Genomic DNA, 180,139 nt, shown 5'->3' on the forward strand with positions numbered 1-180,139 from the left:
TGCACAGCGCCATCGGCTATACTACGCCACAAGAAGCAGAGGACGCTTTCTATGAAAACTTAAACGGCCATGATAAAGCAGCCTAAGATTTGAACAAAACACTCTCCGGTAAACCCGGGGCGGTTCAGACCTTGTCCACCTCGTTGGCCCGGGGAACGGGGCTGCGAAGCCATAGCCTCGGATAGGCCTTGGAGCCGATGTTCGGTCCCGGCCATTTCTTTCGAGTGCCATCTCGCATAAGCCGAAACGCAGGCCTGACATTCGCCGCAGCCCAAGCCTGCAGTGCATCTCAATAATCAAGCTCCGGGTAGGCTTTTCGCCAGGCGTCGAAGCTCTCGTGAAACTCGTCCTTGCGCTGATCAATCCAGTCGCTCGAAGCCTCCTTGTTAAAAGAGACGATCGCCCACTCGAACCTGTCGTCCAAGATATCTTCCCGAAAAATGTGCGGCACGACACGCCCCATTGTGCCTTCCTGCTCGCCACCCAAGGTCATCTTTCCCGGCGGAATCATATCCCTCACGCAGGCAAGCGATGCCGCCTTCGTATAGGTATCGCGGGTCATAATGCCTTGGAAGCTTCCTCTTCCGTCGCGCTCTTGCTTGACGAAATTGAACCATTTGTCGCGCAGAAATTCGATCTCATGAGCTCGCCTTTCGGCGTCACTCCGGGCCTCTTTCGCATCGGAGGAAAGCGGCAGATCGGCAGCATCGAAGGCCTTGTCCGTTCGATAGATGAAACGGTGGAGTTTGCCGATTGCCGACGCGAAGAGCGCGGGTTCATCGAACCGGGCCGTCGGACGTTGGAAGTGTATCAGTGGCGCGGTGAATGGACCGTCGCTGTTGCGATATTTCTTCCGGAGATTGACGGATTGCGTGGAGCCGAAATAGTGCTCTTCTACGACCTCAAGGGGGTCGATCGTCGGGTCAAAATCGACATCACAACGGAAGACATAGCCTGACCTGATATCCGCGCTGATTGAACAGTTCAGTTGTGTCAGCCGCCGATCGGTCCTCGTCTCCCAGTTCACGTTGATCGAGATATCGTCGTGCGCGATCCGGGTATGGGTATAGGGCTTTCCGTCCTTGATGCGCTTGCGTTCGACCTTGGCCCGCCACTCTGTCAGTTGGGCGCGCTCATAGGCCAGCAGGGTTCTTTCCAGCCAGAAAATCCGATCATACAATCGCGACATCCCAAGCTCTGTCTCACCGCGCGGAGTGCGAAGCATGCGGCGCATATCGTGCAGACTGTTGCCATTCACGATCATCGCCAGAATGCGGAGGTTGTCATCGCGCTTCTGCTGGCGGCGGTGCTCGCTGGAAACCGTGAAGCGTGCGCCCGGCGCACCCTTGCAGGGCTTGTGGATCACCCTCACCGACCTTGCGCGCGTCTTCGAGCCTTTCTTTCGGCCGACCGACCTGGATGGCGTGCCGTTCGCACCATTGAAGACGAACTCGTGAGGGGCTTCCAGATAGCCGGTCCCACAGTTGCCGCATCTGGGTCCCTCCAAGGCGCCATTCTGCGTCCAAAGGCGGTTCTGCTCCTCCTTGTAAGCACTGTTCGACAGGAGCCGCCCACTTACCCCGCATTCTGCGTTGCCACGCAGATGCTGGCAGGTGAGCATCCGACCGTCCTCCCACGCCCTGGGATCGCCGGAGAACTCGAAGGCACTGGTCTCACGGTGAAGGTCGTCGTCGCCTTCTGCCGTGATCTTGTAGCGACCGACGCCCCTTGCAATGGAAACGTCTGACATCGCAGCGCGCAGGCGCTTCTCCTGCGCACCTCTGCCCTTGAAGGAATGCTTCGTCGGCGCTGGCTCAATGCCGAAATTGCCGCAGTCGGGATCGCCGCAGCAGTTGAGATTTGTGTCGCCCGACACGAGCGGGTATACTTGCGCGAGCGTAAGGTTTTTGAGGCTCTTCATCTTGTTCGGTCCCTTCGTCCGTTTGGCCAAGAGCTCGCGCGCCTCCTATATTGGCCTTGTCGGCTAATCCCGAAATAATTCACGCCGATAGACGTGCTCCGCGCGGGAAGTTCGAACTTCCCGTCAGCTTCTCTTGAGAACACAGATTTGCGCCGAAAATAGGGCGTGAAATCAAAAGCCTGCCAACCTCTCGGTCGGCAGGCTATATGAGTTATGTCCTATAACTCGGAATGGCCCGGGGCAATACCCCGGGCCTTTCTGGTTATATCGTTGGTTCAGCCCTTCACGGGTGCATTCGATCCGATGAACCAGGCGTCTTTGTCGATTGCGCGACTGACTTCGGTGAACAGGTCTTCGGTGTCGGCGTCGCCCGCATCTGACGCTTCTTCGATGGCTTCGCGCAGGGCCTTGCCCACCTTCAAAAAGCGATCTTTCAACGCTTCAATGTGGTCGGCAATCGCCTCCATCTCAACGGGATATGGTTCAACCGTGCTTTCCGATGCGGTCACCTCAAGCGTGCCTTTGGCATGGCCACCGATGATCACGGCGCGTTCTGCCATCAGATCGGCGCCATCGCGCAGACGATCGGCGACCTCGTCAAGCAGTTCATGCACACCGATATATCCGGGGCCTTTCAGGTTCCAATGGGCCTGTTTCACGGCTAGGGTAAGGGCAACGGTGTCGGCCAAACGGGCGTTCAGCAGATCAATCATCTTGTGGCGTGTCTGGTCGTCAAGGCCGGCAACAAATGCTTCTGGCATGGCGGGTTCCTTTTGCTATTCGGTTTTGGGCGATGCTTCGCCCTTGATTGATTGGTAAACGCCACCCGGTGCACAAGGTTCCATCGCGCATGTTATTGCCTATCAGTGGCGCAATCTGCACCCTGTACCTATATATCTTCGAACAACCGAATAATGAGGACTGTCATGTTGAACAGACGCCACTTTCTGGCCAGCGGCACCGCCGCCGCAACCCTGGCCCTGACCGCGCCTGCGCAGGCCGCGAAAATATCGCTGGGGTCACTTTCCAGCTATCTGAACCAGTTGCAGACCGCAGTGGCCGATTTTACCCAGATCAACGATGATGGCACCATTGCAACCGGCAAGATTTACATCAAACGTCCGGGCCGTTGCCGGTTTGATTACAATCCGCCCGAACAGACATTGGTGATGGTGGGCGGCGGACAGGTTGCGATTTTCGATGGCAAATCGAATCGCGCCGCACCCGAGCAATATCCGCTGTCGCGCACGCCCCTGTCGATCATTCTGGAGCGTAACGTTGATCTGGCGCGGCGCAATATGGTGGTTGGGCACCGTCAGGACGGGCCGAAAACCATCGTTGTGGCGCAAGACCCGGAAAACCCGAACTATGGATCGATTGAATTGGTGTTTACCGATGGCCCGATAGAATTGCGCCAGTGGATCATCACCGATGGATCGGGGTCAAAGACCACCGTGGTATTGGGCGATCTGGCCAAAGGCGCGAATCTGCCTTCGACCCTTTTCAATATCCCTTACGAGGTGGGCCAGCGCGGCGGCTGACCCGTTTGGGTCAGCGTTTGCGACAGGCCCTGAGTTGCGCATCATAGGTGACGGCGCGGTTGCCCACCTCGCCTGCGATGCGCACCAGCCATGGTTTTGCATTATACGATTGGCGTGCAAAACCGGTGCGCCCTTCGTGATAGGCCAGATATTGGTTGCGCGCATCGGATTTTGAAACGCCAAGGCGGCGTTCGGTCTGATGCATGTACCAGCCCATGAAATCGGTTGCATCGTTGATATCGTCGCGCTTTGATCTGCGCCCGCCTTCCTGATCCTTATATTCCTGCCAGGTGGCATCCAATGCCTGGGAATAGCCAAATGCGCTGGATTGGCGGCCCATGGGGATCACCCCAAGGGCATATTGAATCGGCGTGCGGGCATTGCCGATAAATTTGCTTTCCTGATAAATCGTGGCCATCTGAACCGGCACCGGAACGCCCCATTTGCGTTCGGCCTTCTTCATGGCGCGTAAATATTTTGGCCGCTGCTCAACGATGGAACAAGCGTTATCCAAATTGCGGGGCGCCGAAAATTCGCGGCTGCCGCAGCTGGCGACAAGCACGAAAAGAATCAGGGCGCGAAGGGGTCTGCTCATCTGCCTCTCGCTTTTATCGTTTTTTGTTGTGGATAACCTAGCCCAAATCGCCGCCGGGGGAAAACGAAAATCCCCGCCCGTCACATCACAAACGCAAGTGTGACCGGAAGGGCAACCACCGACATCAGGGTCGAAACCACAACCAACCCCGCCACCGCGTTGGAATCGGCGCCGTACTTTTCAGCCAACATATAACTGGTGACCGCGATGGGTGTGCCCAGTTGCAAAACCAGAACCGCAAAGGCCACAGGCGGCAGTTCAAACCACCGCCCGATCGCCCAAGCCAGGCCAATACACACCACAATCTTGAGCGCTGATAAAACAACCGCCTGGCCCAATCGCCCCGGCGACAACCTTGCCACAGCCACCCCCAGGGTGATCAGCATGATTGGAATCGCGATTTGCCCGATCAGCGACAGGGTGTTGGTGATGACCCGGGGCGTTTCCCAATCCATCCAAAGGAATATCACCCCCAGAATCGAGGCGGCAACCAATGGTTCCTTCACCGCCTTCAAGGGCGATCCACCGCCTGACACGATCCAGATACCGGCGGTGAACGAATAAATCGCCATGATCGCAAACACCACCACCGCCAGGCCAAGCCCCTGATCGCCAAAGGCAAACAGTGCCAGCGGCAGGCCGACATTACCGGTATTTCCAAACACCAGCGGGGCCAGATACGTGCGGATTTCCAGCCGCCCGATCAGTGCAATCGCCGCCATCACAACCGTGACTGACGCGTAAGCGGCGACCGTCGCCAAGGATAACGTGGTCAGGGCAGATGGTTCGATCTCGGCCTGCATCAGGGCGACGAATATCAGGCACGGCACCGACAATGTCATGGCCAGGCGGGTGACGAATTGAATCCGGTATTCAAACCCCAGTTTGACCCAGACGAATCCGATTGTGGCCAAGGCAAAAACCGGTGCCACAACCTCGGCCACTGTTAGAATAAGGTTCACAGACTGTTTCCCCGTTTTCCCGCCCATTCCATGGACAACCCCCCACCGAATTGATTACTAAAGGGTTCCAGGGGGACATCTCTATGCTTAAAACGCGTGCGAAATATCATTTGGGCCAAGTCGTGCGCCACCGCAAGCATCCGTTTCGCGGTGTCGTGTTTGACGTGGATGCCATGTTTGCCAACACCGAAGAATGGTATGATTCCATTCCCGAAGACAGCCGCCCAAAGAAGGACCAACCGTTCTATCATCTTTTGGCCGAGAACGATCAAAGCTACTATGTGGCTTATGTGTCTGAACAAAATCTGGTCGCCGATTATTCCGGTGAGCCGGTCAGCCACCCCGATCTGGCCGATCTGTTCGGTGATTTTCAGGACGGCGCTTATCCGCTTGATTTTCAGATGAACTGATTGCGCGCGGGGTCAATACCCCAGCGCACAGCCATCTTTGCGCGGATCTGATCCGCCTTCCAATACACCCGAATCATGATCTATCCGAATCGCCTGTGCACCGCCGATGGCGGTGGTCGGGGTTGTCACGTCATGGCCCAGCGTGGCCAATTCGGCGCGCACGGCGTCACCGTATCCGCGTTCAACCCCTAACTTGCCGCCATCGGCAAAGGCGCGGGGGCCATCAACCGCCTCTTGCGGCGAAAGGCCGAAATCCACCGTATCGGTCACAAACCGCGCGTGGCCCACGGGTTGATACCCCCCGCCCATCACCCCGAACGGCATCACAACGCGGCCTTTTTCACGCAACATGCCCGGAATGATCGTGTGCATCGGCCGCTTTCCCGGCCCGGCCTCGTTCGGATGACCCGGTTCCAGGGTGAAGCCCGCGCCGCGGTTCTGGAACAAGAGGCCGAATTTTTCCGATGCAATGCCCGCGCCAAAGCTGTGAAAGATGGAATAGATCAGCGATACCGCCATGCGATTGCGATCCACCACAGTGATGTAAACCGTATCCTTGTGCACGCTTTCCGACAGGTTGGCGGGGGATGCCATGGCGCGTTTGGGATCAATCAGCGCGGCCAGTTTTGCCGCCGTATCGCGCGACAGCATATGATCAAGCCGGGTCATGTGATCGGGATCGGCCAAGAACCGATTGCGCGCATCATAGGCCAGCTTTGTCGCCTCGGCCTCGATATGGACACGCGCGGCACCGAACGGATCCATCGACGGCAGATCGAAATGTGACAGGATATTGGTCAGCAAAATTGCCGTTGCGCCCGGACCGTTGGGCGGATGTTCCACCAGATCGGTGCCTTTGTAATCGCCCGAAATCGGGCTGCAATAGGTGCTGTCGGTCTTGGCAAAATCTTCTGATGTGTGGGTGCCACCCAAGGCGCGCAATGTGGCGACCATATCGTCGGCCACCTCGCCTTCGTAAAAACCGGCGCGCCCGTCCATGGCAATCCGGCGCAGGATGTCGGCCTGTTTGGGCGCACGAAACACTTGGCCTGCCTTGGGCGCGCGCCCGTTCAGAAGATATGCGTCGCGGGCGGTGCCGTGCAGCCGATCCGCCGCTGTGGCCCAGTCGAATGCAACCCGTGGCGCCACGGGAATCCCCGCCTCGGCATAATGAATCGCGGGGGCGAGTAATGTTTTCAGCCCGGCTTTTCCCCAATCGCGGGACAATTTGCAAAAGGCATCCACCGCCCCCGGCAGCGTCACGCAATCAACCGTGTCCAGTGGTATCACCGACAGACCCTTGGCGCGCAGCGCTGCGCCCCTCAATCCGGCGGGCGCGCGGCCCGATCCATTGAGCGCGATGATATCTTCTGTGCCCGGCGGTGAGAGCAGAACAAAACAATCCCCGCCAAGGCCGCACATGTGAGGTTCGGCAATGCCCAGAATTGCAGCCCCCGCAATGGCGGCATCTACGGCATTTCCGCCTGATTCCAGTATTTGAATGGCAATCTTCGCGGCAAGAGGGTGCGATGTGGCGCACATTCCGTTGGTGGCCATAACAGGTGAACGGCCGGGCAATTGGAAATCGCGCATGATCAAACCTTTCGTGAATGAGTTATATTAACCTAACCACGGGGAACCGGTTTGAAAATGCGGGAAATAAACCCCGACATCGCGCACTGGGTGGGGGCTGTGACACGCGACGCCGGGGGAAGCTTTAAGCAGCTACAGGTTATGTATGGCGGTGCATTCTGGCCCGGATGCGGAGTGATTGGGGCGTTTTGGGGGCAATGTTGTTCTGCCGGGGCTGCGACGCGTTTGTTTGTCAAACTCTCACAGCGCCAAAAATGCGCGCCACCAAATCTGGCGCATGCGTCAGTTGCGGGAAATCGACTGCCCGACCTCGATGCGAAAACTCAGGATGTTTCTGTCCTTCTGGCGCATATAGGCCAGATCACGGGTCAAATGGCGGATCAGAAACCAACCAAATCCGCCTTCCGGCTGGTGTTCCAACGGGCAATCGGGATTGGGCGGATTGCCCGCTGGCGGGACGTTGCGCGGCATCGCATCACCCGTGTCGATCACCCGGCACGAAAGGCCACTTTGGGTTTGTTTCAGCTGCAATTCGATCATCCCGACGCCTTCGTCATGATAGGCATGTTCGGTGACATTGTTTAACACCTCGGCCAGAACAATTTCGATGGAGCTGTTATCGTCCTCGCTCAGGTTCATGGCGCCGAGGCCGGCCATGACGCTGGCCAGGGCCAGGCGCACATTTGATTGGGTGCAGGGAAAGACCAGGCGCAATTCCACGCTGTTTTGATGTGAGGTATCTTCGATAGGGTTTTCCGGCACGAGATGATGTTCAATACGCATGGGCCCGGCCCTTGGGGTCTGCGGCCCCGTCAACGGGAAGCGGTCCCAATGCCTCAGCCAGATTTGGATGAATCGTAAAAATGCTGTCCATGCGGGTCAGGCGAAACACCTTGTCGACTGCGGGTTTCAGCCCGGCCAATTCCAGTTTTCGGGTGCTGCCCAGTTGTTTCATCGCACCGATAACCGCGCCTAAACCGCTGCTGTCCAAAAACCGCACGCTTTGCATATCCAGCACCACACGTGGTGGGGCATCAATGGTCAGATCGCGCATTGTGTCCTTGAAATCCAGCGCGATGGCGGCATCCAACCGGTCTTCCAACAGGGTGATGACCATCAGCCCGTCATGCTGTGCCGTTTCAAGTTGCATTTCAAAATCCCTTTCGCCCGACTAAACCCCACCGTAAAGCGAAAGAGGTTACCATTCCGTATCCAATCTCTGGTTGTATACAATTGATCGGATTTTCCCAAAGGAGCCATCGGATGCCCGTGAATTACGACGAACTGGAAAACACACTGGCCAGCCTCACGGCGGGCGAATGCGATGGCGTTGCCCTGATGGCAACGATTGCCTGTGAACTGCATCATTGCGACGACCGGTTCGATTGGACCGGATTTTACCGGGTCACCGCGCCCGATGTGTTGAAGATCGGGCCGTATCAGGGCGGCCATGGGTGTTTGGTTATTCCGTTTGATCGCGGCGTGTGCGGCGCGGCGGCGCGCAATCGCACGGTGCAATTGGTGGGGGATGTTTCGGCCTTTCCCGGCCATATCGCCTGTGCCGCCAGCACCCGATCGGAACTGGTTCTGCCGGTGATGAACGGCGACGGGGCGTTGATTGGCGTTCTGGATATCGACAGCAATCAACCCGATGCCTTTACCCAAACCGACGCTGATCGTCTGTCGCTGATTCTGGCGCGGTGTTTCAAAGATGTGGCCGCACCAGATTTTCGGGGTCATGCGTGAAAATGTCTTGCCACACCCCGAACCCCGGTGACAGGTTTCAAACAAAAGGAGAGCCATTTCGATGGGCCAACCCGAACAACCAATCCGCCGTGGTGATCTGGGTCATCGCGCCGCCCGTGTGCTGACATGACGTTTGAAAGCTGGAGCATTTTCGCCCTGTTCTGGGTGGTGTTTGTTACCTCACCCGGGCCAAATGCGGTGAATTGTATTGATAACGGCATGACGTACGGGTTTCGCCGGGCCCTGTGGGGGGTGGCGGCAATTTTGACCCAGGCGGTGCTGTTCCTGACCCTGTCGGCGGCGGGGGTGGCGGCGTTGTTGGTCACATCGCCCACGGCGTTTTTCTGGGCAAAACTGATAGGGGCGGCGTTTCTGGTTTACCTTGGGGTGCGCGGATGGCTGAACGCGGGGCGCCGGGTGGTGGCGCGCCCGGTGACGGGGCGCACGATTTATGGGCGCGCCTTTCTGATCGCGACAATCAATGCCAAATCGGTGGCTGGCTATCTGGCGGCCTTTACCCAATTCGTGCAGCCCGATGTGGCGATCTGGGGCCAGATGGGGGTGATCGCGCCCACTGCCCTGACAATCACGGCGCTGTCCTATTGCGGATACACGGCCATTGGCGCGGGATTGGGGCGCGCGGCAATGGGGGCGGTTCTGAACGTGTGGTTTCGGCGGGGCATGGCAGTGTGTTTCGTGATTTATGGCACGCTTTTGGGGGGCTCGGCCGTGTTGACGCGGCCATGATCGGTGCACTCGGCCTGAGATAAACAGCAAAGCCGGGCATGTCCGCCCGCTGACAGCAGGAGAATGACAAATGGCTGAGGGTGCGACAACGGCGCGTGTGGTGATCATTGGTGGCGGCGTGGTCGGGGTTTCATCGCTGTATCATCTGGCCAAGGCCGGTTGGAGCGATTGCGTCTTGCTGGAAAAGAACGAATTGACCGCCGGATCAACCTGGCACGCGGCGGGCAATTGCCCCAATTTCAGCGCGTCCTGGGCGGTGATGAACATGCAGCGTTATTCATTGGAAATGTATCGCACCCTGGCCGATGATGTGGGGTATCCGATGAATTACCACGTCACAGGCGCGCTGCGGCTGGCCCACACCCGCGAACGGATGCGCGAATTTGAAAAGGTGGCAGGCATGGCCCGGTCTCAGGGGTTGCAGATGGATATCTGCACGCCCGAAGAGTTGCAGGCCCACAATCCGTTTCTGCAAACCCATGATCTGGCGGGCGGTCTGTGGGATCCGCTGGATGGCGATATCGATCCGGCGCAACTGACTCAGGCCCTGGCCAAGGGCGCGCGCGATCTGGGCGCGCGGATAAAGCGGTTTTGCCCGGCCACGGGCGTGTCGCGCAATGGGCAAGGGTGGATCGTTCACACCGATCAGGGCGATATTCGCTGTGAATATGTGGTCAACGCCGCGGGCTATTATGCCCAGCGGGTGGGCGAGTGGTTTCGCCCCCATGGCGGGCGGCGGGTGCCGATGGTGGTGATGAGCCATCAGTATTTTCTGACTGAACCGATTGGCGAACTTGAAGCCTGGACCAAAGAGAAAGGTCGCAAGATGCCGATGATCCGCGATGTGGATTCATCCTATTATTTGCGTCAGGACAAGCACGGCCTGAATCTTGGCCCGTATGAAAGAAACTGCAAGGCGCACTGGATCACCCCCGATGATCCGATGCCCGATGATTTCAGCTTTCAACTCTATCCCGATGATCTGGACCGGCTTGAATGGTATATCGAAGACGCCATGGCCCGGGTGCCGATACTGGGCACCGCGGGGGTGGGGCGCAACATCAACGGCCCGATCCCCTATGCCCCCGATGGATTGCCGATGATCGGCCCGATGCCGGGGGTGAAAAACGCGTTTGAGGCGCATTCCTTTACCTTTGGTATCGTTCAGGCGGGTGGCGCGGGCAAGGTATTGGCCGAATGGATCATCGAAGGCGAAACCGAATGGGATATGTGGGCCTGTGATCCGCGCCGCTATACCGATCATGCCGATGATGCGTTTTGTCTGGCCAAGGCGCGTGAAACCTATGGCCATGAATACGCCATGCATTTCCCGCACCATGAATGGCCCGCGGGGCGCAATAAAAAGCTGTCGCCGGTGCATGACCGGATTATTGCCGCAGGCGGGCAGATGGGCGCCTATAACGGGTGGGAGAGGGCAAATTGGTTCGCAAGACCCGGCGATGATACAAGTCAGGCGGCCACCCAGACCTGGGCGCGATCCGGCCCGTGGGAACCGCGCATCAAAGAGGAGGTGGCAGCGGTGCAAAACGGGGTTGGCGTGCTGGACCTGCCCGGATTTTCGCGGTTCAATTTAGGCGGTGAAGGCGCCGCAGATTATTTGCGCGGCCTGATCGCCGGGGCGCTGCCCCGGGTCGGGCGGATGAACCTGGCGTATTTTCCCGACAGTCGCGGGCGGATCGTGAGCGAAATGTCGGTCATGCGCCACGGCGACGATTTCTTTACCCTGATCACCGCCGCCCCCGCCCAATGGCACGATTTCGATCTGTTGAACAAACATCTGCCCGCCACCCTGACCCTAAGCGATCACACCGCTGATTATTCGACGTTGATCGTGACCGGCCCAAAGGCGCGGGAGGTGTTTCAATCCCTTGATACCCGTGCCGATCTGACCGCACCGTGGTTGTCGATACAACCCGCACAGGTGGGCGGTGTGGCCTGTGCATTGGCAAGGGTCAGTTTCGCGGGCGAACTGGGCTGGGAAGTGCACGCCGCCAACGTCGAAATTTCCGCGCTTTACGATGCGATCATCGGCGCGGGCGCGGTGCCGTTTGGCATGTATGCGCTGAACTCCTTGCGTCTGGAAAAGGGGTATCGCACATGGAAGGGCGATCTTTCCACTGATTACACGCTGCTTGAGGGCGGGTTGGAGCGGTTTGTCAGGTTTGACAAACCCGAAGATTTTCCCGGCAAGGCCGCGCTGTTGGCCGAAAAACAGGCGGGGCGCAAACGTGGGTTTGTGACCCTGCTGGTTGATGCCGATGATTGCGATGCGCCGCATATGTCACCCCTTTGGCACGGTGATACGGTGGTCGGCGAAACCACGTCGGGCGGATGGGGGTATCGGGTGAAGGCCTCTGTCGCGCTGGGCATGGTGCGGGCCGATCTGGCTGTGCCCGGCACGGTGCTGGAGGTTGAGATCTTTGGCCAAAGGCGGCGCGCCGTGGTGCAGCCCGACGCGCCCTTGTGGGATCCTGTAAACGAACGTATCCGCGCATGACACGGTTTGAGTGGGAAATCGCCCAATGCTGACGCGGCAGATATCGGTTGTGTGCCTGCTTTTATTGCTGATCGCCGCTCTGGCGTGGCTGCTGCGCCGGGATGGCGCGTTTTTGGCGTTCACATGTTTGGGGCTTATCGCGGTGTTAATCGGCACGGCGGTTCAGGTGTCGCTGGATAAAACCGGTCAGGCGGATGCCCTGACCCTGTGGAACATCTCGATCCTGGCGGTGCTGATCTTTGCGGTGGGCATGGTTTTCTGGGGGCGCAGCGGCTGGATTGTGGCGGATGTGCTAAGCGTGCTATCCGCGCCCTTCCTCGCGCTGGGGGTGATGGTGGCGCGAAACCTGTTTTACCCCTGGATCACCAAAGGAGCCCGGACATGACACAAATCACCCTGTTGGATGGGGGCATGGGGCAGGAACTGCTGAACCGTTCGGGCGATATGCCTACCAATCTGTGGGCGACGCAGGTGATGCTGGATCACCCCGGGCTGGTGCAGGCGATACATGGCGATTATTTTGCTGCCGGGGCCACGGTGGCCACCTCCAACACCTATGCGGTGCACCATGACCGGTTTGCCGGCACCGATTTCGCCCCCCGGTTTGATGAGATTCTGGCTATTGCTCTGGCGGCGGTGCGCACGGCGCGCGATGATCACGGCAGTGGCCGGATTGCCGGCGCGATAGGCCCGCTGATTGCCAGCTATCGCCCGGATATCCACCCCGATTCCGAACGTGCCGTGCCACTTTACGCCGAACTGGCCCGCGCGATGGCGCCCCATGTCGATCTGATCTTGGGGGAAACCGTCGCATCACTGGCCCATGCCGATGCCATTCTGACGGCCTGTGCGCCCTTGGGCGTGCCGGTCTGGCTGGCGGTCACGGTGCGTGACAGTGACGGGGCGAAACTGCGCTCGGGCGAGCATGTGGGCGATGTGATCGCAGTGGCGCACGGGCGCGCCGCCGCCCTGTTGGCCAATTGTTCCGCCCCCGAGGCGATGCCAGCCGCGATTGACGCGCTGTTGCCCGGTGATGTGCCTGTGGGGTGCTATGCCAATGCGTTCACCCAGATCACCGAGGATTTTCTGAAAGAAAAACCCACGGTTGATGCCTTGTCGGCGCGCCGGGATATGGGGCCGCAGACCTACGCCGATCATGCCATGGACTGGATCACCCAAGGGGCCACCATCGTTGGCGGTTGTTGTGAAACCGGGCCTGCCCATATCGCCGAACTGGCCCGCCGCATCCGCGCCGCAGGTCACAGCATTATTTAGGAACGCCCCCGTCCCGCGCGATCCGCTCTCAATTGCTGCACCGCACGCCGGCCGCCCTGATCGAGGCGCGGCGGTTCACCGCCCCTGGCGCCGGGATGATCGTGCACAGCTTTAGCGCGACGCGCCGCTGGCAAGAAGATTTTACCGCCTTTGCGGGTCTGTTCCCGAAAGACCCTGCGTCAAACGGGATCGCGCTGACCCTGAAATGGGTCACCAGCCCGCTGCCGTATTTTTCATGAAATATCCGATTGCGGCCTCACCCCCGGCGCAGGGCGTGCTATAGCGCGGCCATGAGTGATTATTGCCCCCCCGATACCCCGCTTGAGGTGGTCCATGTGGATCATGAATTGTTGATTCTGGCAAAACCGGCGGGCCTGCTTTCGGTGCCGGGCAAGGGCGAACATCTGGCCGATTGCCTGATCACCCGGGCGCAAGCGGCGTTTCCACAGGCATTGCTGGTGCATCGGTTGGACCGCGACACATCAGGCGTGATGGTGTTTGCGATGACCCCCCATGCCCAACGCCACCTGGGCCTGCAATTTGAAAAACGGTATGTAAAAAAAGCCTATGTGGCGCGGGTTTGGGGGCGGATGGAGGCGAAAACCGGCACAGTCGATCTGCCGCTGATCGTGGATTGGCCAAACCGCCCGTTGCAAATGGTCGACCACGAAAACGGCCGTGTGGCGGTGACGGATTATCGGGTGATCAAGGCCGACGCAGATGAAAGCCGGGTGCGGTTGATGCCGCAAACCGGGCGTTCGCACCAGTTGCGCGTGCATATGTTGGCGCTGGGCCATCCGATATTGGGCGATCCGTTTTATGCCACCGGCCCGGCCCGTGATTTTCCGCGCCTGATGTTGCATGCCGAGAGCCTGAAACTGCGCCATCCCGATGGCGGTGTCGGCATGACATTTCGGGTGAAATGCCCGTTTTGATCCGGGCGCGGGCGGGCGACTGCGTGCAGGCACGACACCCGCCCACCCGGCCACGCAGCGCGCCGAATATGCTGTTGTGGCGGGGGCGGGCGTGATAGGCGCGCCTTTTGCAGGTTGACGGAGGATGTCATGGCGGCGCTGAGCGAAGAGGGCAAACGGATCGTTTCGGATATGGCAGCGCGCCATGGGTTTGGCGAAGATGCCGTGGTGCATATGTTGGTGGCGCTGCAAAATGGCGGCGGCACCCAGGCGCAGTTCAACCATTTTGAATTTGGCGGCATGGGCCAATGGTCACTGGGTGGAATGACCATGGTTGGCGACATGTTCAACAATCAGATGAAGGCGCGGGTTGATGCCCTGTGTTCGGATTTGTCGGGTGTGGTACAGGCGGCATCGGTGTTTGCGCCGGAAGCGCGGTCATCGCAAAGCCAGTCACAGAGCGGATCCTGGTCGGGGATGAACACCGGCGGGTCCAGCCTGTTTGTGCCGCAAGCGTCGGATTGGCCCGCGGATTTGGGGCAACCCGGATCGCAAGGCGCGCAGAATGACATGCGCTATGCGTATTTTCCCGATCGGCAACGTCTGGCGATTTCCGTTGGCGGCGTGGTCACGGTGTATGACACCGGCATCCACCAGATTGGTGGGTTTGGACAGGCCCAGAGCGGTGATCAATCGCTGACATTCACCAGCCAGCATGGGGTGGTGCGGGTGGCCGATCTGCCGATTGTGGGCAACCGCGCGCCGGATACGCCTGCGTCAGACCCGATACCCGGCGCGTTACCGGCAAACCCACCGCCGCGTGTTTCGATGCCGCAACAGCCCGCACCCCCCTCTGAGGCGAGTGACGAGCAGATTTTCGCCCGGATCGAGCGTTTGGCAGACTTTCACGCGCGCGGGATTCTGAGCGATGAGGAATTTGGCGCGAAAAAGGCCGAGCTTTTGGCGCGCCTTTGATGGGGCGCCTTTACCGGCGTGTTTGGTGAAACCAAAGCGTACCTGTTGGCCTTGGCACCATAGCCAAACGGCCAATGCAAAAGGCCCCGGCGTTTCCACCGGGGCCTTTTGATTTTTCGTTACCAGCGCTTATTCGGCGTCTTCTTCGGCCTTGGCGGGTTCGCCGGTGGCTTGATCGACGATTTTCATCGACAGGCGTACCTTGCCGCGATCATCAAAGCCCAACAGTTTCACCCAAACCTCTTGGCCCTCTTTCAACACATCCGACGGATGGTTCAGGCGGCGGTTTTCGATTTGGGACACATGGACCAGACCATCGCGTTTGCCAAAGAAATTCACGAACGCACCGAAATCGACCAGTTTGACGACCGTGCCTTTGTAAATCTTGCCTTCTTCCGGCTCGGCCACGATCGAATAGATCATGTCATATGCCTTTTTGATGGCTTCGGCGTTTGAGCTGGCAATCTTGATGATGCCGTCGTCGTTGATATCGACCTTGGCGCCCGACACTTCGACGATTTCGCGGATCACCTTGCCGCCCGATCCGATGACTTCGCGGATTTTATCGGTTGGCACCTGCATGGTTTCGATCTTGGGCGCATGTTCGCTGAACGATCCGGCCGAGGACAACGCCTTGTTCATTTCGTTCAGGATATGGATCCGGCCATCCTTGGCCTGGGCCAATGCCTTTTCCATGATTTCGGGCGTGATGCCGGCAACCTTGATATCCATCTGCAGCGATGTGATGCCTTCGGCGGTGCCTGCGACCTTGAAATCCATATCGCCCAGGTGATCTTCGTCACCCAGGATATCGGTGAGGATGGCGTATGAGCCGTCTTCCTCAAGGATCAGACCCATGGCCACACCGGCGACGGGCGCCTTCAGGGGTACGCCGGCATCCATCATCGACAATGACCCACCGCAAACCGACGCCATCGAGGACGAGCCGTTGGATTCGGTGATCTCAGACACGACGCGGATGGTGTATGGGAAATCGGTTGCCGCAGGCAGAACCGCCTGAAGCGCGCGCCAGGCCAATTTGCCATGGCCGATTTCGCGACGACCCGGAGGGCCGAAACGCCCCACCTCGCCCACCGAATAGGGGGGGAAGTTATAGTGCAGCAGGAAGTTGGATTTATACATGCCCTGCAATGAATCGATCATCTGTTCATCGTCGCCGGTGCCCAGGGTAGTTACGACCAGACCTTGGGTTTCGCCACGGGTAAACAGGGCCGAACCATGGGTGCGGGGCAGGATGCCGGTTTCCGAAACGATCGGGCGCACGGTTGTCGTGTCGCGGCCATCGATGCGTTTGCCGGTTTTCACCACGTCACCGCGCAGGATGCTTGATTCCAGCTTTTTGATCGCCGAACCGAGGTTTTCATCGGCCAACTGCTCTTCGCTGAGTTTGTCCTTGATCGCGGCGACAGCATTGGAAATCGCGGTGGTGCGTTCCTGTTTGTCGGTGATCGCAAAGGCGGCGCGCATGTCGGATTCACCGGCGGATTTGACGGCGTCAAACAATGCGCTGTAATCGGCAGGCTGGAAATCGAACGGTTCCTTGGCACAGGCTTCGGCCAATTCGATGATCAGGTCGATCACCGGCTGAATCTGATCGTGGGCAAATTTCACCGCGCCCAGCATTTCTGCTTCGGTCAGCTCATAGGCTTCGGATTCAACCATCATCACGGCGTCTTTGGTGCCGGCCACAACCAGATCCAACCGCTGTTCGGGGTTGAGTTTAAGGTTGTGCATATCTTCGATGTCGGGGTTCAGCGTGTATTCGCCATTGCTGAATCCAACCCGGCAGCCCGCGATGGGGCCCATGAACGGCGCGCCCGAAATGGTCAGCGCGGCCGAGGCGGCAATCATCGCCACCATGTCGGGATCATTGACCAGATCATGGGACAGCACGGTGCAGATCACCAATACTTCGTTCTTGAAACCGGGCGCGAACAAGGGGCGGATCGGACGGTCGATCAGACGGCTTGTCAGGGTTTCTTTTTCCGTGGGGCGGGCCTCACGTTTGAAAAAGCCACCGGGCACTTTGCCGGCTGCGTAATATTTTTCGTTGTAATGCACGGTCAGCGGAAAGAAATCCTGCCCCGGCTTTTGTTGTTTGGCGAATGTAACGTTTGCCATAACGCTGGTTTCACCCAGGGTGGCGATGACCGAACCATCGGCCTGGCGGGCAACCTTGCCCGTTTCCAAAGTCAGGGTTTCTTGGCCCCACTGAATGGATTTTGTCGTGACGTTGAACATGTAAGTTCCTCATGTCGGCCCTTGGGCCATTGCGTAGGGGGCGAATTCCCCCTGACCCCGGTATCTTGTAGGGCGCTGGGTCCGGGCGCCTGCCATGGGCAAGATAGATCGCCCATACCCTAGTTTTAATGCATATGAAAGGGCTGCGGTGGCACCGCATGGCTATGACGCGATGCAGCGGGGCACATTGGTGACGGTCAACGAACCCATGCCGAGCATCGCTGCAAATTGGGTGATCCCGTTTCTGCCGCGCCGCGCTGTGTTGAAAATGATCGCAAAGATGCAAAAGAAATAAGCCGCAGGCGCCAGATATCAGGGCCGGCCCCGAAACGCGAAACGCCCGCGCAGGGGCGGGCGTTTGCAAATCATCGGATCAAACAGCGTCTTAGCGACGGATGCCCAGACGCTTGATCAGGTCTTGATAGCGTGCTTCGTCTTTGGATTTGGTGTAATCCAACAGTTTACGGCGCAGCGCGACCAGTTTCAAAAGACCACGGCGCGAATGGTTGTCTTTCTTGTGGGTCTTGAAATGCTCGGTCAGGGTGGTGATCCGGCTGGTCAGGATTGCAACCTGTACTTCGGGCGAACCGGTGTCGCCTTCTTTAGTTGCGAATTCTTTCATCAGGCGGTTTTTTTCTTCGACGGTAATCGACATCGGGGTCTCCTTGCATAAGGTTAAGGGAATGGCGCAAGCCGGGATGTCGTCCAGCAGGGCCCATGGAGGTGCCACACGCGGTGGCTTTCGCGCCTATAGGCAAGATTGCAGCAAATGAAAAGCGATATTGGCGATTCTGCTGAAATACGAATCGTTCGCGCTGTGATTGTATCGATTACCTACGCCATCCGGATCAATACGCGCCCCGTTCGGGAATTGTTTCCCTGAGCCGGTAAACCGACCGGTCGGGTCCGGAAAAATATTTACAAATTTCGTCTAAACAGCGAGGCTTAATCCAAGAATACAGGGGTTTCGCGGGGGCGCGATTGGAAAGGAATGACCATGTTTGCATTGGTGGGGATATTGGGCGTTCTTGCGCTCGGTTTGGTTTTTGACGTTTTTTCTGGGTCTGACTCGTCTGACGAGGTGGATCAGAACGAAGGAACCAACGGCGACGATGTTTTGAACGGCACAGATGGCAATGACATCATCAGCGGTTTGCAAGGCAATGATCTGATCCGCGGGCTTGGCGGCAACGACGCCCTTGATGGTGGGGCCGGGCGCGATCAGGTGTTTGCCGGTGCCGGCGATGATGTGGTCGGTGGCGGGAATGGCGACGACAGCCTGTTTGGCGGTGAGGGCGAAGACGAAATCCGCGGTGGACTCGGGTCTGACTTGATCAATGGCGGCGCGGGGATTGACACGCTCAGCGGGGGCGGCGGCAGCGATGTTATCGATGGCGGCGATGCTGCCGATTCGATCTCGGGTGGGTCGGGTGCCGATACGCTGTATGGCGGCGCCGCTAACGATGTGATCTCGGGCGGCGTTGGTAATGATTTTGTCGACGGCGGTGCTGATGATGACTTTATAAATGGCGATGCTGGTGCTGATACCTTGCTGGGCGGCGATGGCGGCGACCGGTTGATGGGCGACGCGGGCGCGGATCTGATCGACGGGGGGGCCGGTGCAGATTCCCTTGAAGGCGGCCTTGGTGATGATTCGATGCGCGGTGGTATCGCCTTTGACACGTTGCGCGGTGATGATGGCAACGACACGATGTCAGGCGGCATGGGTCAGGATTCATTGGTGGGTGGCCTTGGCGATGACTCGATGTTTGGTGGCATGGGGGCCGATGTGTTGCTTGGCAACGGCGGCGACGACATCTTGTACGGGGTCGAACGCAGCGTCGTGGACGGTGCTCTGGCAGACACCGATGCCGGCGACACCCTGTCCGGGGGCAATGGTGACGACACGCTGATCGGGGGCATTGGTGACGCCATGACCGGCGGTGCGGGCGCAGATGTGTTTACCTCGGGCAGCTGGGTCACCGCAAACGGTCCGATCCCGATCGTAACCGATTATGACAGCAGTGAAGATACCCTGGTGGTGATGTATGATAATCAGGGTGGCACGTCGCCCGGTGTCATCGACGTCACCCCCCACGGAACCGACGGAGCGGATGCGTTGATCCGATTGGATGGCAATAACGTGATGGTCGTGCAGGGGGCCGGTGCCACGCTGACCGCCGGTGATGTCACCCTTATGGAAGGGCCAATTGAAACGCCCGAGGCCGTGGTGGATGGCGCAGAGATTGTGGTGCCGCCTGTGACACCAGCTCCGACACCGACACCCACGCCGACCCCGACCCCGACACCCACGCCCCCGGGTGACGGCGATGGCGATGTGATTGCACCGGGTTAAACCATCGCAGCAGTGGGAATGATGCAAAGGCGTTGAATGTCGCCACGATAACGGGAAAGTGGCCGCCGGATTTGGTGGCCACTCTCATTTTGGGCACAGGCATATGATTACAATGCCCCCGTGAAAGCCGATATTTTGCTGCGTCGAAATCAGCGTTACAGGCCGATCATTTTTCACATCTCCATGTAATCAAAGTGATATCCGGTCGATTTACGTTTGAAATCCAAACAACCTTTCAATTTTAACAGAATGGTTAACTGTCTTTCATTCGAATTAACCTAAAACTGTGATTTGTTTCGACACTTCCCCTCAATCACAACAGTATAGGCAGAGTGGCGCAGATCACTGTATGAGGTCATTCAATGTTAGCCGGGCTATTATTTCTGGGTGTGCTGGCCGCCGTTTCATTTCCTGACATGATGGAACTGACGCGCGGTGGCGGCGATGAGAACACCAATGGCGATGCGCCGGATGGTGATCTGCCGCAAGATGAGGAAATTGATGATCAATCCCCCCTCAGCTTGCCAGATCCCGAGCCGACAGTTGAACCGTCGTCCCAGGAAACTGCGGAAGGCGCGGATCTGTTGCTGGATCCGGGGCCGGGCCAGACCATGATCGACAGTTTTGATCCCGGGTCTGACTCTTTGACGATTGCCATACCGGATGAGGCACAGGAATTCGCGGTGCGCGACACGGTCGATGGGCAACCCGCCATGCTTAGCTTTGAAACCGATGAGGGCGCGGTCGAAATTCTGTTTCCCGAATTGGACAGTGTGCCGGTCAACGACATATTTTTACGGATATCGGATGAGGATTCGCCGACGTTGGACGTGGATATCGGGCTGGCACAATTGATGGATTTGGATTCACCGGTCATCTTGCCCGATGATCCAACCCTTCCCGATGCGCCTGCCCCCCCTGTCGAAGATGGCGGCCCGGTGATTTTGCCCGACGATCCCACTTTGCCCGATCTCCCTGCCCCCCCCACAGAGGATGGCGGCGCGGTGCTGCTGCCGGTGGAGGATGACGCCATCCTGTCGGACCTGACCGCCCTGATTGACCGCGATGGCGGATCGTCCATCGGTGCACAACCGGAGGCCACCGTGATCGACGGGCCAACACCCGACAATGATGCAATCGATTTGCCCCTGACCGGCGCAGCGGGTGATCTGGCCCTGTCACAAGCCGCGCCAACGCTGGATGTGCCGGGGGGCATCCCGTCAACGATCGACATGGGCGCCGGCGATGATTCGCTGACCACGGGTGCGGGTGCGGTTTATGGATTTGGCGGCGAAGGCAACGATACCCTGACCGCCGGGTCCGGTGCCGCCGCGTTATATGGCGGCGCAGGCGAGGATGCCCTGTTCGGCTCTGACGGTGAAACATTTTTGCATGGGGGCGCCGGTGCCGATACGATCATCGGCGGCGAAGCCGGCGAATACCTGGAAGGCGGCGAACATGGCACAGATGGGGCCGATATGGGCAATGACGTGATCGCGGGGAATGGCGGCGCCGATACAATCCGTGGCGGTTGGGGGGCTGATTCCCTGTCTGGCGGCGCGGGTGACGACGTCATCGATCACCGCGGGGCCGATGCCGAACGGATCATTGCCGAACATCACGAATTTGCCTGGCATACCGACGGCGCGCCCGACACGCTGAATGGGGGCATTGGCAACGACACGCTGATCTTTGATCGGGGGGATGTCGTCACCGGTGGCGCGGGCGAAGATGTGTTCTGGCTGTATGCTGACGCCGGGGTGGACGATGGTATCGTGGCCGAACTGGTTGATTTTGTTCCCGGCGAAGATTTCCTGCGGATTTCGCTGAACCCCCAAAGCGGTGGCGCGGGCGATGTGGTGGTGTCGGCGTCAGAAAACGGCTTGGATGGGGTGGTGCAGGTGGATGGCAAAACCGTCGCCGTGTTGCGCGGTGCGCCCGATGCAACGCTGACCGATATCTATGTGGAAACCAGCCCCGATGTATTTCCCGCCGGGTGAACAAAGGTCTGCCAAAGGGTGAAACCCATGAAAGCTGCGGCGAAACTGGCAGCAAGGCAGCTTTGAATGAAATGCGCCCAACGGGCGCTCATTCTGGTCAAACCCGGGCAGATCGCGCTGCCCGGGCCAGGGAAAGCCGGATCAACCGTTCGAGAATTCCGGATACGCCTCCATTCCCAATTCCGACGCATCCAGGCCGCTGATCTCCGCCTCTTCGCTGACGCGCAGGCCCATGGTGGCCTTCAGGATCATCCAGACAATCGTCGACGTGATAACAACAAATGCGCCGACCACGATAATCGCAAAGATCTGCGTGCCAAAGGATGCATCGCCGTTGGTCAGCGGCACAGCCAATGTGCCCCAAATTCCCGCCAAAAGGTGAACCGGAATCGCCCCCACAACATCATCGATTTTCAACTTGTCCAGAAACGGCACCGCAAACACGACAATCACGCCGCCGACCGCCCCGATCAACGTGGCCGCGCCCAAGGTTGGCGTCAAAGGCTCGGCCGTGATTGAAACAAGACCCGCCAGCGCACCGTTCAAAACCATGGTCAGATCAGGCTTTTTATAAACAATCTGAGTCAGCGCCAAGGCGGCGATGGCACCCCCTGCCGCGGCAGCATTGGTGTTTGAAAAGATCCGCGAAATATCGGCCACATCGCCAATGGTGCCCATGGCCAACTGCGATCCGCCATTAAACCCGAACCAACCCATCCACAGGATGAATGTGCCCAATGTGGCCAGCGCCAGGTTGGAGCCGGGCATCGGAATGACCTTGCCATCCTTGTATTTGCCGATCCGTGGCCCAAGGATCAGTGCGCCGCTCAATGCGGCCCAGCCCCCGACCGAATGCACAATGGTCGAGCCTGCAAAATCCTGAAACCCCATCGCATCCAGAAAGCCGCCGCCCCATTTCCACGACGCCTGCACCGGATAGATGACGGCGGTCAAAACGATGACAAACCCCAGAAACGGCCACAGCTTGATCCGTTCGGCCAGACAACCCGACACGATCGAGGCGGTGGCGGCGCAAAACATCAACTGGAAGAAAAAGTCGGATCCGGTCGCGGCATAACCGATATCGTCGGCTGCTGCGGCGGCTATGCCCGCGGCTTCCAGCACGCCGACCGATGGGAACAGGCCGGAAAAATACCCCTCGATCGCCCAATCTCCCAACGGGTACATCAGGTTATACCCGATCAGGTAATAAAACAGCGCGGCCAGCGAAAACAATGAGATGTTTTTCAACAACTGCATGGTCACGTTTTTGCCCCGCACCAATCCGGCCTCCAGCATGGCAAAACCCGCCGCCATCCAGAATACCAGAATGCCGCCGATCAAAAACAGCACGCTGGTATAGATGAAATCGCCGTTCACGAATGGCGCATAGGTGGCCAGCACCGCATCTGACGCGGCGCTGGTGGCATCCTGGGGCGTCGATCCGCCGCCAATCGCGTCGTCATAGGCCCCGGCTGCGGCATCCAGTGCCTTTTGGCGGATGATGTCTTCGGGGGTGACAAAGGCGGCCTGCGCGGCGGCGATGGCTTCGGGCGATGGGCCGCCCTGGGCCGATACGGCCAAGGGCAGGCTGGCCATTGCCAGTAGCCCCAGCATCAGCGCGGCGAATGAGTATTTTAGAAATTTCATGATCTGTCTCCTGGTGCTGTATTACAGCGCGTCGTCATTGGTTTCGCCGGTGCGCACGCGCACGGCGCTTTCCACATCCAGCACGAATATTTTGCCATCGCCGATCTTGGCGGTTTTGGCTGCGGTGGCGATGGTTTCGACCACCTGATCGGCCATGCCATCGCCCACCACGATTTCAAGTTTGACCTTGGGCACGAAATTCACTGCGTATTCTGCGCCGCGATATATTTCCGTGTGGCCCGATTGGGTGCCGAACCCCTTGATTTCGGTCACCATCATGCCGCGCACGCCGATGGCGGTCAGCGCCACGCGCACCTCATCCAATTTGTACGGTTTGATTGTCGCTAGTATCAGTTTCACACTGTTCCCCTTCCGCAGTCCAAGGCCGGGGTGAATTACGGCCCTGTTCACAGTTGCCCGCTAAAAAGGCGCCTCGGTCGCGCGGTTCACAAGGTTTGGCGCGGCGGGTGATGACGGGATTCCCGGGGAGTTACAGATTTCTTGCATAAATTTGCGGCAGTGCTTTAAAAATAAGCGAATGAAAAACCCAAAGTTGATCGGATGCGCTCTCTACTTTAGATGCGCTGCCGTGTACCTTGGGCAAAAGAGCAAGAATTCTGAGGGTTGAGCATGGCCGGGACCGGCAAGAAAAAACCACCATTGGTGGCTGACCGTCGGCGTGGGGCAAAACCCGCGCCAAAACCCGTGGCCAAACGCAAACCAACCCGGCGCAAGGCCGCGCCAAAACGGCGCGGTGGGATTGTCGGGTTCATAACCGGGCTGTTTCGTTGGATATTCACGCTGATCTGGCGGTTGATCTGGCGCAGCGCGGCGGTTGTCGTGTTGTTGATCGGTGTGGGTGTGTTTTACTTTTACACCACCCTGCCGCCGGTTGAGGCGCTGCTTGACGGGCGCGCGCGCGGGTCTGTGACGCTGCTGGATCGCGACGGCGCGGTGTTTGCCTGGCGCGGTGAACAGTTTGGCGGGCAGATTACCGCCCAAAGCGTGTCACCCAACCTGAAAAACGCTATCATCGCCACCGAAGACAAAAGGTTTTACCGCCATTTCGGCGTATCGCCCCGGGGTGTGGCGAGTGCGGTCAAAATCAACCTGTCCGAAGGGCGCGGCCCGCTTTCGGGGCATGGCGGATCGACGATCACGCAACAAACCGCGAAATTGCTGTGCCTGGGCGTGCCCTTTGATCCGTCCGAATGGGAAAGCGAAGCCGCCTATGAAGCCGATTGTCGGCGCGGCAGCATGTGGCGCAAGATCAAAGAGGCCGTGTATGCCATGGGCCTTGAGGCGCGCTATACCAAAGATGAAATCCTGACGATCTATATGAACCGGGCGTTTCTGGGTGCCGGATCGCGCGGGTTTGAGGCGGCGGCACAGCGGTATTTCGGAAAATCCGCCGCGCAGGTCGATCCGGCCGAGGCGGCGATGCTGGCCGGGCTGTTGGTGGCGCCCACGCGCTATGCTCCGACAAATGATCTGGGCCGCTCACAGCGCCGGGCGGAAACGGTGCTGCGCCTGATGCAGGATCAGGGCTATCTCACCACAGCCGAGGCCGCAGTGGCGCGGGATAATCCGGCGGAATTGTCCGATGCGGCCGAGGCGCGTGCGGGGGGCTATTATGCCGATTGGGTTATGGAATCCGGTCCCGATTTTTTGACCCGTGACACCACCGAAGATGTGGTACTGCGCACCACCTTTGACGCGCGCCTGCAACAGGCGGCGGAACAGGCGCTGACCTATGTGTTTGAAAACAAGGTGCGCGCCGGATCAAAGGCGCAGGCGGCGATTGTCGTAATGTCAAGCGATGGTGCGGTGCGTGCCATGGTGGGGGGGCGCAAATTCAAGGGCGTGACCGGGCATTTCAACCGCGCGGTGATGGCCAAACGCCAGACCGGCAGCGCGTTCAAGCCATTTGTTTTCGCCACCGCGCTGGAATTGGGATACAATGCCAACGACACGGTGATGGACAGCCCTTTAACGATAAACGTGCCCGGGTCCGGGCCGTGGACGCCGCGCAATTACACCAACCGGTTTGAGGGCAACGTGACCCTGACCCGCGCATTGGAGCAATCGTTGAACATCCCTGCGGTGCGGGTGTCCGAGGCGGTGGGCCGCGAAAACGTGCGCAAGGTCGCCGAGGATTTCGGCATCGTATCGGATCTGGCGATGGGGCCGGCTTTGGCCCTTGGCGCGTCGGAATCGACATTGCTGGAAATGACCGGCGCCTATGCCGGAATATTGAACGGCGGCACGTCGGTGCGCCCCTATGGGTTGTTAGAGTTGCGCCTGAAGGGCGATGATACGGCCCTGATTGGCCAGGATGGCGGCATGGGCGAACGGGTGATTTCGCGCGATGCGGCGGAACAGCTGATTTACATGATGAACAAGGTTGTTGAAAACGGCACCGGTCAGCGGGCCAAATTGCCCAACCGTCAGGCGGCTGGCAAAACCGGCACAACCCAGGCGGCGCGCGATGCCTGGTTTCTGGGCTTTACCGCCGATTATGTTGCCGGCGTCTGGATGGGGTATGACGACAACACGCCGCTGACGGGGGTAACGGGCGGCGGTCTGCCTGCCGAAATCTGGCACGAGGTGATGGTGCGGGTGCATCAGGGCCTGCCTGCCAGCCCATTGCCAATGAAAGGCCCACCGGCAACGGCCCCCGCGCCTCAGAGCCCGGGGCAAAATTCGGCTGCGAATTCCGATAACGTCAGTCAGGCCCCGGCACAGCGCGCCCCGGCGCAACCGGTGCGCCAGCCCGATCTGATCGAGCGGATCATCGACGATGTGCTGGGTGGTTTGCTGGGGCGGAATTAATCGGTGATGCCGATGTCTTCGGCGGTGGTGACAGTGCCCGCCGGTGCATCGGGATTGCACCGGTCGTATTTGAAGGCAAAACCGTTCCAGGCCAGGATCAGCCCACCATCCGCCGCGCGCATGAACAACGCCCGCGACACCCAGGATTCGCCTTCGCCGTCGCACACCATGTCGTATAATATGGCATCCATATCGCGCACATTGACCGGGGTGGTCATCTTGCATTGGCTTTCCGCGCCAAAGAAGGTGTCGCCCTCAACCTTCAGCGCGCCGCCATCCCCACCGACAATCGTGCAATCGGTTGTGGGGGCCGGTTTATACAACCCGTCAAACGGGTCGGCGGCAACGGGGGCGGCGGCAAACAGGGCCAAGGCCATCGCGCGGATCATCCGGCGCGGGCCAGATCGGCGGTCATCTGATCGATATTGCCACGCCGACGATCCAGCATCGCGCCGATTTCGGTGCGTTCCGATTTCAACAGGCTGACCCCTTCGATCAGCATGTCAAAGAATTTGTCCTTGCCGCTGCGATCAGAAATCAGAAACACCAGATCCACGGGTGACTGACCCCGCAACAGCGCCTTTGATTTCACCTCGTAAAAGGATTTGACGGGCCGGGCCGATTGCACCTCGATCTGGCCACCGATGAATTCCTGAAACCGCGACCCGTATTTGCGGCCCACATAGCCCGCGAACGCCTTGGTAAAGGCCTGCATCTGTGCCCCGCTGGCGGTGCGGGCCACAGGGCCAAGGGTGGTGCGCGCAATGGTCGGCACATCGGCAAATTTCAGGAATATCCGCTCAAACTCGCGAAACATTGGTGTGCCGGTCTTGCCCGACGCAATCACCGCGTTGATATCGCCGACCAGGGCATCCACCAGACGGCGCGCGGTTTCGGTGTTCAGCGCAAAAGCAGGAATGGCCGTGGCCGCCAGGGGCAGGGCGATCAGACCGCCGATAAAGTGGCGGCGGGACATGAAATGCAACATATCAATCCTCATAGGGGTCAAAATATTCGTCATCCGCGGTGCCCCCGGCCACATCGAACCGACGGTTTTGCAAATATAATATGCGCGCCTGCGCATAAGAATCGGCGCTGTCGTACAACAGATCGTCAACCGTATCGCCGAAATCGTCGCGTTTTCCGACCTTGGCGGCAACTTTCACGCCCAAGGCATAATATCTTTCCCGCTCGCCAAAGGCAAAACCCAGCGGATCAAGAAACCGGTCAACGACCTTGCCAATCGCATCCCGCTCGGTTGAGGGGCCAAGAACCGGCAATACAAGATACGCGCCTTCGGGCGCGCCCCAAACCGCCAGTGTCTGGCCGAAATCGGCGTCGCGCTCTTCCAGTCCAAAGGAACTGGCGACATCGAACAATCCCCCCACCCCAAGCGTGGTGTTGAGCACAAAGCGAAATCCGTTGTGAATGGCATCTTCGCCATTGCCTTGCAGCACATTGTTGACCACGGCACCGGGCCCATCCAGATTATCTGCCAGATTGCCAACCATGCGCCGGACCGGCGCGGGCACGCTGCCGCCATAGGCCGATGCGCCGCCGCCAATGATCAGCCGGTCCAATTCGGTATTGGCGTTGAACACTTCGCGGTTGCGCTGTTCAAACGGGTCAAACACAGCGTCGCGCGTCACTGCGCCTTCGGGTGTGGTACAGGCGGCCAGTACGGCCAGGACTGGAAAAATCAGGATGCGCAATTCAGGGACTCAAATCATTTGCAACGTATGTGGAAAGCAGTTTCCCATACACTGTTGTTTAATATAATCTGTGTCAAAGATAAGCGTGTTACGCCCCGGTCACAAGCGGGCGAACGGCAAATGATATTGGCGGCCCGGCAGAAGCAGGATCGAAACACATAAATGAGACAGATTAAAACTGCCGCTGGTGCCAGCGAATTGGCCAAAGCCCGGGCAGAAAGCCGCAGCCTGTTTTGGATCGTGGGCATCTTCAGCTTTTTCGTGAATTTGCTGATGCTGACCGGTCCGATGTTCATGCTTCAGGTTTATGACCGGGTCCTGGGCAGCCGAAGCGAGGCGACGCTGCTGGCGTTGTTCATCCTCATGGGCTTTTTGTTTTTGATCATGGGGGTGCTTGATTATGCCCGGGGGCGCATCCTGTCGCGCATCGGGGCACGATTTCAGGCAAAGCTGGATCGCCGGGTTTTTTCCGCGATGGTGCGCAAATCCGCGGTGGCCCCCGAAAACGAGGCGCAGGCATCAAACAATCTGCGCGATCTTGAGGCGGTACAACGCTTCATGGCGTCACCGGTGTTGACTGCGTTTTTCGATCTGCCGTGGACACCGCTGTTTTTTCTGGCAATCGTGCTGTTTCATCCATGGCTGGGCATATTGGCCATAAGTGGCGGTGCGCTTCTGGTTGTTGTGACGATCCTGAACCAGACCCTGACGATCGGCCCGGTGTCGCGGGCCAATCAGGCATCGCTGCGCGCCGAACGTATGGCCGAACAGATCCGCGTTGAGGCAGAGTTGGTGCGTTCATTGGGGATGCAGGATTCAACCTTCAGCCGCTGGCAGGTTTTGCGCACGGCCGGTCTGAAGGAAGCGATCACATCGGCAGATGTGGGCGGCGGTTTCACGTCTTTGTCAAAAACGTTCCGGCTGTTTTTGCAATCGACCATGCTGGCGCTGGGCGCATATCTTGTGTTGCTGGGGCAGATGACACCGGGGGGCATGATTGCCGCCTCGATCCTGCTGGGGCGGGCCCTGGCGCCGGTTGATCTGGCGCTGGGGCAATGGCAGGTGGTGCAACGCGCCCGTCAGGGTTGGAAAAACCTCAGTGAACTTCTCAGCCTGATCAGCGAAGAACCACCGCGCACCGCCCTGCCCAAACCCAAGGCGCATTTGACGGTGCATCAGGTGACAATCATCCCCCCCGGCGAAAAACAGGCCTCGGTGCGGATGGTCAGTTTTGATGTCGCACCCGGCGAAGCAGTGGGCATCATCGGCCATTCGGCCAGCGGCAAATCCACCCTGGCCCGGGCGTTGGTGGGGGTTTGGCGCCCTTCGGGCGGGAAAATCCGTCTGGATGGGGCATCGCTGGAACAATACGAACCTGACGTGCTGGGCCAGCATATCGGCTATTTGCCCCAGCGGGTACAGTTGTTTGATGGCACGATTGCGCAAAACATTGCCCGGTTGAAACCCGATGCCCGCGACGAAGATATCGTTCTGGCCGCCAAGAAGGCCGCGGCCCATGATTTGATTTTGAAAATGCCCGATGGATATGACACCTTGGTCACCCCGTCGGGCGGGCGGCTGTCGGGGGGGCAAATGCAACGGATCGGACTGGCGCGCGCCATGTTTGGCGATCCGGTTCTGTTGGTATTGGACGAGCCGAATTCCAACCTTGATAACGAAGGCTCCGAGGCGTTGAACCTGGCCATTCGCGCCATGAAGGCCGAAGGAAAATCAGTGCTGATCATGGCGCACCGCCCCGCCGCCATCAAGGAATGTGACAAACTGGTGGTGATGGAGGGCGGCATTCGCCGCGCCTTTGGCCCGCGCGATGAGGTGTTGCGCGAAATGGTCGTCAACCACGAACAGATCAAGGGCGGTTCGGCCCGTACAGGTGTTCAATGAGCGGCAAAAAAGAATGGTCAGCCACGCGGCCCGTTCTGGTGGGGTTGATCGCGCTGATCGTGCTGGTCGGCGGATTTGGCACCTGGGCCACAATGACCGAGATTTCCGGCGCCATCATCGCCCCTGGCCAGCTTGAGGTGGATCGCAACCGCCAGGTGGTACAGCACCCCGATGGCGGTGTCGTTTCGGCCATTCTGGTGGGTGAAAACGATACGGTTGAGGCGGGCGATACCCTTGTGCGGCTTGATCCGACGTTGTTGCAATCGGATTTGAATACTGTCGAAAGTCAGTTGTTCGAACTGATGGCGCGCCGCGGTCGGTTGGAGGCCGAGCGGGATAGCGCCACAGATGTGACATTTGCCCCCGCTCTGCTGGAAGCCGCACGAAAAAACCCCGAGGTGATGGATCTGGTCGAAGGACAGCGGCGCTTGTTTGAAGCGCGGGTATCATCGCAAGAGCAGCTGATCGAACAACTGGGTCTGCGCCGGGGCCAGATCGCCAGCCAGATCGTTGGCGTAACGGCCCAGCAACAGGCATTGGCCACACAGCAAGAACTGATTGAACAGGAATTGACCGCACAGCAATCTTTGCTGGCGCGCGGTCTTACGCCGGCCACACGGGTGCTTGCCCTGCAACGCGAAGAGGCGCGGTTGCGCGGCACGGTCGGAGAACTGACCGCCGGAGCAGCCGAAGCGCAGGAGCGGATCACCGAAATCGAGCTTGAGATTTTGCGCACCTCCACAACCCGCCGCGAAGAGGCGATCAGCCAAATCCGTGATTTGCAGTTTCGCGAACTGGAACTGGCCGAACGGCGCCGGTCCCTGATTGAACGGTTGTCGCGGCTGGATATTCGCGCCCCTGTTGGCGGGGTTGTTTATGGCATGACCGTGTTTGCCGAACGTTCGGTCATTCGCCCGGCGGATCCGGTGCTGTTTATCGTGCCACAGGATCGCGCCCTGGTCATCGCCAGTCGGGTCGAGGCGATGAACATCGATCAGGTGCATCTGGGCCAAAAGGTGACATTGCGCCTGTCGGCATTCGATGCCCGCACGACACCGGAACTGATTGGTGAGGTTGCACAGATTTCCGCCGATACCTTTGTCGATGAAACGTCACGGGTGGCGTTTTACCGGGTCGAATTGCGGATCATGCCGGATGAGGTGGATAAACTGCCCGGCAACCTCACATTGATCCCCGGAATGCCGGTCGAAGCGTTCTTGCGCACCGATGATCGCACGCCGCTGGCCTATCTGGTGCGCCCGTTTGCCGATTATTTCGCAAAGGCGTTTCGTGAAAGTTAAGGCGGGCCTTTTCGCGCCGCGCGGCGCAGAGTACAGTTTGCAGATCATTGAACCAAAAAGGATATCCCATGGGACAGATCGAATCGCGCCTGGCAGAACTGGGCGTTACCCTGGCAACCGCACCGGCCCCTGCCGCCAATTATGTGCCCTATGTCGTCGTGGGTGACATTGTTTATGTGTCGGGGCAGGTTTCGCAAAATGCCGACGGCATGATCACCGGCAAGGTGGGCGATGATCTGACCGTTGAACAGGGCGCGGCCGCGGCCAAAGCCTGTGCCATCAGTTTGCTCAGCCAGGTCAAGGCGGCCTGTGACGGCGATCTTGAGCGTCTGGTGCGGGTGGTGAAATTGACCGGTTTTGTCAATTCGCATGGTGATTTTGCTCAGCAGCCGGGCGTGGTGAATGGATGTTCCGATTTCCTGGTCGAAGCGTTGGGTGACAAAGGCCGGCACGCACGTTCGGCTGTCAGTGCGGGATCGTTGCCGTTCAACGTTGCGGTGGAAATCGAAGGGATCTTTCAGATCAAATGACCCTGCCTGCATCTTTTCTGACCACGCCCCTGGCGCATCGGGGATTGCATGATCAGACCCGGGGCCGCCCCGAAAACAGCCGCGCGGCCTTTCGCGCGGCCATCGCGGCGGGCTATGGCATCGAACTTGATGTACAGCGCGCCGCCGATGGCGCGGCGATGGTGTTTCACGATTACGATCTGCCCCGCCTGACCGGTACTGAAGGCACGGTTCGCACCACATCGGCCGCCGCATTGGGCCAAATCCGCCTCAGCGGTGGTGACGAAGCCATCCCGACCCTGGACGAGGTGCTGAACCTTGTGGCGGGTCAGGTGCCGCTTTTGATTGAGATAAAAGATCAGGATGGCGCGCTGGGCGGCGATGTCGGCCCATTGGAACAGGCGGTTGCCGATCTGTTGCAGGGGTACAGCGGCGATGTGGCGGTGATGTCGTTCAACCCGCACGCTGTTGCGGCCTTGGCCAAGGCCGCGCCACAGGTGCCCCGGGGCCTGACCACCTGTGCGTTTTCGCCCGACGATTGGGGTGTTTCGCCCGAACGGGCCGAACATCTGACCCGGATCGTCGATTATGACCGGCTGAATGCGTGTTTTGTCAGCCATGACCGCAATGATCTGGCCAATCCCCGACTGGCCGAATTGCGGGCGTCGGGTGCGGGCATTCTGTGTTGGACCATTCGTACCCCCGACCAAGAGGCCGAGGCGCGCAAGGTTGCCGACAATATCACGTTTGAAGGCTATGCGCCGGTGCGGGCTTGACCGGCGGGCAAACAACACCACCTGTCGGGGCATGAGTGAGCATCAGATAGAAATCAGCGTTCTTCCCTCACTGGCCGAAATTGACGCCAGCGATTGGGATGCCTGTGCCTGCCCCGAAGTGGCGGATGGCGGCCGCCCGTTTGATCCGTTTACGACACACCGCTTTCTCAAGGCATTGGAAGACAGCGGTAGCGTTGGGCCGGGCACCGGATGGCAGCCGCAATATCTGGTGGCGCGCGCCGACGGTAAGGTGATCGCCTGTGCGCCGCTTTATGCCAAGGGCCACAGCCAGGGCGAATATATATTCGATCACAATTGGGCCCATGCCTTTGAACGCGCCGGGGGCCGGTATTACCCGAAATTGCAAATCGCGGTGCCGTTTACCCCCGCGACAGGGCGTCGGTTTCTCACCCGTCCGGGCCATTGGGAAACCGGCCTTGCCGCCCTGACCCAAGGCGCGGTGCAACTGGCTGCGAACAATCAATTGTCATCGCTGCATATCACATTTTGCACCAAGGCTGAGGCCGAGGCAGGCGCGCAGATGGGCCTGATGGCGCGCACCGGGCAACAGTTTCATTGGTTCAATCAAGGCTACGGCAGCTTTGATGATTTCCTCGCCCAACTGTCCAGCCGCAAGCGCAAGAATATCCGCAAGGAACGCGCCACCGCCCAAGCGTTTGGCGGCGACATCGTGCATCTGACCGGTGATCAGATCGAACCGCACCATTGGGATGCATTCTGGCAGTTTTATCAGGATACCGGCGCGCGCAAATGGGGCACGCCCTATTTAACCCGTGCGTTTTTCGACATTGCACAGGATGTGTTGCGCGATGATATCCTGTTGATCCTTGCGATGGATGGCGACCGCGCGATCGCCGGGGCGCTGAACGTGATCGGGCGCGATGTGTTATATGGGCGGTACTGGGGCTGTGTGCAGGATCATCCCTGTCTGCATTTCGAACTGTGTTACTATCAGGCGATTGATCATGCCATCGCCCACGGTCTGAAACAGGTCGAGGCGGGGGCACAGGGCGAACACAAACTGGCGCGCGGCTATTTGCCCACGCCCACCCATTCGCTGCATTGGATCGCCGATGATGGCTTTGCCGATGCGGTGGGTGAGTACCTGAAGGCCGAGCGGGCAGCAGTGGATGATGAAATCGAAGTGCTGACCAGTTTTGGGCCGTTCAAGAAAACCACAGGAGAGCCGGAATGACCGATTCACTGCCCGCCGATGAACGTGACGCCGCATTGGCGCCTTTGCTGGCCAATGGATGGACCATGGCAGAGGGTCGCGATGCGATTGAAAAATCGTTCAAGTTTCGAAACTTCATCGAGGCATTCGGGTTCATGACCCGTTGTGCGATGATCGCCGAAAAGCTGAATCACCACCCCGAATGGTTCAATGTCTACAACCGCGTTGATGTGGTGCTGACCACCCATGATTGCGGCGGGTTAAGCGAACTGGATATCAAATTGGCCCGGCGGATGGATAAACTGTCGGGCTAAACAGAATGGCCCCCGCACCGGTTGGGTGCGGGGGCCGGAACATTACAGCGCGGCCACCATGGCTTCGCCGCCCGAAACGTCGCAGGTGCCGGGGCTTTCCTCTTCGTGGATGATTTTGACTTCGCCGCCCTCAACCATCATCGCATAGCGTTTTGAACGTGCGATCAATCCGGCGGGCGGGGCGTTGAATTCGCGGCCCATCGCCTTGGTGAATTCGCCTTCGGGATCGCCCAGCATGGTGATGCCCGCGTCGCCCGCGCCGGTGCTGTCTGACCAGGCTTGCATCACGAACGGATCATTGACCGAAATGCAAATCACATCGGTCACGCCTTTTTTGGTCAGATCTTCTCTTGCGCGCATGAAGCTGGGCACATGGGCGTTGGTGCAGGTGCCGGTAAACGCGCCGGGCAGGGCGAAAATCACCACTTTTCGGTCGCCGATGAGGCCGTGCAAATCAACCGTTTCAGGGCCGTCCGCGCCCAGTTTAAGCAGGGTTGCATTGGGAAGTTTGTCGCCAACTGAAATTGCCATGGGAAATATTCCTCCGTTGGATTGCATGGATCTTCCCCCTCCATATAGGTTGTGCGCGATACAGTCACCAGAAGGGCCACGAAAACATGGCAGATATTGTTGTAATTGGCGGCGGTCAGGCCGGCTCCTCGCTTGTGGCGCGGCTGCGCGAACAGGGGTTTGAGGGCGGCGTGACCCTGGTGTGCGGCGAATCCGTGCCGCCCTATCAGCGCCCGCCACTGTCAAAGGCATATCTGCTGGGCGATATGGACGAGGCGCGCCTGTATCTGCGGCCCGAAAGTTATTACGCCGAAAAGGGTATCGAACTGGTGCTGGGGGCCGAAACCGTGGCGATTGACCGGGTGGCGAAAACTGTGACGCTGGCGGATCGGGTGCTGCCCTATGATCAACTGGCGCTGACCACCGGATCGCACCCACGCCGGTTGCCCGCCGCCATGGGCGGCGATTTGGCAGGGGTGCATGTGGTGCGCACCCTGGCCGATGTGGATGGGATGCAGCCCGGTTTTGGCCCCGGCAAACGCGCCCTGATCGTGGGCGGGGGTTATATCGGGCTTGAGGCGGCGGCGGTGGCGCGCAAGCTGGGGGTTGAGGTGACGCTGGTTGAAATGGCGCCACGCATCCTGCAACGGGTCGCAGCCCCCGAAACATCCGATTATTTCCGCGCCTTGCACACAGCCAAAGGGGTTGCGATACGCGAAGGGTTGGGGCTGGAGCGGCTGTTGGGCGATACCCATGTCACCGGCGCGCGGTTTTCCGATGGGTCGGAAATTGCCGTGGATTTCGTGATTGTCGGCGTTGGCATTGCGCCCGCCACCGAACTGGCTGAGGCGGCGGGCGTGGCGGTGGACAATGGTATTGTCGTCGATGCCCAAGGGCGCACGTCTGATCCCCATATCTGGGCCGCCGGGGATTGTGCGATTTTTCCGCGTCACGGCCAGATGATCAGGTTGGAATCGGTGCAAAACGCCATTGATCAGGCCGAACAGGTGGCCGACAACATGCTGGGCGCCGGCGTTGATTATGACCCGAAACCCTGGTTCTGGTCCGATCAGTATGATGTGAAACTGCAAATCGCCGGGCTGAACACCGGATATGACCGGGTGGTGGTGCGCAAAACCGGGGACAGCGTCAGCCATTGGTATTACGGCGGCGAAACCCTGTTGGCAGTGGATGCGATGAACGATCCGCGCAATTACATGATCGGCAAACGGTTGATTGAGGCCGGAAAATCCCCCGCCCCCGATGTGATCGCCAACCCCGAAACCGATATGAAGGCCTTGCTGAAAGCGTGAGGATCATTGGCGGTAAAATGCGCGGCACGGCGTTGGTCGGGGTGGGCGCGGGCGATCCGGGCGCGCAATTGCGCCCGACGACCGACCGGGTGCGCGAAAGCATTTTCAACCTGTTGCTGAACGGCGGCTATGGAAATCCGGTGGCAGGCGCGCGGGTGTTGGATTTGTTCGCCGGCACCGGTGCTTTGGGGCTTGAGGCACTGTCGCGCGGGGCCGGTTCGGTGACATTCGTGGAACAGGGCCGCAAGGCACAGGCGCTTTTGACCGCCAATATCGCCAAGTGCCGCGCCGGGGAGGAAACCACCGTGATCCGGCGCGATGCAACGCGGTTGGGGGACTGTGCCGTTCCCTATGATCTGATCTTGCTTGATCCGCCCTATGGCACCGATCTGGGGGCGCGGGCCTTGGCGGCTGCGTTGCGGGGCGGGTGGTTGGCCAATGGCGCCCTTGTGATGTGGGAGGATGACACCGCACCCCTGCCGCCCGCCGGGCTGGTACAAAGGGATCAGCGCAGGTATGGCAGCACGGTGATCACCATTTTGCAAAGGGAACCCGATGTCTGATTTGCCCGGCCTTGTGATATTTGATTGTGACGGTGTGCTGGTCGACAGCGAACCGCCCGCAACCCAGGTGATTGTTGCCAATCTGGCCCGCTATGGCCTGACCTTGTCAGAGGCCGAGGCCGATATCCTGTTTACCGGCGGCACGATGAAAGGTGTCGAAGCCCAGGTGCGGGCGCGCGACATCCCCCTGCCCAAGGATTGGTTGGACGAGATTTACGGCGAAATCTACGACCGGTTGCGCCAGGGCGTGCCATTGATCAAAGGTGTCGTGGCGGTGTTGGATGGGCTGGACAGGGCCGGTGTGCCCTATTGCGTTGGCAGCAACGGCAGCGAAACAAAGATGGGCATCACCCTGACCCCGTCGGGGTTGTTGCAGCGGTTAGAGGGGCGGATTTATTCGGCCCACACCCTTGGCACTGCCAAACCCGAGCCCGACATGTTTCTGAAGGCGGCGGCAGATTTTGGCGTGGATCCGGCGCGCTGTGTTGTGATTGACGACAGCCCCACAGGTTGCACCGCCGGGGTGCGGGCGGGCATGCGCACCCTTGGTTATGCCGAAACAACCGATCCTGCGCGTCTGGCCGCCGTGGGGGCCACCCCGGTGCGATCAATGGCCGAGGTGGCAGAAATGTTGGGTTTGCCCGCCTTGGTCTGACCGGCCCCACCCCGCGTTTTATGATGTGGGGTGAAACATCCCACCGGGCGACAAAGTGAAAATTTCACACCCATCCGCCGTCACGCCGACCGAATGTTCAAACTGCGCCGAAAGCGATTTGTCGCGCGTCACCGCTGTCCAGTCATCGCGCAGAACCACGGTTTCAGGGCGTTTCAGATTGACCATGGGTTCTATGGTGAAAAACATGCCCTCTTCCAACTTTGGGCCGGTGCCGGGTTTGCCGTAATGCACCACATTGGGCGGCGCATGAAACACCCGCCCCAATCCATGGCCACAGAAATCGCGCACGATGGATTTGCCCTGGCCTTCGGCGTAACTTTGGATCGCATGGCCGATATCGCCAAAGGTATTGCCGGGTTTCACCGCCTCAATGCCTTTCATCAGCGCGTCATGGGTGACCTGAATCAGGTTGGCGGCATAAGGCGCAACCTTGCCCACCGTATACATGCGCGACGTATCACCATACCATCCATCGACAATCACCGTTACGTCGATGTTCAGGATATCACCATCGACAAGCGCGTCATCGGCGCGGCGCACCTCGACCGAGCGGTTGGCGGTTTCGTTTTTCCATTTCGGAATTGGCGCACCGGGAATGCCGTGGCACACCACATGGTTCACCGAAATGCAGCTGGCGTGTTTGTACCCTTTGTATCCGATGGTGGCCGATGTGGCCCCCGCATCATTCACCCAATCGGTGATCAACCGGTCAAGTTCGCCAGTGGTCTGGCCGACGCGGACATGGGGCGCGATATCATCGAGGATTTTCGCGGCCAGCGCCCCGGCGGCGTGCATTCCGGCGAAATCGCGGGTTTCGTAAATGCGGATGCCATCCCGGGTCAGGCGGCCTCGGTTCGTTTCGTCCACACTGGGCCTCTTTGGTTATTGTGATGCGCCAGGCGCGAATGGCGCAGATATAGGGCGCAGATGCCGAATATGCCACCCCTGCGGCGCAGACACAGGGGCGGATACGGCCTAGGTAATGGGCAGCGCGTGGCACAGGGTCACACCCGCCACATCTATCGCCGTGTCATAGCACAGCATTTCAACCCCGGCATCCCGCGCCCGCAAAAATGCGCTGGCATATCCCGGGTCAAGATCGCCTGCCATCGTCAGATGGGTGCAATCGGTGCGTTGCACCAGATACAGCATCACGGCGCGATGCCCCTGTGCCACCATATCCGACAGATCGCCCAGATGTTTCGCCCCCCGCGTGGTCACACAATCGGGAAATTCGGCCAATGTGCCTTGGCGCAACAGGTGCACATTCTTCACCTCGACATAGGCATCGGGCAGGCCCGGTTCGGTGAGCAGGAAATCGACGCGGCTGTTGGTGCTGTATTTCACCTCGGCGCGCACAGTGGCGTACATGGCCAGTTCGGGGATGGCACCGGCGCGCAATGCCTCGCCCACCACCCGGTTTGGCACGCCGGTGTCGATGCCTGCCCAATGACCATTGTCAAATTCAACCAACCGCCAGCCATAGCGCAGCTTGCGCTTTGGATCGTTGTTATACTCCAGCCACACCCGCAACCCGGGGTCTTTCAACCCCAGCATCGCGCCGGGATTGGGGCAATGGGCGCGCACGGTTTCACCGGTGTCCAGCGTGGCTTCGGATAAAAACCGGTTCCAGCGCCGGATCAGGCGCCCGGGGATCAGGGGCGAGGGAAATTCCATAACTCTTTGTAACAGCGCGGGCATCCCCGGAACAAGACGCGCCCGTGTACCGTGCAATTTTTGCCCGCACCGCTCGTGCCCCGCTGGCGAAACCGCGCAAGGGGATGTAACCCTGTTGTCAGAACCCAAAAGGAGGCCTGCCCGTGTCAAACCCCACTGCCGCCATGCTGGTGATTGGCGATGAAATCCTGTCGGGGCGCACCCGCGATGCCAACATGTATTATCTGGCCGGTGAGCTGACCAAGCATGGGATCGATCTGAAGGAACTGCGCGTCGTGTCCGATGACGCACCCGCCATTGTCGCGGCGGTCAGTGCCCTGCGCGACGGGTTTGACCATGTGTTCACCTCGGGGGGGATCGGGCCAACCCATGATGACATCACCGCCGATTGCATCGCCCAGGCGTTTGGTGTGCCGATCGACGTGCGCGCGGATGCCGCCGCCCTTCTTCAGGCCCATTACGACCGGCAGGGCCAGGACTTTAACGAAGCGCGCAAACGCATGGCGCGCATTCCCGACACCGCCACCCTGATCGAAAATCCGGTGTCGATTGCACCGGGGTTTTCCATTGGCAATGTGCATGTCATGGCCGGTGTGCCTGCTGTGTTTCAGGCCATGGTCGCCACCGTTTTGCCCACGCTGACCGGCGGCGCGCCGCTGTTGTCACAAACCCTGCGGGTGGATCGCGGCGAAGGCGATATCGCCGGGCCTCTGGGCGGTTTGGCGCAGGCGTTTCCGGATTTGTCCATCGGATCATATCCGTTTCAACGCCACGGGGCCCATGGCAGCAATGTGGTGATTCGCGGCAGTGATGGCGCCCGGGTGAATGACGCGATGGCGCAATTGCGCGAGCTGTTTCCAGAAACCTGACCGACACGCCCCACCATGGACAGCCGCCCCCGCGCGGGCCATAACACACGGTGTGACTGACGATTTACCCAACCCCGATCAACTGTTCGCTGCACTTGCCGCCACATGGCCCGCGGCCGCGCAAACCCATGCGCCGCCGTTCCTGTTGCGCGATGGGGCGGGGGGCGGCAAACGGGTTTCTGCCGCCAGTGTGATCGGGCCGGTGGGGCCAGATGACATTGCAAACGCCGAAATCGCCATGGCAAGGCTGGGCCACCCACCGCTGTTCAGCCTGCGGGGAAATCTCGGCCCGGTTGATGCGCTGCTGGCCGATCGGGGCTATCGCATGGTTGATCCGACGGTGATTCGGGCCTGTCCTGTCGGTGCTTTGTCCCGGTTCGATCTGCCCCGTCTGGCGGCGTTCACCCTGTGGGAGCCATTGGAGATCATGCGCGAAATCTGGGCCGAGGGCGGCATCGGCCCGGAAAGGATGGCGGTGATGGCGCGGGTGACAGGCCCGAAAACCGCGCTGTTGGGGCGCAGTCAGGCGCGCGCGGCGGGGGCGGGGTTTGTTGCGTTGCACGGCGATATCGCCATGGTGCATGCACTGGAAATTCGCGCCAATGCACGCCGCCAGGGGGCCGCGCGCCACATGATGATTGCCGCCGCAAAATGGGCGCAAAGCCACGGCGCGCGTCACATGGCCATTGCCGTGACCCAGGCGAATGGGGCGGCGAATGGGCTGTACACTTCCCTTAACATGCCTGTTTGCGCTACATACCATTATCGCATCAAAGACGGGGCCGATGAATGATGATGGCCCAAGGGCGCTGAAATCGCCTGTTGCGCATTTGCAACCCTGCCTGTGGGTCGTGTCGGGGTGTGCCACAAAGATGCCAGAATCGATTGGGAAAATTGACAGGCCCGGCGCGTTGCAGGCTTAAACAGGACCAACCAAGAACACGGTTACGGAAATGAAACCAAATATCGTATATTGTGCTTTATATAGATGATTCTGCGCTCCGCCTCTGTCGCCCTGGCCTTTGGCCTGATGGCATCGCCTGTCTTGGCGCTGACTCTGTCGTTTCCCGCGCCGGTGACCCAAACCGCGGATGAACAGGCCAAAGGCGGCGTGCGTTTGCCCCGGGCGGCGTTTCGTGACGGGGATGTTGCCGTGCGCCGCGTGTCGGGCACCGTCAGCCGACAGGCATGGCGATTGGCGGCTGGCACCCTGACCACCGACCAAATCCTTGCACCACTCAAGATGCAGTTGCAGCAGGATGGGTTTACGGTGCTGTTTGAATGCCGTGATCGGGCGTGCGGCGGATACGATTTCCGCTTTGCCGCCGATGTGCTGGGTGAACCGGCCATGCATGTGGATCTGGGCGATTATCGCTATGTTCTGGCCGAAGATGAAACCGGCGTCACCGTCGCCCTGATGGTCAGCCGTTCGCCGCAAAACGGTTTTGTGCAACTCACCCTTGGCGGGCAGATTGCGGATTTGCCGGAACTGGCCGTCACGACATCTACGAAATCGTCAGATTTTTCCGGCGCCATCCTGACCGATCCGGACTTGGGCGATCTTGCCGCAACCGGGCGCGTGGCGTTGGATGACCTGTTGTTTCAGACCGGATCATCGGAGCTTGAGCATGGTGATTTCCCGTCATTGCAGGCCGTCGCCGGGTTCCTGACGGACAATCCGGATCGCACGATTACCTTGGTGGGCCACACCGATACCCAAGGCGCGTTGCAGGGCAACATTGCCCTGTCAAAGCGCCGCGCCCAGGCGGTGCGCGATGTTTTGATCCGTGATTTTGGTATCGCACGGGGGCGTCTGGACGCCGAAGGTGTCGGATATCTTGCCCCCCGCGCCACAAACGCGACCGACGATGGCCGCCGCGCCAATCGCCGGGTCGAGGTGGTTCTTAACAACTAAGCCATGCGCCAGCGGGCCCCGTGCCAGGCATATGCCTGGGATGGGGGGCATGATGTGGCGCATTTGCGCCTCTGCCAGGTCAGGCTACCATTGATCGGGGCCTTTTTCGGCGAATGCGTGCACCAGAAAATCAATGAACGCCCGCACTTTCGGCTGTGTAAACCGGCCGGGCGGATAGACCGCGTAAATCCCTTGGGTTTCTTGTGGCAAATCCACGATTGCCTCTGTCACCAGACCACGTTTCATCGCGTCCGCATATAAAAAGCTGGGCAGGTACGCGATGCCAAGGCCGGAAATCGCCGCATTCAGCAGGGATTGACCATCATTCACCGAAAGCCACCCGGCAGTGCGCACCTGGCGTTTTTCACCCGAGGGGGCGGTCAATTTCCACACAGCGCCGTTGGATTGGCTGGAATAATGCAACAGCTTGTGATCGTTCAGATCATCAATTTTTTGCGGCTGACCGTATTTTTCGAAATATCCGGGGCTGGCGATCATTCGTTTTGTGGTTTCGGTCAGTTTGCGGGCGCGCAGGCTGGAATCCTCCAATTCGCCAATCCGCACGGCCATGTCAAACCCTTCGGAAATCAATTCGACATAGCGGTTGTTCAGCACCATGTTCACGGTGATGTCGGGAAATTCGCTGAGAAATTCGCCCAGGATCGGTGACAGATGGTTCACGCCAAAATCTGTTGCCACGGAAATGCGCAACAATCCCGAAGGGGCCGATTGCATCGATGTCACCAGCGAATCCGCCTCGCCCGCATCGTTCAGCACCCGCCGCGCCCTATCATAATAGGCCAGGCCGATTTCCGTCGGGCTGACCCGGCGGGTGGTGCGGTTGAGCAATCGCGCGCCCAACCGCGCCTCAAGCGATGAAACATGTTTGGAAACGGCCGATTTGGAGATTCCCATTTTTTTCGCCGCGTCGGTGAACCCACCTTGATCCACGACAGTGGCAAAGGCCTCCATTTCGGTCAGTCTGTCCATGTTTTGTCCTTCAACCTTCCAGGTCACGTTTGACTTAGAAATCGCAGGCAATTCAGGCAATATTGCGGTGCGGCAGGGACAATACCGTGGATTCGCCGGTCAGTGTTGGCCAGTTGGAAACGCCAAAGCGGCCCGAGTATCGGGCCGCTTTGGTAATTTTCAGACCGATCAGGTGTTACAGATGCGCGGTTTCCGGCACCGACGTCAGCACGGAACCATCTTTCAGGAACGCACTGAGGTTGTCACACACCAGATCGCCCATTGCCTGTCGGGTTTCCACCGTGGCGCTGGCCACGTGGGGCAGCAACGTCACGTTGTCCAATGAAAACAGCGCCTCGGGCACCTTTGGTTCATCCTCAAACACATCCAGACCCGCCCAGCCCAATCGCCCGTCTTGCAGCGCGGCGACCATTTCGGTCTCATCCACCACGGTGCCGCGCGCCACGTTGATCAGGGTGCCGGATGGGCCCAGCGCCTCGATCACCTCGCGATTGACCAGTTTGTTGGTGGCCGCCCCGCCGGGAGTGATGACGATCAGGTAATCGCAATCGCGCGCCATCTTGGTCAGGTCGTCATAGTATTCATACGCAACATTGTTCTTTTTGTTGCGCGAATGATACACAACCTTGCCGTTGAACTGTGCCAGCTTTTCGGCAATCCGTTCGCCAATCCGGCCCAGACCAAGAATGCCAAACACCTTGCCTTCGGGGCTGCGGGTCAGCGGTGTGTTGCCGTCTTTCACCCATCGGCCCTGCCGCACATATTGATCGTTGAACACCAGATTCCGCGCCGCCGCCAGAATAAGCAACAGCGCGGTGTTGGCCACATCATCGTTCAACACCCCGGGCGTATGGGATACGATAATGCCACGTTCCGCACAGGTGGCGGTATCGACAGCGTCATAACCAACGCCATAGCATGAAATCACCTTGAGGTTTGGCAACCCCTCCATGATCTGTGGTTTCACCCCGTCATGGCCGTTTGTCGCCACGGCGGTGATTTCCGGCCCGTGTTCGGCCAGAAACCCGGCCAGATCATCGATATCCTTTAGCGGGTGAACGGTGAATTCGGCGTTGAACCGCGCCATCATCCGGTCGGTCGCCCCCCCGATCAGCAAAAGCCCGGGCTTCATGCATCTTCCTTTACGTTCTGTGCCTGCTGGCCCAGCTTTTCGATGCCCAGCTCGATTCTATCACCCACCTTGAGATACACGGGTTGCGGTTTCATCCCCATGCCCACGCCCGGTGGTGTGCCGGTTGAAATCACATCGCCGGGGTGCAGGGTCATCAGCCCCGACAGGTGTTCGATGATCTGGGCGACGGTGAAAATCATCGTGCTGGTGTTGCCGGTCTGGCGGCGCTGGCCGTTCACATCCAGCCACATCGACAGGTTTTGCACATCGCCCACCTCATCGCGCGTCACCAGCCATGGGCCGGTGGGGCCGAACGTGTCACAGGATTTGCCCTTGGTCCAATTGCCCGACAGGTTGTTTTGAAAATGCCGTTCCGACAGATCGTTGATCACACAATATCCGGCAACATGATTCAGCGCGTCAGCCTCTGAAACATATTTCGCCTTTTTGCCGATCACGACGCCCAGCTCAACCTCCCAATCGGAATTGGTGCTGCCTCGGGGCATGTAAACATCGTCATTCGGGCCAACCACGGCCGAGGTTGCCTTCATGAACACCACGGGGTGTTTTGGCACCGGCAGGCCGGATTCGGCTGCGTGATCGGAATAGTTCAGCCCGATACAGATGAATTTGCCGATATTGGCCACACAGGGGCCGATGCGCGGCGTGCCCTCAACCACCGGCAGGGTGTTCACATCGACACCACGCAGTTTATCCAACGCGCCATCCGACAGGTTTTCACCGCCAAAATCGGTCACATGGCCCGATACATCGCGCAACTGGCCCGCGTCATCGATCAGGCCGGGTTTTTCGGCACCCGGTACGCCATAACGAACAAGTTTCATAACCGTCTCCTTAATGGTTGTCGCGGGGCAGGCCCTTGTGGGCGATATCCTGGTATTTGTCGGCCCCACGCAGGGTCATGCCCTCGGACAGCGGCTCAACCTTCTCGCGGAAGATTTCCTGCCACGGTGTCTGGCTTTCCGGGGCAAACGGGCGGTCGGGCAGGGCGGCGCGGCGCGCGTCCAGCTCGGCCTGATCCACCAGCATGTCAGCGGTACATTTGCGCAGATCAATGCGCAGCCGGTCACCGGTTTTCACCAGGGCCAGTCCGCCACCCGCCGCCGCCTCGGGCGACGCGTTCAGGATGCTGGGTGATCCAGAGGTGCCCGATTGCCGCCCATCGCCAATGCAGGGCAGGGCGTGGATATCACGCTTCAACAGATACGCCGGGGGGCGCATGTTCACCACTTCGGCAGCGCCGGGATACCCGATTGGCCCCGCCCCACGCATGATCAGGATGCAGTGTTCATCAATCCCCAGACTTTCATCATCGATCCGGTGATGAAAATCCTCAGGCCCGTCAAACACAATGGCGCGGCCCTCGAACGCCTCGGGATCATCGGGGTTTGACAGATACCGCTCGCGAAACTCGGGCGAAATCACCGATGTTTTCATGATCGCGCTGTCAAACAGATTGCCCTTCAGGTTCACGAATCCGGCGGCGGGTTTCATCGGTTTGTCGACCGACATGATCACATCGGGATTGCCGGTCAAATGCCCATCACAGTTTTCGCCCATGGTCTTGCCATTCACGGTCAATGCCCCGGGGTGGGGCAACAGCCCGGCTTTCAGCAATTCGCCCACGACGGCGGGCACACCCCCGGCGCGGTGATAATCCTCGCCCAGATAGGCGCCGGCCGGTTGCAGGTTGACCAGCAAAGGCACGTCATGGCCCATCGCTTGCCAATCATCGTTGTTCAACGCGACCCCCATGTGGCGCGCGATGCCGTTCAGATGGATCGGCGCATTGGTTGAGCCGCCAATCGCGCTGTTGATCACGATCGCATTTTCAAATGCTTCGCGGGTCATGATGTCTGACGGTTTCAAATCGGCATGAACCATTTCGACAATCCGCTTGCCGGTCTCATAACTGATCTGTCCCCGTTCGCGGTACGGGGCCGGAATCGCCGCCGATCCGGGCAGTTGCATGCCCAACGCTTCGGCCAACGAATTCATCGTGGTGGCGGTGCCCATGGTGTTGCAATAGCCCACGGAGGGCGCCGATGACGCGACCAGTTCCATGAACCCGTCGTCGTCGATCTTGCCCTCGGCCAGCAATTCGCGCGCTTTCCACACGATTGTCCCGCTGCCCGTACGCTCGCCGTTGAACCAGCCGTTCAACATTGGCCCAACCGACAGTGCAATCGCCGGAATATTCACCGTCGCCGCCGCCATCAACAGGGCGGGCGTTGTCTTGTCACAGCCAATGTTCAGAACGACGCCATCAATCGGATAGCCATGCAGTGTCTCAACCAATGACAAATAGGCCAGATTGCGATCCAGTGATGCGGTGGGCCGTTTGCCGGTTTCCTGAATCGGATGCACCGGAATTTCAATCACCGTGCCGCCTGCAGCAATCACCCCGTCGCGCACCCGCTTGCTCAGCTCGATATGGTGGCGGTTACAGGGCGACAGATCACTGCCTGTCTGGGCAATGCCGATGATCGGCTTGCCCCCCTGCAATTCTTCCCGCGTCAGCCCGTAATTCAGATAGCGCTCTAAATATAGCGCGGTCATTTCCGGGTTTTCGGGGTTGTTGAACCACTTTTGCGAACGCAATTCTGTTTTCTTGCTCATCACCTATCCTGACGTCGACTGCGGGCGTCTCCTGCCCATTTCTGTTTTGAAAATATCCCCCCCGGAGGGCCGATCAGCCAGACCACCCGCCGTCGATGATGTGGTGCTGTCCGGTGGTGAATCCGCTTTCGTCACTGGCCAGATACACCACCAGCGCGGCGATTTCTTCGGCCTTGGCGATCCGGCCCATGGGCTGGCGCGCCACGAATGCTTTCATCGCGGCCTCGTAATCGCCGGTGGCCTGCAACCGTTCGTGCAACGAGGGTGATTCGACGGTGCCCGGGCAGATCGCGTTACAGCGGATGCCACGGGTGATATATTCAATTGCCACCGATTTGGTCAGGCCCAGAACCGCCGCTTTTGTGGTGCCGTAAACAAACCGGTTGGGCGCGCCGATGATGGATGAACAGGCCGACGCCATGTTGATGATGCTGCCGTTTCCACGCTCCAGCATGCCGGGAATGGCGGCCTGAATCATCCGAAACTGCGACCGAACGTTCAGATTGAATGCGAAATCCCATTCGTCCTCGGTACAGGTTTCCACGGTGTTGGAATGCACGAATCCGGCACAGTTGAACAACACATCCGGTTTCGCCCGCGCCACACCTTCCTTGATCGATTCGGCGTCCATCGCGTTCAGAACAAAGGTTTCGATGTTGTCGTGGCCTTCGCCCGCCAGCGCGGTCAGGGCCTCTTCGTTGACATCTGTGGCGATGACATGGGCGCCTTCCGCGGCCATCGCCAGGGCCGAAGCCCGGCCGATTCCCTGGCCAGCGGCGGTGATAAGGGCGCGTTTTCCTGCAAGGCGGTTGGTCATGGCAAAATCCTCTGGTTTGGTGCGGGGCGGCCGAAAGTCGGTGTTTGGCCGCACAAAAAGCCGATGTTATCGTTAAATTGGGGCCTGTTGCCAGGCGCATGAACATACTAGTGTCCCGAGAAATCCGCCGGATCAAGGGCAATGTTTGGCTTTGCCCCTCTTGCGGTCCACGATCAGCCGCGCCGCGATGGCCGCCCAGGAATAAGGAATGACACAGATGAGCACCTTGAAAATCGCCCTGTTGGGAACTGGCCTGATGGGCGCGCCAATGTCGCGCAACCTGCTAAAGGCGGGGTATGCGCTATCGGTCTGGAACCGCAGCCGCGCCAAGGCCGACCCATTGGCCGAGGCAGGCGCAACCGTCTGTGACACGGCGGTTCAGGCGGTGACAGGGGCCGATGTGGTGATCACAATGCTCAGCAATGGTGGCGTGGTGGGGGATTTGGTGAACGATGCCGCCCTGACGTCGGCCATGGCCAAGGGCGCGATCTGGCTCGACATGTCGTCGATCAAACCGGAAGAGGCCCGCACCCATGCCGCCCACCTGTCCGACCTCGGCATCGGCCATCTGGACGCGCCGGTGTCCGGCGGCACCAAAGGTGCGCAAGAGGCGAGCCTGGCGATCATGGTGGGCGGTGACAGCGCCACATTTGAAAAGGCGGCGCCCGTCTTTGGCGCCATGGGCCGCGCCGTTCATGTGGGGCCCAGCGGGTCAGGACAGCTCAGCAAACTGGCCAATCAGGCGATTGTTGCGGTCACCATTGCCGCTGTGGCCGAAGCAATGCTGTTGGTGCGCCAGGGCGGCGCCGACCCCGCGGCGGTGCGCGCCGCGCTCAAGGGCGGATTTGCAGACAGCGTGATCTTGCAACAGCATGGCGAGCGGATGACAACCGGCAATTTTGCCCCCGGCGGTCTAAGCAAAATGCAACTGAAAGACCTGAACAACCTGTTGGAAGAGGCCGATCATCTGAATCTGACCCTGCCTGCCTCGCAACAGGCGCGCGACCGGTTTGATACCTATTGCGCCGAAATGGGCGGCGCAGATCTTGATCATTCCGGGCTGTTTCAGGAATTGCTCGCCCGGAACAAACTATCAGACTAGGCGGCAAAGCGTTTCATGCCGATCAGACTACGGCGGATGCATGATTGGTTTTGTCATGCGCCGCCACTCACCTTCTGGAATTTCCGATACTGTTGATTTATCCGCTGTTCCCATCAATCCTGCTGTCATGCTCCACAAAAAAAAGGGTCGCGCTATGTCCGATTTCATACGACTTGATGCCGATGATAATGTCGTCACGGCCACCCGCAGCCTGGCCGTGGGCCATGATATCGAGGGGGTGAAAACCACCGCGTTGATCCCGACAGGGCACAAGATTGCCACCAAGGCCATCGCCAAGGGCGCACAAATTCGCAAATATGCACAGTTCATCGGCCTGGCCAGCGAGGATATCGCGCCCGGCGCCCATGTGCACACCCACAACACCGAATTTCGCGCCACATCGGTCGATTATGAATTTGCCACCGATATGCGCCCCGTAACCCCGGCCACGGGCGATACATTCATGGGATACCGCCGTGAAAACGGCAGCGTCGGCACCCGCAACTATATCGCTATTGTCACCTCGGTGAATTGTTCGGCCACGGCGGCGCGGCGCATTGCCGATGCGTTTGGCCCCGAAGAATTGGCCGCCTATCCCAATGTTGATGGGGTGGTGGCGTTTGTTCATGGCACGGGCTGTGGCATGGCGGGCGATGGCGATGGGTTTGAGGCGCTGCAACGGGTGATGTGGGGCTATGCCCGCCACCCCAACCATGCGGGCGTTTTGATGGTGGGTCTGGGGTGCGAGATGAACCAGATCGATTGGTTGTTGGATGCCTGGGGGTTAAAACAAGGCCCGACATTTCAGGCAATGAACATTCAGGGCGTCGCCGGTTTGCGCAAAACCATTGAAATGGGCGTGGAAAAGGTGCGCGCCATGCTGCCCATCGCCAACGAGGCCCGGCGTGTGGAATGCCCGGTGTCCGAGCTGAAGGTCGCGCTGCAATGTGGCGGATCGGACGCCTGGAGCGGAATCACCGCCAACCCCGCGCTTGGCTATGCCTGCGATCTGCTTGCGGCCCAAGGGGGCACCGGGGTTCTGGCCGAAACGCCGGAAATTTACGGGGCCGAACATCTTTTGACCCGGCGCGCCGTTGACCAGGCCACGGGCGAAAAGCTGATCGGGCTGATCGAGTGGTGGAAGGATTACACCGCCCGCAACAAAGGCAGCATGGACAACAACCCAAGTCCGGGAAACAAAAAGGGCGGGCTGACCACGATTTTGGAAAAATCCCTGGGCGCGGCGGCCAAGGGCGGCACATCGCCTCTGACCGGCGTGTATAAATACGCCGAACAGGTCACGGCAAAGGGATTCACCTTCATGGATTCGCCCGGCTACGATCCGGCCAGCGTGACCGGCCAGATCGCCGGGGGCTGTAACGTGGTGGTGTTCACCACCGGACGTGGCAGTGCCTTTGGCAGCAAACCCGCCCCGACAATCAAGGTGGCAACAAATTCGGAAATGTACCGCCGGATGAGCGAAGACATGGATATAAACGCCGGTGAAATGCTGACCGATGGTGTCAGCATCGAACAAAAGGGCCGCGAGATTTACGATATGATCCTGCGCGTGGCCAGCGGCGAGGCCAGCAAATCCGAAGCACAAGGTTTGGGCGATTACGAATTTGTTCCATGGCAAATCGGGGCGGTGATGTGAAAAGGATCGGTGTTGTCGGCCTGGGCCTGATCGGATCGCGCCATGCCAGGGTGGTATTGGATCATCCCGGCGCGGAATTGGCGGCGGTGATTGATCCCGATGCCGGGTTGCGCGCGGGATATGATGCACCGGGGTTTGGCGATCTGGCCGATGTCGATGTACCGCTGGATGGGGTGATTTTGGCCACGCCTTCGGCGCTGCATGCCGATCATGCCTGTGTGGCTTTGGCGCGGGGTTGGCCCTGTATCGTGGAAAAGCCATTGGCGTCGGATCTGGCGGGGGCTGACCGTATTGTCGCGGCCCAGGCTGAAACCGGCCTGCCGGTGCTGACCGGGCATCACCGCCGTTATCACAACAGCGTGCAGGAATTGCGCGATATGGTGCAGGGCGGCGCGATTGGTACGGCGGTGATGGCCACGGATATCTGGGGGATGAAAAAGCCCGATCCGTATTTTGATACCTGGCGCAAGGGCGCCGATGGATCGCCGGTGATGATCAATATGGTGCATGACATTGACACGCTGCGCTTTGTGCTGGGCGATGTGGCCGAGGTGCAGGCGATGGGTGGCGCGTGCCTGCGCGGGGCTGACCGGGTGGAAAGCGGCATTCTGGCGCTGCGGTTTGCAAATGGGGCGGTGGCCAGCATCGCCTTTTCCGACAACACGCCCAGCCCTTGGGGGTTTGAGGCGGGCACAGGCGAGAATTTCAATATCGCCACCACCGGGCAGGATATGCTGTTTATCACCGGCACCAAAGGCGCGGTTTCATTTCCGTCGCTCACCCTGTGGCGCGGCGCAACGGATTGGTCACAGGCCCCGACGCCACAGGTGCAACAGGCCGCGCCCACCGTCCCCCTTGTGGCGCAGCTGACCCATTTTCTGGCGGTGATTGACGGCACCGAACCGCCATTGATCGACGCACGCGATGCCCGTGAAACCCTGGCCGTGACATTGGCCGCCCAAGCGGCGTTGGAACGTCAGATGGGGGTGGCATGACCACATTGCGCGCCGGATTGATTGGCGCCCATATCAGCCGCACGCGCCTGCCAGCGGCGCTAAAAATCATGTGCGATCATGCGGGGTTGGCTTTGGATTTTACCCTGTTCGATACTGCCACTCTCAAAGATTTCGATTTTGAAGATACCCTGACCTTGGCCCGCGCCGATGGCTGGGGCGGGATGAGCATTACCCACCCGTTCAAAACCCGCGCGCGTGCGTTTGCCAGTACCGGCATGGCGGATAATGTGGCGCATCTGGCGGCGTGCAATACATTGGTGTTTGATAGCCCCCTGCGCGGATACAACACCGATTACACCGGATTTCTGGCGGCATTCACCGAGCGCGGCCAAAAACCGGGCCGGGTGGTGATGATGGGGGCGGGCGGCGTGGCACAGGCCTTGGCACCGGCGCTGATTGAACTGGGCGCCAGCGAACTGGTGATCTGCGATCGCGACACGGCGCGCGCCGCCGCCCTGGCCGCCACATCGGGCGGGCGGGCGATCACGCCACAGGATGCGCCGGATCTGATTGTTGCCGCTGATGGGCTGGTCAATGCCACGCCTTTGGGCATGGCCGAATATCCGGGCAGCGCGTTTGAACCGGCCCTGATCGGGGGGCAAGCTTGGGCCTTTGATGCTGTCTATACCCCGACGCACACTGCGTTTCTGACAGCAGCAGACAGGGCCGGCCTGCATTGCATCACCGGTTTTGATCTGTTTCGCGCCATGGCCGTGCGCAGTTTTGAAGCCTACACAGGCCTCACCGTGCCCTTGGCTGATATTTTACCACAGCTTGACGCGCTCAAACCCCGCCAAACCGGGCATAAAACAACATAAAACAGGAGAGTCCCCATGACAAAAATCGGATTTATCGGCCTTGGCCTTATGGGCGCGGCAATGGTGCAGCGGTTACAGGATCGCGGCCACGCCTTGACCGTATTAGGTAACAAAACCCGCACGCGCATCGACGAAGCGGTGAAAAACGGCGCGACCGAGGCGAAAACCGCCCGCGAATTGGCCGCCGCCAGCGATATCGTGATGCTGTGCATGGGCACATCCGAACAGGTGGAATCGCGCATGTTGGGCGATGACGGCGTGATCGCGGGCATGAAACCCGGCACGGTGGTGATTGATTTTGGCACATCCCTGCCGTCTTCAACCGTGATGCTGGGCGAAAAGGTGGCCGCAGCGGGCGGCACATATCTGGATACGCCCCTGGGCCGCACCCCCGACCACGCCTATGAGGGCAAGCTGAATATCATGGGTGCGGGCGACAAGGCGGCCTTTGACAAGGTGAAACCGGTGTTGGATGATCTGGGCGAAAACGTGTTTCACCTGGGCAAACTGGGGTCGGGCCACACTGTCAAACTGATGAACAACTTTTTCGGCATGACCGTGGCCAATGCCATGGCCGAGGCGTTCGCCATGGCCGACAAGATGGGTGTCGAGCGTAAGATGTTTTACGATGTGGTGTCCGCCGGGCCGCTGCATTCGGGGATGATGGATTTCGTTGCCGCCTATGCCTTGGAAGGTGACACCAGCAAACTGGCCTTTGCCGTGGGCAATGCCAAAAAAGATGTCGGATATTATGCACAGATGGCCAGCGATGCCGGTGTTGAAAGCATGATGAGCGCGTCCGCCAACAGCGCCATGGCCAAGGCGGTTGATGCCGGATACAGCGATAAAATGGTCTGTGAAATGGTCGATTTCTACGCCGATAAATTCAAATAAACAGCCCGCTCTAAAGTGTGGCGGCCAGGCGCATACCTTGATCGATCGCGCGCTTGGCATCCAGTTCCGTCGCCACATCAGCCCCGCCAATCACATGATGCGCAATCCCCGCCGCCGCCAGATCATCGGCCAAACTACGCTCTGACACCTGACCGGCGCATAAAACCACCGTGTCACAGGCAATCACCTGTGGGTTTTCGCGCGCCTTGCCGTGGGTGATATGCAAACCGTCCCGGTCAATCCGTTCATAATTCACCCCGCCGATCATCTGCACGCCCTTCATCTGCAACGTCGCGCGATGAATCCAACCAGTGGTTTTGCCCAAGCGTTTGCCCAGCTTTTCGGCCCTGCGCTGTAACAGGGTGATCTGGCGCGCGGGGGCTTCGGGCTGTGGCCCTTCGGGGCGTAAACCACCGCGGGTTTCAGCCGGATCGCCAATGCCCCATTCGCTCAGCCAGTCGTTCAGGTTCAAGGTCGGGCTATCCCCCGCTTGGGCCAAATATTCGGCCACATCAAACCCAATGCCCCCCGCCCCCACAATCGCCACGCGGGCGCCCACATCGGCCCCGCCGCGCAGTACGTCGATATAATTAACCACGTTCGGCCCCTCCTGTCCGGGAATGGCCGGATCACGGGGCAGAACGCCGGTGGCGATGATAACCTCATCGAACCCGCGCAACATGTCGCGCGTCGCGGTCTGGCCCAGACGGACCGCGATGCCAGAACCCGCCAGCATGGTTTCATACCATTCGACCAGCCCGTGAAATTCCTCCTTGCCCGGCACCTTGCGCGCCATGTTCAATTGCCCGCCCACACGGCTGTCTTTGTCAAACAGGGTCACGCGGTGGCCCGCCTCTGCGGCCGTCAGCGCCGCCGCCAACCCCGCAGGCCCGGCGCCGACCACGGCAATCTTGCGCGGGGCCTGCGCCGGGGAAACCACCAGTTCGGTTTCAAAACAGGCGCGCGGATTGACCAGACAGGATGAGATCTTGCCGCTGAACGTATGATCCAGACACGCCTGATTGCAGGCGATACAGGGCGCAATTTCGCGCGCCCGTCCCGCGCGCGCTTTGGCCACGAAATCAGGATCGGCCAGAAACGGGCGCGCCATGCTCACCATATCGGCGCAACCCTCGGCCAGTATCTGTTCGCCCACCTCAGGCGTGTTGATCCGGTTCGATGTGATCACCGGAATTGCCACTTCGCCCATCAATTTGCCCGTAACCCAGGAAAACGCCGCCCGGGGCACCGATGTGGCAATGGTGGGCACCCGCGCCTCATGCCATCCGATACCGGTGTTCAACATGCTGGCCCCCGCTGCCTCGATCGCCCGCGCCAGGGTCAAAACTTCGTCCCACGTCTGGCCTTCCGGGATAAGGTCGATCATCGACAAGCGGTAAATCACGATGAAATCCGCGCCCACCGCCGCGCGTACCCGCCGCACCACCTCAACCGGCAGGCGCATCCGGTTTTCAAACGGGCCGCCCCATTGATCCGTGCGCCTGTTGGTATGCGTGACCAGAAATTGGTTCAGAAAATACCCCTCACTGCCCATCACCTCCACCCCGTCATACCCGGCCTCGCGCGCCCGCACCGCCGCAGTCACGATGTCGGAAATCTGCTTTTCAATCCCTGCGCTGTCCAACGCGCGCGGTCGAAACGGCGAAATCGGGGATTTCACCGCAGACGGGGCCACACACTCGCGCGTATAGGCATAGCGCCCGGCATGCAAAATCTGCATCGCAATCCGCCCGCCCGCGTCATGAACCCGGTCGGTCACGTGCCGGTGATTGGCAATATCATCGCCTGAAAACAGCCCCGCCGCACCGGGAAACACACCGCCTTCGGCGTTGGGCGCCATGCCACCCGTCACCATCAGCCCAACGCCGCCGCGCGCCCGAAGCGCGTAAAACTCCGCCACCCTGTTCCAATCCCGCGTTTCTTCCAGACCGGTGTGCATCGACCCCATCAAGACACGGTTGGGCAGTACAACATGGCCCAGATCCAGAGGTGTCAAAAGATGCGGATACTCAGTCATGCGAAACTCTCCCGTTGCGCCACAAGCATCGACAATCCATCAGCCCAAGTCACCCCATGTCATTTCTGTTTTTCAAATATCCTGGGGGTGAATTGCCGCAGGCAAGAGGGGGCAACGCCCCCTTTTCCCGCCCGCCGCAGGCGCCGCGCTCAGGCCGTTTCCACACAATGGCGGCGAAACGCCCGTTTCAACATGTCCAACTCGGCGCGCAGTAAATCCATTTCGGCGCGGATATCCGCCTCCAGTGCGTCGCCCATGGCAATGCAGAACGATCCCAGTTGCACATCACTCCCGGCATCCCGAATCAAAAACGTCTGCACACCGTCCGACAAGGCACCGGCGGGGATCGGAACGAACAGCCGCCATTGCCCGGCCTCGCCGCTCATCTGCACCCCGTCCAGCGGTGTGTCGTGGTGGGTGACGGCGACATCCGGCGTGCCTGTGCCGCTGATACGGGTTAACGTGCCTTCCCAAACGCCTTGAAAAATGCGGGTGGTGGTCAGGCGGTATTCAGACATGGCTGGCCTTTCAGTGATCACAATTCGGCCCGGGGGCGGCGCGTCAGGGTGACATCACGCAGGGTGATCTGGTTCATTTGCGGACCCTCGAAAATCAAATCGATCCACATCTTGTCGGCCCGTTTTTCATTCAACCGGGTATAGGCCAGATCAAATTCCACCGATAACTCGTCGCCCGCAAGGGGCAGTTCGCGCACGATCTGTTCGGTGTTCGGGCCATGGCGCACGTTCAGCCGGGCGAAGATTTCCAACGGCTTTTCGATCTCGACGATTGTATCCAATCGCACAATATGACGTTTTTCCAACCCTTCAACAGAGCTTTGCGGCAAATCGATCACCAGCGAAAGAAACGATCCGTCAAACCGGAACACATCGAGGCGCAGCCCGAAAGGGGCCAGATCCGCCTCGCGCAGGTTGCGCACCTGGCGATAGGTCAGCTCGGACACCTGGCAATCGTGAAAGATCGTGGCCTCGCGCCCGATCTGGGTGCGGCTTTCAACCGCCACAGCGCCGGGTTTGGGCAGGGGGCCGCGCCAGGGTTCGGGGCGATAGGCCCAATCACAACCCAGCGGTTTTTGAATCGCGGTACTGCCGATATGGGGCAGGGCAAGGCGGCCATCGGCGGCGTGCAGGATACGATCCAGGCGGCGGCGCAAGGCGGCGGCCTTGTCGCGCAACAGGCGCAGATCGCCCAGGCTCAGCGCTGCGGCCTGATTGCCCAGACGTGACCAGCGCCGCAAGATACGCCGGTCCAACATGTGCCCAAGCTTTTGTGCCAGCCGGTTTGCCATCACGCCCCAATTGATCGCCTTGGCGCAGGTGTTAGCACCAAAAGGTTGCCAGGGGGCAAACATTGGCCTGCCCCCCTGGCAATGTTACAGATCCATGTATACATGGCCTTCTTCATCGGCGCCGGGATGGGTGACCGCGCCTTTATAGGTGGGGCCGACCAGTTTGGCGAACTTCCAGATCGCGCCGCTGGTATAGATGGTTTTGCGCGGGCCTGCCCACTCGGCGCGGCGCTGTGCCATGTCTTCGTCAGATACATCCACCGACAATTCACCACTCAGCGCGTTCAGGGTGATGATATCGCCATCCCTGACCAATGCAATCGGCCCGCCCAAAGCGGCCTCTGGCCCCACATGGCCCACGCAGAATCCGCGTGTCGCACCGGAAAACCGCCCATCGGTGATCAGCGCCACCTTTTTGCCCATGCCCTGACCCGACAGGGCGGCGGTGGTGGACAGCATTTCGCGCATGCCCGGCCCGCCTGCGGGGCCTTCATTGCGAATGACGATCACTTCGCCTTCTTCATAGCTGCGCGCCTGCACGGCGGCAAAGGCATCTTCTTCGCATTCAAATACCCGCGCGGGGCCTTGGAACATCTGTTCCTGGCCGGTCATGCCGGCAACCTTCACAATCGCGCCCTCGGGGGCCAGATTACCCTTTAATCCCACAACGCCCCCGGATTTCGAAATCGGGTTGTCGATGGTGTGAATGATTTTTCCATCGGCTTCGCGGTCGATCATGTCCAGCTCTTCGCCAACGCTGCGCCCGGATGCGGTGATGCAATCCTCATGAATCAGGCCTGCCTTGCGCAGCTCTTTCATCACCACGGGCAAACCACCGGCATCATACAGATCCTTGGCCACATATTGCCCGCCGGGTTTCAGATCGACGAAATAGGGCGTGTCCTTGAAAATTTCACACACATCTTCGAGGAAGAAATCAATTCCCGCCTCATGGGCCATGGCGGGCAGGTGCAGCCCGGCATTGGTTGACCCACCGGTGCAGGCCACCACACGGGCGGCGTTTTCCAATGATTGGCGGGTCACGATATCGCGGGCGCGAATATTCTTTTCGATCAGGTTCATCACCGCCTGGCCCGACGCCTGGGCATATTGATCGCGCGATTCGTAAGGGGCGGGCGCACCGGATGAGTTGAACAGCGCCAGGCCAATCGCCTCGGACACACAAGCCATGGTGTTGGCGGTAAACTGGCCACCGCACGCCCCCGCCGATGGGCAGGCAACCCGTTCCAGAATTGCCAGCGCGGCGTCTGAGAGGGTGCCGTTCTGGTGGCGGCCCACGGCCTCGAACATGTCCTGCACGGTCAGATCGCGGCTGGCGAAATCGGCCGGAACATCGGCACCGGCGGGCACTTTGCCCGGCAGGATCGACCCGCCGTATAAAAATACCGACGGCGTGTTCAACCGGATCATCGCCATCATCATGCCCGGCAATGATTTGTCGCACCCGGCCAGGCCGACGATGGCATCATAACAATGGCCACGCATGGTCAGTTCAACCGTGTCGGCAATCGCTTCGCGCGACGCCAGGGACGACCGCATGCCCTCATGGCCCATGGCGATGCCATCGGTCACGGTGATGGTGGTGAATTCACGCGGTGTACCGCCCCCCGCCATCACGCCCAGCTTGACCGCCTGCGCCTGACGGCTCAGCGCGATGTTGCACGGTGCCGCCTCGTTCCAGCAGGTGGCGACGCCCACAAAAGGCTGGTCAATCTGTTCCTGATCCAACCCCATGGCGTAATAATACGACCGGTGTGGCGCGCGCGCCGGACCGTCGGTGACATGGCGGCTGGGCAGTCTGGATTTGTCGAATTTGCCTTTTAGCATGGTGGGCTCCCTAAGCATCTGTTGGGAAATGGAATAAGCGAGAGGGCGATTTTGCACAAGGCTGATTGCTCTGATTGGATGCAGCAGTTAGCGTTGCCCAAAACAGGCAAGCCGATGCACAGAACCCCGTTTCAACGATATATTCACGCCGCGCGCCGTGCGCCACAGATTTGGCGATTGGTGCTTGGGGTGATCGTGATCACGCTTTGCGCGTTTATCTGGACATTGGGGCCTTTGGGGCTGGCCTGGCTTTTCGCCTCGCCGGAAACGGCGCTGGGCCTGGCGCACACGCTGCAATCACCGGTAACACCGCGCGGCACGCTGATTTTGCTGGGTACATTCGCGGGCATGGCCCTGGGCGCGGTGTTTGCGGTGCGCCTGTTGCACAAACGCCGTGCGGCATCGCTGTTTGGGCCACGCCGACAGGTGGCGCGCGATTTCACCGTGGCGGCGGGGGTGGTGTTTGCGATTTATCTGACCGGTCTGGCGCTGTGGATGGTGTTTTTCACCCCCGAGGCCAATCTGGCCCCCACCCGGTGGCTGGTGTTGTTGCCATTGGCGCTTTTGGGGGTGGCCCTGCAAACCGGGGCCGAAGAAATGGTGTTTCGCGGATACCTGATGCAACAACTGGCTGCGCGGTTTATCAGCCCGGTGATCTGGCTGATCCTGCCCGCACTGGCCTTTGGCGCGGTGCATTATGACCCCGGCACAGCGGGCGCAAATGTCTGGATCATCGTCGGATCCGCGGCGTTGTTCGGCTTGGTTGCGGGGGATCTGACCGCGCGTACCGGCAGTCTGGGCGCGGCCTGGGGGTTTCACTTTGCCAATAATGTGGTGGCGATTCTGGTGATTTCGACCAAAGGCACGATCACTGGCCTGTCGTTGATGCAAACCCCCTATGGGGTGGATGATGCTGAGGTGATGGGCGGGCTGATGTTTGGTGATATGGCAATGCTGATTCTGGCCTGGCTGATCCTGCGCAGGGTTCTGACGCCGCGGTCCATATGATGGCGTTCTGCCCGCCACGGACGGCAAACAAAAAATCGTGTGGCGCGTCAGCGCCTCCTTCTGATCACACCGGTATGATTGCATTTCGCCCGGGCGGCGACTATGTCGGCCCTAGTCGCAAGAGGTGCCATCGATGAACTGGATTTCGAACTACGTCCGCCCCACAATCAACTCGCTGTTTTCCCGCCGCGAGGTGCCGGAAAACCTTTGGACCAAATGTCCCGAATGCGGCACGATGCTGTTTCACCGCGAACTTAGCGATAATTTGAACGTCTGTACCAATTGCGATCATCACATGGCGATTTCGCCGCGCGCCCGGTTCACGGCGCTGTTTGATGGCGGCATCTTCAGCGAAATCGCCGTGCCGGCCCCGGTCGAAGATCCGCTGAAATTCCGCGATCAAAAGAAATATCCCGACCGGATGCGCGCCGCCCAAAAAGAAACCGGCGAAAAAGAGGCGATGCTGATCGCCGAGGGTGAAATCGGCCGCACCCCGATTGTCGCGGCCTGTCAGGATTTCAGCTTCATGGCCGGGTCCATGGGCATGTATGTGGGCAATGCGATCATTGCCGCCGCCGAACGTGCCGTCGAATTGAACCGCCCTCTGATCCTGTTTTCGGCCGCCGGGGGCGCGCGGATGCAGGAAGGCATTCTGTCGCTGATGCAAATGCCCCGCACCACTGTGGCGGTCGAAATGCTGAAAGAGGCGGGCCTGCCCTATATTGTGGTGCTGACCCATCCCACCACCGGCGGCGTCACCGCGTCCTATGCCATGCTGGGCGATGTGCATATTGCCGAACCAAACGCCCTGATCTGTTTTGCCGGACCACGGGTGATCGAACAAACCATTCGCGAAAAACTGCCTGAAGGGTTCCAGCGTGCGGAATATCTGTTGGATCATGGGATGTTGGACCGGGTCACGGCGCGCGGCGATTTGCGCGATGAACTGATCACGATCACCCGCCTGCTGATGGGTCTGCCCCCGGCGGTGATGGGCGATCTGCCCGCGCCAACCAAACCCGAACCCCCCGAGGTGGCCGAACCGGTTGAACCCGAAACACCCTCCGAGGCAAACCCAGACCCATGACCACCGGCTCCGATGCCATTCTGGCCCAGATGATGGCGCTGCACCCGAAAATCATCGATCTGACGCTGGATCGGATGTGGCGATTGCTGGCGCGTCTTGGCCACCCCGAACGTGATCTGCCCCCGGTGATCCATATCGCCGGCACCAATGGCAAAGGCTCGACCCTGTCAATGATCCGCGCCGGGCTCGAGGCGGCGGGGCATACCGCCCACGCCTATACCTCGCCCCATCTGGCGCGGTTTCACGAACGCATTCGCCTTGCAGGCAGTCTGATCGACGAACCTTACCTCAGTGCCATTCTCGATGAATGTTACCGCGCCAATGGCGATGCCCCGATCACCTATTTCGAAATCACCACCTGCGCCGCCTTGCTGGCCTTTGCCCGCACCCCGGCGGATTATACCCTGCTTGAGGTGGGGTTGGGCGGGCGTCTGGATGCCACGAATGTGGTCGATCAACCGGCGCTGACGGTGATCACTCCGGTGTCGATCGATCACCAACAGTTTCTGGGCGATACCTTGGCCGAAATCGCGGGCGAAAAGGCAGGTATCCTGAAACGCGGCGTGCCTTGTATCGTTGCCCGCCAGGACGATACCGCCCTTGATGTCATCGAAAGCCGCGCCGCCCGCCTCGGCGCGCCGTTAAAGGTGTACGGTCAGGATTGGCACGTCGTTGATGAACATGGACGGCTGGTTTTTACCGACACCACCGGTCTGCTTGATCTTGCGCCGCCGGCCCTGCCGGGCCTGCACCAGTTTGAAAACGCCGGCACCGCCCTTGCCGCCCTGCGCCACCTGGGCGTGCGCGAACCCGCGCTTCAGGCGGCGCTGAGCCAGGCGCAATGGCCCGCGCGCATGCAGCGTCTGCGCAGTGGGCCGCTTGTCGATCTGGCCGATGGGGCGCAAATCTGGCTCGACGGCGGCCACAATCCCGCTGCCGGTCAGGCGATCGCGCAAACGCTTGGCGCGATGCCAATGGCCGAAACCCACCTGATCTGCGGCATGCTGAACACCAAGGATATCACCGGTTTCCTGCGCCCGCTCGCGGCCCATGCGGCCCACCTTCACGCGGTCGATATTCCGGGCGAGACAAACACCTTGCCCGCTGAAACCACCGCCGCGGCCGCCCGCGATGCCGGCATTTCCGCGACCACGGCGGCATCCGTGGCCAGTGCAATCACCGAGATCAGCGAAAAAACACCGCGCGCGCGCATTCTGATTTGTGGCTCGCTCTATCTGGCGGGGCGCATCTTGCAAGAAAACGCCTGACCCGGCTTTTTCTTGCGCGAAATATCCTCGCCGAAGGCCCCCATCTGCCAAAAATGACCGGCCAGACGCGGCATCAAAACAGCCCGGCGAAATGCCATACAAAATATAGCGGGGCGCGTTAGCGCCTCTGCTGGATCACGTCGCCCAATCCGCGCTTTGCATTTCGCGCAGGCGCGACGCGGTGCGCTCAAATTCGAACGCGCCGGCCCCTTCCAGATACAACCGCTCGGGAATATCCGCAGCCGAGGCGATCAGGCGCACCTTTGCCTCGTACAGGGCGTCAATCAGGGTGACGAACCGCTTTGCCTCGTTGTAATTGTCGCTGCTCAGGCGCGGAATTGAATCCAGCATCAGAATACGAACCGCCTCTGCCACCGCCAGATAATCGGCAGCCCCCAAAGGGCGGCCACACAAATCCCAGAACGTGGCCCGCGCCACACCGCCGGAATACTGCGGTAACGTCACCGCGCGCCCCTGCACCTGCAGGGTCAGCGGGGCCACATCATCGGTAATCAGACCGGACCACAGCGCGTTCATTTGCGCCCGGGCTTCGGCAGTGTCGGGGCTGAAATACACCTCTGATCCGGCCAGCCGATCCTGGCGATAATCCCGCTGCGCCGCCAGTTCCCAGATCACCATGTGGGATTTGAGAAATCCGATAAACGGCAAAAACAACTGTCGGTTCAACCCGTTCTTGTACAAATCATCAGGCACCCGGTTGCTGGTGGTAACAATCACCACCCCTGCCTTGATCAGCATTTCAAACAGGCGCCCGACGATCATTGCATCGGTGATATCGGTGATCTGCATCTCATCCAGACACAACAGGCGCAAATCCTTGACCGCCTGTTTTCCCACAGGCTCCAATGCGTCATCCACGCCGGTTTTGCGCGCGGCGATCATCCCGGCATGTACTTCCTGCATGAAGGCATGAAAATGCACCCGCCGCTTTTCCTCAATCTCGACCGATTTGAAAAACAGATCCATCAACATGGATTTGCCACGCCCGACACCGCCCCACAGATACAGCCCCGGGATAGGCTCGGGCGTGCGTCGTGAGAAAAAGCCGGTTTTCCTTACCGGTTTGGCCAAGGCGGCGCGCAACCGTTCAAATTCGGGAAACACCGCACGCTGAACCGGGTCATCGTGCAGATCACCCTTGGCAATCAGATCTTTGTAAATCGTGGTTAACGGTGTCATGGCGGCGCATCATCCATTTCGGTATACCATCGTAGCCCAAGGCGCGGGCCAGATGCCACAGGCGGCAAACAAAAAATGATGTGGCGCGTCAGCGCCTCCTTTTGATCAGACCCGCCCGGATCGGGCAAAGGCGGCGGCGTGGTGCCCGGCCCAAAGCCCCGATGCCAGGCAGCCGGTAATCAGGTAACCGCCCGTCGGGGCATCCCAATCCACCATTTCTCCGGCCACAAACACTCCGGGCCAATCGCGCAGCATCAATCCCGCGTCCAGTGCCCCTGTGGCCACGCCCCCCACCGTTGAAATCGCTTCGTCCAGGGGGCGCAGCCCCCCGTGGCGCAGCGGCAGGTTTTTGACCAATCGCGCGAGATCGGCGGGAAACGGGCGCCCGAACTCTTGCAACAGCGCCAGGCGCGCCGGATCAAGGCGCATCGCCTTGCGCACATGGTTTGTCAGGCTGGTCTTGCCTTGGGGCCGGGCCAACCGCTGCACTACTTTTTCCAGCGGCCAATCGGGCAAAAGATCAAGGCGCAGTTCCACGCCCCTGCGCACCAGCGGGGACAGCGCATAAATCCCGCCCCCCTCCAACCCGTGCCGCGAGATTACGAATTCTCCGCGAAATATCTGACCATCCCCATGGATCGCCACGTTTTTCACCGGCTGGCCGAACACCCGTTCCATCGCGTGCGACCATGGCACGCTCAGCCCCGCATTTGACGGCGCGAATGGTTGCATGGCAATCCCGCGCCCGGTCAGAATATCGGCCCATTTGCCGTCTGATCCAAGGCGCGCCCAACTGGCCCCGCCCAATGCCAACACGCACACGTCAGGGAACAATGAAACCGCGCCATCGGGGGTGGCAAAGGTGAAACCGTCGCCTTCGCCCCATCCCGTCCATCGCCACCGCGTGCGGATATCGACCCCCAGCGCCGTCAGATCGCCCAACCAGGCGCGCAACAGGGGGGATGCCTTCATCGTCACCGGAAACACCCGGCCTGTTGATCCGGTAAACACGTCCTGGCCCAATCCCTGGGCCCATTCTTTGACGGCGGCACTGTCAAAGCCCCGCACCGCTGCATCCAGTGGCCCAAGTCCGCCATATTGCGCCAACAATTGATCTTGCGGTGCGTCCATGGTCAGGTTCAGGCCCGATTTGCCCGCCATCAGGAATTTGCGCCCAGCTGTGGGCATCTGTTCGGCCACAACCACCGACAGCCCGGCGCGCGCCAATTCGCCCGCCGCCATCAACCCTGCCGGACCGCCACCAATGACCAAAGCCTGTTTCATATCGGCATTCCTTCTGTGGGGGTTGCCCGGCCATTCGTCGCGGGGCCCATTTGCGCAGATGTGCCACAGTGGGCGCGGCGGGCAAAGGGCGAAACCGGCTGGCACAGGCCCCGTGTGGGTGGTGGCCTTTGAATGGGATAATAATTATCGCAGTATGATCCAGATCAACGCGCCCTTTGCGCGATTCGGCCAATGGATAGGCAAATGTTGATAAAGGAGATCGAAATGTTCCGTCTTGCTGCAAATCTTTATGCAATCGTGGGCACAAGTCTGGCGGGTATCGCCGTTATTGCGGTGCTGTCCATGGGAATGGATGGATGGGTGCCGATTGTTGCCGGTGCCGCTGGTGGGTTTATCGTGGCGATTCCGGCATCATGGTACATTGCCAAGAAAATCAAGGACAACATGGTTTAACGGCGCACGACGACCCGTTCGCGCCACAGGGTGAACAACCCCGCGCTGACCACGATCAACACACCGATCACCACCTCGGGGCGGATCGTTTCGCCCAGAATGAAGACGCCGGCGGCCGAGGCGAAAACCAGTTGCAGATAGGCAAAGGGTTGCACGGCACTGGCCTCGGCGGCCTCATACACCTTGATCAGCATGTAATGCCCGGTGGCGCCGCTGACACACAACAGCGCCATCAGGCCCCAGTCGGGCATGGTCATCTGTTCCCAGAAAAACAGCCCGATCGGAGTAATTGCCAAGGCCCCCACGGTGCCGGTGTAAAAGAAACTGGTCGCGCTGGTGTCATCGCGGGCCACATGGCGGGTCAGCAATGTGTAAAGCGCAAACATGATTGCCGCACATAGCGCGATCAGCGCCTCAAATTCAAAAACCCCCGACCCCGGTTGCAGGATCACCAGAATACCGATGAACCCCACACCAATCGCGGCCCATCGCCGCCAGCCGACGCTTTCACCCAATACAGGGCCGGAAAGGGCCGCCACCAATAGCGGGTAACAGGCGAAAATTGCGTGCGCCTCGACCAGACCCAGATAGATGAATGCCACGATCATCACACAGATTTCCGCAACCAGCAACGCGCCGCGAAATGCCTGAACCCAAGGTTGCGCGCTGTGGGCGGCATTGCGCAAGCCCCCCGCCCGGCGCGCGGCAATGGTCAGGGCGAAACCGCCAAAGAACCAGTACCGCACCATCACCACCATCCAGACGTTGTATTCATCGGCCAGATGGCGCGACACCACATCCTGAATTGCGAAAATGGCCATGGTCACGGTCATCAATGTGACGCCCAGGCGGGTGTTGCTGTCTCTCATCGGGGGGAATCCAGGGTTGCTGTGGTCATGTGCCGTTTGCGGCCATAGCCGGGCCGACGGGTGACTGTAAACCCGGCATCGCCCAGCGCGCGGCGCACGTGGCCCGCGGCGGTATAGGTGGCGATGCTGCCCCCCGGGGCGGTGTGGCGCGCCACCTGCGACATCAGGTCGGGCGCCCAAAGCTCGGGGTTCTTGGCCGGGGAAAACCCATCAAGGAACCAGGCGTTCGCCGCGCCGGGCCAGTACGGCAAGGTGGCGCGGGCATCGCCCGGGATCAGCTCAAAGTGCAGGCCGGGCAGGGTGATGCGCCCCGGCCCCATCTGCCAGACCGGATCAAGATCGCGCGACAGGCCGGCCAGTTCGGGAAATGCCCGGTGTGCCTGTTTTATCTGTGCCGCAGACAGGGGAAATGCCTCGAACGTGGTGAAATGCAGGGTGCCGGTTTGCCCGGTGCCGCGCCACATCTGCACCGTGGCCAACAGGTTAAGCCCGGTGCCAAAGCCCAGCTCGGCGATGTGAAACCCGTCGCAAAACCGCTGTGGCAGGGTGTTGCCCGCCAGAAACACATGCCCGGTTTCCGCCAACCCGTCATCCAGCGAAAAATACGGGTCGTCAAATCGGCACGACACCGGCACATGGCCATCGCGCCATTCAACGGGATGAAGGGTGTCGGGGGTATGGTCGTCGTGCATGGGGAACGCTATGCCAATTTCAAAGACTCGTGTTGGCGCGACAATGGGCAGGAGAGCAGGCAATGGCAACGGTCGATGTAACGGTGCGGGGCGCGGGCATATTCGGTTTGTCCGTCGCCTGGGCCTGTGTGCAACGCGGCGCACGGGTACAGGTGATTGACCCGGGCGGCGTGGGGGCGGGGGCATCGGGCGGCATTGTCGGCGCGCTGGCCCCCCACACGCCCGAGCGTTGGAACGAAAAGAAGGCGTTTCAATTCGACAGTCTGATGATGGCCCAAGGGTTTTGGGACAGTGTCGCGGCGGCCTCGGGGATGTCGTCGGGGTATGGGCGCACGGGGCGGATACAGCCGGTGATGGACGCGCGCGGTCTGGAGTTGGCCCGTGCCCGCGGTGATGAGGCGGCCCGCCTGTGGCAGGGGCGCGCCACCTGGGAGGTGGTGCAGAATGTGGGCGACTGGGCGCCGGTATCGCCCACCGGATACTGGATTCGCGATACGTTAAGTGCACGGGTGCATCCCCGGCAGGGCTGTCTCGCGTTGGCGGCGGCGCTGACCGGGCAAGGCTGTGCCATCCGGCGCGAAGGTATCGACCAGGGCGCAGTGGTCTGGGCCACGGGTGTGGCCGGGCTGCGCGATCTGGGGGCGGGTGCGGGCAATGGGGTAAAGGGGCAGGCGGCGCTGTTGTCATTTGACGCGCGCACTGCGCCGCAACTGTTTGCCGATACGGTGCATATCGTGCCTCACAGCGATGGCACGGTGGCCATCGGATCAACCAGCGAGCGGGAGTTTGAAGACGGCCAGGCCACCGACGGGTTGTTGGAGGGGGTGTTGGAGCGTGCGATTGCCGCCTGTCCGGTGTTGCGCGGTGCGCCGGTTGTTCAGCGGTGGGCCGGGGTGCGGCCCCGGTCGCGCAGCCGCGCGCCGGTTTTGGGGGCATGGCCCGGGCGGGCGGGGCATTTTGTGGCCAATGGCGGATTCAAGATCGGATTTGGCATGGCACCGAAAGTGGCCCAGGTGATGGCCGATCTGGTGCTGGACGGGCGCGACGCGATCCCCGATCCGTTTCGTGTGGCGGTGAACCTGGTTTGACCGAACGGAGGCGCTGACGCGCCACACGATTGTTTGTTTGGCGCCTTTGGGCGCGGCGGTGAGTTGCCGGCAGGTTAGAACTGGCTGCGCGCTTCGTGGCGCAGGGTGTCCATGGCCTCGGTCAGGGTTTTGAGCGCCAGATCGTTGGTCAACATGCCTGTGTCGTCAAATTGCTGGGCGCTGGCGGCAAGCAGCAGTTCCGGCCCGGCGCTGATTCGCGGGCGAAACGGCACCATGGCCAGACGCAGGGCATAGGTGGCGCGTGCGCCCCCGGCCCGGCCTGCCGCGGCCGCCATGATTGCAACCGGTTTGTTGCGCCACGGTGCCCCGTCTGTGCGGCTGACCCAGTCGAGCGCGTTTTTCAGCACACCTGACAGGGATTGGTTGTATTCCGGGGTGGCGATGATCACTGCTTCGGCCTGGGCGATCTGGGTGGCCAGGGTTGCCACGGCAGCGGGCACCCCGTGTTCGGTTTCCAGATCCCCATCATAGAGCGGCAGATTGAGGTCTGCCTCGGTATAGTCTGTGCCATAAAGGGCGGCGGCGGCGCGGATCAGTTTGCGGTTGGTCGCCTCTTTACGCAGCGACCCCGAAATGCCAAGCAGCATGAAAGCCTCGTGTGGTTGGATTGAGTTGGCACGCGACCTAACGCAGGGGGCCGGGCGCGACAAGGGAAGGGTATGAAATGCGACACGGTGGACAGATTTTGGCGGATGCGTTGGCGGCGCAAGGGGTGAAACGGGTGTTTTCCGTGCCGGGCGAAAGTTTTCTGGCGGCCCTGGATGGGCTGTATGAAAACGGCATCCCCAATGTGGTGTGCCGCCAGGAGGGCGGCGCGGCGATGATGGCCGAAGCCTGGGGCAAGATGACAGGCCGGCCCGGTGTGGTCTTTGTCACCCGGGGGCCAGGCGCAACCAATGCCAGTGCGGGTTTGCATGTGGCGATGCAGGACAGCACGCCGATGGTGGCGTTTGTGGGCCAGATCGGGCGCGCCCACCGCGACCGCGAAGCATTTCAGGAGGTGGATTACCGCGCGTTTTTCGGCCCCTTGGTGAAATGGGTGGCCGAGGTGGACCAGACCGAGCGCCTTCCCGAATATATCAACCGCGCGTTTCATGTGGCGATGTCGGGGCGGCCCGGGCCGGTGGTTTTGGCACTGCCCGAAGATATGCTTTCGGCGTTGTGTGATGTGGCCGATTTGGCCCCCACGGCCCCGGCCATTCCGGCGGTATCGGGCGCGCAGGTGGCCGCATTGGGCGATCGGATCGCAGCAGCAGAGCGGCCTTTGATCGTGATCGGCGGGCCTGGATGGTCGGCGCAGGCGGCGGCAGATGTGCAGCAATTCGCCGAAAACTGGGATGTGCCGGTTGTGTGTACCTTTCGCCGTCAGGGGCATATGGACAACCGATCCCCCGCCTATGCCGGGGATTTGGCGGTGGGGATGAACCCCAAGCTGGGTGCGCGATTGCGGTCGGCGGATTTACTGGTGATCCTGGGCGCGCGGTTTGGCGATATCGCCACCAACGGGTATGAGATTATCGATCCAATCGCGCCCGGCGGTTCGATTGCACAGGTAAACCCGGATGCCGGCGAAATCGGCAAGGTGTTTCGCGCCGATCTGGGAATTGTGGCGCGGGCGGGCGATGTTTTGTCGGCGATGGTTGATCTGCCGGTGGTGAAACGCGATGGTGCCTGGCGGGCCGATGCGCGGGCGGAATACGAGGCCTGGCAACAGCCCAAGGAAACACCGGGAGCGGTGAAAAGCGAAGCTGTGATTGCATGGCTGTCAGACAACCTGCCCGAGGATGCGATCCTGACCAATGGTGCGGGGAATTATGCCGCGTTCCTGCACCGGTATTTTCGGTTCAAACAGTTTGGCACGCAACTGGCCCCGACCAGTGGATCGATGGGTTACGGGTTTCCGGCGGCGGTGGCGGCGTCGATCGCCGATCCGGGGCGGTGTGTGGTGTGTTTGGCCGGAGATGGCTGTTTTCAGATGACACTGAATGAAATGTCAACGGCGGTGCAACATGGGGCCACGCCGATCACCATCGTGTTCAACAACGGGCGCTATGGCACGATCCGGATGCATCAGGAAAACCATTATCCCGGCCGGGTGAGTGGCACGGATTTGGCCAACCCCGATTTTGCCGCCCTGGCGCGGGCCTATGGCGGGCACGGCGAAACGGTAGAGTGCACCGAAGATTTTGCCGCCGCGTTCGAGCGGGCGCGCGCCGCCGGGGTGCCCGCGGTGATCGAGCTGCGGATGGATGGCGACATCATGTCGACCAACGCGAGTCTGAGCGAAACGCGCGCCGCCGCCTTGTCGCGGCAGGGGCGGTAAGCATACGCCGCTGGCGCGGCGTGCCTGCGGCGCGGATATTTGTAGCAAGAAAAAACGCTGGCGTCAGTCTTTCAGGCGCCAGCCTTTTTGGGGGGGCAGAAATGCCTCGACGGCGGCGGTGGCGATTACGGTGACGTCACCGGTGGTGGGGTTGGTGGTGTTCAGCCCGCCGTGCACCGCCTTAACCGTTGCCTTGCCCCTTGGCAGGCCAGAGGTTAGCGCGGCGCAATCGACCGCGTCGGGGGATTGCACGGCAACGGTGACGCGCACGTCCATTTCATCGTGCGACAGGCCGATGGCCCCGAACAGCGGCAGCGACGAGTGGCGCAAGGCATCTTCGATCGCGCGACGGGCGGCTTTGGTGTAGTCTTGGCCGTGCAGATCGTTGCCCATGCCCATTTCGATGATCACGCGCTGGGTCATTGCATCCGCTCCATATCAAAACTGACGGAAATTGCCGCATTGGCGATGACCGTGGGGTTGCCGCCATCGGCGCGCGGCACATCCAGCCCGCCCTTGACGATGGTAAATGTGGTTTGCCCATAGGGAAAGATATCGGACAACGCAGCCACATCGACGCGATCAGGCTGTTGCACGCCGATTTCAACGTCGATTTGCATCGCCTCTTTGGGGAAGCCGAACAATTCGGCGAGGTTGATGGAATTGTGCCACAGGGCGTCGCGCAAGGCGCGCTGGGCCGCTTCGGTGTAATCTTGACGGCGCAGGGAGGTTCCCATGCCGAATTCGGTAAGCAGGCGGGCGTTGGACATGGGCAATTCCTCAGGTGCGGCGCGGATCGGCGGGATAGGTGCCGAGCATGGTAATCATATCGGTGAAATGATCCAGCTCTTCAAAGGCGCGGATCATGTTTTCATCGTCTGGGTGGCCTTCGACCTCGGCATAGAACTGGGTCGCGGTGAAGGCATCGCCGACCATGTAACTTTCAAGTTTGATCATGTTGATGCTGTTGGTGGCAAAGCCGCCCATCGCCTTGTAAAGAGCGGCGGGCAGGTTGCGCACGCGAAAAACGAAGGATGTGATCATCTTGCCATCGCCCCGGCGGGTCAGATCCTCGTCGCGGGCCATGATCAGAAACCGGGTGGTGTTGGTATCGTTATCCTCGATCCGGGGCGCGATGATCGACAGGCCATAGATTTCGGCGGCCAGCGCCGAGGCCAGTGCGCCCTGGGTCGGATCGCCGCCATCGGCCACGTCACGCGCGGCGCGGGCATTGTCGGGGCTGACCCGTGGCGCGATGTCATGGGCGCGCAGGAACCGCCCGCATTGTGGCAAAATCACCACATGGCCATGGGCATCGGTGATCTGATCCAGTTGCGCGCCGGGCAGACCCAACAGGTTGATATGCACGCGGATGAAATGTTCATCGACGATGTGCAACTGACTGTCGGGCAACAGCGAATGCACATCGGCCACCCGTCCATAGGTCGAATTTTCGACCGCGATCATCCCCAGATCGCAGATGCCATTGCGCACAGAATCAACCGCATCCTGAAAACTGTCACAGGGGAACGGGGTGTGGTCGGGCCGGGCTTCGGCGCAGGCCTGATGGCTGTAGGCGCCAAGTTCGCCCTGAAATGCGATGGATTTGGCCATTAAGCCCCCAATTTAAATGCAACGGTTTCGAGTTTTTGCCGAAAGGGCGTTTGGCCGCGGTTCATATCGCTTGAAACGCGGGGGCGTAAGAGGCTAGAGAGCGTGCAACCGAAGTCAAGAACGGAACGCGACATGTTCGACACAATGACCCTGACTAAAATCGTCAGCGCTTTTTGCGCTTCACTGCTGGTGCTTCTGCTGGGCGGCTGGGTGGCAGAATCCCTGTATCACACCGGTGGTGGCCACGGGGACGGACATCAGCAGGCCTATGTGATCGACACCGGAGAAGATGAGACCGAGGTGGTCGAGGATGTGCCCGAAGTGCCCTTTGCCGAAGTCTATGCCATTGCCTCGGCCAGCGATGGTGAAAAACTGTGGCGCCCCTGTGCCGCCTGTCACAAGCTGGAAGAGGGGGCCAATGGCGTCGGCCCATACCTTTACGGTGTTGTGGGGCGCGACAAAGGGTCGGTGGATGGGTTCAGCTATTCCAGCACCCTGGCCGAAATGGAAGGCGATTGGACACCAGAAAACCTGAGCGGGTTCCTGGAAGATCCCAAAGGGTACGCGCCGGGCACCAAAATGGTGTACCGCGGTCTGAAAGACGTGGAAGACCGGGCCAACCTGATTGCCTATCTCGACAGCATCGGCGATTGATCGCGCCTGATCTGGCGTGAAACTGGCCGATCCCGCCTTGGGGTCGGCTTTTTTGTGGGCGATCGGATGTTGCGCATTTTTGCCAATCTGCGCAGGGTGCGTTCACCACAAGTTCACCCAGTTTGATCTTGATCATTCCGGCGCGGTCTTTACCCTTGTTCTTGGATTGCCCACCCTATTCCGTCTGCCGCAACAGGAGCCTGTAATGCCCCACCGCACCGCACCCCAAGCGATTGCCGTTTTTGCCACTGCGCAATGGCGCGATTTGCGGATGAAATGGGCGGGTGCGCTTTTGCTTGGGGCGGGATTGGCATTGGGTGGCGCAAGCGCCAAGGCGCAGAGCGACGATGTGAAAATCATCAAGGCCCATGGGTATTCCGATTTGGGCGGCATGAAATACGGCCCGGATTTCGAACGTTTGGAGTATGTGAACCCCGACGCCCCCAAAGGCGGCGAAATCGCAACTTGGGCGCGTGGCACATTCGACAGCATGAACGCCTACAGCCGCAAAGGCCGCGCTCATGGGTTTTCGGTCGTGCCCTATGAATCGATCATGACTTCGACCGCCGATGATCCTTATGGGGCGTACTGCCTGTTGTGCGAAACGCTGGAATATCCCGAAACTCAGGAATGGGTGATATTCAATCTGCGCCCCGAGGCGCGGTTTTCCGATGGCACACCGCTGACCGCCGAGGATGTGGCGTTTTCGCACCGTCTTTCGATTGAACAGGGGCTGCCGTCGTTTGCCGCAGCGGTCAAGGCGTTGATCCCCGAGGTTGAGGTGTTGGGCCCGCACCGGGTGAAATTCATCTTCAACCCCGATGTGCCGCGCAAGGGGCTGATCGGGCAGGCGGGGGCGGCCACGGTATTTCAGAAAAAATGGTACGAAGAGACCGGCGCGCGGCTGGATGAAAGTCGGCTGGAAACCTCGCCGGGGTCCGGCCCCTATGTGGTGGACGAGGTTGAGGTAAACCGCCGCATCACCCTGAAACGCAATCCCGAATATTGGGGCGCCGATCTGCCGATCAATATCGGGCGCCATAACTTTGATACCATGCGGGTTGAGTTTTTTGCCGACAGCAACGCCGCGTTGGAGGGGTTCAAGGCCGGGGCTTACACATTCCGTCAGGAAACCAGTTCACTCACCTGGGCAACGCAATATGATTTTCCGGCGGTTGCGCGCGGCACAATCGTGAAAACCGAGCTGGCCAATGGTGTCTTGCCACCGGCCACGGGGTTTGTGTTCAACCTCAGGCTCGATAAATTCAAGGATGTGCGGGTGCGCCGGGCCCTTGGCATGATGTTCAATTTCACTTGGACCAATGACACCTTGCAATATGGCCTGTTTGCCCATCGCACATCGTTTTGGGAGAATTCGCCTTTGGCGGCGACGGGCCTGCCCGAAGGGCGCGAATTGGACTATCTGCAATCGCTGGGCGATGCGATTGACCCTACGATCCTGACGACCGATGTGCCGGTGCCCGATCCCGGCGGCAGCCGTCAGTTGGACCGGGGCAATCTGCGCGCCGCGCTGGCCCTGTTGCAAGAGGCCGGATACAGCCCCGGCGATGATGGAGTGTTGCGCCGGGATGGTGTGGCGCTGTCGGTGGAATTATTGGAAAGTAATCCCAGCTTTGATCGGATTTTCATTCCCTATGTCGATAATTTGAAACGGCTTGGGGTGGATGCGAAATACAACCGGATCGACGATGCGCAATATACCGCGCGCAACCGCGATGGTGATTTCGATATGATCTATGATTTCTATCGCAACGGTCTGGAAGAGGGCCTGGGCATATCGCAACGGTTCGGATGCGAGGATGCGCTGAATTCGGTATTCAACCCCGCCGCCTATTGCGATCCGGCGGTAGACAAGTTGATCGAAGCGGTGATCAAGGCCGAAAGCCTGGAAGACATGCAAGCCGCGGTGCGCGCCATTGACCGGATTTTGCGCCATGCCTATTTCATGGTGCCAACCTGGTATAATGACAGCTATTGGGTGGCCTATTACGACATGTTCGAACATCCCGAAACCCTGCCGCCCTATGATCTGGGGCATCTGGATTTCTGGTGGTACAACGCCGACAAGGCCGCCGCCTTGCGGGCCTCTGGGGCGCTCTAACCGATTATGGGCGCTTACATTCTTCGCAGATTGTTGTTGATCATTCCCACCTTGCTCGGGATCATGATTGTCAACTTTACCCTGACGCAATTCGTGCCCGGCGGCCCGATCGAACAGATCATCGCCGGAATCGAGGGCGATGGCGATGTGTTTGCCGGTATTTCCGGCGGTTCGGGCGATGCGGCGGCACCCGGCGGGTCGGATGATTATGTCGGCTCACGCGGGTTGCCGCCCGAGTTTATCGAACAGTTAGAGCGTGAGTTCGGGTTCGATAAACCCCCGCTTGAGCGGTTTCTGAGCATGATGTGGAATTACATCCGCTTTGATTTTGGCGAAAGTTACTTTCGCTCAATCTCGGTCATGGATCTGGTGTTGGAAAAAATGCCGGTGTCGATCACCCTTGGGTTATGGTCCACCGTCATTGCCTATCTCGTGTCGATTCCGCTGGGCATTCGCAAGGCGGTGAAAGACGGCAGCCGGTTTGATACCTGGACAAGTGCGCTGATCATTGTGGCCTATGCGATTCCGGGGTTTTTGTTTGCGATCCTGCTGTTGGTATTATTCGCGGGCGGGTCGTATTTTCAGATCTTCCCGTTGCGTGGCCTGACCAGCGATAATTTTGACGACCTGAGCGTTTTGGGAAAAATCGCCGATTATGCCTGGCACATCGCCTTGCCTGTGACCGCCAGTACGATTTCGGCCTTTGCCACCCTGACCCTGCTGACCAAAAACAGCTTTCTCGATGAGATCAAAAAACAATATGTGATCACGGCCAAGGCCAAGGGATTGTCGGAATCCCAGGTGCTCTATGGGCATATCTTTCGCAACGCGATGCTGATCGTGATTGCCGGGTTTCCGGCGGTGTTTATCGGGGTGTTTTTCGGTGGCAGTCTGATCATCGAAACCATCTTTTCTCTGGATGGCTTGGGCCGCTTGGGGTTTGAGGCCGCCGTGGCGCGGGATTATCCGGTGATCTTTGGTACGCTGTTTTTCTTTGGCCTGATCGGTCTGGTGGTCGGGATTTTATCTGATCTGATGTATGTTATCGTCGATCCAAGGATCGATTTTGATCGGCGCGAGGGATAGGATATGTCGTTGAATCCCCAAACCCCCGCCCCGATGCCCAGCCCCGGCCAAGACGCGCCGATGCCGGTTGTTCCCGCGCGCAAACGGGCGTTTTTGTCGCCGCTGAACCAACGCCGCTGGCGCAATTTCAAACGCAATCGACGCGCCTTGGTCAGCCTGTGGATTTTCAGCGTCATCTTTGTGCTGTCGCTGTTTGCCGAATTCATCGCCAATGACAAACCGATGTTGGTGCAATATCGGGGCGAATATTTCACGCCCGTGTTCAACTTTTACCCCGAAACCGCATTCGGTGGCGATTTTCAAACCGAGGCGGTCTACGGCGACCCCGAAGTGCGCTGTTTGATCCGCACCGGCGGGTTGGAAGACTGTTTCGACGACCCCGATGGGTTGATCGCAAAAGTCGATGCTGGTGAAACGCTGGATGGCGATTTCGCCAAAGGCTGGATGCTGTGGCCGCCGATCCCTTATTCCTATGATACGATCAACGATATTGGCGGCGCAGCCCCGTCCGCGCCCGACGGCGACCATCTGTTGGGCACCGATGATACCGCGCGCGATGTGGCGGCGCGGGTGATTTACGGGTTCCGCCTGTCGATTCTGTTCACCCTGATCGTCACGGTTCTGACCAGCCTGCTGGGTGTTCTGGCCGGCGCGGTTCAGGGGTATTTTGGCGGCTGGACCGATCTGATTTTTCAGCGGTTTCTGGAAATCTGGACCAGCACGCCCAGCCTTTACATCATCATCATCCTGTTTGCGATTCTGGGGCGCAGTTTCTGGTTACTGGTATTTGTAACGGTTCTGTTTGGCTGGCCCGCCCTTGTCGGCGTGGTGCGCGCCGAATTTCTGCGCGCGCGCAATTTTGAATATGTGCGCGCGGCCAAGGCATTGGGGGTCAGCAATTGGACCATCATGTTCCGCCATATGTTGCCCAACGCCATGGTCGCCACCGTCACCATGCTGCCGTTTATCATCACCGGCACCATCGCCACCCTCGCCAGTCTTGATTTTCTGGGCTTTGGCCTGCCATCCTCGGCCCCGTCGCTGGGCGAACTGACGTTGCAGGCAAAACAGAATCTTCAGGCGCCCTGGCTGGGATTTACCGCATTTTTCACCTTTGCGATCATGCTGTCGCTGCTGGTGTTCATATTCGAAGGCATCCGCGATGCGTTTGATCCAAGGAAAACGTTTCAGTGACCACGGTTCTTGAAGTCAGCAATCTGAACGTATCGTTCCGTCAGGACGGGGCCGAAACCCATGCGGTGCGCGGCGTGTCGTTTTACGTGAACAAGGGCGAAACCGTTGCCATCGTTGGCGAATCCGGATCGGGCAAATCGGTCACGGCGCTGTCCACCGTTTCCCTTTTGGGCGATTCGGCGCGTGTTACCGGATCAATCACTTATCTCGGGGCTGAAATGATCGGGGCCTCGGAAAAAGAGCTGCGCCGGGTACGGGGCAACGATATCAGCTTTATATTTCAAGAGCCGATGACATCGCTGAACCCGCTGCATACGCTGGAAAAACAGCTTTCCGAATCGATCATGCTGCATCAGGGGCTTGAGGGTGCGGCGGTGCGCGACAAGATCATCGAGTTGATGCATCAGGTCGGCATCAACGATCCTGAAACGCGGCTGGGGGCCTATCCGCACCAATTGTCGGGCGGGCAACGCCAGCGGGTGATGATCGCCATGGCGCTGGCCAACGGCCCGGAATTGCTGATCGCGGATGAACCGACCACCGCTTTAGACGTAACGATTCAGGCGCAGATTTTGGAACTGTTGGCCGAGTTGAAGCGCGACAAGGGGTTGTCGATGCTGTTTATCACCCATGACCTGGGCATCGTGCGCAAAATCGCCGACCGGGTCTGTGTGATGAAAGACGGGCAAATTGTCGAACACGGGCCGACCGCCGAAATCTTTGGCAATCCTCAACACGCCTATACCAAGATGTTGCTTGGCGCCGAAAGCACGGGGGTGCCCGCACCAGTGCCCGAAGACGCCAAAGAAATCGTGCGCACCGACAAGTTGCGCATCTGGTTTCCGATTCAACGGGGGCTGTTGAAACGCACCGTTGGCCACGTCAAGGCGGTGAATGCGGCATCCCTTGCGGTGCGGCAAGGTGAAACCGTGGGTATTGTCGGCGAATCGGGGTCGGGCAAAACCACGCTTGCCTTGGCGATCATGCGGTTGATCGCATCACAAGGGCCGATCGTGTTCATGGGCCGCGATGTTCAGGGGTTGCAGGGCCGCGATATGCGCCCGTTGCGCAGCGCGATGCAGATCGTGTTTCAAGATCCCTATGGCTCACTGTCCCCACGGATGACGGTTGAGGAAATCATCGCCGAAGGATTAACCATTCACGGCACCCGCGATGGCCAGGATAAACGCACCATGGTGGCCGGTATCATGGCCGAAGTCGGGTTGGACCCGGCCACGATGCACCGCTATCCCCACGAATTTTCTGGCGGGCAACGGCAGCGTATCGCGATTGCCCGGGCGATGATTCTGCGGCCGATTCTGGTGGTGCTCGACGAACCGACAAGCGCGCTGGACATGACCGTTCAGGTGCAGATCGTGCAATTGCTGCGCGATTTACAGCAGCGGTATCAACTGGCCTATCTGTTCATTTCACATGATCTGAAAGTGGTGCGCGCCCTCAGTCACAAAGTGATGGTGATGAAACAGGGGGATGTGGTGGAACAGGGCGAGGCGGCCCAAGTGTTCGAACGTCCGCGCACGGATTACACCCGCGCCCTGTTGGCCGCGGCGTTAGATCATACCACCGACGCTTGATCGGGCCTTATGGCCGGGGCCCGCCGAAATCTATCAGCTAGGCCCAAGTGTTGTGCAGGAAATGCGCCGCGCCTCAAGTCGGCGACAGGCCAGCGCGGCCATGTCTTCGGTCATGCCGACAAAGTTCGCCTCGTATTTGCCCTGACGCACGGCGACCTTGCGCAATGCCTCTTCCAATGTGCCGGATTCGACCAGGGCAGTTTTCAGCAAGACACGCTCGGCCTCGTATTTCGAGGTGTATTTGCCGACGTTGATCCCATAATGGCGCCCCCCCGATGTGGAAACGCGCGTCACCACCTCAAGTTTGAGAGCGTTTGGCGTGCTGTCCATTTCCACCAACCCATCGGGGCGCGGCGGTGGAACGGGGGCCGCGGCAAGGGTGAATGTGTCAGGCGACGGGTCGGCGCGGGTGACCTCGTCTGTGGGTTTTGCCAGGCCCGCAACCAAAACCGGCGCGTTGGCCAAGGGGCGGTGGCGCGGCATCAGGGATTTGTTAGGTGCCAGAACCAGACGAATCGTTTTGCCTTTCAGGCTTGGATCATCATTGGGCGTGTCGGTCACATATTGTGCCTCGGCGGGCTTTTTGATCGGGGCATTGCTGGGCGCGCGTTTGAATCCAAGATCCAGAAGTTCGGCAACCTTGGCGTTGCGCGCCGCACTGGAGCGGCCGCCAAACACGGTGGCGATCACCCGTTCATTGCCGCGCACCGCCGAGGCCACAAGGTTGAAACCTGCCGCGCTGGTATATCCGGTCTTGATGCCGTCGGCGCCCTTATAGGCGCTGAGCAGACGGCGGTTGGTGTTGCTGACCGTGCGGATGCCCGCGTCTTCGGATTGGCGCGAGAACAGGTTATAGTATTGCGGATAATCAAACAGCAGCCGTCGCCCCAGGGTCGTCATATCGCGCGCCGTTGACAGGTGGCCCGATTCGGTCAGCCCGTGGGCGTTTTTGAACGTGGTGCGCGACATGCCCAATGCGGCGGCGGTGCGGGTCATGCGCCGGGCAAACGCCGCCTCGGAACCGGAAATCGCAATGCCGATGGCGGTGGCCGCGTCGTTTGCCGATTTGATTGCAGCCGCCCGAATAAGATAACGCATGGCGATCCGCTGACCCGATTTCAGGCCCAGTTTCGAAGGCGGTTCGGCGGCGGCGTGTTTGGTGATTCTCACCTGCGTATCCAGCGAAATCTCGCCCTTTTTGATCGCTTCGAAGGCGATGTAGAGCGTCATCATCTTGGTTAACGACGCCGGATGCAATCGGGTGTCGGCATTGCGCGAATGCAATACCTCGCCCGTGCGCGCATCAATCACCATCGCAGCATAGGGTGCGGCCCGCACCATTGCTGGCATGAACATGATGAAAAGGGTCGTGACGAAAATTCCTGCTTGGGCAAGAGCCCTCATTCGTGTTCCCACGGTTCACTGCCTTCTACTGCCTCATGCGGCCAGATCTAACGCCCGGTCCGTCAATATTAAAAAGCTAGCATAGAACGCATGCTCATAAAACACCTTTATTTCAGTAACTTTTGAGTCACAGTTCATGTGCTGCATCAATATGTTGCGGTGATTCCGGGGCGACTCGGCAATATATCAGGGTTGGTGCAACACCGTGTGGGTTGTCAGTCAATCAACCTATGGGCGAGTTTGACAACCTGACCGATTCCCTGAACCGCGTGAAACCGTGCATGGTTTTCTGGTGGGTCGGCCTGTTCCAGTTCCCAGATCACACCATGGGGCACATGTACACCCCAGGCCCCCAGTTCCAGCACCGGCAGGACATCGGATTTCATCGAATTGCCGACCATCATCGTGCGCATGGCGCCTTCGGTGTGGCGCGCAAAAATCGCATCATAAGCGGCGGGGGTTTTGTGCGATACGATCTCAACCCCGTCAAACAGATCGCCCAGGCCCGATTGGGCAAGCTTGCGTTCCTGATCCAACAAATCGCCCTTGGTGATCACCAGCAGCCTGAAATCCGGGGCAAGGGTGCGCACCGTCTGTTCCACCTCGGGCAACAGATCGATGGGGTGGCGCAGCATTTCTTGTCCGGCTTCGATCAATTCGCGAATCACCGGCGCGGGCACCTTTTCCTCGGTCACTTCGATCGCGGTTTCGATCATCGACAGCACAAAACCTTTGATCCCGAAACCGTACTGCCCCAGATTGCGCCGCTCGGCCGCGAGCATCCGTTGTTCAAGGTGATCGCGCGGCGCATAATCGGCCAAGAGCGCGGCAAACCGATCCTGGGTGAGACGAAAGAATGTTTCGTTGTGCCAAAGTGTGTCGTCGGCATCAAAGGCAATTGTGGTCAGCGGTCGTGTCATATGGTGCCTTTATCACAGATTCGGCGCTCAGACGCGCCGCCCCCCTTTTCACACGGTTCACAGACCTTATATAGTCATGCTGACCCATCCCCTATTGCCGACTGGCCTGGAGTTGCGACGTGAGAGCATATCCCATCATGATGTCGGACAAGGATGCGCCCGATGACGGAGATACGGGTGTCATCCTTGAAACCCGCAAGAAAACCCAACGCCCACCTTTATATAAGGTGATGTTGCTGAATGACGATTTCACACCGATGGAATTTGTCGTGCATGTGCTTGAACGATTCTTTGGCATGAACCACGCCCAATCGTTCGAACTGATGCTGACGGTTCACAAGAAAGGCCTGGCCGTGGTCGGGGTGTTTTCGTTTGAAGTGGCCGAAACCAAAGTGGCGCAGGTGATGGATTTCGCCCGCAGGCATCAGCACCCGTTGCAATGCACAATGGAAAAGGAATAGGGCCGCAGCGCCCAAACCATGCTTACATCTCGTATATCTTTTGCCCGTGATCAGGGTGTATTTGTGTTGCCCGAAGGGCGGCTGTGTGTGTTTGGCGCGCGGGGCAGTGATGATCTGACCGCGCTGGACAATGTGCAGGTGGTGCAAGGGCTGCGTCCCGATTACGAGGCGCTGCAGGCGCGCGGCATCGACGTGGTCACAGCGCCCGAGGGTGAATTTGCCGCCGCGCTGGTGGTTTTGCCCCGCGCCAAGGACGCCGCGCGCGATCTGATTGCACAGGCGACGGCGCTGGTGGGCGATGGCCCGGTCTGGATCGACGGTCAGAAAACCGATGGCGCCGACAGCATGATCCGCACCCTGCGCAAACGCGGCACGACGGTCGAACCGGTCATCGCCAAGGCCCACGGCAAATTGTTCTGCATCACCGGCGCCGATGTCACCGATTGGCGGGCGGGGCCGAAAACGCTGTCAAATGGCATGATCACTGCGCCGGGTGTGTTTTCCGCCGATGGAATCGACAAAGGCTCGGCGCTTTTGGTTGAATACCTGCCCGAAGATATGAAAGGCACGGTCGTTGATCTGGGGGCCGGTTGGGGGTTTCTGGCCGCCCATCTGGCCGAGCGGGGCGATATCACCGCGCTGCATCTGGTTGAGGCGGATCATGCGGCGCTGACTTGTGCGCGCGAAAATGTCACCGATCCGCGCGCCCAATTTCATTGGGCCGATGCGACCACATTCACCCTGACAGGCGGGGCCGATCATGTGGTGATGAACCCGCCGTTTCACGTCAGCCGTTCTGCCGATCCTGATTTGGGGCGGGCGTTCATTGACGCCGCCGCGCGGCTGTTGAAACCCAATGGCCAGTTGTGGCTGGTGGCCAACCGCCATTTGCCCTATGAGGCCACGTTGACCGAGCGGTTCATCAAAAACACCGTTCTGTCGGACGACCCCGCGTTCAAGGTTATCCATGCCGAACGCCCCCGTCGCAAACCCGTTCAAAGGTAGTCGGAGCGCAACATGTCATTTTCTATCGCAGGCAAAACCGCCGTGGTCACGGGCGCGGCCAACGGCATTGGCTTGGCCATTGCCCGGCATTTCGTGGACAACGGGGCCAATGTCATGTTTGCCGACATGGACGAAGACCGCCTGTCTGATGAATGCGGTGGCGCCCAGGAAGACACCGACAACATCCGGTATTTTTGCGGCGATCTGCGCGAAAAATTGACCATCGCCAATCTGTTGTCGGCCACGATCGATGCGTTTGACCGGGTCGATATCCTGGTCAATGCCTCGCGGCAGATGATGGCCACCGATCCGTTGAATCCCGATGACGACTCAATGGAAATGTTGCTGGAACAGAACCTGATGACCAGTTTGCGCCTGTCGCAACTGTTTGCAACCCGGATGATCAAACAGGCCAAGGACGAAGACAACGAAGACCGCACCGCCGGGTCGATCATCAACCTCAGCTCGATCGCGGCGCGCCGGACCACGCCCAATCTGTTGGCCTATTCGGTCAGTTCGGCGGCATTGGATCAGGCCACACGCTCGCTTGCCGTGGCGCTGGCATCCGAACGGATCAGGGTGAACGCCGTGGCCTTTGGCAGCGTTATGAGCGCGTCACTCAAAAGCTCGATCAAGCAAGACACCGATATGCGCGCCGAAATCATCGACAACACCCCCCTGTCGCGCATCGCCAGCCCATCAGAAGTGGCCGAAGCGGTGCAATTTCTGGCCTCGGACGGATCACGGTTCATGACCGGTCAGATCTTGACCATTGATGGCGGGCGCACTTTGATTGATGTGGTGGATAAGGCGGCGCACTGACCCCGCGCCAAGCCCTAGCCCCGATAATTGACAGGAGACACGCCATGAACAGCGCAATGGAGTCCGAAAAAGCCCGCGCCGCCAAATGGTTTCACGACCTGCGCGATGAAATCGTGGCCGCATTCGAGGCATTGGAAGACCGCCAAACCACAGGCCCCACAGCCGATTTGCCCGCCGGCCGGTTCGACGTAACCAAAACCAGCCGCCAATCAGACGACGGCAGCGATGCGGGCGGCGGATTGATGAGCGTGATGCGCGGCGGTCGGGTGTTTGAAAAGGTCGGCGTGAACATATCCACGGTTTACGGCACCTTGGGCGAACGGGCGCAGGTGGCCATGGCCGCGCGCAAGGGGATCCCGGGCATGGCCGACGATCCGCGATTTTGGGCCAGCGGCATTTCATTGGTCGCGCATATGCAAAACCCCCATGTGCCAGCGGTTCACATGAATACGCGGATGTTCTGGACGCCCCATGCCTGGTGGTTTGGCGGCGGGTCCGATCTAAACCCTTGTATCGAATATGCCGAAGACACAGGGCATTTTCATGTGACACAAAAACAATATCTCGATCCGCACGGGGCCGATCATTTTCCCAAATTGAAAGCTTGGGCCGATGAATATTTCTATATCCCGCACCGCAAACGCGCCCGCGGCGTGGGCGGAATTTTCATGGATGATTATTGCACCGGCGATTGGGAGGCCGATCTGGCCCTGACTCAGGATATCGGGCGCGCGTTTCTGCCCGCCTTTGTTCCGCTTGTGGATCGCCGCCGCGATACCGAATGGAGTGAGGCCGACAAAGACACCCAATTGGTGCATCGCGGACTCTATGCCGAATATAACCTGGTCTATGACCGGGGTACGAAATTCGGGCTGGAAACCGGCCATGACGCCAACGCAGTGTTGATGAGCCTGCCACCGATGGCCAAATGGGTCTAACCCTGGGGCGCTGTTAGAAACTTTGCGCCGCCCGCCTGACGGGGCGGCGGTGCGGGCGGTGCTGTGTCTGTGGCCCGCTCTGTGCGCTGCCCAGATGCGATATCGCGCAAACCCTGTTCCACCTGATCGCGGCTGACTGTGCCTTTGCCCTGCCAATGTATCCAACTGACCGCCCATTCGGGCGCAACCGCCATGGCGGCGCGCGCCAGGCGCAATTCAACCACCGCCTCGCGCAGGCGCATCGGGTCGGTGGTGGCGTTGACAGACAGCAGTCGCCGTTCGCCGGGCGTGGGGGACACGGCCAGAAACCATCCGGTGACGACAATGGATGTCGCCACCAGGGCCGAGCGCAAAATGTAAAAACATAACCGAAGCATAAACATGGGCGCAGCATACCGCGCCCATGGGGCCAAACTGTGGCGTCAGGCGCGCAGGGTTTCCAACATCAGCGCCACATTGTCGGGGTTTGCATCGGGCGTAATGCCATGGCCAAGGTTAAAGATATGCGGCCCGCCGGAAAACGCCGCCTTGATCCGCCGTACCTCATCCACCAGATCCTGACCACCTGTCACCATATGACCGGGGGCCAGATTGCCCTGAACACAGCCGTCTTTTTGCACATGTTTGGCGGCCCAATCGGCATCGGTAAACTGATCCAGCGCCACACAGTCGGCCCCGGTGGCTGGGCCAAAGCCGATGTATTTCTCTCCCGCACCGCGCGGAAAGGCGATGATCGGGGTGTCGGGGTGGCGCGCCTTCAGGGCTGCGATGATCTGTTTGGTTGGCTCCAAGGCGTATTTCTGAAAATCATCGCCGTTCAGCGACCCGGCCCAGGAATCAAACAGTTTCACCACCTCGGCACCGGCATTGATCTGTGCCGACAGATATTCGATCGTGGCCTCGGTGATCCGGTTCAGCAGTGCCTCAAACACCGGGCGATTGCCGTCTTTCAGCGCGTGCGCCGGGCCCTGATCGGGGGTGCCGCGCCCGGCAATCATATAGGTGGCCACGGTCCAGGGCGCACCGGCAAACCCGATCAGCGCCACATCACCGGGCAATTCCCGCGACAGGATCTTGATCGTTTCATACACCGGCGACAGGTGGTCATGCACCGTATCGGCGGGTTTCAACGCGTCAAACCCCGCCTGATCGGTGATGGTCGACAGGCGCGGGCCTTCGCCGGTGACAAACCACAGATCGGCGCCCAATGCCTGTGGGATCAACAGGATATCGGCAAACAGGATCGCCGCATCAAACCCGAACCGGCGGATCGGTTGCAATGTCACCTCGGCGGCCAATTCGGGGTTATAGCACAGCGACAGGAAATCACCGGCCTGGGCGCGGGTGGCTTTGTATTCGGGCAAATACCGCCCGGCCTGGCGCATCATCCAGGCTGGCGGCGTTTTCAATGTTTCACCCGCCAATGCGCGCATCAATAATTTTTCGGCCATGAGAACCCCCGTCAAAATTTCATCTCGTGGTCCCGCCCGGGCGCCTGTTTGTCAAGGTGGTTCTGCCCAAACACCTGTTTGCGGCGTCTTTCAGTTGTAAGGCGCAATTGACACGGATATGGCTGGGCCATGACATTTACGCTTCCCACCCCCGCCCGCACGCTGAAAATCGGCACCCGTGGTTCGCCCTTGGCCCTGGCTCAGGCCCATGAAACCCGTGACCGGTTGTCGGCCGCCTTTGATCTGCCGCCCGAGGTGTTTGAAATCGTTGTGATTTCGGTGCTTGGTGATCGGGTACAAGACCGCGCATTGAAAGAAATCGGCGGTAAGGGTCTGTTCACCCGCGAGATTGAACAGGCGCTGTTGGATGGCACCATCGATGTGGCCGTCCATTCGATGAAAGACATGCCCACCGAACAGCCAGCGGGCCTGACGCTGAATTGTTATTTGCCCCGCGAAGACATGCGCGATGCGTTCGTGGCGCTGGATGGCGGCGATATGGCGCACCTGCCCGAAGGCGCGGTTGTCGGCACATCATCATTGCGGCGGCGCGCGCAATTGTTGAACCGGCGTCCCGATCTTCAGGTTGTCGAATTTCGCGGCAATGTGCAAACCCGGCTGAAAAAGCTGGCCGATGGGGTGGCCTCGGCCACGTTTCTGGCCATGGCGGGGCTGGTTCGGTTGAACCGCACCGGCGATGTGCCGCACCGGCCAATCCCAACTGAAACGATGCTGCCCGCCATTGCCCAAGGCGCCATCGGGATTGAGCGGCGCGAAGATGATTCCAGCGTCGCCCAGATGCTTGAGGCGATTCACCACACGCCCACCGGCCAACGTCTGGCCGCCGAACGGGCGTTTCTGGCCGCCCTTGACGGGTCGTGCGAAACGCCGATTGCGGGCCTTGCCTTGCTTGACGGCGGCACCCTGTCACTGCGCGGCGAAGTGTTGCGCACCGATGGGTCAGAGTGTCTGGCCGATGCCACCGACGGCGCGATTGAGGATGGGCCCGAAATGGGCCGCGCCATGGCTGCGAAATTGCTGGCGCGGGCGGGGCCGGATTTTTTCGACTGGCGTCAGAATTAAGCAGACACGCCGCGCCGGACAGATGTGAACCGCGCGGCGTTGGTTTCGTTTTTGATCAGGGCAACACCTTGCCGGGGTTCATGATGCCCGCCGGGTCCAGCGCCGCCTTGATCCGTTGCATCACATCCAGCGCAACGGGGTCCTTGCGCCGGGCCATGGTATTTCGTTTGCTCAGCCCAATGCCATGTTCGGCCGAAAAACTGCCGCCCAGATCCGCGACAACATCTTCGATACGTTCGATGATCTGATCCGTCTGGTTGGCGGCAGCAGGGCTGGGCCACAAGGTCAGATGCACATTGCCATCGCCCAGATGCGCCACAACCACCTGATCCCCGTTCGGATCAATCGCATGAAACGCAGCGTGCGCACGGGTCAGAAATGTCTCGACCCGGTCCAGCGGCAGAGCCACATCGGTGATCACCGTCGGCAGATGCATGACCGACATCGCGCCGGCATCCTCACGGCGTGCCCAAATTTCGGCGCGTTGCGCCTCGGTGCGGGCAACCACGGCATCCAGAACCGCGCCGTCTTCGATCATGTCGCCCAGGGTTTGCTCAAGCAGGGTCACGATCGGAATGGCGCCATCTTCCCCGGGTATGGCATCACGTGCGGCGGTTGCGCCGACTTCGATCATCACGTTCACATCATAGCGTTCATCAAACGGCGCGCGCGCCTCGGGGCGCAGGATCAGGTGCCGGTCGATATAGCTGGCAGGCATGTATTCAAACGCCTCGACCGCGCCGCCTGTCGCGGCCTGCAGCCGGTTCAGCAACGTCAGGGCATCGCCAAGCGAGGACAGCGCCACCATCGCCGTGGCATAGGCGGCAGGCATCGGTTGCAGTTTCAGCACGGCGGCGGTGATGATGCCCAACGTGCCCTCGGCCCCGATAAACAGATCGCGCAGATCAAAGCCTGAATTGTCCTTGCGCAATTCGCTCATCAGATTCAGGATCTCGCCGGTGGGCAGCACCACCTCGATCCCCAGAACCTGTTCGCGGGTATTGCCAAAACGTAAAACATTGGACCCGCCCGCGTTGGTCGCCAATACGCCCCCGATCAGGGCCGAGCCGCGCGCGCCAAACGTCACCGGAAATACCAACCCATGTTCGGCAACCGCCCCGTGAACCGCCGACAGAATCACCCCCGCTTCGACAATCGCGGTGCGTGCGGCGGGGCGGATTTCGCGGATCTTGCGCAGACGGTCGATCGACAGCACCAATTGCCCCGGCGCGTGGGCGCCCCCGGCCAGGCCGGTATTGCCCGACACGGGCACCACCGGCGTGCCGGTGTCATGGGCCAGCGCCATGATCCGGCTCACCTCATCCGTGTTTGCGGGGCGCACCACCGCCAGCGGCGCGCCTTTGTAATTGCCGGTCCAATCCTGGGCCCAGGGGCCGCAATCGGCCCCGGTTAATACATGGGCCGGGCCCGTAATGGCGCGCAGCGCGTCGAGAATTTCCATGATTGCCCTCGTTTTGTTGGGCCATAGTGTTTCGCAACCCGGCGCAATGTTCCAGCCCTATTCGCGCGCCACACGCCGCATCAGTTCCAAAACCTTTGGCCCCAGATCCTCAACGATCAATTGCACCCCTTGGGCGTTCGGGTGAATCCCATCGGGTTGCAGATATGTCCTCACCGTCGCCTGACGATCTTCAAATGCCTCAAGAGCGGCAAGAAAGCTGGGCGCATAAAGCGTGCCATATGTCTGGGCCAGATCAGGATAGATCGCATCGAACCCGGCCTTGAATTCGGGGCCATAATTGCCCGGTGCGATCATGCCCACCAGTAAAACCGGCAGATCGCGCTCTTGGGCCTTTTGCAATATGCCATCCAGGTTGGCACGGCTGGCGGCCGGATCAATGCCGCGCAACAGATCATTGCCCCCCAGGGCCACGATCATTGCATCCACCTCGGGCGTCAGGGTCCAATCCACCCGGGCCAGCCCGCCAGCGGTGGTGTCACCCGACACACCGGCATTGACGATGGTCACATCGCCGCCCTCGGCCTCGATCCATGCCTCAAGCTGTGGCACAAACCCATCACCCTGAGGCAGGCCATACCCCTGGGTCAAACTGTCGCCCAGTGCCGCAATTGTCACGGTTTGGGCCGTGCCAGGGGCCGCAGACACCAGCAATGCCACCGAAGTGAGCGCAATGAACTTGCGTATCCGCGCCCCAGCCCCATATCCCAACCCAGGCAGCTGACAAAAGGAGCGCCCGATGGCCGATCCGATTCTTTCCCTCACCGACATCACCCTGTCGCTGGATGGCAACGCCGGACGGGTGGATATCCTGAAAGGCATCAGCCTGACTGTGGCGCGGGGGGAAACCGTGGGTCTGGTGGGTCCGTCTGGATCGGGCAAATCGTCTCTCCTGATGTTGATGGGCGGGCTGGACCGCGCCACCGGGGGCCGTGTCACGGTGCTGGGACAGGATATCACCGATATGGATGAAGACGCGCTGGCCCGGTTCCGTCGTGAACATATGGGGGTGGTGTTTCAATCCTTCCACCTTATTCCGACAATGACCGCATTGGAAAACGTCGCAACCCCGCTTGAACTGGCGGGCGCGCCCGATGCATTTGAGCGGGCCGAGGCCGAACTGGCCGCCGTCGGACTGGGCGCGCGCACCGGCCACTATCCCGCGCAAATGTCGGGCGGCGAACAGCAGCGCGTCGCCCTGGCCCGCGCCGCCGCCCCGCGCCCGGCAATTTTGCTGGCGGATGAGCCGACAGGCAACCTTGACGGTGCCACGGGCGAGGCGATCATGGATCTGCTGTTCGGCCTGCGCGACCGGCACGGCGCCACCTTGATCCTTGTCACCCACGCCCCCGAATTGGCCGCGCGCTGTGATCGTACCATCCGACTTGAAGATGGCCGCATCGCCCCCGAACACCGCGCCGCCGCTGAATAACCGGCAGGTTGCACCAAAAGAGTTTTTCGCCTCCGGCGGGGATATTTAAGAAAACGAAAATGAACCCGTAACCATTTCTGTTTTCTTAAATATCCCCGCCGGAGGCTCCGACGCCATCCACCCATGGGACGTTTATATATGAGCCTCGCCCTTGCCACCCGTATTGCCCGCCGCGAATTGCGCGGGGGGATCAAAGGATTTCGCGTTTTTCTGGCCTGTCTGGCGCTGGGCATTGCTGCGATTGCCGCTGTGGGCACTGTGCGCGAAAGCATCAATGCCGGTTTGGAGCGTGAGGGTGCGTCGATCCTGGGGGGGGATGTTTCGATTGAGCTGACCTATCGATTCATTGCGGCGCCTGAGCGCGCTTGGCTTGACGGATTGGGGGCGGTGTCGGAGATCGTTGATTTCCGCTCAATGGCAGTTGTGACGCGAGGGGAAGACAGCGAGCGCGCCCTGACTCAGGTAAAAGGGGTTGATGGGGCGTATCCGCTGTATGGCGTGGTCGGCCTTGCGCCTGACGTGCCGTTGGAACAGGCATTGGCGGGGCAGGGTGGAGTGCCCGGTGCGGTGATGGACCGGGTGTTGAAGGATCGCCTGGGGCTTGGGGTGGGCGATGTGTTTCGCCTTGGCACGCAGGATTTTGTGGTCATGGCCACGTTGACGGGCGAACCTGACAGCGGCACCGGCGGTTTTGGTTTGGGGCCGCGCACATTGGTGGCAACATCGGCCTTGGAAAATTCAGGGCTTTTGCAGCCCGGTACGTTGTTTGAAACCGAATATCGACTTCGGCTTGCGCCTGATGCGGATCTGGATGCGCTGAAAGCAGAGGTGGCTGAGCGGCTGGAAGATACCGGCTATCGCTGGCGCGACCGGCGCAATGGTGCGCCCGGTGTCACACGCTTTGTTGAGCGGTTGTCGGCGTTTCTGGTGTTGGTGGGGTTGGCAGGGCTGGCTGTCGGCGGCGTGGGTGTGGCCAGCGCGGTGCGCGCCCATCTTGAGGGCAAAACCGGCGTGATCGCGACATTGAAAACATTGGGTGCCGAGGGGCGGCTGATTTTTCAGATATACTTGATTCAGATTGCGATTTTGTCAGCGCTTGGCATGGTGATCGGCGTGATCCTTGGCGCGGCCGCGCCGTTGTTATTCGCGCCGATGATCGAGGCACGCCTGCCGGTGCCAACGGCCTTTGCCATTTATCCGAAGCCCCTGTTTGAGGCGGCGCTTTACGGCGCGCTGACCGCTTTGTTGTTCACCCTCTGGCCTTTGGCGCGCACCGAACAGATCCGCGCCGCTGCTCTGTACCGCGATTTGGGGGCGGCGACCGGCACGATGCCGCGCCCGTTCTATATCGCAGTGCTGATTGCGGTGATGCTGGCGCTGGTGGCGGTGGCGGCGGGGTTGTCGGGCCTGGCTTGGCTGACGCTGTATGCGGCGCTGGGCCTTGGCGCGGCGTTTGTGGCGCTGATGGGGGCGGCGGCCTTGGTGCGTGCCTTGGCCAAGCGTGGCGCGCGCAGCCGAGCGGTGCGCGGGCACAGTGCGCTGCGCCTGGCGCTTGGGTCGGTTGGCGGGCCGGGGGGCGAGGCGACGTCGGTGGTCCTGTCTTTGGGTCTGGGTCTGACGGTGTTGGCGGCGGTGGGACAGATTGATGCGAACCTGCGTGGTGCCATCGCGCGGGATTTGCCCGATGTCGCGCCGAGCTATTTCATGGTCGATATTCAGACCGACCAGCTTGAGGGGTTTCGTGCCCGTCTTGACGACGATCCCGGGGTCAGTGCCGTTGAAACCGCGCCGATGCTGCGCGGTGTGGTCAGCAAAATCAATGGCCGCGATGCGACCGAGGTTGCGCCAGATCACTGGGTCGTGCGCGGCGATCGCGGCATCACCTATGCCGCGCAGCCGGGCGAAGATACCACCGTGACGGCAGGGGAATGGTGGCCCGTGGATTACACCGGCCCGCCCCAGGTCAGCTTTGCCGCCGATGAGGCCGCGGAAATCGGCCTGTCTTTGGGCGATACGATCACGGTTAATATCCTGGGCCGGGAGATCACCGCCGAAATTACCAGCTTTCGCGCCGTGGATTTTTCCACCGCCGGGATCGGGTTTATCCTGACGTTGAATCCTGCTGCGTTGGCCGGGGCGCCCCACACCCATATCGCCACGATCTATGCCGATGAAGAATCCGAGGCGGCGATTTTGCGTGATCTGGCCAATGCCTATCCCAATATCACAGCGATCCGGGTGCGCGATGCGATTGACCGGGTGACGGTGATCTTGGGCGGGATCGCGGCGGCCATCACCTATGGCGCGCTGGCCACTTTGATTACGGGGGGGGTCGTGTTGATTGGCGCGGCGGCAGCGGGCGAGCGGGCGCGTACCTATGAGGCGGCAATCCTGAAAACCCTTGGCGCGTCGCGGGCCACGATTTTGGGTAGTTTCGCGTTGCGCTCGGCCATATTGGGCGCGGCGGCGGGATTGGTGGCGATAGGCGCGGGGGGCATTGCCGGTTGGGCCGTGTCGCGATTCGTGATGGACACCGATTTCGTGTTTGAGCCGGTGTCGGCCCTGATCATCGTGATTGGCGGCGTGGTGGTGACGATGCTGGCGGGGCTTGCCTTTGCCTGGCGGCCCTTGGCGGCGCGTCCGGCGCGGGTGCTGCGCGGGGCCGAATAGGGGTTAATCGGCGGCGCAGGCCCGGTGATAGGCGGCAAGAACCGTATTAACCCGTTCAATGGTCGGCTGTGCGCCGCTGGCTATCTCGGCAAAAGGCACCCAACGGGCCGCCAAGGCGTCATCGGCGGGCACGGGGGTGCCCGATACATAGTCACAGGCCACCGCCGCCAACAGAAAATGAAACCGGATTGCGCCGGTATCATCGCGTTCGATCACATCGATATTGGTAAGATATCGCGTGGCCGTTGCGCGCACGCCGGTTTCCTCAAATAACTCACGCTCGGCGGCGGCAAGCGCGGTTTCGCCCAATTCCACATGGCCCCCCGGAAACCCCCAACGCCCCGCATTGGGCGGATTGCGCCGCTGAATAAGCAAGGCACAGTCATCTTTCACAACAACCGCCAGTGCGGCCAGACGGGGAACAGTGGGGGGTATCATAACGGCGCCTTTCACGGCGGAAAATGTGGTAGCGTGAGGTGGACTTGAACCACCGACCCCAGCATTATGAGTGCTGTGCTCTAACCAACTGAGCTATCACGCCATTCACATCTTGGGCGGATTAGACAACTGCGGCCCCCGTGTCAAACACAAAACCAACATGACGGCACAGATGATTGCGCGGCAATGGGCCGAATGTGCCCCAAGGTTTCACGACTTTGCCTTAGTGATGCCAATGTGGCGGGCGATGAAGGCGCTGAACGGATTGGAGTTTCCCTTCATGCGCCTGTCTTGGCCTTTGCCTTTGCTGCGCCCAACGGTATTTTTTGCCGCTGGGGCGTCGGCGTTCGCGATGCTGGCGATCAGCGTCTATGCTGATTCGCAAAGGGCCGCAGACCGTTTGCTGGCCCTGCGCAGGGGCAGCCCGGCGGCCATCGCGCTACGCTCGTTTGACCCCACGGCCCATATCGGGCCCGCTGGCGAACTCGTGGTGCGCGCCCAGGTCGATGCATCACTGCCGCTGCAGGTGATGTACCGCGATGGCGTGGGCCATGACCGGGCCCTGGTTTATCCGTTGGTTGCGATTGATGCGGTGCGGGGTGCGACCGATGCGCCAATTCTGGGGTATTTCTTTGTTGAATTGCCCCCCTCCCAAGCTGAAATTCTGGATTTTGCCAATATCATGCCGCCCTATGAAAAGGTGGGCGCCTATGGCCCGATTGTCACCTTGAACGGCGAACTGGGGGTTTCCGAGCAACTGAGCGAACATGTTGCAACCCTGTTGGCGGGCGTGTCCCGGCCAACCGTGGCCGATCTGGTGGGAATACGGCCCTATCCCGAAGGGCGGGCCGTGGCCCTGTCTGCCCCGCGCCCGTCGCCCTGGCGGTTTGTATGGGTGACGCTGGGGTTGGTGTTTTTTGGCGCGGGGAGCGCATTGGGGCGGTTTCTGCCGATATTGGCGGAGCGACGCCGCACGGCAGAAATCGCAAACGCAGGGCGCAAGCGCAGCGGCGTGGCCCCGACCCCGGAAACCGACAAGGGGCGGCTTTGCCTGGCACCGCTGGCGCCACAGCCCGACCCCCGCCGGGTAAAACGCAGCCATGGGCCGCTGACCAGCCTGATGATTGAAGGCTGGCACCAGATGCGCGATCAGAGCGCTAGAAATCGGCGGTGACGCCGGGCAGGCGCAGTTCCTTGATCAGGTCGCGCAATTCCTGCCGGGCGGCGATATTGGACAGGTTGAGATTGCCCACACCGATGTCTTTCAGATCCAGCAGGGTCAGACCCCGGGGAAACAGTTCGCGGAAAATCACCCGCTCGGAAAATCCGGGGGCGACGCGAAACCCGATTCGTTTGGCCAGGTGATCCAGTGCCTCGCCCATCTTGCGTTTGTTGATCATTTGTTGCGCGCCCAAACGGTTGCGCACCACGATCCAGTCAATCGGTTTCAGCCCAGCTTGCGCGCGCAATTGCCGCGCGTTCCACACCATTTCGGAATAGACCGACGGGCCAAGAATGCGGTTGGTTTCGGCATCGACCCGCGCCAACAGATCGAAATCGACAAAACTGTCGTTCAGCGGAGAAATCAGCGTATCGGCCAAGGAATGCGCCACCTGTGACAATCGGGTGTGGCTGCCGGGGCAATCGATCAGGATGAAATCGGCGGTTTCTTCCATGCCCGCCACAGCCGCCGACAACCGGCGATCATAAACGTTTTCGCCCGGCTCAAGCGCCTCGGGCGAAATTTCGGGCAGATCGCGGTAATCGGGCACCGGCAGATCCAACCCGTTGTTTGCCAGATACAGGCGGCGGTTTTCCACATAGCGGCCAAAGCTTTTTTGCCGCAGATCCAGATCCAGCGCGCCCACTTTGTGACCCATCCGCACCAATGCGGTGGCCACATGCATCGAGGTGGTCGATTTGCCCGACCCGCCCTTTTCGTTCCCGACAACGATAATATGTGCCAAACCTGTCATCCTTTTGCCCATGCCCCGGGTCAGCGCCCCATGGGCGGACCTTTGCCAAGGTCGGGGTTATGCATTTGACATGTTCTTTGCAAAACTGGCGCGACTTTGGAAGGGCTGAGCGCAAGGTTTCGCATATTGTTCAGAGGATGGGTGGGGCAATGGCCCCCGCGCAACAGGGTATGAAACCTGTCCGATCCATTGGTGCGGGCGCAGATGCCCCGCGCATGAAAAAAGGCCGCCCGCAGATTGCGAACGGCCTTTGATCTTTGGCGAAACTCTGGCTTAGAAACCCAGACCTTCGTACTTTTTCTTGAACTTGGACACACGGCCGCCGGTATCCATCAGGCGGGTGTTGCCGCCGGTCCAGGCCGGGTGAACCGATGGATCGATATCGAGCGCCATCTGGTCGCCCTCTTTGCCCCAGGTCGATTTCATCTGAACAACGTCGCCATTGGTCATCTTGACGTTGATCATGTGATAGTCGGGATGCGTATCTTTTTTCATCGCTCTGCTCCTCAGGCTTTCTTGTCAGCCAATGGCCGGTAATTGGTGACTTCGGCAATACGGGCCGATTTGCCGCGACGGGCACGCAGATAATACAGTTTCGCGCGACGTACCTTACCGCGACGGATCACGGTAATGTTGTCGATATTGGTGGAATGCAGGGGGAACACACGTTCCACGCCCTCACCAAAGGAAATCTTGCGAACGGTGAAAGTGCCGGCAATGCCTTTGCCGTGCTTGCGCGAAATGCACACACCTTCATAGTTCTGCACCCGGGTGCGGGTGCCTTCGGTCACTTTGTAACCGACGCGGATGGTATCACCCGCCTTGAAATCGGGGATATCGGCCCCCAGGGCGGCGACCTGTTCGGCCTCCAATTGTGCGATCAGATTCATCTGACGCTCCTTATATATACACGGGTTGTTCCCGTTGGTGAGTGCGCCCTCAGAGCTCTTGGTCGTCCTCCGGGTCCATACCGTGTTTTGCACAATATGCCCGCCAGAGATCAGGGCGGCGTTCTTTGGTCAGCCGTTGGGCCATATCCCGGCGCCATTGTTCGATCTTGCCATGGTGCCCCGACAGGAGAATGTCGGGGATTGCGCGGCCTTCCCAATGGGCGGGTTTCGTATACTGGGGATGCTCCAGCAGGCCATCCGAAAAGGATTCGTCCTGTGTTGAGGCATGATTCCCAAGCACGCGGGGTATAAGCCGCACTGTCGCGTCAATCAAGGCCTGAGCGGCAATCTCGCCGCCTGTCATGACAAAATCGCCCAGTGACACCTCTTCGATATCGTAATGTTCGATTACCCGCTCATCCACGCCCTCAAAACGGCCACAAAGCAGGGTGATTCCATCGGCCTGTGAAAACCGTTGTGCCATATCCTGATCAAAGGGTTTGCCACGGGGAGAGAGGTAGATCAGCGGCCATTTGCCCCGATCCGCGGGCGCGCCGCGCTGCGCCTGTCGGATAGCGCGCGATAGGATATCGGGGCGCAACACCATGCCAGCGCCGCCCCCCGCTGGCGTGTCATCGACATTGCGATGTTTACCCTCGCCAAAGACGCGCAAATCAATCGGTTCGCACCGCCACAACCCCTCTTGCAAAGCTTTCCCGGTCAGCGATGCGCCCAGAACGCCGGGAAACACCTCAGGGAACAGGGTGATGATCCGGGCGCACCAGGCGTTGTTCAATTTTGGCGGCTCACCGCCCAAAACGCGCGGCGTTGTGGTGGGCGCGATGGTCAGGCGGCCGTGGGATTTGGACGGGGGTTCAGACATGGCAGGCCAATATAAACAAACATTCGCCTTGCCCTAGCACAGTTGCGGCTGAACCGAACCCCCTTTGCTCAGGCGATGGCGATGATACCCAGCAGCATCAGCAAGAACAGGATCAGCGCCAAACCGATCAGTAGTTTCGCACCGGTCAACGCGGCGCCGGAAACGCGGCCAAAACCAAGCAGGGCCGCCACAGCGGCCACAACGACGAGAATGAGAATGATCTGTAACATGGGGTGTCCTTTGCTGAACCAAACGGTGATTGCAAAGACAACGCCAGATAACGCCCTTGTGTTCCGTGTTTACGGGAAAAGCCCTTCGGGCGGGTCGGCAACCATGCGTTTGGCGGCCAGATCAACCGTGGGAACCACCGCCAGGGTAAATGGCAACAGTACGGTTTCGGCCTGCCCTTTGATTCGCAGTTCCAACAGATCAGCCGCGCCATGGTTTTGCACGGTCTGCACTGTACCAAGCAGCGCGCCACCGGTGTCAAATACCGACAGGCCAATCAGATCGGCGTGATAATATTCATCATCGGGCAGATTTGGCAGCCGGTCACGCGGCGCAAACAGGCGGGTGCCGCGCAGGGCGTCGGCCTGTTCCTTGTCGTTCACACCGCTCAGCCGGGCGATAAAGCCATTTTTGCTGGGTCCGATCAGCCCAAGGTCGAAACTGCGGCTGCCGTCTTCGGTGGTGAGGGGATTGTAATCTTCGATGGCCGCCGGATCGGCGCAGAAACTTTTCAGGCGGATGTCACCCTTGACGCCAAACGAACCGGCGATCGCGCCAACGCAAATCATATCGTCATGGGGCATGGGGCATGGTCCTTTGAAAAACGGCACCCCGCGCCAATCCGGCGCGGGGCGTTGAGCTTATTCGGCCTCTGCAGGCGCGGCCAGCTTGGCGGCTTTTTCTTCGGCGCGGGCCACGGCGGCCTTGCCGGGGGTGCCTTTTTTGGCGTTGTTGCGGGTTTTCTTTTCAACCACGCCAGCGGCCTCAAGGAAACGCGATACGCGGTCGGTGGGCAGTGCGCCGTGCGACATCCAGTACTGCACACGCTCCACATCCATTTTCACGCGGTTTTCATCGTCTTTGGCCAACAGGGGGTTATAGGTGCCCAGTTTTTCAATAAAACGGCCATCGCGGGGCATGCGGCTGTCGGTGGCAACGATCGAATAATGGGGGCGCTTTTTGCTGCCGCCACGGGCGAGGCGAATCTTCATGGACATTTGGTTTTCTCCTTTGAATGTCGGGGTTTGGGTGGGTGCACCCGGTCTAGGTTTGGTGGATTTCGTGGTGTTTGATGACTTCCTGGATGATGAAGGCCAGAAATTTCTTGGCGAATTCCGGGTCAAGATCGCTGTCTTTCGCCAAAGCTTCGAGGCGCGCGATCTGCATCGCTTCGCGGGCCGGATCGGACGGGGGCAGGGCGTGCTCTGCCTTTAATTTTCCCACGGCCTGGGTGTGTTTGAACCGCTCGCCCAGGGTGTAAACCAAAATGGCATCCAGGCGATCAATGCTTTCACGGTGACCTTTCAGCAGGTCGGCCGCACGGGTGATATCATCGGTCATATTTGGCCTTTGGGGTGGGAAATCTGTGTCTGTACCGCCGTGCCCAAGGGCAAAGGGTGCGCGTTAGGCAAAGTTGAGGAGCCTCCGGCGGGGATATTTTGAGCAAGAAAAATCACAGTGCAAACCTGTGGCGATAAACGAGCGTGTCTTGCACGGTTTCCCCCGCGGGCAGCGGTGCCTTGGGATCGACAGTTGCCCCCAAGCGTTCTGCCAGGCTGCGCGATGGGCTGTTTTCGGGGGCGATATAGCTGACCAGCGTGGAAAGTTTGAGGGCGTCACGGGCAAAGGCCAAGGCGGCTTTGGCGGCTTCGGTTGCAAAGCCTTTGCCGATGGCGTGGGGCAAAAGCACCCAACCCAGTTCCGGTTCGGGAAAGTGATCGGGATGGGTGATGCCGATTTGCCCCACCAAGGTTTTGTCGTGGGTTTCAATCGCCCAACAGCCAAAGCCGTCAAACACCCAACCGGCGCAATCGCTGGCAAAGGCCGACCAGGCACCGCGTCGATCACGCGGCCCACCCATGAAACGAGACTGCGGCCCGGCCCACATTTCGGCCATCGGTTCAAAATCGGCACGCACATGGGCGCGCAGAATCAGCCTGTCGGTTGTAAGCACCGGAATATGGCAGGGTGTGTCGGGCATGTATTAAGACAGATCGCTTTTTTACGGAGTGTGATTATTTCTTCTTGCCAAAGCCGGAAAGACCGGGGGGCAGGCCCCCGCCGCCGCCAAGGCCCGGAAAGCCACCGCCGGGATTCATGCCGGGGGGCAAGGCACCGCCCTTGCCCATTTGCGCCTGGGCGGCTTGAATTTCGGCCTCGGAGGGCATGCCTTTGCCGCCGAACATGCCGCGCATGGCCTGTTTCAACATGCCGCCTTTGCCCATTTTGCCCATCTTCTTCATCATGTCGCCCATCTGGCGCTGCATTTTCAGAAGTTTGTTCAGCTCGCTCACCTCAAGGCCGGCGCCTTTGGCGATGCGTTTTTTGCGGCTGGCCTGCAACAACGCGGGGTTGGCGCGCTCTTTTTTCGTCATCGATTGGATCAGGGCGATTTGGCGCTTCAGCACGCTGTCGTCAAAACCAGCGTCGGATACCTGTTTTTGCATCTTGGCCATGCCGGGCATCATGCCCATCACGCCTTCCATGCCGCCCATTTTCATCATCTGTTCAAGCTGCATCTTCAGATCGTTCATGTTGAATTGGCCCTTTTGGAACCGTTTCATCATGCGCTCGGCCTGTTCGGCCTCGATCGTGGCTTGCGCTTTTTCCACAAGGGAGACGATATCGCCCATGCCCAGAATCCGACCCGCCACACGTTCGGGGTGGAATTCTTCGATCGCGTCCAGCTTTTCACCGATGCCGACGAATTTGATCGGCTTGCCGGTGACCGCGCGCATCGACAGGGCGGCACCGCCGCGCCCGTCGCCATCCATCCGGGTCAGAACGACGCCTGATATGCCGATGCGTTGGTCAAAGTTTTCAGCGGTATTCACCGCATCCTGGCCGGTCAGGCCATCGACCACCAACAGGGTCTCGCGCGGATTGGCGATATCGCGCACCGCTTCAACCTCGGCCATCAGGGCCTCGTCAATCGACAGGCGGCCCGCGGTGTCGAGCAGGTAGACATCATAGCCACCCATCGCGGCCTGGGTTTTGGCGCGTTTGGCGATCTGAACCGGAGTCTGGCCTGCCACGATGGGCAAGGTATCAACGCCGATCTGTACGCCCAGCACGGCAAGTTGTTCCATCGCCGCCGGACGGTTCACATCGAGCGAGGCCATCAGCACGCGCTTGCCTTCACGCGCGGTCAGACGTTTGGCCAATTTCGCTGTGGTGGTGGTTTTGCCCGACCCTTGCAAGCCAACCATCAGGATTGGCGCAGGCGGATTGTCAATTTTCAGCTTGCCGGGGTTTTCCTCATCCCCCGCCAGGACATGCACCAGTTCATCGTGAACGATCTTGATAACCTGCTGACCCGGAGTGACAGATTTTGTCACTGCCTGACCGGTTGCCTTTTCCTGTACCGCCTTCACGAAATCGCGGGCGACAGACAGGGACACGTCCGCCTCAAGCAGGGCGATGCGCACTTCGCGCAGGGCGGTTTTTACATCGTCTTCCGACAGGGCGCCCTGTTTGTTGAGCCGGTCAAAGACGCTGGACAGGCGTTCGGACAGATTTTCAAACATGGCGCGCGGTCCTTTGCGTGCGGTAAACGGATGGTTTGCATATGGGGCAAACCCTTGGGGTCTTGAAGGGCGAAGGCCCAAACGAAATATGCCCCCACGGGCGCAACGCGCTGGTGGGGGGCGATCCTTGCGCTGTGGCAAGGACCGGAAGACACGACAGACTCCCGGAGTTGGGATGGTGGTTATGCGCCCGAGCCGTCAAAGTCAAGGGCGCAGGCAGGTTGCGGTTTTGCAAAAGAAAGGGGCGCCGCAGTGGGCGCCCCAATCCGGAAGAGACCTTGATTATTTCGAGCTGTCTGCAAAGTCACGCTTGGTTTGCATTACGACCAGTTCGGCAGTTGTATAGTCAACCGGGTTAACACCCAGTAAGGCGGCCAACTGTGCCTTGCCGGGGGAAACCGAGCCGCGGTCGCTGGCAGTGTTGTTCACCACGTCCTTGCTCAGCTGTGCGATCAGGAAATCGTCACCTTCGTGAATGGCGCGTTCCAACAGAATGGCACGTCCGGTTGCATCGGGGGAAGTGCTTGAGGTTGAAAACCGCTCTTGTCCGGCTGATTTCAGGATCTGTTCGGCCTTGAAGTTACCAGCCACACCGCCTTCGCGCCGGGCTTGGTCCAGCTGAACCAACTGTGCCAGGCTCAGGGTGCCCGGTTCAACGCCAAGGGTGCGTGACAGTTGCGCCGTACCGGCGTTGACGTTTTGTGCAACAGCAGGAAGCGCCACGGCAGAGGCGGCGGCAACGGCGATGGCGGCGATGAATGTGTTCAGTTTCATGGTCTTATCTTTCTATCATGACTGGGCATATGGCCCGGTGGGTTATCATTATGGCGGTGGGGGCGTTTGGCTGTTGACCCGGTCGCCGTCTGTGATGAACATTTAGGTGGGTGCTGTGGCGAACGTAATGGCCGAAAATTAACGGTGCTATGTGCGCAAATGCACATCACAAAGTTTCGACCGCCCGTAACAGGCATGTGGACCAGCAAAACAAGGGTTTCGGCCCTGTTCAGGTGACCGGATCACGGCAGGCGTGACAGGAATTTCCGCGAATGTTTCATTGCAGAGAAATACCGACCCCTTGAAAAAATTATTTTGAAACAAAGGCTAACGCCGCTGTGATGTCGCGCGATCCAGTGTGAGGGATGCGCCGCGTTATCCCCCAGTGCGGCAACTGCGCCTTGCACCGATGGGCAAAATACCGTCTCGTGTGCGGCGAAGGTTCAGGGGTGCGCGGTAAAGTATGTCAATCAACACTTGGGATGAAATCCGCACCGCGTATCACGTGGCACGGTTGGGCACGGTCAGCGGTGCGGCGGATGCGTTGGGGGTGCACCACGCCACGGTGATCCGCCACATCGACGCGCTTGAGGCGCAGTTGGGCGTGAAACTGTTTCAACGCCACGCGCGCGGATACACCGCGACCGAGGCGGGCGTTGATCTGTTGCAGGTCGCGCAGGCGACGGATGATCAGTTCACGCAACTGGCCGGGCGCATTCGCGGTCAGGGCTCATCGGTGACCGGCGAATTGGTGGTGACATCGGTTGCAACCCTGTCGCGTGCGCTGACCCCGGTATTGGCCGGGTTTCAGGCCGAACATCCGGGCCTGGTGGTGCGGTTTCTGACTGATGAACGTGTGTTTCGTCTGGAATACGGTGAGGCCCATGTGGCGATTCGCGCCGGTTCGGCCCCCGACGAGGCCGATAATGTGGTGCAGCCATTTCTGGCCAATCCATTCGGTCTGTATGCAAGCAATGGCTACGCCCGCAAATATGGCGTGCCCCGCGATGATTCAGAGCTGGCGCAGCATCGTTTTGTCGTCACCGACAATATGGATTCAAAAGCGCCGTTTTACCGATGGTTGTTTGACCGCGTGCCGCCCGCCTGTTTGACCTATCGCGCGTCAGACGGGCGGGTGATCAGGGATGCAATGCAGGCGGGGGCGGGAATCGGGTTTTTATCGAGTTATGAGGCGGCGCTGACCCCGGAACTGGTGCAGATCATGGCGCCGCGCCCCGAATGGACGGCGCAACTGTGGCTTGTCACCCATGTCGATCTGCACCGCACGATGAAGGTGCAGAGTTTTCTGACCTATCTCAAGGATGCGGCCAAGGGGTGGTCGGCCTGATGTGGGCGCGGTTGGGCCCGGCAGAGCGGGGGCATCTGGCGATGTTGCTGTTTTCCGCACTGGTGGCAGGATCGTTTTCATTGGGCGCGCTTGCCGCCAATGAAATTTCGCCATTGGCGCTTACCGCAGTGCGATTCGTTCTGGCCTCGGCGGTGGTTGGGGGTATTGCCGCCGCCACCACGGGAATTTCCCGGTCTGCCTTTCGGGCGCCATGGCGATTCGTGGTTCTGGGCAGCATGTTCGCCATTTATTTCGTTCTGATGTTCGAAGGGCTGAAAACCGCGCCGCCAGTGTCGGCATCGGCGGTTTTTACCCTGACGCCGGTTCTGGCGGCCGGATTTGGTTGGTTACTGTTGCGCCAAATCACCGATGGCTGGACCGCCGCGGCCCTGTTGATCGGGGCGGTCGGGGCGCTGTGGGTTATCTTTCGCGGCGATGTTTCGGCGATACTGCATCTTGAGATTGGCCGTGGCGAGGCGATATATTTCATCGGCTGTGTGGCCCATGCCGCCTATATTCCGATGGTGCGCAAACTGAACCGGGGTGAACCGGCATTCGTGTTTGTGTTTGGCATGCTGGTGGCGGCAACCCTTGTTTTGCTGGTGATTGCTGCGCCGCAGCTTTGGCAAACAGATTGGCGCAATCTGGCGCCGATTGTCTGGATCACCATCGTTTATACCGCAGTGTTTGCCAGCGCGGCGACCTTTGTTTTGTTACAGTATGCGGCGCTGCGCCTGCCGGCATCCAACGTCATGGCATACACTTATCTGACCCCCGGCTGGGTGATTCTATGGGAGGTGTTTTTGCACGGAACCATGCCGCAGCTGCAAATTATCGGCGGGTTTGCGCTGACTGCACTTGCAATTATCATGCTTCTGAAGAAAAAGGGGACAAGAGCGCGCTGAAATTGATTTAATATACTGGTGTCCGCTTTTGGATGCCGTTATGCTATTATCGAATTCAGCGTAACATGATTTACAAGTCTCAACTTGAGAATTTGGTGAGGGCCCAATGAAAATTTCGAACATTATTTCTACTGCAACCGCTGGCGTATTCGCGCTGGGCATGTCGGTATCTGCCGCAGCCGCCGAAAGCTGTGTCATCGTGTTGCCATTCGAATTCAACAGCGCAGCAGTATCGACGATCAACAAGGGTTTGTTGGACGTGATCCGTGCGAAATACAATGGCACAACCGTTGATCTGGCCGGGCACACCGATGCCGTAGGCAGCGCCGCCGTCAACCTGAACCTGTCAAAGCGCCGGGCACAGACCGTTGATGATTACCTCACAAACGGTACTTCGATCACCGTCAACAACGTAACCGGTTTCGGCAAGAGCCAGCTCAAGGTTGCGGATTCCGGACCCAACCAATTGAACCGTCGCGTTGAAGTGACAGTTTACGATTGTAACGCCGCCGACTTTAACGGTCGTGGTGACTCGCTTGGTTCGCTTGGCAATGCGGGTACTTTGGCCGCGCTGGTTGGTGGTATCCTGATCATCGGCGCAATTGGCGATGGCAGCAGCAGCACCACAACAACGACAACCACTTCTGCCGCTGCTGGCAGCGGTGTCGGCAACAAGTAAGACTTGGATCTTTGTAAGAAGGGCGGCGCTTGGGATCAGGCGCCGCCCTTTTTCGTTTCCGGCGCGGCGATAATCGTGGGCGGTGCAAGCTCTTGTTCAAGAAATTTCTCGAACGCTTCCAGATTGACCGCTTCAAACTGCCCAAAACTCTGCATCCAGATTGAGGCATCGCGCAGGGCGTCGGGCTCTAGCTTGCACCATTTTACACGGCCGCGCTTTTCCTGGGTGATCAACCCGGCGGCGGCCAGAACGCCCAGATGCTTTGATATCGCGGCAAGCGATGTTTCAAACGGGTGCGCCACATCGGTGACGGCCATGTCATCTTCCAGCAGCATGTGCAGGATCGCCCGACGAGTCGGATCTGCAAGGGCGGCGAATATGATGTCGAGTGTGGGGGCCATCGTGCTGTGGTGCCAGCAGGCCAGACAATCGTCAACCGTTTGGTTGAATATGCTCCGGTGACTGAATCCGGGGGATTGACGGGTGCGGCCGGTAGAGCCGTTTTTCCCACCCCAAGGAATCTATAGTGTTATCAATATCTTATCGGTATTTGCCGCACTGCCGCATTCGCTTGACTCGGGGCGCGCGCGTTTCTAGTGTCCGCGCAACCACCGAACGGGAGTTCACCTTGGAGGATGATCCGCACACCGCCCGCTTGAAGACGCTGGAAGACCGGATCGCCGCCGCGAAAAAGGCAAACGCCCCGCCGGAACGTGCGGATGAAAATTATTCCATGGCCAATACGGCCTGGCGAATGGTGATCGAACTTGTGGCCGGTCTTGGGATCGGTTTTGGCATCGGATACGGGTTGGACGTGCTGTTTGGCACCATCCCGATATTCATGCTGGTATTTATGGGTCTGGGGCTTGCCGCCGGCGTCAAAACGATGATGCGAACGGCGAAAGAGCTTCAGGATAAAGCGATAAGCGCGGCGGGAACGGACCCGGACGCCGAAGATAAAGGGAACTAGGCATGGCAGCCGAAGGCGGAAACGGCATCAGCATCAAGCCGATGGAACAGTTCAAGGTCACGCCATTGTTTGGCGATGGCGATGTGGGCATGTTCACCATTACCAACGTGACATTCTGGTTGTTCCTGGCCGTTGTCGCCGTGACGCTTTTGATGGTTCTGACCACGCGCGGCCGCACGGTTGTGCCGGACCGGGGCCAATCGGTTGCCGAGCTGGCCTATGGCTTTGTCTATAAAATGGTCGAAGACGTCGCCGGCAAAGAAGGCGTGCGGTATTTCCCGTATATCATGACTTTGTTCATGTTCATCGTTTGCGCCAACTTTCTGGGCCTGATCCCGATGTCCTTTACCACCACCAGCCATATTGCGGTGACCGCGGTTCTGGCTTTGGCGGTGTTCATTTCGGTGACGGTTATCGGTTTTGTCAAGAATGGCACGGCGTTCCTGGGCCTGTTCTGGGTCAGCTCGGCGCCTTTGGTGCTGCGCCCGATTCTGGCAATCATCGAACTCATTTCTTATTTCGTGCGTCCGGTCAGCCACTCGGTACGTTTGGCCGGTGCGATCCTGGCAGGCCACGCCGTTATCAAGGTTTTCGCAGGCTTCGCCGTGTTCGGTGCGATTGCGCCGCTGGCGATCTTGGGCATGGTCGGGATTTACGCACTTGAGGTCGTGGTGGCCGCCGTACAGGCCTATGTGTTCACCATCCTGACCTGTGTGTATCTCAAGGATGCATTGCACCCGTCACACTAATTAACAAACAACGAACCTGTTTCGTTGCACGCAACGCCGGGCCAAACGGCCCGACATACGATCAACACGAAAATTCCATCGTAAGGAGAGAAGACATGGAAGGCGATATCGCACAAATGGGTCAGTTCATCGGCGCAGGCCTGGCCGCCATCGGTTCCGGCCTGGCTGCACTGGGTGTGGGCAACGTTGCTGCCAATTTCCTGGCAGGCGCATTGCGCAACCCGTCGGCTGCTGCCGCTCAGACCGCGACCTTGTTCATCGGCATCGCATTTGCAGAAGCTCTGGGGATCTTCTCGTTCCTCGTTGCCCTTCTGTTGATGTTCGCTGTCTAAGCCAGCTTAATCCTTACGGCCGGGTGGGGGCACGCCCCCGCCCGGTGTGAATTTTAAGGTTTTGAGGGGGACGTGATGGCGACCGAAACAGTTGGAGAAGAAATAGAAGCGGGCATGCCGCAGCTGGATTTCTCCACATTCCCAAACCAGATTTTCTGGTTGGTCGTAGCATTGTTTGCGATCTATTATATTCTGTCGCGCATCGCTTTGCCGCGCATCGGGTCGGTTCTGGCCGAACGTCAGGGCACGATCACCAACGACATCGCCGCGGCGGAAGAGTTGAAGCTGAGGGCGGTCGGGGCTGAAAAAGCCTATGACAAGGCGCTGGCCGATGCCCGTGCCGAAGCAAACAAGATTGTCGCCGCGGCCAAGGCCGATATTCAGGCGGATCTTGATGTGGCGATTGAAAAGGCCGACGCCGAAATTGCCGCCAAATCCGCCGAGTCGGAAAAGGCGATAAACGAAATTCGGGCAGGCGCGATGGAAAGCATCGAAGCCGTGGCCAAGGATACGGCCGAGGCGATTGTAAGCGCCTTGGGTGGTTCCTCTGAAAAAGCGGCCATCGACAGCGCCGTTCAAAACCGGCTGAAAGGGTGAGCGCGATGAAAAAACTCACACTCACCTTGGGCGCGGCCACCTTGGCCAGCCCGGCATTGGCCGCGTCGGGGCCGTTCTTCAGCCTTGGCAACAGCGATTTCGTTGTGTCGATTGCGTTCATTCTGTTCATCGGCATTTTGGTATATTTCAAAGTGCCGCGCACGATCATGTCGATGCTGGACAAACGCGCCGAGGGCATTCAGGCCAACCTGAGCGAAGCCCGCACCCTGCGCGAAGAGGCGCAGACCCTGCTTGCCTCGTATGAGCGCAAGCAGAACGAGGTCAAGGAACAGGCCGACAGGATCGTCGCCGCCGCCAAGGACGAGGCGGAATCCGCCGCGACCAAAGCCCGCGCCGATCTGGAACATGCGATTCAGCGCCGGTTGAAAGCCGCTGAAGAGCAGATTGAGTCAGCCCAGGCTGACGCGGTGAAAGAAGTGCGAGACCGTGCCATTCAGGTGGCCGTTGCCGCAGCGGCCGATGTGTTGGCCAAGGATATGGACAGCGCCCGCGCTGCCGCTTTGATCGACAGTTCGATTGAAACGGTTCAGGCGAAACTGCACTGATCCAAAAGCGATGGAATGAAAATTGGCCCGGGCTGCAAAGCGCCGGGCCTTTTTATGTCTGCCGATCTGGCGGTGCTCTGAAGTGTTTCAGGGCGTTTGTTCGTGTTTCAGGCGCTGCCGGGCCACGGATTCGTTTTGTTCGGCCTTGATCTGATTGGACAGGGCCGTGGCGATGAAATCAATATGGGTTTCCATTGCATCGCGCGCGGCAGACGGGGCGCGCGCCATCAGGGCCGCGTGAATGGCACGGTGTTGATCAAGCAGCATTTCGCGGGTCGTGCGCTGTTTGAACATGACCTGCCGGTTGTAAAACACGCCCTGGCGCAGAAGGTCAGACATGGAGCGCATCATATGCAGCATCACGGTGTTATGGCTCGCCTCGATGATGGCAAGGTGAAAGGCGGCGTCAAGCTGTGCCTCGGTTTCGGAGTGGGCCTGGGCGTGGGCGGCTTCCATTTTGGTCAGGGTGGAATCGATCAGCCGCAGGTCGGTATCGGTGCCCAGCCGTGCCGCGCGTTCGGCGGCCAGCCCTTCAATATCGCGACGAAAGGCGAGATAATCAAACACCGCTTCGGGGTGGGAATGAAACAGGCGGGCCAAAGCGGGGGGAAAGGTGGCGCTAAGATCTTGCGACACGAAAATCCCGGCACTGGCCCGGCTGGCAATCAGCCCCTGTTGTTGCAGTTGCGCCAGTGCCTCGCGCAGGGACGGGCGCGAAACCCCCAGTTTTTCGGCCAGATCCCGTTCAGACGGAAGCCGTTCGCCGGGGTGCAGGATGCCGCGCAGAATTAATAATTCGATCTGACGTACAACCGCATGGGATAGTTTTTCAGGCTGTATTTTTTCAAACGGCATGGCGTGGCCCTATGGGATTGGTCAAATCATATGACCACCTTGGGGCGCAGACAAGCAAAAGGCCGGGACATGCCCCGGCCTTTGTCACACGTTGGATCGCAAGATCAGTTGGTCGGACGAATGATGATATCGACCCGACGGTTCTGTGCCCGTCCCTCAGCGGTGAGGTTTGACGACACCGGGCTGTCTTCGCCCATGCCAATGGCGCGCAGGCGCGATGATGAAACACCCTGGCTTGACAGGATCGATGTGACCGACTGTGCCCGGCGTTGTGACAAGTTCAGGTTATAGGACGACGCACCGGTGTTATCGGTGTGACCCTGCACTTCGACAACCGAGTTGGGATAGCGGTTGAGGTTTGCAGCCAGAACGCCCAGATCGCCGCGCAGGCCCGACGATACGGTGGCGCTATCGGTAGCGAACAGGATGTCCTGTGGCATCCGCACCAACAGATCGTTGCCGCGGTTTACGACTTCGATCTGGCCGTTGCCAAAATCGTTGCGCAATTCTGCGGCCTGTTTGTCAAGGATGTTACCGACAATGGCACCGGCACCGGCACCCAGGGCTGCACCGATGGCAGCGTTTTTCAGACGGTCACTGCCGCTTTCGCGGGTGCCGCCCAAAACCGCGCCGATCGCGGCACCTGTCAACGCCCCACTGCGGGTGCGGTTCGGGTCACCCGTCATCGGATCGGTACAGGCGGTCAGGGCCAGCACGCCGATGCTGGCAGTCATTATGGCGAATCTTGATGTGGGCATTGAATCCTCGCTCGAAATTATACACATCTCCAACGCGTTATATAGGGGATCGGGTTCCTCTTCGCACGGGGAATTCTGCCATAGGCGGATCATCGCCGCGAATATTTCGCTGTTACAGCCCGGTTTGGGCCGATTCCCGCGCCAGGATCGCGCGTTTTACCGGCAACCCCCAGTGATAGCCCCCCAAACCCCCGGATTTGCGCAGGGCGCGGTGGCAGGGGATCAGCAGGCTGATCGGATTGCGCCCCACGGCAGTCCCCACAGCGCGCACCGCTTTTGGGCTGCCGATGGCGCTGGCGATTTCGCCATAGGTGGTGACATGCCCGGTCGGGATTGCAACCAACGCCTCCCACACCTTTAATTGAAATGGTGCGCCAATGACAAAAAGCGGCGTCGCGTCGCGGTTTGGCGCGGCGCCAAAGGCCGACAAGGCCCAAGGGCGCAGCATGGCGGAATTTTCGGTAAACGTGGCCTTGGGCCAGCGGCGGGTCAGGTCAAGCATCGCGGCATCACGCCCGGTTTCGGCGGCAAAGCCGATGCCACAAATGCCCTTGGTCGTGCCCATCACCAAGGCCGGGCCAAAGGGCGAATCAAACCAGCCCCAGGAAATCGTCAGGCCCGCACCGTGACGGGCGAAATCTCCGGGGCTCATCGCCTCCCATTTTATGAACATATCATGCAGGCGGGAATTGCCCGACAGACCGACGGATTGTGCGGTTTCCAGCGTCGTAAACCGGTCGCGCAGCAGGGTTTTGGCATGGCCAAGGCGCAGGAATTGTTGAAACCGTTTCGGCGAAATGCCGGCCCAGCGGGAAAATACCCGCTGAAAATGCGCCGGCGACAGGTTCATTTCGCGCGCGATATCCTCAAGCGTGAGGGTTCCACCGTCTTCGCCGTCAAGCCGGTCAATCGCGCGGCGCATCAGCGGCCAGTAATAGCTGTGTTCGGGGTCTGTCATATCGGGCCTTTCGTTGTGAAAACAGCTTAGGCCGATGATGCCCAAGGGGCGATCCGAATCATGCGGCAATGCATGGGGACCGGGCGGAATTGGATATTTTTAGCAAGAAAAAGCCGGGGCTTGCCCCAGATAGGCCCAAAGGGCATTAGGGGGCATGGCAAAACAGCTTTCATATCCGGTGATTCACGAGATTTTTTCACGGTTTCACGCCGCCGAGCCCGAGCCAAAGGGCGAATTGGACCATGTGAACCTGTTCACCCTGGTGGTCGCGGTTGCGCTGAGCGCGCAGGCCACCGATGCCGGGGTCAACAAGGCGACGCGCGGGTTGTTCGCGGTGGCCGATACGCCCCAGGCGATGTTGGATCTGGGCGAAGAGGGCGTGATCGCACATATCAAAACCATTGGCCTGTTTCGCAACAAGGCCAAGAATGTGATCAAGATGAGCCGCCTTTTGGTGGATGAGTTTGGCGGTGAGGTGCCCAGTTCGCGCGCCGCGCTGCAATCTTTGCCCGGAGTGGGGCGCAAGACCGCCAATGTGGTGTTGAACATGTGGTTCGGGATGCCGGCACAGGCGGTGGATACTCATATCTATCGGTTGGGCAATCGCAGCGGCATCGCGCCGGGGCGCAACGTGGATGTGGTTGAGCGCGCAATTGAGGATAATATTCCTGCGCCGTTTCAACTTCATGCCCACCACTGGATGATCCTGCATGGGCGCTATGTTTGTTTGGCGCGCAAACCGAAATGCGCGGCCTGTCTGATCAATGATTTATGCGCATATGAGGAAAAGACCGAATGAAAACGTTTCAGGTTGTCGGCATTGGCAATGCGATGGTGGATGTTCTGGCATCTTGCGATGATGGGTTTCTGGCCGAAAACGGCGTGGAAAAGGGCATCATGCAGTTGACCGATATGGCGCGCGGTGTTGAGCTCTATTCCAAAATCGGCCCGGCACAGGAAATCAGCGGCGGATCGGCGGCCAATACGATTGCCGGAATGGCGCATCTGGGCGGGCGCACCGCCTATGTGGGCAAGGTAAGGGATGATCAGTTGGGCGCGATCTTTGCCCATGATCTGCGCGCCCAGGGCGTGATTTATGAAACCGCTTTGGCGGGGGCCGATGCAACCGATGAAACCGGGCGCTGTATCGTGTTGGTCACGCCCGATGGCGAACGGTCGATGAACACCTATCTGGGCGTGACCGAGTTTTTGACCCCCGATGATATCGACGAATCGCAGATGGCCGATGCCGAGTGGATTTATCTCGAAGGTTATCGGTTTGATGGGCCGGAAAGTCACGCCGCCTTTGCCAAGGCGATTGCCGCGTGCAAGGGCGCGGGTGGCAAGGTGTCGCTGACCCTGAGTGATCCGTTTTGCGTGGAACGCCACCGTGCCGCGTTCCGGGAAATGATCGATTCCCATGTGGATCTGTTGTTTTGCAACCGCGCCGAGATTCTTTCGATGTATGAAACCGATGATTTTGAGGCGGCCCTGGCCACGGCGGCGGGCGAGGTTGCGATGGTCGCCTGCACCGACAGCGAAAATGGCGCCCATATCATGGCCGAGGGGCAGCATTGGCATGTGCCCGCCACCAAGGTGCAGATTGTCGATGCCACAGGGGCCGGTGATCTGTTTGCCGCTGCATTCCTCTGGGCGCTGACCTCGGGGCATTCTCCGCGCGATTGCGGCCGCGCGGGATGCATTGCCGCGGGCGAAGTGATCAGCCATATCGGTGCGCGCCCCGAGGCGGACTTGACCGCGTTGATGGCACAGGCGGGCCTGACCTAACCTCATTTGTCATGTAAATTTCATTGCGAAATGCCCAGTTCGCGGTACTCTGAATCCATATTTAATGGGATTGGAGTGAGGAATGACTGTTCTGAGCAAAGTTCGCCATTTGATCACCGCACTGATGGTGACAGGTATTTTCGCAGGGCCGCTGAGCGCGCAGATTTCGCGCCCGGCGGACGGAGTAGGCATCGGCGGCGGCGGCGAAGGTGCGTCTGTACCTGAACCAAATCCGGGGGCGGCCACACCGCCACGGATTCCCGGTTCGACGACGCCGCCCCCTGTACCGCCGCCGGTGACGCCCGCCAAACCCATTGCATATTTCGTGGTGATCAACGGTCAGCAGGCCGGGCCATTCAACGCTGAACAGTTGAAGGCAAAGGTCGCCAGCGGCGAATTGGTGCGTACATCTCTGGTTTGGACCGAAGGCATGCAAGATTGGGAAGAAGCCATAAAGGTGGCCGATCTGGCGCCGATCCTGGCCTCGACGCCCCCCAAACCAAAATTTGATGCCGTGGCCTATCTGGCCGGCACCTGGCAAAACGATCCGCAGCAAATTCAGATTCCAAATGTCGGGCCTGGCACCGCCAATTCGCGCACTACTTATCGGCGCGATGGCACGTATTCGTATCTCAGCACGATTGATGTGATGATGCAGGGCTATCCCGTGCGTCAGACCATCACCAGCGAAGGCACCTTCACCGCCAAGGAACAAGGGCCAGGCCAGGTATTGGTCACGCCCAACGGGATGACGACATTCAGCATACCGGGCGAGCCGTCGCAGACGGTGGCCAACAATACGCCGTTTGTTCTGACGGTCATGGATGAAAACACCCTTGTCGACAATGCGGGCGTGCGCGCCCAACGTGTGGGCGGCTAAGCTGATCTTTTGATGCAGCCAACCCGCTGCATCAATCGCCCAGTTTGGCGTGCACTTCTTCCAGATCAATCGCGCCGGTTGGCATCTTGTTGGCCGGATTTTCGAAATCGTACCGGAACAGTTGGAAATCTGCCTTATAGATTTCATACATCAGGTGCATCGACAGATCGTCGAAATAATCTTCGACCGGGTGGGCGCGTTTTGGCCCGTGGCCTTCGGATTCGTTGAACCGGGGGATATCGGTCAGGGATACGGGGTGCGGTGTTTGAACGGTATCCAGCACCGATTGCATGCCGTCATTAAACCGCTCGGTCCAGAAAATTTGATCATAGCGGCCACCGTTTACGATAATCGTGGAAATATGGCCCGACATGGCCGACCAATGGATGTCGGGATCCATTGGTTTGCGCCAGCGCACCGTGTCACGCACAAACAACAAAAACCGGCGAAAGGATTTGATCTGATCAAATTCGTCCTGGCCCTCATCTCCGCCGACCTCGATTCCGTATTTCGCAACGAGCAGCGGCACCAGATTGCCGCGATAGCGTTTGCCATTGCGTTGAATGCCGCAAATCTTGTCAAAGAATGACGACAGAATGCGGGTATAGGGGTTGCGCACACAGGTGAAGGTGGGCGCGCTGTGGGTTTTCACCGCTTTGGTGATGATCGGTTTGCTGTCTTCAAACGCCCATTTGTGCAGCCCGGTCTGGGCATCGTGGATGTCACCGTCGAAAAATGCGCCATGATCGCTGTAATACATGATCTGCCCGATGGTCGAACAGGCGCATTTGGGCACCACGCGATACACCATCGTTTCACTTTCGGTCATCCAGGTTCCAGGAAACCCCATGGCTGATCTGCCTCCTTGCTTTTGGGGATTTATGTGGCAAACGCGCGCAAAAGCACAGAAAAATCCGCCGCTTGCGCACCGCCCCCCTGACTTTTGGCGCGAAGCGGTTAAAACAATCACAACCAAACCGAGTGTATCGTTTTCCCAATGGCAAGAATCGCCTTCCTTCTTCTGTGTCACAAAGACCCGGATGCCGTTATCCAGCAGGCGCGCCGCCTGACCGCTGCGGGTGATTTCATGGCGATTCATTTCGATGCCCGCGCCGCCGCGCCGGATTATCAGCGGATTTATGACGCGTTGAAGGATAACCCGAAGGTGGTGTTCGCCAAAAAGCGCATCAAATGTGGCTGGGGCGCGTGGAGCCTGGTGCAGGCAACATTATATGCGGTGCAGGCGGCGGTGGATGCGTTTCCGCGTGCGACGCATTTTTACATGCTGTCGGGCGATTGCATGGCAATCAAATCGGCCGAATACGCGCACCGGTATCTGGATGATGACGATGCCGATTTTATCGAAAGCGTGGATTATTTTGAAAGTGATTGGATCAAGACCGGGTTCAAGGAAGAGCGCCTGATCTATCGCCATTTCTTTAATGAACGCACCCACAGATGGTGGTTCTACACATCTTACGAAATGCAAAAGCGGCTGGGCCTGAAACGCGACGTTCCAAGTGATTTGCAGATGATGATCGGGTCGCAATGGTGGTGTTTGCGCCGCCGCACCGTTGAGGCGGTGTTAGAGTTTTGCAGGCAACGCCCCGATGTGATGCGGTTTTTCCGCACGACATGGATTCCCGATGAGACGTTTTTTCAAACGATCGTGCGCCATCTGGTGCCGGAAACACAGATCAGATCGCGCACCCTGACATTTCTGGTGTTTTCCGATTACGGGATGCCGACGGTGTTTTACAACGATCATTATCATCTGCTGTTGGCGCAGGATTATCTGTTTGCCCGCAAGATCAGCCCAGAGGCGACGCAGCTGAAACAGCAATTGGCCGATCTTTACACGGCAAAAGATGTGACATTCGAAATCAGCAATGAAGGCCGCAGCCTGTTCAGATTTCTCACCGGGCGGGGCCGACAGGGGCGCAGGTTTGCGCCGCGGTTCTGGGAAACCGAATCGACCCTGGGGCGGGAACGCGAATTATTGATCGTGGTGTGCAAAAAGTGGCACGTCGGCAAACGGCTGTTGAAGCGGATCAGTGATGTGGCGCGGATTCCTGCCATTGATTATCTGTTCGATGAACAGGATGCGCAGCTACCCGATTTGGGCGGGATCCAGCAAACGCTGGAAAAACGCACCCGTCACCGCCGGGCCCTGATGCGGATGCTGTTTGATTATTACGGATCGGACCGGCTGATCATTTGCCTTGATCCCGATAATCTGGATTTGTTGCGTGATTTTCAGAACGACCGCTCGACGACCCGCCTGATCGAGATCGAATGTGCGTTTTCCGATGCCTATCTGCTTGGCCACGCGAAACGGGTCGGTCTGGCGGGGGAACGCACGCCGCAGGGCACCATCAACACGTTGCTGCGCACGATCCGTGCCGACGTGAATCACGAAAGCGATCTGTTGCGCGATGCGGGGTTCGAGAATTTTCAGATCATGCCGGAAACTGCGACAGCCGCCGAAAATGCCGCAGCTTTGGCGGCTTTTTTATCCATTCCCATGGACAAGGCGATGCAGATTGCCCAAACCAAGGGTCTGTTTGAAGACTGAAATTCAAGGGGGTGACGCATGGCCTATGTGTATGACGATCAGAATATCTTTGCTAAAATTCTGCGTGGGGAAATTCCGAACAATACGGTGATGGAAACCGACCACACTCTGGCGTTTCGTGATCTTCACCCCCAGGCGCCCGAACATGTGTTGGTGATTCCCAAGGGGGCCTATGTGTGTCACGATCATTTTGCGCTTGAAGCGAGCGAGGCCGAATTGGTTGATTTCATGCGCACCGCCGGGCGAATCTGTGCCGATCTGGGCGTACAGCCCGGCGAGGGCGGCGCAGGATACCGCACGATCAGCAATGCCGGGGTGAATGGATTGCAAGAGGTGCCCCATTACCACCTGCACATTCTGGCCGGTCGCCCGCTTGGCCCGTTGTTGGCAAAGGCCTGACCAAACGGAGGCGCGCGCGGCGCGCCACACCATATCTTGTTTGGCGCGTGTGGGGGATGGTGCGCGCCACCGCCCTGTTCTGCCCTTGTCGGGGATGGGCGGATCGTTAGAATGCCACCAGCGAATTCAGCCGCAAAGGGATATGCGATGAGCCACGAAGCGCCAGAAGTAGAAACCGTTTACAGCCGCCGGGTGGCCTGTGATGGGGGCGAGGGGGCGTTGGGCCATCCCCGGGTCTGGCTGCAGATCCCGCTCGATCCCGGTTGGGTTGAATGTGGATACTGCGACAAGCGGTATATTTTCGCCGGTGATGACGATCACTGATCCTGCGGGAATCAATTTCGGACTGACCCTTTGGGGCTGATTTTAGACTGACCTTTTGGGTTAAGGGGGCGGAATGGCTGACACGTTTGGCAAGGGGCATCATCTGAGCCTGGTGGATGGATCGGCCTTTATTTTCCGGGCCTATCACGCGCTGCCGCCGCTGACGCGTAAATCCGATGGTTTGCCGGTTGGCGCGGTGTCGGGCTTTGTCAACATGATATGGAAGATGATCGAAGACAATCGCGGCCCCGATGCGCCCACCCATGCCGCGGTGGTGTTTGACAAAGGTAGCCACACGTTTCGCAATGATATGTACGATCTGTACAAAGCCAACCGCGAAGCGATGCCCGAAGATCTGCGCCCGCAGATCCCGCTGACCCGCGACGCCACCCGCGCCTTCAACATCGCCTGTCTTGAACAGGAAGGGTTTGAGGCCGATGATATCATCGCCACCTTGGCGTGCCGTGCGCGCGAGGCGGGCGGGCGGGTGACGATCATCAGTTCCGACAAGGATTTGATGCAACTGGTGGGCGGCGGCGTTGAAATGTTTGACGCGATGAAAAACGCCCGCATCGATGCCGAGGGGGTGATTGCCAAATTCGGCGTCGGCCCCGAACGGGTGGTCGATGTACAGGCATTGGCCGGCGATTCGGTTGATAACGTGCCCGGTGCGCCGGGGATCGGCATTAAAACTGCGGCGCTGTTGATCAATGAATTTGGCGATCTTGATACATTGTTGGACCGGGCGAGTGAAATCAAACAGCCCAAGCGCCGCCAAACCCTGATTGATCACGCCGATCAGATTCGCCTGTCGCGGCGTCTGGTACAGCTCGATTGCGAGATGGAGCTGGATTACACCCTCGGCTCGCTTGAGGTGAAAGCGCCGGTTGTCGATGATTTGCTGGGCTTTCTGTCAGAGATGGAGTTTCGCACGATCAGCAAACGTGTGGCCGATGCCTTGGGTGCGAAAGCGCCGAAAATCGATGATACCCCGCCCGTGCCCGACGCCCCCGAAACCGTGCCGTTTGATCAGGCGACCTATACTCAGGTGTCCGATGCCGCCGGTCTTGAGGCCTGGATTGCCAAGGCGCGCGCGCGCGGTTGGGTGGCCGTAGATACGGAAACCACTGGATTGGACGAAATGCGCGCCGATCTGGTGGGTGTTTCGCTGTGTGTGGAACCGGGTGAGGCGTGTTATCTGCCCTTGGCCCACCGGGCGGCGGCGACAGATGATTTGTTCGGCTCGGATGCTCTGGCCGACGGACAGATGGAGTTGGAACCCGCTTTGGCCCTTTTGAAACCGCTGCTCGAAGATCCGGCAGTGATGAAAATCGGCCAGAATATGAAATACGACGCCAAGATCCTGGCGCGCTATGGGATCAATATCGCGCCGATTGATGATACGATGCTGATGTCCTATGCGATGCATGCGGGGCTGCATAATCACGGTATGGATGGCCTATCTGAACGGTATTTGGGCCATACGCCGGTGCCGATCAAATCCTTGTTGGGCAGTGGCAAATCGGCGATTACCTTTGACAAGGTGCCATTGGCGGATGCGGTGAAATACGCCGCCGAAGATGCCGATATCACCCTGCGCCTGTGGCAATTGTTCAAACCGCAATTGCACCGCGCCCGCGTCACAACCGTTTATGAAACCCTGGAACGCCCCCTGGTGCCGGTCTTGGCCGAAATGGAAATGCACGGGATTGAGGTGGATCGCGACACGCTCTCGCGGATGTCGAACGCGTTTTCCCAGAAAATGGCGGGGCTTGAGGCGGAAATTCACGAAATGGCCGGGCGGTCGTTCAACGTGGGGTCACCAAAACAGTTGGGCGAAATCCTGTTTGACGAACTGGAATTGCCCGGTGGCAAAAAGGGTAAAACCGGGGCCTATGCCACCGGTGTTGACGTGTTGGAAGAGCTGGCGACCGAACATGATTTGCCCGGTCGCGTGCTCGATTGGCGACAGCTGAGCAAGCTGAAAAGCACCTATACCGACGCGCTGCAAACCCATATCAACCCCGATACCGGGCGGGTGCATACGTCATACTCCATCGCCGGGGCAAACACCGGGCGCTTGGCCTCGACCGATCCGAATTTGCAAAATATCCCGGTGCGCTCCGAGGAAGGGCGGCGTATTCGCGAAGCATTCGTCGCGCCCAAGGGGAAAAGACTGGTAAGTCTGGACTATTCCCAGATCGAATTGCGGATTTTGGCGCATATCGCCGAAATTGATGCGCTGAAACAAGCGTTTCGCGATGGACATGACATTCACGCAATGACTGCCTCGGAAATGTTCGGCGTCCCGCTTGAGGGAATGGACCCGGCGATTCGTCGACAGGCCAAGGCGATCAATTTTGGTGTGATATACGGGATTTCTGGCTTTGGCCTGGCGCGCAACCTACGGATTCCGCGGGCCGAGGCGCAGGGGTTCATCGACCGGTATTTCGAACGGTTCCCCGGTATTCGCACCTATATGGATGCCACAATCGCCTTTGCCAAAGAGCATGGATATGTGCAAACCCTGTTCGGTCGCAAGATCAACACGCCCGAGATCAACGCGCGCGGTCCCGGTGCCGGATTTGCCAAACGCGCCGCGATCAACGCGCCGATCCAAGGCACAGCCGCCGATGTGATTCGCCGCGCCATGGTGCGGATGCCCGGCGCCATCTCCGGCCTGCCGGCCAAAATGCTGTTACAGGTGCATGATGAATTGCTGTTCGAGGTGGAAGAGGGCGCAGTTGACGATTTGATCGGCGTCGCCCGCGATGTGATGGAAGGCGCGGCTGCGCCCGCCGTGCATCTGGATGTGAAACTGACCGCCGAAGCGGGGCATGGGGCGAATTGGGCCGAGGCCCACTAAATGTCCACGCTGGAAACGGTTCCGGCCGGATCGCCCCGATGCTGATCGCGTTTCACAAACCGATGAACACCCTCAGCCAGTTCACGGATGAGGGAAAGTGGCCGGGCTTGTCGCGCTTTGGGCTGCCTGGCGGGGTTTATGCCGCAGGCCGTCTGGATCGCGACAGCGAAGGTTTATTGCTGCTGACCGATGATGGGCGTTTGCAGGCGAAAATAACCAGCAGCGGCACGGCAAAAACCTATTTCGCACAGGTTGAAGGGGTGGTCAGCGACGCGGCGTTGGCCGCTTTGGCCAAAGGCGTTGCCTTGAAAGATGGGGTGACCCGCCCGGCCCAGGTTTCGGCCATGGACCCGCCCGATGTGCCACCGCGTGATCCGCCAGTGCGGTTTCGTAAAACGGTGCCGGATTCTTGGCTGCAACTGACCATTCGCGAAGGGCGCAATCGACAGGTGCGCCGGATGTGCGCCCATGTGGGTTTGCCCTGTTTGCGGCTGGTTCGCTGGCGCATCGGCGCGCATACCTTGGAGGGTCTGGCCCCCGGTGCCTGGCGCGAAATTCCGCTATAATCGAACTTATCGAATAATCAGCGGGTTACATGATTTTCGGCTTGGCCGTGCCCGGATCGCGCGCGGCATCGGGGTCATCCCACAGCCGCGCGATATAGCGTTCGCCGGTGTGGCCGTTGCTGGCATCTGATGCCAACCAAACAATCGGCGCGCGCATTATATCGGGCGACAAAAGGTTGCCATCTGCCCCCTTTTTATCCGCCGAAGGCGGCAATAAATCGGTATCCGCCGCGCCGCCCGGCAATAGCACATTCACATCCACGCCGGTTCCGGCCAAATCCTGTGCCCAGATGCGCGATGCCGCCTCAAGAAACGCCTTGGACGGGCCATAGGGGGCATAGCCGCGCCGCACCATGGTTTGATCGCTGGTGGAAATATTGATGATCTTGCCAAAACCGCGCGCAATCATTCCCGGCACCACCGCGCGGGTCATCAGGAACGGCCCGTTCACATTGGTTTGGACGATCTGTTGCCAGGCATCGGGGTCAGCCTGCCAAAACTTGGTGGATTCGGTGTTGAACGTTTCGGAAATCAGCCGCATCCCAACCCCGGCATTGTTGATCAATACATCAATCGGGCCGATGGCTTGCGCGGCATCCTCCACGCTTTGTTGGGCCTGCTCCGGGTCACTCACATCGGCGATCAGGCTGTGACCGTGCGCGCCAAGCTGTGTGGCGGTATCGCGCAAGGCGGTGCTGTCGCGACGGCCGGTAATGCAAACGCGCGCGCCTGCATCTGCCAGGGCCAGCGCCATTTCACGGCCCAGACCCCGCGCGCCACCGGTGATCAGAACGGTTCGGTTTTGCACTGTCATGGCATGTATCCCCCGCCATTGATCCACAGGGTTTGCCCGGTCATGAATGCGCTGTCAGGGCCAAGCAGGAACAGGATCGGCCCGGTAATATCGGGTGGTTCGGCCAAGCGGCCCAACGGGATGCTGGCGGTATAAGCATTTAGGTTCAATGTGTTGTCTTGTTTCGCCCGCCCGGTGCCGCCACGCAAAAACGCCGTATCCACGGCGGCGGGGGCCACGGCGTTCACACGGATATCCGGGGCCAGTTCCAACGCCAATGTCTTGGTCATATGCACCATCGCCGCCTTGGCCGCGCCATACGGGCCGAAACCCGCCCGCACGGCGGCGGCCAGGCCCGACACCACCGTGACCATCGCCGGGGTGCGGCCCAACCGCAACAGCGGCGCGGCGGCCTGTGCGGCCAGGAATGCACCGCGAAAGTTGCCCGATAGCACCTCGTCAAACGTGTCGATATCGGTGGTTTCCAACGGGGCGTTGGGCGACATGAACCCTGACAGGTTCACGAACCCGTCTATCGCGCCCAACCCATCAAACGCTGCCGTCACACTGGCCGGATCGCGCAGATCAATCGCGCGGCGCTCGCCCGGCGGGGGATGCGCGGCAAGCGACGCGGGCAGGTCAAGAACTGTGACCCGCCAGCCATCTTGCACAGCGCGCGCCGTCAGATCGCGGCCCAACCCGCCACAGCCGCCAAGGGCGACAAGATGTCGTTGATACGTCATATCCCGTCCTTTGCTTTGCCACAGAGTTTTCCAGAAACGAAAACTTGTCCAGACAAATTTTTCCTTGACGCAGCGCGGCCACGCCGTACGCTTGCCCCATGAAAACGGAGAGACGCCATGGCAGATGAAACAAATCGGGTATTGGTGGCAGGGGCCGGGCCGGTGGGGTTGGTGGCAACGGTGGCCTTGTTGGCCCGTGGCATTCCGGTGACCCTGCTTGAGGCATCACCAGAGCTGCCAATTGATTTGCGCGCCTCGACGTTTCATCCGCCAACCCTGGATTTTCTGGCGACGCTGGATTTGGCCGCGCCGTTGATTGAACGCGGTTTGAAATGCCCGATCTGGCAGTTTCGCGACCGCAAGGCGGGGGTGATTGCCGATTTCGATCTGGGCCTGTTGGCTGATGAAACCGATCACCCGTACCGGTTGCAATGCGAACAATGGAAGTTGACAGAACACGCCCGCGAGCGGGTCGAAGCCCACCCCGACGGCATTTTCCTGCGCGATTTCGAAGTGACCGAAGTGGCGCAAGACGGCGATCATGTCACCGTCACCGGCACCCGCCCCGATGGTAGCATCGAACAGGTGCGCGGGCGCTATCTGATCGGGGCGGATGGGGCGCGCTCGGTCGTGCGCAAACAATTGCCGGTGAATTTTGAGGGCATGACGATTCCCGAAATCTTCCTGTCGATGTCCACGCCGTTTCGATACGATAAGGCGATGGAGGGTTTGGCGAATATCGCCTATATCACCGACCCGACCGAATGGTTGGTGCTGTTGCGCACGCCCACCCTGTGGCGGGTGCTGTTGCCGACCGACCCTAATCAAAGCGATGAACAAATCCTTGACCCGGCGACGATTGAGGCGCGGTTGCAACAGGTTTTGCCACAACCCCAGCCCTATGAAATTGAACACAAAACCGCCTACCGCGTACATGAACGGGTGGCCGATAAATATGTCCATGGGCGGATATTTCTGGCCGGGGATGCGGCGCATCTGAACAACCCCTTGGGCGGCATGGGGATGAATGGCGGTATTCACGATGCGATGAACCTGACCGATAAATTGGCACAGGTCTGGCAGGGCGCCGATCCGGATCTGATGGGCCGGTATGAACGGCAACGCCGCAAGGTGGCGATTGAAACGGTGCAGGCCCAGGCATTGCGCAACCGCACTGTGTTGAACGAAACCGATCCGGCCAAGCGCGCGGCCTATCACGACGAATTGCGCAAGACCGTGGCCGATCCGGTGGCGCACAAGGCCTATGTGATGAAATCATCGATGCTGCAATCCCTGCGCGATCTGGATGCGGTGAAATGAATATCGCCCGCGAAACCGGGGCCGCGCGCAAACAAGTGCGCACCCCGCGATACGTGGAAATCATGCGCGCCCTGCGCCAGGATATCGTGGCCGGCGTGGTGCCGATTGGGCAAAACCTTCCTTCCGAAGCGGAACTGTGCCGCCGGTTTGATTCCAGCCGGTTCACCGTGCGCGAGGCACTGCGCCGGTTGCAGGACGATGGGTTGGTCGAACGCACCCAAGGGGCCGGCAGCCGGGTGGTGGCCACACAACCGGGCGGCGTGTTGGTGCAACATTACCGGTCGGTGGATGAGTTAAACCAATATGCCCGCGACACCTGGATCGAGGTGATGACCCAAGACACGGTTGTTCTAGACGCCCGGACCGCAGGCCAGGTGGGCGGCAGTCAGGGCGAACCTTGGGCGTTCTTCCGCGCCCGCCGGTTTGCACCCGGGGGCGGTGCGCCGCTGTGCCTTTTGGAAAGCTATATGCCCCTGCGGATGCAGCCGCATTTGCCCGATCCGGCGGCGGCGGTTGGGCCGATCTATGGCGCACTGTCCAAAGCCGCGGGTGAACCGGTAATCGAGGCAACCCAAGACACCCAGGCCCTGCCAATGCCGGGCCGGGTGTCAGAGGCATTGGGCCAGGCGCGGGGCGCTGTCAGTCTGCGTATTCTCCGCCGCTATGCCTCGGCCCAGGGTACGCTGATTGCCACGTTCAACTGGCACCTTGGGGGCGAGCGTTACGTGCATCGCACAAATTTATCGCTGCAGGACAAACAATTTTAAATTTGTCCAGACAAATTCTTGACAGAATGTCGCAGGGCGCGATGCTAGGACATGAAAAGGGGGGAGAATGGCAAAAGACGCATTGGGGTGGCGGCGCAAATTCGCAGTGGTCGCACCCAGCACAAACACCATCGTTCAACCGGATATGGAGGCGTTTCGCCCCGACGGTGTGACCAATCATTTTGGCCGCATCCATGTGCCAAACATGAAGGTCAGCAATGACGCCGATTTTGTTGCCCTGGTCGATGCCATCGGCGCGACGCTGAACGCGGCGGTGGATCGCTGTATGACATGCGAACCCGATTACCTGATCATGGGCATGTCGGCGTTGATGTTCTGGGATGGGCGCGCGGCCAGTGAAAAGCGGATGCAAGAATTGGCCGATTATTGCGGCGTGGGCGTTTCGGCGGGCAGTTTCGCCTGTGAGGCGGCGTTAAACACCACCGGGGCCAAACGCATCGCGGTGATTTCGCCGTATTTTCCGGTGTCAGACAAAAACGTCACCCGGTTTTTTCAGGATTGCGGGTTTGATGTGGCCAAGTTTCGCGGCCTGAAATGCCCCAGCCCGGTGGCGATTGCCCAGGTGCAGCCCGACACATTGCGCGCCATCGTCGATGAAATGGACGATGACAGCATTGATGCCTTTGTTCAGGTGGGCACCAACCTGTCGATGGTGGGACTGTGCCGCGAACTTGAGGTGGCCAAGGGCAAACCCTTTGTTGCGATCAACGCCGCCACCTATTGGCACGCCCTGCGGGCCAATCAGATCAACGATCAGTTTACCGGCCATGGGCCACTGTTCGAGAAACACTAAAAAACAACGGGGAGAATGATAATGAAATTCACAGCAGTTCTGGCCGGGGCCTTTGCCCTGGCGGCCACAACCGCAAGCGCGCAAATCGCCGCTGTCGGATCCACCGCAACCGGGGGCACCAGCCAGATTGGGCGCACCATGTCGGCGGCCATTTCCGAGGCATCCAGCCTTCAGGTAAGGCCACAGGAATTGGCCAACACTGCCGATTATATCCCCCTGGTCAACGCCGGTGAGTTGGAATTCGGCATCGCCAATGTGGTGCAATATACCTATGCGGTGAACGGCACGGGCATGTCAGAGGGGCGGCCAAACCCGAACCTGCGCATGGTGGCCACATTGATGCCGTTTCGAAACGGATATGTCGTGCGCGAAGACAGCGGCATCAACTCCATTGCTGACCTGAAGGGCAAGCGCGCGCCGGTATTCACCCAAGGCGCGCTGGGCGATTTCATCACCAAGGCGTATCTGGCCAATGGCGGGCTGACTATGGACGACGTGGAAGGCGTGGCCGTGCCGAATTTCCCGCGCATGTGGGCCAGCTTTGCCGAAGGCAGCACCGATGTGACCATCGTTGTGGTGGGGGCCGCCAACAGCCGCGAATATGATGCGACATTCGGCATCAAATACCTGTCCTATGACGATTCGCCCGAAGCACAGGCGGCGATGACCGAATTTTTACCCCAAGCCTATTTGCAAACCCTGGACACCGACAGCGGGATTCCCGGGATCGACGGGCCAACCAATGTGAATGTGTTCGACTATACCTTTTTTGCCGGGGCCGATGTGCCCGATGACATGGTTTATACGGCGGTAAAGGCCCTGTGGGAAAAAGAGGCCGATCTGTTGGCCGGTGGGCCATTCTGGCTGGGTTTTGAAAAGGAACAGATGGGCAAGGACAATGGGCTGGAATACCACCCCGGCGCGATCAGATTCTACGAAGAAATGGGCGTCTGGAACCGCTAAGCGGTGAAACGGGAGGGCGGCGAAATGGCGGAAAAAACAGTGCAACGCGGCGCCCTTCCTTCGCCACGTCTGGGCGCATTTGTGGCGATGATGGCCGCCCTTCTGACGCTCACCGCCATTGTCTGGTCGTCCAGCCTGCCGTTGTGGATCGGCTGGCGCATCTATTCCGAACAGGTGTTGATTGTCGCGCTGGCCTTGGCGCTGGCGATTACATTTGTCACCCGCCCGGCGCGCAAAGGTGTGGCGCGCCCGCCCAACCGATTGGATTGGGCATTGGCCATCGCCGCACTGAGCCTGGGGGCGTATCTGATGGTGCGCTTTCCGGTTCTGTCGCAGAACGTGTTTTATCACCCGGTTGAAGCGCTGATCATCTCGGCCATCGGGTTTGTTCTGCTGATCGAAGGCGTGCGCCGCTCTATGGGTTGGGCATTGATCGTGATTCTTGCGGCGGTGTGTCTTTATGCGCTGTTTTCAAGTGAACTGACCGGGCCACTTCAATCACGTTCGATCAAGCCGGATCGGTTGCTGACCTTTTTAATCCTTGATTCTGCCTCGCTCACCGGCGCTGCACTCTATATCGCGGTAACGGTTGTGGTGCCGTTTTTAGTTTTGGCGCAACTGCTGTTGGCCTCGGGCGGGTCGGCGTTTTTCTCAGACATCTCGCTGGCGCTGACCGGGCGCAAACGTGGTGGCGCGGGAAAGATCGCGATTCTCGGCTCGGCATTTTTCGGTTCAATCTCTGGATCGGCCGTGTCGAACGTGGCCTCGACCGGCGCCATCACGATTCCGCTGATGAAAGACGGCGGATACAAACCCAAAACCGCCGCCGCGATTGAGGCCGCCGCCAGCACCGGAGGCCAGTTGATGCCGCCGATCATGGGCGCAGCGGCGTTCCTGTTGGCCGAAAACCTGCAAGTCAGCTATGGCGAAGTGGTGATTGCCGCCATCGTGCCATCGCTGTTGTTTTACGTCAGCCTGTTTATTTTCGCCGATCTTGAGGCAGGGCGGCGCAATATTGCCCGCGTCCCCGAAGACCGGATTCCGCCCGCCGCCCAGGTGATGCGCCGGGGCTGGTTCATTCTGGTGCCGTTTGTGGTGCTGTTGGGCGGGTTGTTTGCCTTTAACCTGCGCCCCGAAACGGCGGCGCTTTACGCGGTGGCGGTTTTGTTCGTGCTGTCGTTGCTGCGCACCTATGACGGGCGGCGGATCAACTGGGCCGATCTGTGGCGCGTTCTGGTGACATCGGGTCGCGCGGCGGTTGAGATTGTTTTGATCACCGCGATTGCCGGCATGATCATCGGGCTTGTGGCGCGGTCGGGCCTGTCGTTCGGCATGGGGTTTTTCCTGGTCCAGCTTGGCAAATCGTCGCTGTTTCTGTTGCTGATGGTCACCGCGATTGTGTGCATCGTCATGGGCATGGGCCTGCCCACGGTTGGGGTTTATTTGTTGCTGGCGTCTTTGGCCGCGCCGCCGCTGATCGAACTGGGGTTGAACCCGATGGCGGCGCATCTGTTTGTGCTGTATTTCGGGATGCTGTCGATGTTGACACCGCCGGTGGCGATTGCGGCCTTTGTGGCCGCCAATATGGCCGGATCACCGCCCATGCGCACCGGATTTGAGGCGGTGCGCATTGCCTGGCCCGCGTTCTTGGTACCGTTCCTGTTTGTGACCTCGCCCGCGATGCTGCTGAATGCGGTGTGGTACGATTCGGTGTTCACCGTCGCCACGGCATTGGTCGGAGTGTACCTGATCACTGGGGCGATTGTGGGCTATTTGGCGCGGCCCTTGCCGCCTGTGCTGCGGCTGTTGGTGGCGCTGGCCGGGATCATGGCACTGTTGCCCCACGGGATGTTTGATGGCGCGCTTTGGGTCAATCTGGCCGGTATCGCTTTGGGCGTGGTGTTTTACACAGGTGCGCGGCGCGCGGCCTTGATCGCGTGAACCGCCCGTTGGGCGGTGGCCTGCGGCGCGGATATTTTCAGCAGGAAAAGCCGATCACGGCGCGCTGAACCGGAACGTGGTGTGTTGGCGATAGGTTTGGTTTGGCGTCAGGGTGATGGCAGGAAAATGCGGATGATTTGGGGCATCGGGCCAGGATTGCGGCTCGATTGCCAAGCCGCAGTGCGGGCCATAGGGATGGGCGTGCAGCGTGCGCGCGGTGCCCGTGTTGATCGGCGCGGCGTCGAAGATTTGAAGGCCGGGTTCGGTGGTGGCCAGTTCCAGCCGCGTGCCGCTGACGCCGGTCAGGGTGAGCGCCGGGGTCAGGGCGCGGCGTTGGGTGGCAAGGCAGAAATTATGATCAAGCGGCGGGCGTTCGCCGGGCGATATGGTTTTGGTCTGGCGAAAATCGTGCGGGTGGTTGGTGAGGGTTTCAACCGCCCCGGTGGGCAGGTTTTGGACGGTGGTGGGCAAGATATGATCGGCCTTGATGCACATTGTGTGGCCCGCCCAGGTTGGTGTGCCATCCATATTCCAATATCCGTGATGGGCGATATTCATCAAGGTGGGCGCATCGGTGGTGGCAGTGATTTCAAGGTGCAGCGTGTCATCACTCAGCCGGTAGGTGGCGGTGATGTCTTTGGTGCCGGGAAATCCGCCCGCGCCATCGGGTTGGCGCAGGGTCAGGGTGGCATGGGACGCGCTGTGATCGGCCAAGGTCCAGAGCGCGGCATGGCTGCTGGCGCTGGCGGAGTGCAGGGTGTTGGCGTTTTCATTCGCCTCGAATCTGTGGGTTTGCCCCGCGATCTGCGCCATGGCTCCGCCAATCCGGTTGGCCACGGGTGCGATCACACAGCCGAAATAGGCCCCGCCGCCAAGGTAGGGCGCGAGATCGCGAAAGCCCAAGGTCAGGCTGTGTTCTATCCCCGCCAGATAGAGCGATTGCAAAACCGCGCCTTGTGTCAGAACCGTGGCGCGCAGGGTGTCTGAGCGCAGCGTTATGGCGTGAACCGATGCGCCATCGGGGCGGGTGCCAAAGGGGGTTATCTGGCCTGCCATGTGACCCCTGCCGCCGGGTGGGTGATGCCCTGAAACATGATTGGGTCGGGGCCGTAGTTGAACCAGAACCGGTGTGTGGCCGTGTCGCGCAGGCGCAGCCCGTCGGGGAGGAACAGGGTTTTGATGGCTTCGGCGGCGCAGGCCCCGGTTATCAGCCGATCAAACGCAGTGTCATCGGGCCACCCGGCAAGATAGTGCAGTTTGCTCCGGCTGGCGATGGCCGGCTTGCCATCACTGGTGAGTTCGCTGGCGCAATCGGTTTCCAGATGTTCAAACCAATGGGCAAAAGCCCCGCCATTGGCCAAGGGCACCACCGTGCCGGGCGGCAGGGATTCAACCAGCGCCACACTGGCGTTCAGGCCCGGCAAATTGGGCGGCAACGGAACGGGAATCGACAATTCGGGCGTTTTGGAATTGGTGCGCGGCCCGATCAGGGCGGTGCCTTGGAAATTTGGCAATTGGTTCAAAAGGGTGTCCGGCAAGGTGGCGATGCCGGGGGCCAGGATAAGTTTGTAAGCGGTGATATCGCTGTTGGCGTTGATAATATCCACCGACAGGCCGGCCCGGCGCAGGGCCTTGTAGGTGGCAAATGTCAGGCGGAAATAATCAAAATCCGCGCCTTGAGGTTGTGCTTCCCAGGCCCAGGCCGATGGGTAATCAAACAACAGGGCGACATCGGCGGTGGCTGTGCCCGCGTCGGGAAAAGCTGCCAATTCTTGCGCCACTTGCGCGGCTTCGCCGAGGGCCGGGGCATCGGCACTGTCGGGGCGCAACAGGCCGGCGTGCTGTTGTTCCTGGGCAAAAGGGGCCTGTCGCCAGCGGAAATAACACACGGTTTCGGCGCCGTGGGCGAACGCCTCATGCGCCCAAAGACGGGCCATGCCGGGCAGGGGCGCGGGGTTGTAGGGGGCCCAATTAACCGGGCCGGGCTGTTGCTCCATCACCCACCAGCGGCCTTTGCCCACTGCACGGTACAGATCGTGGTGAAACGCCTGCATGTCAGGATCGCCCTGGCGCAGGAACCGCGATTTGTGATCGTTCGATGCCTCAAGCCGGTCAGACAGGAACCCGATTGGGTAACTGTCCCATGAGGCGATATCAAGATCGGCCCCGACATCGAAATGATCGAAATCCAATATCCGGCCCATGTAATTATGGATCAGGGGTGCGGACGTATGACGGCGCAATACATCGGCCTGAAGTTTGTTGAACCCCACCACCTGATCGGAACTGAACCGGCGAAATGCCATGACATGGGCTGGGTTCGGCTCGGTCACTGTCAGATTCGGCAGGTCGATATCGTCGATACTGTCGTATTCCATTGACCAGAACACATTGCCCCAGGCGCGGTTCAGCGCATCGACCGATTGATAGCGCTGGGCGCACCAATCGCGAAACCCGTCGCGCGCGGCGCTGGAATAGCTGAGCGTGGTATCGTGACAGCCATATTCATTATCGATCTGCCACGCATGAATATGGGGGTGCACGCCATAGCGTTCAGCGAGCAGGGTAACGATGCGATAACATTCATCGCGGTAGCCTTGGTGCGAAAAACAATAGTGCCGCCGTGAGCCGAATTTGCGCGGCTGGCCCGTTGCATCGACCGCCAACATATCCGGGTGTTTTTGGACCACCCAGAGGGGCGGCGTGGCGGTGGGCGTGCCCAAGATTACCCTAAGGCCCGCCGCGCCCAACACATCAAGGGCGCGGTCGAGCCAGCCGAAATCGAACTGCCCTTCGCGCGGTTCAATCCGGCTCCAGGCGAATTCACCGATCCGCACCCATGAAAGCCCCGCGTTGACCATGCGCGCGGCATCCTCGGGCCATTGGGTTTCGGGCCAATGTTCGGGGTAATAACAGACACCGGTGGTGCGTTTTGTCATGGGCAGTCCGATTTGGTGGCGTTGGATTTGGATATTTTTAGCAAGAAAAAGATCAGAGTTTGATTTGAGGTTCCGCCCGGCCCTTGGTCGGGGCGGGCACGGCAAAGGTTTGGCCGGCGGCCGGCCCGTCATCATCGCGCGCCGCCGAAGTGCAGAACAGCGTTTGCATATCCGGGCCGCCAAAGGCCGGGCATGTGGTTTGCGCGGCGGGCAAATCGATGGCGCGGATTTGCCGCCCGTCGGGTGCGAAACAGATCACCTGCGCCGCCCCCCAGCAGGCCAGCCACAGATTGCCATCCGCGTCGATCACGGCGCCATCGGGTTTCAACCCCTGATCATTCAGGTCCAGAAATGGTTCGGGGTCGGCAGCGGGCCAACCGTCGTCATCCAGCGCGACCTTTTGCACGATGCGGGTGGGCGTGTCGGTGAAATAGGCGTGTGTGCCATCCAGCGCGAAACACATCGCATTGGGTGTGGAAATCGGCGCGTAAAGCTGGCGCAACTCGCCCTTGTAAAACCGGTAGATCGCGCCGCCTTCGCGGCTGCCATCCACGTTCATCGTCCCGATCCAGAATCCGCCCCAGGGGTCGGCGCGGCCATCGTTGGACCGGGTGGTGGGGGTGTCGGCCTCAAGCGGGGTGATGGTTTTTTCATCGCCGGTGCTGAGGGTGAATTGGAACAGGCGCGTTGCGCTGGCGATCAGCAGATTGTCATCGTCGATCCAGCCAGCGGCGCTGACGTAGTCATCGAATTGCCATTGGCGGGTTGTGTCGCCCTGGCGTTGATACATCCGTTTGCCGACAATATCGAACCAGAACAGGCAGTTCAGGCCGGGATGCCACAGCGGGCCTTCGCCAAGGGTGCAGGGGGTTGGATCGTAAACTGAAACGTTCATTGTGTTGCCTCATCAAATGCTTTGACCATGGTTCGGGCGCGTGCGGCGATGTCGGCCACGCTGTCGCCGGGGCGATAAAGCGCGCTGCCGATGCCGAACCCTTCGGCACCGGCGGCCAGCCAATCGCGGAAATTTTCGGGGCCGACGCCGCCCACCATATACACCCGGGTTTCCACCGGCAGAACGGCGCGCAGGGCTTTCAGCCCCTCAATGCCCATTTGGAACGCCGGAAATACCTTGATCCCGTCGGCGCCGTGTTTCAGCGCGGCGAAACATTCTGACGGGGTCAGGACACCGGGAAAACTTTGCATTCCCATCACCTTGGTGGCGCGCAACACTTCGTGGTCAAGGTTGGGCGAGACGATCAATTTGCCCCCCACATTATAGACCTGCGCCACCTGTTCGGGGGTCAGGACCGTGCCCGCGCCAATCAGGGCGTCGTCGCCGTGCGCCTTGGCCATCGCCGCGATACTGTCATAAGGCGAGGGCGAGTTGAGCGGCACTTCGATCCTTGTGATCCCGGCCTCAATCAGGGCGGCGGCCACGGGCACCGCCTCGGTCGGGTCGATTCCGCGTAAGATGGCGATCAGGGGGCGGCTCATGGTGTGGTCTCCTGTAAAAGGGCGTGGGCGGCAGTCAGGCCCGCTTGGGTCAGGGCGTCGCCATCGGTGCGTTGGGCGGTGATGCCTTGGGCGGCAAGGGCGGTGGCGTAATGGGTGCACAGGGTGTTGGCCCCGATCAACGCCACCTGTTGGCCCAGCCAATAGGGCCGGGTCGCGGCCAGTTCGGCCCCGATCAACAGACCCGACAGACGGGCGCGGGCGGCGGCATTGGGCAGGCCATGCAACAAGCCTTCGGCGCGGATGTTAAACAGGCGCGCGGCCAGGGTTTCGGGCCGCGACAGGGTGTCGGACAGGGCCGCATCGAACGCGGCATCGTCCCATCCGTCGCCCACCGAATGGCGCAAGACCGAATGGTTTGACAGCGCCGCAAACATATCGCCGGTCATTGCGGTTTGAAAACTGACCACCTCACCGGCGCTGATATGCACCCATTTGGTGTGGGTGCCGGGCTGGCACAGCACACCGTCGAATTTCGGGTTCAGGGCGATGAACCCGGCCACTTGGGTTTCTTCGCCGCGCATCACATCGGCGGGTTTGTTCTGTTTCAATCCGGGGATAATGGCCACCGACAGGCGCGGGTCTTGGGTTTTTACGCGGGTCAGGTTGCCCGACAGCGGCGCGCAGGGCACGGCGGTATAGGCCGCCTCGGCCCAGCCCTGGCGCGCGCCGACCATGCCACAGCAAATCACCTCAATCGGGTTTTCGCCGGTGCGGTTTGTGATCCAGGGGCCGATCATCGCCAACAGCGCGGGTTCATACCCATCGCGGGTCAGTGCGCCCATGCCTTGGGCCGATTTCGCCTGATCCAACACGCGGCCATCGCCCGACATCGCCCAAGCGCGGCAATGGGTTGTGCCCCAATCCACCGCGATCCATTCTGCTGAAACACTCATCCTGTTGTCACCACGCCGCCATCCACCACAAGGGCCTGTCCCGTCATCATACGTGACGCATCCGACGCAAGGAAGAGCGCGGGGCCAACCACCGCATCGGGGCCAAAGCGCACGGGCAGGCATTGGGTGGCGATATGGCGTTCAATTTCGGGTTCGCTGACCACTTCGGCCAATTGCCGGTCGGTCAGAACCATGCCTGGCGTCAGGGTGTTGATCCGAATGTTATCGGTGCCAAATTCGCGGGCATGGGCGCGGGTCAGGGCGTTTATGCCTGCTTTGGCAGTGGTATAGGCGGGCATCTGGTGCATCCCCATCATATAGCTGATTGACGATATGTTGATCACCGCGCCGCCCCCATTGGCGCGCATCCCCGGCACCACCGCCTGGGTCGCAAACACAAAAGGGCGCAGGTTGATGTTTTGCAGATGATCCCAAGCTTCGGGGGTCAGATCCATCGTGCTATGGCGCTGATCGCTGGCGGCATTGTTGATCAACACGGTGATCGGGCCGTTGGCGCGCGCGGCGTCGGCAAGGGTGGATTGCAGCGCGGCAATATCGGTGACATCGCAGGGTTGAAACCAGGGGCGGGTGCCGTGTTTTGCCTCCATCGCGTCACAAAACGCGGTGGCATCGCTGCGTTGCAAAAACGCGACGCGCGCGCCCTGGGCCATGAAACCGTCGGTCAGGGCCGCGCCGATGCCGGCACCGCCGCCGGTGATGAACACCGATGCGCCCCGAAGATCAGGGAAAGTTGCAGTCATAATTTGGTTCCTTCGATCACCCAGATCATGTTCGGAAAACTCCACGGCAGGGTCAGGCCGTGATCCATCAGATACCGGCCCGAAACGGTGATATCTTCGGTTTTCAAAATCGGCGTGCCGCGCGACAGGGCGATGGCATCATCGCGGTTTTTCAGATGGATGCGGTACTGCGCCGTTGGTTCAAGGGCCGTCAGACGCAAGGGACGGGGCGAGATTTGCGCCGATGTGTCGGCCTTGCCCGCAAAGACCACAAACCGGCTGCCATCGCGCGCGATCTGTTGTTCGGCAATCACCGCTGGATCGGCGCTATCAAGGCGCAGAATGTCGCCCGCACACATCCAATCGCGGTTTGTCTTCCACCATGTGGTGACATCGCGCAGCACGCGCGCCTCGTCCTTGGTCAGTTCGCGGGGGTCCATTTCAAACCCCATATGGCGCTGTGCCGCCACCCAGGCGCGAAACCGGATATCAAGAACCCGCCCCGAGGTGTGGCAGTGGCGCGGGCCGACATGGCTGCCGGTGATCGCCATGGGCAGGAACAGCGCGGCGTTGTGTTGGATGCGCAGACGTTCCAACGCATCGTTGCTGTCAGACAGCCACACGCGCTGTGTGCGCGACAGGATGCCAAAATCAATCCGCCCGCCGCCCGATGCACAGCTTTCAATTTCAACCATCGGGAAATCGGCGCGCAACCGGTCGATCAGGGCATAGGTGCCCCGGGTTTGCGCCGCATCGGGGGTGGGCAAAACCCGGTTGTGATCCCATTTGATGTAATCCACCGGATATGCCGAAAGCACCGCCGCGATTTGGTCGAACAGGTAATCGCGCACCTGCGGCAGCGCCATATCAAGCACCATCTGTTGCCGGCCCAAGGTTTGATCGGGCGCGCCCAAGGCCCAGTCGGGATGGGCGCGATACAGATCACTGTCGGGGTTGACCATTTCAGGTTCAAACCAGATGCCAAATGTCATGCCTTCGCTGTGCACATGGTCGATCAGCGGCGTCAGGCCGTCTGGGTATTTGCGCGGATCAATCTGCCAATCGCCCAGCGACGTGGTGTCATCATCGCGCCGCCCGAACCAGCCATCATCCAGCACAAACCGTTCGGCGCCCAAAGCGGCGGCGCGGCTGGCGATGTCTTTCAGGGTGTCGATATCGTGATCGAAATACACTGCCTCCCAACAGTTGTAATGCACCGGGCGAGGGCGATCTGGCTGGGGCCAGGTCACGATCCGGTCGCGCAGGTGGCGTTGAAATGCCACGGCGATGCCATTCAGCCCGGTATCGGAATAGGTGATATAAAGCGGCGCGGTCTGGAATGTGGTTCCTGCGCCCTCAGTATCGGTTGCATTGCCAAATTGCACTTGCCGCCGCCCATCGGGCAGTTCTTCGGCAATCATTTTGTGCCCGCCCGACCAGCCATAGTGAAACCCGAACGCCGCGCCTTGGGTGTTGGTGGCGCCGCGACAGGGCAGGATCAGGCCGGGAAAATGTTCGTGGCCCGTGCGCCCGGTGCGGTTTTCGCGGCTGTGGATGCCCGCAGACCAGGGGGTGGCGTTAAGCTGAAACTCACCACACCACCGGCCCGATACATCAAGCATTTCATCGGCCAGTTGCGGCGCGGGTAAAACCGGCGCGGCCAACCAGTGCAGATGCACCGGCACATCGGATGTGATGGTGGCCTGAATGGCAATCACCCGCGTTTCGGGATCGGCGGCAAAGCTGGCGTTATACCGGATGCCGTGCGCGTCATCGCGATAGGTCAGGCGCAGGGTGCGCTCGGCCTGTACATCGCCAACAAAGCGGAATTGCGGCCGGATCGGCGTGCCGTCGTTTGCGCGCAGGATCAGGCCGGGTTGGCCGGGAAACCCCTGCGCCGCTTCGGGGCAGATTGACAGGTCGGGGTTGGCATCGAGCATTCCGCCCGTCACGTCGATCATGTGGGCGCGAGCCAGGGTGGCCAGATCCTCACCCGTAGGCAGCGCGCCGCCCCAATACACACATTCAGGCAGTCGATTGTTGCGGGCGGCCAAAACCAAGGTCTGGCCGCCGACATCTATCCGCCAATGGCGGACTCTACCACAAGTCATGGTTTTCCTTACTTCACAGCGCCCAGGGTCAGCCCGGCGATAAAGTGTTTCTGCATCAAGAAGAACATCGCCACCGGGGGCAGGGCGGCCACGATGCTGCCCGCGCTCATCAAATGATAGGCGGCGCGATATTGGGCGTTGAAACTGGTGATCCCGGCGGTGACAGGTTGTGATTCAACCCCTTGGGTCAAAACCACCGCCCAAAAATAATCGTTCCAGATGAATGTGAACACCAAAACCGCCATGGCGGCGAGTGCGGGTTTCATCAGGGGCAGAACGACGTACCAGAAAATCCGCCATTCCGCCACGCCTTCGACGCGCGCCGCCTCGATCAATTCATAGGGCAGGGCGCGGATGAAATTGCGCATGAACAGGGTGCAGAACCCGGTTTGAAACGCGATGTGAAACAAAACCAGTCCGGTTTTGGTATTATACAGCCCCATATCCAGGGTCAGATCGCGCACCGGCACCATCAGAATTTGAAACGGTACGAAATTGCCCGCCACAAACATGAAGAATATCCACAGGTTCGAGCGGAATTTATAAATTCCCAAGGCAAAGCCGGTCATTGATGACAGGATGATGCAGCCAATTACCGTTGGCACCGTGATCAGGATGGAGTTCATCAGATAGCGGGGCATGTCGGATTCGAAAAACACCATGCCGTAGTTGGTGAATCCCTCAAAGCTGCCGGGCCAGCCCCAATAATTGCCGCTGGTGAAATCGGCATCGGGTTTGATCGAAAACACCGCGATGGAAATCAGCGGCAAAAGCCAGATCAAAAGAACCACAGGCAGTAGCGATTGATAGGTGATCTGCCAGGCGCGCGAGGTTTTTTCAACGGGGGTTGGAAACATCGTGCACGCCCTTTCCAGAAATGTCGGTGCGGGCGCGGTAAGGCAACCCCGGGAATAGCTGTGCGCGCGTCATCTGCCGCGTTCCTCCTTGTACATCGACCACAGAAAATAGGTGATGAAAAACAGCATGATAAGAAACAACACCACGGCAATCGCCGCGCCATATCCCATGCGGAACCCGTATTCCGATAGCGCCACTTCGAACATGTAAAACGACAGCACCCGGGATTCGCCGAACGGGCCACCGTTGGTCATGATCGAGATCAGATCGAAACTGCGCAGCGCGCCGATGATGGTGACGACAAAGGCAATGAATGTGGCCGGTTTCAACTGTGGAATGATGATATACCACAGCATTTTCCACCCTTTGGCATTGTCCAGACGCCCCGCCTCGATCTGTTCGGGGTTCACGCCGTTCAGGCCGGTCAGATACAGGATCATGCAATAGGCGGTCTGCGGCCAAAGCCCGGCCAGAATGATGCCATAGGTGACATATGTCGGATCGCCCAACACGTTGATCGGCCCCAATCCGACCCAACCCAACATGATGTTTAACAACCCAAAAGTGGGGTCGTAAAACCAGGTGAACACCAGCCCGACAACAACCTGTGAAATCACGAAAGGAAAGAAAAACAGTGATTTATACAGGCGGATTCCGGTCACCGTCTGATTCAGAAACAGGGCAATGAACAGGCCCGCCGGAATTGCCAGAAGATACAGCAGTAGCCATAAAAAGTTATTGCGCAACGATGTATAGAAGGCATCGTCGTAATACAGTTCTTCGTAATTTTGCAGGCCGATATATTCGGGCGCGCCCAGTCCATCCCATTCAAGCAGCGAGATGCGGAAGGATTGAAAGATCGGAAAGATCACGTAAAACGCGAAGAAAATCAGACCCGGAGCCAGGAAAAGCCAGGGTGACACCCTGATCTGGTTGCGTTGCCACCAGGATCGGGTGTCGGTGCCGGAATGGGCCGTGTCTGTCATGAATCCCCCTGATCCGATTGAGATCGCATCGCGAAACGGTACCGGTTGTACGGTTTGGCGCTGAAATCTTGTGCCTTGCGCAAAGGGGGCGCCCCAAAAACAGAGCGCCCCGGTTTGATATCAGTAGATGCGCGCGCGCGCACGCTCCAGCCGCTCAAGGATCTTGTCCAGATTGTCTGGACGAACCATGAATTCCTGAAACCCTTCCATGGCGACCTTGGCCATTTCGGCGGGGGCGTCGCGGTCAAAAAACTGTGCCACACCACCGGGGCTGTTGGAGGACAGCATGGCAAAGCCTTCCTTCAGGAACTTGTCGTCATCCACCGAAGATTGGTTGTTCACCGGCAATTGGCCCAAGGCATCGCCGCTATTGATCAGGGTCTGGTTTTCGGCCGAGACGACCCATTTCAGGAACGCCTTGGCGTTGTCCTTGTTGGTGGCACCGCTGGGGATGTGGAATGTGTCGGTTGGCGCGTCTTCGGCCAATTCGACATCGGGGTTGATGGCGGGGAACTGGAAGAAATCCAGTTTGTCATCGTCCAAACCGCCCTCGCGCAGGGGGGCGACCGCGAAGTTGCCCATCAAATAGGCGGCGGCATCGCCCCCGGTCATGAATGGCAACGCCTCTTGCCAGCTATAGGCGGTATGGTTGTCGATGAATGCGCCCATATCGATCAGTTCGCGCCAGTTGGCAAAGGTCTGGCGCACCTCGTCCGAGGTCCAGGATTCCTGGCCATTGGTCAGGGCGGCGTGGAAATCATAGCCGTTGGTGCGCATGTTCAGGTAATCAAACCACCCGCCAGCGGTCCAAAGGAATTTGGTGCCGATGGTGAAACATTTGATGCCGTTGTCCAACAGCGTCTGGCAGTTGGATTTCAACGTGTCCCAATCCTGTGGCTCGCTCAGGTCGTATTTTTCATAGATGTCTTTGCGGTAATAAACGCCCCATTGGTAATAGGTATATGGCACGCCCCATTGTTTGTCGTTCAGGGTCATGGCGCCCTTGGTTGATGCCAATTCCTCGCTCAGCTGGCCCTCCCAGATGTCAGAAACATCTTCGAACAGCCCGGCGTCGACATAGGGCAGCATCCGGTTGGCGGCATACCAGTTGGCCACATCGGGCGCATTGGCAGTCAGGAAATTGCGGATCTGCGTCTTGTATGCCTCGCGGTCGATCACCGTCAGTTCGATGTTCAGATCGGGGTGCATGTCGCCAAACCGTTCGACCATGCCTTCCATCACCGCGCGGGGGGCGGGGTTGGACATGTCGGAAAAGATCACCAGATCGCCCGACAGTTTTTCTGTGTGGGCATCGGCAAACGCGCCTGTCGCCATAATGGCCGAAACGCCAAGCGCTGTAACCGACGCTTTCAATGTGGACACCATAAGATACTCCCAATATTGTTTCATTATTTGAAACTTAGTTTTAGATATTGAAATGATAACAGCACTGGGGTTATGCTTGTCAACAGTTTCCTCAGCCGCTTTGCCGATCCAAGACATCTCACCTCATCGACCCGGACGCGTGAAAAACGGGTTCAGCCCCAACACACCAAGGAGGCGCGATATGACAGAGAAATCCGCCAAAGGGGCCGCGCGCGATGGAACCGTGGGCAAAGCGTTGGATGTTCTGGATCAGGTGGCGGGGTATGGCCGCCCGGTGCGGTTTTCCGAAGTGTTGGCCGACAGCCCCTATCCCAAGGCAACGCTGTATCGGTTGCTGCAAACTCTGACCTCGCAAGGCATGCTGGCGCTTGATCCGGATCGCGGTGCCTATGTGTTGGGCGTGCGACTGGTGCGTCTGGCCCATGCGGCGTGGCAAACCACATCTCTTGCCCCCGTGGCCCGCCCGCATATTGATGCTTTGTCCGCGGATCTGGCGGAAACCGTGCATCTGGCACAGCTGGATCATGCGCAGGTGTTGTATGTCGACAAACGCAATGCCGCCGTGCCAGTTGAAATGTATTCCCAGGCGGGCAAGGTTGGCCCGGCCTATTGCACTGGCGTGGGCAAGGCGATGATGGCGTTCCTGCCCGAATCCGATATTGGCGGGGTTCTGGCGCAACAATCGTTTCATCCGTTTACCGAACACACGCTGACCGGCCCCGATGCCCTGCGCGCCGAACTGGCGGCCATTCGCACACGCGGATATGCGTTTGATCGCGAAGAACATGAACCGGGCATCATTTGTGTCGCGATGCCGATTCTGTCGGACGCCGGGCATGTGTTGGGCGCGCTTTCGGTCACTGCCACCACTGCGCGGCGCAGCCTTGAGGATTTGGCCAGCCTTGCCCCGGCCCTGCGCAAAACTGCGATATTGATTGCCCGGGATGCGGCCGCCTGGCGGTTTCCCGACCGAATTTCACAGCCATTTTCCAAAACAGGATAGACCGAATGTCAGGTGTCACGCTTTCCAAGGTTATCAAACGCTACGGCGATGTGCAGGTGATCCACGGGATCGACCTTGAGATTGCGGATGGTGAGTTTTGCGTGTTTGTCGGCCCGTCGGGCTGTGGCAAATCCACCCTGTTGCGCATGGTTGCCGGGCTTGAGGAAACGACTCAAGGCGCGATGCATATCGGCGCTCGCGATGTCACCCGCGAAGACCCGGCCGAGCGCGGCGTGGCGATGGTATTTCAGACCTACGCTTTGTATCCCCATATGACCGTGGCCGAAAATATGGGATTCGGGTTAAAGATGAACGGCCATCCCAAGGCCGAGATCGACGCCAAAGTGGCCGAGGCGACGCGCATTCTGAAGCTTGACGATTATCTCAAACGTAAACCGGCCGCCCTGTCTGGGGGGCAACGGCAACGTGTGGCGATTGGCCGGGCTATCGTGCGTGGCCCCGAAGTGTTCTTGTTTGACGAACCCCTGTCCAATCTCGATGCCGAATTGCGAGTGGAAATGCGGGTGGAAATTGCCCGCCTGCACAAGGAAATCGGCGCGACGATGATTTACGTCACCCATGATCAGGTCGAGGCGATGACCCTGGCCGATAAAATCGTGGTGCTGCGTGCCGGGCGGATCGAACAGGTGGGCGCGCCGCTGGAATTATACCGCGACCCCGACAATAAATTCGTGGCCGGTTTCATTGGCTCACCGGCGATGAATTTTCTGAACGCAACCGTGGCTGAGGGGCGCGCGGTTTCGGTGCCATCATTGCAAACCGCGCTGACCCTGCCGGTGCAGGTGCCCCCCGAGGGCACAAACGTGACCGTGGGCGTGCGCCCCGAACATATCGAAATTGTGCCCGGCGACACCCACACAGTCGAGCTGACCGAGGCGCTGGGCGGGGTTTCTTATGTTTATCTGGCGTCGGGCAGCGGCGAGCGGATGATCGTGGAAGAACGCGGTGACGAACGCTCGGTCACAGGATCAAAGGTGGCGGTGCGGTTTGACCCCGCGCGCGCGCTGTTGTTCGATACCAAAACCGAAGCGCGCATTCGATAAGGCCGGATGAGGGGCGGCGCGCGCCCCTCAGTTCGCTTAGGCGGCTTGGCGGCCGTAATACAGCGATACGGTGTGTTCCGCCTCGGCAAAGAACAACCAACGGCTGACCAACACGCCGCACAGATGAGACAAGACAGCGATCGCCGCCACGATGTGGTTGAACGGCAATAGCAACATCACAATCGGCGCCGCAAACGCCAGAACCAACGCGATGATCCGCAGTTTGATCGCGTGTTTGCGCGCGATTACAAATACCATTTCCTTGGTCAGGTAATTGCCTTCGGAATGGGGGGCCTCAAACAGGCGCACCTTGCCGATATGGCCGAGGCCCGTGGCGGTTTCCGCGGTGCTGCCCGATGCGGCAAAGCGGGCATCACCGGCCTGCCAGACCAGAAATTGGCCAATCCCCGTGGCGGCCAGCAGGATGATCGCGGCATTTACCTCTCCTGACAACAGCGCGCCACCCGACAGGGAATAGCCGATGAACATGGCGTTGGTTGACCAATGCGCCCAGCGTGGCACGGTTTTGATCGAGGCATAAATCATCGACGTGATATACACTGTGGCAATACAGGCCAGCGCGCCCAGCCACCCCAGGGGCGCAATGCGCAGACCAAAGAATATCAGCGCCGCGGCAAACAGCCCCATCACCCCCAAAGTGATGACAGAGGCCCAGCCTTCGCGCGACAACCACGATGTGCGCCATTGGGTAAACGCCTTGAGCGCGCGTTCGGGATGGCCCAGGTGAAAGGTGGAAAACACCAACCCGCCCGCAGCCAGCGCAAAAGCAACAGCGAAGAAAATGAAGGCGTTGAAACCTTCGACACGGGGCAGGCCCACGCCAAGAAACGCCAGCAGGCCAAAACCCATGCCCGACAGGGTGGTGAATGCAATAATCGAAGCGGCGGGATGCATCAGAGTTTCTCCAGCGTTTTGTCAAGCCAACCGAGGAACCCTTTGGGTGAATCGGCCACGGGTTCAAGAAACGGTGCCAGGACATCGATATCCTGATCCTTGGGGCGGGGAGGCAGGTATTTGTTGACCGGTTTCGTGCCCTGTTCGGGCATCAGATCAAACCCACCACGTTCAGCCACCAGCATCGACACATCGCTGTTCGGATCGCCCAGATCGCCGAAATGGCGCGCGCCCGCGGGGCAGGTGCGCACACAGGCCGGTTGACGGTCTTCCTCGGGGAGGTTTTCGTTATAGATCCGATCAACGCACAGGGTGCATTTTTTCATCACCTTTTCAACCGGGTCCATTTCACGCGCCCCATACGGGCAGGCCCAGGCACACAGGCCACAGCCGATGCAATCGGTCTCGTTCACCAAGACAATGCCATCTTCGACGCGCTTGTAACTGGCCCCGGTGGGGCAGACGGTAACGCATGGCGCGTCTTCGCAATGCAGGCAGGATTTGGGAAAGTGAATCGTCTGCGCCGGGCCGGTTTTTGGCTGAACCTCGAAACTGTGAATCCGGTTCAGAAAACTGCCCACAGGATCGGCCCCATAGGCGTTTTTATCGCTCAAGGGCGCGCCATAGTTTTCGGTGTTCCAGCCTTTGCACGAGGTGACACAGGCGTGACAGCCCACACATGTATCAAGGTCGATCACCAATCCCAGCTTTTTCTGGGTACTTGCGGGAAGATCAGTCATGCACGGCCCCCTTGGTTTTGTTTGCATCCAAAGATTTGAAGTCTGCGTATGTCATCAGCTATTCCCGATCTTTTGGGTCACATTGGCCGGGCCGCGGCCCACCGGCGAGGATTGGGCGGGCACGTCGGGATAGCTGCGCGTGGGGGTGCGCACCTTTTCGATTTTTACCCGCAGATCGAACCACGCCGCCTGTCCTGTGACCGGATCAGAGTTGGTCCACCGCATCCCGTCGCCCTTGGGCGGCAGAAGTTCGTGGATCAGATGGTTGAGCAGAAACCCCTTGGTCGCCTCGGGCGCGTCGTCTTCCAGCGCCCAGGCGCCCTTGCGTTTGCCGATGGCGTTCCAGGTCCAGATCGTGTTTTCGTTCAGCGCGGCCATATGGGCCACCGGCACGGTGATTTCGCCGTGGGTTGAAGTGACGCGTGCCCAGTCGCCTTCGGCAAATTTATGCGCCTCCCAAAGTTTTGTGGGGATATAAAGCGGGTTGTGGCCGTGGATCTGCCGCAGCCAGGCGTTTTGACTGCCCCAGGAGTGATACATCGCCATCGGGCGCTGCGTCAGCGCGTGAATCGGGAATTCGACCGGGTCGACATAGCCGTCTTCCAGCGGGGCGTACCAGATCGGCAGCGGATCAAGCGTGGTTTTGATCCGTTCACGCAGATGTTCGGGGGGTTGGCGGGTGCCGTGGCCCATCGCGGCCAGTTGGAACCGCCGCAAAGGTTCGGAATAGAGCGTAAAGAGATAAGGTGTGGGTTTGTCATAGAGGCCGATCTTGACCGCCCAATCCTGATAGGCGGTGTTCCAGGGTTTGTAAAACTGCGCCTCTTGCGGGATATGTTCGGCCCAAAAGCCGCCGTTCTTGATATATTCATCAAGTTGCGAAGCATTGGGCGCACCGCGCCCGTGTTGGAGCGTGGACTCGGCTGCGCCATCGCCCACCCGCCAACCCGCCAAGGGGCCTACACCGGGGCGGCGTTCGTGGTTGACGATGTAATCGGCGTAATCCTTGAACTTTTGTTCCCCGGTTTCGGTGACAAAGCCCGGCAGGTTCAGCCGCGCGCCCAGATCGCACAGGGCGGATTGGAAGCCTTTGACGTTGCGATCGGGTTCGACCACGGGCCAGCGGATCGCATCGGCGGCGGCGTCAGCCTCGCAAATCGGGCGATCGAGCAGTGAGATGCAATCGTGACGTTCCAGATAGGTGGTGTCGGGCAGGATCAGATCGGAATAGGCGACCATTTCTGAACTGTAGGCATCGGAATAGATGATGTGCGGGATGACATAATTGCCCGTTTCATCCTTGTCCGTCAGCATTTTCATCACGCCGGAGGTGTTCATCGACGAATTCCACGCCATGTTGGCCATATACATGAACAGCGTGTCGATTTTATACGGATCACCGGCATGGGCGTTGGAAATCACCATATGCATCATGCCATGCGATGACATCGGGTTTTCCCAGGTGAACGCCTTGTCGATGCGTGCCGGGCTGCCATCTTCGCGCAGGCACAGATCATCGGGGCCATGGGTAAAGCCCAGGTGCGGCCCATCAAGTGGTTGGCCCGGCGTGACCTTGCAATGGGGTTTGGGATGCGCTGTGGCCGGTTTTGGATAGGGCGGTTTGAACCGCATACCGCCGGGTGTTTCGACGCTGCCCAGAATGATTTGCAGATGGTGCAGGGCGCGGCAGGTTTGAAAGCCGTTGGAATGGGCGCTGATCCCGCGCATGGCGTGGAACGACACCGGACGGCCGATCATTTTTTCATGTTTTGTGCCGCGGAAATCTGTCCAGGGCTGATCGATCTCGATCGCTTCGTCAAAGGCGACGCGGGCCAGTTCGGCGGCAATGCGGTGAATCCGGTTGGCAGTCAGGCCGATTTTCGGGCCGATCTTTTCGGGTGAATAGTCCTCCACCAGATACTTGTCGGCCATATGTTGAAACACGCTGCGGTGGGTGATGCCCGCCACGCGCCGCGCACCGGCCAGATCGGGCTGAACGCCCGGCGCATCGAAGGCCGCAGGTTTGCCGGTGGCCCGGTCGATGACCATGTGTTTGCCATCTTCGGTCGTCAGCAACAGGCCGAATTCCGGCGATTTTGGGTCTTCGTTCACCAACACCGGCGCATTGGTGAATTGCGCCAGATACGACAGATCGACCTTGCCGGCCTTCATCAGGCAATGGATCAGTGACAGGATGAACAGCCCGTCGGTGCCCGGCGTGATGCCGATCCATTCATCGGCAATGGCGTTATAGCCACTGCGGATCGGGTTCACGCCGATTACTTTGGCACCGCGCTTTTTCAGTTTGCCCAGACCCATCTTGATCGGGTTTGAATCGTGGTCTTCGGCGACGCCAAACAGCATGAACAGTTTGGTGCGCTCCCAATCGGGCTGCCCGAATTCCCAGAACGCACCACCCATGGTATAAATGCCGCCCGCCGCCATATTGACCGAACAGAACCCGCCATGGGCCGCGTAGTTGGGTGTGCCAAACGCCTGTGCCCACCACGAGGTGAAGCTTTGCGATTGATCGCGCCCGGTAAAGAACGCCAGCTTTTCAGGGGCAGTTTCGCGGATCGGTTTGAGCCATTTGACCGCGATGTCATAAGCCTCGTCCCACGAGATTTCTTCGAATTTGCCGCTGCCGCGTTCGCCGACCCGTTTCATTGGCGCGCGCAGGCGGGCGGGTGACAGATGCTGCATGATCCCGGCCGAGCCTTTGGCGCACAACACACCCTTGTTGACCGGATGATCCTTGTTGCCCTCGATATAGGCGACCTTGCCCTCTTTCATATGGACATTGATGCCGCAGCGACAGGCGCACATGTAACAGGTGGTTTGGCGCACTTCGTCGCTGACCTTGGGGGATGTATCGATTTTGGGCTGTTGAAAGGTCATATCGGGGCTTTCATTTGACAGGTCATATTACGGTACGGATCAGCCCAACAGACGCAAGCGCCATGAGCAAAGACAAACAAAACGGGCGGTAAAATCGTTCAAACCGGGGGGTGAACAACAATTGGCCACCCAACACGCCTAGCGCGGCAGGCAGGGCAAGGGCAAGACCACGCGCGGTTGCGGTGCGGTCCATCACCCCGAACCAAAGCAGCGTCACCAGCGAAATCAGCAAGGACAGCAACAGATACAACACCAGACTGCCACGCATTTGTCGCGCCGGACTGTTTGAGGACAAAACATAAAGCGCAACGACCATGCCGCCCACACCAGCCAATCCGGTGGCGATGCCTGACAAAAATCCCGATCCGTAAAGGCCGGGTTTCGTGGCCAGAAATGCCATGCGCAATCTGGCCAACTGGGTGGTGGCCAGAACCAGGATCAGCACCAGCGCGATCAGTTTGCTGGTGGCGACATCGACATTGGTGGTCAATGCCAGACCCAGCGGCACCCCCACCGTTGAGCCAAGCACCAGGCCGGTGGTCACGCCCCGATCGGCATCGGCCCACCCGCCCCGCGCCATCAAAAGCGAAGCGGTCATTTCAAGCCACCAACAGACCGGGATCAATTCGACCGGCGGCAAGATCATGATCGCGCTGGCCATGACCATTGCCGACAGGGCAAAACCCGAAAAGCCCCGCACAAGACCGGCAACAAATGTAAGCCCGGCCAATATCGCCAGATGTAGTGGCGATAGATCGGTCAGGGCGGCAAGGGTGTTCAACGGGTGCCTGCGCTGCGACAGATTGCAGCCAATGCCGCCGACGCCAGGCGCGCGGCGGGTGGATCGGCGCGCGAGGTCAGAAGGATCGGCACCGACGCGCCCATGACGATGCCCGCAGCGCACCCGCCCGAAAGATAAACAAGGGATTTGAAGATCGCATTGCCCGACACGATATCGGGCACGATGATTGCATCGGCGCGGCCGGCAACCGGATCATCGGCCATGCCCTTGGTCGCCGCACTTTCCGGCGACAGGATCAGATCCAGCGCAAGAGGGCCGGAAAACGATGCATTCTCGATGTTTTCGCGCGCCCATTCGGCCAATTCCCGCGCTTCGCCCGAGGATGGCACAGCAGGCAGAACGCTTTCCGTCGCGCTGAGAAATGCGACGCGCGGGTGCGCATTGCCCAGGGTGTGCAACAGATTGACGACAGCGCGGGTGGCATCATGGCGGGTTTCGATGTTGGGGCTGACGTTGACAGCGGCATCGGAAATGGTGAGTGATCCTGTCCCGCTGGGATGGGTGATGTGGAAAATATGCACCAATCGCGCGCCCGTGCGCAGGCCCGCATCGCGGGCCAATGCGGCGCGCATGAACGTGTCGGAATGTAGATTGCCCTTCATCAACACATCGGCGTCGCCCCGTCCGCAGGCATCGGCGGCGGCCTTGCCTGCCTCGGCTTCGCCGGTGGCTTCGATCAGGGGAAAGGATGAGATATCCCAATCCAGCTTGGCCGCCTCGGCGCGGATTGCGTCGGGTTCACCGGTGAAAACCGGGTGCATGATGCCTGCTTGCGTCGCCTCATAGGCCGCTTGCATGGGCAAGGGGGCGCCGGCACGGGCAATCGCCACACGCGGCGCACCGGCAGCGCGCGCCATTTCAAGAAGGGCAGGCGGGCAGGTGGCATCAACTGTGGTCAAAAATGGTGATTTTGCCATGGCTAGGCCTTTCTATGAATGGGCTGTGGGTTCACGCGATATTAGTCAGCATAAAGACAGCGATGAAAATAGCTTGCAACACCTGCGATGCATTCGCCCGGTCCGGCCATCGAAAACGCTCTTGAGCGCAGGTTTGACCCCAACAGCGGGATCCGTGATGCCGCAGGCGCCAGATCGGCCATCACACACGGGGCAGGCGTGGAATATGCGTTCAGTAACAATGGGATAAGCCCCGTCACACCCGCCATCCTTTGGGTTCGGGCGCATAGGCCGTGACCGAGGGGGAATTGGGGGCTCCAATATGACACCAGCGGGTGTTCCTTTCTGGTGTCGGCCCGACGGCAAACGGTGGGCCGCGCCCCGGTTGACAGGGCGCGGTCGGTCTTTCGTGGCGCGCTTATTCGGCGGCCATATCCTTGCCATCAATACCGGCAACGGCGACGGGTTTCTTCATCGCGTCACGGCGGAACGGTTCGCCCAACTCCTGGTTCAAAAGAACCTCGATAAAGGTGGTTTTGCCGTCGTTCATCTGGGCCTTGATGGCTTTGTCCAGCGCATCGGTCAGTTCGTCCATGCCGGTGACTTGCACGCCTTCCAGACCACAGGCCTTGGCGATCCCGGCATAGGACACTTTGGTGTCCAGTTCGGTACCGACAAAGTTGTCATCGAACCACAGGGTGGTGTTACGCTTTTCGGCGCCCCACTGATAGTTGCGGAAGATGACCATGGTGATGGCAGGCCAATCGTCACGCCCAACCGATACCATTTCGTTCATCGAAATACCAAAGGCACCGTCACCGGCAAAGCCCACAACCGGCACGTCGGGTTGGCCGATTTTCGCGCCCAGGATCGCCGGAAAGCCATAGCCGCAAGGGCCAAACAGGCCGGGGGCCAGATATTTGCGGCTGTCCTCGAACGAAGGATAGGCGTTGCCGATGGCACAGTTGTTGCCAATGTCAGAGCTGACAATCGCGTTTTTGGGCAGGGCCGATTGGATCGCGCGCCATGCCTGACGGGGCGACATTTTTTCCGGCTCGCGGTTGCGTGCGCGTTCGTTCCAGGTTGTGCCTGGATCGTCCTGTTCGTGATCAAGGCTGGTCAGTTCCTGTGCCCAAGCCGATTTGGTTTGCGAGATCAGCGCCTTACGCTCGTCACGGCCCGCGTCACCGGCGGTGTCGTCCAGCTGTGCCAAAATGCCTTCGGCAACCTTTTTCGCATCGCCAATGATGCCCACGGTCACCTTTTTGGTCAGGCCAATGCGATCAGGGTTGATATCGACCTGAATGATTTTGGCGTCCTTGGGCCAGTAATCAATGCCATAGCCGGGCAAGGTGGAAAACGGGTTCAACCGGGTGCCAAGCGCCAGCACGACATCGGCCTTTGAAATCAGCTCCATGCCGGCCTTGCTGCCGTTATAGCCCAAGGGCCCGGCAAACAGGGGGTGCGAGCCGGGAAAGGCATCATTGTGCTGATAACCCACGCACACCGGCGCATCCAGTTTTTCGGCCAAGGCCATTGATGCCTTGATCCCGTCGGCCAAAACAACGCCAGCGCCATTCAGGATCACCGGGAATTTCGCGGATGACAACAGTTCGGCCGCCTTTTTCACCGCATCTTCGCCGCCCGACGGGCGCTCAAAGCTGGTGACTTCGGGGATTTCGATATCGACCACTTGTGTCCAGAAATCGCGCGGAATGTTGATCTGGGCGGGGCCAGAGGCGCGGATCGCCTGCATGATCACGCGGTTCAATACCTCGGCAATGCGGGACGGATCGCGCACTTCTTCCTGATAGGCCACACAATCGGCGAACAGGTTCATCTGTTCCATTTCCTGAAACCCACCCTGGCCGATGGTCTTGTTCGCCGCCTGAGGTGTCACCAACAACAGTGGTGTGTGGTTCCAATAAGCGGTTTTGACCGAGGTGACAAAGTTGGTGATGCCGGGGCCGTTTTGCGCAATCATCATCGACATTTCGCCGGTGGCGCGGGTGTATCCATCGGCCATCATGCCGGCGGTCATTTCATGGGCGCAATCCCAGAATGTGATGCCCGCCTTGGGAAACAGATCGGAAATCGGCATCATAGCCGAGCCGATAATCCCAAAGGCGTGGCGAATGCCATGGGCCTGGAGCACTTTGACAAAGGCTTCTTCGGTCGTCATTTTCATGGTGGTTATCCCCTATGGCTGTTTGCCTGTCTCATTATATCCAATCCTGACCCAAGGTTAGGGCCAGATGCCCTGGCTGAATAGGTCCAGGTGTAAATTAATGAGACATAACATCTCAATAATTCACATTGGAAATACGTGTACCTGTAATCTTGGTAAAAAGCGAGTCTTTCATCGCCACGACGGGGTGCCGCGCCCAAACCCGATGCTCAAGACTGCAAATGGCGCGCGATGCGCAGGATGCCGGGGCGAATCTGCGGTGTGGGAATTGAGGAATAAGCCAGCCGGTAAAAGTTGCGCGGCCCGTCCGGGCTGGCAAAAAACGGATGACCCGGTTCAATCAACACAGACTCGGCGCGCAGGGTTTGCGCGATTTCGGCCATATCCACCCGATCTGGCGCGCGCATCCACAGGGATGACCCCCCAAAGCTGCCCCGCCCGGCAACCGTAAGGCCCGCCTCGGCAATGGCGGATTCCATTTCGCGGCGGCGGTCGTGATAAGCGCGATCCATCCGGCGCAGTTGCGCATCATAGTGACCCAGGCTGAGAAAATACGCGGTTGTGCGTTGGATATGACCGGGCACATGGCGCAACACGGTTGAGCGCAGCGCGCGCGCCTCACGGATAAACGGCGCCGATCCCACCAGATATCCCAGACGCAGGCCCGGAAACAGCGATTTGGAAAAGCTGCCCACGTAAATGACCCGCCCATCGGTATCGAGTGATTTCAGCGCCGGCGAGGGGGATTTGAGGAACGACATCTCAAACTCGTAATCATCCTCGACGATCAGCATGTCGTGTGCGGCGGCACGCTCCAACAACGCGCGCCGCCGCGCCAGGGGCATGGTGGCGGTGGTGGGGCATTGATGGCTGGGCGTGGTAAACACAACATTGGTATCGGGCGGCACCAGTTCGGGCACCAACCCGTCGCAATCCACCGGAATCGTCTGAAGATTACAGCGTGATTGCAGCAGGATATCGCGCAGCGCGGGATAACACGGATCTTCGAACGCGGCGCGGCGGCGTTGGGTCAAAAGAACCTGTGCCGCCAGCCATAATGCGTTCTGTGCCCCCATGGTGATCAGAATTTCATTGGGTTCGGCCAGAATACCGCGCCGTGGCAACGAATGGCGGGCGATGAATTCAACCAGTTTCGGATCGTCGGATTCATAATAATCCGCAGTCAGCGCGCCAAAATCCCGCTGTCCCAACGCCTGAACGGCGCATTGGCGCCAATTGGCATGGTCAAACAGCGTCGGGTCGGTTTGGCCATAGATGAACGGAAACCGATATTTTTGCCAGTCGGCAGGTTTGATCATGCCCGACCCGCCGCTAAACCGCTGCCCCAAAGCGCGGGTCCAATCCACCTTGTCAATGCGGGGGGCGGGGGTGAAATCATGAGGCTGTGGCGCGTTTTCGGAAACGAAATACCCCGATCTGCCTTTGGCGGTCAGATAATCATCGGCCAGAAGTTCGGTAAAGGCCAGTGTCACGGTGATCCGGCTGACGCCCAGATGTTTGGCCAGTTGCCGCGATGACGGCAGCCGTTCACCGGGGCGAAACCGTCCCGAAAGGATTCCGGCCGCGACCATGGTCTGTATCTGCTTTTGCAGCGTGCCTTCGGCGCGGGGATCAAAGAAGAATGTATCGGGGGCGATGGGCATTTCATTGGACCTATGGATAGGGCATTCTGGACCTAACCTTGATCACAAGCAAGATGGCATGTGGATTTCATTACCGGGTCTTTGGCGACGATAAGCCCCGTTTGAAAAGCCGGGCGATTGCGCCTTGGCCGCACGTCGGTATAGTGCGCCCTTTGAGAGGGATGGAGAGATCATGGGCGTGAGCGTTGGCATCATCATGGGCAGTCAATCGGATTGGCCAACCATGCGCCTTGCGGGCGAGGTGTTGGATGAACTGGGTGTGGCCTATGAGGCGCGAATCGTATCGGCCCACCGCACGCCGGATCGATTGTGGGCCTATGGCAAGGACGCGGCAGAGCGTGGATTGCAGGTGATCATCGCCGGGGCCGGCGGGGCGGCGCATTTGCCCGGCATGATGGCCAGCAAAACCCGGGTGCCGGTGATCGGTGTGCCGATCCAGACCAAGGCGCTGAGCGGGGTGGATTCACTTTATTCTATCGTTCAGATGCCGCGTGGCTATCCCGTGGCCACCATGGCGATCGGCGCGGCGGGGGCGGCCAATGCCGGACTGATGGCCGCCGGTATTCTGGCGCTGCACGATCCCGAACTGGCGGCGCGGCTGGATGCCTGGCGCGCGGCGCTGTCGGCATCAATTCCCGAGGAGCCTGTGGATGAGTAAAGTGTTGCAACCCGGTGATGTGATCGGGATTTTGGGCGGCGGTCAGTTGGGCCGCATGTTGGCCTTGGCGGCGGCGCGTCTTGGTTTGCGCTGTCACATTTACGAACCATCGTCGGGGGCCCCGGCGGGTGAGGTGTGTGGCGATCTGACCACCGCCTCCTACGATGACACCGCCGCCTTGCGCGCCTTTGCCGATGCGGTGGATGTGATCACCTATGAATTTGAAAACATCCCCACATCCGCGCTGGACCTGTTAGAACAACATTGCCCAATCCGCCCGGGCCGCGAGGCGCTGCGCGTGTCGCAAGATCGGTTGATCGAAAAAGAATTTCTGAATGGTCTGGGCCTGCGCACGGCCCCGTTTGCCGATGTGGCCAACCGGGCGGCGTTTGATGCCGCATTGATTGAAATCGGCGCACCGGCGATCCTGAAAACCCGACGGTTTGGGTATGATGGCAAGGGTCAGGCGCGGATCACAGACCGGGCCGAGGGCGCAACGGCGTTTGACGCCATGGCGGGCGATGATGCGATATTGGAAGGTTTCGTGGATTTCAGCCAGGAAATTTCAGTCATCGGGGCGCGCAGTGCATCGGGCGATGTGGCCTGTTTTGACCCCGGCCAGAATGTGCACCGCGATGGGATTTTGCACACCACCACCGTTCCCGCCCAGCTAAGCCGCAGTCAGGTGACCGATGCGATTATCCTGACCGGGCGTATTTTGAATGCGCTCGATTATGTCGGGGTGATGGGCGTTGAATTGTTCGTCACGCCCAGCGGTCTGGTGGTGAACGAAATCGCACCGCGGGTGCATAATTCGGGGCATTGGACGCAAAACGGCTGTGTCATCGATCAGTTTGAACAGCATATTCGCGCCGTTGCCGGCTGGCCCCTGGGCGATGGGCGGCGCCATTGCGACATCGTGATGACCAATCTGTTGGGCGATGAGGTGGATCAGGTGGGCGAACTGGCCCGCGACCCGTTGAACGCGATACATCTTTACGGCAAGGCCGAGGCGCGGCCGGGGCGCAAGATGGGCCATGTAAACCGCTGGATCGGCCCGGCGGGGGCCTGAGCCGGTTTATTCATCCTCGTGGATGAACGCGCCGGTGCGCAGGAATGATATGGTTTGCCGGATGACAGCCGGGCTCATCATCATGAATGTATGGGTGACGGGCAGAACGATATGATCGTTCATGCCGCGCAACACCGTTGAGGCGACCGACACTTTGCCATCATCGGGGCCGGGGATGATGTTGGAATACACCGGATTCATCGACCGGTTTCCGGCAATCACCCCCAATTCGAAACTGGCCAGACCCAGACGATTGGGCAAATCCTCATCCCCGGTGCCCAGTTGCAATCCCGCCGGGCCGTTGAGCCATTGAAACGGTTCAAGATCGCCAAAATAATCCACCAATTCAGATCCGTGGTTTGGCGGACCCATCATCACCACGCGGCCCATTTTCGCCGGGCGATGATCGGCCAGCCAGACGCGCGCCAGAATGCCGCCCATGGAATGGGTGACGAAATGCACGGTCTGATCGCCGCATTGTTCGACCGCCTGAGGAATGGTCTGGCTGACCAGACTGGCAACCGTGTCATCGGTTGAGGGATAGCCGGTGTTGACGGTTTCAAAGCCCTGATACTCCAACGCTTCGGCCATCACGATCATTGATGCCTCAGAGCGTGCAAGACCATGGAGCAGCACAACACAATCGCCCCGCGCCACGGCGGGGAGGGAAAACAGGACAAGGGCAAGAATGGTACGCATGGGGCACATATAGCCATGTCGCCGCCCCCTGACAGCCCCTGATCGGCAACGGTTCAGACACTTATGCTTGATCTGACGGATCCGGCGTAAGGGTGGAAAGCCCCCCGCAAAATGAAAAGGGGCGCCCGATTGGACGCCCCTGATCGTGTCGTGCAGTTGGCCTTGGCCATGCTGACGTGTTTCTTGCGAAACGCGTCTTACATCATGCCGCCCATGCCGCCCATGTCGGGCATGCCACCGCCGCCGCCCTGGCCTTCTTTCGAAGGTTTGTCGGCGATCATGGCTTCGGTCGTGATCAACAGACCAGCGATCGATGCGGCGTCCTGCAATGCGTGACGCACCACTTTGGCCGGGTCGATAACGCCGAACTTGAACATGTCGCCATATTCTTCGGTCTGCGCGTTAAAGCCGAATTTGAGATCATCGGATTCACGGATCTTGCCCGCAACAACCGATCCGTCAACGCCCGAGTTTTCGGCGATCTGGCGCAGGGGTGCTTCCAGTGCTTTGCGCACGATGGCAATACCGATGTCCTGATCGTTGTTCTCGCCTTTCAGGCCTTCCAGCTTTTTGCCGGCCTGAACCAGGGCAACACCGCCGCCAACGACGATACCTTCCTGAACCGCGGCGCGTGTTGCGTTCAGCGCGTCATCGACACGGTCCTTACGCTCTTTCACTTCCACTTCGGTCATGCCGCCAACGCGGATCACGGCAACACCACCGGCCAGTTTGGCCACGCGCTCTTGCAGCTTTTCACGGTCGTAGTCGGATGTGGTTTCTTCGATCTGGTTGCGAATCTGGGCCACGCGGGCTTCGATTTCGGCCTTTTCACCAGCGCCATCAACGATGGTTGTTTCGTCCTTGGTGATCGAAACCTTCTTGGCCGAACCCAGCATATCCATGGTCACGGATTCAAGCTTCATGCCCAGATCTTCGGAAATCACCTGACCACCGGTCAGAATGGCGATATCCTGCAACATGGCCTTGCGACGGTCGCCAAAGCCGGGGGCCTTGACCGCAGCGATTTTCAGACCGCCACGCAGCTTGTTCACAACCAGGGTTGCCAGGGCTTCGCCTTCAACATCCTCGGCAATGATCAGCAGCGGCTTTTGCGACTGGATAACGGATTCCAGCAGCGGCACCATTGGCTGAAGCGAGCTGAGCTTTTTCTCATGCAACAGGATCATGCAGTCTTCGAGATCTGCAACCATCTTGTCAGGGTTGGTCACGAAATAGGGCGACAGGTAACCGCGGTCAAACTGCATGCCTTCAACAACATCAGTTTCGGTTTCCAGGCCTTTGTTTTCTTCGACGGTGATCACACCTTCGTTGCCGACTTTTTGCATCGCATCAGCGATCTGGCGGCCGATTTCTTTTTCGCCGTTGGCGGAAATGGTGCCAACCTGGGCAACTTCGTCGCTGTCGTTGACAGGGCGCGAGGCGGCCTGGATTGCTTCAACAACATTGCTCACGGCCAGATCGATGCCGCGCTTCAGATCCATCGGGTTCATCCCGGCGGCAACCGATTTCAGGCCTTCCTTGATGATGGCCTGGGCCAGAACAGTCGCGGTTGTTGTGCCGTCGCCTGCTTCGTCATTGGTGCGGCTGGCGACTTCTTTCACCATCTGCGCGCCCATGTTTTCGAACTTGTCTTCCAGTTCGATTTCCTTGGCAACCGACACACCGTCCTTGGTGATGCGGGGTGCGCCGAAGGATTTGTCGATAACCACGTTGCGGCCCTTGGGGCCCAGGGTCACTTTTACGGCGTCGGCCAGAATGTTGACGCCTTTCAGCATCCGGTTCCGGGCGTCGGTATTGAATTTCACGTCCTTGGCAGCCATTGCAGCATACTCCTTGGAAATTTGGTTTCAGAATAAAGGATCGACGACCGAAATCAGGCGATGATGCCCAAAATGTCGGATTCCTTCATGATCAACAGCTCTTCGCCGTCAAGCGTGACTTCGGTGCCCGACCATTTGCCGAACAGCACCTTGTCGCCGGCCTTGACGCCCATCTCGATCAGCTCGCCATTGTCCTTGCGCGCACCGGCGCCACAGGAAACGACTTCGCCTTCGGCAGGCTTTTCTTTTGCGTTGTCGGGGATGATCAGACCGCCCTTGGTCTTTTCTTCGCCTTCGACACGGCGGACCAATACACGGTCATGCAGCGGAGTGAATGCCATCTGTGAACGCTCCTCAGGTTCAGGGTTATACATTTTAGCACTCACATCATGCGAGTGCTAATACTTGGGATTTAGGGGTGCGCTGCGCGGGTGTCAAGCGGTCAATCCGTTGGGTCTGGGCGCAAAAAACGGCTTCTCTTCAGGCCGGCAATGATTTGTTCATATGTGCGACCTAAGGTCGGGAGGTGCCTATCGCAACCACCACATTTATCGGAAAGACCGATGAGCAAAAAAACCATAGGGAATGTTTCGACCGGGTTTGCCGAACTTGTTCTGGAACATACCACCGATGCAATATTGATCACTGATCCGGACGCACGGGTGGTTTGGGTCAATGCGGGCTTTGAAAAGATGTATGGATTCGCCTTGGCCGATTTTGATGGGCTGAAACCGGAAGACCTGCTTAATTTCGAAGGGACCGATGCCGATGTGACGCAACAGGTGATTGATGCATTGCGTGAACGGCGGCCCCTTCAGGTAGAGATAGAGAATATCCGCAGATCCGGTGAAACGCTCTGGGTCGAAAAAAAGCTCATTCCACTGTTCGGTGCAGAGGGGCGCCACATTTACAACATGTCGGTCAGCCGCGATATTTCCGAGCGCAAGCGTCTGGAAGAAAGCGCGCGCGAAATGATAGAGGCAGAAGCCCACCGCCAGCATGAGCGCCGCCTGCTGAGCCAGATCAGTGAATGGTTATATTCGGCCAAATCGCTGGAAGAACTGCTGATGGTGGTGAAAAAATCCATGCAAACCCTTCTGCCCGAGGCGGAAGGGCAGCTTTATATCTATTCCAATTCGCGCGACACTCTGGAATTGGCCGCGCAATGGGGTGATGGCGAACCCAGTGGTCATATCGGGGCCGAAGATTGCTGGGCGTTGCGCCGGGGGCGGGCGTATTCCTATGGGGTTAAGGCGATCGAATTTGCCTGTGGGCACGTGCACGGTGACAATAATCCGTATTTCTGTCTGCCAATCATCGCCCATGGCGAAACCATTGGCCTGTTGCACCTGTGCTTTTCCGCCTTTGATCGCACGATCATGCCGCGTGAATTCATCGAAACCTTCATGCAGCAACGATGGGAGGTTGGTCTGCTGTGTGCCGAACAGATCAGTCTGGCGGTCGCCAATGTGCAGCTGCGCCATGAATTGATGGATCAATCGGTGCGCGATCCGTTGACCAACCTGTGGAACCGCCGCTGGTTTCTTGAAGCGTCCCATAAGGAAATGAACCGCGCGCGCAACAAGGGGTCTGAGGTGTCGTTGATCTCGCTTGATGTGGACCATTTCAAGAAGTTCAACGATCACCATGGTCACGACGCGGGTGATATCGTGCTGCGTGAATTTGGTGCGTTGTTGGCGACCACGTTTCAGGATGATTTTTCACCGTGCCGCATCGGAGGCGAGGAGTTCGTCGTGTTGTGCGCCGGGATTGGCCATGATGAAGCAATGGCGCGCGCTGCCGATTTTCTTGAAAAGGTCACCCAGATTGAGGTTCATTATGGCGGTACGCGGCTGCCGCGAATCACGGCATCGGCCGGTGTGTCCACGTTTCCCGAAGATGGCGAACAGGTGTTGCGCCTGATGAAAGTCGCGGATGAGGCATTATATACCGCCAAGGATCGCGGCCGTGCCCAAGCCGTATCATCCCGCGACAAAGGGCCAAAAAAAGCCGCCTAGATTTGCGATTGCACCGTATCCTCGATGGCATCGAACAGCTCCAGTGGGCCGGTTTCCCAAAACGCGCCTTCGGCATCGGGAAACACACCAATGCGCACGCCGGATTCTTCCAACTCGTCAATCCATTCCGCGCGGTACTGATCCAATGGAATTTTCTTCGGGCTGTTCCCGGGATACAGCAGATCGGCAACCAATTGCGCCAGAGCCTTGTCCGGCCAAAGCGGTATGAAATCGAAACCCTCGGGGGCGACGGGTGTGAACCACCCCTGATCGCCATGCAGCCCCCACAATACCCCGGTCTGCGCCACACGATCCACCGTGTGCCAATATCGGTCTTCGGGGTCCAGCGAAAGCAATGTTGACAGGCGCGCGGTGTCCATGGGTTACCCTTTTTGTTTGCTTGTGACAGCGGTACGCCCTTTGGGCGTCAGGGCATAGATGCCCTTTTCCACCCGCTCAAACCAGCCATAATGATCGGCGGCCATCATCCGTGTGGCCCGGGCCACGCCCGTTGCCTGTGCCACCACCGCACCCTTGCAAGGCCCGGCACTGGCCAGATGTTGCGCACATAAAATCGCATCCTGGCGATACGCGGTAACCAGACCCACCCGGGTGGCGCCGCCGGTGTTGGGATCACCGACACGGCGTTCAAATTCGCGCAGCAATCGCCCGAGGCGCGGTTTGGCACGGCGCGGCACATAGGGGCCGGGGTCGCAGTGCACCTCAAGAAACCCGTCGCGCAGCCGCACCGTGATCAGCCCCAGACCCAACCGCCGGCACAGGGCAATGTTGCCTTTCAAAAGGCGCATTCCCTGTTTGCCCTTGGCGCGCGGCACCGCCAGATAAACCCAGTCCGACAGGGATTGCCGGTCAATCCCCTGATGCAGCAACGTCAGGGTAAACCCGGTTTTCAACTCGACAATCACCGGCGGTTCATCGCCGCGTACCGCCATCACATCGCAGGCGCCCACCTCGGATTTCACCTCGTATCCCTGCCCTTGCAGGAAGGATTTGACGGCAGGGTACAGATCGGTTTCGCGCGGGGTTGTCATGCCGGGGGTCATACGACCTGTGCGTGGGTTTGTCAGGGGATAAGTGATCGGCACATGCGGCAGGTGACATCGTGCCAAACCGCGCCTATAAGCGGCGCGAAATTGCAACCCCGAGGGATTTTTATGACAACGCTTGTTTTCGGCCACAAATCGCCCGACACCGATTCCACCGGTTCGCCGATCATCTGGGCCTGGTATATGTCAGAGGTGCAAGGCACCGCCGCCGAACCGCGCCTGTTGGGCGAACCCAACACCGAAGCGAATTTCATGCTGAAGCGTTGGAATTTGGACAAACCCGCGCTGCTGGGGGATTTGACCGAAGGCACGAAAGTGGTGATCGTTGACACCAACAACCCCGCTGAATTGCCCGCCAATATCAATGATGCCGATATCACCGGGATCATCGACCACCACAAACTGGTTGGCGGATTGGAAACCCGAGGCCCGATCGACATCACGATTCGCCCACTGGCCTGTACCGCCACCCTGATGCACGATCTGATGAGCGATGACGCGGCGAAAATGCCCGATGCCATCAAAGGCGCGATGTTGTCGTGCATTCTGTCCGACACACTGGAATTCCGCAGCCCCACCACAACCGCCCATGACAAGGCATTGGCAGAAAAGCTGGCCGGGGAACTGGGCATCGACATTGCCGAATATGCCGCCGAAATGTTTGCCGCGAAATCTGATGTTTCGGCGTTCTCCGATGCCGAATTGCTGCGCATGGACAGCAAGGAATACGCCGTCGGCGGCACAAAATTTCGGGTGTCGGTGTTGGAAACCACATCGCCCAAAATGGTGCTGGATCGCAAGGACAGCCTGATGCAAAGCATGGCGACTGTCGCCGCTGAAGATGGCGTTGATCAGGTTTTGCTGTTCGTTGTCGATATCCTGAACGAAGAGGCGACGTTGCTGGTGCCCAATGATGTGGTCAAACAAGTGGCGGAAAAATCATTTGCCACCGTTTGTGCGGGCGACACGGTGATATTGCCCGGCGTGATGAGCCGCAAGAAACAGATCATCCCAAATCTGGCGATGTAAATTTTCCTGATACCTACCCAAGGGGCGCCCGGATTGGCGCCCCTTTTTCGTGGCTGGCAGTCGCCCCGCAAATTGGACCGACACGCCCCACCCCCGAGCAGAAGAGCAAGGCGCGCCGGTTCGCATGGTTTAGCCAAAGGCGCGGGGGAATGTCCTGCGATTCTTCGTGTTTTGGGCCCGTTCACCGGGGGCGTGGCGGAAAAACAACGCCCCCACCCGTTGGCCCAAAAGGACAGGCCTTTTGTACATGGGGTTCTGTGTAAATCCCACCGGCAGGCCCGTCTGTGCCAGATCAATGTTGCGCTTTGGGACTTGCAGTTTTAGTGATTTTATGGCCTCGGCGAAAGGCCGCTCAGGCCGGACAATCACGCAAAAAGGGGGCGCGAAAACGTAATTTCGCGCCCCCCGTTGATCAATCCAGATATTTTACCTGGTCACTGTCCAGAAGGGCGGCGATGGATTCGGGCCATTTCAGGCCTTTCTCAACTTCGGCATCCATCGTGTATTCCGAAGTTTTCACCTGTTCGAGGGCGGCGATCACCTCATCTATCCGCGCGAACGGCACAACCACCACACCGTCGCGGTCGGCAATCACCATATCGCCGGTTTCCACCCGTTGCCCGGCCATGTTGATCGGTTGCCCGACACGCCCCGGACCTTTGGAAAATGGCGAAGCGGGGGTCAGGCCCGTGCACCAACAGGGCAGGCCGATTCCGACGATTCCGTCATAATCGCGCATCGGGCCGTCGGTGACAAACCCGGCCGCGCCACAGTTTCGCACCATGCCGGCCACGCGGTCCCCCGCCGATGCACAGCCCTGAAACCCATCGCAGGTCGACATCACGACATCGCCTTTGCGGATCTGCGGCAACGCGGCAAGCAGCGCCAGCAAATCACCCGGCCCATTGTCAACGGTCAGGGCCGGGCCAGCCGCGACACAGTGCAAATCGCGCCCCTCGCCCAAAGGCCGAATCGTGCGCGACAGCGCGCCTTGGCCAAACATCGCATCGTTGACGAATCCGGTTGGTACGCCCTGAAATGCGGCCACTTGTGCGGCGGTGGGCCGACGGGTGGCGCGATTGATGGTGACCAATGGCGGTTCTTCGATCATGGTTTATCCTTTGCCTTTCCAGGGAACCAGGCGATCTTCGGCCACGCGCATCAGAATATCAATGCCGTATCCAATGACGCCGATCAGGATGATTCCCATCAGCACGATATCCGTCAGCTGAAACTTTGACGCCACCATGATCATCATGCCCGCGCCCTGTTCGGCGGCGACCAGTTCGGCCGCCACAACGGTGCCCCAACACACGCCCATCGCCACCCGCGCCCCGGTAAAGATATCGGGCAGGGAATTGGGAATGATCACATGGCGCAGGATTTGCCATTTGCTGGCCCCCAGAGAATAGGCGGCATGCACCTTGGAAATGCGCACCCCCGATACGCCGGATCGCGCGGCAATTGTCATGATCCACAGGGCGGCCAGAAACAGCAGAATGATCTTGCCGGTTTCCCCGATTCCGGCCCAGATGATCACCAGTGGGATCAGGGCCAAAGGTGGCACAGGGCGCATGAATTCGACAATCGGGTCAAACCAGCCGCGAAACCAGTTTGACAGGCCCATGGCGTAACCCAGCGGAATACCCACCAAAGCGCCGCACACAAACCCCAGAATCACCCGAAACAGCGACATGCCCAGATGTTCCAGCAGGGTTGAATTTTGGTATCCCTCGCTGGAAATCTCGATCAGGCGCGCCATCACCGCTTCGGGCGCAGGAAGCCAGATCGGCTCCATCTGCCAGCCCTTGGCGGGAACGAAATTCAGGGTGCCTTTGGGCGACATGCCGACACGGGCATTTTTGACAAACACTTCGCCGCCCGGCTCGATCGGTTGGCCGTCAACCGCGACGACAATCGCGTCAGCATCGCGGCCCCGCTCATCATTGCGATCAACGCGGATCAGCCCGGACCGCCACGCGCCGATAGAGGCGGCATCGTTTTTCGCCCAGCCATCGCCGGGATCGACAACCGGCACGGTATCGTCGCCGCCATCCACCTCGTAAACGTTCACGGTTACGGTGGCGTCGTCGGTTTCGCCGTCCGGGGTGCGCGCGGTATAGGTGAATTCGGTGGTGCCGATAAACGGGCCGGGGGCGTGCAGAAACCCGGGCACCCAGTTTGATCCGGTGAAGGCGCCCCAGATCAGAAAGATCGACAAAACCGATATGACACTGGCCGCGCGATTGGGGCGCACGGCGCTTTCATCACCGAATGTGACGGTTTTCAGGGATGTGTAATCAGATGCATGGTGGCGCACACGGCCCACCAGATGCACGGCAAAATACGCGCCCACAAACAGCGCGACGTAAATAAGGGCAATAACCATGATATTCGCTCCGCTGCGGTCAGGTGCCGGGGGTTTGGGCCGGGCCCATGATTTCTTCTTCCATCTCCCAGATCATGCTGAGGATTTCCTCGCGCTTTTGGCCAAATTCGGGGTGTTTTTTCACCTCGCGCAGATCGGCGGCCACGCCCATTTCGGCAAATGGCAGCCGATATTCGCGGTGAATGCGCCCGGGGCGTGGGGCCATCACAACCAGACGTTCGCCCAGCAGCAGCGCCTCTTCTACCGAATGGGTGATCAGAATCACGGTTTTTCCGGTTTCCTTCCACAGTTTCAAAACCAGACCCTGCATCTTTTCGCGGGTCAGGGCATCAAGCGCGCCAAGGGGTTCATCCATCAGGATCACTTCGGGGTCGTTGGCCAGACAGCGGGCCAGGGCGACGCGCTGTTGCATCCCCCCCGACAGTTCGTAAACTGCCTTTTCCTTGAAATCCTGAAGCCCGACGACATCCAGCAGATGATTGACGATTTCGGCCTTTTCGGGCTTTGGCATTCCCTTCATCGACGGGCCAAAACCCACATTTTCGCGCACGCTCATCCATTCAAACAGCGCGCCTTGCTGAAACACCATGCCGCGTTCGGGCCCGGGGCCATGCACCGCCTGACTGCCCAGAATGATCTGTCCCGACGTTGGGGCCAGAAACCCGGCAACGATGTTTAACAATGTGGTTTTGCCACAGCCCGACGGGCCAAGCACGCTGAGAAGTTCGCCCTGTTTGAGATCCAGCGAGACGTCTTTCAACGCTTGCACCGATGACCCGTTGGGCAAATCAAAGCGCATAGAGATTTTGTCTATTTTCAATCCCGACATCAAAAATCTTTCAGTTGTCGTGGGAGGAGGCGGCGCCATGGCCACAGCGAAAAAGGCCCGCCCGGGGGGGGCGGGCCAATTCAGGCTACATGCCGTTGGCGGTTTGAAGCGGGCCGGTGTTCACCGCGTCTTCATAGCTGTCGCGCTTTGACGGAATTGATCCGGCTTCGACAAATACGTCGGCCACGCCGTTCATGAATTCCTGCGCGCCGCCGCCCAGCCATTTCGCGGTCAGCTGCTCATCAATTCCGGGAAACACGAATGTGGCCATCGATGCCTTGGTGGCGTCAATTTCCATGCCTGAATCCTTGGCGATCACTTCCAGCATTTCATCGGTGTTTTCGCCGCTGTTCCACGCTGCATTTGCGTCTGCCGTGACCTTCAGGAATTTCGCCACCAGATCGCTGTTTTCGGCGATAAAGGCCGCAGGCGCCGAGGTGATATCGAACACCAGAATGCCCAGCTCTTCCTTTTCGGCCCCGGTCAGCAGCACGTTACCGGATTCTTTCATCCGCCGCAGACCCCCGCCATAGCCACAGGCCATGTCGACCGCGCCTTGCGACAAGGCAGCGGCGCCTTCGGCGGGGGCCATATCGACCACCTGAAGGCTGGCCAGATCAACACCGAAATGATCCATCTGCCGCAAGAAACCGTAATGCGCGGCGGTGCCCAATGGCACGGCAACCTTTTTACCGGCCAACTCTGCGGCGCTGTTCTTGTCGATTTCCAGATCGGCATGGACCACGCAATTGTCGTTGTCGGAATACGAAACCGCGACGTCCAGCACCTGAAGATCCTGTCCCGCCGAGGCGGCAACCACGAAGGGCGGCACGCCCTGGCTGACGACGATCTGCACATCGCCCGATGCCATGCCCGCGCTCATCGCGGTGCCGGTGTCAAACGACACCCAGTTGACCTTGACACCCATTTCTTCGTCAAAGGTGCCGTTCACCTTGGCGTATTGAAACGGCATCGGCCATTCCAGAAAATATCCAACGGTTATTTCGCCATCGCCTGCGGCAAATGCCGCCTGTGCGCCAAGAACGACGGCGGTGCCCGCAAGCAGGGTTTTGAAGGTAGATTTCATTTGTCGTCTCCCAGTGTGGTGACCCTGCCTTTCATGGCGGGCCTTGTTGTTTGGTCGTTTTCTGTCGTTATAGAGGTCGGATAATGTGGCGATGGGCGGTTTTGCGCAACCCGCCCCGCGCCAAAAAAAACGACGCACGCGCGTTGCAAATCTGTTGCGGATGTTCATCCGGCGATATTGGCCATATCTGCCAGGCGAAACTGGACCTATTGCGCAGGGGAGAAATTGGGGCAAGGATGGCGGTGGCGGTTTCTGGTTGAAACCGGCCCTTGATCACCCATTCAAAGTGGCGGAGCTGACCCAATGAACATTCCTTTCGCAGTGAACAACCCAGAGGGCATAATCGAGGCCGACCGCGCCCATGTCTGGCACCACCTGATTCAGCACAAACCGTTTGAAACGGTCGATCCCCGGATCATCGTCGAAGGGCGGGGCATGAAGGTGTGGGATATCAAGGGCAAAGAACACCTGGATGGTGTATCGGGCGGTGTCTGGACCGTGAATGTCGGCTATGGCCGTGAACGGATCGCCGATGCGGTGCGCGATCAGTTGGTGAAACTGTGCTATTTCGCGGGCTCTGCCGGGTCGATTCCGGGTGCGCAGTGGTCAAAGCGGCTGATCGAAAAGATGCCGGGGATGAGCCGCGTGTATTTCGCCAATTCGGGGTCCGAGGCGAATGAAAAGGCGTTCAAGATGGTGCGCCAGATTGCCCACAAAAAATACGGTGGCAAAAAGAACAAGATCCTGTACCGCGACCGCGATTACCACGGCACCACCATCGCCTGTCTGTCAGCCGGTGGTCAGGAAGAGCGCAACGCGCAATATGGCCCGTTCACACCGGCGTTTGTGCCTGTGCCCCATTGTCTGGAATATCGCGCCCATGAACAGGGCTGGGACGATCTGTCGGGCGAAGCCTACGGTGTGCGGGCCGCCCGCGCCATCGAAGAGGTGATCCTGCGCGAAGGCCCCGACACTGTGGGCGCGCTGTGCCTTGAGCCAGTGACGGCAGGGGGCGGCGTGATTACCCCACCGCCGGGATATTGGGAAACGGTTCAGGAAATCTGTACCAAATACGATATCCTGTTGCACATTGATGAGGTGGTCTGTGGGCTTGGGCGCACGGGCACATGGTTTGGTTACCAGAACTATGGCATCAAACCCGATATCGTGACGATGGCCAAAGGCGTGGCATCGGGATACGCGGCGATTTCGTGCTGTGTCACCACCGAGGCGGTGTTCGAGATGTTCAAGGACGATGCCGACGATCCATTGGGATATTTCCGCGACATCTCTACCTTTGGCGGCTGCACGGCCGGCCCGGCGGCGGCGTTGGAAAACATGGCGATCATCGAAGAAGAGGGATTGTTGGACAATACCTTGGCCATGGGCGAACGGTTGATGGGCAATTTGCACGCTTTGGCCGAAAAGCACCCGGTGATTGGCGATGTGCGCGGCAAGGGGTTGTTTTGTGGTGCCGAATTGGTGACGGACCGCGTCGCAAAAACACCGCTGGATGAAAAACTGGTGATGAAGATTGTCGGCGATTGCATGGGCCAAGGCATCATCATCGGCGCCACCAACCGATCACTGCCCGGGAAAAACAACACCCTGTGCCTGTCGCCCGCATTGATCGCCACCAACGACGACATTGATCATCTGACCAACGGTATCGATCAGGCGCTGACACGCGTTCTGGGCTGACACGCCCGAACCGGATAAAAAACCGCCCGGTGGCAAGACCGGGCGGTTTTTTCATGCGATGATGTCGGGGAAAATCTCGTCTTCGATCTGGGCGATCTGGTCTTTCAGACCCAGTTTTTGCTTTTTCAAACGTCGAAGGGTGAATTGTTCGGCCGCGGGGCGATCCTGCAGGGCGTGAATGGCATCGTCCAGATCGCGATGTTCGCGTTTCAGCACAGACAGGCGAATGCGCAGGATATCTTCGTGGTCAAGTGTATTGGATGCGGTCATCTGTGGCGTTCTTTTTATTATGCTCCAAACCTTTGACAGGGTAAGGTGATTCGCCCAAGCCCTTCAAAGGCAGTTACTGCAAAACCCTTGAAGAATTTAATCAATCTTCCCATATCACTGCAAGCGGTCGCCATAACGGGGCCGCATTTACACAGCACAGTCGCTTAAACAAGGACGTGTCGATGACGAAAATGGCTTTAGGCTCGCATCCCTTTCTACTTGGGTTTGAGCAATTGGAACGTTTGGTGGAACGCACGGCAAAATCTGATGCGGGGGGGTATCCGCCCTATAACATCGAACAAACCGGGCCAACGGGGTATCGCATTACCCTGGCCGTTGCCGGATTTGCCGAGGCCGATCTTTCGATCACTGTTGAGGACCGACAGCTTGTTATTCGGGGGCGTCAGGATGACGCGTGCGATGACAGGGTGTTTTTGCACCGGGGCATTGCCGCGCGGCAATTTCAACGCACCTTTGTCTTGGCGGATGGCGTCGAAATTGACGGAGCCAAGATTGAAAACGGGCTGTTGCATGTGGATTTGTTGCGCAACGTGCCGGAAACGGTGGTGCGCAGGATCGAGATAACCAGAGGTTGACTGTGAGAGGGTGACCAAGATGGAAATGGAATACGAAGCTGAAGCACCGCAAAACGCGGTTTTTGATACGGTATATGTGCGCCCCGTTGCCGTACGGGATCTGCCCGAAGATGTGCGCGAACAGGCCGAGGGCCTGGATGAGATTTACGCCGTCCACGCGGAATCAGGCGAACGGCTGGCCTTGGTGCGTGACCGCCGGTTGGCGTTTATCGTCGCCCGGCAGAATGATATGGCACCGGTCAGCGTACACTGACACCGGCCTTGGACCGCGGTGAAATCACGCCAAAAACAAACGGCCCGCCCTGTCAAATGGGCGGGCCGTTTGGGTTTATTGGTGCAATTCTTCGGCCGTGACACCCCATAACGAGCTTTTGCGCACCCAACCCCGGTGGCCGTCCTTGCGAATGCGGCACCAATCCACGCTGCATTCATCCAAACGGGCGACAACGCCCTTTTCGATGATTGCCGCAACCCCGGCGTCGGGGTCGGGATGGGTGCGCAAATTCAACTGATCCATTTGAATAAGCACCGTGCGCACGCCCGACAAAAGCGAATAGTGTACCCAACCGCCCGCGCCATCATAATCGCGCACTTGCCGCCAGTGGCCATATTCGTTGGTGATTTGCAGCGGCAGATCCTTGCGCTTGTACACCCAATCAATCCGATGACTGAGAGAGGGGCCGCGCCGCACGTTGCCTTCGTTTGCCTTCATCGAAACAAAGCGCGGTATCGGCAGATTCGTCACCGGCCCGCTGCGTTCTTGTGCCTGTGCGGTGCTGATCCCCATCAGCAACACCAGAAAGGCGGCCAAAACCGCCCGCATGTTTGATTTTTTACCTGTCATTTGTCCCATGCCACGTTGTGATCACTGCCCAATTGCCGAATTTTCGGCGCCGGGGTCTGATGGCCGCTCTTGTGCCTCGCCCCGTTCCTTGTCACTTTGCACCAAGTGATTGGTATTTGATAGTTTGGGGAGGGCAGGGATGCCAGGTCAGCGTCTAAGTGTTGTCGTAACGCGACGGTTGCCCGAAGTGGTCGAAACCCGGATGAGTGAGCTGTTTGATGTAAAGCTGCGCACCGATGATCGCCCGATGACCCGAGAAGAGCTGACCGCCGCGGTGCAGCAGGCCGATGTTCTGGTGCCCACCGTCACCGATGAAATTGATGCCGCCCTGTTGGCCAATGCCGGGGATCGGTTGAAACTGATCGCGCATTATGGTGCCGGTGTGGATCGGTTGGATGTGGCCACGGCCCGTCAGCGCGGGATTTTGGTGTCAAACACCCCCGGTGCCGTGACCGATGATACCGCAGATATGACACTGGCGTTGATTCTGGCGGTGGCGCGGCGCATTCCCGAAGGTCTGGCCGCCATGCAATCGGGCAGTTGGGAAGGCTGGGCGCCCACCGCATTTCTGGGTGCGCGATTGGGCGGGCGGCGTTTGGGCATTCTGGGCATGGGCCGAATCGGGCAGGCCGTGGCGCGACGCGCGGCGGCATTTGGAATGCAGGTGCATTATCACAACCGCAAACGTCTGCGCCCCGAGGTGGAACAGGCGTTAGAGGCGACCTATTGGGAAAGCCTTGATCAGATGGTCAGCCGGATGGACATCATCAGCGTCAACTGCCCCCATACGCCCAGCACATTCCACCTGATGAACGCGCGGCGACTGAAGCTGATGAAACCCAGCGCGGTAATCGTGAACACCTCGCGCGGCGAAGTGATTGACGAAAACGCCCTGACCCGTGGCTTGCGTGCCGGTGAAATTGCCGGGGCGGGCCTGGATGTGTTCGAACGTGGCCATGATATAAATCCGCGCCTGCGCGAACTGCCCAATGTCGTGCTGTTGCCCCACATGGGCAGCGCCACGTTGGAGGGCCGGATCGAAATGGGCGAAAAGGTGATCATCAACATCAAGACCTTTGCCGATGGCCACCGCCCACCCGATCAGGTTGTGCCGTCAATGCTGTGATCTGGCCAGGCGGCGGAGATATCGGCAAAATTATGGGCGCTGGTCAATTTGTCGGTGACATCGTTGATCCAGATCACCAGTCCGCCGATCTCGTCTGTGCATTTGCGCCAGCGGCGCATGAAACACTGCATCACCCGCGTGCCCAGAACCGGCACATCCAGCGGATAGTAATATGCCACCGGGCGTCCGTCCAACGTGCGGGTCATTTCGGGTTTGGCCCGGCTGTGATACCGCGTCGCACCGATCAGATCGCCCATATGCAGCCCGTCAAATTCTGCGGATGGCCGATTGTGAAACGCGGCGTTTCCCTGGCTTGTGCAAATGTGGCGAAAACTGCGGTCAATCAATGATGCGCGCTGGGGCATATCAGAGACAAGGCGCGCCATTTCGGAATGCGCCGCGCCGCGATATGCCAGACGTTCCAACACTTCGTATGGGCGGGCCGAGCGGTTTTGGGACGGGCCGCGCAATGACCAACGTCCCTCAAACCGATTGATCAGGCTGAGCGCGATATTCAGTTCGCGTTTCCCGCCGGTGCGCTGGGCCCGTTCAAAGAAAAACTCGACCTTGCTGCGCAGTTCGGCGGGGGAGGCGGGATCGTGCGCTTCGATGGTATCCATCAACGCGGCGGTGTGGCGCATCAACGCGACCTGTGTGGCAATGCCCGTGCCTTGCATGACCGACCGGGCCAGCCGCGTCTGCGATAATTGAAAATCGGCGATTAGGCGCGCAAGACGCATCTGATTGAGCCTCGTGTAAACGATTGCACGAAAATACATGCTCTGCCGCTGCAGATCAAGAAAATCTGGCGGAACCATTTCGGCGGACCTGACGTTGTCTATTCAACAAGCAACTTAAAGGAGATCGTCATGAATTGGGATCAAATCGAAGGCAACTGGAAGCAGTTCAAAGGCAACGTTCAAAAAGAATGGGGCGAGCTGACCAACGATGATCTGGATCAGGCCGAAGGCAACCGCCAGAAACTGGAAGGCAAAATCCAGGAACGCTATGGCAAGTCGAAAGAAGAAGCCAGCAAAGCTGTCGATGACTTTCTGAGCAAGCATTGAGTCATGTCTGATTTAAGCCAAGCCGAAGCGCGCGACACATTATTCGAAATGATGGACGATGTGCGCGCCGGTATGCTGGGCGTGTCAGAATCCGGCCAGCATATGCAGCCGATGACCCACTTTTTCGACCGTGACACGGCGACATTGTGGTTCATCACCTCGAAACAAACCGATCTTGTGCGCGCCGTCGGTATGGGGGCAACCGCCCACTTTACGGTGACAGGCGAAGATCACAAAGCATGGACCTGCATGTCAGGCCCGATCAGCCAAAGCGCCGACAGGGCGAAGTTGGATGAGCTTTGGTCTGTAGTTTCGGCCGCATGGTTTGACGAAGGTCGGGAAGACCCGGATGTATGTCTGCTGCAAATGCCATTGCGCGAAGCCGCGCTGTGGACTGCAACAGGTAACCCGCTGATGTTTGGAATGGAAATTGCCAAGGCCAACATGACCGAGGACAAGAAACCAGATATTGGTGATCATGTGATCATCAATTTTCAAACCGCAGCCTGACCCGAAACAGTTTGCAACAATCGCCGCGCCCCACCTCGGGGCGCGGTTTTTTGTGTGCTGCGTCGGTTTCGGCTGACACTGCGTCGGCCTTTGGGTGCCGATTCCGCCGCGCGGTGGCGTATCAACGCCTCAGGTACAGCAGCAAGGAACCGGCCGATGAAAACCCATGTCAAAGCTTTGGTCGTTGGGGGCGGTGCTGTTGGCACCTCGATCGCCTATCATCTGGCGCGTGCGGGGTGGCAGGATGTGATGCTGCTGGAGCGTGATGAGCTGACCAGTGGCTCGACCTGGCATGCGGCGGGGCTTTTGCCCTATTTCAACATGTCCTATGCCACGACCCACATTCACGATTATTCAATCAGGTTTTATAAAACGCTTGAGCAGGAAACCGGCCTGAACGCCGGGTTTTCCGTGGTTGGCAACCTGCGCATGGCCCAAACACAGGCGCGGATGGATGAATTTGCGCTCTATGCCTCCACCGCCGAAACCTGTGGCGTGCCGTTTGAGTGGATGACCCCGAACCAGATTAAAGACCGCTGGCCGCTGATTCGCACCGATGATTTGCAAGGGGCGCTGTATCATCCCACCGACGGCTATATAAATCCCGCCGATGTCACCATGGCCATGGCCAAGGGCGCGCGCCAGCGCGGCGTCAGCATCGAGCGGAAATGGCAGGTGGATGGCTATGTCTGGACCGGCGATCACTGGGATGTGACCTGTACCAAAATGGTGGAAAAGGGCGGCAATCTGGTGGCGTCGGATGAGCAGATGGTCATTCACGCCGAACATGTGGTCACCGCCACGGGCAACCACGCCCAGCGCACGGCGGCGCTTTTGGGCATCAAAATTCCGGCGATCCCGGTGGAACACCAATTCATCGTGATGGAACAAGATCCCGACCTGGTCGAATTTCGCAAATCCCACCCCGAACACCCGGTGATCCGCGATGCCGATGCACAATCCTATGTGCGCGAAGAGCGGGGCGGTTGGATTTTGGGCGTGTATGAGCGCGGTGCGCCCGCGCGGTTTGAATATGGGGTTCCCGACAGCTTTCGCGCCGATCTGTTTCAGCTGGATCTGGAGCGAATCGAGGCGCAGTATATGGCGATGATCCACCGGATCCCGTCGTGCGAAACCTGCGGGCTAAAGGATGATTTCAACGGCCCGATTTGTTATACCCCCGATGGCAACCCCCTGCTTGGCCCGGCACCTGGCCTGCGCAATATGTGGTTGGCCGAGGGGTTTTCATTTGGCATCACCGCCGCCGGGGGCGCGGGCAAATATCTGGCCGATCTGATGGTTGAGGGCGAGGCCGAAATCGACATGGCATCGCTCGATCCCAAAAGATACGGCCCTTGGATGACCACGCAATATGCCATGACGAAGAACGAAGAGGCGTATGAGCATGTCTATATCCTGCATCACCCGGATGAAGAACGCCCCGCCGCGCGCCCCCTGAAAACCGCGCCCTGTTATGATCGCATGGCGGCGCGCGGGGCGCAGTTTGGCCAGGTAAACGGATGGGAGCGGCCCAATTACTTTGCCCCGCATGGGTTTGATGATCACGCGTCGCGCTCATTCCGGCGCGGCGGCTGGTGGCAATTCGCGGTGGACGAGGCGCGCGCGATCCGCACCGGCGTGGGCCTGATTGATGCGACCGCCTTTGCCAAACACATATTGCGCGGGCCGGGGGCGGCGGCGTTTCTGGATTGGTTCACCACCAACAAACTGCCCCGCGTCGGGCGCATCAATCTGACCTATGCGCTAACCCCCCATGGCACGACTCGCACGGAATATACCATCGTGCGCCAGGCCGAAGATGTGTTCTATCTGGTCAGTGCGGGCGCCTGGCAGGCCTATGACGCCGATTATCTGGCCAAGGCGGTCAGCGACAAAACCGATGAATTTGGCCCGATGTGGTTGGAGGATTGCACCGGCGCGCGGGGCGTATTCGCCCTGGCCGGACCAAAGGCGCGCGATGTTCTGGGCGCGCTGATCCGTGATCCAAACCCCGAAACTGCCCTGTCGAACAAGGCGTTTCCCTGGCTTTCGGCGAAACAGATTGAACTGGGCATGTGCCCGGTCAACGCCATTCGTGTGGCCTATACCGGGGAATTGGGTTGGGAATTGCATCACCCGATCGAGATGCAGAATTACCTGTTTGATCAACTGATCGCGGCGGGCGAACCTCATGGTTTGAAACTGGTCGGGGCGCGGGCGCAAAATTGGCTGCGGCAGGAAAAATCGTACCGTGCGTTTGGCAATGAACTGGGCCGCGATGCCACGCCGCTTGAGGCGGGGTTGGACCGGTTCGTGGATTTGAACAAGGAATTTCACGGCAAGGCCGCGATGTTGGACACCGGCATGCGCAGCAAATGTGTGACCCTGCTGATTGACGGGCCTGACGACGCCGATCCGTGGGGCCGCGAGGCCCTGTATGTCGGCGCTGATCGGGTGGGTCGGCTGACCTCGGGGGGGTATTCGGTGGCCTTTGGCAAAAGCATCGGTATGGGATATGTGCGCCCCCATCTGGCAACGCCCGGCACCAAGCTGACGGTGCGGATGCAGCGACAATTGTGGAAAGCGACAGTGACCGAGGACAGCCCCCATGATCCGGGCAACACGCGTATTCGCACCGACGGATAAGTGTGCGATGGTCTTTCATGCGCCCCGGGCCCCATGGATAAACCACAGGGTCCAGCGGGAAAGCGCGACATCGCTACAATATCCAAACCGCTCCATTGAGATTCGCCCATCCCGGTGCTATATTGTTAGCATGCCCAGCGCCGGGGCTTTCATCGGTGTGTTGCGAAGGAGGACAATGTCCTGTCCCTGTCTCAAGAAGCGGCCTCTGACATGGCCGCCCCGTCCCTGCGCATGAGTGCCGCAGGATCAAAACTAACCTCCGAACAGCTTTTGGCCGAAATCGAAACATCTTTGACAGATGACAAGGCCGAAGATGTCGTGAAAATCGATCTGCGTGGCAAATCGGAAATGGGTGATTACATGATCATCTGTTCGGGCCGGTCGTCACGCCAGGTTTCCGCGATCGCGCAGAACCTGACCGATCATCTGAAACAGAACCATAACCGCTTGGCCAAAGTCGAAGGCAAAGAAGCCGGTGATTGGGTGCTGATCGATACGGGCGATGTGATCGTTCATATCTTCCGCCCCGAAGTGCGCGAATTCTATCAGCTCGAAAAGATGTGGCTGAACCCCGGTGAGGCGCAGGCCTGATCTGAAATGCGCGTGCATATTTGCGCCGTGGGCCGGCTTCGTACCGGCCCCGAGCGTACCCTGTTTGATGATTATCTGACCCGGTTCAACCGATCCGGGCGCGCCCTGTCCTTGGGCCCTGCGGAGCTGCGCGAGGTTGAGGACAAGAAAGGCGGCGGCATGGCGGGTGAGGCGGCACTATTGTCGCGTGCCATTCCTGACGGCGCGTTGATCTGTGTGCTGGATGAACGGGGCCGCACTTATTCTTCTCCCGAATTCGCCGACCAACTGACCACCTGGCGCGATCAGGGGCGCAGCGATCTGGCCTTTGTCATTGGTGGCGCCGATGGGATTGATCCGGCTTTGCGCGCCACATCTGATGCCGCGCTGTCGTTTGGGCAAATGGTCTGGCCACATATGTTGGTGCGGGTGATGTTGGCAGAACAGCTTTATCGCGCCGCCTCGATCCTGTCGAACGGGCCGTACCACCGGGCCTGAAACCACCCTCTCTGTTTTTTCTTGCTAAAAATATCCAATTCCGGGGCCGAATCCTTCGCGCCAATGGTTCAATTTGTGCGCAAATCCCTGTACCGAATAAAAAACACATGCGAGGCGCGCCCATGACCCCCCCTAAACCCGTTGTTCTGTGCATTCTCGATGGTTGGGGCATAAACCCTGACACAACTGCGAACGCACCGGTTCTGGCCGACACCCCCACGTTTGATCGGCTGATGGCGACTTGTCCCCATGCCACGCTGATCACCCATGGCCCCGATGTGGGCCTGCCCACCGGGCAGATGGGCAATTCCGAGGTGGGCCATACCAACATCGGGGCTGGCCGGGTGGTGGCGATGGATCTGGGCATGATTGACCTTGCGATCGAAGATGGCAGTTTTGCCGCGAGGGATGAGTTTCGCGCCTTTATCGACACGCTGAAATCCACTGGCGGGACGGCGCATTTGATGGGCGTGGTGTCGGATGGCGGCGTGCATGGTCATTTGTCCCATATTATTGCCGCGGCGCGTATCGTCACCCAGGCGGGTGTGCCTGTTGCCTTGCACCTCATGACCGATGGGCGTGATGTTGCCCCGCAATCGGCCCAGGGCTTTTTAAACACGCTCATGGCTGAATTGCCGGATACCGCGCGTATCGCCACCGTGACGGGGCGCTATTTTGCCATGGACCGTGACAACCGGTGGGACCGTGTATCGCAAGCCTATGGCGCAATGGTAAACGGCATCGGCCAGGCCCGCGCCGATAACGCGCAGGCCGCCATCACCGCCGCCTATGATGCAGGCAAGACCGATGAATTCATTCCCGCCACGGTGATCGGAGATTATGCGGGCATGAAAGACGGTGACGGGATGTTCTGCCTGAACTTTCGGGCAGATCGGGCGCGCGAAATCCTCGCCGCCATCGGATTTGATGAGTTCGACGGATTTGAACGGGGGGCGCGCCCGAAATTGGCGGCGCGTCTGGGCATGGTCGATTATTCCGCCGCCCATAACCCGTTTTGGGGCACGGTGTTTCCCAAACAGGTGCTGAACAATACATTGGGCGAATGGGTGGCAAAGCAGGGGCGCAGCCAGTTTCGCCTGGCCGAAACCGAAAAATACCCCCATGTGACGTTTTTTCTGAATGGCGGGCGTGAAGCCCCGCAAGAAAACGAAGACCGCGCCATGCCGAAATCGCCCAAGGTGGCGACCTATGACATGCAGCCGGAAATGTCCTCGGTCGAAGTGACGGATCGGTTTGTCGAGGCGATCGAACATGGGTACGATCTGATCGTCACCAATTTCGCCAATCCCGACATGGTGGGCCACACCGGCGATTTGCAGGCGGCGATGGCGGCCTGTGCGGCGGTTGACGCGGGGCTGAGCCGGGTTGTGGCCGCGTTGGAAAAAGCCGGCGGCGCGATGGTCATCATTGCCGACCATGGCAATTGTGAAACCATGGTCGATCCGGAAACCGGCGGCCCCCATACCAGCCACACAACCAATCTGGTGCCGCTGATCCTGTTTGGTGGGCCACAGGGGGCGGCGGTGCGCGATGGGCGTCTGGCGGATGTGGCGCCCACATTGCTGGATCTGATGGGGTTGGAGCAGCCACCGGAAATGACCGGCGAAAGTCTGATCACACGATGATTCGCTGGGCGTTTATCCTGATTCTGGCCTGGCCTGGCCATGTGGCCGCCCAGGCCGATCCGGTAACAATCGCCCGGCGTGCCGCGTCACAGCTTGATATTGCCGCGCGCGAATTGGCCGATGCCGAAGGCGCACGGGATCGGATTTCGGCGCTGACCCGCACGATTCGCGCCTATGAAAACGGGTTGGCCGCCTTGCGCGAAGGCGTGCGCCAGGCAGTACAGCGCGAGGCGAAAATCCGCGCCCAGTTTGACGCGCAATCTGCGCAACTGGGCGGGCTTCTGGCGGCGCTGCAAACCATGCAAACCAGCCCTGAAGCGTTGCTTTTGCTGCACCCCTCGGGGGCGATTGGCACGGCGCGGTCGGGGATGATATTATCGGATGTCACCCCGGCGCTGTTGGCCAAAGTCACCGATCTGCGCGCCGATCTGGGCGAAATCGCCACCCTGCGCGCGTTACAGGCCGGCGCCGAAGACACGTTGGAGGAGGGTCTGAGCGGCGCCCAACAGGCGCGCACCGCCCTGGCCGCCGCCATGTCGGACCGTACCGATTTGCCCCGGCGCATGACCGAAGACAACGATCAGATGCAGCGCCTGATCGAAAGCGCCGAAACCCTGGAAGGGTTCGCCACCGGTTTGACGGTGCTGCCCGATGATCCGGTGGCCCAATCGTTGCCCGGATTTGCCGCCGCCAAGGGTGATCTGACATTGCCGGTGCGCGGACGGGTGATTGCCGGATTCGACCAGGGGGATGCCGCCGGGGTGCGCCGCCCCGGCATTTTGATCGCCACCGCGCCGGGCGCATTGGTGACCACGCCGTGGCCTGCGACAATCCGCTATCGTGGGCCGCTGCTGGACTACGGAAATGTGATGATCCTTGAGCCCGAGGCGGGCTATCTGTTGGTTCTCGCCGGGATGAAACAGGTTTATGGTGAAACCGGACAGGTTATTCCGGCAGAAACGCCTGTGGGCCTGATGGGCGGCAATACCCGGCCCGAATTGGCCGGGTTTGGCACCGGCACCGGGAATGAGGATGGTCAAGGCCGACAAGAGACGCTTTATATGGAACTCAGAGACGGGCAGGGCCCCGTGGACCCGGCAACGTGGTTCCGAATGAATGAGGATTGATCGAGACATGAAAAAATTTGCAATCGCGGCTGCGGGGGGCGCCCTGGCCGGAATTTTGCTGACCACACAGGTGGCAGGGCCATTACTGGCCCAGGAAAACAACAAATCGGCTAATGTTTATGAACAGCTTGACCTGTTTGGCGATATTTTTGAACGGATCCGTGCGCAATATGTGACCGAGGTTGAGCCGAAAAAATTGATCGAGGCGGCGATTGACGGGATGCTCACCTCGCTTGATCCGCATTCCAGCTATCTGTCCGAGGATGACGCACGCGATATGCGGGTTCAAACCCGGGGTGAATTTGGCGGTTTGGGTATTGAGGTGACCCAGGAAGAAGGGTTCATCAAGGTCGTTTCACCCATGGATGGCACCCCGGCCGATACCGCAGGTGTCGAGGCGGGCGATTTCATCACCCATGTCGATGGCGAATCGGTTCTGGGCCTGACGCTGGACGCTGCCGTCGACATGATGCGCGGCCCGGTGGGCAGTGAGATCATCATCACCGTGGTGCGCGAAGGTACGACCGAACCGTTTGATATTTCAATCATCCGCGACACGATCAAACTGACCGCCGTGCGCACCCGCACCGAAGGCGAATCGGTTGTCCTGCGCATCACCACCTTTAACGATCAGACCTATCCGAACTTGAAAGACGGTCTGGAAAAGCAGGTTGAAGACGCCGGCGGCATGGATAACGTCAACGGATTCATCATCGATCTGCGCAACAATCCCGGTGGATTGCTGACCCAGGCGATTCGTGTGTCGGATGCGTTTTTGGAAACCGGTGAAATCGTTTCAACCCGGGGCCGCGATCCCGCCGACAGTGACAGGTATAACGCCACGGCCGGCGATCTGACGGGCGGCAAGCCGATTGTCGTGTTGATCAACGGTGGGTCTGCCAGTGCGTCGGAAATTGTGGCCGGTGCGTTGCAGGATCACCGCCGTGCGATTGTGATTGGCACAAAATCCTTTGGCAAAGGGTCGGTGCAAACGGTCATGCCCCTGCGCGGTGATGGCGCGATGCGCCTGACGACAGCGCGGTATTACACGCCGTCTGGCCGATCGATCCAATCTTTGGGTGTCTCGCCCGATATCGTGGTGGCGCAACCGCCCCGCCGTCCCGAGGAAGAAGAGACCGACACACCGATCCTGCGCCGCTCCGAGGCGGATCTGCGCGGCGCGATCAGCAACGATTCAGTGTCTGAAGACGAACGTGAGATCATTCTGGAAGAGCAGAAAAAGGCCGAAGAGGCCGCCAAACTGCGCGACGAAGATTATCAGCTGGCCTATGCCATCGACATTCTGAAAGGCATGTCGGCCCTTGGCCCCAAAAACTGATCCGATATGCGCCCCGGAGTGATCCGGGGCGCGATATTTTGTGCAAAGGCCGCCAATGACCCCCGAAGAAATTGAAAAACTGCCCTATCGCCCCTGTGTCGGTGTCATGTTGGCCAACGCCCAAGGCGGCGTGTTCGTGGGCCAGCGGATCGACAACAGCACGCCGGCCTGGCAAATGCCCCAGGGCGGAATTGACCCGGGCGAAACGCCCCGCGCCGCAGCCCTGCGAGAATTGGCCGAGGAAACCGGCGTAAACCCCGATCTGGTGACGATTGAGGCAGAAACCGAAGGTTGGATTCCCTATAACCTGCCCCATGATCTGGTGCCGAAACTGTGGAAAGGCCGGTATCGCGGTCAGGAACAGCGCTGGTTCCTGATGCGGTTTCACGGCACCGACGATCAGATTGATATCACCGTGCCACCGGCCGAGTTTTCGAAATGGAGCTGGTTTCCCAAAGATCAGTTGATCGATCAGATCGTGCCGTTCAAACGCGAAGTGTATCGCCAAGTGCTGAACGCATTTGGCGACAAAATCTGATCAATCCGGTTTGGTGGCCTGCATTGACGGGCGTCTGGCAAAGGTATCGTACCACTTGGCCAATTCATCATTGCCGGTGCGCCATGATCGCGCGTCGTGACGAAAGTCAAGGTATCCCAAGGCACAGCCCACCGCGATCTGCCCCATATCAAGAGGTCCGCTCAGATGGCTGATCCAGCGGGAATTGAGCGCGCTTAACGCGCGGCTGGCTTTGGTCCATTGGGCCTCGACCCACTCATCGGATTGTTTTTCCTCCGGGCGCACCCGGCGTTCGTAAACCATGGCAACGGCGGCATCCATGATTGCATCGCCCGTCGCTTCAAGGGTCAGAGTATCCCAGATCCGGATCTCCTTATACAGGTTGGCACCCGCCCGGGCATCCAAATACCGACAGATCACCCGGCTGTCATACAGCGCGGGGCCATCGGTACGCACAAGGGCCGGGATTTTACCGGTGGGATTATGGGCCAGAATTTCAGGGGCCGATTTGATTGGCGAAGTCGTGACATTCACCAATTCCACATCACCGGTCTGTTTGGTTTCGTGCAGGGTCACCATGACCTTGCGCACAAATGGTGACGCGGGAGAGTAAAACAATTGCATCGGCGGCCTCCGCACACTGGGGTTTGCGTCACCCTAGGGCCGGTGCCTGTGCCTGTCTATGCGGGTTTGCCATGTTCGGCGGCGCGATACAGCGGGTGTTTCACCATGATCGCGGCAAAACGGGCGCTGTCCAGATGCCGGTTCAGCCATGTTGCCAGATGTGGCCAGGGCTGTGCGTCAAACCACGCCCGGTCGATCATTGCGAACTGGCGGACAAACGGAAACAGGGCCGCGTCAATCATTGTGTCCTGCGGTCCGGTCAGGGCCGGATGATGTGACAGCCTGTCGTTCAGCGGGTGCAACAGCGCGGCGGCGGTGGCGCGGGCCTGATCCGGGTCGGCATCGGGGTATCGATTGGCGTACTTCGTGCGGTCCAGTGCCTGTTTGAACGGCCCGTCATTGGTGGCGATCAAAGCTGCGTCGTCAGCCGAAAACTCCAGCCACCCTTCAGGATCGTTCTGCGCCAAGGCCCAGTGCATCACATCCAGGCTTTCGTCGATCACACCATCGCGGGTTTGCAAAACCGGCACCGTGCCTTTGGGTGAGGCCGCCAGCATTTCCGCAGGTTTGTCGCGCAACAAAATCTCGCGATGGTCCACTGTGATTTGCGCGCCATGCAGCGCCAGACGCGCGCGCATGGCAAAAGGGCAGCGGCGAAACGACCACAGAATCGGTGTCATGGCAGCGCCCGCGCCAGCAATGCGGTTTCTGTCTGCCCGGTGATGATGGCGGGCACGATCTGGCCCACGGGCTGATCGGTGTCAAACAGGGTTTCGGTGAACTGCGCGGTGCGCCCCATGCGCGGCGTTTCCATCAACACCGCATGATGCGCGCCCTGTTGCGATTCCAAATGCTGTGCCACACGTCCGGCCCCGGCGGCACGCAGGGCGGCGGCGCGCGCCTTGATCGCCGTGCCGTTCACAGGCGGCATTTTGGCCGCTGGCGTGCCTTTGCGCGGCGAATAGGGAAACACATGCAACCAGGTCAGCCCACATTCGCGCACCAGATCAAGCGAGCCTTGGAACATCTCATCGGTTTCGGTGGGAAAACCGGCAATGATATCGGCGCCAAACACCATATCGGGGCGCAACCCCCGCGCCTGTTCGCAAAACGCAATGGCATCATCGCGCAGATGGCGGCGTTTCATCCGTTTCAAAATCATGTCGTGGCCATGTTGCAAGGACAGGTGCAAATGCGGCATCAGCCGCGATTCGGTCGCAATGGCCTGCATCAGATCGTCGTCGACTTCGATACTGTCGATACTGGAAATCCGCAGGCGCGGCAGGTCCGGCACCAGTTTCAAAATCCGCATCACCAGATTGCCAAGCCGCGGCAGCCCCGGCAAATCGGCCCCCCATGATGTCAGGTCAACGCCGGTCAGCACCACCTCGTTATAGCCCGACCCGACCAGGCGTTTGATCTGATCCACCACCACACCGGCGGGCACGCTGCGCGAATTGCCCCGCCCATAGGGGATGATGCAGAACGTACAGCGGTGATCACAGCCATTTTGCACCTGCACATAGGCGCGGCTGCGGGTGCCGAATCCATCAATCAAATGCCCGGCGGTTTCCTTGACAGACATTATATCGTCAACCTGCACCTTTTCGGTGCCCAGATCGGCCCAGGTATTGGCCTGCATCTTTTCGGTATTGCCGATCACCCGGTCCACCTCGGGCATTTTGGCGAATGTTTCTGGTTCGGTTTGCGCGGCGCAGCCGGTGACGATCAGCGTGGCATTGGGATGGGCGCGGCGCAGTTTGCGAATCTCTTGCCGGGCCTTGCGCACCGCCTCGGCGGTAACGGCACAGGTATTCACCACCACGGTGTTTTCCACCCCGGCTTGGGCGGTCAATTCGCGCATCGCCTCGGTTTCATAGGTGTTCAGGCGACAGCCAAGCGTGGCAAAAACCGGGGCGCTCATATCAGGCCCTCCATAAATTGCGCCGTCAGGGTGCCGGTAAACACATGCGCCGTGGCACCCGTCATCCAAACGCCATCGTCGCGCCATTCAATATCAATCGGACCCCCGTCCAGATCGATTCGCACCGCGCGCCCGGTCAGCCCGCGCCGCGCCGCCGCCACCGCAGTGGCGCACGAGGACGAGCCCGAGGCCAAGGTCACCCCCACGCCCCGTTCCCACACCCGCATCCGAATATGATTCGCGCCGATGATTTGCGCCACTTGCACATTGGTGCGCTGTGGAAACAGCGGGTGATGTTCATGGGCCGCGCCAAAACCGGCCAGATCGACTGCGCCGACATCATCAACGAAAAAGGTGCAGTGCGGGTTGCCCATGCCGGTGGCCGTCGGTGCGCCCTCAATCGGCAGATGCAACGTGTCCATCGCGTGGGCCAGTGGAATATCGGCCCAATCAAGCAGGGGCGCCCCCATATTCACCGCCGTCAAACCGCCGCCCGAATCGCGGGCCTGCAATATTCCGCGTTCGGTGCGCAGGGTCAGTGTGGGGGTGCCGGTTTCGTCCATGATATAACGGGCGATACAGCGCGTGGCATTGCCACAGGCCCCCGCCGTGCTGCCATCGGCATTATAAAAGACCAACCCGACATCGGCATCGCCATCGCAATCAATCACCGCAAGCTGGTCAAATCCGACCCCGCGATGCCGGTCGCCCAACGCCCGCGCCAGTGCGGCGGTCATATCTGGCCCGCCGCTGCGGCGGTCAATGACAACGAAGTCGTTGCCGAGCCCGTGAAACTTCATGAACTGCAACGGATTATCCACTTATCTGAGTGCCTGATGCGGGCATATATCCCTCCATCCCGATATTTGAAAGAGAAGGCCCCAATTTCTATCAGATTTCTGCTTGACCCCAAAAACCGCTACGGGTAGCTAGCGACGCAGTGGGCCTGTAGCTCAGTTGGTAGAGCAACTGACTTTTAATCAGTAGGTCTCGGGTTCGACCCCCGACGGGCTCACCATTCTACTATATACGTCGTGATCATACGGGCGCCTCTCAACCTGCGTTCTTCTCGTTCCATGTAAGAGCGACAACTTGTTGGGGCGCAAACTCTCGACCCGATCATTTCATCTTCCCGGTCTATGAAACGCCCAACGGTTTCGCCACGCTTCTGTGACGCTCTGTATAGAGTGTAGATTCGCAGGGCCGAACCATCATGGAGGGCTACATCTGGTCCCATGATACTCTGCGCAATGAGAGCTGCTCCATGTTCTTGCTCGCAGTAAGGGGGGTGCACGCTCAAAACCCCGAAACGCACCAGACCTCTCTATGGATCATCAAGTCCCTCTGAATTTCGCAGCAACGAGTCGGGTGCAGGGGTGCCAGTGCCTTCGATTCTACGTTTTGTGAGATTGGAATCGGTGTTTCGGGCCGATTCTGCGCAACCAGAACTCAAGTTTCGAATCAAATCGGCCGACTGCAGGCGCATAATCCTGTTTTCCCCAACACTATGATCATGCCCAAAGCCCAATAAAATAGGGCGCAAAAAGGTTTTCCAACAAATTTTGAACTTTTTCCCAAAAAAGGGGTTGCGGGTATGTGCTACTAACCGTAGAACCCCTCTCACCGGCGGCGCAGAGATGCAGCGGCGGGGCGCACGGGACGGACGGAAGCGGAGACGCGGAGGTTGGTTCTGGGGC

The 180,139-nt window shown here is 59.5% G+C and carries 181 protein-coding genes, 2 tRNA genes and 1 pseudogene; 91 read left to right on the plus strand and 93 right to left on the minus strand.

The window, feature by feature from the left end:
• Positions 1–289: 289 nt before the first annotated feature.
• Both C8265_RS12560 and dps read right to left on the minus strand, forming a co-directional pair.
• Positions 290–1,921 (minus strand): hypothetical protein, encoded by a 1,632-nt coding sequence (locus C8265_RS12560; RefSeq protein ID WP_108484371.1) that lies wholly within the window; start codon positions 1,919–1,921, stop codon positions 290–292.
• Between the two features lie 275 nt (positions 1,922–2,196).
• On the minus strand, positions 2,197–2,682 hold the full coding sequence (gene dps, locus C8265_RS12565) for a DNA starvation/stationary phase protection protein Dps (RefSeq protein ID WP_108484372.1): 486 nt from the start codon (positions 2,680–2,682) through the stop codon (positions 2,197–2,199).
• 165 nt (positions 2,683–2,847) lie between these two features.
• Between dps and C8265_RS12570 the strand changes: the two genes are divergently transcribed.
• The gene (locus C8265_RS12570; protein ID WP_108484373.1) at positions 2,848–3,462 is read left to right on the plus strand and encodes a LolA family protein; all 615 of its coding nucleotides are present in this window, start codon (positions 2,848–2,850) and stop codon (positions 3,460–3,462) included.
• Positions 3,463–3,472: 10 nt separating this feature from the next.
• On the opposite strand, the gene C8265_RS12575 is transcribed toward C8265_RS12570, so the two are convergent.
• Both C8265_RS12575 and C8265_RS12580 read right to left on the minus strand, forming a co-directional pair.
• The gene (locus C8265_RS12575; RefSeq protein WP_108484374.1) at positions 3,473–4,057 is read right to left on the minus strand and encodes a transglycosylase SLT domain-containing protein; all 585 of its coding nucleotides are present in this window, start codon (positions 4,055–4,057) and stop codon (positions 3,473–3,475) included.
• A gap of 80 nt (positions 4,058–4,137) precedes the next feature.
• Positions 4,138–5,019 carry an AEC family transporter gene (locus C8265_RS12580; RefSeq protein WP_108484375.1) on the minus strand — a complete coding sequence of 294 codons (882 nt, stop codon included), beginning with the start codon at positions 5,017–5,019 and terminating at the stop codon, positions 4,138–4,140.
• Between the two features lie 83 nt (positions 5,020–5,102).
• Between C8265_RS12580 and hspQ the strand changes: the two genes are divergently transcribed.
• Positions 5,103–5,429 (plus strand): heat shock protein HspQ, encoded by a 327-nt coding sequence (hspQ, locus tag C8265_RS12585; protein WP_108484376.1) that lies wholly within the window; start codon positions 5,103–5,105, stop codon positions 5,427–5,429.
• Positions 5,430–5,441: 12 nt separating this feature from the next.
• On the opposite strand, the gene C8265_RS12590 is transcribed toward hspQ, so the two are convergent.
• From C8265_RS12590 to C8265_RS12600, 3 genes are all read right to left on the minus strand, one after another.
• Entirely contained in the window at positions 5,442–7,022 is a 1,581-nt protein-coding gene (locus tag C8265_RS12590) for a gamma-glutamyltransferase family protein (protein WP_108484377.1), read from the minus strand.
• Positions 7,023–7,304: 282 nt separating this feature from the next.
• The gene (locus C8265_RS12595) at positions 7,305–7,805 is read right to left on the minus strand and encodes an ATP-binding protein (RefSeq protein ID WP_108484378.1); all 501 of its coding nucleotides are present in this window, start codon (positions 7,803–7,805) and stop codon (positions 7,305–7,307) included.
• Positions 7,795–8,172, minus strand: a complete 378-nt coding sequence (locus tag C8265_RS12600) for an STAS domain-containing protein (protein WP_108484379.1) — start codon at positions 8,170–8,172, stop codon at positions 7,795–7,797. Before C8265_RS12600 ends, C8265_RS12595 begins: the two co-directional genes overlap by 11 nt.
• A 113-nt stretch (positions 8,173–8,285) precedes the next feature.
• Here C8265_RS12600 and C8265_RS12605 point away from each other — a divergent pair, with 113 nt between their 5' ends.
• The 8 genes and pseudogenes from C8265_RS12605 (at position 8,286) to C8265_RS12645 (ending at position 15,197) form a co-directional block, all read left to right on the plus strand.
• The gene (locus C8265_RS12605; RefSeq protein ID WP_108484380.1) at positions 8,286–8,768 is read left to right on the plus strand and encodes a GAF domain-containing protein; all 483 of its coding nucleotides are present in this window, start codon (positions 8,286–8,288) and stop codon (positions 8,766–8,768) included.
• A gap of 126 nt (positions 8,769–8,894) precedes the next feature.
• Positions 8,895–9,515, plus strand: a complete 621-nt coding sequence (locus C8265_RS12615; protein ID WP_108484381.1) for a LysE family translocator — start codon at positions 8,895–8,897, stop codon at positions 9,513–9,515.
• A gap of 70 nt (positions 9,516–9,585) precedes the next feature.
• Positions 9,586–12,033: a GcvT family protein gene (locus C8265_RS12620; RefSeq protein WP_108484382.1), complete on the plus strand. Its 2,448-nt coding sequence runs from the start codon at positions 9,586–9,588 to the stop codon at positions 12,031–12,033.
• Positions 12,034–12,058: 25 nt separating this feature from the next.
• Positions 12,059–12,418, plus strand: coding sequence for a hypothetical protein (locus C8265_RS12625; protein ID WP_108484383.1), 360 nt, complete (start codon positions 12,059–12,061; stop codon positions 12,416–12,418).
• Entirely contained in the window at positions 12,415–13,308 is an 894-nt protein-coding gene (locus C8265_RS12630; RefSeq protein ID WP_108484384.1) for a homocysteine S-methyltransferase family protein, read from the plus strand. The genes C8265_RS12625 and C8265_RS12630 overlap by 4 nt, the downstream gene beginning before the upstream one ends.
• Positions 13,309–13,322: 14 nt before the next feature.
• Positions 13,323–13,547: pseudogene (locus tag C8265_RS12635) on the plus strand (DUF6946 family protein); the annotation flags it as partial.
• A 51-nt stretch (positions 13,548–13,598) separates the two neighbouring features.
• The gene (locus tag C8265_RS12640) at positions 13,599–14,243 is read left to right on the plus strand and encodes a pseudouridine synthase (protein WP_108484386.1); all 645 of its coding nucleotides are present in this window, start codon (positions 13,599–13,601) and stop codon (positions 14,241–14,243) included.
• Between the two features lie 129 nt (positions 14,244–14,372).
• On the plus strand, positions 14,373–15,197 hold the full coding sequence (locus C8265_RS12645; protein ID WP_108484387.1) for an SHOCT domain-containing protein: 825 nt from the start codon (positions 14,373–14,375) through the stop codon (positions 15,195–15,197).
• A 129-nt stretch (positions 15,198–15,326) separates the two neighbouring features.
• Here the strand turns inward: C8265_RS12645 and pnp are convergent, their stop codons facing one another.
• Positions 15,327–17,459 carry a polyribonucleotide nucleotidyltransferase gene (gene pnp / locus C8265_RS12650; RefSeq protein WP_108484388.1) on the minus strand — a complete coding sequence of 711 codons (2,133 nt, stop codon included), beginning with the start codon at positions 17,457–17,459 and terminating at the stop codon, positions 15,327–15,329.
• Between the two features lie 148 nt (positions 17,460–17,607).
• Here pnp and C8265_RS19515 point away from each other — a divergent pair, with 148 nt between their 5' ends.
• Positions 17,608–17,754 (plus strand): hypothetical protein, encoded by a 147-nt coding sequence (locus C8265_RS19515; protein WP_164512328.1) that lies wholly within the window; start codon positions 17,608–17,610, stop codon positions 17,752–17,754.
• Between the two features lie 90 nt (positions 17,755–17,844).
• On the opposite strand, the gene rpsO is transcribed toward C8265_RS19515, so the two are convergent.
• Positions 17,845–18,114: a 30S ribosomal protein S15 gene (gene rpsO / locus C8265_RS12655; protein ID WP_108484389.1), complete on the minus strand. Its 270-nt coding sequence runs from the start codon at positions 18,112–18,114 to the stop codon at positions 17,845–17,847.
• Positions 18,115–18,450: 336 nt separating this feature from the next.
• Here rpsO and C8265_RS12660 point away from each other — a divergent pair, with 336 nt between their 5' ends.
• Both C8265_RS12660 and C8265_RS12665 read left to right on the plus strand, forming a co-directional pair.
• A complete protein-coding gene (locus C8265_RS12660) occupies positions 18,451–19,815 on the plus strand; it encodes a calcium-binding protein (protein WP_108484390.1) in 1,365 nt (454 codons plus the stop codon).
• A gap of 362 nt (positions 19,816–20,177) precedes the next feature.
• A complete protein-coding gene (locus C8265_RS12665) occupies positions 20,178–21,815 on the plus strand; it encodes a calcium-binding protein (RefSeq protein WP_108484391.1) in 1,638 nt (545 codons plus the stop codon).
• 141 nt (positions 21,816–21,956) lie between these two features.
• On the opposite strand, the gene C8265_RS12670 is transcribed toward C8265_RS12665, so the two are convergent.
• On the minus strand, positions 21,957–23,465 hold the full coding sequence (locus C8265_RS12670) for an ammonium transporter (RefSeq protein WP_240611073.1): 1,509 nt from the start codon (positions 23,463–23,465) through the stop codon (positions 21,957–21,959).
• 21 nt (positions 23,466–23,486) lie between these two features.
• Positions 23,487–23,825 (minus strand): P-II family nitrogen regulator, encoded by a 339-nt coding sequence (locus C8265_RS12675; RefSeq protein ID WP_108484392.1) that lies wholly within the window; start codon positions 23,823–23,825, stop codon positions 23,487–23,489.
• A gap of 270 nt (positions 23,826–24,095) precedes the next feature.
• Between C8265_RS12675 and C8265_RS12680 the strand changes: the two genes are divergently transcribed.
• Entirely contained in the window at positions 24,096–26,297 is a 2,202-nt protein-coding gene (locus C8265_RS12680; RefSeq protein WP_206050337.1) for a transglycosylase domain-containing protein, read from the plus strand.
• Here C8265_RS12680 and C8265_RS12685 read toward each other — a convergent pair.
• Genes C8265_RS12685 through C8265_RS12695 form a run of 3 tightly spaced genes read right to left on the minus strand, consistent with a single transcriptional unit; the run spans position 26,294 to position 28,009 of the window.
• On the minus strand, positions 26,294–26,686 hold the full coding sequence (locus tag C8265_RS12685; RefSeq protein WP_108484393.1) for a hypothetical protein: 393 nt from the start codon (positions 26,684–26,686) through the stop codon (positions 26,294–26,296). The two genes, C8265_RS12680 and C8265_RS12685, sit on opposite strands and share 4 nt — an antisense overlap.
• Entirely contained in the window at positions 26,683–27,285 is a 603-nt protein-coding gene (locus tag C8265_RS12690; protein ID WP_240611074.1) for an MlaC/ttg2D family ABC transporter substrate-binding protein, read from the minus strand. Before C8265_RS12690 ends, C8265_RS12685 begins: the two co-directional genes overlap by 4 nt.
• Position 27,286: 1 nt before the next feature.
• Positions 27,287–28,009, minus strand: a complete 723-nt coding sequence (locus C8265_RS12695) for an MlaA family lipoprotein (protein WP_108484394.1) — start codon at positions 28,007–28,009, stop codon at positions 27,287–27,289.
• Positions 28,010–28,171: 162 nt separating this feature from the next.
• On the opposite strand from C8265_RS12695, the gene C8265_RS12700 reads away from it, so the two are divergent.
• The 6 genes from C8265_RS12700 to C8265_RS12725 all read left to right on the plus strand — a co-directional run bounded on the left by C8265_RS12700 (position 28,172) and on the right by C8265_RS12725 (position 34,006).
• Positions 28,172–29,911: a type I secretion system permease/ATPase gene (locus C8265_RS12700; RefSeq protein ID WP_108484395.1), complete on the plus strand. Its 1,740-nt coding sequence runs from the start codon at positions 28,172–28,174 to the stop codon at positions 29,909–29,911.
• Positions 29,908–31,212, plus strand: coding sequence for an HlyD family type I secretion periplasmic adaptor subunit (locus C8265_RS12705; RefSeq protein WP_108484396.1), 1,305 nt, complete (start codon positions 29,908–29,910; stop codon positions 31,210–31,212). The genes C8265_RS12700 and C8265_RS12705 overlap by 4 nt, the downstream gene beginning before the upstream one ends.
• A gap of 68 nt (positions 31,213–31,280) precedes the next feature.
• The gene (locus C8265_RS12710) at positions 31,281–31,742 is read left to right on the plus strand and encodes a RidA family protein (protein WP_108484397.1); all 462 of its coding nucleotides are present in this window, start codon (positions 31,281–31,283) and stop codon (positions 31,740–31,742) included.
• Positions 31,739–32,497, plus strand: a complete 759-nt coding sequence (locus C8265_RS12715) for a glycerophosphodiester phosphodiesterase family protein (RefSeq protein WP_108484398.1) — start codon at positions 31,739–31,741, stop codon at positions 32,495–32,497. The genes C8265_RS12710 and C8265_RS12715 overlap by 4 nt, the downstream gene beginning before the upstream one ends.
• A gap of 31 nt (positions 32,498–32,528) precedes the next feature.
• Entirely contained in the window at positions 32,529–33,713 is a 1,185-nt protein-coding gene (locus tag C8265_RS12720) for a GNAT family N-acetyltransferase (protein WP_108484538.1), read from the plus strand.
• Positions 33,710–34,006 carry a 4a-hydroxytetrahydrobiopterin dehydratase gene (locus C8265_RS12725; RefSeq protein ID WP_108484399.1) on the plus strand — a complete coding sequence of 99 codons (297 nt, stop codon included), beginning with the start codon at positions 33,710–33,712 and terminating at the stop codon, positions 34,004–34,006. The genes C8265_RS12720 and C8265_RS12725 overlap by 4 nt, the downstream gene beginning before the upstream one ends.
• 42 nt (positions 34,007–34,048) lie before the next feature.
• On the opposite strand, the gene C8265_RS12730 is transcribed toward C8265_RS12725, so the two are convergent.
• A complete protein-coding gene (locus C8265_RS12730) occupies positions 34,049–34,537 on the minus strand; it encodes a peroxiredoxin (RefSeq protein ID WP_108484400.1) in 489 nt (162 codons plus the stop codon).
• Between the two features lie 86 nt (positions 34,538–34,623).
• Here C8265_RS12730 and C8265_RS12735 point away from each other — a divergent pair, with 86 nt between their 5' ends.
• The 3 genes from C8265_RS12735 to C8265_RS12745 are packed head-to-tail and all read left to right on the plus strand — an operon-like array spanning position 34,624 to position 37,047.
• A complete protein-coding gene (locus C8265_RS12735) occupies positions 34,624–35,829 on the plus strand; it encodes an NAD(P)/FAD-dependent oxidoreductase (RefSeq protein WP_108484401.1) in 1,206 nt (401 codons plus the stop codon).
• Positions 35,826–36,392 (plus strand): 16S rRNA (guanine(966)-N(2))-methyltransferase RsmD, encoded by a 567-nt coding sequence (rsmD, locus tag C8265_RS12740; RefSeq protein WP_108484402.1) that lies wholly within the window; start codon positions 35,826–35,828, stop codon positions 36,390–36,392. Before C8265_RS12735 ends, rsmD begins: the two co-directional genes overlap by 4 nt.
• Positions 36,385–37,047: an HAD family hydrolase gene (locus C8265_RS12745; protein WP_108484403.1), complete on the plus strand. Its 663-nt coding sequence runs from the start codon at positions 36,385–36,387 to the stop codon at positions 37,045–37,047. The genes rsmD and C8265_RS12745 overlap by 8 nt, the downstream gene beginning before the upstream one ends.
• 18 nt (positions 37,048–37,065) lie before the next feature.
• On the opposite strand, the gene map is transcribed toward C8265_RS12745, so the two are convergent.
• Positions 37,066–37,935, minus strand: a complete 870-nt coding sequence (gene map, locus C8265_RS12750; protein ID WP_240611075.1) for a type I methionyl aminopeptidase — start codon at positions 37,933–37,935, stop codon at positions 37,066–37,068.
• 108 nt (positions 37,936–38,043) lie between these two features.
• Complete coding sequence (gene sfsA / locus C8265_RS12755) at positions 38,044–38,745, minus strand: DNA/RNA nuclease SfsA (protein ID WP_108484404.1); 702 nt, start codon at positions 38,743–38,745, stop codon at positions 38,044–38,046.
• Between the two features lie 143 nt (positions 38,746–38,888).
• On the opposite strand from sfsA, the gene C8265_RS12760 reads away from it, so the two are divergent.
• From C8265_RS12760 to C8265_RS12770, 3 genes are all read left to right on the plus strand, one after another.
• Positions 38,889–39,614: a competence/damage-inducible protein A gene (locus tag C8265_RS12760; protein WP_108484405.1), complete on the plus strand. Its 726-nt coding sequence runs from the start codon at positions 38,889–38,891 to the stop codon at positions 39,612–39,614.
• Positions 39,615–39,666: 52 nt separating this feature from the next.
• Complete coding sequence (locus C8265_RS12765) at positions 39,667–40,407, plus strand: GNAT family N-acetyltransferase (RefSeq protein WP_240611076.1); 741 nt, start codon at positions 39,667–39,669, stop codon at positions 40,405–40,407.
• A gap of 195 nt (positions 40,408–40,602) precedes the next feature.
• On the plus strand, positions 40,603–41,529 hold the full coding sequence (locus C8265_RS12770) for an OmpA family protein (protein WP_108484407.1): 927 nt from the start codon (positions 40,603–40,605) through the stop codon (positions 41,527–41,529).
• A gap of 84 nt (positions 41,530–41,613) precedes the next feature.
• On the opposite strand, the gene C8265_RS12775 is transcribed toward C8265_RS12770, so the two are convergent.
• The 5 genes from C8265_RS12775 to C8265_RS12795 form a co-directional block, all read right to left on the minus strand.
• Complete coding sequence (locus C8265_RS12775) at positions 41,614–42,519, minus strand: LysR family transcriptional regulator (RefSeq protein ID WP_108484408.1); 906 nt, start codon at positions 42,517–42,519, stop codon at positions 41,614–41,616.
• Positions 42,520–42,694: 175 nt separating this feature from the next.
• Entirely contained in the window at positions 42,695–43,651 is a 957-nt protein-coding gene (locus tag C8265_RS12780) for a 2-hydroxyacid dehydrogenase (protein WP_206050338.1), read from the minus strand.
• On the minus strand, positions 43,648–44,496 hold the full coding sequence (locus C8265_RS12785; protein ID WP_108484409.1) for a fumarylacetoacetate hydrolase family protein: 849 nt from the start codon (positions 44,494–44,496) through the stop codon (positions 43,648–43,650). The genes C8265_RS12780 and C8265_RS12785 overlap by 4 nt, the downstream gene beginning before the upstream one ends.
• Before the next feature lie 10 nt (positions 44,497–44,506).
• A complete protein-coding gene (locus C8265_RS12790; protein WP_108484410.1) occupies positions 44,507–46,291 on the minus strand; it encodes an IlvD/Edd family dehydratase in 1,785 nt (594 codons plus the stop codon).
• Between the two features lie 73 nt (positions 46,292–46,364).
• Entirely contained in the window at positions 46,365–47,108 is a 744-nt protein-coding gene (locus C8265_RS12795; protein WP_108484541.1) for an SDR family oxidoreductase, read from the minus strand.
• A gap of 217 nt (positions 47,109–47,325) precedes the next feature.
• Between C8265_RS12795 and C8265_RS12800 the strand changes: the two genes are divergently transcribed.
• The 5 genes from C8265_RS12800 (at position 47,326) to C8265_RS12820 (ending at position 52,595) form a co-directional block, all read left to right on the plus strand.
• Entirely contained in the window at positions 47,326–48,210 is an 885-nt protein-coding gene (locus C8265_RS12800) for an NAD(P)-dependent oxidoreductase (protein ID WP_108484411.1), read from the plus strand.
• Positions 48,211–48,364: 154 nt separating this feature from the next.
• Positions 48,365–49,867, plus strand: a complete 1,503-nt coding sequence (locus C8265_RS12805; RefSeq protein ID WP_108484412.1) for a UxaA family hydrolase — start codon at positions 48,365–48,367, stop codon at positions 49,865–49,867.
• Positions 49,843–50,862 (plus strand): Gfo/Idh/MocA family protein, encoded by a 1,020-nt coding sequence (locus C8265_RS12810; protein WP_240611077.1) that lies wholly within the window; start codon positions 49,843–49,845, stop codon positions 50,860–50,862. Before C8265_RS12805 ends, C8265_RS12810 begins: the two co-directional genes overlap by 25 nt.
• Complete coding sequence (locus tag C8265_RS12815) at positions 50,859–51,701, plus strand: shikimate dehydrogenase family protein (protein ID WP_108484413.1); 843 nt, start codon at positions 50,859–50,861, stop codon at positions 51,699–51,701. Before C8265_RS12810 ends, C8265_RS12815 begins: the two co-directional genes overlap by 4 nt.
• Before the next feature lie 15 nt (positions 51,702–51,716).
• A complete protein-coding gene (locus tag C8265_RS12820) occupies positions 51,717–52,595 on the plus strand; it encodes an NAD(P)-dependent oxidoreductase (RefSeq protein WP_108484414.1) in 879 nt (292 codons plus the stop codon).
• A gap of 10 nt (positions 52,596–52,605) precedes the next feature.
• Here C8265_RS12820 and C8265_RS12825 read toward each other — a convergent pair whose 3' ends face one another.
• The 4 genes from C8265_RS12825 to ilvD all read right to left on the minus strand — a co-directional run bounded on the left by C8265_RS12825 (position 52,606) and on the right by ilvD (position 57,790).
• Positions 52,606–54,633 carry an NADPH-dependent 2,4-dienoyl-CoA reductase gene (locus C8265_RS12825; RefSeq protein WP_108484415.1) on the minus strand — a complete coding sequence of 676 codons (2,028 nt, stop codon included), beginning with the start codon at positions 54,631–54,633 and terminating at the stop codon, positions 52,606–52,608.
• A gap of 149 nt (positions 54,634–54,782) precedes the next feature.
• Positions 54,783–55,151 carry a hypothetical protein gene (locus tag C8265_RS12830; RefSeq protein ID WP_108484416.1) on the minus strand — a complete coding sequence of 123 codons (369 nt, stop codon included), beginning with the start codon at positions 55,149–55,151 and terminating at the stop codon, positions 54,783–54,785.
• A 17-nt stretch (positions 55,152–55,168) separates the two neighbouring features.
• A complete protein-coding gene (locus tag C8265_RS12835; RefSeq protein ID WP_108484543.1) occupies positions 55,169–55,942 on the minus strand; it encodes a DUF6478 family protein in 774 nt (257 codons plus the stop codon).
• A gap of 84 nt (positions 55,943–56,026) precedes the next feature.
• Positions 56,027–57,790, minus strand: coding sequence for a dihydroxy-acid dehydratase (gene ilvD, locus C8265_RS12840; protein WP_108484417.1), 1,764 nt, complete (start codon positions 57,788–57,790; stop codon positions 56,027–56,029).
• A gap of 114 nt (positions 57,791–57,904) precedes the next feature.
• Here ilvD and C8265_RS12845 point away from each other — a divergent pair, with 114 nt between their 5' ends.
• From C8265_RS12845 to C8265_RS12855, 3 genes are all read left to right on the plus strand, one after another.
• Entirely contained in the window at positions 57,905–58,798 is an 894-nt protein-coding gene (locus C8265_RS12845) for a CPBP family intramembrane glutamic endopeptidase (protein WP_164512329.1), read from the plus strand.
• Between the two features lie 133 nt (positions 58,799–58,931).
• Complete coding sequence (gene accD / locus C8265_RS12850; RefSeq protein WP_108484419.1) at positions 58,932–59,885, plus strand: acetyl-CoA carboxylase, carboxyltransferase subunit beta; 954 nt, start codon at positions 58,932–58,934, stop codon at positions 59,883–59,885.
• The gene (locus C8265_RS12855) at positions 59,882–61,153 is read left to right on the plus strand and encodes a bifunctional folylpolyglutamate synthase/dihydrofolate synthase (protein ID WP_240611078.1); all 1,272 of its coding nucleotides are present in this window, start codon (positions 59,882–59,884) and stop codon (positions 61,151–61,153) included. The genes accD and C8265_RS12855 overlap by 4 nt, the downstream gene beginning before the upstream one ends.
• Before the next feature lie 135 nt (positions 61,154–61,288).
• On the opposite strand, the gene zapE is transcribed toward C8265_RS12855, so the two are convergent.
• Positions 61,289–62,353, minus strand: coding sequence for a cell division protein ZapE (gene zapE / locus C8265_RS12860; RefSeq protein WP_108484420.1), 1,065 nt, complete (start codon positions 62,351–62,353; stop codon positions 61,289–61,291).
• Between the two features lie 105 nt (positions 62,354–62,458).
• Complete coding sequence (locus C8265_RS12865; RefSeq protein ID WP_108484421.1) at positions 62,459–63,637, minus strand: TIGR03862 family flavoprotein; 1,179 nt, start codon at positions 63,635–63,637, stop codon at positions 62,459–62,461.
• A gap of 225 nt (positions 63,638–63,862) precedes the next feature.
• Between C8265_RS12865 and C8265_RS12875 the strand changes: the two genes are divergently transcribed.
• Positions 63,863–64,051 (plus strand): CTP synthetase, encoded by a 189-nt coding sequence (locus tag C8265_RS12875; RefSeq protein WP_108484545.1) that lies wholly within the window; start codon positions 63,863–63,865, stop codon positions 64,049–64,051.
• Here the strand turns inward: C8265_RS12875 and C8265_RS12880 are convergent.
• Both C8265_RS12880 and mnmC2 read right to left on the minus strand, forming a co-directional pair.
• Positions 64,048–64,920 carry a DMT family transporter gene (locus C8265_RS12880; RefSeq protein WP_108484423.1) on the minus strand — a complete coding sequence of 291 codons (873 nt, stop codon included), beginning with the start codon at positions 64,918–64,920 and terminating at the stop codon, positions 64,048–64,050. The two genes, C8265_RS12875 and C8265_RS12880, sit on opposite strands and share 4 nt — an antisense overlap.
• Entirely contained in the window at positions 64,917–65,612 is a 696-nt protein-coding gene (gene mnmC2, locus C8265_RS12885) for a tRNA (5-methylaminomethyl-2-thiouridine)(34)-methyltransferase MnmC2 (protein WP_108484424.1), read from the minus strand. The genes C8265_RS12880 and mnmC2 overlap by 4 nt, the downstream gene beginning before the upstream one ends.
• Before the next feature lie 62 nt (positions 65,613–65,674).
• On the opposite strand from mnmC2, the gene C8265_RS12890 reads away from it, so the two are divergent.
• Complete coding sequence (locus tag C8265_RS12890; RefSeq protein WP_108484425.1) at positions 65,675–66,700, plus strand: NAD(P)/FAD-dependent oxidoreductase; 1,026 nt, start codon at positions 65,675–65,677, stop codon at positions 66,698–66,700.
• A 74-nt stretch (positions 66,701–66,774) separates the two neighbouring features.
• Here C8265_RS12890 and C8265_RS12895 read toward each other — a convergent pair whose 3' ends face one another.
• Entirely contained in the window at positions 66,775–67,308 is a 534-nt protein-coding gene (locus C8265_RS12895; protein ID WP_108484426.1) for an NADPH-dependent FMN reductase, read from the minus strand.
• A gap of 77 nt (positions 67,309–67,385) precedes the next feature.
• Between C8265_RS12895 and C8265_RS12900 the strand changes: the two genes are divergently transcribed.
• Entirely contained in the window at positions 67,386–69,044 is a 1,659-nt protein-coding gene (locus C8265_RS12900; RefSeq protein WP_108484427.1) for a thiamine pyrophosphate-binding protein, read from the plus strand.
• Between the two features lie 63 nt (positions 69,045–69,107).
• On the opposite strand, the gene C8265_RS12905 is transcribed toward C8265_RS12900, so the two are convergent.
• Genes C8265_RS12905 through C8265_RS12915 form a run of 3 tightly spaced genes read right to left on the minus strand, consistent with a single transcriptional unit; the run spans position 69,108 to position 70,658 of the window.
• Complete coding sequence (locus tag C8265_RS12905; RefSeq protein ID WP_108484428.1) at positions 69,108–69,467, minus strand: Lin0512 family protein; 360 nt, start codon at positions 69,465–69,467, stop codon at positions 69,108–69,110.
• Positions 69,464–69,814, minus strand: coding sequence for a Lin0512 family protein (locus C8265_RS12910; RefSeq protein ID WP_108484429.1), 351 nt, complete (start codon positions 69,812–69,814; stop codon positions 69,464–69,466). The genes C8265_RS12905 and C8265_RS12910 overlap by 4 nt, the downstream gene beginning before the upstream one ends.
• A gap of 10 nt (positions 69,815–69,824) precedes the next feature.
• Entirely contained in the window at positions 69,825–70,658 is an 834-nt protein-coding gene (locus tag C8265_RS12915; protein WP_108484430.1) for a prephenate dehydratase, read from the minus strand.
• Between the two features lie 132 nt (positions 70,659–70,790).
• Here C8265_RS12915 and C8265_RS12920 point away from each other — a divergent pair, with 132 nt between their 5' ends.
• The 5 genes from C8265_RS12920 to C8265_RS12940 all read left to right on the plus strand — a co-directional run bounded on the left by C8265_RS12920 (position 70,791) and on the right by C8265_RS12940 (position 77,309).
• Positions 70,791–71,312, plus strand: coding sequence for a c-type cytochrome (locus C8265_RS12920; protein ID WP_108484431.1), 522 nt, complete (start codon positions 70,791–70,793; stop codon positions 71,310–71,312).
• 205 nt (positions 71,313–71,517) lie between these two features.
• A complete protein-coding gene (locus tag C8265_RS12925) occupies positions 71,518–73,434 on the plus strand; it encodes an extracellular solute-binding protein (RefSeq protein WP_108484546.1) in 1,917 nt (638 codons plus the stop codon).
• Positions 73,435–73,440: 6 nt separating this feature from the next.
• Positions 73,441–74,520, plus strand: coding sequence for a microcin C ABC transporter permease YejB (locus C8265_RS12930; RefSeq protein WP_108484432.1), 1,080 nt, complete (start codon positions 73,441–73,443; stop codon positions 74,518–74,520).
• A gap of 33 nt (positions 74,521–74,553) precedes the next feature.
• A complete protein-coding gene (locus C8265_RS12935) occupies positions 74,554–75,714 on the plus strand; it encodes an ABC transporter permease (protein WP_206050341.1) in 1,161 nt (386 codons plus the stop codon).
• Positions 75,711–77,309: an ABC transporter ATP-binding protein gene (locus tag C8265_RS12940; protein ID WP_108484434.1), complete on the plus strand. Its 1,599-nt coding sequence runs from the start codon at positions 75,711–75,713 to the stop codon at positions 77,307–77,309. The genes C8265_RS12935 and C8265_RS12940 overlap by 4 nt, the downstream gene beginning before the upstream one ends.
• Positions 77,310–77,342: 33 nt before the next feature.
• On the opposite strand, the gene C8265_RS12945 is transcribed toward C8265_RS12940, so the two are convergent.
• Together C8265_RS12945 and C8265_RS12950 are read right to left on the minus strand one after the other, a co-directional pair.
• Complete coding sequence (locus C8265_RS12945) at positions 77,343–78,713, minus strand: D-alanyl-D-alanine carboxypeptidase family protein (RefSeq protein WP_108484435.1); 1,371 nt, start codon at positions 78,711–78,713, stop codon at positions 77,343–77,345.
• 215 nt (positions 78,714–78,928) lie between these two features.
• The gene (locus C8265_RS12950) at positions 78,929–79,633 is read right to left on the minus strand and encodes an HAD family hydrolase (RefSeq protein ID WP_108484436.1); all 705 of its coding nucleotides are present in this window, start codon (positions 79,631–79,633) and stop codon (positions 78,929–78,931) included.
• A 137-nt stretch (positions 79,634–79,770) separates the two neighbouring features.
• Here C8265_RS12950 and clpS point away from each other — a divergent pair, with 137 nt between their 5' ends.
• From clpS to hemF, 4 genes are read left to right on the plus strand one after another with little or no spacing between them, the layout of a single operon-like run.
• Positions 79,771–80,094, plus strand: coding sequence for an ATP-dependent Clp protease adapter ClpS (gene clpS / locus C8265_RS12955; protein WP_108484437.1), 324 nt, complete (start codon positions 79,771–79,773; stop codon positions 80,092–80,094).
• 18 nt (positions 80,095–80,112) lie between these two features.
• Entirely contained in the window at positions 80,113–81,099 is a 987-nt protein-coding gene (locus C8265_RS12960) for a class I SAM-dependent methyltransferase (RefSeq protein WP_108484438.1), read from the plus strand.
• 12 nt (positions 81,100–81,111) lie between these two features.
• A complete protein-coding gene (locus tag C8265_RS12965) occupies positions 81,112–81,921 on the plus strand; it encodes an SDR family NAD(P)-dependent oxidoreductase (protein ID WP_108484439.1) in 810 nt (269 codons plus the stop codon).
• Between the two features lie 44 nt (positions 81,922–81,965).
• Positions 81,966–82,859, plus strand: a complete 894-nt coding sequence (hemF, locus tag C8265_RS12970) for an oxygen-dependent coproporphyrinogen oxidase (RefSeq protein ID WP_108484440.1) — start codon at positions 81,966–81,968, stop codon at positions 82,857–82,859.
• On the opposite strand, the gene C8265_RS12975 is transcribed toward hemF, so the two are convergent.
• Together C8265_RS12975 and hemE are read right to left on the minus strand one after the other, a co-directional pair.
• Positions 82,856–83,242: a hypothetical protein gene (locus tag C8265_RS12975; protein WP_126623173.1), complete on the minus strand. Its 387-nt coding sequence runs from the start codon at positions 83,240–83,242 to the stop codon at positions 82,856–82,858. The genes hemF and C8265_RS12975 overlap by 4 nt on opposite strands.
• Positions 83,243–83,281: 39 nt before the next feature.
• The gene (gene hemE, locus C8265_RS12980) at positions 83,282–84,310 is read right to left on the minus strand and encodes a uroporphyrinogen decarboxylase (protein ID WP_108484442.1); all 1,029 of its coding nucleotides are present in this window, start codon (positions 84,308–84,310) and stop codon (positions 83,282–83,284) included.
• A 129-nt stretch (positions 84,311–84,439) separates the two neighbouring features.
• On the opposite strand from hemE, the gene hemC reads away from it, so the two are divergent.
• On the plus strand, positions 84,440–85,393 hold the full coding sequence (gene hemC / locus C8265_RS12985) for a hydroxymethylbilane synthase (RefSeq protein ID WP_108484443.1): 954 nt from the start codon (positions 84,440–84,442) through the stop codon (positions 85,391–85,393).
• A gap of 55 nt (positions 85,394–85,448) precedes the next feature.
• Here hemC and C8265_RS12990 read toward each other — a convergent pair whose 3' ends face one another.
• Together C8265_RS12990 and C8265_RS12995 are read right to left on the minus strand one after the other, a co-directional pair.
• Positions 85,449–86,855, minus strand: coding sequence for an FAD-binding oxidoreductase (locus tag C8265_RS12990; RefSeq protein WP_108484444.1), 1,407 nt, complete (start codon positions 86,853–86,855; stop codon positions 85,449–85,451).
• Positions 86,856–86,912: 57 nt separating this feature from the next.
• A complete protein-coding gene (locus C8265_RS12995; RefSeq protein ID WP_420818870.1) occupies positions 86,913–87,521 on the minus strand; it encodes an arylesterase in 609 nt (202 codons plus the stop codon).
• 91 nt (positions 87,522–87,612) lie between these two features.
• Between C8265_RS12995 and C8265_RS13000 the strand changes: the two genes are divergently transcribed.
• Positions 87,613–88,305, plus strand: coding sequence for an ABC transporter ATP-binding protein (locus C8265_RS13000; RefSeq protein ID WP_108484445.1), 693 nt, complete (start codon positions 87,613–87,615; stop codon positions 88,303–88,305).
• Between the two features lie 138 nt (positions 88,306–88,443).
• Positions 88,444–90,975, plus strand: a complete 2,532-nt coding sequence (locus C8265_RS13005; RefSeq protein ID WP_108484446.1) for an ABC transporter permease — start codon at positions 88,444–88,446, stop codon at positions 90,973–90,975.
• Positions 90,976–90,978: 3 nt separating this feature from the next.
• Here the strand turns inward: C8265_RS13005 and C8265_RS13010 are convergent, their stop codons facing one another.
• Both C8265_RS13010 and C8265_RS13015 read right to left on the minus strand, forming a co-directional pair.
• Positions 90,979–91,413, minus strand: a complete 435-nt coding sequence (locus C8265_RS13010; RefSeq protein WP_108484447.1) for an NUDIX hydrolase — start codon at positions 91,411–91,413, stop codon at positions 90,979–90,981.
• A gap of 26 nt (positions 91,414–91,439) precedes the next feature.
• Positions 91,440–91,516 (minus strand) — tRNA-Met (locus C8265_RS13015).
• Between the two features lie 57 nt (positions 91,517–91,573).
• On the opposite strand from C8265_RS13015, the gene C8265_RS13020 reads away from it, so the two are divergent.
• Positions 91,574–92,587 carry a hypothetical protein gene (locus C8265_RS13020; RefSeq protein ID WP_108484448.1) on the plus strand — a complete coding sequence of 338 codons (1,014 nt, stop codon included), beginning with the start codon at positions 91,574–91,576 and terminating at the stop codon, positions 92,585–92,587.
• Here the strand turns inward: C8265_RS13020 and C8265_RS13025 are convergent.
• From C8265_RS13025 to C8265_RS13075, 11 genes are all read right to left on the minus strand, one after another.
• Positions 92,571–93,380 carry a division plane positioning ATPase MipZ gene (locus C8265_RS13025; RefSeq protein WP_108484548.1) on the minus strand — a complete coding sequence of 270 codons (810 nt, stop codon included), beginning with the start codon at positions 93,378–93,380 and terminating at the stop codon, positions 92,571–92,573. The genes C8265_RS13020 and C8265_RS13025 overlap by 17 nt on opposite strands.
• 282 nt (positions 93,381–93,662) lie before the next feature.
• Positions 93,663–93,884 (minus strand): 50S ribosomal protein L31, encoded by a 222-nt coding sequence (gene rpmE / locus C8265_RS13030; RefSeq protein ID WP_108484449.1) that lies wholly within the window; start codon positions 93,882–93,884, stop codon positions 93,663–93,665.
• 11 nt (positions 93,885–93,895) lie between these two features.
• Positions 93,896–94,279 (minus strand): 50S ribosomal protein L19, encoded by a 384-nt coding sequence (gene rplS / locus C8265_RS13035; protein ID WP_108484450.1) that lies wholly within the window; start codon positions 94,277–94,279, stop codon positions 93,896–93,898.
• Between the two features lie 49 nt (positions 94,280–94,328).
• Positions 94,329–95,162 (minus strand): tRNA (guanosine(37)-N1)-methyltransferase TrmD, encoded by an 834-nt coding sequence (gene trmD, locus C8265_RS13040; RefSeq protein ID WP_108484451.1) that lies wholly within the window; start codon positions 95,160–95,162, stop codon positions 94,329–94,331.
• A 68-nt stretch (positions 95,163–95,230) separates the two neighbouring features.
• Positions 95,231–95,392 carry a DUF1328 family protein gene (locus C8265_RS13045; protein WP_108484452.1) on the minus strand — a complete coding sequence of 54 codons (162 nt, stop codon included), beginning with the start codon at positions 95,390–95,392 and terminating at the stop codon, positions 95,231–95,233.
• Between the two features lie 69 nt (positions 95,393–95,461).
• Complete coding sequence (rimM, locus tag C8265_RS13050; RefSeq protein ID WP_108484453.1) at positions 95,462–95,974, minus strand: ribosome maturation factor RimM; 513 nt, start codon at positions 95,972–95,974, stop codon at positions 95,462–95,464.
• Positions 95,975–96,031: 57 nt separating this feature from the next.
• Positions 96,032–96,388 carry a 30S ribosomal protein S16 gene (rpsP, locus tag C8265_RS13055; RefSeq protein WP_108484454.1) on the minus strand — a complete coding sequence of 119 codons (357 nt, stop codon included), beginning with the start codon at positions 96,386–96,388 and terminating at the stop codon, positions 96,032–96,034.
• 46 nt (positions 96,389–96,434) lie between these two features.
• Entirely contained in the window at positions 96,435–96,731 is a 297-nt protein-coding gene (locus tag C8265_RS13060; protein ID WP_108484455.1) for a chorismate mutase, read from the minus strand.
• Between the two features lie 112 nt (positions 96,732–96,843).
• Entirely contained in the window at positions 96,844–97,371 is a 528-nt protein-coding gene (locus C8265_RS13065) for a GNAT family N-acetyltransferase (protein WP_108484456.1), read from the minus strand.
• A 34-nt stretch (positions 97,372–97,405) separates the two neighbouring features.
• Positions 97,406–98,917 (minus strand): signal recognition particle protein, encoded by a 1,512-nt coding sequence (ffh, locus tag C8265_RS13070; protein ID WP_108484457.1) that lies wholly within the window; start codon positions 98,915–98,917, stop codon positions 97,406–97,408.
• Positions 98,918–99,199: 282 nt separating this feature from the next.
• Positions 99,200–99,691: a hypothetical protein gene (locus tag C8265_RS13075; RefSeq protein ID WP_108484458.1), complete on the minus strand. Its 492-nt coding sequence runs from the start codon at positions 99,689–99,691 to the stop codon at positions 99,200–99,202.
• A 469-nt stretch (positions 99,692–100,160) separates the two neighbouring features.
• On the opposite strand from C8265_RS13075, the gene C8265_RS13080 reads away from it, so the two are divergent.
• From C8265_RS13080 to C8265_RS13090, 3 genes are all read left to right on the plus strand, one after another.
• Complete coding sequence (locus tag C8265_RS13080; RefSeq protein WP_108484549.1) at positions 100,161–101,039, plus strand: LysR family transcriptional regulator; 879 nt, start codon at positions 100,161–100,163, stop codon at positions 101,037–101,039.
• Positions 101,039–101,944 (plus strand): DMT family transporter, encoded by a 906-nt coding sequence (locus C8265_RS13085; RefSeq protein WP_108484459.1) that lies wholly within the window; start codon positions 101,039–101,041, stop codon positions 101,942–101,944. The genes C8265_RS13080 and C8265_RS13085 overlap by 1 nt, the downstream gene beginning before the upstream one ends.
• A gap of 106 nt (positions 101,945–102,050) precedes the next feature.
• Positions 102,051–102,623, plus strand: a complete 573-nt coding sequence (locus C8265_RS13090) for an OmpA family protein (RefSeq protein ID WP_108484460.1) — start codon at positions 102,051–102,053, stop codon at positions 102,621–102,623.
• A gap of 35 nt (positions 102,624–102,658) precedes the next feature.
• On the opposite strand, the gene C8265_RS13095 is transcribed toward C8265_RS13090, so the two are convergent.
• On the minus strand, positions 102,659–103,024 hold the full coding sequence (locus tag C8265_RS13095) for an ArsR/SmtB family transcription factor (protein ID WP_108484461.1): 366 nt from the start codon (positions 103,022–103,024) through the stop codon (positions 102,659–102,661).
• Between the two features lie 227 nt (positions 103,025–103,251).
• Here C8265_RS13095 and C8265_RS13100 point away from each other — a divergent pair, with 227 nt between their 5' ends.
• The 5 genes from C8265_RS13100 to C8265_RS13120 all read left to right on the plus strand — a co-directional run bounded on the left by C8265_RS13100 (position 103,252) and on the right by C8265_RS13120 (position 105,837).
• Positions 103,252–103,593 (plus strand): AtpZ/AtpI family protein, encoded by a 342-nt coding sequence (locus C8265_RS13100; protein ID WP_240611079.1) that lies wholly within the window; start codon positions 103,252–103,254, stop codon positions 103,591–103,593.
• 2 nt (positions 103,594–103,595) lie between these two features.
• The gene (locus C8265_RS13105) at positions 103,596–104,342 is read left to right on the plus strand and encodes a F0F1 ATP synthase subunit A (protein ID WP_108484462.1); all 747 of its coding nucleotides are present in this window, start codon (positions 103,596–103,598) and stop codon (positions 104,340–104,342) included.
• 95 nt (positions 104,343–104,437) lie between these two features.
• The gene (locus C8265_RS13110) at positions 104,438–104,674 is read left to right on the plus strand and encodes a F0F1 ATP synthase subunit C (RefSeq protein ID WP_108484463.1); all 237 of its coding nucleotides are present in this window, start codon (positions 104,438–104,440) and stop codon (positions 104,672–104,674) included.
• A 75-nt stretch (positions 104,675–104,749) separates the two neighbouring features.
• Positions 104,750–105,271, plus strand: coding sequence for a F0F1 ATP synthase subunit B' (locus C8265_RS13115; RefSeq protein WP_108484464.1), 522 nt, complete (start codon positions 104,750–104,752; stop codon positions 105,269–105,271).
• A 5-nt stretch (positions 105,272–105,276) separates the two neighbouring features.
• Positions 105,277–105,837 (plus strand): F0F1 ATP synthase subunit B, encoded by a 561-nt coding sequence (locus tag C8265_RS13120; protein WP_108484465.1) that lies wholly within the window; start codon positions 105,277–105,279, stop codon positions 105,835–105,837.
• Between the two features lie 87 nt (positions 105,838–105,924).
• On the opposite strand, the gene C8265_RS13125 is transcribed toward C8265_RS13120, so the two are convergent.
• The 3 genes from C8265_RS13125 to C8265_RS13135 all read right to left on the minus strand — a co-directional run bounded on the left by C8265_RS13125 (position 105,925) and on the right by C8265_RS13135 (position 108,408).
• Positions 105,925–106,692 (minus strand): FadR/GntR family transcriptional regulator, encoded by a 768-nt coding sequence (locus C8265_RS13125; protein WP_108484466.1) that lies wholly within the window; start codon positions 106,690–106,692, stop codon positions 105,925–105,927.
• Between the two features lie 104 nt (positions 106,693–106,796).
• Positions 106,797–107,426, minus strand: coding sequence for a YiaD family glycine zipper/OmpA-like lipoprotein (locus C8265_RS13130; protein WP_240611080.1), 630 nt, complete (start codon positions 107,424–107,426; stop codon positions 106,797–106,799).
• A gap of 136 nt (positions 107,427–107,562) precedes the next feature.
• Entirely contained in the window at positions 107,563–108,408 is an 846-nt protein-coding gene (locus C8265_RS13135) for a bifunctional helix-turn-helix domain-containing protein/methylated-DNA--[protein]-cysteine S-methyltransferase (RefSeq protein ID WP_108484551.1), read from the minus strand.
• 154 nt (positions 108,409–108,562) lie between these two features.
• On the opposite strand from C8265_RS13135, the gene nth reads away from it, so the two are divergent.
• The 3 genes from nth (at position 108,563) to C8265_RS13150 (ending at position 111,076) form a co-directional block, all read left to right on the plus strand.
• The gene (gene nth / locus C8265_RS13140; RefSeq protein WP_108484468.1) at positions 108,563–109,207 is read left to right on the plus strand and encodes an endonuclease III; all 645 of its coding nucleotides are present in this window, start codon (positions 108,563–108,565) and stop codon (positions 109,205–109,207) included.
• Positions 109,204–110,196, plus strand: a complete 993-nt coding sequence (locus C8265_RS13145) for an adenosine kinase (protein WP_108484469.1) — start codon at positions 109,204–109,206, stop codon at positions 110,194–110,196. The genes nth and C8265_RS13145 overlap by 4 nt, the downstream gene beginning before the upstream one ends.
• An 82-nt stretch (positions 110,197–110,278) precedes the next feature.
• On the plus strand, positions 110,279–111,076 hold the full coding sequence (locus C8265_RS13150; RefSeq protein ID WP_108484470.1) for a DUF4339 domain-containing protein: 798 nt from the start codon (positions 110,279–110,281) through the stop codon (positions 111,074–111,076).
• 31 nt (positions 111,077–111,107) lie between these two features.
• Here C8265_RS13150 and C8265_RS13155 read toward each other — a convergent pair whose 3' ends face one another.
• Complete coding sequence (locus C8265_RS13155) at positions 111,108–111,926, minus strand: sulfotransferase family protein (RefSeq protein WP_108484471.1); 819 nt, start codon at positions 111,924–111,926, stop codon at positions 111,108–111,110.
• 147 nt (positions 111,927–112,073) lie between these two features.
• On the opposite strand from C8265_RS13155, the gene C8265_RS13160 reads away from it, so the two are divergent.
• The 5 genes from C8265_RS13160 (at position 112,074) to C8265_RS13180 (ending at position 117,806) form a co-directional block, all read left to right on the plus strand.
• Complete coding sequence (locus C8265_RS13160; RefSeq protein WP_108484472.1) at positions 112,074–113,651, plus strand: DUF5928 domain-containing protein; 1,578 nt, start codon at positions 112,074–112,076, stop codon at positions 113,649–113,651.
• Positions 113,652–113,669: 18 nt separating this feature from the next.
• A complete protein-coding gene (locus C8265_RS13165) occupies positions 113,670–114,050 on the plus strand; it encodes an HIT domain-containing protein (protein WP_108484473.1) in 381 nt (126 codons plus the stop codon).
• A 147-nt stretch (positions 114,051–114,197) separates the two neighbouring features.
• Positions 114,198–114,374, plus strand: a complete 177-nt coding sequence (locus C8265_RS13170) for a zinc-finger domain-containing protein (protein ID WP_108484474.1) — start codon at positions 114,198–114,200, stop codon at positions 114,372–114,374.
• Between the two features lie 73 nt (positions 114,375–114,447).
• A complete protein-coding gene (polA, locus tag C8265_RS13175) occupies positions 114,448–117,240 on the plus strand; it encodes a DNA polymerase I (RefSeq protein ID WP_108484475.1) in 2,793 nt (930 codons plus the stop codon).
• Between the two features lie 38 nt (positions 117,241–117,278).
• The gene (locus C8265_RS13180) at positions 117,279–117,806 is read left to right on the plus strand and encodes a pseudouridine synthase (RefSeq protein ID WP_108484476.1); all 528 of its coding nucleotides are present in this window, start codon (positions 117,279–117,281) and stop codon (positions 117,804–117,806) included.
• 25 nt (positions 117,807–117,831) lie between these two features.
• Here C8265_RS13180 and C8265_RS13185 read toward each other — a convergent pair whose 3' ends face one another.
• Positions 117,832–118,620 carry an SDR family NAD(P)-dependent oxidoreductase gene (locus tag C8265_RS13185; protein ID WP_108484477.1) on the minus strand — a complete coding sequence of 263 codons (789 nt, stop codon included), beginning with the start codon at positions 118,618–118,620 and terminating at the stop codon, positions 117,832–117,834.
• Positions 118,617–119,342 (minus strand): SDR family NAD(P)-dependent oxidoreductase, encoded by a 726-nt coding sequence (locus C8265_RS13190; RefSeq protein ID WP_108484478.1) that lies wholly within the window; start codon positions 119,340–119,342, stop codon positions 118,617–118,619. Before C8265_RS13190 ends, C8265_RS13185 begins: the two co-directional genes overlap by 4 nt.
• 117 nt (positions 119,343–119,459) lie before the next feature.
• On the opposite strand from C8265_RS13190, the gene C8265_RS13195 reads away from it, so the two are divergent.
• The 5 genes from C8265_RS13195 (at position 119,460) to C8265_RS13215 (ending at position 125,147) form a co-directional block, all read left to right on the plus strand.
• Positions 119,460–120,662, plus strand: coding sequence for an FAD-dependent oxidoreductase (locus tag C8265_RS13195; protein WP_108484479.1), 1,203 nt, complete (start codon positions 119,460–119,462; stop codon positions 120,660–120,662).
• Positions 120,659–121,429: a GntR family transcriptional regulator gene (locus C8265_RS13200; RefSeq protein ID WP_108484480.1), complete on the plus strand. Its 771-nt coding sequence runs from the start codon at positions 120,659–120,661 to the stop codon at positions 121,427–121,429. The genes C8265_RS13195 and C8265_RS13200 overlap by 4 nt, the downstream gene beginning before the upstream one ends.
• 67 nt (positions 121,430–121,496) lie before the next feature.
• A complete protein-coding gene (locus C8265_RS13205) occupies positions 121,497–122,243 on the plus strand; it encodes a maleate cis-trans isomerase family protein (protein WP_108484481.1) in 747 nt (248 codons plus the stop codon).
• Between the two features lie 21 nt (positions 122,244–122,264).
• Positions 122,265–123,206 carry a TAXI family TRAP transporter solute-binding subunit gene (locus tag C8265_RS13210; RefSeq protein ID WP_164512330.1) on the plus strand — a complete coding sequence of 314 codons (942 nt, stop codon included), beginning with the start codon at positions 122,265–122,267 and terminating at the stop codon, positions 123,204–123,206.
• A gap of 24 nt (positions 123,207–123,230) precedes the next feature.
• On the plus strand, positions 123,231–125,147 hold the full coding sequence (locus tag C8265_RS13215; protein ID WP_108484483.1) for a TRAP transporter permease: 1,917 nt from the start codon (positions 123,231–123,233) through the stop codon (positions 125,145–125,147).
• A gap of 54 nt (positions 125,148–125,201) precedes the next feature.
• Here C8265_RS13215 and C8265_RS13220 read toward each other — a convergent pair whose 3' ends face one another.
• From C8265_RS13220 to C8265_RS13265, 10 genes are all read right to left on the minus strand, one after another.
• Positions 125,202–126,203, minus strand: a complete 1,002-nt coding sequence (locus C8265_RS13220) for an aldose epimerase family protein (RefSeq protein WP_108484484.1) — start codon at positions 126,201–126,203, stop codon at positions 125,202–125,204.
• Positions 126,188–128,086, minus strand: a complete 1,899-nt coding sequence (locus C8265_RS13225; protein ID WP_108484485.1) for a beta-galactosidase — start codon at positions 128,084–128,086, stop codon at positions 126,188–126,190. The genes C8265_RS13220 and C8265_RS13225 overlap by 16 nt, the downstream gene beginning before the upstream one ends.
• Before the next feature lie 52 nt (positions 128,087–128,138).
• The gene (locus tag C8265_RS13230; protein WP_108484486.1) at positions 128,139–128,981 is read right to left on the minus strand and encodes an SMP-30/gluconolactonase/LRE family protein; all 843 of its coding nucleotides are present in this window, start codon (positions 128,979–128,981) and stop codon (positions 128,139–128,141) included.
• Positions 128,978–129,583 (minus strand): 2-dehydro-3-deoxy-6-phosphogalactonate aldolase, encoded by a 606-nt coding sequence (locus C8265_RS13235; RefSeq protein ID WP_108484487.1) that lies wholly within the window; start codon positions 129,581–129,583, stop codon positions 128,978–128,980. The genes C8265_RS13230 and C8265_RS13235 overlap by 4 nt, the downstream gene beginning before the upstream one ends.
• Positions 129,580–130,497 (minus strand): 2-dehydro-3-deoxygalactonokinase, encoded by a 918-nt coding sequence (locus tag C8265_RS13240; RefSeq protein WP_108484488.1) that lies wholly within the window; start codon positions 130,495–130,497, stop codon positions 129,580–129,582. The genes C8265_RS13235 and C8265_RS13240 overlap by 4 nt, the downstream gene beginning before the upstream one ends.
• Entirely contained in the window at positions 130,494–131,258 is a 765-nt protein-coding gene (locus C8265_RS13245; protein WP_108484489.1) for an SDR family NAD(P)-dependent oxidoreductase, read from the minus strand. Before C8265_RS13245 ends, C8265_RS13240 begins: the two co-directional genes overlap by 4 nt.
• Positions 131,255–133,348: an alpha-galactosidase gene (locus C8265_RS13250; protein ID WP_108484490.1), complete on the minus strand. Its 2,094-nt coding sequence runs from the start codon at positions 133,346–133,348 to the stop codon at positions 131,255–131,257. Before C8265_RS13250 ends, C8265_RS13245 begins: the two co-directional genes overlap by 4 nt.
• Positions 133,349–133,356: 8 nt before the next feature.
• Positions 133,357–134,205, minus strand: a complete 849-nt coding sequence (locus C8265_RS13255; RefSeq protein WP_108484491.1) for a carbohydrate ABC transporter permease — start codon at positions 134,203–134,205, stop codon at positions 133,357–133,359.
• Positions 134,206–134,274: 69 nt separating this feature from the next.
• A complete protein-coding gene (locus tag C8265_RS13260; protein WP_108484492.1) occupies positions 134,275–135,192 on the minus strand; it encodes a carbohydrate ABC transporter permease in 918 nt (305 codons plus the stop codon).
• A 120-nt stretch (positions 135,193–135,312) separates the two neighbouring features.
• Positions 135,313–136,578 carry an ABC transporter substrate-binding protein gene (locus C8265_RS13265; protein WP_108484493.1) on the minus strand — a complete coding sequence of 422 codons (1,266 nt, stop codon included), beginning with the start codon at positions 136,576–136,578 and terminating at the stop codon, positions 135,313–135,315.
• A gap of 181 nt (positions 136,579–136,759) precedes the next feature.
• On the opposite strand from C8265_RS13265, the gene C8265_RS13270 reads away from it, so the two are divergent.
• Positions 136,760–137,581: an IclR family transcriptional regulator gene (locus C8265_RS13270; protein ID WP_108484494.1), complete on the plus strand. Its 822-nt coding sequence runs from the start codon at positions 136,760–136,762 to the stop codon at positions 137,579–137,581.
• A 5-nt stretch (positions 137,582–137,586) separates the two neighbouring features.
• A complete protein-coding gene (locus C8265_RS13275) occupies positions 137,587–138,645 on the plus strand; it encodes an ABC transporter ATP-binding protein (RefSeq protein ID WP_108484495.1) in 1,059 nt (352 codons plus the stop codon).
• Between the two features lie 36 nt (positions 138,646–138,681).
• On the opposite strand, the gene C8265_RS13280 is transcribed toward C8265_RS13275, so the two are convergent.
• The 7 genes from C8265_RS13280 to pdxR form a co-directional block, all read right to left on the minus strand.
• On the minus strand, positions 138,682–139,560 hold the full coding sequence (locus C8265_RS13280) for a dimethyl sulfoxide reductase anchor subunit family protein (RefSeq protein ID WP_108484496.1): 879 nt from the start codon (positions 139,558–139,560) through the stop codon (positions 138,682–138,684).
• Positions 139,560–140,300 (minus strand): 4Fe-4S dicluster domain-containing protein, encoded by a 741-nt coding sequence (locus C8265_RS13285; RefSeq protein WP_108484497.1) that lies wholly within the window; start codon positions 140,298–140,300, stop codon positions 139,560–139,562. The genes C8265_RS13280 and C8265_RS13285 overlap by 1 nt, the downstream gene beginning before the upstream one ends.
• Positions 140,301–140,354: 54 nt before the next feature.
• A complete protein-coding gene (locus C8265_RS13290) occupies positions 140,355–143,198 on the minus strand; it encodes a molybdopterin oxidoreductase family protein (RefSeq protein WP_108484498.1) in 2,844 nt (947 codons plus the stop codon).
• A gap of 22 nt (positions 143,199–143,220) precedes the next feature.
• Positions 143,221–143,979, minus strand: a complete 759-nt coding sequence (locus tag C8265_RS13295) for a TSUP family transporter (protein WP_108484499.1) — start codon at positions 143,977–143,979, stop codon at positions 143,221–143,223.
• Positions 143,976–144,917: a phosphate acyltransferase gene (locus C8265_RS13300; protein WP_108484500.1), complete on the minus strand. Its 942-nt coding sequence runs from the start codon at positions 144,915–144,917 to the stop codon at positions 143,976–143,978. The genes C8265_RS13295 and C8265_RS13300 overlap by 4 nt, the downstream gene beginning before the upstream one ends.
• A gap of 397 nt (positions 144,918–145,314) precedes the next feature.
• Positions 145,315–147,084: a sulfoacetaldehyde acetyltransferase gene (gene xsc / locus C8265_RS13310; protein ID WP_108484502.1), complete on the minus strand. Its 1,770-nt coding sequence runs from the start codon at positions 147,082–147,084 to the stop codon at positions 145,315–145,317.
• A 209-nt stretch (positions 147,085–147,293) separates the two neighbouring features.
• Entirely contained in the window at positions 147,294–148,748 is a 1,455-nt protein-coding gene (pdxR, locus tag C8265_RS13315) for a MocR-like pyridoxine biosynthesis transcription factor PdxR (RefSeq protein ID WP_108484503.1), read from the minus strand.
• Between the two features lie 172 nt (positions 148,749–148,920).
• Here pdxR and purE point away from each other — a divergent pair, with 172 nt between their 5' ends.
• Both purE and C8265_RS13325 read left to right on the plus strand, forming a co-directional pair.
• Entirely contained in the window at positions 148,921–149,406 is a 486-nt protein-coding gene (gene purE / locus C8265_RS13320; protein WP_108484504.1) for a 5-(carboxyamino)imidazole ribonucleotide mutase, read from the plus strand.
• On the plus strand, positions 149,399–150,478 hold the full coding sequence (locus C8265_RS13325) for a 5-(carboxyamino)imidazole ribonucleotide synthase (protein WP_108484505.1): 1,080 nt from the start codon (positions 149,399–149,401) through the stop codon (positions 150,476–150,478). The genes purE and C8265_RS13325 overlap by 8 nt, the downstream gene beginning before the upstream one ends.
• Before the next feature lie 6 nt (positions 150,479–150,484).
• On the opposite strand, the gene C8265_RS13330 is transcribed toward C8265_RS13325, so the two are convergent.
• The 3 genes from C8265_RS13330 to C8265_RS13340 form a co-directional block, all read right to left on the minus strand.
• Positions 150,485–151,177 carry an esterase/lipase family protein gene (locus tag C8265_RS13330; RefSeq protein ID WP_108484506.1) on the minus strand — a complete coding sequence of 231 codons (693 nt, stop codon included), beginning with the start codon at positions 151,175–151,177 and terminating at the stop codon, positions 150,485–150,487.
• 197 nt (positions 151,178–151,374) lie between these two features.
• Entirely contained in the window at positions 151,375–153,018 is a 1,644-nt protein-coding gene (groL, locus tag C8265_RS13335; protein WP_108484507.1) for a chaperonin GroEL, read from the minus strand.
• A gap of 53 nt (positions 153,019–153,071) precedes the next feature.
• Positions 153,072–153,359 (minus strand): co-chaperone GroES, encoded by a 288-nt coding sequence (locus C8265_RS13340; RefSeq protein ID WP_108484508.1) that lies wholly within the window; start codon positions 153,357–153,359, stop codon positions 153,072–153,074.
• Positions 153,360–153,581: 222 nt separating this feature from the next.
• On the opposite strand from C8265_RS13340, the gene C8265_RS13345 reads away from it, so the two are divergent.
• Complete coding sequence (locus C8265_RS13345; protein WP_164512331.1) at positions 153,582–155,036, plus strand: bifunctional diguanylate cyclase/phosphodiesterase; 1,455 nt, start codon at positions 153,582–153,584, stop codon at positions 155,034–155,036.
• Here the strand turns inward: C8265_RS13345 and C8265_RS13350 are convergent.
• Positions 155,033–155,416, minus strand: a complete 384-nt coding sequence (locus C8265_RS13350) for a DUF2750 domain-containing protein (protein WP_108484510.1) — start codon at positions 155,414–155,416, stop codon at positions 155,033–155,035. The two genes, C8265_RS13345 and C8265_RS13350, sit on opposite strands and share 4 nt — an antisense overlap.
• Positions 155,417–155,419: 3 nt before the next feature.
• Positions 155,420–156,088, minus strand: a complete 669-nt coding sequence (locus C8265_RS13355) for a DUF2161 domain-containing phosphodiesterase (protein WP_108484552.1) — start codon at positions 156,086–156,088, stop codon at positions 155,420–155,422.
• A 123-nt stretch (positions 156,089–156,211) separates the two neighbouring features.
• Here C8265_RS13355 and C8265_RS13360 point away from each other — a divergent pair, with 123 nt between their 5' ends.
• On the plus strand, positions 156,212–157,132 hold the full coding sequence (locus C8265_RS13360) for a manganese-dependent inorganic pyrophosphatase (RefSeq protein ID WP_108484511.1): 921 nt from the start codon (positions 156,212–156,214) through the stop codon (positions 157,130–157,132).
• A gap of 412 nt (positions 157,133–157,544) precedes the next feature.
• On the opposite strand, the gene C8265_RS13370 is transcribed toward C8265_RS13360, so the two are convergent.
• The 4 genes from C8265_RS13370 to C8265_RS13385 form a co-directional block, all read right to left on the minus strand.
• Positions 157,545–158,243, minus strand: coding sequence for an RraA family protein (locus C8265_RS13370; RefSeq protein ID WP_108484513.1), 699 nt, complete (start codon positions 158,241–158,243; stop codon positions 157,545–157,547).
• A gap of 3 nt (positions 158,244–158,246) precedes the next feature.
• Positions 158,247–159,521: an ABC transporter permease gene (locus C8265_RS13375; RefSeq protein ID WP_108484514.1), complete on the minus strand. Its 1,275-nt coding sequence runs from the start codon at positions 159,519–159,521 to the stop codon at positions 158,247–158,249.
• Positions 159,522–159,540: 19 nt separating this feature from the next.
• Positions 159,541–160,350 carry a taurine ABC transporter ATP-binding protein gene (locus C8265_RS13380; protein WP_108484515.1) on the minus strand — a complete coding sequence of 270 codons (810 nt, stop codon included), beginning with the start codon at positions 160,348–160,350 and terminating at the stop codon, positions 159,541–159,543.
• An 85-nt stretch (positions 160,351–160,435) separates the two neighbouring features.
• Positions 160,436–161,437 carry a taurine ABC transporter substrate-binding protein gene (locus C8265_RS13385; RefSeq protein WP_108484516.1) on the minus strand — a complete coding sequence of 334 codons (1,002 nt, stop codon included), beginning with the start codon at positions 161,435–161,437 and terminating at the stop codon, positions 160,436–160,438.
• Positions 161,438–161,740: 303 nt separating this feature from the next.
• On the opposite strand from C8265_RS13385, the gene C8265_RS13395 reads away from it, so the two are divergent.
• Complete coding sequence (locus C8265_RS13395; RefSeq protein WP_108484518.1) at positions 161,741–163,138, plus strand: aminotransferase family protein; 1,398 nt, start codon at positions 161,741–161,743, stop codon at positions 163,136–163,138.
• A 51-nt stretch (positions 163,139–163,189) separates the two neighbouring features.
• On the opposite strand, the gene C8265_RS13400 is transcribed toward C8265_RS13395, so the two are convergent.
• Entirely contained in the window at positions 163,190–163,408 is a 219-nt protein-coding gene (locus C8265_RS13400) for a YdcH family protein (RefSeq protein ID WP_108484519.1), read from the minus strand.
• 182 nt (positions 163,409–163,590) lie between these two features.
• On the opposite strand from C8265_RS13400, the gene C8265_RS13405 reads away from it, so the two are divergent.
• Together C8265_RS13405 and C8265_RS13410 are read left to right on the plus strand one after the other, a co-directional pair.
• Positions 163,591–164,004, plus strand: coding sequence for an Hsp20 family protein (locus C8265_RS13405; RefSeq protein WP_108484520.1), 414 nt, complete (start codon positions 163,591–163,593; stop codon positions 164,002–164,004).
• A 25-nt stretch (positions 164,005–164,029) separates the two neighbouring features.
• Positions 164,030–164,257 carry a DUF1150 family protein gene (locus C8265_RS13410; RefSeq protein WP_420818871.1) on the plus strand — a complete coding sequence of 76 codons (228 nt, stop codon included), beginning with the start codon at positions 164,030–164,032 and terminating at the stop codon, positions 164,255–164,257.
• 75 nt (positions 164,258–164,332) lie between these two features.
• Here the strand turns inward: C8265_RS13410 and C8265_RS13415 are convergent, their stop codons facing one another.
• Positions 164,333–164,848 carry an SH3 domain-containing protein gene (locus C8265_RS13415; RefSeq protein ID WP_108484553.1) on the minus strand — a complete coding sequence of 172 codons (516 nt, stop codon included), beginning with the start codon at positions 164,846–164,848 and terminating at the stop codon, positions 164,333–164,335.
• A gap of 139 nt (positions 164,849–164,987) precedes the next feature.
• Between C8265_RS13415 and C8265_RS13420 the strand changes: the two genes are divergently transcribed.
• Positions 164,988–165,974: a 2-hydroxyacid dehydrogenase gene (locus C8265_RS13420; protein ID WP_108484522.1), complete on the plus strand. Its 987-nt coding sequence runs from the start codon at positions 164,988–164,990 to the stop codon at positions 165,972–165,974.
• Here C8265_RS13420 and C8265_RS13425 read toward each other — a convergent pair.
• Entirely contained in the window at positions 165,950–166,714 is a 765-nt protein-coding gene (locus C8265_RS13425; RefSeq protein WP_126623175.1) for a hypothetical protein, read from the minus strand. The two genes, C8265_RS13420 and C8265_RS13425, sit on opposite strands and share 25 nt — an antisense overlap.
• Before the next feature lie 129 nt (positions 166,715–166,843).
• Here C8265_RS13425 and C8265_RS13430 point away from each other — a divergent pair, with 129 nt between their 5' ends.
• The 9 genes from C8265_RS13430 to C8265_RS13470 all read left to right on the plus strand — a co-directional run bounded on the left by C8265_RS13430 (position 166,844) and on the right by C8265_RS13470 (position 175,915).
• Complete coding sequence (locus tag C8265_RS13430) at positions 166,844–167,041, plus strand: CsbD family protein (protein WP_108484524.1); 198 nt, start codon at positions 166,844–166,846, stop codon at positions 167,039–167,041.
• A 3-nt stretch (positions 167,042–167,044) separates the two neighbouring features.
• A complete protein-coding gene (locus tag C8265_RS13435; protein WP_108484525.1) occupies positions 167,045–167,551 on the plus strand; it encodes a pyridoxamine 5'-phosphate oxidase family protein in 507 nt (168 codons plus the stop codon).
• A 156-nt stretch (positions 167,552–167,707) separates the two neighbouring features.
• Positions 167,708–170,197 carry a GcvT family protein gene (locus C8265_RS13440; protein WP_108484526.1) on the plus strand — a complete coding sequence of 830 codons (2,490 nt, stop codon included), beginning with the start codon at positions 167,708–167,710 and terminating at the stop codon, positions 170,195–170,197.
• Between the two features lie 210 nt (positions 170,198–170,407).
• Positions 170,408–170,788, plus strand: a complete 381-nt coding sequence (rsfS, locus tag C8265_RS13445; RefSeq protein ID WP_206050340.1) for a ribosome silencing factor — start codon at positions 170,408–170,410, stop codon at positions 170,786–170,788.
• Positions 170,789–170,794: 6 nt separating this feature from the next.
• Positions 170,795–171,265: a 23S rRNA (pseudouridine(1915)-N(3))-methyltransferase RlmH gene (rlmH, locus tag C8265_RS13450; RefSeq protein ID WP_108484527.1), complete on the plus strand. Its 471-nt coding sequence runs from the start codon at positions 170,795–170,797 to the stop codon at positions 171,263–171,265.
• A 122-nt stretch (positions 171,266–171,387) separates the two neighbouring features.
• Positions 171,388–172,911 carry a 2,3-bisphosphoglycerate-independent phosphoglycerate mutase gene (gpmI, locus tag C8265_RS13455; RefSeq protein WP_108484555.1) on the plus strand — a complete coding sequence of 508 codons (1,524 nt, stop codon included), beginning with the start codon at positions 171,388–171,390 and terminating at the stop codon, positions 172,909–172,911.
• Positions 172,908–174,038, plus strand: a complete 1,131-nt coding sequence (locus C8265_RS13460) for a murein hydrolase activator EnvC family protein (RefSeq protein ID WP_108484528.1) — start codon at positions 172,908–172,910, stop codon at positions 174,036–174,038. Before gpmI ends, C8265_RS13460 begins: the two co-directional genes overlap by 4 nt.
• Positions 174,039–174,045: 7 nt before the next feature.
• Positions 174,046–175,377 carry a S41 family peptidase gene (locus C8265_RS13465; protein ID WP_108484529.1) on the plus strand — a complete coding sequence of 444 codons (1,332 nt, stop codon included), beginning with the start codon at positions 174,046–174,048 and terminating at the stop codon, positions 175,375–175,377.
• Positions 175,378–175,432: 55 nt separating this feature from the next.
• Complete coding sequence (locus tag C8265_RS13470) at positions 175,433–175,915, plus strand: RNA pyrophosphohydrolase (protein WP_108484530.1); 483 nt, start codon at positions 175,433–175,435, stop codon at positions 175,913–175,915.
• On the opposite strand, the gene C8265_RS13475 is transcribed toward C8265_RS13470, so the two are convergent.
• The 4 genes from C8265_RS13475 to dapF are packed head-to-tail and all read right to left on the minus strand — an operon-like array spanning position 175,916 to position 179,242.
• Positions 175,916–176,518: a glutathione S-transferase gene (locus C8265_RS13475; protein WP_108484531.1), complete on the minus strand. Its 603-nt coding sequence runs from the start codon at positions 176,516–176,518 to the stop codon at positions 175,916–175,918.
• A 56-nt stretch (positions 176,519–176,574) separates the two neighbouring features.
• Complete coding sequence (locus tag C8265_RS13480) at positions 176,575–177,198, minus strand: glutathione S-transferase (protein WP_108484532.1); 624 nt, start codon at positions 177,196–177,198, stop codon at positions 176,575–176,577.
• Complete coding sequence (gene mtaB / locus C8265_RS13485; RefSeq protein WP_108484533.1) at positions 177,195–178,442, minus strand: tRNA (N(6)-L-threonylcarbamoyladenosine(37)-C(2))-methylthiotransferase MtaB; 1,248 nt, start codon at positions 178,440–178,442, stop codon at positions 177,195–177,197. Before mtaB ends, C8265_RS13480 begins: the two co-directional genes overlap by 4 nt.
• The gene (dapF, locus tag C8265_RS13490; protein ID WP_108484534.1) at positions 178,439–179,242 is read right to left on the minus strand and encodes a diaminopimelate epimerase; all 804 of its coding nucleotides are present in this window, start codon (positions 179,240–179,242) and stop codon (positions 178,439–178,441) included. The genes mtaB and dapF overlap by 4 nt, the downstream gene beginning before the upstream one ends.
• Before the next feature lie 142 nt (positions 179,243–179,384).
• Here dapF and C8265_RS13495 point away from each other — a divergent pair.
• A tRNA-Lys gene (locus C8265_RS13495) sits at positions 179,385–179,460 on the plus strand.
• The last annotated feature ends 679 nt before the right edge of the window (positions 179,461–180,139 follow it).

Origin of the sequence: Oceaniglobus ichthyenteri (genome assembly GCF_003057885.1) — a bacterium.
Lineage (GTDB): Bacteria > Pseudomonadota > Alphaproteobacteria > Rhodobacterales > Rhodobacteraceae > Oceaniglobus > Oceaniglobus ichthyenteri.

What these genes read in the sequence shown, in the direction of transcription:
- C8265_RS12660 (WP_108484390.1), top strand. Translation starts at nt 18,451, where the DNA reads ATGACCATGTTTGCATTGGTGGGGATATTGGGCGTTCTTGCGCTCGGT.
- C8265_RS12965 (WP_108484439.1), top strand. Translation starts at nt 81,112, where the DNA reads ATGTCATTTTCTATCGCAGGCAAAACCGCCGTGGTCACGGGCGCGGCC.
- C8265_RS12770 (WP_108484407.1), top strand. Translation starts at nt 40,603, where the DNA reads ATGATTCTGCGCTCCGCCTCTGTCGCCCTGGCCTTTGGCCTGATGGCA.
- C8265_RS13340 (WP_108484508.1), bottom strand. Translation starts at nt 153,359, where the DNA reads ATGGCATTCACTCCGCTGCATGACCGTGTATTGGTCCGCCGTGTCGAA.
- C8265_RS13005 (WP_108484446.1), top strand. Translation starts at nt 88,444, where the DNA reads ATGAGCCTCGCCCTTGCCACCCGTATTGCCCGCCGCGAATTGCGCGGG.
- mtaB (WP_108484533.1), bottom strand. Translation starts at nt 178,442, where the DNA reads ATGAGCGCCCCGGTTTTTGCCACGCTTGGCTGTCGCCTGAACACCTAT.
- C8265_RS13215 (WP_108484483.1), top strand. Translation starts at nt 123,231, where the DNA reads ATGGCGGAAAAAACAGTGCAACGCGGCGCCCTTCCTTCGCCACGTCTG.
- C8265_RS12630 (WP_108484384.1), top strand. Translation starts at nt 12,415, where the DNA reads ATGACACAAATCACCCTGTTGGATGGGGGCATGGGGCAGGAACTGCTG.
- C8265_RS13230 (WP_108484486.1), bottom strand. Translation starts at nt 128,981, where the DNA reads ATGAACGTTTCAGTTTACGATCCAACCCCCTGCACCCTTGGCGAAGGC.
- C8265_RS13150 (WP_108484470.1), top strand. Translation starts at nt 110,279, where the DNA reads ATGACTGTTCTGAGCAAAGTTCGCCATTTGATCACCGCACTGATGGTG.
- C8265_RS13135 (WP_108484551.1), bottom strand. Translation starts at nt 108,408, where the DNA reads ATGACAGACCCCGAACACAGCTATTACTGGCCGCTGATGCGCCGCGCG.
- trmD (WP_108484451.1), bottom strand. Translation starts at nt 95,162, where the DNA reads ATGTCTGAACCCCCGTCCAAATCCCACGGCCGCCTGACCATCGCGCCC.
- C8265_RS12890 (WP_108484425.1), top strand. Translation starts at nt 65,675, where the DNA reads ATGGCAACGGTCGATGTAACGGTGCGGGGCGCGGGCATATTCGGTTTG.
- C8265_RS12680 (WP_206050337.1), top strand. Translation starts at nt 24,096, where the DNA reads ATGGCCGGGACCGGCAAGAAAAAACCACCATTGGTGGCTGACCGTCGG.
- ffh (WP_108484457.1), bottom strand. Translation starts at nt 98,917, where the DNA reads ATGTTTGAAAATCTGTCCGAACGCCTGTCCAGCGTCTTTGACCGGCTC.
- C8265_RS13220 (WP_108484484.1), bottom strand. Translation starts at nt 126,203, where the DNA reads ATGGCAGGCCAGATAACCCCCTTTGGCACCCGCCCCGATGGCGCATCG.
- sfsA (WP_108484404.1), bottom strand. Translation starts at nt 38,745, where the DNA reads ATGGAATTTCCCTCGCCCCTGATCCCCGGGCGCCTGATCCGGCGCTGG.
- C8265_RS13185 (WP_108484477.1), bottom strand. Translation starts at nt 118,620, where the DNA reads ATGACAGTGCAAAACCGAACCGTTCTGATCACCGGTGGCGCGCGGGGT.
- rsfS (WP_206050340.1), top strand. Translation starts at nt 170,408, where the DNA reads ATGGCCGCCCCGTCCCTGCGCATGAGTGCCGCAGGATCAAAACTAACC.
- C8265_RS12615 (WP_108484381.1), top strand. Translation starts at nt 8,895, where the DNA reads ATGACGTTTGAAAGCTGGAGCATTTTCGCCCTGTTCTGGGTGGTGTTT.
- C8265_RS13105 (WP_108484462.1), top strand. Translation starts at nt 103,596, where the DNA reads ATGGCAGCCGAAGGCGGAAACGGCATCAGCATCAAGCCGATGGAACAG.
- C8265_RS12720 (WP_108484538.1), top strand. Translation starts at nt 32,529, where the DNA reads ATGAGTGAGCATCAGATAGAAATCAGCGTTCTTCCCTCACTGGCCGAA.
- C8265_RS12730 (WP_108484400.1), bottom strand. Translation starts at nt 34,537, where the DNA reads ATGGCAATTTCAGTTGGCGACAAACTTCCCAATGCAACCCTGCTTAAA.
- C8265_RS13120 (WP_108484465.1), top strand. Translation starts at nt 105,277, where the DNA reads ATGAAAAAACTCACACTCACCTTGGGCGCGGCCACCTTGGCCAGCCCG.
- C8265_RS12815 (WP_108484413.1), top strand. Translation starts at nt 50,859, where the DNA reads ATGACCACATTGCGCGCCGGATTGATTGGCGCCCATATCAGCCGCACG.
- C8265_RS12670 (WP_240611073.1), bottom strand. Translation starts at nt 23,465, where the DNA reads ATGAAATTTCTAAAATACTCATTCGCCGCGCTGATGCTGGGGCTACTG.
- C8265_RS12775 (WP_108484408.1), bottom strand. Translation starts at nt 42,519, where the DNA reads ATGGACAGACTGACCGAAATGGAGGCCTTTGCCACTGTCGTGGATCAA.
- C8265_RS12865 (WP_108484421.1), bottom strand. Translation starts at nt 63,637, where the DNA reads ATGAAACAGGCTTTGGTCATTGGTGGCGGTCCGGCAGGGTTGATGGCG.
- rpmE (WP_108484449.1), bottom strand. Translation starts at nt 93,884, where the DNA reads ATGAAAAAAGATACGCATCCCGACTATCACATGATCAACGTCAAGATG.
- polA (WP_108484475.1), top strand. Translation starts at nt 114,448, where the DNA reads ATGGCTGACACGTTTGGCAAGGGGCATCATCTGAGCCTGGTGGATGGA.
- C8265_RS12715 (WP_108484398.1), top strand. Translation starts at nt 31,739, where the DNA reads ATGACCCTGCCTGCATCTTTTCTGACCACGCCCCTGGCGCATCGGGGA.
- C8265_RS12875 (WP_108484545.1), top strand. Translation starts at nt 63,863, where the DNA reads ATGTTCCGTCTTGCTGCAAATCTTTATGCAATCGTGGGCACAAGTCTG.
- C8265_RS13275 (WP_108484495.1), top strand. Translation starts at nt 137,587, where the DNA reads ATGTCAGGTGTCACGCTTTCCAAGGTTATCAAACGCTACGGCGATGTG.
- C8265_RS13395 (WP_108484518.1), top strand. Translation starts at nt 161,741, where the DNA reads ATGAACATTCCTTTCGCAGTGAACAACCCAGAGGGCATAATCGAGGCC.
- C8265_RS12915 (WP_108484430.1), bottom strand. Translation starts at nt 70,658, where the DNA reads ATGGCCAAATCCATCGCATTTCAGGGCGAACTTGGCGCCTACAGCCAT.
- C8265_RS12930 (WP_108484432.1), top strand. Translation starts at nt 73,441, where the DNA reads ATGGGCGCTTACATTCTTCGCAGATTGTTGTTGATCATTCCCACCTTG.
- C8265_RS13345 (WP_164512331.1), top strand. Translation starts at nt 153,582, where the DNA reads ATGAGCAAAAAAACCATAGGGAATGTTTCGACCGGGTTTGCCGAACTT.
- hspQ (WP_108484376.1), top strand. Translation starts at nt 5,103, where the DNA reads ATGCTTAAAACGCGTGCGAAATATCATTTGGGCCAAGTCGTGCGCCAC.
- C8265_RS13260 (WP_108484492.1), bottom strand. Translation starts at nt 135,192, where the DNA reads ATGACAGACACGGCCCATTCCGGCACCGACACCCGATCCTGGTGGCAA.
- C8265_RS13085 (WP_108484459.1), top strand. Translation starts at nt 101,039, where the DNA reads ATGTGGGCGCGGTTGGGCCCGGCAGAGCGGGGGCATCTGGCGATGTTG.
- ilvD (WP_108484417.1), bottom strand. Translation starts at nt 57,790, where the DNA reads ATGCTAAAAGGCAAATTCGACAAATCCAGACTGCCCAGCCGCCATGTC.
- C8265_RS12900 (WP_108484427.1), top strand. Translation starts at nt 67,386, where the DNA reads ATGCGACACGGTGGACAGATTTTGGCGGATGCGTTGGCGGCGCAAGGG.
- mnmC2 (WP_108484424.1), bottom strand. Translation starts at nt 65,612, where the DNA reads ATGCACGACGACCATACCCCCGACACCCTTCATCCCGTTGAATGGCGC.
- gpmI (WP_108484555.1), top strand. Translation starts at nt 171,388, where the DNA reads ATGACCCCCCCTAAACCCGTTGTTCTGTGCATTCTCGATGGTTGGGGC.
- C8265_RS13440 (WP_108484526.1), top strand. Translation starts at nt 167,708, where the DNA reads ATGAAAACCCATGTCAAAGCTTTGGTCGTTGGGGGCGGTGCTGTTGGC.
- C8265_RS12735 (WP_108484401.1), top strand. Translation starts at nt 34,624, where the DNA reads ATGGCAGATATTGTTGTAATTGGCGGCGGTCAGGCCGGCTCCTCGCTT.
- C8265_RS13360 (WP_108484511.1), top strand. Translation starts at nt 156,212, where the DNA reads ATGACAACGCTTGTTTTCGGCCACAAATCGCCCGACACCGATTCCACC.
- C8265_RS12825 (WP_108484415.1), bottom strand. Translation starts at nt 54,633, where the DNA reads ATGACTGAGTATCCGCATCTTTTGACACCTCTGGATCTGGGCCATGTT.
- C8265_RS13480 (WP_108484532.1), bottom strand. Translation starts at nt 177,198, where the DNA reads ATGACACCGATTCTGTGGTCGTTTCGCCGCTGCCCTTTTGCCATGCGC.
- C8265_RS13405 (WP_108484520.1), top strand. Translation starts at nt 163,591, where the DNA reads ATGACGAAAATGGCTTTAGGCTCGCATCCCTTTCTACTTGGGTTTGAG.
- rpsP (WP_108484454.1), bottom strand. Translation starts at nt 96,388, where the DNA reads ATGTCCATGAAGATTCGCCTCGCCCGTGGCGGCAGCAAAAAGCGCCCC.
- C8265_RS12780 (WP_206050338.1), bottom strand. Translation starts at nt 43,651, where the DNA reads ATGAAGCCCGGGCTTTTGCTGATCGGGGGGGCGACCGACCGGATGATG.
- C8265_RS13145 (WP_108484469.1), top strand. Translation starts at nt 109,204, where the DNA reads ATGAAAACGTTTCAGGTTGTCGGCATTGGCAATGCGATGGTGGATGTT.
- C8265_RS13465 (WP_108484529.1), top strand. Translation starts at nt 174,046, where the DNA reads ATGAAAAAATTTGCAATCGCGGCTGCGGGGGGCGCCCTGGCCGGAATT.
- hemC (WP_108484443.1), top strand. Translation starts at nt 84,440, where the DNA reads ATGACATTTACGCTTCCCACCCCCGCCCGCACGCTGAAAATCGGCACC.
- C8265_RS13170 (WP_108484474.1), top strand. Translation starts at nt 114,198, where the DNA reads ATGAGCCACGAAGCGCCAGAAGTAGAAACCGTTTACAGCCGCCGGGTG.
- C8265_RS13155 (WP_108484471.1), bottom strand. Translation starts at nt 111,926, where the DNA reads ATGGGGTTTCCTGGAACCTGGATGACCGAAAGTGAAACGATGGTGTAT.
- C8265_RS12800 (WP_108484411.1), top strand. Translation starts at nt 47,326, where the DNA reads ATGAGCACCTTGAAAATCGCCCTGTTGGGAACTGGCCTGATGGGCGCG.
- C8265_RS13400 (WP_108484519.1), bottom strand. Translation starts at nt 163,408, where the DNA reads ATGACCGCATCCAATACACTTGACCACGAAGATATCCTGCGCATTCGC.
- C8265_RS13020 (WP_108484448.1), top strand. Translation starts at nt 91,574, where the DNA reads ATGACGGCACAGATGATTGCGCGGCAATGGGCCGAATGTGCCCCAAGG.
- C8265_RS12975 (WP_126623173.1), bottom strand. Translation starts at nt 83,242, where the DNA reads ATGTTTATGCTTCGGTTATGTTTTTACATTTTGCGCTCGGCCCTGGTG.
- C8265_RS13165 (WP_108484473.1), top strand. Translation starts at nt 113,670, where the DNA reads ATGGCCTATGTGTATGACGATCAGAATATCTTTGCTAAAATTCTGCGT.
- C8265_RS13225 (WP_108484485.1), bottom strand. Translation starts at nt 128,086, where the DNA reads ATGACAAAACGCACCACCGGTGTCTGTTATTACCCCGAACATTGGCCC.
- dps (WP_108484372.1), bottom strand. Translation starts at nt 2,682, where the DNA reads ATGCCAGAAGCATTTGTTGCCGGCCTTGACGACCAGACACGCCACAAG.
- C8265_RS13460 (WP_108484528.1), top strand. Translation starts at nt 172,908, where the DNA reads ATGATTCGCTGGGCGTTTATCCTGATTCTGGCCTGGCCTGGCCATGTG.
- C8265_RS12570 (WP_108484373.1), top strand. Translation starts at nt 2,848, where the DNA reads ATGTTGAACAGACGCCACTTTCTGGCCAGCGGCACCGCCGCCGCAACC.
- hemF (WP_108484440.1), top strand. Translation starts at nt 81,966, where the DNA reads ATGAACAGCGCAATGGAGTCCGAAAAAGCCCGCGCCGCCAAATGGTTT.
- rlmH (WP_108484527.1), top strand. Translation starts at nt 170,795, where the DNA reads ATGCGCGTGCATATTTGCGCCGTGGGCCGGCTTCGTACCGGCCCCGAG.
- C8265_RS13470 (WP_108484530.1), top strand. Translation starts at nt 175,433, where the DNA reads ATGACCCCCGAAGAAATTGAAAAACTGCCCTATCGCCCCTGTGTCGGT.
- zapE (WP_108484420.1), bottom strand. Translation starts at nt 62,353, where the DNA reads ATGACACCGTTAACCACGATTTACAAAGATCTGATTGCCAAGGGTGAT.
- C8265_RS13475 (WP_108484531.1), bottom strand. Translation starts at nt 176,518, where the DNA reads ATGCAATTGTTTTACTCTCCCGCGTCACCATTTGTGCGCAAGGTCATG.
- C8265_RS13065 (WP_108484456.1), bottom strand. Translation starts at nt 97,371, where the DNA reads ATGCCCGACACACCCTGCCATATTCCGGTGCTTACAACCGACAGGCTG.
- C8265_RS12845 (WP_164512329.1), top strand. Translation starts at nt 57,905, where the DNA reads ATGCACAGAACCCCGTTTCAACGATATATTCACGCCGCGCGCCGTGCG.
- dapF (WP_108484534.1), bottom strand. Translation starts at nt 179,242, where the DNA reads ATGAAGTTTCACGGGCTCGGCAACGACTTCGTTGTCATTGACCGCCGC.
- C8265_RS13415 (WP_108484553.1), bottom strand. Translation starts at nt 164,848, where the DNA reads ATGACAGGTAAAAAATCAAACATGCGGGCGGTTTTGGCCGCCTTTCTG.
- C8265_RS13060 (WP_108484455.1), bottom strand. Translation starts at nt 96,731, where the DNA reads ATGACCGATGATATCACCCGTGCGGCCGACCTGCTGAAAGGTCACCGT.
- C8265_RS13195 (WP_108484479.1), top strand. Translation starts at nt 119,460, where the DNA reads ATGGCAGATGAAACAAATCGGGTATTGGTGGCAGGGGCCGGGCCGGTG.
- C8265_RS12790 (WP_108484410.1), bottom strand. Translation starts at nt 46,291, where the DNA reads ATGAGCAAGAAAACAGAATTGCGTTCGCAAAAGTGGTTCAACAACCCC.
- C8265_RS13000 (WP_108484445.1), top strand. Translation starts at nt 87,613, where the DNA reads ATGGCCGATCCGATTCTTTCCCTCACCGACATCACCCTGTCGCTGGAT.
- accD (WP_108484419.1), top strand. Translation starts at nt 58,932, where the DNA reads ATGAACTGGATTTCGAACTACGTCCGCCCCACAATCAACTCGCTGTTT.
- C8265_RS12745 (WP_108484403.1), top strand. Translation starts at nt 36,385, where the DNA reads ATGTCTGATTTGCCCGGCCTTGTGATATTTGATTGTGACGGTGTGCTG.
- C8265_RS13115 (WP_108484464.1), top strand. Translation starts at nt 104,750, where the DNA reads ATGGCGACCGAAACAGTTGGAGAAGAAATAGAAGCGGGCATGCCGCAG.
- C8265_RS12830 (WP_108484416.1), bottom strand. Translation starts at nt 55,151, where the DNA reads ATGTCTGAATACCGCCTGACCACCACCCGCATTTTTCAAGGCGTTTGG.
- C8265_RS12590 (WP_108484377.1), bottom strand. Translation starts at nt 7,022, where the DNA reads ATGCGCGATTTCCAATTGCCCGGCCGTTCACCTGTTATGGCCACCAAC.
- C8265_RS13330 (WP_108484506.1), bottom strand. Translation starts at nt 151,177, where the DNA reads ATGCGTACCATTCTTGCCCTTGTCCTGTTTTCCCTCCCCGCCGTGGCG.
- C8265_RS13110 (WP_108484463.1), top strand. Translation starts at nt 104,438, where the DNA reads ATGGAAGGCGATATCGCACAAATGGGTCAGTTCATCGGCGCAGGCCTG.
- C8265_RS12640 (WP_108484386.1), top strand. Translation starts at nt 13,599, where the DNA reads ATGAGTGATTATTGCCCCCCCGATACCCCGCTTGAGGTGGTCCATGTG.
- C8265_RS12910 (WP_108484429.1), bottom strand. Translation starts at nt 69,814, where the DNA reads ATGTCCAACGCCCGCCTGCTTACCGAATTCGGCATGGGAACCTCCCTG.
- C8265_RS12705 (WP_108484396.1), top strand. Translation starts at nt 29,908, where the DNA reads ATGAGCGGCAAAAAAGAATGGTCAGCCACGCGGCCCGTTCTGGTGGGG.
- C8265_RS13125 (WP_108484466.1), bottom strand. Translation starts at nt 106,692, where the DNA reads ATGCCGTTTGAAAAAATACAGCCTGAAAAACTATCCCATGCGGTTGTA.
- C8265_RS12925 (WP_108484546.1), top strand. Translation starts at nt 71,518, where the DNA reads ATGCCCCACCGCACCGCACCCCAAGCGATTGCCGTTTTTGCCACTGCG.
- C8265_RS13285 (WP_108484497.1), bottom strand. Translation starts at nt 140,300, where the DNA reads ATGACTGATCTTCCCGCAAGTACCCAGAAAAAGCTGGGATTGGTGATC.
- C8265_RS12835 (WP_108484543.1), bottom strand. Translation starts at nt 55,942, where the DNA reads ATGGCAAACCGGCTGGCACAAAAGCTTGGGCACATGTTGGACCGGCGT.
- C8265_RS13280 (WP_108484496.1), bottom strand. Translation starts at nt 139,560, where the DNA reads ATGCATCCCGCCGCTTCGATTATTGCATTCACCACCCTGTCGGGCATG.
- C8265_RS13410 (WP_420818871.1), top strand. Translation starts at nt 164,030, where the DNA reads ATGGAATACGAAGCTGAAGCACCGCAAAACGCGGTTTTTGATACGGTA.
- C8265_RS13380 (WP_108484515.1), bottom strand. Translation starts at nt 160,350, where the DNA reads ATGTCGGGATTGAAAATAGACAAAATCTCTATGCGCTTTGATTTGCCC.
- C8265_RS13270 (WP_108484494.1), top strand. Translation starts at nt 136,760, where the DNA reads ATGACAGAGAAATCCGCCAAAGGGGCCGCGCGCGATGGAACCGTGGGC.
- C8265_RS13425 (WP_126623175.1), bottom strand. Translation starts at nt 166,714, where the DNA reads ATGCGTCTTGCGCGCCTAATCGCCGATTTTCAATTATCGCAGACGCGG.
- C8265_RS13045 (WP_108484452.1), bottom strand. Translation starts at nt 95,392, where the DNA reads ATGTTACAGATCATTCTCATTCTCGTCGTTGTGGCCGCTGTGGCGGCC.
- C8265_RS13250 (WP_108484490.1), bottom strand. Translation starts at nt 133,348, where the DNA reads ATGACTTGTGGTAGAGTCCGCCATTGGCGGATAGATGTCGGCGGCCAG.
- C8265_RS13435 (WP_108484525.1), top strand. Translation starts at nt 167,045, where the DNA reads ATGTCTGATTTAAGCCAAGCCGAAGCGCGCGACACATTATTCGAAATG.
- C8265_RS13235 (WP_108484487.1), bottom strand. Translation starts at nt 129,583, where the DNA reads ATGAGCCGCCCCCTGATCGCCATCTTACGCGGAATCGACCCGACCGAG.
- C8265_RS13255 (WP_108484491.1), bottom strand. Translation starts at nt 134,205, where the DNA reads ATGTTTCCAACCCCCGTTGAAAAAACCTCGCGCGCCTGGCAGATCACC.
- C8265_RS13210 (WP_164512330.1), top strand. Translation starts at nt 122,265, where the DNA reads ATGAAATTCACAGCAGTTCTGGCCGGGGCCTTTGCCCTGGCGGCCACA.
- C8265_RS12600 (WP_108484379.1), bottom strand. Translation starts at nt 8,172, where the DNA reads ATGCAACTTGAAACGGCACAGCATGACGGGCTGATGGTCATCACCCTG.
- C8265_RS12690 (WP_240611074.1), bottom strand. Translation starts at nt 27,285, where the DNA reads ATGTTGCATTTCATGTCCCGCCGCCACTTTATCGGCGGTCTGATCGCC.
- hemE (WP_108484442.1), bottom strand. Translation starts at nt 84,310, where the DNA reads ATGGCCGAAAAATTATTGATGCGCGCATTGGCGGGTGAAACATTGAAA.
- C8265_RS13420 (WP_108484522.1), top strand. Translation starts at nt 164,988, where the DNA reads ATGCCAGGTCAGCGTCTAAGTGTTGTCGTAACGCGACGGTTGCCCGAA.
- rplS (WP_108484450.1), bottom strand. Translation starts at nt 94,279, where the DNA reads ATGAATCTGATCGCACAATTGGAGGCCGAACAGGTCGCCGCCCTGGGG.
- C8265_RS12820 (WP_108484414.1), top strand. Translation starts at nt 51,717, where the DNA reads ATGACAAAAATCGGATTTATCGGCCTTGGCCTTATGGGCGCGGCAATG.
- C8265_RS12960 (WP_108484438.1), top strand. Translation starts at nt 80,113, where the DNA reads ATGCTTACATCTCGTATATCTTTTGCCCGTGATCAGGGTGTATTTGTG.
- C8265_RS12725 (WP_108484399.1), top strand. Translation starts at nt 33,710, where the DNA reads ATGACCGATTCACTGCCCGCCGATGAACGTGACGCCGCATTGGCGCCT.
- C8265_RS13090 (WP_108484460.1), top strand. Translation starts at nt 102,051, where the DNA reads ATGAAAATTTCGAACATTATTTCTACTGCAACCGCTGGCGTATTCGCG.
- C8265_RS13370 (WP_108484513.1), bottom strand. Translation starts at nt 158,243, where the DNA reads ATGATCGAAGAACCGCCATTGGTCACCATCAATCGCGCCACCCGTCGG.
- C8265_RS13075 (WP_108484458.1), bottom strand. Translation starts at nt 99,691, where the DNA reads ATGAAACTGAACACATTCATCGCCGCCATCGCCGTTGCCGCCGCCTCT.
- C8265_RS12905 (WP_108484428.1), bottom strand. Translation starts at nt 69,467, where the DNA reads ATGACCCAGCGCGTGATCATCGAAATGGGCATGGGCAACGATCTGCAC.
- C8265_RS12700 (WP_108484395.1), top strand. Translation starts at nt 28,172, where the DNA reads ATGAGACAGATTAAAACTGCCGCTGGTGCCAGCGAATTGGCCAAAGCC.
- C8265_RS12685 (WP_108484393.1), bottom strand. Translation starts at nt 26,686, where the DNA reads ATGATCCGCGCGATGGCCTTGGCCCTGTTTGCCGCCGCCCCCGTTGCC.
- C8265_RS13010 (WP_108484447.1), bottom strand. Translation starts at nt 91,413, where the DNA reads ATGATACCCCCCACTGTTCCCCGTCTGGCCGCACTGGCGGTTGTTGTG.
- C8265_RS13300 (WP_108484500.1), bottom strand. Translation starts at nt 144,917, where the DNA reads ATGGCAAAATCACCATTTTTGACCACAGTTGATGCCACCTGCCCGCCT.
- C8265_RS12605 (WP_108484380.1), top strand. Translation starts at nt 8,286, where the DNA reads ATGCCCGTGAATTACGACGAACTGGAAAACACACTGGCCAGCCTCACG.
- C8265_RS12855 (WP_240611078.1), top strand. Translation starts at nt 59,882, where the DNA reads ATGACCACCGGCTCCGATGCCATTCTGGCCCAGATGATGGCGCTGCAC.
- C8265_RS13200 (WP_108484480.1), top strand. Translation starts at nt 120,659, where the DNA reads ATGAATATCGCCCGCGAAACCGGGGCCGCGCGCAAACAAGTGCGCACC.
- C8265_RS12945 (WP_108484435.1), bottom strand. Translation starts at nt 78,713, where the DNA reads ATGAGGGCTCTTGCCCAAGCAGGAATTTTCGTCACGACCCTTTTCATC.
- C8265_RS13350 (WP_108484510.1), bottom strand. Translation starts at nt 155,416, where the DNA reads ATGGACACCGCGCGCCTGTCAACATTGCTTTCGCTGGACCCCGAAGAC.
- C8265_RS12795 (WP_108484541.1), bottom strand. Translation starts at nt 47,108, where the DNA reads ATGACCAACCGCCTTGCAGGAAAACGCGCCCTTATCACCGCCGCTGGC.
- C8265_RS12810 (WP_240611077.1), top strand. Translation starts at nt 49,843, where the DNA reads ATGGCAAATCGGGGCGGTGATGTGAAAAGGATCGGTGTTGTCGGCCTG.
- C8265_RS13095 (WP_108484461.1), bottom strand. Translation starts at nt 103,024, where the DNA reads ATGGCCCCCACACTCGACATCATATTCGCCGCCCTTGCAGATCCGACT.
- C8265_RS13265 (WP_108484493.1), bottom strand. Translation starts at nt 136,578, where the DNA reads ATGGTGTCCACATTGAAAGCGTCGGTTACAGCGCTTGGCGTTTCGGCC.
- C8265_RS12880 (WP_108484423.1), bottom strand. Translation starts at nt 64,920, where the DNA reads ATGAGAGACAGCAACACCCGCCTGGGCGTCACATTGATGACCGTGACC.
- C8265_RS13190 (WP_108484478.1), bottom strand. Translation starts at nt 119,342, where the DNA reads ATGACGTATCAACGACATCTTGTCGCCCTTGGCGGCTGTGGCGGGTTG.
- clpS (WP_108484437.1), top strand. Translation starts at nt 79,771, where the DNA reads ATGATGTCGGACAAGGATGCGCCCGATGACGGAGATACGGGTGTCATC.
- C8265_RS12785 (WP_108484409.1), bottom strand. Translation starts at nt 44,496, where the DNA reads ATGAAACTTGTTCGTTATGGCGTACCGGGTGCCGAAAAACCCGGCCTG.
- C8265_RS13160 (WP_108484472.1), top strand. Translation starts at nt 112,074, where the DNA reads ATGGCAAGAATCGCCTTCCTTCTTCTGTGTCACAAAGACCCGGATGCC.
- C8265_RS13375 (WP_108484514.1), bottom strand. Translation starts at nt 159,521, where the DNA reads ATGGTTATTGCCCTTATTTACGTCGCGCTGTTTGTGGGCGCGTATTTT.
- C8265_RS12620 (WP_108484382.1), top strand. Translation starts at nt 9,586, where the DNA reads ATGGCTGAGGGTGCGACAACGGCGCGTGTGGTGATCATTGGTGGCGGC.
- C8265_RS13245 (WP_108484489.1), bottom strand. Translation starts at nt 131,258, where the DNA reads ATGACTGCAACTTTCCCTGATCTTCGGGGCGCATCGGTGTTCATCACC.
- C8265_RS12595 (WP_108484378.1), bottom strand. Translation starts at nt 7,805, where the DNA reads ATGCGTATTGAACATCATCTCGTGCCGGAAAACCCTATCGAAGATACC.
- C8265_RS12805 (WP_108484412.1), top strand. Translation starts at nt 48,365, where the DNA reads ATGTCCGATTTCATACGACTTGATGCCGATGATAATGTCGTCACGGCC.
- C8265_RS12920 (WP_108484431.1), top strand. Translation starts at nt 70,791, where the DNA reads ATGTTCGACACAATGACCCTGACTAAAATCGTCAGCGCTTTTTGCGCT.
- pdxR (WP_108484503.1), bottom strand. Translation starts at nt 148,748, where the DNA reads ATGCCCATCGCCCCCGATACATTCTTCTTTGATCCCCGCGCCGAAGGC.
- xsc (WP_108484502.1), bottom strand. Translation starts at nt 147,084, where the DNA reads ATGAAAATGACGACCGAAGAAGCCTTTGTCAAAGTGCTCCAGGCCCAT.
- C8265_RS13240 (WP_108484488.1), bottom strand. Translation starts at nt 130,497, where the DNA reads ATGAGTGTTTCAGCAGAATGGATCGCGGTGGATTGGGGCACAACCCAT.
- C8265_RS12895 (WP_108484426.1), bottom strand. Translation starts at nt 67,308, where the DNA reads ATGCTGCTTGGCATTTCGGGGTCGCTGCGTAAAGAGGCGACCAACCGC.
- C8265_RS12625 (WP_108484383.1), top strand. Translation starts at nt 12,059, where the DNA reads ATGCTGACGCGGCAGATATCGGTTGTGTGCCTGCTTTTATTGCTGATC.
- C8265_RS12645 (WP_108484387.1), top strand. Translation starts at nt 14,373, where the DNA reads ATGGCGGCGCTGAGCGAAGAGGGCAAACGGATCGTTTCGGATATGGCA.
- purE (WP_108484504.1), top strand. Translation starts at nt 148,921, where the DNA reads ATGGGCGTGAGCGTTGGCATCATCATGGGCAGTCAATCGGATTGGCCA.
- C8265_RS12935 (WP_206050341.1), top strand. Translation starts at nt 74,554, where the DNA reads ATGCCCAGCCCCGGCCAAGACGCGCCGATGCCGGTTGTTCCCGCGCGC.
- rpsO (WP_108484389.1), bottom strand. Translation starts at nt 18,114, where the DNA reads ATGTCGATTACCGTCGAAGAAAAAAACCGCCTGATGAAAGAATTCGCA.
- C8265_RS13385 (WP_108484516.1), bottom strand. Translation starts at nt 161,437, where the DNA reads ATGAAATCTACCTTCAAAACCCTGCTTGCGGGCACCGCCGTCGTTCTT.
- C8265_RS12950 (WP_108484436.1), bottom strand. Translation starts at nt 79,633, where the DNA reads ATGACACGACCGCTGACCACAATTGCCTTTGATGCCGACGACACACTT.
- C8265_RS12710 (WP_108484397.1), top strand. Translation starts at nt 31,281, where the DNA reads ATGGGACAGATCGAATCGCGCCTGGCAGAACTGGGCGTTACCCTGGCA.
- C8265_RS13430 (WP_108484524.1), top strand. Translation starts at nt 166,844, where the DNA reads ATGAATTGGGATCAAATCGAAGGCAACTGGAAGCAGTTCAAAGGCAAC.
- C8265_RS13325 (WP_108484505.1), top strand. Translation starts at nt 149,399, where the DNA reads ATGAGTAAAGTGTTGCAACCCGGTGATGTGATCGGGATTTTGGGCGGC.
- C8265_RS12990 (WP_108484444.1), bottom strand. Translation starts at nt 86,855, where the DNA reads ATGGAAATTCTCGACGCGCTGCGCGCCATTACGGGCCCGGCCCATGTA.
- C8265_RS12560 (WP_108484371.1), bottom strand. Translation starts at nt 1,921, where the DNA reads ATGAAGAGCCTCAAAAACCTTACGCTCGCGCAAGTATACCCGCTCGTG.
- C8265_RS12665 (WP_108484391.1), top strand. Translation starts at nt 20,178, where the DNA reads ATGTTAGCCGGGCTATTATTTCTGGGTGTGCTGGCCGCCGTTTCATTT.
- C8265_RS13180 (WP_108484476.1), top strand. Translation starts at nt 117,279, where the DNA reads ATGCTGATCGCGTTTCACAAACCGATGAACACCCTCAGCCAGTTCACG.
- C8265_RS13130 (WP_240611080.1), bottom strand. Translation starts at nt 107,426, where the DNA reads ATGACTGCCAGCATCGGCGTGCTGGCCCTGACCGCCTGTACCGATCCG.
- groL (WP_108484507.1), bottom strand. Translation starts at nt 153,018, where the DNA reads ATGGCTGCCAAGGACGTGAAATTCAATACCGACGCCCGGAACCGGATG.
- C8265_RS13290 (WP_108484498.1), bottom strand. Translation starts at nt 143,198, where the DNA reads ATGACCTTTCAACAGCCCAAAATCGATACATCCCCCAAGGTCAGCGAC.
- rimM (WP_108484453.1), bottom strand. Translation starts at nt 95,974, where the DNA reads ATGCCCCATGACGATATGATTTGCGTTGGCGCGATCGCCGGTTCGTTT.
- C8265_RS12575 (WP_108484374.1), bottom strand. Translation starts at nt 4,057, where the DNA reads ATGAGCAGACCCCTTCGCGCCCTGATTCTTTTCGTGCTTGTCGCCAGC.
- C8265_RS13355 (WP_108484552.1), bottom strand. Translation starts at nt 156,088, where the DNA reads ATGACAACCCCGCGCGAAACCGATCTGTACCCTGCCGTCAAATCCTTC.
- C8265_RS13205 (WP_108484481.1), top strand. Translation starts at nt 121,497, where the DNA reads ATGGCAAAAGACGCATTGGGGTGGCGGCGCAAATTCGCAGTGGTCGCA.
- nth (WP_108484468.1), top strand. Translation starts at nt 108,563, where the DNA reads ATGGCAAAACAGCTTTCATATCCGGTGATTCACGAGATTTTTTCACGG.
- pnp (WP_108484388.1), bottom strand. Translation starts at nt 17,459, where the DNA reads ATGTTCAACGTCACGACAAAATCCATTCAGTGGGGCCAAGAAACCCTG.